This window comes from Microbacterium sp. ARD31 (assembly GCF_031844425.1).
This window is the reverse complement of record NZ_JAUZVE010000001.1, coordinates 673,040-899,053: the sequence shown is the minus strand read 5'-3', so window position 1 is coordinate 899,053 and position 226,014 is coordinate 673,040. Positions and strand designations below refer to the sequence as shown.

At 71.5% G+C, this 226,014-nt stretch carries 211 protein-coding genes, 3 tRNA genes and 2 riboswitches (2 of these 216 only partly in view); of the genes, 119 read left to right on the top strand and 95 right to left on the bottom strand.

The window, feature by feature from the left end; all coding sequences use genetic code 11:
• Nucleotides 1–719 carry the 5' portion of a LysR family transcriptional regulator ArgP gene (locus tag Q9S36_RS04515; RefSeq protein WP_311284093.1) on the bottom strand. The gene continues 163 nt to the left of window position 1, outside the view, so the window shows 719 of its 882 coding nt (coding positions 1–719); it begins with the start codon at nucleotides 717–719; its stop codon lies off the left edge, out of view.
• Nucleotides 720–803: 84 nt separating this feature from the next.
• Here Q9S36_RS04515 and Q9S36_RS04510 point away from each other — a divergent pair, with 84 nt between their 5' ends.
• A complete protein-coding gene (locus Q9S36_RS04510) occupies nucleotides 804–1,463 on the top strand; it encodes a LysE/ArgO family amino acid transporter (protein WP_374209348.1) in 660 nt (219 codons plus the stop codon).
• A 30-nt stretch (nucleotides 1,464–1,493) separates the two neighbouring features.
• Here Q9S36_RS04510 and Q9S36_RS04505 read toward each other — a convergent pair whose 3' ends face one another.
• Both Q9S36_RS04505 and Q9S36_RS04500 read right to left on the bottom strand, forming a co-directional pair.
• Nucleotides 1,494–1,859 carry an Lsr2 family protein gene (locus Q9S36_RS04505; RefSeq protein ID WP_064001623.1) on the bottom strand — a complete coding sequence of 122 codons (366 nt, stop codon included), beginning with the start codon at nucleotides 1,857–1,859 and terminating at the stop codon, nucleotides 1,494–1,496.
• Nucleotides 1,860–1,887: 28 nt separating this feature from the next.
• A complete protein-coding gene (locus Q9S36_RS04500) occupies nucleotides 1,888–2,736 on the bottom strand; it encodes a LuxR C-terminal-related transcriptional regulator (protein WP_311284092.1) in 849 nt (282 codons plus the stop codon).
• Nucleotides 2,737–2,861: 125 nt separating this feature from the next.
• Between Q9S36_RS04500 and Q9S36_RS04495 the strand changes: the two genes are divergently transcribed.
• Nucleotides 2,862–3,212 (top strand): DUF485 domain-containing protein, encoded by a 351-nt coding sequence (locus Q9S36_RS04495; RefSeq protein WP_197471567.1) that lies wholly within the window; start codon nucleotides 2,862–2,864, stop codon nucleotides 3,210–3,212.
• A complete protein-coding gene (locus Q9S36_RS04490) occupies nucleotides 3,209–4,828 on the top strand; it encodes a sodium:solute symporter family transporter (RefSeq protein ID WP_311284091.1) in 1,620 nt (539 codons plus the stop codon). Before Q9S36_RS04495 ends, Q9S36_RS04490 begins: the two co-directional genes overlap by 4 nt.
• A 57-nt stretch (nucleotides 4,829–4,885) precedes the next feature.
• Here Q9S36_RS04490 and Q9S36_RS04485 read toward each other — a convergent pair whose 3' ends face one another.
• Complete coding sequence (locus tag Q9S36_RS04485; RefSeq protein WP_217532255.1) at nucleotides 4,886–5,410, bottom strand: methylated-DNA--[protein]-cysteine S-methyltransferase; 525 nt, start codon at nucleotides 5,408–5,410, stop codon at nucleotides 4,886–4,888.
• 194 nt (nucleotides 5,411–5,604) lie between these two features.
• Here Q9S36_RS04485 and Q9S36_RS04480 point away from each other — a divergent pair, with 194 nt between their 5' ends.
• Together Q9S36_RS04480 and Q9S36_RS04475 are read left to right on the top strand one after the other, a co-directional pair.
• Nucleotides 5,605–9,297, top strand: a complete 3,693-nt coding sequence (locus Q9S36_RS04480; protein WP_311284090.1) for an AAA family ATPase — start codon at nucleotides 5,605–5,607, stop codon at nucleotides 9,295–9,297.
• A complete protein-coding gene (locus Q9S36_RS04475) occupies nucleotides 9,287–9,463 on the top strand; it encodes a hypothetical protein (protein ID WP_217532260.1) in 177 nt (58 codons plus the stop codon). Before Q9S36_RS04480 ends, Q9S36_RS04475 begins: the two co-directional genes overlap by 11 nt.
• Before the next feature lie 4 nt (nucleotides 9,464–9,467).
• On the opposite strand, the gene mscL is transcribed toward Q9S36_RS04475, so the two are convergent.
• Genes mscL through Q9S36_RS04460 form a run of 3 tightly spaced genes read right to left on the bottom strand, consistent with a single transcriptional unit; the run spans nucleotide 9,468 to nucleotide 10,842 of the window.
• Nucleotides 9,468–9,929: a large conductance mechanosensitive channel protein MscL gene (gene mscL / locus Q9S36_RS04470; protein ID WP_311284089.1), complete on the bottom strand. Its 462-nt coding sequence runs from the start codon at nucleotides 9,927–9,929 to the stop codon at nucleotides 9,468–9,470.
• A 34-nt stretch (nucleotides 9,930–9,963) separates the two neighbouring features.
• Nucleotides 9,964–10,236 carry an FmdB family zinc ribbon protein gene (locus Q9S36_RS04465; protein ID WP_217532266.1) on the bottom strand — a complete coding sequence of 91 codons (273 nt, stop codon included), beginning with the start codon at nucleotides 10,234–10,236 and terminating at the stop codon, nucleotides 9,964–9,966.
• Nucleotides 10,237–10,251: 15 nt separating this feature from the next.
• Complete coding sequence (locus Q9S36_RS04460; RefSeq protein ID WP_311284088.1) at nucleotides 10,252–10,842, bottom strand: 5-formyltetrahydrofolate cyclo-ligase; 591 nt, start codon at nucleotides 10,840–10,842, stop codon at nucleotides 10,252–10,254.
• A gap of 78 nt (nucleotides 10,843–10,920) precedes the next feature.
• Here Q9S36_RS04460 and galU point away from each other — a divergent pair, with 78 nt between their 5' ends.
• From galU to Q9S36_RS04440, 4 genes are all read left to right on the top strand, one after another.
• Nucleotides 10,921–11,799 (top strand): UTP--glucose-1-phosphate uridylyltransferase GalU, encoded by an 879-nt coding sequence (gene galU, locus Q9S36_RS04455; RefSeq protein WP_253034081.1) that lies wholly within the window; start codon nucleotides 10,921–10,923, stop codon nucleotides 11,797–11,799.
• A 22-nt stretch (nucleotides 11,800–11,821) separates the two neighbouring features.
• Nucleotides 11,822–12,442, top strand: a complete 621-nt coding sequence (locus Q9S36_RS04450; protein WP_253034080.1) for a GNAT family N-acetyltransferase — start codon at nucleotides 11,822–11,824, stop codon at nucleotides 12,440–12,442.
• Between the two features lie 72 nt (nucleotides 12,443–12,514).
• Nucleotides 12,515–13,510 carry a large exoprotein gene (locus Q9S36_RS04445; RefSeq protein WP_311284086.1) on the top strand — a complete coding sequence of 332 codons (996 nt, stop codon included), beginning with the start codon at nucleotides 12,515–12,517 and terminating at the stop codon, nucleotides 13,508–13,510.
• Nucleotides 13,511–13,564: 54 nt separating this feature from the next.
• A tRNA-Ala gene (locus Q9S36_RS04440) sits at nucleotides 13,565–13,640 on the top strand.
• A 47-nt stretch (nucleotides 13,641–13,687) separates the two neighbouring features.
• Here the strand turns inward: Q9S36_RS04440 and Q9S36_RS04435 are convergent.
• Complete coding sequence (locus Q9S36_RS04435) at nucleotides 13,688–13,861, bottom strand: hypothetical protein (RefSeq protein ID WP_311284085.1); 174 nt, start codon at nucleotides 13,859–13,861, stop codon at nucleotides 13,688–13,690.
• Between the two features lie 121 nt (nucleotides 13,862–13,982).
• Entirely contained in the window at nucleotides 13,983–15,056 is a 1,074-nt protein-coding gene (locus Q9S36_RS04430) for a Glu/Leu/Phe/Val dehydrogenase dimerization domain-containing protein (protein ID WP_311284084.1), read from the bottom strand.
• A 109-nt stretch (nucleotides 15,057–15,165) separates the two neighbouring features.
• Between Q9S36_RS04430 and Q9S36_RS04425 the strand changes: the two genes are divergently transcribed.
• The 3 genes from Q9S36_RS04425 (at nucleotide 15,166) to Q9S36_RS04415 (ending at nucleotide 17,152) form a co-directional block, all read left to right on the top strand.
• Nucleotides 15,166–15,969: a methyltransferase domain-containing protein gene (locus Q9S36_RS04425; protein WP_253034076.1), complete on the top strand. Its 804-nt coding sequence runs from the start codon at nucleotides 15,166–15,168 to the stop codon at nucleotides 15,967–15,969.
• A 4-nt stretch (nucleotides 15,970–15,973) separates the two neighbouring features.
• Nucleotides 15,974–16,450, top strand: a complete 477-nt coding sequence (locus tag Q9S36_RS04420) for a YbaK/EbsC family protein (RefSeq protein WP_311284083.1) — start codon at nucleotides 15,974–15,976, stop codon at nucleotides 16,448–16,450.
• 132 nt (nucleotides 16,451–16,582) lie between these two features.
• Entirely contained in the window at nucleotides 16,583–17,152 is a 570-nt protein-coding gene (locus Q9S36_RS04415; RefSeq protein ID WP_311284082.1) for a substrate-binding domain-containing protein, read from the top strand.
• Between the two features lie 239 nt (nucleotides 17,153–17,391).
• Here the strand turns inward: Q9S36_RS04415 and Q9S36_RS04410 are convergent, their stop codons facing one another.
• Nucleotides 17,392–18,198 (bottom strand): IclR family transcriptional regulator, encoded by an 807-nt coding sequence (locus Q9S36_RS04410; RefSeq protein WP_396653725.1) that lies wholly within the window; start codon nucleotides 18,196–18,198, stop codon nucleotides 17,392–17,394.
• Between the two features lie 85 nt (nucleotides 18,199–18,283).
• On the opposite strand from Q9S36_RS04410, the gene hutH reads away from it, so the two are divergent.
• Genes hutH through hutI form a run of 3 tightly spaced genes read left to right on the top strand, consistent with a single transcriptional unit; the run spans nucleotide 18,284 to nucleotide 22,811 of the window.
• On the top strand, nucleotides 18,284–19,924 hold the full coding sequence (hutH, locus tag Q9S36_RS04405; protein ID WP_311284081.1) for a histidine ammonia-lyase: 1,641 nt from the start codon (nucleotides 18,284–18,286) through the stop codon (nucleotides 19,922–19,924).
• The gene (hutU, locus tag Q9S36_RS04400) at nucleotides 19,921–21,585 is read left to right on the top strand and encodes a urocanate hydratase (RefSeq protein ID WP_311284080.1); all 1,665 of its coding nucleotides are present in this window, start codon (nucleotides 19,921–19,923) and stop codon (nucleotides 21,583–21,585) included. Before hutH ends, hutU begins: the two co-directional genes overlap by 4 nt.
• The gene (gene hutI, locus Q9S36_RS04395; RefSeq protein WP_311284452.1) at nucleotides 21,585–22,811 is read left to right on the top strand and encodes an imidazolonepropionase; all 1,227 of its coding nucleotides are present in this window, start codon (nucleotides 21,585–21,587) and stop codon (nucleotides 22,809–22,811) included. Before hutU ends, hutI begins: the two co-directional genes overlap by 1 nt.
• Here the strand turns inward: hutI and Q9S36_RS04390 are convergent.
• From Q9S36_RS04390 to Q9S36_RS04370, 5 genes are read right to left on the bottom strand one after another with little or no spacing between them, the layout of a single operon-like run.
• Nucleotides 22,798–23,280 carry a histidine phosphatase family protein gene (locus tag Q9S36_RS04390; RefSeq protein ID WP_311284079.1) on the bottom strand — a complete coding sequence of 161 codons (483 nt, stop codon included), beginning with the start codon at nucleotides 23,278–23,280 and terminating at the stop codon, nucleotides 22,798–22,800. The genes hutI and Q9S36_RS04390 overlap by 14 nt on opposite strands.
• Nucleotides 23,277–24,155, bottom strand: a complete 879-nt coding sequence (locus Q9S36_RS04385; RefSeq protein ID WP_311284078.1) for an agmatinase family protein — start codon at nucleotides 24,153–24,155, stop codon at nucleotides 23,277–23,279. The genes Q9S36_RS04390 and Q9S36_RS04385 overlap by 4 nt, the downstream gene beginning before the upstream one ends.
• 2 nt (nucleotides 24,156–24,157) lie before the next feature.
• Nucleotides 24,158–25,429, bottom strand: a complete 1,272-nt coding sequence (locus Q9S36_RS04380) for a DUF445 domain-containing protein (protein WP_311284077.1) — start codon at nucleotides 25,427–25,429, stop codon at nucleotides 24,158–24,160.
• A gap of 41 nt (nucleotides 25,430–25,470) precedes the next feature.
• Nucleotides 25,471–26,628 (bottom strand): acyl-CoA dehydrogenase family protein, encoded by a 1,158-nt coding sequence (locus Q9S36_RS04375; RefSeq protein ID WP_311284076.1) that lies wholly within the window; start codon nucleotides 26,626–26,628, stop codon nucleotides 25,471–25,473.
• The gene (locus tag Q9S36_RS04370) at nucleotides 26,625–27,398 is read right to left on the bottom strand and encodes an alpha/beta hydrolase (protein ID WP_311284075.1); all 774 of its coding nucleotides are present in this window, start codon (nucleotides 27,396–27,398) and stop codon (nucleotides 26,625–26,627) included. Before Q9S36_RS04370 ends, Q9S36_RS04375 begins: the two co-directional genes overlap by 4 nt.
• Nucleotides 27,399–27,450: 52 nt before the next feature.
• On the opposite strand from Q9S36_RS04370, the gene Q9S36_RS04365 reads away from it, so the two are divergent.
• On the top strand, nucleotides 27,451–27,855 hold the full coding sequence (locus Q9S36_RS04365) for a pilus assembly protein CpaE (protein ID WP_311284074.1): 405 nt from the start codon (nucleotides 27,451–27,453) through the stop codon (nucleotides 27,853–27,855).
• 6 nt (nucleotides 27,856–27,861) lie between these two features.
• Here Q9S36_RS04365 and Q9S36_RS04360 read toward each other — a convergent pair whose 3' ends face one another.
• Nucleotides 27,862–29,067, bottom strand: a complete 1,206-nt coding sequence (locus Q9S36_RS04360) for an MFS transporter (protein WP_311284073.1) — start codon at nucleotides 29,065–29,067, stop codon at nucleotides 27,862–27,864.
• 427 nt (nucleotides 29,068–29,494) lie between these two features.
• On the opposite strand from Q9S36_RS04360, the gene nrdH reads away from it, so the two are divergent.
• From nrdH to Q9S36_RS04335, 5 genes are all read left to right on the top strand, one after another.
• Complete coding sequence (gene nrdH, locus Q9S36_RS04355; RefSeq protein ID WP_311284072.1) at nucleotides 29,495–29,728, top strand: glutaredoxin-like protein NrdH; 234 nt, start codon at nucleotides 29,495–29,497, stop codon at nucleotides 29,726–29,728.
• Between the two features lie 3 nt (nucleotides 29,729–29,731).
• A complete protein-coding gene (gene nrdI / locus Q9S36_RS04350; RefSeq protein WP_311284071.1) occupies nucleotides 29,732–30,169 on the top strand; it encodes a class Ib ribonucleoside-diphosphate reductase assembly flavoprotein NrdI in 438 nt (145 codons plus the stop codon).
• Between the two features lie 5 nt (nucleotides 30,170–30,174).
• Nucleotides 30,175–32,307: a class 1b ribonucleoside-diphosphate reductase subunit alpha gene (nrdE, locus tag Q9S36_RS04345; RefSeq protein ID WP_217532303.1), complete on the top strand. Its 2,133-nt coding sequence runs from the start codon at nucleotides 30,175–30,177 to the stop codon at nucleotides 32,305–32,307.
• Nucleotides 32,308–32,336: 29 nt separating this feature from the next.
• Nucleotides 32,337–33,314 carry a class 1b ribonucleoside-diphosphate reductase subunit beta gene (gene nrdF / locus Q9S36_RS04340; protein WP_064001665.1) on the top strand — a complete coding sequence of 326 codons (978 nt, stop codon included), beginning with the start codon at nucleotides 32,337–32,339 and terminating at the stop codon, nucleotides 33,312–33,314.
• 256 nt (nucleotides 33,315–33,570) lie between these two features.
• On the top strand, nucleotides 33,571–33,765 hold the full coding sequence (locus tag Q9S36_RS04335; RefSeq protein ID WP_311284070.1) for a hypothetical protein: 195 nt from the start codon (nucleotides 33,571–33,573) through the stop codon (nucleotides 33,763–33,765).
• 148 nt (nucleotides 33,766–33,913) lie between these two features.
• On the opposite strand, the gene Q9S36_RS04330 is transcribed toward Q9S36_RS04335, so the two are convergent.
• The 6 genes from Q9S36_RS04330 to Q9S36_RS04305 all read right to left on the bottom strand — a co-directional run bounded on the left by Q9S36_RS04330 (nucleotide 33,914) and on the right by Q9S36_RS04305 (nucleotide 38,714).
• On the bottom strand, nucleotides 33,914–34,678 hold the full coding sequence (locus Q9S36_RS04330) for a tyrosine-type recombinase/integrase (RefSeq protein WP_311284069.1): 765 nt from the start codon (nucleotides 34,676–34,678) through the stop codon (nucleotides 33,914–33,916).
• A 446-nt stretch (nucleotides 34,679–35,124) separates the two neighbouring features.
• A complete protein-coding gene (locus Q9S36_RS04325) occupies nucleotides 35,125–35,688 on the bottom strand; it encodes a DUF3618 domain-containing protein (protein WP_311284068.1) in 564 nt (187 codons plus the stop codon).
• Nucleotides 35,685–36,098 (bottom strand): phage holin family protein, encoded by a 414-nt coding sequence (locus Q9S36_RS04320; RefSeq protein WP_311284067.1) that lies wholly within the window; start codon nucleotides 36,096–36,098, stop codon nucleotides 35,685–35,687. Before Q9S36_RS04320 ends, Q9S36_RS04325 begins: the two co-directional genes overlap by 4 nt.
• Complete coding sequence (locus Q9S36_RS04315; protein WP_311284066.1) at nucleotides 36,076–36,819, bottom strand: hypothetical protein; 744 nt, start codon at nucleotides 36,817–36,819, stop codon at nucleotides 36,076–36,078. Before Q9S36_RS04315 ends, Q9S36_RS04320 begins: the two co-directional genes overlap by 23 nt.
• A 159-nt stretch (nucleotides 36,820–36,978) precedes the next feature.
• Nucleotides 36,979–37,458 (bottom strand): hypothetical protein, encoded by a 480-nt coding sequence (locus Q9S36_RS04310; RefSeq protein ID WP_311284065.1) that lies wholly within the window; start codon nucleotides 37,456–37,458, stop codon nucleotides 36,979–36,981.
• Entirely contained in the window at nucleotides 37,458–38,714 is a 1,257-nt protein-coding gene (locus tag Q9S36_RS04305) for a hypothetical protein (RefSeq protein ID WP_311284064.1), read from the bottom strand. The genes Q9S36_RS04310 and Q9S36_RS04305 overlap by 1 nt, the downstream gene beginning before the upstream one ends.
• 83 nt (nucleotides 38,715–38,797) lie before the next feature.
• Here Q9S36_RS04305 and Q9S36_RS04300 point away from each other — a divergent pair, with 83 nt between their 5' ends.
• The 3 genes from Q9S36_RS04300 (at nucleotide 38,798) to Q9S36_RS04290 (ending at nucleotide 40,158) form a co-directional block, all read left to right on the top strand.
• Entirely contained in the window at nucleotides 38,798–39,223 is a 426-nt protein-coding gene (locus Q9S36_RS04300) for a MarR family winged helix-turn-helix transcriptional regulator (RefSeq protein WP_082886071.1), read from the top strand.
• Complete coding sequence (locus Q9S36_RS04295) at nucleotides 39,220–39,627, top strand: hypothetical protein (RefSeq protein WP_311284063.1); 408 nt, start codon at nucleotides 39,220–39,222, stop codon at nucleotides 39,625–39,627. Before Q9S36_RS04300 ends, Q9S36_RS04295 begins: the two co-directional genes overlap by 4 nt.
• Before the next feature lie 69 nt (nucleotides 39,628–39,696).
• Nucleotides 39,697–40,158: a DUF3817 domain-containing protein gene (locus Q9S36_RS04290; RefSeq protein ID WP_217530523.1), complete on the top strand. Its 462-nt coding sequence runs from the start codon at nucleotides 39,697–39,699 to the stop codon at nucleotides 40,156–40,158.
• A 9-nt stretch (nucleotides 40,159–40,167) separates the two neighbouring features.
• Here Q9S36_RS04290 and Q9S36_RS04285 read toward each other — a convergent pair whose 3' ends face one another.
• Nucleotides 40,168–41,298, bottom strand: coding sequence for a methyltransferase (locus Q9S36_RS04285; RefSeq protein WP_311284062.1), 1,131 nt, complete (start codon nucleotides 41,296–41,298; stop codon nucleotides 40,168–40,170).
• Between the two features lie 54 nt (nucleotides 41,299–41,352).
• Between Q9S36_RS04285 and Q9S36_RS04280 the strand changes: the two genes are divergently transcribed.
• Nucleotides 41,353–41,742, top strand: a complete 390-nt coding sequence (locus Q9S36_RS04280) for a hypothetical protein (RefSeq protein ID WP_311284061.1) — start codon at nucleotides 41,353–41,355, stop codon at nucleotides 41,740–41,742.
• 7 nt (nucleotides 41,743–41,749) lie between these two features.
• On the opposite strand, the gene Q9S36_RS04275 is transcribed toward Q9S36_RS04280, so the two are convergent.
• Both Q9S36_RS04275 and Q9S36_RS04270 read right to left on the bottom strand, forming a co-directional pair.
• Nucleotides 41,750–42,619 carry an NYN domain-containing protein gene (locus tag Q9S36_RS04275; RefSeq protein ID WP_311284060.1) on the bottom strand — a complete coding sequence of 290 codons (870 nt, stop codon included), beginning with the start codon at nucleotides 42,617–42,619 and terminating at the stop codon, nucleotides 41,750–41,752.
• A gap of 98 nt (nucleotides 42,620–42,717) precedes the next feature.
• On the bottom strand, nucleotides 42,718–43,695 hold the full coding sequence (locus Q9S36_RS04270) for a Gfo/Idh/MocA family oxidoreductase (RefSeq protein WP_311284059.1): 978 nt from the start codon (nucleotides 43,693–43,695) through the stop codon (nucleotides 42,718–42,720).
• A 37-nt stretch (nucleotides 43,696–43,732) separates the two neighbouring features.
• Here Q9S36_RS04270 and Q9S36_RS04265 point away from each other — a divergent pair, with 37 nt between their 5' ends.
• The 5 genes from Q9S36_RS04265 (at nucleotide 43,733) to Q9S36_RS04245 (ending at nucleotide 50,423) form a co-directional block, all read left to right on the top strand.
• Nucleotides 43,733–45,070: a M20/M25/M40 family metallo-hydrolase gene (locus Q9S36_RS04265; protein ID WP_311284058.1), complete on the top strand. Its 1,338-nt coding sequence runs from the start codon at nucleotides 43,733–43,735 to the stop codon at nucleotides 45,068–45,070.
• A gap of 157 nt (nucleotides 45,071–45,227) precedes the next feature.
• Complete coding sequence (locus tag Q9S36_RS04260; protein ID WP_311284057.1) at nucleotides 45,228–46,214, top strand: LacI family DNA-binding transcriptional regulator; 987 nt, start codon at nucleotides 45,228–45,230, stop codon at nucleotides 46,212–46,214.
• Between the two features lie 153 nt (nucleotides 46,215–46,367).
• Complete coding sequence (mmsA, locus tag Q9S36_RS04255; RefSeq protein ID WP_283714863.1) at nucleotides 46,368–47,888, top strand: multiple monosaccharide ABC transporter ATP-binding protein; 1,521 nt, start codon at nucleotides 46,368–46,370, stop codon at nucleotides 47,886–47,888.
• A complete protein-coding gene (gene mmsB / locus Q9S36_RS04250; RefSeq protein ID WP_311284056.1) occupies nucleotides 47,885–49,240 on the top strand; it encodes a multiple monosaccharide ABC transporter permease in 1,356 nt (451 codons plus the stop codon). Before mmsA ends, mmsB begins: the two co-directional genes overlap by 4 nt.
• Before the next feature lie 58 nt (nucleotides 49,241–49,298).
• Nucleotides 49,299–50,423: a sugar-binding protein gene (locus Q9S36_RS04245; RefSeq protein ID WP_283714579.1), complete on the top strand. Its 1,125-nt coding sequence runs from the start codon at nucleotides 49,299–49,301 to the stop codon at nucleotides 50,421–50,423.
• A gap of 114 nt (nucleotides 50,424–50,537) precedes the next feature.
• On the opposite strand, the gene Q9S36_RS04240 is transcribed toward Q9S36_RS04245, so the two are convergent.
• The 13 genes from Q9S36_RS04240 to Q9S36_RS04180 form a co-directional block, all read right to left on the bottom strand.
• Nucleotides 50,538–51,479: an NADP-dependent oxidoreductase gene (locus Q9S36_RS04240; RefSeq protein ID WP_311284055.1), complete on the bottom strand. Its 942-nt coding sequence runs from the start codon at nucleotides 51,477–51,479 to the stop codon at nucleotides 50,538–50,540.
• A gap of 25 nt (nucleotides 51,480–51,504) precedes the next feature.
• On the bottom strand, nucleotides 51,505–55,386 hold the full coding sequence (hrpA, locus tag Q9S36_RS04235; protein WP_311284054.1) for an ATP-dependent RNA helicase HrpA: 3,882 nt from the start codon (nucleotides 55,384–55,386) through the stop codon (nucleotides 51,505–51,507).
• A gap of 61 nt (nucleotides 55,387–55,447) precedes the next feature.
• A complete protein-coding gene (locus Q9S36_RS04230; RefSeq protein ID WP_253036194.1) occupies nucleotides 55,448–56,176 on the bottom strand; it encodes a hypothetical protein in 729 nt (242 codons plus the stop codon).
• Nucleotides 56,177–56,193: 17 nt separating this feature from the next.
• On the bottom strand, nucleotides 56,194–56,676 hold the full coding sequence (locus Q9S36_RS04225; RefSeq protein ID WP_311284053.1) for a hypothetical protein: 483 nt from the start codon (nucleotides 56,674–56,676) through the stop codon (nucleotides 56,194–56,196).
• Nucleotides 56,669–57,514 carry a protein phosphatase 2C domain-containing protein gene (locus Q9S36_RS04220; protein ID WP_311284052.1) on the bottom strand — a complete coding sequence of 282 codons (846 nt, stop codon included), beginning with the start codon at nucleotides 57,512–57,514 and terminating at the stop codon, nucleotides 56,669–56,671. The genes Q9S36_RS04225 and Q9S36_RS04220 overlap by 8 nt, the downstream gene beginning before the upstream one ends.
• Nucleotides 57,511–58,674 carry an FHA domain-containing protein gene (locus Q9S36_RS04215; RefSeq protein ID WP_311284051.1) on the bottom strand — a complete coding sequence of 388 codons (1,164 nt, stop codon included), beginning with the start codon at nucleotides 58,672–58,674 and terminating at the stop codon, nucleotides 57,511–57,513. Before Q9S36_RS04215 ends, Q9S36_RS04220 begins: the two co-directional genes overlap by 4 nt.
• 57 nt (nucleotides 58,675–58,731) lie before the next feature.
• A complete protein-coding gene (locus Q9S36_RS04210; protein WP_311284050.1) occupies nucleotides 58,732–61,215 on the bottom strand; it encodes a transglutaminase-like domain-containing protein in 2,484 nt (827 codons plus the stop codon).
• Nucleotides 61,212–62,561, bottom strand: a complete 1,350-nt coding sequence (locus Q9S36_RS04205; RefSeq protein ID WP_311284049.1) for a DUF58 domain-containing protein — start codon at nucleotides 62,559–62,561, stop codon at nucleotides 61,212–61,214. Before Q9S36_RS04205 ends, Q9S36_RS04210 begins: the two co-directional genes overlap by 4 nt.
• Nucleotides 62,558–63,550: a MoxR family ATPase gene (locus Q9S36_RS04200; RefSeq protein ID WP_064001698.1), complete on the bottom strand. Its 993-nt coding sequence runs from the start codon at nucleotides 63,548–63,550 to the stop codon at nucleotides 62,558–62,560. The genes Q9S36_RS04205 and Q9S36_RS04200 overlap by 4 nt, the downstream gene beginning before the upstream one ends.
• A gap of 35 nt (nucleotides 63,551–63,585) precedes the next feature.
• Entirely contained in the window at nucleotides 63,586–69,546 is a 5,961-nt protein-coding gene (locus Q9S36_RS04195) for an Ig-like domain-containing protein (RefSeq protein WP_311284048.1), read from the bottom strand.
• Nucleotides 69,547–70,701 carry a serine/threonine-protein kinase gene (locus tag Q9S36_RS04190; protein ID WP_311284047.1) on the bottom strand — a complete coding sequence of 385 codons (1,155 nt, stop codon included), beginning with the start codon at nucleotides 70,699–70,701 and terminating at the stop codon, nucleotides 69,547–69,549.
• A complete protein-coding gene (locus tag Q9S36_RS04185; RefSeq protein ID WP_311284046.1) occupies nucleotides 70,698–71,801 on the bottom strand; it encodes an FHA domain-containing protein in 1,104 nt (367 codons plus the stop codon). The genes Q9S36_RS04190 and Q9S36_RS04185 overlap by 4 nt, the downstream gene beginning before the upstream one ends.
• 26 nt (nucleotides 71,802–71,827) lie before the next feature.
• Nucleotides 71,828–73,432 carry a phospholipid carrier-dependent glycosyltransferase gene (locus Q9S36_RS04180; RefSeq protein WP_311284045.1) on the bottom strand — a complete coding sequence of 535 codons (1,605 nt, stop codon included), beginning with the start codon at nucleotides 73,430–73,432 and terminating at the stop codon, nucleotides 71,828–71,830.
• A gap of 23 nt (nucleotides 73,433–73,455) precedes the next feature.
• Between Q9S36_RS04180 and rsmI the strand changes: the two genes are divergently transcribed.
• Nucleotides 73,456–74,271, top strand: coding sequence for a 16S rRNA (cytidine(1402)-2'-O)-methyltransferase (gene rsmI, locus Q9S36_RS04175; RefSeq protein ID WP_311284044.1), 816 nt, complete (start codon nucleotides 73,456–73,458; stop codon nucleotides 74,269–74,271).
• A 4-nt stretch (nucleotides 74,272–74,275) separates the two neighbouring features.
• Here the strand turns inward: rsmI and Q9S36_RS04170 are convergent, their stop codons facing one another.
• From Q9S36_RS04170 to Q9S36_RS04150, 5 genes are all read right to left on the bottom strand, one after another.
• On the bottom strand, nucleotides 74,276–76,228 hold the full coding sequence (locus Q9S36_RS04170) for a glycoside hydrolase family 13 protein (RefSeq protein ID WP_311284043.1): 1,953 nt from the start codon (nucleotides 76,226–76,228) through the stop codon (nucleotides 74,276–74,278).
• Nucleotides 76,229–76,327: 99 nt separating this feature from the next.
• Nucleotides 76,328–77,809 (bottom strand): alpha-amylase family protein, encoded by a 1,482-nt coding sequence (locus tag Q9S36_RS04165; protein ID WP_311284042.1) that lies wholly within the window; start codon nucleotides 77,807–77,809, stop codon nucleotides 76,328–76,330.
• A 4-nt stretch (nucleotides 77,810–77,813) separates the two neighbouring features.
• The gene (locus tag Q9S36_RS04160; protein WP_311284041.1) at nucleotides 77,814–78,773 is read right to left on the bottom strand and encodes a sugar ABC transporter permease; all 960 of its coding nucleotides are present in this window, start codon (nucleotides 78,771–78,773) and stop codon (nucleotides 77,814–77,816) included.
• Between the two features lies 1 nt (nucleotide 78,774).
• Nucleotides 78,775–80,406, bottom strand: coding sequence for an ABC transporter permease subunit (locus Q9S36_RS04155; RefSeq protein ID WP_311284040.1), 1,632 nt, complete (start codon nucleotides 80,404–80,406; stop codon nucleotides 78,775–78,777).
• 81 nt (nucleotides 80,407–80,487) lie between these two features.
• Nucleotides 80,488–81,735, bottom strand: a complete 1,248-nt coding sequence (locus tag Q9S36_RS04150; RefSeq protein WP_311284039.1) for an extracellular solute-binding protein — start codon at nucleotides 81,733–81,735, stop codon at nucleotides 80,488–80,490.
• Between the two features lie 203 nt (nucleotides 81,736–81,938).
• Between Q9S36_RS04150 and Q9S36_RS04145 the strand changes: the two genes are divergently transcribed.
• From Q9S36_RS04145 to Q9S36_RS04135, 3 genes are all read left to right on the top strand, one after another.
• On the top strand, nucleotides 81,939–82,952 hold the full coding sequence (locus tag Q9S36_RS04145; protein ID WP_311284038.1) for a LacI family DNA-binding transcriptional regulator: 1,014 nt from the start codon (nucleotides 81,939–81,941) through the stop codon (nucleotides 82,950–82,952).
• Between the two features lie 75 nt (nucleotides 82,953–83,027).
• The gene (gene metG / locus Q9S36_RS04140; protein WP_311284037.1) at nucleotides 83,028–84,596 is read left to right on the top strand and encodes a methionine--tRNA ligase; all 1,569 of its coding nucleotides are present in this window, start codon (nucleotides 83,028–83,030) and stop codon (nucleotides 84,594–84,596) included.
• On the top strand, nucleotides 84,593–85,477 hold the full coding sequence (locus Q9S36_RS04135) for a TatD family hydrolase (protein ID WP_311284036.1): 885 nt from the start codon (nucleotides 84,593–84,595) through the stop codon (nucleotides 85,475–85,477). Before metG ends, Q9S36_RS04135 begins: the two co-directional genes overlap by 4 nt.
• Here Q9S36_RS04135 and Q9S36_RS04130 read toward each other — a convergent pair.
• Both Q9S36_RS04130 and Q9S36_RS04125 read right to left on the bottom strand, forming a co-directional pair.
• Nucleotides 85,456–86,469 (bottom strand): LacI family DNA-binding transcriptional regulator, encoded by a 1,014-nt coding sequence (locus Q9S36_RS04130; protein WP_311284035.1) that lies wholly within the window; start codon nucleotides 86,467–86,469, stop codon nucleotides 85,456–85,458. The two genes, Q9S36_RS04135 and Q9S36_RS04130, sit on opposite strands and share 22 nt — an antisense overlap.
• The gene (locus Q9S36_RS04125; protein ID WP_311284034.1) at nucleotides 86,466–87,737 is read right to left on the bottom strand and encodes a glutamyl-tRNA reductase; all 1,272 of its coding nucleotides are present in this window, start codon (nucleotides 87,735–87,737) and stop codon (nucleotides 86,466–86,468) included. Before Q9S36_RS04125 ends, Q9S36_RS04130 begins: the two co-directional genes overlap by 4 nt.
• A 59-nt stretch (nucleotides 87,738–87,796) precedes the next feature.
• On the opposite strand from Q9S36_RS04125, the gene hemE reads away from it, so the two are divergent.
• The 10 genes from hemE to Q9S36_RS04075 all read left to right on the top strand — a co-directional run bounded on the left by hemE (nucleotide 87,797) and on the right by Q9S36_RS04075 (nucleotide 98,098).
• Entirely contained in the window at nucleotides 87,797–88,918 is a 1,122-nt protein-coding gene (gene hemE, locus Q9S36_RS04120; RefSeq protein WP_396653724.1) for a uroporphyrinogen decarboxylase, read from the top strand.
• A complete protein-coding gene (locus Q9S36_RS04115) occupies nucleotides 88,915–90,303 on the top strand; it encodes an FAD-dependent oxidoreductase (protein WP_311284033.1) in 1,389 nt (462 codons plus the stop codon). The genes hemE and Q9S36_RS04115 overlap by 4 nt, the downstream gene beginning before the upstream one ends.
• Nucleotides 90,293–90,976, top strand: coding sequence for a hydrogen peroxide-dependent heme synthase (gene hemQ, locus Q9S36_RS04110; RefSeq protein WP_253034044.1), 684 nt, complete (start codon nucleotides 90,293–90,295; stop codon nucleotides 90,974–90,976). Before Q9S36_RS04115 ends, hemQ begins: the two co-directional genes overlap by 11 nt.
• The gene (locus Q9S36_RS04105; RefSeq protein ID WP_311284032.1) at nucleotides 90,973–92,211 is read left to right on the top strand and encodes a ferrochelatase; all 1,239 of its coding nucleotides are present in this window, start codon (nucleotides 90,973–90,975) and stop codon (nucleotides 92,209–92,211) included. Before hemQ ends, Q9S36_RS04105 begins: the two co-directional genes overlap by 4 nt.
• Complete coding sequence (hemC, locus tag Q9S36_RS04100) at nucleotides 92,208–93,125, top strand: hydroxymethylbilane synthase (RefSeq protein ID WP_311284031.1); 918 nt, start codon at nucleotides 92,208–92,210, stop codon at nucleotides 93,123–93,125. Before Q9S36_RS04105 ends, hemC begins: the two co-directional genes overlap by 4 nt.
• Complete coding sequence (locus tag Q9S36_RS04095; protein ID WP_311284030.1) at nucleotides 93,122–93,895, top strand: uroporphyrinogen-III synthase; 774 nt, start codon at nucleotides 93,122–93,124, stop codon at nucleotides 93,893–93,895. The genes hemC and Q9S36_RS04095 overlap by 4 nt, the downstream gene beginning before the upstream one ends.
• Entirely contained in the window at nucleotides 93,892–94,887 is a 996-nt protein-coding gene (gene hemB / locus Q9S36_RS04090) for a porphobilinogen synthase (protein ID WP_311284029.1), read from the top strand. The genes Q9S36_RS04095 and hemB overlap by 4 nt, the downstream gene beginning before the upstream one ends.
• Nucleotides 94,884–96,188 carry a glutamate-1-semialdehyde 2,1-aminomutase gene (gene hemL, locus Q9S36_RS04085; RefSeq protein ID WP_311284028.1) on the top strand — a complete coding sequence of 435 codons (1,305 nt, stop codon included), beginning with the start codon at nucleotides 94,884–94,886 and terminating at the stop codon, nucleotides 96,186–96,188. The genes hemB and hemL overlap by 4 nt, the downstream gene beginning before the upstream one ends.
• Before the next feature lie 33 nt (nucleotides 96,189–96,221).
• Nucleotides 96,222–97,061 carry a 16S rRNA (adenine(1518)-N(6)/adenine(1519)-N(6))-dimethyltransferase RsmA gene (gene rsmA / locus Q9S36_RS04080; RefSeq protein ID WP_311284027.1) on the top strand — a complete coding sequence of 280 codons (840 nt, stop codon included), beginning with the start codon at nucleotides 96,222–96,224 and terminating at the stop codon, nucleotides 97,059–97,061.
• 122 nt (nucleotides 97,062–97,183) lie between these two features.
• A complete protein-coding gene (locus Q9S36_RS04075) occupies nucleotides 97,184–98,098 on the top strand; it encodes a phosphodiesterase (protein WP_311284025.1) in 915 nt (304 codons plus the stop codon).
• On the opposite strand, the gene Q9S36_RS04070 is transcribed toward Q9S36_RS04075, so the two are convergent.
• The gene (locus tag Q9S36_RS04070; RefSeq protein WP_311284024.1) at nucleotides 98,058–99,626 is read right to left on the bottom strand and encodes a stealth conserved region 3 domain-containing protein; all 1,569 of its coding nucleotides are present in this window, start codon (nucleotides 99,624–99,626) and stop codon (nucleotides 98,058–98,060) included. The two genes, Q9S36_RS04075 and Q9S36_RS04070, sit on opposite strands and share 41 nt — an antisense overlap.
• 94 nt (nucleotides 99,627–99,720) lie before the next feature.
• Between Q9S36_RS04070 and mgrA the strand changes: the two genes are divergently transcribed.
• The 4 genes from mgrA to Q9S36_RS04050 are packed head-to-tail and all read left to right on the top strand — an operon-like array spanning nucleotide 99,721 to nucleotide 104,906.
• Nucleotides 99,721–100,794, top strand: coding sequence for an L-glyceraldehyde 3-phosphate reductase (gene mgrA, locus Q9S36_RS04065; RefSeq protein WP_311284023.1), 1,074 nt, complete (start codon nucleotides 99,721–99,723; stop codon nucleotides 100,792–100,794).
• Nucleotides 100,791–101,717: a 4-(cytidine 5'-diphospho)-2-C-methyl-D-erythritol kinase gene (locus Q9S36_RS04060; RefSeq protein WP_311284022.1), complete on the top strand. Its 927-nt coding sequence runs from the start codon at nucleotides 100,791–100,793 to the stop codon at nucleotides 101,715–101,717. The genes mgrA and Q9S36_RS04060 overlap by 4 nt, the downstream gene beginning before the upstream one ends.
• A gap of 33 nt (nucleotides 101,718–101,750) precedes the next feature.
• Nucleotides 101,751–103,061: a GNAT family N-acetyltransferase gene (locus Q9S36_RS04055; RefSeq protein WP_311284021.1), complete on the top strand. Its 1,311-nt coding sequence runs from the start codon at nucleotides 101,751–101,753 to the stop codon at nucleotides 103,059–103,061.
• A gap of 36 nt (nucleotides 103,062–103,097) precedes the next feature.
• Complete coding sequence (locus Q9S36_RS04050) at nucleotides 103,098–104,906, top strand: ABC-F family ATP-binding cassette domain-containing protein (protein ID WP_311284020.1); 1,809 nt, start codon at nucleotides 103,098–103,100, stop codon at nucleotides 104,904–104,906.
• Here Q9S36_RS04050 and Q9S36_RS04045 read toward each other — a convergent pair whose 3' ends face one another.
• Together Q9S36_RS04045 and Q9S36_RS04040 are read right to left on the bottom strand one after the other, a co-directional pair.
• Entirely contained in the window at nucleotides 104,907–105,821 is a 915-nt protein-coding gene (locus Q9S36_RS04045; protein ID WP_311284450.1) for a pseudouridine synthase, read from the bottom strand.
• A gap of 12 nt (nucleotides 105,822–105,833) precedes the next feature.
• Nucleotides 105,834–106,331 carry a MarR family winged helix-turn-helix transcriptional regulator gene (locus tag Q9S36_RS04040; protein ID WP_064001725.1) on the bottom strand — a complete coding sequence of 166 codons (498 nt, stop codon included), beginning with the start codon at nucleotides 106,329–106,331 and terminating at the stop codon, nucleotides 105,834–105,836.
• A gap of 103 nt (nucleotides 106,332–106,434) precedes the next feature.
• On the opposite strand from Q9S36_RS04040, the gene Q9S36_RS04035 reads away from it, so the two are divergent.
• The 6 genes from Q9S36_RS04035 to Q9S36_RS04010 all read left to right on the top strand — a co-directional run bounded on the left by Q9S36_RS04035 (nucleotide 106,435) and on the right by Q9S36_RS04010 (nucleotide 111,989).
• A tRNA-Gln gene (locus Q9S36_RS04035) sits at nucleotides 106,435–106,506 on the top strand.
• A 1-nt stretch (nucleotide 106,507) separates the two neighbouring features.
• Nucleotides 106,508–107,983, top strand: a complete 1,476-nt coding sequence (gene glmU, locus Q9S36_RS04030) for a bifunctional UDP-N-acetylglucosamine diphosphorylase/glucosamine-1-phosphate N-acetyltransferase GlmU (protein WP_311284019.1) — start codon at nucleotides 106,508–106,510, stop codon at nucleotides 107,981–107,983.
• Nucleotides 107,955–108,992, top strand: coding sequence for a ribose-phosphate diphosphokinase (locus tag Q9S36_RS04025; protein WP_253034029.1), 1,038 nt, complete (start codon nucleotides 107,955–107,957; stop codon nucleotides 108,990–108,992). Before glmU ends, Q9S36_RS04025 begins: the two co-directional genes overlap by 29 nt.
• 128 nt (nucleotides 108,993–109,120) lie before the next feature.
• Nucleotides 109,121–109,576 carry an FMN-binding protein gene (locus tag Q9S36_RS04020; RefSeq protein WP_253034028.1) on the top strand — a complete coding sequence of 152 codons (456 nt, stop codon included), beginning with the start codon at nucleotides 109,121–109,123 and terminating at the stop codon, nucleotides 109,574–109,576.
• Nucleotides 109,573–110,439 (top strand): FAD:protein FMN transferase, encoded by an 867-nt coding sequence (locus tag Q9S36_RS04015; RefSeq protein WP_311284018.1) that lies wholly within the window; start codon nucleotides 109,573–109,575, stop codon nucleotides 110,437–110,439. The genes Q9S36_RS04020 and Q9S36_RS04015 overlap by 4 nt, the downstream gene beginning before the upstream one ends.
• Nucleotides 110,440–110,495: 56 nt before the next feature.
• On the top strand, nucleotides 110,496–111,989 hold the full coding sequence (locus tag Q9S36_RS04010) for a flavodoxin reductase (RefSeq protein WP_311284017.1): 1,494 nt from the start codon (nucleotides 110,496–110,498) through the stop codon (nucleotides 111,987–111,989).
• Here Q9S36_RS04010 and Q9S36_RS04005 read toward each other — a convergent pair.
• The 4 genes from Q9S36_RS04005 to gndA are packed head-to-tail and all read right to left on the bottom strand — an operon-like array spanning nucleotide 111,983 to nucleotide 116,289.
• Nucleotides 111,983–113,449, bottom strand: coding sequence for an ATP-binding protein (locus tag Q9S36_RS04005; protein ID WP_311284016.1), 1,467 nt, complete (start codon nucleotides 113,447–113,449; stop codon nucleotides 111,983–111,985). The genes Q9S36_RS04010 and Q9S36_RS04005 overlap by 7 nt on opposite strands.
• Nucleotides 113,446–114,171 carry a response regulator transcription factor gene (locus tag Q9S36_RS04000; RefSeq protein WP_064001732.1) on the bottom strand — a complete coding sequence of 242 codons (726 nt, stop codon included), beginning with the start codon at nucleotides 114,169–114,171 and terminating at the stop codon, nucleotides 113,446–113,448. The genes Q9S36_RS04005 and Q9S36_RS04000 overlap by 4 nt, the downstream gene beginning before the upstream one ends.
• A gap of 49 nt (nucleotides 114,172–114,220) precedes the next feature.
• Nucleotides 114,221–114,640 carry a VanZ family protein gene (locus Q9S36_RS03995; protein WP_363378530.1) on the bottom strand — a complete coding sequence of 140 codons (420 nt, stop codon included), beginning with the start codon at nucleotides 114,638–114,640 and terminating at the stop codon, nucleotides 114,221–114,223.
• 59 nt (nucleotides 114,641–114,699) lie between these two features.
• A complete protein-coding gene (gene gndA, locus Q9S36_RS03990) occupies nucleotides 114,700–116,289 on the bottom strand; it encodes an NADP-dependent phosphogluconate dehydrogenase (protein ID WP_311284015.1) in 1,590 nt (529 codons plus the stop codon).
• Nucleotides 116,290–116,773: 484 nt separating this feature from the next.
• Here gndA and Q9S36_RS03985 point away from each other — a divergent pair, with 484 nt between their 5' ends.
• The 3 genes from Q9S36_RS03985 (at nucleotide 116,774) to Q9S36_RS03975 (ending at nucleotide 118,506) form a co-directional block, all read left to right on the top strand.
• Nucleotides 116,774–117,406: a 50S ribosomal protein L25/general stress protein Ctc gene (locus Q9S36_RS03985; RefSeq protein WP_311284014.1), complete on the top strand. Its 633-nt coding sequence runs from the start codon at nucleotides 116,774–116,776 to the stop codon at nucleotides 117,404–117,406.
• A 66-nt stretch (nucleotides 117,407–117,472) separates the two neighbouring features.
• The gene (pth, locus tag Q9S36_RS03980) at nucleotides 117,473–118,057 is read left to right on the top strand and encodes an aminoacyl-tRNA hydrolase (protein WP_253034022.1); all 585 of its coding nucleotides are present in this window, start codon (nucleotides 117,473–117,475) and stop codon (nucleotides 118,055–118,057) included.
• Nucleotides 118,058–118,074: 17 nt separating this feature from the next.
• Nucleotides 118,075–118,506 (top strand): SRPBCC domain-containing protein, encoded by a 432-nt coding sequence (locus tag Q9S36_RS03975; RefSeq protein WP_311284013.1) that lies wholly within the window; start codon nucleotides 118,075–118,077, stop codon nucleotides 118,504–118,506.
• Between the two features lie 60 nt (nucleotides 118,507–118,566).
• On the opposite strand, the gene Q9S36_RS03970 is transcribed toward Q9S36_RS03975, so the two are convergent.
• Nucleotides 118,567–119,952, bottom strand: a complete 1,386-nt coding sequence (locus Q9S36_RS03970) for a DUF222 domain-containing protein (RefSeq protein WP_311284012.1) — start codon at nucleotides 119,950–119,952, stop codon at nucleotides 118,567–118,569.
• 157 nt (nucleotides 119,953–120,109) lie between these two features.
• Here Q9S36_RS03970 and mfd point away from each other — a divergent pair, with 157 nt between their 5' ends.
• Nucleotides 120,110–123,700 carry a transcription-repair coupling factor gene (gene mfd / locus Q9S36_RS03965; RefSeq protein WP_311284011.1) on the top strand — a complete coding sequence of 1,197 codons (3,591 nt, stop codon included), beginning with the start codon at nucleotides 120,110–120,112 and terminating at the stop codon, nucleotides 123,698–123,700.
• Between the two features lie 69 nt (nucleotides 123,701–123,769).
• Here the strand turns inward: mfd and Q9S36_RS03960 are convergent, their stop codons facing one another.
• Both Q9S36_RS03960 and Q9S36_RS03955 read right to left on the bottom strand, forming a co-directional pair.
• Nucleotides 123,770–126,442 (bottom strand): phosphoenolpyruvate carboxylase, encoded by a 2,673-nt coding sequence (locus tag Q9S36_RS03960; protein WP_311284010.1) that lies wholly within the window; start codon nucleotides 126,440–126,442, stop codon nucleotides 123,770–123,772.
• 68 nt (nucleotides 126,443–126,510) lie between these two features.
• Complete coding sequence (locus Q9S36_RS03955) at nucleotides 126,511–127,947, bottom strand: basic amino acid/polyamine antiporter (protein WP_311284009.1); 1,437 nt, start codon at nucleotides 127,945–127,947, stop codon at nucleotides 126,511–126,513.
• A gap of 85 nt (nucleotides 127,948–128,032) precedes the next feature.
• Here Q9S36_RS03955 and Q9S36_RS03950 point away from each other — a divergent pair, with 85 nt between their 5' ends.
• The 3 genes from Q9S36_RS03950 (at nucleotide 128,033) to Q9S36_RS03940 (ending at nucleotide 131,001) form a co-directional block, all read left to right on the top strand.
• Entirely contained in the window at nucleotides 128,033–128,692 is a 660-nt protein-coding gene (locus Q9S36_RS03950; protein ID WP_311284008.1) for a MazG family protein, read from the top strand.
• Nucleotides 128,693–128,775: 83 nt separating this feature from the next.
• Nucleotides 128,776–130,032: an ATP phosphoribosyltransferase regulatory subunit gene (locus tag Q9S36_RS03945; RefSeq protein WP_311284448.1), complete on the top strand. Its 1,257-nt coding sequence runs from the start codon at nucleotides 128,776–128,778 to the stop codon at nucleotides 130,030–130,032.
• Nucleotides 130,033–130,128: 96 nt separating this feature from the next.
• Nucleotides 130,129–131,001, top strand: a complete 873-nt coding sequence (locus Q9S36_RS03940; protein WP_311284007.1) for an SGNH/GDSL hydrolase family protein — start codon at nucleotides 130,129–130,131, stop codon at nucleotides 130,999–131,001.
• On the opposite strand, the gene Q9S36_RS03935 is transcribed toward Q9S36_RS03940, so the two are convergent.
• Nucleotides 130,910–132,157: an APC family permease gene (locus Q9S36_RS03935; protein WP_311284006.1), complete on the bottom strand. Its 1,248-nt coding sequence runs from the start codon at nucleotides 132,155–132,157 to the stop codon at nucleotides 130,910–130,912. The genes Q9S36_RS03940 and Q9S36_RS03935 overlap by 92 nt on opposite strands.
• Before the next feature lie 62 nt (nucleotides 132,158–132,219).
• On the opposite strand from Q9S36_RS03935, the gene Q9S36_RS03930 reads away from it, so the two are divergent.
• The 9 genes from Q9S36_RS03930 (at nucleotide 132,220) to Q9S36_RS03890 (ending at nucleotide 139,598) form a co-directional block, all read left to right on the top strand.
• Complete coding sequence (locus Q9S36_RS03930) at nucleotides 132,220–132,576, top strand: GntR family transcriptional regulator (RefSeq protein ID WP_311284005.1); 357 nt, start codon at nucleotides 132,220–132,222, stop codon at nucleotides 132,574–132,576.
• Nucleotides 132,566–133,576, top strand: coding sequence for a DUF1648 domain-containing protein (locus tag Q9S36_RS03925; protein WP_311284004.1), 1,011 nt, complete (start codon nucleotides 132,566–132,568; stop codon nucleotides 133,574–133,576). Before Q9S36_RS03930 ends, Q9S36_RS03925 begins: the two co-directional genes overlap by 11 nt.
• Nucleotides 133,577–133,584: 8 nt before the next feature.
• Nucleotides 133,585–134,265: an O-methyltransferase gene (locus tag Q9S36_RS03920; RefSeq protein ID WP_311284002.1), complete on the top strand. Its 681-nt coding sequence runs from the start codon at nucleotides 133,585–133,587 to the stop codon at nucleotides 134,263–134,265.
• A 94-nt stretch (nucleotides 134,266–134,359) separates the two neighbouring features.
• Nucleotides 134,360–135,640 (top strand): phosphopyruvate hydratase, encoded by a 1,281-nt coding sequence (gene eno / locus Q9S36_RS03915; RefSeq protein ID WP_311284001.1) that lies wholly within the window; start codon nucleotides 134,360–134,362, stop codon nucleotides 135,638–135,640.
• A 36-nt stretch (nucleotides 135,641–135,676) separates the two neighbouring features.
• A complete protein-coding gene (locus Q9S36_RS03910; RefSeq protein WP_311284000.1) occupies nucleotides 135,677–136,183 on the top strand; it encodes a septum formation initiator family protein in 507 nt (168 codons plus the stop codon).
• 87 nt (nucleotides 136,184–136,270) lie between these two features.
• Nucleotides 136,271–136,741, top strand: coding sequence for a DUF501 domain-containing protein (locus Q9S36_RS03905; RefSeq protein WP_311284447.1), 471 nt, complete (start codon nucleotides 136,271–136,273; stop codon nucleotides 136,739–136,741).
• Nucleotides 136,738–138,021, top strand: a complete 1,284-nt coding sequence (locus tag Q9S36_RS03900) for a S8 family serine peptidase (protein WP_311283999.1) — start codon at nucleotides 136,738–136,740, stop codon at nucleotides 138,019–138,021. Before Q9S36_RS03905 ends, Q9S36_RS03900 begins: the two co-directional genes overlap by 4 nt.
• 32 nt (nucleotides 138,022–138,053) lie before the next feature.
• Complete coding sequence (locus Q9S36_RS03895) at nucleotides 138,054–139,448, top strand: FAD-dependent oxidoreductase (RefSeq protein ID WP_311284445.1); 1,395 nt, start codon at nucleotides 138,054–138,056, stop codon at nucleotides 139,446–139,448.
• Between the two features lie 77 nt (nucleotides 139,449–139,525).
• A tRNA-Leu gene (locus Q9S36_RS03890) sits at nucleotides 139,526–139,598 on the top strand.
• A gap of 11 nt (nucleotides 139,599–139,609) precedes the next feature.
• Here Q9S36_RS03890 and Q9S36_RS03885 read toward each other — a convergent pair.
• Nucleotides 139,610–140,419 carry a hypothetical protein gene (locus Q9S36_RS03885; RefSeq protein WP_311283998.1) on the bottom strand — a complete coding sequence of 270 codons (810 nt, stop codon included), beginning with the start codon at nucleotides 140,417–140,419 and terminating at the stop codon, nucleotides 139,610–139,612.
• A gap of 112 nt (nucleotides 140,420–140,531) precedes the next feature.
• On the opposite strand from Q9S36_RS03885, the gene Q9S36_RS03880 reads away from it, so the two are divergent.
• From Q9S36_RS03880 to ilvA, 3 genes are read left to right on the top strand one after another with little or no spacing between them, the layout of a single operon-like run.
• Nucleotides 140,532–141,098, top strand: a complete 567-nt coding sequence (locus Q9S36_RS03880; RefSeq protein ID WP_064001751.1) for a LemA family protein — start codon at nucleotides 140,532–140,534, stop codon at nucleotides 141,096–141,098.
• Between the two features lie 40 nt (nucleotides 141,099–141,138).
• Nucleotides 141,139–142,323: an AI-2E family transporter gene (locus Q9S36_RS03875; RefSeq protein WP_311283997.1), complete on the top strand. Its 1,185-nt coding sequence runs from the start codon at nucleotides 141,139–141,141 to the stop codon at nucleotides 142,321–142,323.
• Entirely contained in the window at nucleotides 142,320–143,567 is a 1,248-nt protein-coding gene (gene ilvA, locus Q9S36_RS03870) for a threonine ammonia-lyase (protein WP_253034006.1), read from the top strand. Before Q9S36_RS03875 ends, ilvA begins: the two co-directional genes overlap by 4 nt.
• 36 nt (nucleotides 143,568–143,603) lie before the next feature.
• On the opposite strand, the gene greA is transcribed toward ilvA, so the two are convergent.
• Nucleotides 143,604–144,083, bottom strand: coding sequence for a transcription elongation factor GreA (gene greA, locus Q9S36_RS03865; RefSeq protein ID WP_064001754.1), 480 nt, complete (start codon nucleotides 144,081–144,083; stop codon nucleotides 143,604–143,606).
• 71 nt (nucleotides 144,084–144,154) lie between these two features.
• A complete protein-coding gene (locus tag Q9S36_RS03860; RefSeq protein WP_253034005.1) occupies nucleotides 144,155–144,559 on the bottom strand; it encodes a DUF4307 domain-containing protein in 405 nt (134 codons plus the stop codon).
• A gap of 60 nt (nucleotides 144,560–144,619) precedes the next feature.
• Here Q9S36_RS03860 and Q9S36_RS03855 point away from each other — a divergent pair, with 60 nt between their 5' ends.
• The gene (locus Q9S36_RS03855) at nucleotides 144,620–144,907 is read left to right on the top strand and encodes a hypothetical protein (protein WP_311283996.1); all 288 of its coding nucleotides are present in this window, start codon (nucleotides 144,620–144,622) and stop codon (nucleotides 144,905–144,907) included.
• On the opposite strand, the gene Q9S36_RS03850 is transcribed toward Q9S36_RS03855, so the two are convergent.
• Nucleotides 144,879–145,583 carry a hemolysin III family protein gene (locus Q9S36_RS03850; protein WP_253034047.1) on the bottom strand — a complete coding sequence of 235 codons (705 nt, stop codon included), beginning with the start codon at nucleotides 145,581–145,583 and terminating at the stop codon, nucleotides 144,879–144,881. The genes Q9S36_RS03855 and Q9S36_RS03850 overlap by 29 nt on opposite strands.
• Before the next feature lie 119 nt (nucleotides 145,584–145,702).
• Here Q9S36_RS03850 and Q9S36_RS03845 point away from each other — a divergent pair, with 119 nt between their 5' ends.
• From Q9S36_RS03845 to Q9S36_RS03835, 3 genes are all read left to right on the top strand, one after another.
• Nucleotides 145,703–146,488 carry an isoprenyl transferase gene (locus Q9S36_RS03845; protein WP_217530355.1) on the top strand — a complete coding sequence of 262 codons (786 nt, stop codon included), beginning with the start codon at nucleotides 145,703–145,705 and terminating at the stop codon, nucleotides 146,486–146,488.
• Between the two features lie 34 nt (nucleotides 146,489–146,522).
• A complete protein-coding gene (locus Q9S36_RS03840; protein ID WP_311283995.1) occupies nucleotides 146,523–147,671 on the top strand; it encodes an aminotransferase class V-fold PLP-dependent enzyme in 1,149 nt (382 codons plus the stop codon).
• A gap of 178 nt (nucleotides 147,672–147,849) precedes the next feature.
• Nucleotides 147,850–149,205, top strand: coding sequence for a PhoH family protein (locus Q9S36_RS03835; protein WP_311283994.1), 1,356 nt, complete (start codon nucleotides 147,850–147,852; stop codon nucleotides 149,203–149,205).
• Nucleotides 149,206–149,265: 60 nt separating this feature from the next.
• Here Q9S36_RS03835 and Q9S36_RS03830 read toward each other — a convergent pair whose 3' ends face one another.
• The 7 genes from Q9S36_RS03830 to xseA are packed head-to-tail and all read right to left on the bottom strand — an operon-like array spanning nucleotide 149,266 to nucleotide 155,137.
• Complete coding sequence (locus Q9S36_RS03830; protein WP_253034001.1) at nucleotides 149,266–149,922, bottom strand: response regulator transcription factor; 657 nt, start codon at nucleotides 149,920–149,922, stop codon at nucleotides 149,266–149,268.
• Nucleotides 149,919–150,899 (bottom strand): HAMP domain-containing sensor histidine kinase, encoded by a 981-nt coding sequence (locus Q9S36_RS03825; protein WP_311283993.1) that lies wholly within the window; start codon nucleotides 150,897–150,899, stop codon nucleotides 149,919–149,921. The genes Q9S36_RS03830 and Q9S36_RS03825 overlap by 4 nt, the downstream gene beginning before the upstream one ends.
• A gap of 10 nt (nucleotides 150,900–150,909) precedes the next feature.
• Nucleotides 150,910–152,307: an aspartate ammonia-lyase gene (locus tag Q9S36_RS03820; RefSeq protein WP_253033999.1), complete on the bottom strand. Its 1,398-nt coding sequence runs from the start codon at nucleotides 152,305–152,307 to the stop codon at nucleotides 150,910–150,912.
• 47 nt (nucleotides 152,308–152,354) lie between these two features.
• The gene (locus Q9S36_RS03815; protein ID WP_217530567.1) at nucleotides 152,355–152,954 is read right to left on the bottom strand and encodes a carbonic anhydrase; all 600 of its coding nucleotides are present in this window, start codon (nucleotides 152,952–152,954) and stop codon (nucleotides 152,355–152,357) included.
• A 32-nt stretch (nucleotides 152,955–152,986) separates the two neighbouring features.
• Nucleotides 152,987–153,610: a DUF4245 family protein gene (locus Q9S36_RS03810; protein ID WP_311283992.1), complete on the bottom strand. Its 624-nt coding sequence runs from the start codon at nucleotides 153,608–153,610 to the stop codon at nucleotides 152,987–152,989.
• Nucleotides 153,610–153,831, bottom strand: a complete 222-nt coding sequence (locus Q9S36_RS03805) for an exodeoxyribonuclease VII small subunit (RefSeq protein WP_064001765.1) — start codon at nucleotides 153,829–153,831, stop codon at nucleotides 153,610–153,612. The genes Q9S36_RS03810 and Q9S36_RS03805 overlap by 1 nt, the downstream gene beginning before the upstream one ends.
• Before the next feature lie 10 nt (nucleotides 153,832–153,841).
• On the bottom strand, nucleotides 153,842–155,137 hold the full coding sequence (xseA, locus tag Q9S36_RS03800; RefSeq protein WP_311283991.1) for an exodeoxyribonuclease VII large subunit: 1,296 nt from the start codon (nucleotides 155,135–155,137) through the stop codon (nucleotides 153,842–153,844).
• A gap of 85 nt (nucleotides 155,138–155,222) precedes the next feature.
• Between xseA and Q9S36_RS03795 the strand changes: the two genes are divergently transcribed.
• The 3 genes from Q9S36_RS03795 to Q9S36_RS03785 all read left to right on the top strand — a co-directional run bounded on the left by Q9S36_RS03795 (nucleotide 155,223) and on the right by Q9S36_RS03785 (nucleotide 158,581).
• Nucleotides 155,223–156,257, top strand: a complete 1,035-nt coding sequence (locus tag Q9S36_RS03795) for a 4-hydroxy-3-methylbut-2-enyl diphosphate reductase (RefSeq protein WP_311284444.1) — start codon at nucleotides 155,223–155,225, stop codon at nucleotides 156,255–156,257.
• The gene (locus Q9S36_RS03790; RefSeq protein WP_311283990.1) at nucleotides 156,254–156,778 is read left to right on the top strand and encodes a DUF6264 family protein; all 525 of its coding nucleotides are present in this window, start codon (nucleotides 156,254–156,256) and stop codon (nucleotides 156,776–156,778) included. The genes Q9S36_RS03795 and Q9S36_RS03790 overlap by 4 nt, the downstream gene beginning before the upstream one ends.
• A gap of 63 nt (nucleotides 156,779–156,841) precedes the next feature.
• Nucleotides 156,842–158,581 carry a peptidoglycan DD-metalloendopeptidase family protein gene (locus tag Q9S36_RS03785; RefSeq protein ID WP_311283989.1) on the top strand — a complete coding sequence of 580 codons (1,740 nt, stop codon included), beginning with the start codon at nucleotides 156,842–156,844 and terminating at the stop codon, nucleotides 158,579–158,581.
• Nucleotides 158,582–158,642: 61 nt separating this feature from the next.
• Here the strand turns inward: Q9S36_RS03785 and fbaA are convergent, their stop codons facing one another.
• The gene (gene fbaA, locus Q9S36_RS03780) at nucleotides 158,643–159,674 is read right to left on the bottom strand and encodes a class II fructose-bisphosphate aldolase (protein WP_217530338.1); all 1,032 of its coding nucleotides are present in this window, start codon (nucleotides 159,672–159,674) and stop codon (nucleotides 158,643–158,645) included.
• 189 nt (nucleotides 159,675–159,863) lie between these two features.
• Between fbaA and glpX the strand changes: the two genes are divergently transcribed.
• Nucleotides 159,864–160,853 carry a class II fructose-bisphosphatase gene (gene glpX / locus Q9S36_RS03775; RefSeq protein ID WP_311283988.1) on the top strand — a complete coding sequence of 330 codons (990 nt, stop codon included), beginning with the start codon at nucleotides 159,864–159,866 and terminating at the stop codon, nucleotides 160,851–160,853.
• Between the two features lie 133 nt (nucleotides 160,854–160,986).
• Complete coding sequence (locus tag Q9S36_RS03770; protein ID WP_253033996.1) at nucleotides 160,987–161,268, top strand: hypothetical protein; 282 nt, start codon at nucleotides 160,987–160,989, stop codon at nucleotides 161,266–161,268.
• Nucleotides 161,269–161,272: 4 nt separating this feature from the next.
• Here the strand turns inward: Q9S36_RS03770 and Q9S36_RS03765 are convergent, their stop codons facing one another.
• Together Q9S36_RS03765 and Q9S36_RS03760 are read right to left on the bottom strand one after the other, a co-directional pair.
• On the bottom strand, nucleotides 161,273–162,535 hold the full coding sequence (locus Q9S36_RS03765) for a DNA recombination protein RmuC (RefSeq protein ID WP_311283987.1): 1,263 nt from the start codon (nucleotides 162,533–162,535) through the stop codon (nucleotides 161,273–161,275).
• A 57-nt stretch (nucleotides 162,536–162,592) separates the two neighbouring features.
• A complete protein-coding gene (locus tag Q9S36_RS03760) occupies nucleotides 162,593–163,183 on the bottom strand; it encodes a 3'-5' exonuclease (protein WP_311283986.1) in 591 nt (196 codons plus the stop codon).
• A 105-nt stretch (nucleotides 163,184–163,288) separates the two neighbouring features.
• Between Q9S36_RS03760 and ychF the strand changes: the two genes are divergently transcribed.
• Nucleotides 163,289–164,362, top strand: coding sequence for a redox-regulated ATPase YchF (ychF, locus tag Q9S36_RS03755; RefSeq protein ID WP_311283984.1), 1,074 nt, complete (start codon nucleotides 163,289–163,291; stop codon nucleotides 164,360–164,362).
• 12 nt (nucleotides 164,363–164,374) lie between these two features.
• Nucleotides 164,375–165,148 (top strand): alpha/beta fold hydrolase, encoded by a 774-nt coding sequence (locus tag Q9S36_RS03750; RefSeq protein ID WP_311283982.1) that lies wholly within the window; start codon nucleotides 164,375–164,377, stop codon nucleotides 165,146–165,148.
• On the opposite strand, the gene Q9S36_RS03745 is transcribed toward Q9S36_RS03750, so the two are convergent.
• From Q9S36_RS03745 to Q9S36_RS03735, 3 genes are all read right to left on the bottom strand, one after another.
• Complete coding sequence (locus Q9S36_RS03745) at nucleotides 165,149–165,466, bottom strand: helix-turn-helix domain-containing protein (RefSeq protein ID WP_311283981.1); 318 nt, start codon at nucleotides 165,464–165,466, stop codon at nucleotides 165,149–165,151.
• Nucleotides 165,467–165,631: 165 nt separating this feature from the next.
• A complete protein-coding gene (locus Q9S36_RS03740; RefSeq protein ID WP_311283980.1) occupies nucleotides 165,632–166,015 on the bottom strand; it encodes a hypothetical protein in 384 nt (127 codons plus the stop codon).
• A gap of 105 nt (nucleotides 166,016–166,120) precedes the next feature.
• Entirely contained in the window at nucleotides 166,121–166,459 is a 339-nt protein-coding gene (locus Q9S36_RS03735) for an ATP-dependent DNA ligase (protein WP_253033991.1), read from the bottom strand.
• A 128-nt stretch (nucleotides 166,460–166,587) separates the two neighbouring features.
• On the opposite strand from Q9S36_RS03735, the gene Q9S36_RS03730 reads away from it, so the two are divergent.
• Nucleotides 166,588–167,508: a helix-turn-helix domain-containing protein gene (locus Q9S36_RS03730; RefSeq protein ID WP_253033990.1), complete on the top strand. Its 921-nt coding sequence runs from the start codon at nucleotides 166,588–166,590 to the stop codon at nucleotides 167,506–167,508.
• 10 nt (nucleotides 167,509–167,518) lie between these two features.
• Here Q9S36_RS03730 and Q9S36_RS03725 read toward each other — a convergent pair whose 3' ends face one another.
• Nucleotides 167,519–167,689 carry a hypothetical protein gene (locus Q9S36_RS03725; protein ID WP_253033989.1) on the bottom strand — a complete coding sequence of 57 codons (171 nt, stop codon included), beginning with the start codon at nucleotides 167,687–167,689 and terminating at the stop codon, nucleotides 167,519–167,521.
• A 138-nt stretch (nucleotides 167,690–167,827) separates the two neighbouring features.
• On the opposite strand from Q9S36_RS03725, the gene Q9S36_RS03720 reads away from it, so the two are divergent.
• Nucleotides 167,828–168,379 (top strand): copper resistance CopC family protein, encoded by a 552-nt coding sequence (locus tag Q9S36_RS03720; protein WP_253033988.1) that lies wholly within the window; start codon nucleotides 167,828–167,830, stop codon nucleotides 168,377–168,379.
• A 51-nt stretch (nucleotides 168,380–168,430) separates the two neighbouring features.
• On the opposite strand, the gene Q9S36_RS03715 is transcribed toward Q9S36_RS03720, so the two are convergent.
• Nucleotides 168,431–168,991 (bottom strand): type 1 glutamine amidotransferase domain-containing protein, encoded by a 561-nt coding sequence (locus tag Q9S36_RS03715; RefSeq protein WP_253033987.1) that lies wholly within the window; start codon nucleotides 168,989–168,991, stop codon nucleotides 168,431–168,433.
• An 86-nt stretch (nucleotides 168,992–169,077) separates the two neighbouring features.
• On the opposite strand from Q9S36_RS03715, the gene Q9S36_RS03710 reads away from it, so the two are divergent.
• Entirely contained in the window at nucleotides 169,078–169,215 is a 138-nt protein-coding gene (locus tag Q9S36_RS03710; protein WP_217530317.1) for a hypothetical protein, read from the top strand.
• Nucleotides 169,216–169,252: 37 nt separating this feature from the next.
• On the opposite strand, the gene Q9S36_RS03705 is transcribed toward Q9S36_RS03710, so the two are convergent.
• A complete protein-coding gene (locus tag Q9S36_RS03705) occupies nucleotides 169,253–170,728 on the bottom strand; it encodes an MDR family MFS transporter (protein WP_253033986.1) in 1,476 nt (491 codons plus the stop codon).
• 136 nt (nucleotides 170,729–170,864) lie between these two features.
• Between Q9S36_RS03705 and Q9S36_RS03700 the strand changes: the two genes are divergently transcribed.
• Nucleotides 170,865–172,742 carry an ABC transporter ATP-binding protein gene (locus Q9S36_RS03700; protein ID WP_396653723.1) on the top strand — a complete coding sequence of 626 codons (1,878 nt, stop codon included), beginning with the start codon at nucleotides 170,865–170,867 and terminating at the stop codon, nucleotides 172,740–172,742.
• A gap of 19 nt (nucleotides 172,743–172,761) precedes the next feature.
• On the opposite strand, the gene Q9S36_RS03695 is transcribed toward Q9S36_RS03700, so the two are convergent.
• From Q9S36_RS03695 to Q9S36_RS03670, 6 genes are read right to left on the bottom strand one after another with little or no spacing between them, the layout of a single operon-like run.
• Nucleotides 172,762–173,724, bottom strand: a complete 963-nt coding sequence (locus tag Q9S36_RS03695) for a glycosyltransferase family 2 protein (protein WP_311283978.1) — start codon at nucleotides 173,722–173,724, stop codon at nucleotides 172,762–172,764.
• Nucleotides 173,724–174,863, bottom strand: coding sequence for a cysteine desulfurase family protein (locus Q9S36_RS03690; RefSeq protein WP_311283977.1), 1,140 nt, complete (start codon nucleotides 174,861–174,863; stop codon nucleotides 173,724–173,726). The genes Q9S36_RS03695 and Q9S36_RS03690 overlap by 1 nt, the downstream gene beginning before the upstream one ends.
• Nucleotide 174,864: 1 nt before the next feature.
• Nucleotides 174,865–175,722 carry a carboxylating nicotinate-nucleotide diphosphorylase gene (gene nadC, locus Q9S36_RS03685; RefSeq protein ID WP_311283976.1) on the bottom strand — a complete coding sequence of 286 codons (858 nt, stop codon included), beginning with the start codon at nucleotides 175,720–175,722 and terminating at the stop codon, nucleotides 174,865–174,867.
• Entirely contained in the window at nucleotides 175,722–177,263 is a 1,542-nt protein-coding gene (gene nadB, locus Q9S36_RS03680; RefSeq protein WP_311283975.1) for an L-aspartate oxidase, read from the bottom strand. Before nadB ends, nadC begins: the two co-directional genes overlap by 1 nt.
• Nucleotides 177,260–178,603 (bottom strand): quinolinate synthase NadA, encoded by a 1,344-nt coding sequence (nadA, locus tag Q9S36_RS03675; protein WP_311283974.1) that lies wholly within the window; start codon nucleotides 178,601–178,603, stop codon nucleotides 177,260–177,262. Before nadA ends, nadB begins: the two co-directional genes overlap by 4 nt.
• Before the next feature lie 15 nt (nucleotides 178,604–178,618).
• Nucleotides 178,619–179,296, bottom strand: coding sequence for an NrtR DNA-binding winged helix domain-containing protein (locus tag Q9S36_RS03670; protein ID WP_311283973.1), 678 nt, complete (start codon nucleotides 179,294–179,296; stop codon nucleotides 178,619–178,621).
• 141 nt (nucleotides 179,297–179,437) lie between these two features.
• Here Q9S36_RS03670 and Q9S36_RS03665 point away from each other — a divergent pair, with 141 nt between their 5' ends.
• The 5 genes from Q9S36_RS03665 (at nucleotide 179,438) to gcvP (ending at nucleotide 186,644) form a co-directional block, all read left to right on the top strand.
• Nucleotides 179,438–180,610: a MarP family serine protease gene (locus Q9S36_RS03665; protein ID WP_253033978.1), complete on the top strand. Its 1,173-nt coding sequence runs from the start codon at nucleotides 179,438–179,440 to the stop codon at nucleotides 180,608–180,610.
• Between the two features lie 65 nt (nucleotides 180,611–180,675).
• Nucleotides 180,676–180,761, top strand: a riboswitch (glycine riboswitch).
• Nucleotides 180,762–180,855, top strand: a riboswitch (glycine riboswitch).
• Nucleotides 180,856–180,929: 74 nt separating this feature from the next.
• A complete protein-coding gene (locus Q9S36_RS03660) occupies nucleotides 180,930–182,294 on the top strand; it encodes an L-serine ammonia-lyase (RefSeq protein WP_311283972.1) in 1,365 nt (454 codons plus the stop codon).
• Nucleotides 182,295–182,305: 11 nt separating this feature from the next.
• The gene (gene gcvT / locus Q9S36_RS03655) at nucleotides 182,306–183,424 is read left to right on the top strand and encodes a glycine cleavage system aminomethyltransferase GcvT (RefSeq protein ID WP_311283971.1); all 1,119 of its coding nucleotides are present in this window, start codon (nucleotides 182,306–182,308) and stop codon (nucleotides 183,422–183,424) included.
• Nucleotides 183,421–183,801 carry a glycine cleavage system protein GcvH gene (gene gcvH, locus Q9S36_RS03650; protein ID WP_064001792.1) on the top strand — a complete coding sequence of 127 codons (381 nt, stop codon included), beginning with the start codon at nucleotides 183,421–183,423 and terminating at the stop codon, nucleotides 183,799–183,801. Before gcvT ends, gcvH begins: the two co-directional genes overlap by 4 nt.
• Nucleotides 183,802–183,854: 53 nt before the next feature.
• Nucleotides 183,855–186,644, top strand: coding sequence for an aminomethyl-transferring glycine dehydrogenase (gcvP, locus tag Q9S36_RS03645; RefSeq protein ID WP_396653722.1), 2,790 nt, complete (start codon nucleotides 183,855–183,857; stop codon nucleotides 186,642–186,644).
• A 50-nt stretch (nucleotides 186,645–186,694) separates the two neighbouring features.
• Here gcvP and Q9S36_RS03640 read toward each other — a convergent pair whose 3' ends face one another.
• A complete protein-coding gene (locus Q9S36_RS03640; protein ID WP_311283969.1) occupies nucleotides 186,695–187,717 on the bottom strand; it encodes a hypothetical protein in 1,023 nt (340 codons plus the stop codon).
• A gap of 228 nt (nucleotides 187,718–187,945) precedes the next feature.
• The gene (locus tag Q9S36_RS03635; RefSeq protein ID WP_311283967.1) at nucleotides 187,946–188,743 is read right to left on the bottom strand and encodes a CPBP family intramembrane glutamic endopeptidase; all 798 of its coding nucleotides are present in this window, start codon (nucleotides 188,741–188,743) and stop codon (nucleotides 187,946–187,948) included.
• A gap of 195 nt (nucleotides 188,744–188,938) precedes the next feature.
• On the opposite strand from Q9S36_RS03635, the gene Q9S36_RS03630 reads away from it, so the two are divergent.
• The 17 genes from Q9S36_RS03630 to Q9S36_RS03550 all read left to right on the top strand — a co-directional run bounded on the left by Q9S36_RS03630 (nucleotide 188,939) and on the right by Q9S36_RS03550 (nucleotide 207,662).
• Nucleotides 188,939–190,579 (top strand): ABC transporter substrate-binding protein, encoded by a 1,641-nt coding sequence (locus tag Q9S36_RS03630; RefSeq protein ID WP_311283966.1) that lies wholly within the window; start codon nucleotides 188,939–188,941, stop codon nucleotides 190,577–190,579.
• A 185-nt stretch (nucleotides 190,580–190,764) separates the two neighbouring features.
• On the top strand, nucleotides 190,765–191,694 hold the full coding sequence (locus Q9S36_RS03625) for an ABC transporter permease (RefSeq protein WP_251580251.1): 930 nt from the start codon (nucleotides 190,765–190,767) through the stop codon (nucleotides 191,692–191,694).
• A complete protein-coding gene (locus tag Q9S36_RS03620) occupies nucleotides 191,684–192,619 on the top strand; it encodes an ABC transporter permease (RefSeq protein WP_253033971.1) in 936 nt (311 codons plus the stop codon). Before Q9S36_RS03625 ends, Q9S36_RS03620 begins: the two co-directional genes overlap by 11 nt.
• A complete protein-coding gene (locus tag Q9S36_RS03615) occupies nucleotides 192,616–194,337 on the top strand; it encodes an ABC transporter ATP-binding protein (RefSeq protein WP_311283965.1) in 1,722 nt (573 codons plus the stop codon). Before Q9S36_RS03620 ends, Q9S36_RS03615 begins: the two co-directional genes overlap by 4 nt.
• Nucleotides 194,334–194,900, top strand: coding sequence for a hypothetical protein (locus tag Q9S36_RS03610; RefSeq protein WP_311283964.1), 567 nt, complete (start codon nucleotides 194,334–194,336; stop codon nucleotides 194,898–194,900). The genes Q9S36_RS03615 and Q9S36_RS03610 overlap by 4 nt, the downstream gene beginning before the upstream one ends.
• 141 nt (nucleotides 194,901–195,041) lie before the next feature.
• Nucleotides 195,042–196,025 (top strand): ABC transporter permease, encoded by a 984-nt coding sequence (locus Q9S36_RS03605; protein ID WP_253033968.1) that lies wholly within the window; start codon nucleotides 195,042–195,044, stop codon nucleotides 196,023–196,025.
• Between the two features lie 2 nt (nucleotides 196,026–196,027).
• A complete protein-coding gene (locus Q9S36_RS03600; protein WP_251580261.1) occupies nucleotides 196,028–196,954 on the top strand; it encodes an ABC transporter permease in 927 nt (308 codons plus the stop codon).
• Nucleotides 196,947–199,061 (top strand): dipeptide ABC transporter ATP-binding protein, encoded by a 2,115-nt coding sequence (locus Q9S36_RS03595; RefSeq protein ID WP_311283963.1) that lies wholly within the window; start codon nucleotides 196,947–196,949, stop codon nucleotides 199,059–199,061. The genes Q9S36_RS03600 and Q9S36_RS03595 overlap by 8 nt, the downstream gene beginning before the upstream one ends.
• Nucleotides 199,062–199,110: 49 nt before the next feature.
• Entirely contained in the window at nucleotides 199,111–200,799 is a 1,689-nt protein-coding gene (locus Q9S36_RS03590; protein WP_253033965.1) for an ABC transporter family substrate-binding protein, read from the top strand.
• A 141-nt stretch (nucleotides 200,800–200,940) separates the two neighbouring features.
• Nucleotides 200,941–202,854 (top strand): translational GTPase TypA, encoded by a 1,914-nt coding sequence (gene typA / locus Q9S36_RS03585; RefSeq protein ID WP_311283962.1) that lies wholly within the window; start codon nucleotides 200,941–200,943, stop codon nucleotides 202,852–202,854.
• Nucleotides 202,855–202,858: 4 nt separating this feature from the next.
• Complete coding sequence (locus tag Q9S36_RS03580; RefSeq protein ID WP_311283961.1) at nucleotides 202,859–203,563, top strand: AzlC family ABC transporter permease; 705 nt, start codon at nucleotides 202,859–202,861, stop codon at nucleotides 203,561–203,563.
• On the top strand, nucleotides 203,560–203,874 hold the full coding sequence (locus tag Q9S36_RS03575; protein WP_253033962.1) for an AzlD domain-containing protein: 315 nt from the start codon (nucleotides 203,560–203,562) through the stop codon (nucleotides 203,872–203,874). Before Q9S36_RS03580 ends, Q9S36_RS03575 begins: the two co-directional genes overlap by 4 nt.
• Before the next feature lie 31 nt (nucleotides 203,875–203,905).
• On the top strand, nucleotides 203,906–204,292 hold the full coding sequence (locus Q9S36_RS03570) for a DUF6113 family protein (RefSeq protein WP_217530258.1): 387 nt from the start codon (nucleotides 203,906–203,908) through the stop codon (nucleotides 204,290–204,292).
• 9 nt (nucleotides 204,293–204,301) lie between these two features.
• Nucleotides 204,302–204,622 (top strand): ferredoxin, encoded by a 321-nt coding sequence (gene fdxA, locus Q9S36_RS03565; RefSeq protein WP_064001806.1) that lies wholly within the window; start codon nucleotides 204,302–204,304, stop codon nucleotides 204,620–204,622.
• Nucleotides 204,623–204,628: 6 nt separating this feature from the next.
• A complete protein-coding gene (gene dapC, locus Q9S36_RS03560) occupies nucleotides 204,629–205,744 on the top strand; it encodes a succinyldiaminopimelate transaminase (protein WP_311283960.1) in 1,116 nt (371 codons plus the stop codon).
• Between the two features lie 111 nt (nucleotides 205,745–205,855).
• The gene (locus Q9S36_RS03555; protein WP_064001808.1) at nucleotides 205,856–207,151 is read left to right on the top strand and encodes a citrate synthase; all 1,296 of its coding nucleotides are present in this window, start codon (nucleotides 205,856–205,858) and stop codon (nucleotides 207,149–207,151) included.
• A gap of 31 nt (nucleotides 207,152–207,182) precedes the next feature.
• Complete coding sequence (locus Q9S36_RS03550; RefSeq protein ID WP_311283959.1) at nucleotides 207,183–207,662, top strand: SHOCT domain-containing protein; 480 nt, start codon at nucleotides 207,183–207,185, stop codon at nucleotides 207,660–207,662.
• A gap of 4 nt (nucleotides 207,663–207,666) precedes the next feature.
• Here the strand turns inward: Q9S36_RS03550 and dapD are convergent, their stop codons facing one another.
• Nucleotides 207,667–208,611 (bottom strand): 2,3,4,5-tetrahydropyridine-2,6-dicarboxylate N-succinyltransferase, encoded by a 945-nt coding sequence (gene dapD, locus Q9S36_RS03545; RefSeq protein WP_311283958.1) that lies wholly within the window; start codon nucleotides 208,609–208,611, stop codon nucleotides 207,667–207,669.
• Nucleotides 208,612–208,648: 37 nt separating this feature from the next.
• Here dapD and dapE point away from each other — a divergent pair, with 37 nt between their 5' ends.
• The 3 genes from dapE to Q9S36_RS03530 all read left to right on the top strand — a co-directional run bounded on the left by dapE (nucleotide 208,649) and on the right by Q9S36_RS03530 (nucleotide 211,173).
• Nucleotides 208,649–209,725 (top strand): succinyl-diaminopimelate desuccinylase, encoded by a 1,077-nt coding sequence (gene dapE / locus Q9S36_RS03540; protein ID WP_311283957.1) that lies wholly within the window; start codon nucleotides 208,649–208,651, stop codon nucleotides 209,723–209,725.
• Nucleotides 209,707–210,906, top strand: coding sequence for a hypothetical protein (locus tag Q9S36_RS03535; RefSeq protein WP_311283956.1), 1,200 nt, complete (start codon nucleotides 209,707–209,709; stop codon nucleotides 210,904–210,906). The genes dapE and Q9S36_RS03535 overlap by 19 nt, the downstream gene beginning before the upstream one ends.
• 93 nt (nucleotides 210,907–210,999) lie before the next feature.
• Nucleotides 211,000–211,173 carry a DUF3117 domain-containing protein gene (locus tag Q9S36_RS03530; RefSeq protein ID WP_064506455.1) on the top strand — a complete coding sequence of 58 codons (174 nt, stop codon included), beginning with the start codon at nucleotides 211,000–211,002 and terminating at the stop codon, nucleotides 211,171–211,173.
• A gap of 69 nt (nucleotides 211,174–211,242) precedes the next feature.
• Here the strand turns inward: Q9S36_RS03530 and Q9S36_RS03525 are convergent, their stop codons facing one another.
• A complete protein-coding gene (locus Q9S36_RS03525) occupies nucleotides 211,243–211,881 on the bottom strand; it encodes a class I SAM-dependent methyltransferase (RefSeq protein ID WP_311283955.1) in 639 nt (212 codons plus the stop codon).
• A gap of 75 nt (nucleotides 211,882–211,956) precedes the next feature.
• Here Q9S36_RS03525 and Q9S36_RS03520 point away from each other — a divergent pair, with 75 nt between their 5' ends.
• Entirely contained in the window at nucleotides 211,957–212,343 is a 387-nt protein-coding gene (locus tag Q9S36_RS03520; RefSeq protein ID WP_064001812.1) for a hypothetical protein, read from the top strand.
• 20 nt (nucleotides 212,344–212,363) lie between these two features.
• On the opposite strand, the gene Q9S36_RS03515 is transcribed toward Q9S36_RS03520, so the two are convergent.
• The 3 genes from Q9S36_RS03515 to Q9S36_RS03505 are packed head-to-tail and all read right to left on the bottom strand — an operon-like array spanning nucleotide 212,364 to nucleotide 215,289.
• A complete protein-coding gene (locus Q9S36_RS03515; RefSeq protein WP_311283954.1) occupies nucleotides 212,364–213,500 on the bottom strand; it encodes an Mrp/NBP35 family ATP-binding protein in 1,137 nt (378 codons plus the stop codon).
• Nucleotides 213,497–214,027, bottom strand: a complete 531-nt coding sequence (locus Q9S36_RS03510) for a DUF1003 domain-containing protein (protein WP_311284443.1) — start codon at nucleotides 214,025–214,027, stop codon at nucleotides 213,497–213,499. The genes Q9S36_RS03515 and Q9S36_RS03510 overlap by 4 nt, the downstream gene beginning before the upstream one ends.
• Complete coding sequence (locus Q9S36_RS03505; protein WP_311283953.1) at nucleotides 214,027–215,289, bottom strand: magnesium transporter MgtE N-terminal domain-containing protein; 1,263 nt, start codon at nucleotides 215,287–215,289, stop codon at nucleotides 214,027–214,029. Before Q9S36_RS03505 ends, Q9S36_RS03510 begins: the two co-directional genes overlap by 1 nt.
• A gap of 72 nt (nucleotides 215,290–215,361) precedes the next feature.
• On the opposite strand from Q9S36_RS03505, the gene Q9S36_RS03500 reads away from it, so the two are divergent.
• Together Q9S36_RS03500 and Q9S36_RS03495 are read left to right on the top strand one after the other, a co-directional pair.
• Nucleotides 215,362–216,093, top strand: coding sequence for a general stress protein (locus tag Q9S36_RS03500; RefSeq protein ID WP_311283952.1), 732 nt, complete (start codon nucleotides 215,362–215,364; stop codon nucleotides 216,091–216,093).
• The gene (locus Q9S36_RS03495) at nucleotides 216,090–216,761 is read left to right on the top strand and encodes an alpha/beta family hydrolase (RefSeq protein WP_311283951.1); all 672 of its coding nucleotides are present in this window, start codon (nucleotides 216,090–216,092) and stop codon (nucleotides 216,759–216,761) included. Before Q9S36_RS03500 ends, Q9S36_RS03495 begins: the two co-directional genes overlap by 4 nt.
• Here Q9S36_RS03495 and Q9S36_RS03490 read toward each other — a convergent pair.
• Genes Q9S36_RS03490 through Q9S36_RS03480 form a run of 3 tightly spaced genes read right to left on the bottom strand, consistent with a single transcriptional unit; the run spans nucleotide 216,743 to nucleotide 220,992 of the window.
• On the bottom strand, nucleotides 216,743–218,518 hold the full coding sequence (locus Q9S36_RS03490) for a gamma-glutamyltransferase (RefSeq protein WP_311283950.1): 1,776 nt from the start codon (nucleotides 218,516–218,518) through the stop codon (nucleotides 216,743–216,745). The two genes, Q9S36_RS03495 and Q9S36_RS03490, sit on opposite strands and share 19 nt — an antisense overlap.
• Before the next feature lie 10 nt (nucleotides 218,519–218,528).
• Nucleotides 218,529–219,947: an aminopeptidase P family protein gene (locus Q9S36_RS03485; protein ID WP_311283949.1), complete on the bottom strand. Its 1,419-nt coding sequence runs from the start codon at nucleotides 219,945–219,947 to the stop codon at nucleotides 218,529–218,531.
• Nucleotides 219,948–219,978: 31 nt separating this feature from the next.
• On the bottom strand, nucleotides 219,979–220,992 hold the full coding sequence (locus Q9S36_RS03480) for an endonuclease/exonuclease/phosphatase family protein (protein ID WP_253036184.1): 1,014 nt from the start codon (nucleotides 220,990–220,992) through the stop codon (nucleotides 219,979–219,981).
• Nucleotides 220,993–221,048: 56 nt separating this feature from the next.
• Between Q9S36_RS03480 and Q9S36_RS03475 the strand changes: the two genes are divergently transcribed.
• Entirely contained in the window at nucleotides 221,049–221,924 is an 876-nt protein-coding gene (locus Q9S36_RS03475) for a PHP domain-containing protein (RefSeq protein ID WP_253036185.1), read from the top strand.
• Nucleotides 221,925–221,938: 14 nt separating this feature from the next.
• Here Q9S36_RS03475 and Q9S36_RS03470 read toward each other — a convergent pair whose 3' ends face one another.
• Nucleotides 221,939–223,459: a DEAD/DEAH box helicase gene (locus Q9S36_RS03470; protein WP_311283948.1), complete on the bottom strand. Its 1,521-nt coding sequence runs from the start codon at nucleotides 223,457–223,459 to the stop codon at nucleotides 221,939–221,941.
• A 144-nt stretch (nucleotides 223,460–223,603) separates the two neighbouring features.
• On the opposite strand from Q9S36_RS03470, the gene Q9S36_RS03465 reads away from it, so the two are divergent.
• On the top strand, nucleotides 223,604–224,338 hold the full coding sequence (locus Q9S36_RS03465) for a ferritin-like fold-containing protein (protein ID WP_064001823.1): 735 nt from the start codon (nucleotides 223,604–223,606) through the stop codon (nucleotides 224,336–224,338).
• A 42-nt stretch (nucleotides 224,339–224,380) separates the two neighbouring features.
• Here Q9S36_RS03465 and Q9S36_RS03460 read toward each other — a convergent pair whose 3' ends face one another.
• The gene (locus Q9S36_RS03460; RefSeq protein WP_311283947.1) at nucleotides 224,381–224,671 is read right to left on the bottom strand and encodes a hypothetical protein; all 291 of its coding nucleotides are present in this window, start codon (nucleotides 224,669–224,671) and stop codon (nucleotides 224,381–224,383) included.
• A gap of 1 nt (nucleotide 224,672) precedes the next feature.
• On the bottom strand, nucleotides 224,673–224,894 hold the full coding sequence (locus tag Q9S36_RS03455) for a DUF3107 domain-containing protein (protein ID WP_064001825.1): 222 nt from the start codon (nucleotides 224,892–224,894) through the stop codon (nucleotides 224,673–224,675).
• A 154-nt stretch (nucleotides 224,895–225,048) separates the two neighbouring features.
• Here Q9S36_RS03455 and Q9S36_RS03450 point away from each other — a divergent pair, with 154 nt between their 5' ends.
• A protein-coding gene (locus Q9S36_RS03450) for an ATP-dependent DNA helicase (protein WP_311283946.1) crosses the window boundary here: on the top strand, nucleotides 225,049–226,014 show its 5' end (the start). It continues 2,112 nt past the right edge of the window; only the first 966 of its 3,078 coding nucleotides appear in the window; its start codon is at nucleotides 225,049–225,051; the stop codon falls past the right edge of the window.

Below are 226,014 nucleotides of genomic sequence, written 5' to 3'. Positions count from 1 at the left end.
CCGGGCAGCAGCATCCCCCACCCCAGGCCGATCGTGATCGCCTGCGCGAACTCGGCCGACGCGCTGATGATGTGGCGGGGGGCGTCCCGCCGGGCGCCGTGTCGGCGTGCGAACGCGCTCTGCAGCGTGTCGTGACGGTCGAAGTCGACGCGCGGTGCGGCTTCGAGCGCGGCCCGCCCGAGCCCCTGCGGGAACCACCGATCGGCGAAGCCCCGCGTCGCTACGGCGGTGTACCGCATCCGCCCCAGGGGTGAGGAGACGCATCCGGCCACCGCGTCGCGCTGCGAGGTGACGGCCGCCATGACCGTGCCCGCCGCGAGCAGCTGCGCCGTGCGTTCCTGGTCCTCGCGGTGCAGCTCGAACGTGACCGGGTGCGCGGCGGTGACGGCGGTGAGTGCCGGGAGGAACCAGGTGATGAGCGAGTCGGCGTTGACGGCGAGCGGCACCACTGCCGAGCCCGCATCGTCGCCCAGGACGGCGCGGGCGTCGTGCTCGAGCAGGTCGAGCTGACGCGCGAGGCGCACGAGCGGCTCGCCCGCCTCCGTCGCGGTAACCGGTTTGGTCCGTCGCAGCACCACCCGTCCGACCCGCTGCTCGATGACGCGGATGCGCTGGCTCACCGCGCTCGGGGTGATCCCGAGCCGTGCGGCCGCGCGATCCAGCGTGCCGGCGTCGACGGCGGCGGCCAGCGTGCGCAGGTGCTCGAACGGGATGTCCATGCCACCAGCGTAGTGAAGCGATGCTACAGATGATGCAGAATCCTTCGCTGTACTGCAGAAGACGAGCTGCCTACCGTGGGACCTGTGACTCCCGAACTCGCCGCCTTCCTCTCGGGCCTCGGACTCTGCCTCGGTCTCATCGTCTCGATCGGCGCGCAGAACGCGATCGTGCTGCGCCAGGGTCTGCGGCGCGAACACGTGGGGATCGTCGTGCTCGTCTGCGTCGTCAGCGACGCGATCCTGCAGACCCTCGGCGTCGCCGGCGTCGCGACCCTCGTCACCGCCCACCCGTGGCTCGAGACGATCGCGCGGTGGGCGGGTGCGGCCTTCATCGTCGGGTTCGCGTTCGTCAGTGCGCGTCGAGCCTGGCGTGGCGGCGGCAGCCTCGAAGCCGCTGAGCCGGAGACCCCGACGGATGCCGCGACCCCCGGCACCGTCCTCGTCCGGCCGCGCGCGGCGACGAGGACCGCGACGCTCCTGACCATCCTCGCCGTCACCTGGTTGAACCCCCACGCGATCGTCGAAACGACCGTCGTGCTGGGGTCGGTGGCGGCGACGCACGGTGACGCGCGTTGGTTCTTCCTCGCCGGCGGCGTCGTCGGCAGCACCCTCTGGTTCGTGGTGTTCGGCTACGGCGCGCGCTACCTCGCGCCGCTCCTGCGCACGGCACGCGCGTGGCGCATCCTCGACGCCGGCATCGCCGTCATCATGCTCGTCATCGCCGTCAGCCTCGTCCTCGGCTGATCGGGCGGGGATGCCGCGGCGCGGCGACCGTCAGTGCGCGGCGTCGTACGCGTCGAGCACCTGCGCCGGCACGCGACCGCGCTCCGAGACCTGGTAGCCGTTCTTCGCGGCCCACTCGCGGATCGGCGCGTAGTCGCGCTGCCCGGCTCGCTTCTGCTTGCGGCCGCCGCCGTTCGACGAGGTGGCCGCGCGTGAGGTCGTCCCGCGCGACGAGACACGACGCGCGGCGTCGATGTACGGCGCCAGGACGTCGCGCAGGGCGTTCGCGTTGTCGTGGGTGAGGTCGATCTCGTAGGCGGTGCCGTCGAGGGAGAAGAGCACGGTCTCTCCGTCGCCGACCTCGAGGACGGTGCCGTCCAGGTCGTCGACGAGTTGATGCACGATTTTGCGGGCCATGCGCTCACCCTAGTGGCGCGCGTGCTCGCTACGGCAGAAGTCCGGCCCGGCGCGCCTTGGCGACGGCGGCGTGGCGGGTCGAGGCATCCAATTTCGCCATCGCCGCCTGCAGGTACGACTTGACCGTCCCCTCGCGCAGCGACAGCGACGCGGCGATCTCGGCATTGGTGGCGCCGAGCGCGCAGCAGGCGAGCACATCGAGCTCGCGCGGCGAGAGGGCGACGTCGAGCGATGCCTCGGCCGCCGCCGGTCGCGACATCCCCGCGAGGCGTTTCTCGACCGCCGCGATCCGCTCCCGCAGGTCGGGGTCGGTGACGGATGCGGCGATGCTCCGCAGCTCGGCGTAGCTTTCGCGCAGATCCTCCTGCGCGGAGGCGGGCAGGGCGGGTTCGGCGGGCGTCAGCGCGGCGACGCGACGGTCGACCTCCTCGCGGACGCGCAGCTCGGTCGCGAGCATGTCGGCGGCGCGGAAGGCGGGCCGGCTGACGAGATCTCCGACGGGGCCGGGGGTCCACGACCCGCAGTAGACGATGCCGCGCGGGCGGCCGGTGACGACGACGGGCACGGCCAGCAGGGTCGAGATGCCTTCGCCGAGGATGGCGCGGTCGTAGTCGTGCGTGATCGTGCGCGCGGTGCGGTAGTCCAGGGCGAGGCGGGGTCGCTTCTCGATCATCGCGGCACCGCCCAGACCGCGACCGGCTTCGACGACGAGTCCCTCGATGCTGCGGGTGCGGGTGCCCGAGATCGCGGTGACGTGGACGGCGCCGCCGCGTTCGAGACCGCCGAAAACGACGGGAAAACGCGTCTGACGGGCCAGATCGGACACGGCTCGGGAGACGAGCCGCGTGTCCGCGTCGCTCTCGACCGACGATCCCACGCGTACCTACTTCCGGGGGTGACGGCACCTCTGCCGCCTTCGTACGGTCGAACCTACCACGCGGCCGATTCCCAGGAACGGCTCGTGCGAGCACCGTCGCTCACCCCATGAGGCAAGGAGGCCACATGTCGTCCCAGTCACCCCACGGAGGCGTGGAAGGGAGTGCCATCGACTACGTCGCGGTCGAACGATCGCCGCGGTTCGTCGAGCTGAAGAAGAAGCACCGCAGCGTCGTCTTCCCGCTGGCCGTGCTCTTCCTCATCTGGTACTTCGTCTACGTCCTGCTCTCGTCCTTCGCTCCGGACTTCATGGCGCAGGAGGTGTTCGGTCACATCACCATCGGCCTGCTCCTGGGCCTCGGACAGTTCGTCACCACGTTCGCCATCACGATGGGCTACGTCGCCTTCGCGAACCGCAAGCTCGACCCGATCTCCTCCGAAATCCGGGCAGACCTCGAACGGCAGGAGGCCCGATGACCCCCGTGCTCCTCGCCGCGGCCCCCGCCGGCGCCGCGACGAACAACCCCGTCCTCAACATCTCGATCTTCGGCGCATTTGTCGCGGTGACGCTGTTCATCGTCATCCGCGCCAGTCGCAACAACAAGACGGCCGCCGACTACTACGCCGCAGGCCGCTCCTTCACGGGTCCGCAGAACGGGTTCGCCATCGCCGGCGACTACCTGTCGGCGGCATCCTTCCTCGGCATCGTCGGCGCGATCGCGATCAACGGCTACGACGGGTTCCTCTACTCGATCGGCTTCCTCGTCGCGTGGCTCGTCGCGCTGCTGCTGGTCGCCGAGCTCATGCGCAACACGGGCAAGTTCACGATGGCCGACGTCCTGTCGTTCCGTCTGAAGCAGCGCCCGGTGCGGCTCGCCGCGGCGATCACGACGCTCGCGGTCTGCTTCTTCTACCTGCTCGCCCAGATGGCCGGTGCGGGTGGTCTCGTCTCGCTGCTGCTGGGGATCACCGAGCAGATCGGGCAGTCGATCGTCGTCGCCGTCGTCGGCGTGCTGATGATCGTCTACGTCCTCATCGGTGGCATGAAGGGCACGACGTGGGTGCAGATCGTCAAGGCGTTCCTACTCATCGGCGGCGCCATCGTCATGACGATCTGGGTGCTCGCGATGAACGGGTTCAGCCTCGACACGCTCCTCGAGGCGGCCGTGCAGAAGTCGACGACTGACCCGCAGGACGCGATTCTCGGCCCTGGCCTGCAGTACGGCGCCAACCCGTGGGACTTCATCTCCCTCGCGATCGCGCTCGTGCTCGGCACCGCGGGGCTGCCGCACGTGCTCATGCGCTTCTACACGGTGCCGACTGCCAAGGAGGCGCGCCGGTCCGTGGTCTGGGCGATCTGGCTGATCGGCCTCTTCTACCTGCTGACGCTCGTCCTGGGCTACGGCGCCGGCGCCATCGTCGGCTCCGAGACGATCAAGGCGGCGCCCGGTGGCGTCAACTCCGCCGCGCCGCTGCTCGCCGAGGCCCTCGGCGGACCGGTGCTGCTCGGGTTCATCTCGGCGGTCGCGTTCGCCACGATCCTCGCGGTCGTCGCCGGGCTCACGATCACGGCCGCGGCATCCTTCGCGCACGACATCTACGCGAACGTCGTGAAGAAGGGGAACGTGCCGCCGGACGGCGAGGTCAAGGTCGCCCGTCGCACGGTCATCGTGATCGGTGTGCTCGCGATCCTGGGTGGCATCGGCGTGCAGGGGCAGAACGTGGCGTTCCTCGTCGCGCTGGCCTTCGCGGTCGCCGCCTCGGCCAACCTGCCGACGATCCTGTACTCGCTGTTCTGGCGCAAGTTCACGACGCGCGGCGCCGTGTGGAGCATGTACGGGGGACTCGCGACCGCGATCGTGCTCATCGTCCTGTCGCCCGTCTTCTGGGGCACCGAGACGAGTGTGTTCAAGAACGTCGGCACGGCGATCTGGACGCTCAACAACCCGGGCATCGTCTCGATCCCGGTGGGCTTCCTCCTCGGCTGGCTGGGGTCGGTGACCTCCCGCAAGGCCGAGGACGCCACGAAGGCCGCCGAGATGGAGGTCCGCTCGCTGACCGGGTACGGCGCCGAGAAGGCGGTCGACCACTAAGAGCGGATGCCGCGACGAGGCGGGCAGGGACGGCCTACACGTCCCTGCCCGCCTCCGTCATGCGCGGCCCGTCGCGCCCGCGACCCGCTCCTCGAGGTCGAGAAGGAACCGCTTGTGCTCGGGCCGGCCGCCGTACTCGCCGAGGGAGCCGTCGCTGCGGATCACACGGTGAGCGGGCAGCACGATCGACCAGGGGGTGCGGGCGCACGCGGTCCCCACCGCGCGATGCGCCCGCGGGGACCCCGCGGCGATGGCGATCTCGGCGTACGACGCCGTCTCGCCGTACGGGATCCCGGCGATGGCCTCGAGTGCCTGCCGCGTGAAGCCCGCCGTGAGTCGCCAGTCGAGCGGCACCGAGAAGGCCCGCCGTGCGCCGGCGAAGTACTCGTCGAGCTCGCCGGCTGCCTCCCGCGCCGGACCGTCGTCGGGCACCGGCACGCTGTGCAGCAGCAGGCTGAGCCGGGAGACCTCGGCGTAGGCCGGGCCGTCCAGCACCGACAGCGCGACGAGACCCTCCTCGGTCGTCACCAGGAGGGCCTCGCCGATCGGTGTCGGGTGCACCGAGTAGGTTGCGATCGTCATGTCCTCATCATGGCTGCGGGGCCGAGACGCCGAGAACGGGGGAGGAGCGGGCGGGGGAGAAGCGGCATCCCGACCCGGATGTGGAGGAATCGGCGCCCGAGTGAGGGTCGATCCGCGAAACTCGGCCGTCGATCCCGCTTTCCGGGCTCGACGCGCCTAGTGTTTTCGGTGTGTGGCGAGCAGAGAGCGGTGCTGTGCGCGGCGAGAGTGCCGAGCAGATGTCCGCGGTGACCCCGGCGGACGTGACGCTGTCCGACCCCGAGGTCCTCGTCATGCACGCGGCCGTCCCCGAGCGCAAACGACTGCGCGAGGAGGCCGCCCAGCTGGGCGGCGCCTCGACGCTCCTCCACTATCGCGACGACGGCGACGCCGGCATCGACATCACCAAGGCCCACCCGGGCAGCCTGCCGCAGTTCATCACGGGTCGTCCCACCCTGCTGTCGAACATGTTCCGCGACGAGGTGGCCCTCCGCACCGCGCGTCTGGCCGCCGAGCGCATCACGTCGAAGGACGTCGAACTGCGCACGGCGCGCGGCCTCGACACCGTGCACCTGGCCATCGGCATGGCGTCGTGGCGCATCGGCGGGGTCAGCTGCACCGCGCCCGTCCTGCTGCGTCCGCTGACGATCCGCCGTCACCACACCGACTTCGACCTGCGGTTGCACGGCCCCTTCCATGTCAACCGCGAACTGGTCACCGCGGCCCGCATCCACTTCGGCGTCGACCTCGACGGCGACGCGCTCGCCGCCCTCGCCTACGACGGCGGCGTGTTCCAGCCGCAGCCCGTCATCGACCGGCTGCGCGTCCTGACGGCGCACGTCCCCACCTTCACGGTGCAGCCGCGTCTCGTGGTCTCGACCTTCGCCGACGTCGCCTCCGACATGGAGCGGGATGCCGTCGACCTCGACCATCCCGTGCTCAACGCGCTCGCGGGTCACCCCGCCGATCGCGAGCGCCTCTCGTTCGTGCGCCCGCAGCCCGACGCCGTCGGCCCCGACGACCGCACGCCCGCCTCGGACCGCCTGATCCTCGACGCGGATGCGGAGCAGGAGGCGGTGCTCGCCCGTATCACCGAAGGGCAGTCGCTGGCCGTCCACACCCTTCCCGGAACGGGCGGCACGCAGACGGTCATCAACGCCGTCGGTGAGCTCGTCCGCTCGGGCAAGCGGGTGCTCGTCGTGAGCGCCCGCCGGTCGACCCTCGACGGCGTCCGCCACCGGTTGTCCGGCATCGGCCTGCCCGGCCTCGCGGTGTCGCCGACCCGGCTGCACCGCGACCTCATCCGTGCGATCGCCCGCAACGAGAAGGCCGAGCAGCCCAAGGTCGCCGAGGTGGACGACGCCCTCGTGCGCCTGCGCACCGTGCTTCGCGACTACCGCGCCGCACTGACCCAGCGTCACGCCTCGGTCGGTGTCTCCCCGCTCGAGGCGCTGCGCGAACTCACGCGCATCGCCGACCACGAGCCGCAGCCGAGCGCCACCACACGCTTCGACCTCGCGACGGTGCAGCGCCTCGCGACGCGCCGCGTCGAGGCCGCGGAAGCTCTCGCGGCATCCGCTCGCCTCGGCGAGTTCCGCATCGGACCCGACGACTCACCCTGGTACGGCGTCGCGTTCTCGACGACCGACGAGGCTCGCGCCGCGCACGCGCTGGCCGGCCGGTTGCACCGCGCCGAGGTCCCCGCGCTCCTCGAGCGCGGCTACGAGCTGATCGGCCAGACGCGGATGCGGCCGTTCACGACCATCGCCGAGATGGGCTCGTACGTGCAACTGCTGCAGGGCATCCGCGCCTCGCTCGACCGCTTCAGCCCCACCGTGTTCGAGCGCCCCCTCACGGACCTGATCGCCGCCCACTCGTCGCGCCGGGACTCGGCGCAGATGACGACGGCCAACCGCCGACGTCTGCGCCGCCTGTCGAAGGAGTACGTGCGGCCCGGCATGCACGTCACCGACATGCACGAAGCGCTCCTGCGGGTGCAGAACCAGCGCACGCAATGGCAGCAGCTCGTCGATGCCGGCGTCACCCCCGAGATCCCGATCGGCCTCGACGACGTCGCGGCCGCATGGCAGCGGGCGAACGCCGACCTCGCCGACCTCGACCGCGCGCTCGGTCGCACCGAGCCGCTGGCGAGCCTGCCGATCCCGCAGCTGCTGCGGACGCTCGCGGGCCTCGCCGCGGCATCCGACGTCTTCGACAACCTCGTCGAGCGTGCAGCGCTGCGCAGCGAACTCGCGCAGCTCGGTCTCGAGCCCCTCCTCATGGAGCTCTCGACCCGCCACGTCCCCGAGTCCGAGGTGGCCGCGGAGTTCGAGTACGCATGGTGGCGCTCCGCGCTCGAAGCCATGCTGCGCTCGGATCGCGCCCTGCTCGGCGCGAACACCACGGTGCTCGACCGCCTCGAGCGCGACTTCCGTCTCGTCGACGAAGCACACGCTTCGTCGTCCGGGCCCCTGCTGGCCTCGGAACTCGCCAAGCGGTGGCGCATCGCGATCGTCGACGAGCCGCGCGAGGCGGCCTCGCTGAAGTCGGCGCTGCGCGGCGGCACCGCGTCGGCGTCGGAGCTCGTCGCCTCGGCGCCGACCCTCATGCGCGTGCTCGCGCCGGTCTGGCTCGCGTCGCCCTACGAGGTGCCGCACGTGCCGGATCACCCCGAGTTCGACGTCGTCATCATCGCCGACGCGGCCGCGCTGTGCCTCGCCGAGGCGACGCCCGCGCTGCGCCGCGCCCGGCAGATCGTCGTCTTCGGCGACCCGGTGACGCAGAAGCCGACACCGTTCCGGCTCTGGTCGGGACGCGGCGACGACCCGGAGGCGCCCGAGGTGCCGTTCGACGACACGAGCGTCTTCGAGCGACTGAGCGAACTGATCCCCGTCGAGACCCTGACCCGCAGCTACCGCGCCGGGGGAGAGGACCTCGCCGAGCTCGTCAACGACGCGTTCTACGGCGGTGCGATCGGCTCGCTTCCCTGGGCGGGGTCGTACCTCGGTCGCGGCAGCCTCAGCGTCGACTACGTCGAGGGCGGCACGGGCGCGCCGAACCCCGACACGGGGGCCGTGGAGAGCCCGGATGCCGAGGTCGCCCGCGTCGTCACGCTCGTCGTCGAGCACGCGATCAACCGTCCCGCCGAGTCGCTCATGGTCGTCACCGCGTCGGCGCGCCACGCCGAGCGCGTGCGCGCGGCGGTCGCGAGCGCGTTCGCGGGGCGTTCGGACGTCGCCGACTTCGTCGGCCGCGAGACCGCCGAGCCGTTCGCCGTCCTCGGCCTCGAGGAATCGGTCGCCGAGAGCCGCGACCGCGTCATCTTCTCGCTCGGGTTCGGCCTGACCAAGCACGGCCGCGTCCTCAGCGACTTCGGCGACCTGTCCACCGCCGACGGCGAGCGGCTTCTGACGGTCGGCATGACCCGGGCCCGCCGGTCGATGGTGATCGTCTCGTCGATCCGGCCCTCGGCCTTCGACGAGGGACGCCTGACCTTCGGCGCCGCCACCCTCATGGCCATCCTCGGTCGGATCGCTGCCCGCGGGCGCGACGCGCGACTGGAGGACCTCGCCGATCCGCTCACCCTGACCCTCGCGCAGCACCTGCGGAGCCTCGGTGTCTCCGTCGACGTGCACTACCGCGGCGGTCAACTCCCGCTCGTCGCGCAGTACAAGGGCAAGGCCGTCGTGGCCGACATCGACCCCGAGAGCACGCACGACAGCCTGCGCGAGACGCTCCGTCGGCGACCGCAGCTGCTGCGCCGCCTCGGCTGGCACTACGTGCGCGTCCACGCGTTCGACGTCTACAACGATCCCGCCGCCGTGGCTCTCCGCATCGCCGGGGTCATCGGCGTGCAGCCCGAGACGCCGTCCGCCCCCGGATCCACCCAGCCGATCGATGTCGACTGAGCGCCAGCGCGTCGAGCGGGTGCCGGGGTCCCGTCGTGCGCGGCTGACCCCTGCGCCGGGCACGGACCCGGCCCCCGAGACGCCGAACGGGCCGGACGCGGGGGAACCCCCGGCATCCGGCCCGAACGACGAACGACTGCGGAACGACGTCCCGCCGCACTACTGACGCGTCAGATCGACGGCGACGGCGGTTCGGTCGACCGGCGCGTGGCCGGTGCGGGCGCGCTGCCCTGCTTCTCGAGCAGGTCGCGGATCTGGACGAGCAGCTCGGCCTCGGTGGGGAGCTTCGCCTCCTCCTCGACGACGCCGGCCTTGGCGGCCTGACGCTCCTTCCACTTGTTCATCGGGACGACGAACACGAGGTAGACGACGAGCGCGACGGCGAAGAAGCTGATGATCGCGGTGAGAAGACCACCGAGCGGGAAGGTGACCGGTTCACCGTGGATTCCGACGAACGAGGGACCGATCGACCCCGTCTTCGGGTCGGGCAGGTAGAAGAGCGCGATCAGCGGGTTGATGATGCTGGTCACGATCGCGGTGACCAACGCGGTGAACGCACCGCCGATGACCACGGCGACCGCCAGGTCGATGACGTTGCCGCGCATGATGAAGTCTTTGAAGCCCTGGATCACGGCTCCTCCTTCCTCCGCCGGCACGGAGCCGGGGCTACGAACCCGCGGGGGCGGGCGAAGCGGACGCTTCGGATTTCTTCGATGATGTCGAAGAACCCGAGCTTTCGCCAGAGGATGCAGGGGAGCTGGTGCTGCGCGAGTCGGTGCGGTAGAAGCCCGAGCCGTTGAAGGTCACGCCGATCGAGCCGTACTGCTTGCGGACGAGACCGCCGCACTCGGGGCACTCGGTGAGCGCGGCGTCGGAGAACGACTGGACGGCGTCGAAACGGTGACCGCACGCGGTGCAGGCATAGGCGTAGGTGGGCATGGGACCTCGGGTGACTCAGCGAAGGGGAAGGCGGACGGTGCGGGTGGGGGTGACGACCCCCGAGACGGGCTGGTCGTGCAGTTCGCGCGGGACCTCGTCGACCAGCTCGGAGTCGAAGATGACGGCGTAGACGGGCGGGCACTTCTCCATCGAGCCGATGGTCTTGTCGAAGTAACCACGCCCCCAGCCCAGCCGCATCCCGCTGCGGTCGACGGCGGCCGCGGGGATCACGAGCAGGTCGACGTCGTTCACGGCGACGGGGCTGAGCAGTTCGCCCACGGGTTCGGGCAGGCCGAACATGCCCTCGGCGATGTCGCCCTCGTGCTCGGCGACCGCCCAGTCGAGCAGGCCGTCGGCACGGGTCACCGGCAGGAGGACCCGGATGCCGCGCGCCACCGCAGCGGCGATGAACTCGCGCGTGCCGGGCTCGGTCGTCGTCGAGAGGAAGCAGGACATGGATCGGACGCCGTGCTCGGCGACCAAGGCGTCGAGCTGCGCACGGATGCCGGCGGCGGCCTCCTCGAGGGCGCCGGCCGAGCGCTGCTGACGGCGTTCGCGGAGTTCGGCGCGCAGGGCACGCTTCTCGGTGTCCACGGGGCCGGTCATGGTCCGATTCTAAAGGGACACGCCCGCCGTCCCCGTCGTGTCACATCACGGACCCGACGGATCTGTATGGTGATGGTCATGTCTGCCGAGCGCATCAAAGCCGTCATCCCTGCCGCGGGCCTGGGCACCCGCTTCCTGCCCGCCACGAAAGCCATGCCGAAGGAGATGCTGCCGGTCGTCGACAAGCCCGCGATCCAGTACGTCGTCGAGGAGGCCGTCTCAGCCGGCATCGACGATGTGCTCATCATTCTGGGGCGTAACAAGAACAACATCTCCAACCACTTCGACTCCGTCCCCGAGCTCGAGTCCAACCTCTCGAAGAAGGGCGACCACGAGAAGCTCAAGCGGGTGCAGGACTCGTCGGACATGGCCGACATCCACTTCGTCCGGCAGGGCGAGCCGAAGGGTCTCGGTCACGCGGTGCTGCGTGCCCGCTCGCACGTGGGCGACAGCACGTTCGCGGTGCTGCTCGGCGACGACCTGATCGACGCGCGCGACGTGCTGCTCGAGAAGATGCTCGAGCAGAACAAGAAGACCGGCCTGACCGTCGTCGCGCTCATGGAGGTCTCGCCCGACCAGATCCACATGTACGGCGCCGCCGCCGTCGAGGCGACCGACGAGGAGGACGTGGTCAAGGTCACGGGTCTCGTCGAGAAGCCGAAGAAGGAGGATGCCCCCTCCAACTACGCCATCATCGGCCGCTACGTCCTGACGCCCGGCGTCTTCGATGTGCTCGAGCGCACCGAGCCCGGCAAGGGCGGCGAGATCCAGCTGACCGACGCGCTCGAGGAGCTCGCCTCGACCGAGGGCGTCCTCGGCGTCGTCTTCCGCGGTCGCCGCTACGACACGGGTGACCGTGCCGACTACATCAAGGCGATCGTCCAGCTCGCGGTCGACCGTGAGGACCTGGGCGCCGAGCTCCGGCCGTGGATCAAGGACTTCGCATCGGGTCTGTGAACCCGACGCGTCACTGATGGGCATGGACGGGCCGGTCGTGCGAGCGCACGGCCCGATCTCGATCCGGCTCGTGCGACCGCGTGACGCGAAGACGTTGCAGACCGAGCTCGTGCAGAACCGGTCGTGGCTGCGGCAGTGGGAGGCGACGAGCCCCGACGGTCCGATCTCGCTCGACATGCGCAGCGGGGTGCGCCGGTTGCTGCAGCAGTACCGCGACGGAACCGGTGTGCCCTTCGTCATGGAGTACGACGGCGAGATCGCCGGGCAGTTGAACGTGTGGGGGATCGCCCGCGGGTCGCTGTCGTCGGCGACGATCGGGTACTGGGTGAGTGAGCGCTTCGCCGGCAAGGGCATCACGCCGACCTCGGTCGCGCTCGCGACGGACGTCTGCTTCGAGGACCTGCGTCTGCACCGGATGGAGATCTGCATCCGCCCCGAAAACGCCAAGAGCCTGCGGGTCGTGCAGAAGCTCGGCTTCCGCTACGAGGGGCTGCGGCGGCGCTACATCCACATCGACGGCGAGTGGCGCGACCACTACGCGTTCGCGCTCGTGCGCGAAGAGGTCCGGGAGGGCGTCCTCAACCGGTGGTTGGCGGGGCGCGCGCCGCAGGAAGCGGCATCCATCCCTCCGTCGGACCGTTAACCCTCAACCAGAAGTTCAGACACGCCCAGCGGATGCCGGGCCGCACCGCTCCGGCGACATACGGTGAGCGGCATGGGTGAGCAGGTGATGGGTGGCGGGGTGATCGTCCTCGTTGCCGTCCTCTTGTGGCTGTTGTACCTCCTGCCCTCGTGGCACAGCCGGTACCAGTACCAGGCTGCCGAACGGAATGCCGTGCGTCTGAACCAGGCTCTCCGTGTCCTCGCCGAGACGAGCGAGACCCCCGGCGAGGTGCGCCTCGAGCTCAACGCGCGCACCGCGCTCGCACAGCAGCGCCTCGCGCGTCGTGTGCAGGCCGAGCAGGAGAGCGTCGGCCTCGAGGCCGCACGCGCCGAACTGGCTGCCGCGAAGGCGCAGGCGGCGCTCGACCGCGAGCTCGCGAAGGCCGACCGTCGTCGTGCGATCGCCGACGCCGAGACGGCACGCGAGAAGGCCCGAGCGGATGCCGCCATCGCCCGCGAGCGTGCCATCGCGGAGGCCGCTGCCGCCCGAGCGTTGCCGGCGGCCCGGCGTGCGCGCGCACGTCGTCGCGTGCGGCTGACCGCGACCATCGTCGGTGTCCTCGCCGTCGTCGCGGCTGGTGTCGGGGGTTACCTCGGCGCGATCGGCGCCGGGTGGGCCCTGCTCGCGGTCGGAGCCGTTGTCGCCGCGTCGAGCCTGCTCGTGCTCGCACGCATGAACACCGTCGCGCGACGCGCGGCATACCGCGTCCTCCCCGCCGAGGTCGTGCGTGCCCCAGGCGCCGTGCAGGACGTCGCACTCGACTCCGACCGTGCGGAGTGGACCCCGCGCACCCTTCCGCGACCGCTCACCGCCTCGGCGGGCTCCCGCGCCGCGGCCGTGCTCGACGCGTCCGAGGCGCGCGAGGCGCTGCGTCAGGCGGCCGTCGAAGAGGCGATGCGCGAGCGTGCCGCGCAGGCCGCGCCGCCGTCGATCGACACCGCCCGTCGCACCCGTGCGGCCGAGGTCGCCTTCGCTGGACCGGCCGACGACGACCGCATCGAGGCGCACGTGCGGGAGCTGCTCGCACGCCGCGCATCGGGGCAGTGAGACCCCGCCTCGCGTTCGAGCGGTCCGTTCGGTCGTGGTAATGTTGAGGCTTCCGGGCCTGTGGCGCAGTTGGTAGCGCGCTTCGTTCGCAATGAAGAGGTCAGGGGTTCGAATCCCCTCAGGTCCACCACCGGAAAGACCCCCGCTCGCGGGGGTCTTTCGCTGTCTCTGGCGTCTTCAGTCCGGCAGCGTCGCCCAGCGGTCGAGCCGCGCCGTCGTCATCCCCGTGACGCACAGGTACTCCGAGAGGTACATCCGCCCCATCGCCCCCCGCGCCGCCCCGTAGACGAGCAGCTGCGCACGCGAGGCGCCGGGGAAGAGCTCGGCCTCGGTGAACAGCAGCCGCGTCATCGCGACGTCGGCCGCGGGGTCGCCGCACGCGGTCGACTGCCAGTCGATCGTCGCGATGCCGCCGCCCGCCGTCCCGGCCCGAGCGGCCCGGTACCCGCCGCAGCGGGCCCCGGGCGCGCGATCAGACCGCCGCGGGCTCGCGCCGGCCGGCCGCCAGCCGCTCGGCCGCGTAGGCCTCGGCCGCGTCGAGCGGGGTGACCCCGCGTGCGGCGGCGTCGTCGAACAGTCGGCGCAGGGTGTCGCCGATACCGTCGATGCGGGTCGCGATCTCATCGCGGTGACCGGGCGTCCGCGCCTCGACGTCGAGGTAGATGACGCCGCCGGCGTTCGCGACGAAGTCAGGGGCGTAGAGGATGCCGCGGTCGGCCAGGCGTGCGGCGCCCGAGCGGTCGGCGAGCGGGTTGTTCGCGGGTCCGCAAACGGCCTTCGCCGCGAGCGCGTCGATGACGTCGTCGTCGAGGACGCCGCCGATGCCGGCCGGGACGAACACGTCCGCCGGCACGAGGTGCTCGGTGCCGGGCTCGACCCACGTCGCGCCGAGCTCCGCCGCGAGCGACATCTTCGCGGGGTTCACGTCGGTGACCGTGAGGAGCGCGCCCTCGCCCGACAGACGCACGGCGAGCCGGCTGCCGACCTGGCCGAGGCCCGAGATCGTGATGCGGCGGCCGGCCACCTCGGGTGACCCCGCGATGCGCTCGAGCGTCGCACGGAGGGCGGCGTACACACCGCGGCTCGTGGGACCGGCAGGCTCGCCCGAGCCCCCGACCGAGTCGGGCAGGCCCACGACGTGCGCCGTGCGCTCGCTGACGACGAGCATGTCCTCCGTCGTCGAGCCCACGTCCTCCGCCGTCCGGTACAGGCCGCCGAACGACTCGACGGCGTCGCCGAGGTCGAGGAAGGCCGCGCGTCGACGCTCGGCGTCGAGCGTGTCGCCCTCGCGCAGCGCGATGACCGACTTGCCGCCCCCGGCATCCAGCCCCGCAGTCGCGTTCTTGAGCGTCATCGCGGCCGACAGCCGCAGCGCGTCGCCCATCGCATCGGACCAGTGCGGGTAACGCCACAGGCGGGCGCCGCCGAGGGCGGGGCCGAGCGCCGAGGAGTGCAGGGCGACGGTGACGACGAGTCCGCTGCGCCGACCCGTGATCACCTCCACACGTTCGTGGGTGAGATCGGGCAGGGGCAGGGTGTGCGTCATTGCATTCCTTCTCGGCGGGCCTTGTGGGCGCTGCGGTGCGGATGCCGCCGATGTGCGGCATCCGTCATCATTCTGCCTCGCATATCGCTCGACGCCTAGGCTGTCGACCATGCAGACCGAGCGGTACTCCCACGGCCACCACGAGAGCGTGCTGCGGGCGCACACCTGGCGGACGGCGGAGAACTCGGTCGGGTACCTGCTGCCGCACCTGCGGCCCGGCGCCTCGCTCCTCGACGTCGGCGCGGGCCCGGGCACGATCACCGTCGACCTGGCGCGTCGCCTCGCCCCCGGCCGGGTCGTCGGCGTCGACGCGTCGGCCGACGTCGTCGCCCAGGCGCAGGCCCATGCCGCGGCCGAGGGCGTCACGAACGTCACCTTCGCGACCGCCGACGCCTACCGCCTCGACGCCGCGGACGGATCCTTCGACATCGTGCACACGCACCAGCTGCTGCAGCACCTCGCACGTCCCGTCGACGCCCTGCGCGAGTTCCGTCGCGTCGCGGGGCCGGACGGGCTCGTCGCCGCGCGCGAGGTCGACTACGCGGGCATCATCATCCACCCCCACATCCCCGCGCTCGACGACTGGCTCGACCTGCTGCTGCGGATGGGGCGCACCAACGGCGGCGAGCCGTCGGCGGGACGACGCCTCAAGGCGTGGGCGCGCGCGGCCGGGTTCGCCGACGTCGCCGTGAGCGCGTCGACCTGGCTGTTCGAGACCGACGAGCAGCGGGCCTGGTGGGGCGGGTCGTGGGCCGACCGCGCCCTGCATTCCTCGTACGCCGACCACGCGCTCGAGCAGGGCATCGCCGATCGTGCCGACCTCGAACGCATCTCGGCGGGATGGCGCGAGTGGGCGGCGTCCGAGGACGGCTGGCTGCTCATGCCCCACGGCGAGATCCTGGCGAGAGGCTGACCCCGTGACCGACCACCTCAGCGCGCGCAGCCGCCTCGTGCACGACGCCCTGCGGGCCGCCGGCATCCCGGGGGAGATCGTCGTCCTGCCCGATGCCGCTTCCACCGCGGCGCTCGCCGCCGCCGCCCTCGGCGTCGAGGTCGGCGCGATCGCCAACAGCCTCGTGTTCCAGTGCGACGGTGCGCCCCTGCTCGTCATGACCAGCGGCGCCCACCGCGTCGACACCGCCGCCCTCGCCGCGCGCCTCGGGCGAGGGAGGATCAGCCGGGCGACGCCCGATCAGGTGCGCGAGGCGACCGGCCAAGCCATCGGCGGCGTCGCACCCACCGGGCACCCCGCGCCGCTCGAGACCCTCGTCGACGAGGACCTCGCCCGCTACCCGCAGATCTGGGCGGCCGGCGGCACCCCGCACACGGTCTTCCCGATGACGTTCGACGAGCTCGTGCGCCTCACCGGCGGCCGGGTCGTCTCCGTGGTCTGACGGTCGACGGCGAGCTCAGGTGTGGATGAGCTCGCGCCAGTTCAGCGGCACGCGTCCGCGAGGACCGGGGGAGGGCTGGTCGGCGGGGTGGCTGGTCGGCGGCGCCAATTCGGGACCCTCGAACAGCGCGGCGTGCCGTTCGTTTCGTTCGGCCGCCCGTGGGACGTCGCCTCGCCCGAGGACAGCGCGCACCTCTGGGTGGACGTCGACGGCGCCTCGGGCACGTGCGCCGCGACCGAGCACGCCCTCACCGTCGGACCGCGCGTCGCGTTCCTCGGCTGGCCCGCGGGGTCGCCGACGGGTGATGACCGGGAGCGGGGGTGGCGCGAGGCGATGACGGATGCCGGTGCCCGCCCCGACCTGCGCCTGTCGGCTGAGGAGCGGGTCACCGAGGCGCGGGAGCAGGTCGCGGAGTTGCTGGCGACGACGGCAGTCGACGCGATCGTGTGTGCGAGCGACACCCTCGCCGTCGGCGCGCACGTCGCCGCCGTCGCGGAGCAGCGGCCGGACGTGCTCATCATCGGGTTCGACAACACCCCCGCGGTCGAGGCCCTGGGCCTGTCGAGCGTCGAGCAGCTGCCCGAACTGGTCGCCGCCGGCACCCTCGACCTGCTGATGGGCAGCGGTGGCCGCATCGAGCGCCGCGCCGCCGGGGACGGCGAGGGGCACGTGCTGGTCCAGCCGCGCCTCGTCGTCCGCTGAGACAGGGTTCCGACCCGGCAGACTGGGCCGGACCGGCGGTGCTGCGGACGACGGGTTGCGTGGGGCTCCGGGCCACATCCGCGGAGTTCTCGTGGTTTGCGGGCCGGAACCGGCCCGATCCTGCCGTGACCGCGCGGATCTCCGCGGTTGTTGCCCGGCGGCGCGGTAGCGGCGGGGCCACGGGGCTACTGCCGGACGCCTGCGGCAGCGAAGGGCGTCCGTCCGCGGTCCCGGCGCGGTCAGCGGTGCCCGATGCGGCGGGAGAGCTCGGCGGCCGCCTCGGCGGTGAGGGTCGCGAGGTGCTCGGGGTCGGCGGGGGCGTCGTCGGGCCAGGTCACGGCGATCGCAGCGGCGGGCCAGTCGGCGTGGTCGCGGACCGCGACACCGACCGAGCGGAATCCGAGCGTGACCTCGCCGTCCTCGCTCGCGTGCCCCGCGGCGCGGGTCTGCCGCAGCAGTTCGCGCAGTTCGCCCGGGCGGCCGGGTCCACGACCCGTGCGCTGGGGGGAGAGGGATGCCGCGTCGGGGAACAATGCGCGCACCTGCTCGCGGGGGAGGGCGGCGAGCATCGCGCGCCCCGTCGCAGTGAGATGCGCGGGGAGGCGGACGCCCACATCGGTGATGAGCGCGGGCCGTCGCGGTGCGCGCTCCTCGACGATGTAGAGGACGTCGCGGCCCGTCATGACGGCGAGGTGCGCGCTCTCACCGGCGCGGTCGGCGAGCTGCGCGACGATCGGGCGGCCGAGACGGGCGAGCGGTTCCTGCCGTGCGTACCCGCCGGCGAGTTCGAACGCGGCCGTGCCGAGTCCCCAGCGTCGGTCGCCCTCGAGGTGCACGACGAACCCGTGCGCGGCCATCGCCGCGAGTAGGTGGTAGACGCTCGATCGCGGGATGCCGAGATGGCTCGCGATCGTCTGCGCCGCCACCGGCCCGCGCTGGTGCGCCAGGAAGCTCAGGATGCGGAGCGTCTGATCCGCGGCGGGGACCTGCGGCTTGTGCGGGGTCGGCGGTGTGTCTGGGATCGACGCCCGCGGCTTGTCTGAGATCGGCGCCCGCGGCTTGTCTGAGATCACAGACACAGGATGCCACGCGCGCCACCCGCCCAGGCGGCGCAGCCGATGGAATCAGACCATGCCCGTCCTCACCACCGTCACCCTCGGCGACGCCCCGCTCACACCCGCCGAGGTCGTCGCCGTCGCCCGGCACGACGCGCGCGTCGCGGTCTCCGACGCCGCGCTCGCCCGCACGGCCGAGACCCGCGCCCTCATCGAACGCCTCGCCGACGACCCGCAGCCGCACTACGGCATCTCGACCGGCTTCGGCGCGCTCGCCACGACGTTCATCGCCCCCGACCGGCGCCGCCAGCTGCAGGCGAGCCTCATCCGCTCGCACGCGGCGGGCACGGGACCCGAGGTCGAGCGCGAGGTCGTCCGCGCCCTGCAGCTGCTGCGCCTGCAGACCCTCGCGACCGGTCGCACCGGCGTCCGCCCGGTCGTCGTCGACACGTACGCGGCGATGCTCAACGCCGGCATCACCCCGATCGTGCACGAGTACGGCTCGCTCGGCTGCTCGGGCGACCTCGCCCCGCTCTCGCACATCGCGCTCGCCGCGCTCGGCGAGGGACCGGTCCGCACGGCGGACGGCACGCGGACGGATGCCGCCGAGGCACTGGCGGCCAGCGGCATCCGTCCCCTCGTGCTCGAGGAGAAGGAGGGTCTCGCCCTCATCAACGGCACCGACGGGATGCTCGGGATGCTGGCGCTCGCCCTCGCCGATCTCGACACCCTGCTCGCGACCGCCGACCTCGCCGCCGCTCTCTCGGTCGAGAGCCAGTTGGGGACGGATGCCGTCTTCGCGGCCGACCTCATGGCGCTGCGCCCGCAGTCCGGCCAGGCGGTCTCGGCCGCGCACCTGCGGCACGCCCTCGCCGACTCGCCGATCGTCGCGAGCCACCGCGACCCGGCCGTCTGCACCCGCGTGCAGGACGCCTACTCGCTGCGCTGCTCGCCGCAGGTCCACGGCGCCGCCCGCGACACCCTCGACCACGCCCGCACCGTGGCCGAACGCGAGCTCGCGTCGGCCGTCGACAACCCCGTCGTGACCCCCGACGGCCGGGTCGAGTCGAACGGCAACTTCCACGGCGCGCCCGTCGCGTACGTCCTCGACTTCCTCGCGATCGCGGTCGCCGATGTGGCCTCGATCTCGGAGCGCCGCACCGACCGCGCGCTCGACCGATCGCGCAGCAACGGGCTGCCGCCGTTCCTCGCCGACGAGGTGGGCGTCGACAGCGGCCTCATGATCGCGCAGTACGCCGCGGCGGGGATCGTCTCGGAGCTCAAGCGCCTCGCCGTGCCGGCATCCGTCGACTCGATCCCGTCGTCGGCGATGCAGGAGGACCACGTGTCGATGGGCTGGGCCGCCGCCCGCAAGCTGCGTCGCGCGATCGACGGGCTCGCGCGCGTCCTCGCGATCGAGGTGGTGACGGGATGCCGCGCCCTCGACCTGCGCGCCCCGTTGCAGCCCGCGCCGGTCACCGGCGCCGTGCGCGACCTCGTCCGTACGGTCGTCGAGGGACCGGGGCCCGACCGCTTCGTCTCCCCGGACATCGAGGCCGTGACGCGGCTCGTGGTGTCGGGCGAGGTCGCCCGCGCCGCGTTCGGACCAGTCGCCGAGCGGACATCCGCCGTCCCGCGGACGAACGACCCCGAAACCGTCCGCTCGAGCGCAGATCTCCGCTCGAGTGCCGCACCGTTCGAAGGAGAACAGGCATGACCGACACGACCACGACCCGCACCGTCCGCGCGGCGCGAGGCGCCGAACGCACCGCGAAGAGCTGGGGCGCCGAGGCGGCCAAGCGGATGCTGATGAACAACCTCGACCCCGAGGTCGCCGAGCACCCCGAGGACCTCGTCGTCTACGGCGGCACGGGCAAGGCCGCTCGCACGTGGGAGGCGTTCGACGCGATCGTCCGCACGCTCGACGAGCTCGAGCCCGACGAGACGCTGCTCGTGCAGTCCGGCAAGCCGGTCGGCGTGTTCCGCACGCACGAGTGGGCGCCGCGGGTGCTCATCGCGAACTCGAACCTCGTCGGCGACTGGGCGACGTGGCCGGAGTTCCGCCGGCTCGAGCACCTAGGCCTGACGATGTACGGCCAGATGACGGCGGGATCGTGGATCTACATCGGCACGCAGGGCATCCTGCAGGGCACGTACGAGACTTTCGCCGCCGTCGCGCGCTCGCTCGGCCGCGACTCGCTCGCCGGGACGCTCACCCTCACGGGCGGCGCGGGCGGCATGGGCGGCGCGCAGCCGCTCGCGGTCACGATGAACGGGGGAGCGGTCCTCGTCGTCGACGTCGACGAGTCGCGCCTGCGCCGCCGTGTGGAGCACGGCTACCTCGACGAGCACACCGCCGATCTCGATGCGGCCGTCGAGCGGGCGCTCGCGGCGAAGGCGGCGGGCGAGGCGCGCTCGATCGGCGTCGTGGGGAACGCGGCGGACGTGTTCCCCGAGCTCTTGCGCCGCGGCATCCCGATCGACATCGTGACGGACCAGACGAGCGCGCACGACCCGCTCGCGTACCTGCCCTCGGGCGTCGCGTTCGAGGAGTGGAGGGCGCAGGCCTCCGCCGATCCCGACGGTTTCACGGAGCGGTCGCGGGCGTCGATGGCGCGGCACGTGGAGGCGATGGTCGGGTTCCAGGATGCCGGGGCCGCGGTCTTCGACTACGGCAACTCGATCCGCCGCGAGGCCGAGCTCGGCGGCTACGACCGCGCGTTCGCGTTCCCCGGGTTCGTCCCGGCCTACATCCGGCCGCTGTTCGCGGAGGGCAAGGGACCGTTCCGCTGGGTCGCGCTGTCGGGCGACCCGGAGGACATCGCGAAGACCGACCGCGCCGTCGCAGAGCTCTTCCCCGACGACACCGCGCTGCACCGCTGGCTCGAGAAGGCCGGTGAGAAGGTGCATTTCGAGGGCCTGCCCGCGCGCATCTGCTGGCTCGGCTACAAAGAGCGCCACCTCGCGGGCCTGAAATTCAACGAGATGGTCGCCTCGGGTGAGCTGTCGGGTCCGATCGTGATCGGCCGAGACCACCTCGACGCGGGGTCGGTCGCGAGCCCGTACCGTGAGACCGAGGCGATGGCCGACGGCTCGGACGCGATCGCCGACTGGCCGCTCCTGAACGCGCTCCTCAACACGGCGTCGGGGGCGGCGTGGGTGTCGATCCACCACGGCGGCGGCGTCGGCATCGGGCGTTCGATCCACGCCGGGCAGGTCACCGTCGCCGACGGCACGCCGCTCGCGGCCGAGAAGCTCGCGCGCGTGCTGGTGAACGACCCCGGCACGGGTGTCATGCGTCACGTCGACGCCGGGTACGACCGTGCGAAGGAGATCGCCCGCGAGCGCGGCCTGACCGTCCCCATGCTGGACGCGTGATGGCGACCCTCTTCACCGGCATCGCCGAACTGACGACGAACGCGGATGCCGCGGCCCAGACCGCGACCATCGCCGACGCCGCCCTCCTCGTCGACGAGGGCCGGGTCGCGTGGGTGGGCGCCGCCTCCGACGCCGAGACTGCAACAGCGGCCCGAGACAGCGGTCCGTCGCCGACGTCTCGGGCTGCGGGTGCAGTCTCGCGGTCAGGGGTCGAGGTCGTCGACCTCGGCGGGCGGGCGGTCATCCCGGGCTTCGTGGACAGCCACACGCACCTCGTGTTCGCTGGCGACCGCGCCGACGAATTCGAGGCGCGGATGACGGGCGTCCCGTATGCCGCGGGCGGCATCCGCCGCACCGTCGCCGCCACCCGCGCGGCGACCGACGACGAGCTCCGCGCCCGCCTCGCGGCCCTGGTGGCCGAGCTGCACGCGCAGGGGACGACGACGTTCGAGGTGAAGACGGGCTACGACCTCACCCTCGACGGCGAGGAACGCCTCGCGCGCCTCGCCGCGGAGGTGACCGACGAGGTCACGTACCTCGGGGCGCATGTCGTCCCGGAGGGAGCGGATCGCGACGCGTACGTCGACCTCGTGTGCGATGCCATGCTGGCCGCGGTCCGCCCGCACGCGCGGTGGGTGGACGTGTTCTGCGAGCGAGGCGCCTTCACCGAGACCGAGAGCGAGCGGATTCTGCGCGCGGGAGCGGAGGCCGGGCTCGGCGTCCGCGTGCACGGCAACCAGCTCGGCGAGGGGCCGGGGGTGCAGCTCGCGGTGCGGCTGGGCGCGGCATCCGTCGATCACTGCACCCATCTGACGGATGCCGACGTCGCGGCCCTCGCGGCGTCGGACACGGTCGCGACGCTCCTCCCGGGCGTCGAGTTCTCGACGCGCCAGCCGTACCCCGACGCGCGTCGGCTGATCGACGCGGGCGTCACAGTGGCGCTCGCGAGCGACTGCAACCCGGGTTCGTCGTTCACGAGCTCGATGCCGCTCATGATCGCCCTCGCCGTGCGCGAGATGGGGATGACCGTCGGCGAAGCAGTGTGGGCGGCCACCGCCGGGGGTGCGCGGGCGCTGCGCCGCAGCGACGTCGGCCACCTCGGCGTGGGTGCGCGCGCGGACCTCGTCGTCCTCGACGCGCCGAGTCGGCGGCACCTGGCCTACCGGCCGGGGGTGCCGCTCGTCCACCGCGTGTACCGCGGCGGCGAGGTGATCAGTCCCCGCTGACGTCCCGCGGGGTGTCGAGATTCCAGCGCGCCGGAGGGACGGCGGTCGCGACGTCCCAGTCGTCGGTGTCCCAGATGAAGGTCGCGACGGCGCACGTCGGCATCGCGCCGATCCCGCCGTCCGACAGCTGCTCAGCGAGCACCGTCATCCCCGGGTCGTGCGCGACGACCATGACGTCGGTGACGCCGCTCGCGGCGGCGGTCGCGAGCAGCCGCGAGCCCGGGGCGCCGTACAGGCCCTCATCGGTCTCGACCGAAACGCCGAGGGCGTCTGCGAACGTCTGCGCCGTCGTCCGCGCGCGCACGGCGGTCGACGACAGGATGCGGGCCGGTCGCACGCCGGTCGCGGCGAGCCGTCGCGCCATGACCGGGGCATCCCGCCGTCCGCGGTCGTTCAGCGGACGCTCGTGGTCGTCGAGCCCGGTGCCCCAGTCGCTCTTGGCGTGACGGACGAGGATGAGGGTGATCATGCGAGGGCCCTTCCGGCGAGCAGTTCCAGGACGCAGAGCGCCGCGAGTCGGACGGTGCGGCCGTCCGCGGCATCCGCCGTCGCGTCCACCTCGACGACGTCGGCGCTGACGACCCGTCGGTCCCCGGCCGCCGCGCGGACGAGGGCGCGCAGCTCCCACGCCTCGAGTCCGCCGGGGACGGATGCCGGGCACCCCGGCGCGACGGAGCGGTCGCAGACGTCCACGTCGATGTCGAGGTGCACGTCACCGGCGGTGCCCGCGACCGACAGCGCCTGGATCATGACGTCCTCGGCGCCGCGGCGGCGCACCTCGTCGAGGGTGATGACCGTGATGCCGAGGTCGGCGGCGCGCTCGGCGTAGGCGACCGAGTTGGCGAAGTCCGCGATGCCGATCTGCACGATGCGCCGCGGGTCGAGACCGTCCTCGACGAGGCGGCGCACGGGGGAGCCGTTGGACACCCCGTCGCGCAGATCGAAGTGCGCGTCGAGGGTGATGAGCCCCGACACCCCCGCTCCCTGTGCGGTCGCGTAGGTGACGGAGTTGTCTCCGCCGAGGGCGATCACGAGACCGGATGCCGCGCGCAGCCCGCGGACGCGCTCGCGCACGCGCGCCTCGCCCTCGGGCCCGTCGGGGTCGGCGACGTCACCGGCGTCCGCGATCCGGAGCGCCTCGTTCAGGTCGACGGGGGGAGGACCGAGCAGGGTCGGGCTGAACCGGCGCAGCGCCTCGCGCACGGCGGCGGGTGTCGCGTGCGCCCCGGTAGGGGACAGCGACGTGCGGAAGGCGGGCAGGCCGAGGATCGCGGCATCCACCCGCCCGTCCGGAGCCGGCCAGTCCCCGGCGCGCGGCCAGAGCGGGTCTGCGAAGAGCGCCATGGTCAGGGGAGCAGCAGGTGGGCGACGGTGAAGATCACGAGGCCGGCGAGGGCACCCACGATCGTGCCGTTGAGGCGGATGTACTGCAGGTCGCGGCCGACCTGCAGCTCGATCTTCTGGCTCGTCTCGTCGGCGTCCCAGCGCTCCACGGTGTCGGTGATGATCGACGCGATGTCGTGGCGGTAGCGATCGACGAGGAAGACGGCGGCATCCGCGATGCGCTTGTCGACGCGTTCCTGCAGGGCCGTGTCGGTCGCGAGCCGGTCGCCGAGGTCGCCGAGTGCGGCGGTCACGCGACGGCGGAGCGGGCTGTCCTCGTCGGCGAGGGAGCGCAGCAGGCCGGCCTTCGCGGTGTTCCACGCGTCGGCGGCGAGGGCACGCACCCGCGGGCTGTCGAAGACGGCGCTCTTCGCGCCCTCGAGTCGGCCGATGGTCTCGGGATCGTGCTGCAGGTTGTCGGCGAGGCGCTCGAGGTACTGGTCGAGCGCCTTGCGCGCCGCGTGCTCGGGGTCGCGCTGCACGGCCGCGACGAACTTCGTCGCCTCGTGGTAGACGGTGTCGTCCACGAGCCGCATCGCCACCGACGGCACCCAGGACGGCAGACGGCGCGAGACGAGACCGTCGAACGCCTCGCGGTTCGCGTCGAGCCAGCGGGCGATGCTGTCGACGCCCAGGTCGACCGCGCCGCGGTGGGCGTCGGCATCCACCACCCGCGAGAGCCACGTCCCGAGCGACGGACCCCACGATGGGCTCAGCAGGTGCTCGTGAGCGAGGTCGCTGATGAGATCCTGCACCTCGTCGTCGCTCAGCGCCGTCAGGATGCCGCTGGCCATCGTCGACGCCTCGGCCGCGACGGTCTTCGCGTGGGCCGGATCCTGCAGCCAGGTGCCCGCGGTCCGTGCGATGTGCGTGGACTCGAGCTTCTGGCGGACGACGCCGCCCTCGAGGAAGTTGGTCTCGACGAACTCGCCGAGCGTGCGACCGATCTCGTCCTTCCGGCGCGGGATGATCGCCGTGTGCGGGATCGGGATGCCGAGCGGATGCCGGAACAGCGCCGTCACCGCGAACCAGTCCGCGAGCGCGCCGACCATGCCGCCCTCGGCCGCCGCGCGCACGTACCCCCAGCCCGAGAGGTCCTTCTCGAGGATGAAGGCGATGACGAAGACGATCGCCATGAACAGCAGGGCGCCGAGCGCGACCGCCTTCATGGTGCGGAGCCCGCGATACCGCTGCTGATCAGCGGTGCTCAGCGAGCCGTACGGGATGCGGGCCATTCGGCCATCCTGCCACGGCGCCCCTCACGCGCCGGGGCGACTCACGGCTCGAGCGGACCCAGCCACGCGTTCGCGAGCGCGCTGTGCACCGACTCGGGGTCGGACGGGTGGAACAGACCGGCCAGCACGTCGCGGTAGAGCCGGCTCAGTTCGTTGCGGGTGAAGAACGACGAGCCGCCCGCGACGAGCATCGCCTCGTCGACGACCTGCTTCGCCGTCACCGCCGCGCGGTGCTTGATCGCCGACAGCTTCGGGAACCACATCGCGCCGTGGTCGACGAGGCCGTCGACGTCGGCGGCGAGGGTCTCGACCTGCACGGGCAGGGCGTCGTAGGCGAGGGCCATGTCGGCGACCCGCCATCGGATGTCGGGGTCCTGGCTGTAGGCACGGCCCGTCTTCTTCGAGGTCCGGGCGCGCGCGGTCTCGACCGCGAGGTCGAGGGCACGCCGCGCGATGCCGGTGTAGACCGAGGCCAGCAGGATCTCGAAAGCGCTGAAGATGCCGAAGACGAGCGGATCGGGACTCGGACCGACGGGCAGCTTCCGGACGATGCGGTCGGCGGGGGCGACCGCACCGTGCAGCTCGGTCGTGCGCGACTGGGTGCCCCGCATGCCGAGCGTGTCCCAGTCGTCGCGCGTGACGACGGCGTCGCTGCGCGGGACGAAGCCGAACACGAGCCGCGGGTCGTCGGGGTCGGACGCGTCCAGGCCGTGGAGCCCGAGGTGCGTCCACACCGGCGCGAGCGACGTGAAGATCTTGGTGCCCGTGAAGGCGTACGAGCCGTCGGGCCGGGGCGCGGCATCCGTGTCGCTGCCGAACAGCACGAGGTCGTTGCCCGCCTCGCTGATGCCGAAGGCGAACACCTCGCCGCGGGCCGCGCCCTCCTGCAGGAAGCGCAGGGCGTCGTCGCCCCGGTCGGACATCACCTTCGCGACGCCGGTCCAGACGAGGTGCATGTTGATCGCGAGCGCCGTCGCGGGGGCCGCACCCGCGAGCCGCTGCTGCAGGACGGATGCCTCGCGCAGGCCGAGTCCCGCACCGCCGAGCTCCGTCGGCACGAGGATCGCGAGGTAACCCGCCGCCCGGAGGTCGGCGAGGTCCTCCTCGGGGAACACGTTCTCGGCGTCGACGGCGGCCGCGCGCGAGCGGATGCGCGCGAGCAGATCGTCGGGCAGGTGGGCAGCCGGGTCGAAGCTCATGCGCCGAGCCCCCAGGCGGCGACCGCGTCGAGCAGCGCCTGCGCGGCGGCATCCGGAGCATCGCGGTGGGGCGAGTGCCCCGTGCCCGGCACGACGGCCATCGACACGAGCGGGTTCTGCTGCACCTCGGCCGCGAGCGCCCCCGTGAAGATGGAGTACACCGCGGGATCGCCGGCGATGACGTGGGTCGGCACGGTGAGACGGGATGCCGCCTCCCGCACATCCCACGGGGTGTTCTGCGTGTCCGTCGCCTCGACCGCCGAACGGCTCGCTTGCGCGGCGGCGATCGCCTTCAGCTCGACGTCCACCTCGAGCCACCCGGGGTGGGCGGCGCGGACGGCGGCGATCGAGGTGTCGGCGAACGCCTGCTCCTGGCTCGCGCGGACGCTCTCTCGGTCCTCGTCGGAGAGGTGGATGGCGGGGTCGACGAGCACGAGATGGCGGGTCCACGTCGGCGCGTCGGCCGCAGCGACGGTCGCGGCGGCGCCGCCGAGGGAGTGGCCGAGGACGAGGTCCCACGTCCCGTCGTCGGTGGGACGGGTGTGGACGAGGTCGGTCGCGTACGCCGCGATCGAGTAGTCGAGTGCGCGCGGGGCGGTGCCGTGCCCGCGCAGGTCGACGGCCTCGACGTGCCAGCCGGCGTCGGCGAGGGCGACGGCGTAGCGCCACATGAGCGCGCCGTTCGAGCCCAGACCGTGGACGAGGAGGGCGTGCCGCGGCGCGCGCGGGTCGCCCCAACCGAGGCGGGGGAGGGTGACGGGTGACGGCATGCTCTCAGCCTAGGACGGGCCCCGGGCCCCGGTGCCGGGCCAGGATGGGGGCATGATCTCCACCGACCTGGCACGCGAGCTGCGCGCGAGCGGCCTGACCTGGCGTCCCCGCTCCGGCGACCGGTTCCAGCTCGACGAGCCCGAGTTCGAGGCCGACGTCTACACCGTCAGCGAGATGACCGTCGAGGCGCGCAGCTATCCGACCGGCGACCTGCTCGCCTTCAACGGCACGACCGAGTGGGCGCTCGACTCGGTCGCGCTCGAGGACGCCCTGTGGCTGCCCTCCGAGGCGCAGCTGCGCGAGCTGCTGCGGGGGACGTTCCGCGCGTTGCGGCGCCTGCCCGACACGCACGAGGTCGAGATCGAAGTGGATGCCGCGCCCCACCGCTTCCGGCATCCCGAACCCGCCGACGCCTACGGTCGGGCCCTGCTGTTCCTGCTCGGGCGGATCCGCTGACCGCGCTCAGGTGATGAGGGGGACCGGCTCGGTGTCGGGGATCGGGCTCGCGTCGCGGCCGCGGAGGTCGGGGAACCCGCGCACGAAGACCGCCGCCACGAGCGCGCCCGCGACGGCGAACGCCGACGCGGCGAAGAAGGCGCCGACCGCCCCCATGCCGTCGATGAGGAACCCGGCGACGGCCGAGCCGGCCGCGGCGCCGATGAGCTGGCCGGTGCCGATCCAGCCGTAGGCCTCGGCGGTCTCGCTGAAGCGGACGCTCGCGCTCGTGATGGCGAACATGACGGCGAGGGCCGGGGCGATGCCGAGGCCCGCGACGAAGAGCGAGGCGCCCATCCACCAGGCATTCAGGCTGATGACGACGAGGGTGACCCCGACGGCCACGATCGCGAGGCGGCGGGCCATCGCCCAGCGGCCGATCGGGATGTGCCCGAACCCGAGGCCGCCCGCGAGGCTGCCGACGGCGAAGACGGCGAGCACGAGACCCGCCTCGACGCCCTCGTGCCCGAAGGTCGCGACCACGCCCGCCTCGACCGCGGCGCACGCGCCCACGAGGAGGAAGCCGGTCACGGTCGACAGCAGCACGACGGGCTTGCCGAGGACGCGACCGAAGCCGCGGCGGCTGCGGGGGATGCGGACGCGCCCCACCTCGGGCGAGGCGATGAACCAGGCGCATCCGCCGATGAGGATGACGACGATCAGCAGGAGCGCGGGGACGGTGCCGATCTGGGTCGCGACGAGGGTGATGACGACGGGCGCGAAGATCCAGATGATCTCCTGCAGGCTCGCATCCAGCGAGAAGAGGGGCGTCAGCTGCCGCGAGGTGACGATCTTCGGGTAGATCGTGCGGACGGCCGGCTGCACGGGCGGGTTGGCGATGCCGGCGATGAAGCCGAACACGATGAACCCCGGCATCCCGAACGGATTGAGGGCGAGGGCGAAGACGGCGGCGGCGCAGACGACGGCGGTGAGGGTGAGGACGCGCCGCATCCCCCAGACACCCATCCACCGGCTGGTCACCGGGCCGGAGATCGCCTGGCCGATCGAGAGTGCGGCGAGGACGATGCCGGCGGCCCCGTACGACCCGGTCGACTGCTCGACGTGGAGGAGGACGGCGAGGCTCGTCATCCCGCTCGGGAACCGTGCCGTCAACTGTGCCGCGATGATGCGCGCGACACCCGGGACGCGCAGGAGTTCCGAGTATCCCGCCACCCCTTCATCGTACCGACCGTCGGCGACGTCCGACGGGGGTGCGGGGCCGGTGCGACACGCCGCGACACGCCCGACACGCCGACCGGTCCCGGAATCGGATGTCGGTGGCCCGCTCTAGCGTGCGACCTGTGGACAACCGTCCGGTCCCGGGAGGGTTTCGGCCGCAATCCTGGCCTTTTCGACCCCCTTCCGGACCTGCCGGATTGGGGATGAAACGGTGGAGAACTTGTGTTGTACCTGTGGAGGACGGCGGAAAAACTACACGGATGTAACTACTACCCCTTGTGGTGCTTCCCGGTGTCCGTACCCATATGTAGTATTGAGCTCCCGGCGGGCTCCCAGCCTTCCGGCCAATGGATTCACCCCCAGATTTCACACGAGATGGACCCCGCGCGACGGGTTCCGGAGGACGAGAGAGGTTCGACGAATGGCGATCACTGTGTACACGAAGCCGTCCTGCGTGCAGTGCAACGCGACGTACCGCGCGCTGGACTCCAAGGGCATCGACTACAAGGTCCTCGACCTCTCCGAGGACCCGGCGGCGCTCGAGCACGTCAAGTCGCTCGGCTACCTGCAGGCCCCGGTCGTCGTGACCGACGAGGACCACTGGTCGGGCTTCCGTCCCGACAAGATCGACGAGCTCGCCTCGCGCCTGGTCTGAGCGATGAGCGCGGCCGTCGTGACGAACGTGCCGCTGCTCGTCTACTTCTCGAGCGTGTCGGGTAACACCGCACGTTTCATCGAGAAGCTCGGGATGCCGGCACGCCGCATCCCGCTCCACTCCTCCGAACCCGTGCTCCACGTCGAGGAGCCCTACGTCCTGGTCACCCCCACGTACGGGGGCGGCCAGGGCCGAGGAGAAGAGAAGGGCGCGGTTCCCAAGCAGGTCATCCGCTTCCTCAACGACAAGGGCAATCGGAGCCTGCTCCGCGGAGTCATCTCCGCAGGAAACAGCAATTTCGGCGAGTCGTTCTGCCTCGCCGGGGACATCATCAGCCGCAAGTGTCAGGTGCCGCACTTGTACCGGCTGGAAGTATTCGGCACGCCCGAGGACGTCGACCGCGTGAGCGGCGGATTGGAAGACTGGTGGAAGCTGCAGTGACCGATATGGCCTTCAAGACGGAGGCGCGCTTCGAGGGCATGGACTACCACGCCCTGAACGCGATGCTGAACCTCTACGGCGAGGACGGGAAGATCCAGTTCGACGCCGACAAGCGCGCGGCGCGGGAGTACTTCCTGCAGCACGTGAACCAGAACACCGTCTTCTTCCACTCGCTGAAGGAGAAGCTCGACTACCTGGTCGAGAAGGAGTACTACGAGGGCGCCGTCATCGACGCGTACCCGTTCGAGTTCATCCAATGGCTCAACGACCACGCCTACGCGCAGAAGTTCCGTTTCGACACGTTCCTCGGCGCGTTCAAGTACTACACGAGCTACACGCTCAAGACCTTCGACGGCAAGCGCTACCTCGAGCGCTTCGAGGACCGCGTCGTGATGACCGCGCTCGCCCTCGCCGCCGGTGACCAGGACCTCGCCACGAAGCTCGTCGACGAGATCCTGTCGGGTCGCTTCCAGCCCGCCACCCCCACCTTCCTCAACGCCGGCAAGGCGCAGCGCGGCGAACTCGTCTCCTGCTTCCTCCTGCGCATCGAGGACAACATGGAGTCGATCGCCCGCGGCATCAACTCCGCGCTGCAGCTGTCCAAGCGCGGCGGCGGCGTGGCCCTGCTCCTCTCGAACATCCGCGAGGCGGGCGCCCCGATCAAGCAGATCGAGAACCAGTCGTCGGGCATCATCCCCGTCATGAAGCTGCTCGAAGACAGCTTCAGCTACGCGAACCAGCTCGGTGCGCGTCAGGGCGCCGGTGCCGTGTACCTCTCGGCCCACCACCCCGACATCATGAAGTTCCTCGACACCAAGCGCGAGAACGCGGACGAGAAGATCCGCATCAAGACGCTGTCGCTGGGTGTCGTCGTGCCCGACATCACGTTCGAGCTCGCGAAGAACGACGAGGACATGTACCTCTTCTCGCCGTACGACGTCGAGCGCGTCTACGGCGTCCCCTTCGGCGACATCTCGGTCACCGAGAAGTACCGCGAGATGGTCGACGATGCGCGCATCAAGAAGACCAAGATCAAGGCGCGCGAGTTCTTCCAGACCCTCGCCGAGATCCAGTTCGAGTCGGGCTACCCGTACATCATGTTCGAGGACACGGTGAACAAGGCCAACCCGATCAAGGGTCGGATCAACATGTCCAACCTCTGCTCGGAGATCCTGCAGGTCAACACGCCGACGACGTTCAACGAGGACCTCTCGTACGACCAGATCGGCAAGGACATCTCCTGCAACCTCGGCTCGATGAACATCGCCCTCGCGATGGACGGCCGCGACCTCGCCGGAACGGTGGAGACCAGCATCCGTGCCCTCAGCGCGGTCAGCGACCAGAGCCACATCCGCTCGGTCCGTTCCATCGAGGACGGCAACGACAAGTCGCACGCCATCGGCCTCGGCCAGATGAACCTGCACGGCTACCTCGCCCGCGAGCACGTCCACTACGGCTCGGAGGAGGGTGTCGACTTCACGAACATCTACTTCTACACGGTGCTGTTCCACGCGCTGCAGGCCTCGAACAAGATCGCCATCGAGCGCGGTCAGGTCTTCGACGGCTTCTGGGACTCGAAGTACGCCTCGGGCGAGTTCTTCGACAAGTACACCGAGCAGGAGTGGAAGCCGGCGACGGCCCGGGTCGAGGAGCTCTTCGAGGGCATCCACATCCCGACCCAGCAGGACTGGCTCGAGCTGAAGGCATCCATCCAGAAGCACGGCATCTACAACCAGAACCTGCAGGCCGTCCCGCCGACGGGCTCGATCTCGTACATCAACAACTCGACGAGCTCGATCCACCCGATCGCGTCGAAGATCGAGATCCGCAAGGAAGGCAAGATCGGCCGCGTCTACTACCCCGCGCCGTTCATGACGAACGACAACCTCGAGTACTACGAGGACGCGTACGAGATCGGCTACGAGAAGGTCATCGACACCTACGCCGCCGCCACCCAGCACGTCGACCAGGGCCTGTCGCTGACGCTGTTCTTCAAGGACACCGCCACCACGCGCGACATCAACAAGGCGCAGATCTACGCCTGGCGCAAGGGCATCAAGACGATCTACTACATCCGTCTCCGTCAGATGGCGCTCGAGGGCACCGACATGACCGAGTGCGTCTCCTGCATGCTCTGACCGGCCGAGATTCGATAGAGGAAGAAGACATGACCCCCGAACCCCTGAAGCTCCTCGGCTCGGTCCAGGCGATCAACTGGAACCGCATCCAGGACGACAAGGACCTCGAGGTGTGGAACCGCCTCGTGAACAACTTCTGGCTGCCCGAGAAGGTGCCGCTGTCCAACGACATCCAGTCATGGGCGACGCTCACCCCCGAGGAGCAGCAGACCACGATGCGCGTGTTCACCGGCCTGACGCTGCTCGACACGATCCAGGGCACCGTCGGCGCCGTCTCGCTGATCCCCGACGCGATCACCCCGCACGAGGAGGCCGTCTACACGAACATCGCGTTCATGGAGTCGGTGCACGCGAAGAGCTACTCGTCGATCTTCTCGACGCTCGCCTCGACGCCCGAGATCGACGACGCGTTCCGCTGGTCGGTCGAGAACGAGAACCTTCAGAAGAAGGCCCGCATCGTCATGGACTACTACCGTGGCGACGAGCCGCTCAAGCGCAAGGTCGCCTCGACCCTGCTCGAGTCGTTCCTCTTCTACTCGGGGTTCTACCTGCCGCTGTACTGGTCGTCGAAGGCGAAGCTGACGAACACGGCCGACATCATCCGCCTCATCATCCGCGACGAGGCCGTGCACGGCTACTACATCGGCTACAAGTTCCAGCGCGGACTCGAGACCCTCGGTCAGGCCGAGCGCGACGAGCTCAAGGACTACACGTTCTCGCTGCTCTACGAGCTCTACGACAACGAGGTGCAGTACACGCAGGACCTCTACGACGGCATCGGCCAGACCGAGGACGTCAAGAAGTTCCTGCACTACAACGCCAACAAGGCGCTCATGAACCTCGGCTACGAGGCGATGTTCCCCGCCACGGTCACGAATGTGAACCCGGCGATCCTGTCGGCCCTTTCGCCGAACGCCGACGAGAACCACGACTTCTTCAGTGGGTCGGGCTCCTCGTACGTCATCGGCAAGGCGGTCGCGACCGAGGACGACGACTGGGACTTCTGAGAAGTCGAGGTCAGAAGCAAGAAAATCCGGGAGGAGGTGTGAGCGTGGCGGCGATCCGAAGCATCGCGATGTCTACGCGTGCGAGGGCTGCTGCCCACGTTCTGCCCACACTCCACCGACACCTGCAGGGTGCGGCGCACTCGTCGCACCCTGCAGGCGTCCCCGCTGAGGGCTCTCACATTCCGGTGTGGGGGCCCTCAGCTACGCCAGCTCCCGAAAGAGGAGCCCAACGGGTGAGGAAGGAGGTAACCCCACCATGACGAAGCACCACTTCCCGCAGGGGCCGGACGGCTCCTGGAAGACCGGCCAGCGTGTGCCGTTCGATGGCTACTGGGCTGATCAGTACGGCAACGTCACTCATCACGAACGTGGCTCGACGTTCCCGCCGTGCATCGACCGCAAGGGCGAATGCGCATTCCGTCACCTGGTCGAGGCCGTTGCAGCGGCCTGATTCGACCAATCCCTTAAGTAAGGCACTGGACCCCCGACTTCGGTCGGGGGTTCTTTGCGTGTGAGGGGAATCGCTTGTGCGGTCGATGCACGGTGGAGACAACACTCAGCATCGTCGAGTTCTTCCGGATCTGCAAGCCAGAGCTCGGTCACCCCAGGGCGGCGGCGCGTGCGCTGTCCATTCGGTCAGCGATGACATCGAGGTCGATGTCGAACAGGTGCCCGTAGACGTCGAGGGTGACGGATGCCGACGCGTGGCCGAGCATCTGCTGGACGACCTTCACGTTGGCGCCGGACTGGATCGGGAGGGACGCGGCCGTGTGTCGGAGGTCGTGCTCGGTGATCCGTGGGAACGACGGATCCGCGGCCTGGGCGGCGCGTACCGCTCGAGCGAACCACCCCGAGGTGCGATGCGGATAGAGGACGTGCGTCCGACCGTCCCCGAACACGAGATCCTCCGGACCCTTGCCTTCGCACGCCTTCGCGAGGTGGGGGAGGAGGAACGCGGGGATCGCCGTGTCGCGCGCCTGGCCGCTCTTCGTCGTCCCGACGACGTACTGGCCCTTCACCAGGACGGCGTTGTCGACAATCCGCATCCGCCGGCGGAGCATGTTGAGGTGCCTGACGCGCAGCGCCACGGCCTCACCCCACCGCGGGCCGCAGTAGCCGAGCGCGTAGGCCAGGGTCCGATGCTCCTCGATCGTGCTGGCGGCCAAGAGCTCGACCTGCGCGTGGCTCAGGAAACGGGGCTCTTTCTTCGGCTTCGCGGGCATCTCGAGACCCTGGGACGGGACCTTCGAGATGATCCCGTCGCGCTCGGCGAGCGCCAGGACTCCCGACAGGACGAACACCGCGCGACGGACGGACTGGGCGCCCAGCCGTTCGCAGAGCAGCTCGACCCGATGCTCGTCCACCGGCTGCGTCGACTGCGGGACCGTGCTGATGAGCGGTGGCGTCGCCGTCGGCGGGCTAGCTAGCGCCCACGTTTTGCCCACGTTTTGCCCACATTTCTGCCGCCACTCACCACCGCTTCTCCCGCATAATTCCGCGGTAGCCGGCAGCGTGGCGGGGGATGGCTGATAACCACGACTTCTTCAGCGGGTCGGGCTCGTCGTACGTCATCGGCAAGGCGGTCGCGACCGAGGACGACGACTGGGACTTCTGAGTCACTGACGAAGGCCCCCGGCACTGCTCGCATGAGCGGATGCCGGGGGCCTTCGTCGTTCGCTGCGCGGTGGCCCGTGCGGTCAGTCGTCCTGTTCGTCGGACTCCTGCTCGTCCTTCGTGATGTCGTCGTCGCCGATGTCGCCCTCGGCCTGACTCGGCTTGTCCGCGATGGGATCGCTCATGATGTCTCCTCTCAGTTCTCGCTGATGTTGCTCCGCGCCTCCTGGGCGCGGTCGGTCACGGTCCCGGCGGCGTCGGAACCCTCGTCCTTCACCGTCTGCACGGCCTCCTGGGCACGCTCCTTGACGGCGGTCGCGGCATCCTGAGCCGGCTCCTTCAGGTGGCTCGCGGCATCCTTCGCCACCTCCCCGAGCTCGTCGACGAGCGGCTGCGCCTGCTCCTTCGCCGTCTCGGCGAGCTCCTTCTCCTTCGCGGATGCGGGGATGAGGGATGCGGCGAGCAGCCCTGCGCCGAAGGCGATCAGGCCCACGGCGAGCGGGTTGCCCTCCGCCTTGGCCTTCACGTCGTGGGCGACACCGTGCGCGGACCCGGCGAGGTCGTGCGCGGACGAGCCTGCGTCGTCGGCGGCGCCCATGATGCGGTCGCGGACGGAGCCGACCGCGCCCTTGATCTTGCTGGTCTGGCGGTCGACGATCTTCGACGGGTTGACCTTGTCGGCCAAGGCGTCGACGTCGGTGCCGAGTTCGGCACGGGTCCGCTCGATGTCGGCGCGGATCGCGTCAGGTGAATCGCTCATCGGTTCTCCTCGTTTCTCTTGAATGTCTCTGGGATCTCCTGCAGGGTCTCGACGGTCTGCGGCGCGCCCTGCACCTCTTTCAGTTGCTTGCGGCCGACCGCGTACAGGATCGCCGCGATGATCGCCCACAGGACCGCCACGATCACGCCCGACCAGCCCCACCCGACGAGGGTCGCGAGGGCGGCCCACAAGGCGAGGGACAGGAAGAGGACGACCATGGATGCCGCGTACCCGGCACCGCCGAGAAGCCCGGCGCCCTTGGCGGAGGTCGTGGCCGACTGCTTCAGCTCCGCCTTCGCGAGCGCGATCTCCTGCCGCATCAGCGTCGACAGATCGCGTGTCACCTCGCCGAGCAGGTCGCCGAGCGAGGTCGACGCGGCCTTGCGCTCAGAAGGTGTCGCGTCGCTCATCCGTGACCCTTTCGTCTGCGCCGCCGCGGAAACCGGCCGACTCGTCGTAGAGCGGCGTGTCCGACGGCGGCAGTTCACCGGTCGTGTCGGCCGCGATCGGGTCGATGTAGGCCGGGTCCCGTCCGTCGACGGGCGTGGCGGGCGCGGACGCCGGGACCGCCGCCGCTGCCGGGGCGGGCGCAAGCGCGGTGCGCGAGGTCGACGGACCGCTGTCGTCGTGCGACGCCATCGCCCGGACGAGTCGCCCGGCGACGATCCCCACGACGGCCGCGCCGGCGATGAAGACGAGGGGGCGGCGCCGCGCGAACCGCTTCACCTCGTCGAGGAGGGCGGCGGGGTCACGGTCACCCAACCACGCAGCCGCGCCGGTGAGGCGGTCGGAGACCTGCTGCACGAGGTCGGTGGCGATGCCGCCGCCCTCTGCGTTGCGGGCCATCGACCCGAGCTCCTCGCCCGCGGCCTTCAGCCCGCTCGCGAGGCGCTCCTGCTGCTGCGCCGCCTGGTCCGAGAACTCGGTGCGGCTCTGCGCGTAGAGGTCCTTCAGTTGCGACTTCGCCTCGCCCGCCACGGACGCCGCCTCATCCTTGGCGGTGTGCGCGACATCCTTCGCCGCGTCGGTCGCGGTGCCGGTGACGGCGGATGCCTCATCCTTCACGGTCTCGGTCTTCCCCGACCCGGCGTCGGCGCCACCGGTACCCGTGGGTCCATATCCGACTGACATAGTTGCTCCCTTGCTCGAGGACTCCTGTCCTGGGAGCGCCACTCTGCGAGCGGGTCGAGCAAGTCGTACCGGGCTTGCGCACCAACGCGTCAAGCGGTAAACGAGGGGACCGGGAGCGGGCCGGGAAGGTCCACGGCGCCGCCGCCGGCCTGAGCGGCGTCAGCCCCCGCGGCCGCACTCCGACACGGCGAGCAGGTCGAGTCCGGGGCGCCCCTGCACCGTCGACTCCGTGACGTCGACCGACACGTTCGTCTCGGCGCGACTGAGCCGCACGGTCGCGATGTCGAGGTCGACGCCGGCCGGTTCGAGCGCCCAGCCGTCGCCGAGGGCGACGGGGAGCTCCGTGACGGTCGCGGCGGCATCCGTTCCCTCCGGCAGCGCGACGGCGCCGTGGATCGTCGCGAACTCGCCCGTCGACGGGCCGCCCGGGCTGACCTCCGAATCGCACGGCTGCGCGCTCGCCCCGCCGTCGGGGACGAACTCGGCGCCGTCGGGGAGGGCGGCGACGATCTCGGCGACCGCGTCCTCGGCCTGGGCGCGCACGTCCGCGTACGACGGCTCCGCTCCCGCGGAGCAGGCGGTGAGACCGATGAGGCAGGTCACGAGCAGCATCGTCGCTGCGCCGGACCGGGCGCGCATCAGCCGCTTCCGCGGGCCAGCGAGGCCAGGAGCAGGCGCACGTCCTTGAGGACGGTTCCGTTCGTGCGACCGTCGCCGCTGAACAGTCGGTTGTGCAGATCGAGTCCCTGCATGAGCATCGCGCCGACCGAGCCCGTCGCCTGCTCCTCGGCGTACCCGGGGTCCAGCACGATGACCCCGGGGATGTCCTCGGGGCCGACGCCGTAACCGATGTCGCCCACCTGGAAGCCCGCGTAGTACCGGTTGACGTCCTCCGCGGCCTGCGCCGCGTAGTAGGTCGTTCCGCTGACCGGGCGGTAGCCGTCGGTGGCCCCCACGCCGCCCGCGAGGAACCGCACGTCGAAACGGGCACCGTGCATCTCGGCCGAACTGCCGACCTGCGACCCGGCGCTGTGCTCGTAGCTGAGCGTCGGGAGCCCGGGGAGAGCGACCTCGATTCCCTTCACGATGCGAGCGTAGTCCGCACCCGCGGCCGTGGCGATCGTGTTGTTCTGCGGGCCCGACGCGAGATTCAGGGAGATCTGCGGCATGGGGGCGGCGAGCACAGTGAAGGCCACGACGCGGGCGCCCGGGTCAGCGTTGGCGACCTGCCAGTCGGCGAACGAGGTGACCGGGTCGTCCACCATGAAGCTGCGCACCGACGCGTTCGTCCCCGGGACGACGAGAAGGATGCCGGCAGCGGTCGACGGATCGCCCGCCATCTCGATCATCGCGCCGCGTTCGGGGGAGTAGAGGTAGAGGCGCACCTGACCGGCGACGACCTTCGTGAGGTACCGGCGCTCGAGCAACAGGTCGCCGAGCAGTGCCGCGTCTTCCTCCGCGCCCCGGCGACTCACCTGCTGCAACCGCTCGTCGACCCGCGCCAGGCGCGCCCGCGCCGCGTACCGGTTGGCGCGGACACGGTCGGTGGCGTCGATGCCGTCGAGCGAGCCGACGAGCACGGGCACCGTGCGGATGAGGTCGTCACGGCGCGCGGCATCCATTTCGGCCCACCAGATCGCGGCGTCGGCAGCGGAGGTCTGCGTGAGCAGCGTCGCGATGAGCCCGGGCGTGCGGTCCAGCAGTGCCCTCACGCCGTCGCGATCGAGGGAGGCCAGCTCGGCCAGGGTCGCCGAGACGCTGAGGTGCGTCCGGTGGTGATCCGGGGTCGGCGCCGCGGCGGATGCCTGCGCCACCGGGGCTCCGGGAGTCATCAGGGCGAACGCCATCGCCGCAGCGGCCAGGGCTGCGGTCGGATGGGCGTTCGCGCGCATCATAGCGCTGATTGTATTGGCAGCCGGGACCGCTCCCGGCCACGCCAATCACGGACGGCCGCTCCCTTGACTCATAGACTGCTCGCGTGGCAGATACCCCGACCGAGGACGCTCCGCGTTTCAGCCCGGTGATCGCGTTGCTCGCCGTCTCCGCCTCGTGGGAGGCGCAGCTCGCCGCGGAGCTGCGCGACCTCGGCATCTCGACCCGCAAGTTCGGTCTGCTCGGGCACATCGGCGCCGAGCCCGGCATCTCCTTCTCGGAGCTCGCACGCCGCTCCCGCATCACCGTCCAGTCCGCGCACGCCGCCGTGCACGCCCTCGTCGACGACGGCCTCGTGGCGGACGCGACGGCCCAGGCCGGCGCGGCCAGCGACCTGAGCGTGACGCCCCGCGGCGCGAAGGTCCTGCAGGACGCGCAGGAACGGCTCGCCGCCCTCGACCGCGCGCTGGCACAGGCGCATCCGAGGGTCGCGGAGTCGCTCGACGGCATCCGCGCCGGCGTCGTCGAATGACGCGCGCGGCACCGCGGGACCCGCTCCGCACGGCGGCGCGCTCGGCGCTGGCCGCTCTCCTCGTCGCCGCCGGCGTCGGTCACCTCACCGTCCTCCGCGGCGGGTTCCGCATCGCGGTGCCGGACTGGGCGACTCGGCTGCTGCGCACCGACAAGGACACCATCGTCGTCGTGTCGGGTGTCGTCGAGTCGCTGCTCGGCGCTGCGCTCCTCGTGCTCCCGCGCGAGCGCCGGCGCGTGGGCGTCGCGGTCGCCGCTCTGTTCGTCGCGGTCTTCCCCGGCAACGTGCACCATTGGCGCACCGGACGCGACGCGCCGGGGCTGGACTCCGACGCCAAGAGGTTCGCTCGCCTGTTCCTGCAGCCGCTCCTGGTCGCGTGGGCGCTCTGGTCGACACGCCGCTGAGTAATCATCGTGCGGAGCCGTCACAGCGCGCGCACAGGTGGCACGGGAGCCTTCAGCTAGGCTGAAGGCGTGTTCCGCACCCCTGCCTCCCTGTATCGCGTGCTCGCCATCGCCGAGCTGTTCTCATGGACCCTGCTGATCGCCGGCCTCATCATCCGCGCGGTCGGCGGTCCGGCCGTCGCCGTCACGATCGGCGGCGGCATCCACGGCTTCGTCTTCCTCTCCTACGGGGCGACGGCCATCCTGGTCGCCCTCAACAATCGGTGGCACCTCGGCGTGGCGCTGCTCGCGGTGGGATCGGCGATCGTCCCCTACGCCACCCTGCCGATGGAGATGTGGCTGCGCCGAACGGGGCGCCTCGACGGGCACTGGCGGCTCGAGGCGACCGCCGACCCGCGTGACCGGCGGCCGATCGACCGGCTGCTGCGGTGGTTCCTGCGCCACGCCGGCGTCCTCGTGGCGCTGATCGTCGTCGCCGTCGTCGCGCTCTACGTCGTGCTGCTCATCGTCGGGCCGCCGGGCGGACGGTGATCCCGGGGGTCAGCGCCGCGTCGAGACCGTCACGGTGAACTTCGCGTCGCGCGCCGCCTGCCGCGTGGGACCGACGATCCGCTCGAGCGCGCTGCGGTAGCGCAGTCCGGAGTTCCAGACGCACCAGAGCTCGCCGCCGGGCCGCAGGACGCGCGCCGCGTCGGCGAACATCCGCGGGGCGAGGCGGTCGGTCACGGCGGCCCCGCTGTGGAAGGGCGGGTTCAGCGCGATGAAGGATGCCGAGGCATCCGCCCGTGCCTGCAGCAGGTCGTCGCGCGCCACCTCGACGCGGTCGTCCACGCCGTTCGCCGCGGCCGTCGCGCGCGCCGAGGCCACCGCGGCGGCGGACTGATCGGACGCGTAGACGTGCCGCCCGGGGTGAGCGAGGGCGAGGTGAGCGGCGACGGCGCCCGTGCCGCACGCGAAGTCGATGAGCGGGTCGGAGGCGCTGCCGCCGGCCGGGTCCTGCGGCAGGTGCGCAAGCAGCAGCCGCGTGCCGATGTCGAGTCGCGCGCCCGCGAACGCGCCGCCGAACGCGCGGAGGGCGAGGCCGTCGGTGTCGCCTTCCGCCGACACGGGGTCGTGGCCGTCGTGCGGCCCGCGGGCGACGAGCACGCGCGACTTCTGGCGCGCGAGCGTCACGTCGAGCCGGTCGAAGGACCGGGCGAGGACGTCGTTCATCGCGAGGCTCATGTGCTTCAGGCGTCCGCCCGCCCAGACGACGACGTCCGGGTGGGCGTGGGCCGCGATGAGCGCGGCGATGTCGTCCAGCGCGTCGAGGGACCGCGGCAGGCGCAGCAGCACGACCCGCGCCCCCGAGACGAGCTCCGCGCTCAACGGGCGCGACGAAACCCGCCCGGCGAGGCCCAGCGCCGCGGCGTTGCGGGCGAGTGCGCGTTCGCCCACAAGGGCGTCCTGGTGGACGCGGATGCCGGTGCCCCCGTCCCATGCCGCACCGAGGGCCAGGGCGCCGTAGGCGTCGCCGATGACCGCGATCTCCCCGGCGGCCGCGGCGGCGCGCGCGTCGGCGGAGTCGTCGAGGATCAGCCGGTCGGCGGCGTCGGCGGCGACGAGCCCCGGAGCCTCGAGATCCGGGAGGCGGGACAGCCGCGCGAACGGGAACGGCGCGGCGGAGGTCACCCGTCGAGCGTATCGCCGGGCCGCGGCATCCCCCACCCGGGGGATACTCGGTTGATGAAGACTCTCGCACGCTGGGTACTCGCCGGCGCCATGGTGTTCGCCGGCCTCAGCCACCTGTTCTGGGCTCGAAAGGAGTTCCAGGCGCAGGTGCCGGACCTCGTCACCGAGGTGCTGCCGATCGACAAGGACGGCGTCGTCGTCGCCTCGGGCGCCGTCGAGATGATGCTGGGCGCCGCGCTGGTCGCGCTGCCGCGGGAGCGCCGCCGCGTGGGCGGGATCCTCGCCGCCTTCTTCGTGGCGATCTTCCCCGGCAACATCGCTCAGGCGCTGGGGGAGCGGGAGGGCTTCGGCCTGGACAGCGGCCGCGCACGCTGGGGTCGGTTGCTGTTCCAGCCGGTGCTCGTCGCCTGGGCGCTCTGGTCCACGTCGCCCTCGCGCCGCTGACGGCGCGTCAGCTTGCGGCGGCTTCGACCGCCCGGACGCGGACGATGTTGGTTGTCTCGTCGAGCTCGGCGACTTTCGGGTACGCCTTGACGAAGTCGGAGAACGACCGGTGACCGAGGGCCTTCTCGCTGAAGGACGGGTCCATCCGCTTGAGGAGGTTCTTGACAGCCGACAGGTGCACCCACTCCTCGTCGGTCCGCTCGTGCTCCAGCCGGAGCGCCCGCGACAGGAGCTGCGCGGTCGGGTCGGCGGCCTTTCGGCGGCGACGGCCGCTCGTGGTGGGGGCCTCGGGGGCGGGCTCGGGCTCGGGGAGGGCGACGCCGGGGAGGGAATCGTAGGCGTCGAACTGGTCGCACGCCGCGGCCAGGGACTTAGCGGTGGACCCCGCCACCCCGACCGCCACCACATAGCGACCGAGTCGTTTGCACCGCTGTGCGAGCGGGACGTAGTCGCTGTCGCCGGCGACGATCACCACGTGGGTCAGGTCTTCGAGTCGGAAGAGGTCTTCGACGGTGTCGACGGCGAGCCGGATGTCGGCGCCGTTCTTGGCATAGGCGGCCGCCGGGAACAGCTGGACGAGGTCGACGGCGCGGGCGACGAGCTGCTCGCGGTAGAGCGCGTTCACCGGCGACGACCAGTCGGCGTAGGCGCGGGTGAGGACGAGCGTGCCGAAGGATGCCGCGTAGTCCATGATCGCGCCGACGTCGATCGTCGCGGCGGCCAGGCGCTCGGCGATCTCCTTCTCATCGGGATCGGCGGCGATGCGCTGACGATCACGGGAGTAGCTGTTGCGGCCGTGCACCCGGTCGTACCAACTCATGACGATGTTGTCGAAGTCGAGGTATACGGCGACGCGGGGGGTCTGAGGATCCGGCATCCACCCAGTCTGTCAGCGGACGCCGCCGACGCGCCCGGGCTGGTTCTGGAGTTCAGCTTCCTCATAGACTCCGGGCCTGCCCTCCCTGACCCGGGTGCTCAGCGGGGGTAGACGACCCCGAGCTGTCGACGGATCTCGTCGAGCGTGCCCATGATCGCGACGGACTCCTCGATGCTGAGCAGGTCGCCGTCGGTTCGACCGGCGGCGATGAGTTCTTCGGCGTAGAGCGCCTGGAATTGCATACCGCGACCGTCGACCTGCGATGTGTAAGCCTCGCGGACGGTGCCGTCCGGGGCGTGGACACGGAACGACGTCGGCGTGTACCAGACGCGGTCGATCGAGATGCGGCTTTCGGTGCCGATGATCTCAGCGGTGTTCGGGCCGACCGCGCGCGAGGATGTCACGAGCGAGGAGACCGCACCCGACGCGTGCGTCAGCGAGATGGCGGCCTCGGTGTCGGCGCCGGTCTCGCCGAGCCGGCCGACGGCGCGGACCTCGACGGGCGCCCCCAGCACGTCCCACGCGAAAGACACCGGGTAGATGCCGAGATCGAGCAATGCCCCACCACCGAGCTCCAGCGCGTTGAGTCGGTGGGTCGGGTCGCTCGAGATGCGCTGCGTGTGGTCGGCGATGAGCACGCGAGGCTCGCCGATCGCCCCCGCCGCGAGCAGCTCGCGGATGCGCACCATGTGCGGTAGGTAGCGCGTCCACATCGCCTCCATGGCGAGCAGCCCTTGCCCGGCGGCGGCGTCGCGGATTGCGATCGCTTGGCCCTCGTCGAGCGTCAGCGGCTTCTCGATGAGGACGTGCTTGCCGTGCTCGAGCGCCAGGATCGCGTTGTCGGCGTGCGCGCTGTGCGGCGTGGCGATGTAGATGATGTCGACCTCGGGGTCGCTCACGAGCGACTCGTACGAGCCGTGCGCGTGCGGGATGCCATGCGTGCGCGCGAACCCCTCGGCCGCCTCGAGGCGACGGGAGCCGACCGCGGTGACGGTCCGTCCGGCGGTCAGGAGATCGGAGGTGAACGCCTGCGCGATCCCTCCCGTGGCAAGGATTCCCCATCGAAGCGCGCTCATGCTCCCGAGCCTAGCGGCGGGGACGTAGGCTCGGCTCGTGGACCCCGAAGCCTCCGCCGCGCTCGCGCGGCTGCGTGAACTCCTGCGCATCCCGACCGTGTCGTACGCGGACGAATCACTGATCGATTGGAGCAACTTCGACGCGTTCCACGCCGCCCTCGAGCGCCTCTATCCGGGCGTGCACCGCGTGCTCGAGCGCGAGGTCATCGGCGGGCACTCGCTTCTGTACCGCTGGCGCGGAGCGGATGCCGCGGACCCGCTCGTCCTCATGGCGCACATGGACGTCGTCCCCGTCGTCGCGTCGGAGTGGGACCACGAGCCGTTCGCGGCCGACCTCGTCGGCGAGGGCGAGGAGCAGACGATCCACGCCCGCGGCGCGGTCGACGACAAGGGTGCACTGGTCGCGATCCTCGAAGCGGTGGAGGCGCTCGTCGCCGACGGCGTGACGCCCGCGCATGACGTGTACCTCTCGTTCGGGCACAACGAGGAGACCGCGGGTGGCGGTGCGCAGGCGATCGTCGCGGTGCTCGAGGCGCGCGGCATCCGTCCGTCACTCGTCCTCGACGAGGGCGGCGCGGTCGTCGACGGCGTGGTGCCCGGCGTGACCGTGAAGACCGCGATGATCGGTGTCGCCGAGCGCGGCGTCATGACGGTGCACCTCACCGCTCGCGAACAGGGCGGGCACGCGTCGACGCCGCCAGCCGACCCGGCGACCGCGCGGCTCGCGCGCGCCGTCCTGCGCTTGCACCGTCGCCCGTTCCCGACCCGGCTCGTGGCGCCGGTGCGCGCGATGTTCGAGACCGTCGCGCCGTATACCCGCGGCCCGCTGCAGGCTGTGTTCCGCAGCATCCGCTACACGGGTCCCGCGCTCGTGAAAGTCTTCCCGAAGCTCGGCCCCGAGCTGAACGCGCTCGTCCGGACGACCGCCGTCGTGACCGAGATGGCCGGTGCCGCCGGCGCGAACGTCCTCGCGACGACCGCCCGAGCGACCGTCAACGTCCGGCTGCTGCCGGGCGACACGGTGGCATCCGCGCACCGTCGCATCCGCCGGGTCGTCGCCGACGACGGCGTGGACGTCGAGCTCGGGCACGCGTCCGAGGCGTCACCCGTGTCGGCGTGGGACGGCCAGGCATGGGGCCGCCTCGTCGCGGCAGGCCGCGCGACCCTCGGCGCCGACGTCGTCGCGACGCCCTACATCCAGCTCGGTGCGAGCGACAGCCGATGGTTCTGCGCCATCAGCGACAACGTCTATCGCTTCACGCCGTTCCACCTGTCGCTGTCGGAGCGTGAGGCGCTGCACTCGCACAACGAGCGCATCCGTGTGCAGGTGTGGCTGCGGGGGATCGAGTTCTACCGGGCGCTCATCACGGGCTGAGCCGTCGCGGGCACCCGCATCCTCAGCTGACTGCTTCGCCGGCGGGTCTCTGCGCCGGCGGGTGCGGGTACGTCGATTGCCCGCCATAATGAAGTAACGATGTGACCGTGCACATGCAAGGAGGCCTGCCGTGTCCACCGCCTCCGACCGTGTCAGGATGCCCAGCATCCGTGACGTCGCCAGGCTCGCGGGGGTGTCGCACCAGACGGTGTCGCGCGTGCTCAACGACCATCCGAGTATCCGCCCCGAGACGAAGGCCAAGGTCCTCGACGCGATATCGGTCCTCGACTATCGGCCGAATCTGGCCGCGAGGGCGCTCGTCACCAGCAAGTCGAACATCCTGGGTGTGCTCTCGGCGACGATCGGCGAGTTCGGCCCGACCTCCTCGATCGCCGGGATCGAGGATGCCGCCCGCGAAGAGGGCTACTCGGTCTCGACACTGAACCTCGGAGCGACGACCCCCGAGGCCATCGGCAACGCGGTGCGGCAACTCGCACGAGAGCAGGTGGACGGGATCGTGGTGCTGGCGCCGCAGGTTCGCGTCTTCCATGTCCTGCGGGGCGTGACCGTCGAGATGCCTTTCGTGTCGCTGCAGACGGCTTCCGGATCCGATGGCGTGACCCTCTCGGCCGATCAGGTCGCCGGGGCGCGTGCCGCGACCGAGCATCTGATCTCGCTCGGACATTCGGACATCCTGCACCTCGCAGGTCCGCAGGACTGGATCGAGGCGGAGTCCCGGATGCGGGGCTACCTCGACGGTCTGCGCGAGGCCGATCTGCCCACGTTCCCACCCATCCGGGGCGACTGGACCGCCGATTTCGGCTATTTCGCCGGCCAGGAGCTCTCGCGCCGCCGCGACTTCACGGCGGTGTTCGTGGCCAACGACCTCATGGCGATCGGGCTCATGCACGGGTTCCGGGATGCCGGGGTACGTGTTCCGCACGACGTGAGTGTGATCGGGTTCGATGACATCCCCGTCGCGGCACATGTCGCACCGACACTGAGCACGGTTCACCAGGACTTCCCGGAACTCGGCCGCCGCGCTGTGCGCATCCTCCTCGCGCAGATCCGCGGTGAGGCCGTGCCCGAATTCGGGCCGTTGCAGACGCTGCTGCGCACGCGCGAGTCGACCGCGTCGCGGTAGCGACACGGATTCGCCGGGCGCACTTGACAGCGCCTCAGCATCCGTGCACTATGGACTCCAATGTGAACGGTCACATCGACGGTGGCCGCACATCAAGGAAGATTCGTGACCACCACAGCAACGTTGCCTACCGTGTCCGGCCCGATCCTCGAGATGCAGAACATCACGAAGGAGTTCCCGGGAGTCAAAGCGCTCGCCGACGTGTCCATCACCGTCCGTGCAGGTGAGATCCACGCCATCTGCGGCGAGAACGGTGCGGGCAAGTCCACTTTGATGAAGGTGCTCTCCGGGGTGTACCCCTTCGGCACGTACACGGGCGATATCCGTCTCTACGGCGAAGAGCAGCGGTTCCGTGACATCGCCGCGAGCGAGCAGGCCGGCATCGTCATCATCCACCAGGAGCTTGCGCTCATCCCCGAGCTCTCGGTGACTGAGAACATCTTCCTCGGGAACGAGATCAAGCGGTTCGGTCGGATCGACTGGCCGGCGCAAAAGCTCCGCGCCACCGAGCTCCTCGCCCGCGTCGGGCTGGCAGAAGATCCCGACGTCCCCATCAAGACCCTCGGCGTGGGGAAGCAGCAGCTCATCGAGATCGCGAAGGCGCTGAACAAGGACGTCAAGCTCCTCATTCTCGACGAGCCGACGGCAGCGCTGAACGAGAACGACTCGCAGCACCTGCTCGACCTGATCCTCGGCCTCAAGGCGAAGGGGATCGCGTCGATCATCATCAGCCACAAGCTCAACGAGATCGAGCAGATCGCCGACGAGATCACGATCATCCGCGACGGGCGCACCGTAGAGACCCTCGACATCTCGCGCGGCGAGATCAACGAGGACCGCATCATCCGCGGCATGGTCGGCCGGTCGCTCGAAAGCCGGTACCCCGACCGCACTCCCGAGATCGGCGAGGTCTTCTTCGAAGTCAAGGACTGGTGGGTGCAGCATCCGACCGTCACCGAGCGCATGGTCGTGAAGGGTTCGAGCATCAACGTCCGGCGCGGCGAAGTGGTCGGCATCGCGGGCCTCATGGGCGCGGGGCGCACCGAGTTCGCCATGAGCATGTTCGGCCGGTCGTACGGCACGTTCCTCGGCGGCACCATGATCAAGGACGGCCGGGAGATCGTGCTGCCCGACGTCGCGTCGGCGATCAAGCACGGCCTCGCGTACGTGAGCGAGGACCGCAAGGTGCTCGGTCTCAACCTGCTCGACACGATCAAGCGCTCCATCGTCGCCGCCAAGCTGTCGAAGATCGCGCACAACGGCGTCGTCGACGACCGCGAGGAGTTCACGATCGCCGAACAGTACCGAAAGGCGCTCCGCATCAAGACGCCGTCCGTCGATGAGGGCGTCGGCAAGCTCTCCGGCGGCAATCAGCAGAAGGTCGTGCTCGCGCGCTGGATGTTCACCGATCCCGACATCCTCATCCTCGACGAGCCGACCCGCGGCATCGACGTCGGCGCCAAGTACGAGATCTACGCGATCATCAACGAGCTCGCGGCGCAGGGCAAGGGCGTCATCGTCATCTCCAGCGAGCTGCCCGAACTGCTCGGCATCTCCGACCGCATCTACACCGTTTTCGAAGGTCGGGTCACCGACTGCATCCCGGCCGACCAGGCGACACCCGAGGCACTCATGCGCAGCATGACCTCCGCGACTCAGAGAGCAACCGCATGACCACCGAATCCACCCCGGCGAAGCGCGGGTTCCACTTCAAGGACATCACGAAGATGTTCGGCGGCGGCGGAACATCGACGCTGCGCCAGTTCGGAATCCTCGGCAGCTTGATCGTCATCATCGTCCTGTTCGAGATCCTGACGCTGATACGCAACGGTCCCAACGGCGCGACCCTGACGTCGGGAAACCTGATCAACGTCATCAATCAGTATTCGTTCATCCTGATCCTCGCGATCGGCATGGTGATGGTCATCATCATGGGGCACATCGACCTCTCGGTCGGCTCTGTCGCCGCATTCACCGGCATCATCGTGGCGAAATCGATGACCGAGTGGAACTTCCCCTGGCCGCTGGCGATCCTGCTCGGCCTCGGTGTCGGCGCGGCGGTCGGCGCATGGCAGGGCTTCTGGGTGGCCTACGTCGGCGTGCCGGCGTTCATCGTGACGCTTGCGGGAATGCTGTTCTTCCGTGGGGCGCAGCAGTGGATCGGCGACGCGCAGACCATCCCGGTGCCGAAGGGCTTCCAGATCATCGGCACGGGCTATCTCCCTGAGATCGGGCTGCCGCTGCCGTTCAACATCCCGACCATGCTGCTCGCACTCGTCGCGGTCGCCTGGCTCGTGTTCTGGGAGATCCGCACGCGTCGGGTCCAGAAGAAGATGGGCTCCGACCGTGCGCCCCTCTGGGTGAGCGTGACCAAGGTCGTGCTGCTCTCGGTCATCGTGCTCGTGGCGGCGTGGATGTTCGCGACAGGGCGCCCCGGGACCAGCTTCCCGGTTCCCGGCCTGATCCTGCTCGCGCTCGTCATCGTCTACACGTTCGTCACGAGCAACACGGTCTTCGGTCGGCACATCTATGCGGTCGGCGGCAACCGGCAGGCCGCGCGCCTGTCGGGTGTGAAAGACCGCTGGGTCGACTTCTTCGTGATGATGAACATGTCGGTCCTCGCGGCCCTCGCCGGAATGATCTTCGTCGCCCGCTCGCAGGCCTCCGGTCCGAACGATGGCACCGGGTGGGAGCTCGACGCCATCGCCTCGGTGTTCATCGGCGGCGCGGCCGTCGCGGGAGGCATCGGCACCGTGATCGGATCGATCATCGGTGGTCTCGTGATGGCCTTCCTCAACAACGGCCTCGCGCTGCTCGGCCAGGGTTCCGACGTCGTCTCGATGATCAAGGGACTCGTGCTCCTGATCGCGGTCGGGATCGACGTCTGGAACAAGCAGCAGGGCCGCCCGTCGCTCATCGGTTTCATGACGCGCCGCTTCGGCCGCACGGAGGACCCGGCGACGCAGACCTTCGAGCCCAACAAGACCTACCAAGCCCCACCCGTCGACAAGACGAGCGGACAGTAGGGGCCTCGTCGCGCTCGCACGCGTGACGAGACCTTCACACACCATAGAAAGAGATCACATGAAGAAGATGCTTCTGACGGCGACAGCGATCGTCGCCGTGGGTGCTTTCGCCCTCACCGGATGCTCCTCCGAGCGCGGCGGTGGCGACACCGGGACCGGCGGCAGCGACGAGGCTGCAGTGGGCTTCGCGGCCGACGCGACGATCGGTGTCGCGCTTCCCGACAAGACGTCGGAGAACTGGGTCCTCGCGGGCAAGCTGTTCGAGGACGGTCTTGCAGAGGCCGGCTTCCAGGCCGACGTGCAGTACGCTCCGGCGTCGAACACGGTCGCCGAGCAGCAGAACCAGATCCAGGCGATGGTGACGAACGGCGCCAAGGTCATCATCATCGGCGCGAAGGACGGCAAGCAGCTCGCCACGCAGGTGCAGGCGGCGAAGGACGCCGGCGCCACCGTGATCGCGTACGACCGCCTGATCGAGAACACCGACGCGGTCGACTACTACGCCGCGTTCGACAACTTCAAGGTCGGCAACCTGCAGGGCCAGGCGCTGCTCGACGGTCTTGCCGAGCGCGCGGGTCACGAAGCTCCGTACAACATCGAGCTCTTCTCGGGCTCGCCGGACGACGCGAACTCCGCGGTGTTCTTCGATGGCGCCATGGAGGTTCTGCAGCCAAAGATCGACGACGGCACGCTGAACGTCGTCTCCGGCCAGACCGAGATCGCCCAGACGGCAACCGAGGGCTGGCTGGCCGAGAACGCGCAGAACCGCATGGACACCATCCTCACGGGCTCGTACAGCGGCGACACCGTGATCGACGGCGTCCTGTCCCCGAACGACACGCTGGCCCGCGCCATCATCACCTCTGTGCAGCAGGCAGGCAAGCCGGTCCCGGTCGTCACCGGCCAGGACTCCGAGGTCGAGTCGGTCAAGTCGATCATGGAGGGCGTGCAGTACTCCACGATCAACAAGGACACCTCGCTTCTCGTCGCCCAGGCCATCAAGATGGCCCAGCAGTTGCAGAAGGGCGAGGAGGTCGAGGTCAACGACACCGAGTCCTACGACAACGGCGTCAAGGTCGTCCCGGCCTACCTGCTCGACCCGGTCATCGTCACCAAGGAGAACGCCGCCGAGGCGTACGAGAACGTTCCGAGCCTCCTCGAGATCGTCAAGTCCTACGAGTAGCACTCTCGCCCTCATCGAGGGCTGAGCGAGCCGTCCGGCCGATCCTCCTCGCGGGGGTCGCCCCGGGCGGCTCGTTCGCGTACTGGGCGCTCGTTGCCGCCTGAGCCGGCTCACTCAGGGAACCAGCACGATCTTGCCGTCGACGCCGTCTGCGAGGGCACGGTGCGCCTCGGCGGCCTCGGCGAGTGCGAACGTCGGGCCGAGTTCGACATCCAGTGCGCCCGCGGCGATGAGCTGCAGGCTCACCGGCATCGCCTCTGCACGCAGGGCCAGCTGCTGCGCGGTGAGCGGTTCAGGACTGCCGCCCGAGAACGCGCGGATACCGAGGCCCGCGGCATCCCCTCCTCGGACGAGGGTCGCGATACGACCGCGGTCGTCGACGAGCTCGATCGACGTGCGGAGGGCCTCGTCAGTGCCGGCTGCGTCGATCGCGACGGTGATGCCCTGGGGTGCAGCCGCGCGGACTCTATCGGCGAGGCCCTCGCCGTACGCGACGGGTGTCGCGCCGAGTGCACGCACACGCTCGGCGCGGCGCTCGCTCGTGGTTGCGATCACCGTCGCACCCCAGAGGACGGCGAACTGGATGAGGAACTGCCCGACCGCACCGGAACCGGCGTGCACGAGGACGACGTCGGACGGTCCCACCGCCATCGACCGGAGCGTCTGGTAGGCGGTACCGGACGGGATGCCGAGCGCAGCAGCCTGCGCAGCGCTCACCTGCGGCGGGCGAGGAGTGAGGGTGGATGCCGCGACGACGACGTCGGTCGCGTAGAGCCCTGTCGCGCCCGCGATCGCGACCGCATCGCCCACGCGCAGCCCGTCGACGTCTGCGCCGAGCGCCGTCACGACGCCGGCGCCGTCGAATCCGATACGACGCGGCGAGGTGATCGGCGGCGAGGGGCGGGTGCCGGCGCGGAGCTTCGCGTCGAGGGGATTCACCCCCGCAGCTTCGATGCGGACGGCCACGTCGCCGGGACCGGGAGCGGGGGTGTCGATGTCGCCGAAGGTGAGGACCTCCGGGCCGCCGAGGGTGAGGTACGTGATCGCGGATGCCATAGTGCCGCCAGCCTATGACGCTTACTCACTCCGTCGCGGCGAGGGCTTTCGTGATGCGCTGCAGCGAGACCGGCTCCGCGGTCCCCAGGCGCTGGGCGAACAGGCTCACCCGGTACTCCTCGAGGAGCCACCGCGCATGCACGAGGCGCGCCGGCGCGCCGGCGGGAAGCGGCGTCGTGCCACCGGCATCCGCGAAGGCCGTCGCAGCGCGCTCGTATTCGGTCATGCGCTGCCGGTCGCGACCCGGATTGTCGGCGAGGGTCGTCACCCGCTCGAGCGCCCCCTGCAGGTAGCGGGGAAGGTGCGCGAGCCGGGCGGTGCCGGTGCGGGAGACGAAACCGCGGTGCAGGAGCCCGGCGAGCTGCGCCTTGAGGTCGCCGAGGGCGGCGAGGAGCGTCATCGAGTTCTGCGCGCGGATGCCGCGCTCCACGTCGCGCTGCAGGGTGAGGATCTTCGCCGTCAGTGAGACGGTCTGGAAGAGCTCGTCGACGACGCGCACAGAGAACGCGTCGCGGGCGGCGGTGAAGGCGGCCTCGTCGCGGATGACCGATGCGCCGAGGACGGCATCGGCGACGGCGACGCGGGCGTCCTCGATGAGCGCTTTCGCCGAGGGATAGGGGGATGCCGCGAGCGCGAGCTTCTCGGCTGCGGTGAGGTGCTCGAGCACGTAGGCGGCAGGCGAGGGCACGGCGAGCAGCAGCAGACGGCGCACCCCTGCGCGGGTGAGGTCCGCTGCCCGCTCGGGTGTCGCTTCGATGCGGAGCGCCACGGACTCCTTCTCGTCGACGAGCGCGGGGTAGCCGCGCACGACACCGCCGGCGACCTTCGTGTCGACGACGCCCGGCAGCGTGCCGACGTCCCAGGTCGTGATCCCGGTGCGCTCGGCGGGTGCGGCCGGCCCGGATGCCGCGGGGGCGGCCGGCTGCGGACCGCGGCCCGGTGCCGGCTGGCGGGACACCGACCGGGCGACGGACTCCCGCGCTCGGCCGGCGAGACGCTGCTGGAGCTCGGCGAGATCGCGGGACGACCCCACGGCGCGGCCGCGGTGGTCGACGGCACGGAACGAGACGAGGAGGTGCCCGGGGACGCGCTCGAGCTCGAAGTCGGCAGCGGTGACGGGCTGGTGCGCGACGCGCTGGATGCGCGCCGCGAGAGCCGCGCGGAGCGTCGAGGCGGGCAGCCCGTCGGTGTCTTCGGGGCCTGTGCCGGCGAGCTCGTCGCCGAGCGTGGTCGCCCAGTCCGCGGCGGGGACGACGTGACGGCGGATCGTCTTCGGCAGCGCCTTGATGAGTGCGGTGATGAGCTCCGCGCGCATGCCGGGCACCTGCCAGTCGAACCCGTCGGGTCGCAGCTGCGCGAGGAGGGCCAGCGGCACGACGATGCTGACGCCGTCGTCGGGGGCGCCCGGCTCGAACCGGTAGGCGACCGACAGCACCTGGTCGCCCTGACGCCAGCGCGCCGGGAAGTCGCGCTCGTCGGTGCGGGCGGACTCGCCGAGGAGGTCGGCCTCGGTCATGTCGAGCAGCTTCGGGGTGCGCGGCTGCGTCTCGCGCCACCACTCCTCGAACGAGCGGACGTCGAACACGTCGTGCGGCACGCGCGCGTCGTAGAAGGCGTACACGGCCTCGTCGCCGACGAGGATGTCGCGGCGACGCTCCCGCTCCTCGATGCGCTCGAGCTGGCGGCGGAGCTCGCCGTTGCGGCGCTCGAACGCGGTGAGCCGCTTGTCGAGGTGCTGGCTGTTCCACTCGCCCTCGACGAGCGCGTGGCGCAGGAACAGTTCGCGCGCGAGGTCGCGGTCGCGGCGGGCGAGCTGCACGCGCCGGCGCGGGATGATCTCGACCCCGAAGAGCGTCACCTTCTCGGCCGCGACGGCGGCACCGGCATCCTTCGACCAGTGCGGGTCGCTGAGACTGCGGTGCGCGAGATCGCCGGCGAGGTCCTCGGCCCACGCGGGGTCGATCGCCGCGACGGTCCGGCCGAACAGGCGCGAGGTCTCGACGAGCTCGGCGGCCATGACGGCGTCGGGCGAGGCTTTGCGCAGGCCCGAGCCGGGGAAGATCGCGAACGAGGCGCCGCGGGCACCCCGGTACTGCGGGAGGGGCTTGCGGGCGTTCTTCTTTGCGGGATCGGTCGTGACCGAACGCGTGTCGAGGATGCCGATGTGCGACAGGAGCCCCGAGAGGATCGCGCGGTGCAGCGCATCGGGGTCGGCGGCGCCGGCGGTGCGGCGGGGCGCGTCCTTCGGGGCGCCGGAGCGCGACAGCGTGCTCAGCTGGCGGTGCACGTCGAACCACTCCCGCACCCGCACGTAGTTGAGGTGCTCGCTGCGGCACAGGCGCCGGAACGCGCTCGAACCCAGCTCGCGCTGCTGCTCGCGGAGATGGTTCCAGAGGTTCAGCAGGGTGAGGAAGTCGCTCGTCGGGTCGACGAACCGGGCGTGCAGCCGGTCGGCCTCCTCCCGGCGCTCCTCGGGGCGTTCGCGGACGTCCTGGATCGACAGACCCGCGACGATCGCGAGGACGTCGCGCGAGACGCCGAGCTTCTCGGCCTCCAGCAGCATCCGCGCGAAACGGGGGTCGATCGGCAGACGGGCGATCCGCCGGCCGAGGCTCGTCAGTCGCAGCGCGCCCGTGCGCCCCGTCACGGCGCGGAGCTCGGTGAGCAGCTCGACCGCGGCCTTCACGCCGCGGCTGTCGGGCTTCGTGAGGAACGGGAACTCCGTGACGTCGCCGAACCCGAGCGAGAGCATCTGCAGGATGACCGACGCGAGCGAGGTGCGGAGGATCTCGGGCTCGGTGAACTCCGGCCGCGCGGTGAAGTCGTCCTCGCCGTAGAGGCGGATCGCGATGCCCGCCGACGTGCGGCCGGCGCGCCCCGAGCGCTGCTGCGCCGAGGCCTGCGAGATCGCCTCGATCGGCAGGCGCTGGATCTTCGACCGCACGCTGTAGCGCGAGATGCGCGCCGTGCCGGCGTCGACGACGTAGCGGATACCGGGGACCGTGAGGCTCGTCTCGGCGACGTTCGTGGCGAGGATGATCCGCCGCCGCACCCCGGCGACCGAAGACGGCTCGAACACGCGGTGCTGCTCGGCGGAGCTGAGCCGGCCGAACAGGGGCAGCACCTCCGTCGGACGCGCGTCCTTCGCGTAGAGGCCGCGGACGGCATCCATCGCGTCGCGGATCTCGGCCTCGCCGGGGAGGAAGACGAGCACGTCGCCGTCGGGCTCGCGGTCGAGCTCTCGAAGGGCCGCGAGCAGCCCGTCGACGTCGTCCTCGGACGCGGTGTCGTGCGGGCGGTAGCGGATCTCGACGGGGTAGGTGCGGCCCGAGACCTCGATGATCGGGGCGGGCACGCGCTCGCCGTCCGGCGCGGTCGCGGCGAAGTGCGCCGCGAAGCTCTCGGGGTCGATCGTCGCGGAGGTGATGATCACCTTCAGGTCGGGACGCTCGGGCAGGATGCGGGCGAGGTACCCCAGCAGGAAGTCGACGTTGAGGGAGCGTTCGTGGGCTTCGTCGACGATGATCGTGTCGTACCGGCGGAGGAGCCGGTCGCGGTGGATCTCGTTCAGCAGGATGCCGTCGGTCATGAGCGTGACCTGCGTGGCGTCGGTCACCTCGTCCGTGAAGCGGACCTTGTAGCCGATCGCCCCACCGAGCGGCACCTGCACCTCGTGGGCGAGGCGTTCGGCGATCGAGCGGGCGGCGATCCGGCGGGGCTGCGTGTGGGCGATGCGCGTGCGCCCGAGCTCGAGGCACATCTTCGGCAGCTGCGTCGTCTTGCCCGACCCGGTGGCGCCGGCGACGATGACGACCTGGTTCTCCGCGATGGCGCGCGTGATCTCCTCCCGCGCGGCGCTGACGGGCAGCTCCGGGGGATACGAGAGGACGGGGGCGGGTGCGGACACAGCCTTCGATGCTATCGCGCGGGCGGATGCCGGCGGTCGCCCGCCGCCTGCCGGACCCGGCTCAGCGGTCGGCGGTCTGCGGGGCGTCCAGCAGCGGCAGGTCGGCCGCCGTGACCAGGCGCGAGAGGACGGCGTGCTCGACGAGGCGCGCACGCCGGTTCGTCGCGAGCTTGCCGGCGCCGCCGCGCAGGCCCTGCACCCCCTCGCGGTCGAACTTGTCGCACACGTTGTCGAGCTTGCGGTTGAACGTCGTGAGCGGCCAGCCCAAGCGCTCGGCGGCCTTCGCCGAGGTGGGGATCTGACTCGAGCCCATCATCCCGCCGCGCAGGATCGGCTCGCACAGGGCGATGAGCAGCAGTCGCTGGCTGGCCGTCAGCGGGACCGCGCCGATCGTCGTGCCGCCGTCGGTGCTGTCGCCCTCGAGCGGGGACGTGCGTCCCGTGAAGCGGGCGGCGCCGTTGCGGATCGTGAACTCGTACGTGTACGCGCCCGCCGTGAACATGACGACGAGCTCGGGGAACACGAGCGGCACGCGCGTTCCCGGACCGAGCATCGCCTGGTAGGCGCCGTCGGCCGTGGCGAGCGCGACCGAGATGGACCGGCCCGTGTTGGTGAGCCACCACATGCCCTGCGACGACTCGATTTCCAGCAGTCGGCGGTGCAGGTACGGGTTCGTGTCGATGACGAGGTCCGCGTCGCGACCGATGGAGAAGGTCTCACCCGGCGTCGGGTGGAACCACTCCCCGCAGAACTCGATCCCGAGCTCGGCGGCCTCCGTCTCGGCCGTCATCTCGATGTCCTCCGTCATCACATTCCCCCTTGAACGAGCACGACGATGCCCCAGACGGCGCCGGCGACGACCGCCGTGCCGACGAGGCCGACGAGCAGCAGCAGCCCTGTGCGCGACCGGCGCGCCGGTGTGGGCGCCGGGGACACCGGGGGCGCGACCGGGGTCCGCACGACGCGTGCGGCGGGCTCGCCGCGCCGAGGCGCGTAGACCGGCTGCGACACGAGCGTGCCCGGCGCCGACGCGGTCCGCGGCGTGTCGGCGCGGCCGTGCGCGATGGACGTCCCCGTCGTCGTCGTGGGCGCGACGCGTCGGGCCGTCGCCCGGGTGCCCTCGTCGGTGCGCCGCTCGGCGAGGAGCGTCTCGTCGGCGTCCTCCGGTGCCGCGACCGGACCCGTCTCGGCCCGACGTGCGACGAGCCGGGTGTCGTCGTCGCGCTCGGCCCGCAGCTCGCGGCGCGTGCGGGGCGCGAGGCGCGTCTCGTCCTCGAACGGGTCAGTCATGGCGTTTCCGCCGCGACGGCACCGTCTCGACCTCGATCGTGCCGGTCGCGGGTTCGCTCGTGACGAGGCCGCCGGTCGTGTCCTCGAGGCGGGGGTGGATGCCGCCCCCCACCACGTCGACGACGATCGCCGTCACGTTGTCGCGGCCGCCGTGGGCGAGCGCCTGGGCGATGAGCGCCCCCGTCGTCTGCGCCGGGGACGCGCCGCTCAGCAGGCCCGCCCGGATCGCCTCGTCGGTGATCTCGCCCGAGAGGCCGTCGGAGCAGATGAGGATGCGCTCCCCGGTGACCACCGGCAGCAGCCAGAAGTCGGCGGGGCTGCGCTCGCCGCCGACAGCGCGCGTGATCACGTTGCGCCCCTCGAATGTCGACATCTCGTCGCGGGTCAGGCGCCCGGCATCCACCATCTCCTGCGCGATGGAGTGGTCGACGGTCACCTGCTCCAGGCGCTCGGAGAGCAGGCGGTACACGCGGGAGTCGCCGATGTTGACGACGAGCCACCGGGGCTCCCCGCCCTGCTGCACGGCCACGACGCCGGTGAGCGTGGACCCGGCGCCGCGGGTGGTGCCGCGGGCGATCGCGCCGACGGCGCGGTGGGCGGCGTGGACGGCCTCGGCGACCTCCTCGGGCGCGACGTCGCCGCGGCCGACGAACCCCCGGAAGGCGTCGACGACGGCGGCCGCGGCACGGTCGCCCGCCTCGTGACCGCCCATGCCGTCGGCGACGATGAACACGGGGAAGCTCGCGAGGTGCGCGTCCTCGTTCACCCGACGCCGCAGTCCGGTGTCGGTGAGCGATGCGCTGATGACCTCGACGTGCAGCGGACGGGGGGAGGTCATCGGGCTCCCACGTCGAGGAACAGCTCCGCGTCGCCGAGGAGGAACCGCCCCGAGACGGGGACCGGCGCGCCCACCGCGATCTCGGCGTCGTCGTCGCCGACGATCACGCCGTTGGTCGAGGACAGGTCGGTGATGCTCCAGCCGTCCTCGCCGCGGCGCAGTAGCGCGTGCGTCTTCGAGACCGTGCGGGTGGCGTCGTCGACGGGGACGGGCTGGGCACCGGGCGCCTGCGCAGGGGGCGTCGGATTGCGACCGAGGACGACGAGATCGGCGGTGAGCGGGACCGTCTGCCCGTTCGGGAGCCGCAGCGCGGCGCTCGGGCGTCGGTGCGCCGCCAGCACGGTGTGCTCCTCGACCTCGGTCGCCGCCGGGGCGGGAGCGGGCGGCAGCGGCGCCACCGGCGCCGCCGGCGTGGCGGCGGGAGCCGCGGAGGGGGCCGGCGCGAGCGGCGGCGGCGACCACGGCGTGACCGGTGCGGCGGCGGGGAACGGGGTCGTCGAGGGCGGCGCGAACGCGGTCGTGTCCGACGGGACGGATGCCGCGGCCGTCGTCGGCTGCGCGTCGCCCGCGAACGGCGTCGGCGGCAGTCCGGTGCGCGGCAGGCCGTGCCACTGCGCCGAGCCCCACCCGATGACCGAGGCCCAGACGGGGAACAGGAGGACGCCCAGCACGACGAACCCGCCGCCCCGCTCGAACCCGCGGTTCAGGGGGCCCATCATGCGGACGAGGAGGATGATCGCTCCCGCCGCGAAAAGGAGCACGAGGACAAGGGGCACCACCGTCGCGCCGAGGAGCGCGCCGGCGGCGTCGCCGCCCGAGCCGCCGAACGCGGCGTTCTGCGCCGACGCGACGAACACCGCGTTGAGGACCGAGGCGAGGATCGTGGTGAGCAGGCCCCCGCCGACGAGGACCGCCGCCCACCATCCCTTCATCCCGGCCACCTCGAACAGGGTCCAGAGGTTCAGCACCGGGATCCAGGCGCGCGCGGCGGGTCGGTCGACCTTCCGGAAGACGGCGCTCAGCGCGAGGGCGGTCCACACGTAGACACCGGCGGCGAGGACGAGCTGGACGAACGCCACCAGCAGTGACGCGACGGCGAGACCGGCGGCGGCTCCGGCCGCCTCGGCAGCCGTCGTCGCGAGAGGGATCTCCGTGGTCATGCTCTGCATCCGTCCTGGCCCTCCGTCATCGATTCCGTCGATCCCGCACCGCACACCCTATCGGCGCGCGGCCCGTCCGCGCGGGAGCAACGAGCGCAGCGACAGGCGCGCGCGCAGCCGCGCCCAGAAGCCCTTCTCCGCCGCGAAGCGCGCGCGTTCGGCCGCGACGATCCGCCAGAACTCCTCGTTCTCGGCCGCCGTCGGCGGCACCACGTCGAAGACCGACCGGTCGGCCCACGTCGCCAGGCGGGTGCCCGCCGCCTCCTCCGCGTCGCCGGCGAACAGGCGCGCGAGCTCCTGGCGCGTCAGATGGGCGGGGGCCGGGTACCCGTGGTCGACCGCCGTGTCGACGTACTCGTCCCAGCCGCCGGTGAAGCGCGCGGCGACGTCGCCGCGCCGGCGGCCGCGCCGCCGCAGCGCCTTGACGGCGAGGATCGTGACGAGCGGGCCGACGAGGACGATCATCGCGAGCAGCGAGACGCCGCTCACGCGCACCGCGGCCCACAGCGCCGACAGGTCTCGCTCCTGCGGAGCGGCCTCGGGGGCGCTCTGATCGCCGTCGGAGGGCGACGCGTCGGCGGGGAGCACCGGCTCGGCGTCCTCCCGGCTCACCTCGGTCGGGTTCTCGGGATCGCGCCGCTGCTCGAGATCGGGAGACGGGAAGCTCTCGTGCTGGGGGGTCACGTCGACGGGGAGCCAGCCCCCGGCGGCATCCGCCACTTCGATCCACGCGGCGAGATCGCCGCCGCGGCACCGTCCCTCGTCGCACACGGGCAGGTCCTCGTCCGAAGCGAGTCGCGTCCCCACGACGACCCGGGCGTCGAACCCGAGCTGGTCGGCGATGAGCATCGCCGCGACCGCGAACTGCTCGTCGTCGCCCACGGCGGCTACGAGGTCGGCGTCGGTGCCGCCGGGCGCCTGCGCCTCGCGCTCGAGCAGCTGCGTGAACAGCGTCCCGATGCGGTCGGCCGAATGCCCGGCGCGGGAGGGCTGGAAGCCGGCCCGGCCGAGCTCCCGCATCCAGGCGGGGACGGAGCCTCCCGGCAGCTGCAGCGCGTGGCTCAGGTAGCCGCGGCTGCGGAGGCGGTCCACGAGCGTCTCGAGGGCCGCGCCGCCCGCGCCGGCATCCTGGCTCTCCATCCACTCCGTCAGCGAGGCCGGGACGACCTCCGCCGGCAGGGACGGCCCGCTGCGAGCCGGGGTGAGGGATGCCACCGGTCCCGCCGCCTCGGAGGGGGATGCGGCGAGCCGGTAGGCGTCCCCGGTCTGCAAACCGTCCCCTGCGATCTCGATCGCGGCACCCGTGGCGGCGTTGTGGAAGAAGCCGTCCGCGAGCTCCGCCGCGCGGGGACCGTCGAACGACACGGCGCGCAGGTCGCCGACGGTCGGCACCCAGATCCCCGTGCCGGCGTCGATGCGCACCGTCACGGCGATCTCGCCGGTGCCGGCCGGGTCGAGTCGGGACGGGACGCGGGTGAACGCCGTCGCCGGGTCGGCGAGGCCCGCCTGTGGGTCGACCGCGCGCACCGTCCGGCCGTCATAGAAGGGGAGCGTCGCGAGCCGTACCCGCTCGGCGCCGGCGGCGGGGGAGACGGTGAAGAGAGGTTCGTCGAAGCGGTCATCGCCGAACGAGGCGCGGTACGCGGCGAGCGGGCTCGGCGCGCGTTCGAGCTCGAGCACCGGGTCGACTACGCTCCGCGCCACCTCGCGCGGCTGGTCCGCGAGCGCCCACGGCCCCCACAGTGCGGCGACCGCCGCGGCCACGACGACCATGCCCGTCGCGGTCCCGACGCGCGCCGCGAGCCCGCGCCGGCGGCCACCCGGGCCGCGCGCCACCCCGGAGGCGGCGGCCGCCGTGGCGAGGGCCCGGCGTCGGTCGTGACCGGACCGCCACACCACCGCGACGAGCGCCGTGACGATCGCGGCGACACCGAGTAGGGTCTCGGGCTGCACCGCGACCGGGCCGAGCCGCACGGGCGAGGCGAGCGAGCGCGCGCCGAAGGCGACCCCGAAGACGGCGGGCAGGAGCGCGAGGGCGACCGCCGGCATCCACCGCCGACGACTGCGCCACGCGATCGACAGCGCGGCTACCGTGCAGCCGAGGAAGAGGAAGAGGGCCGGGGCGAGCGTCGCCTGATACGACCCGAGCGGGAGCTCGAGGGTCAGCAGGTCCTTCCACCCCGTGACGGGGGCGGTCGCGACGTCGACGAGGGCGTCCACGGCGGCGTCGGGCGAGGCGAGCGACACCGCCGCGGCCACCGGCACCCCGAGCGCGATGTACGCGCCGAGAGCGGCGAGGGCGACCCACCAGCCCGTCCAGCGCCAGCGGGTGCCGAAGGCGGCCACGAGGTGACCGGCGGCGATGCCGACGGCCAGGGCGACGACGAGGGCGGTGCTGCGGTAGATCGGCCAGGTCGCGACGGCCCCGACGGCGAGGACGAGATCGAGGACGAGCGCCTGGCCGACGAAGAAGCCCGCACGCGACGGGTTCCGGCGCCGCCGGGCCCGGCGTGGCGGGACGACCTCGACGGGGGCGGTCACGACTGCGCGCCCTTCGCGAGCAGCTGACGCAGGTCGTCGAGCAGCCCGATGGAGATGACGGTCATGCTGCCGAGCCGCCGGATGCCGGGCTCGGCCGTCGGCGCGCACACGAGGGCGACGACGGCCACCTCGCGGCCGAAGGCGAGCGCTGCGCTCTGCAGCTGCGTCGGGGTGAGGGGCGATCCGCAGACGAGGAAGGCGATCGACGCGTCGCCGTGGCGCGTCGAGGCGAGCGAGGCGACCTCGCGCAGCGGACTCGGGTTCACGCCGCGGTCGAGCCCGGCGAAGTCGTCGAGTAGGGTCCGGGTCGAGATCGTCGTGAGCGTTCGGAAGGTCCGCATCCGGCCGCGCGCGAACTCGGGGATCTCGGCACCGGTGACGACGGCGACGTCGCGGCCGTCGCGGATCCCGCGGACGCCGATGGATGCCGCGGCGCTGACCGCGAGCTCGAACTCGTCGTCGTCGGCGAACTCGTCGCCGCCGCGCCCGACCACGAGGATCATGCGGGAGCGGCGGGTCTCCTCGTACTGGCGCACCATCATGGCGCCCGTCTTCGCGGTCGACTTCCAGTGCACCTGACGGGGGGAGTCGCCCGGGACGTAGGGGCGGAGCGCGTGGAAGGAGAAGTCGGCGTCGACGATGGTCCGTGAGGGGCTCCCTTCCAGGTCGCGGATGAGTCCGGTCGCGGTGCTGCGCAGCCCCGTCGTCACCGGGTGCACGTAGAGCGTGCGCGTCTCCTGCCACGTCGCTTCGCGGGTGAGGATGCAGAGGGGGTCCCCGCGGACCGTGCGCGCGGGGCCGACCGTCACGATGCCCCGTCGGCGCGTCGGGATGACGACGGTCTCGGCGATCTCGTGCCGGGGTCGCAGCAGGGGGACGTGGACGTCGACGAGCCCGTCGCCGACGGGGAGGTCGACGCGACCGGGCAGGGCCGTCCGGCGGCCCACGTTCGCCACGACGAGCCGCCCCTCGACGGGTGTGCCCGCCACGACGCGGTCGTGGGCGAGGCGCAGGGTCACCTCGTAGGCGCGCGCGCCGAACAGGAACGGCACCGACAGGAGCAGCAGGAGCGCCGCCGCCCCGCCCGCGACGGCGAACTCGAGCAGCCCGAAGGCGAGGCCCGCGGCGAGTCCGATCACCGCCACGGCGACGACGACCCAGCCCGCGGGCGAGACGGTGTCAGCGACGGAGCGCCCCACACGGGCGGCCGCGCGACGCAGTCGGCGCCACCCGTGCAAGCCCCGGACGGCGAGCACGGTGGTGCCCCGTCCGGCCTCGAAGCCCGTGCGGGTGTACCCGGTCGCCGCCGACGTCCGGGTCAGTCGCGACTCGGTGGACGAACTCACACGTTCTCTCGCTGACCGCGGTCGTCGGCGCGCTCCTGCTGCGAGGGCGGCACGACGTCCAGGAGCACCTGGCCGACGACCGCCTCGGCGGTGACGCCGTCGAACTCCGCCTCGGGGTCGAGGATCAACCGGTGCGCGAGCACCGGGACGGCGAGCGCCTTGACGTCGTCCGGGGTCACGTAGGTCCGGCGGTGCGCGAGCGCCCACGTGCGGGCCGCCTTCGTGAGGGCGAGGGCGCCGCGCACGCTCACGCCCAGGCGCACCTCGCGGGCGAGCCGGGTGGCCTCGACGATGCGCGCGATGTAGTCCAGGACGAGGGGGTTGAGGTAGCCGCCGCGGGCGATGTCGGCCATGCTGACGACGCCCTGCGGCGTGATGACGGGGCCGACCTCGCGCGGGCCGTCGCCGGACCCGTCGAGGATCCGGATGGTCGCGGCGCGGTCGGGGTAACCGAGCGAGGTCTTCATGAGGAAACGGTCGAGCTGCGCTTCGGGCAGCCGGTAGGTGCCGGCCTGCTCGACAGGGTTCTGGGTGGCGACGACGAGGAAGGGTACGCCGACGCCGCGCGTGACGCCGTCGACGGTGACGTGGCCCTCTTCCATCACCTCGAGCAGCGCCGACTGCGTCTTGGGCGACGCGCGGTTGATCTCGTCCGCCAGCACGACGTTCGCGAAGATCGGTCCCTGGTGGAACTCGAACTCGCCGCGGCGCTGGTCGTAGACGGTGATCCCCGTGACGTCGCCGGGGAGGAGGTCGGGGGTGAACTGGATGCGGGAGCTCGTGCCCTGCACCGAGCGCCCCATCGCGCGGGCGAGCGAGGTCTTGCCTGTCCCCGGGTAGTCCTCGAGCAGCAGGTGCCCCTCGGAGATCATCGCCGTGAAGGCGAGCTCGATGACATGGCGCTTGCCGAGCACGACCTGCTCGACGTTGTCGACGAGCTTCGTGAAGGTGTCGGCGAACCAGGCGCTCTGCTCCTGGGTGATCGTCATCGTGGTCCTCTCGTGCGGGGGAGTTCGTCCGGCTCTCACCCGGCGGGCGTTTCGGGTTCGGGGTCCGGCTCGGGCGGGGACGCCTCGCAACTCGTGGTATGCGAGGTCGTTCCGAGATCGGCCAGACGGCCGGTCCATCGCACCCCGTAGGTGTAGTCCCGACGAAGCGCGAACTCCTCGGTTCGCACGGGGATGATCTCATGATCACCGCTCGCTGCGACCGTGACGTCGCCCCCAGGGGACTCATCGACGGCACAGGTGGCCGGGAACCGGACTTCGACGGGGTAGTCGGGACCCGAGCCGGCGGTGATGTCGCGCGCGTTCGCCGTCCCGCACCCGAACGTGTCGTTGCAGAGGGCGGCGATGATCCGGCCGGGAGGGGATCCCAGAGCGAACAGACTCGCGAAATCGGCGGTGTACGAGTTGCCGCCGTCTGCGGAGTAGCGGACATCGAACAGGAGGTTGCCGCGAAGCCCCGGAGCGGTGATGTCGTTCCAGCGATACACCGCGCGCCCCGCGTCTGAGAAGGTCTCAGCGCGGGTGTCGATCTCATAGGTCGTGTCAGAGCCTCGCGGTGCATCGATCGAGCCGACGGGTGTGAACTCCTGAGCAGCGGCGGTCCCCTCGCCGAAACGCGCGCCGCCATCGATGGTCCACGCGCATGCGCGAACCGATGACCGTTGCCACAGTGGCAGCTCGGAGGGACCGAATTCTCTGCGCGCGGTGCCGCCGCTGCCGGGGAGGCGTTGCTGGCCCGGAACACAGCGTTCTTGGCCGACGGAGAATCCGACCTCGATCGCGTCCCCCGCGCCGTCCGGGGTGACGGTCGCCGTCGCGGTCACGCGCGAGCCGTCTTCGTTCTGAGACACGCTCAACTCGACCTGCGGCGCGCCGATTCCGTGGGCAACGATCGTGAGCGCGTCACCTTCGTTCGATCCGCCTGCGATCGAGGGGAGCTCGAACTCAGTCAGGGGGGTCACGACGAGGGTGGTGGGGTCGTTGGATCCGATTCGGTAGGCGGTGAACGTCGCGGTACCGCCGCCGACCGGTTGCGTCGCACTCCCGGCCACACCTCCAGACAGTCGTACGCTCCCTGTGGTGTCGTCGAGGCCGCTGACGACGACGGTGGCGAGCCCGCCGGCGTCCCCGTTCGGCACCGGCTCGAAGCTCGCGCCGGTCGGTCGCGCTGGCGGGCGGTAGGCCCAGGCTTCCGTCCGGACGGTCCCACGCGAGGACCCCGCCGCGTTGACCGCCCGGACCTCGTAGACCCGCTGCTCGCCCACGGGCGCGGCGATGGGCTCGCACCTGCCCGAGGCCGGGCACGAGGCGACCTCGCGGCCGCCCGTCGTGATCCGGTACCCCTCGACGGCAGGGTAGGAGGCGGCATCCGAGGTCACCCGCAGGGTCACCGAATCCGCCGTGTAGGCGGTCCATTCCAGTCGGGTGGGGTCGGCGGGCAGTCCCCGCAGGTCGAGTACTACCGACCCGTTGCGATCGCCGCTGGACTGGCGGCCCTGCGCGTCCTCGACGACGAAGGTCCCGGCGCAGCGCGCCGCCCCCTCGGCATCCGATCGCCAGCTCGCCCGCACCGCGCGGTCGCCCGCGGGAGCGAAGCTCACCCCGTCGCAGTTGCCGGCGCTCGCCGCCGCGACCACGCGCAGGGGGGTGCCCGGGAGGGGGTTCACCTCGCCGTCGGCACCGATCACCTCGATCGTGCACGAGGAGCGCCCGTCGGACTGCGAGCAGGTCTGCACCGCCGACCCGCCGCGCGGGAGCGCCGAGGGGGACGGTCCGACGGTGAGCACGAGGCTCGCGGGGCTCGCGTCGGGGTGGGTCGGGAGCGAGACCCGCACCTGCTCCTCGCGGCCGGGACGCGCCTCGTCGAGGGCCGTCACCGAGACGACGGCGCCGTCGGCGGCCACCTCGAACTGGTCCCCGTCGTAGGCGACGTCGAAGACGAGGGCGTCCTCGTCGGCGACGCCCGCCCACCGCACCATCCGGGTGAGGTCGTAGGTCTGGGTCTGGCCGGGACGGACGGCGAGCGAGGCGCTGCGCAGCGACGGCTGCGGGATTTCCGCCTCGACCTCGACGGGGAGCGTGAGATACGTCGGCTGGTCCTGGCCGGCCACGCGGGCCGCGACGATGCAGGAATCCCGCCAGGGTGCGCCGCGCCCGGCCGTGTACCGCACGACGGTGCCCGACACGACGCGGCAGGAGGCGTCCGCGCGCGCCCCGCCGGCCTTCGTGCCGTCGGCGTCCACGACGAGGACGGCGTCGTCCGGCAGCGCCACGAGGTCGGCGACGTCCGTATCGACGCTCTCGCCCTCGCGCACGCGCAGCGGGTCGACGTCCGCGCGCAGGGTCACCCGGATGTCGTCCGTCCCGGGCACCCGCAGGAAGCCGTACGTCGTGACCTCGGTGCCGTCGTACGCGGTCCCCGTGACGGTGAAGGGGATCAGCCGGGTGCGCTCGGGGAGCGGCCCCGAGATCCGCCAGCCCGACACGCGGAGGTCCCGCTGCTCGCCCCAGAGCCGCAGCGACAGTCCCGACGGGTCTCCCGCATTCCAGGCGACTCGGCCGCTCAGGACGTCGACGCCACGGGGGAAACCGTCGCGGTCCTCGACGGTGAGGACGGTGTCGGAGATCACGGGATGATCGGGGACGGGGTCGCGGACGACCTTCACCACGACCAGCCCGATCGCGGTGTCGCCGTCGGCGTTGGACACCTCGTACGAGTACGAGAAGGTTCCGAGGGCCGTCCCGGCCACGACGGTCACGGCGCCGTCGTCGGCGACCGCGATGCGCTCGGAAAGCGCGGCGTACTCGGGACTGTCCTCGGGCGCGTTCGGCGTGACGCCGGTCAGGTCGAGCGTGCTCCCGAACGGGTCCACGTCGTTGTCGGCCGGGCGGATGACGACGGTGCTGTCGGCTCCGGCCTGCACCTGGACGTAGTCGCTGAACGTGACGGGGCTCGGGTCGCTCTGCTGGGCGATGACCCCGATGCGCACCTCGCCGGTACCCGTGCGACCCCGGGCATCCTTCACCCGGTACTGGAACCGCACCTGCCCCGCGGCGCCGTCGCGGCTCGTGTAGACGATCGAGCGGCCGTCGGCCGAGATCGTCGCCGAGCCTTCGGTGGGCTGGGTCGTGATGGCGTCGAGCGCGACGTCGTCGCCGTCGGGGTCGACCCCGTACCGGTCGAACGCGATCGCGACCGCTTGGCCCGCGACGACCCTTCCCTCGAGGGTGCGGGGGACGGGGTCGCGGTTGTCGTCGCCGCCGGTGACCGTCACCGTGACCCGGGCGGTGTCGACCACCTCGGGGAAGCCGAGGCGGTAGATGGTGTACGTCAGCGCGTAGGTGCCCGCCTCGCGGGGCGCCAGGTATCGCAGCATCCGCCCCGAGGCGAAGGCGAGGCCGCCGCCGGTCTCGTTCACGATCGACGACGGATCGATCGCGATGAGCGCGCCGGCGGGGGCGTGGTCGTTCTCCAGCACCGGGATGTCGATCTGCGTGCCGCCACGCACCGTCACCGTGTCGTCGACGGCGATGGGCGGTTCGGCGGATCCCGCCGGCAGCAGGATGACGGTGACCTCGCCCTCGGCCAGGGGAGCGCCGCCGGCGCGGCCGTCGGTGAGCCCGTAGCGCACGACGCCGAGGCGGCCCGGGCCGCCGTCGTCGGTCGTGCCGCTCACCCGCAGCAGGCTCTGGCCGACGAGGTCGACGCTGAGCGCGGCGGTCGGGTCGCTGTCGGGGCGGATGTCCTCGAGCAGCAGGACGACGCCGGCCGGATTGGATGCCGCCGACGCGACGTCGATCGTGGTGTCCTCGCCCGGGCGGACGAACGCCGTCAAGGGGGGCGTCGTCACGACGGTGTCGTCGGGGTCACGGACCGTGATGCGAGCCAGGGCGGAGGCTTCGCCCGCGCCGTCGCGGACGGAGTACTGGACGACGTAGGACCCCGCCTCGCGGGCGTCGAAGGTCATCCGCAACGCCGACGCGTTCGGTGTCACGGTCGTGCGCGCGGTGTCGAGGGCGACGAGCGAGCCGATCGTCAGCGCGCCCGAGGCGCCGCTCACGTGGGGGGAGAGGTCGATGTCGAGCGGCTCGCCCACGACACCCGTCGCCGCGAACGACTCTGCGCGCAGCTCGGGTGCCGGGGTCACGCGGATCGTGACGGCCTGCGTCGTCGTCGCGCCGCGCGCGTCCGAGACGACGACCGACACGGGGATGCTGGCGGCCTCCGTCGCACTCGGATCGGGATGCTGGTAGGTGAACTCGCCCTCGGGCGAGGTCGTGGCCGTCCCGACCGAGGGGGCGCCCTCGATCCCGGCGAGGTAGACGGGGTCGCCGTCGGGGTCGACCCAGCCGCGCAGCAGGTCGGCCGACACCGTGCCGCCGGGAGCCACGGACGGGGCGGGCCAGGTGGCGAGGCATCCTTCCACCCCGCACCAGACAGGCGCTGCGTTGGCCTCCTCCGCGACGACCCGCAGGGTGACGGTCGCGTACTCGGAGAGCCGACCGCCGGCGGACGTGCCGTCGGTGACGCGGTAGCGGAAGCTCGTGGTCCCGGTCGCCTCGGGCGCGACGCGGAACGCCAGCTGCTGCTCGGCGCCGGTGACGGCGACGGAGCCGAACGCCGCGTCGACCCCCTCGATGCCGCCGACGTCGATGCTGAGGACGTCCTCGTTGGGGTCGTGATCGTTCAGCAGGACGGGGAGCAGGGCGACCGAGCCGGCGCGCACCCCGAACGCGTCGTCGACGGCGACGGGAGGTTTCGGGTCGAGCACCCGCTCGACGGGATCGTCGTTCTGCGGCGCGGCCTCGCTGGTGTCCTCGACCCGCCACTGCTGCGACGACGGGATGAGCGCGCCGTCGGGCAGGCGCCACACCCAGCCGGAGCCGCGATCGTTCAGGGCCAGGCGCGAGCCGTTGCCGATGAAGACCGGGTCGACCCCGTCGCCGATGTCCGCGCCGGCGTAGTCGAGCGGCGTCGTCTCGGCCGGACGGCTGCTCGACCACAGCGTGCCGCCGGCGGCGCCGTCGCCGAGCCACGCGGCGTGCACGACGCCGTCCGAGGCCACGGGGACGGCCGGCGTGCCGAGGCCGGGGGAGTCCAGCACGCGCTCGGGATCGCCCGCGCCGAGGGGGATCCGCGTGACGCCGCCGGGGTCGGCGATGACGACGGCGTCCCCCGAGGTCGCGGCGCGCTGCAGCACCGCGCCGCTCACGGGCGTCGTGTCGGCGATGTCGTCGCGGTCCTGCACGGCGACCTCGCCGGTCGCGACGTCGTACAGCACCCAGCGGCCGTCGACGGCGCTCACCTGTGCGTCGACGGGCGAGATCGGGGTCGGGTCCTGCCCCAGGATGCGACCGGTCGCCGCTTCGGCGCGCACGACCACGCTCTCGGCCGCCGAGTAGGCGTAGACGACACCGTCGGCGTCGACCGCGACGGCGGATGCCGCGAAGCGCGGCGCCTGCTCGCCGGGCTCTCGTTCCACCTCGGCGTACGGGTCGATCGGCGAGGCGGCGCCGCCTCCTGACAGCGTCGCTCCGAACACGCCGCCGCCCTCCGTGCGGTAGACGAGGGCGTCGCCCGCGGAGACGATCTCGACCGTGCCGGCGGGTGTCGGCGAGGAGGCGTCCTCGTCCTCACCGGTCAGGTCGGCGGGCTGGGCGAGATCGACGTCGGAGAACGCCGAGCCGCCCTCGCTGAAGACGAACAACCGGTCGGCGGTCTGCGCGACCTGGGTGCCGTTGACGACCTGTTTGACGGTGTCGACCTCGGCGAGGTCGAGGTTCACCCGGGCGTAGCCGCTGCCGGTGCCGGTCTGGAGCGCCCAGACCGTCGGGTCCTCGACGGGCGTCTGCTGGGCGTCGTAGCCGGGCCACACGACGGCGAGCGTGCCGACCACCGCGACGATCGCGGCGACCGCACCGGCGCCGATCCACGTCGATCGGCGCACGCGAGGCCGGTCGGGCTGGGGTGAGGACATTCAGCCCGCCCCGCCGAGGAGGAGGAAGGTCACCCCGGCGCCGGCGCCGGCCAGCACGATCCCGCCGATCGCCAGGGCGACGACGGTTCCGCGCCGCATCCGCGGGGCCGGTTCGGCGCCCGCGAGCACCGTGCCCTCGTCCGGGCGTCGCGGCGAGGCGGCGCGTCGGCGCTCGGGACGCGCGGACGCGTGGGCGACGGTCGGCCGCACGGGACCGCGGGGACGGTCGTCGGCGAAATCCACGTGGGCGCCCGCGGACGCCCACTCGTCGACGGCGACCTCGAGCGGGGTGTGCGGGAGCCCCATCCGGTGCTGGATCATCTGCAGGTCGTGCGCGAAGGCCGCCGCCGAGGGGTGGCGCGCGGCGGGGTCGCGGCTGAGGGCGCGCGCGAGGACGGCGTCGAGCTCGGGCGGCATGTCGGCGCGGCCCACCGGCGTGTAGACCGCCTTGCGGATGCGGGCCTTCAACTGCTCCCGGGAGTTCTGCCCGCGGCCGGGACGCTCGAAGGGGCTGCGGCCGGCCAGGAGCGAGTAGACCGTCGCCCCGAGACTCCACACCTCGGCGGCGATGGAGCCGGAGACCCGCTCGTCGACGACCTCGGGCGCCGACCACGGCACGGACATCGCGAAGACCTCCTCGGTGTCGGGCCTGCCCTCGACGGCGGCCGCGATGCCGAAGTCGGAGAGCACGGGGGACCCGAACGCCGTCACGAGGATGTTGGAGGGTTTGATGTCGCGGTGCAGCAGGCCCGCCCGGTGGGCGGTCTCGAGGGCCGACCCGATCTTCACGCCGAGCTGCAGCACCTCCGCGACGGGGATCTCCTCGCGGCGGTACCGGTGGGTCAGCGACGTGGGGCAGTACTCCATGACGAGGTAGGGACGGCCGTCGGCCGAGACGGAGGCCTCGTGGATCGTGAGGATCGAGGGGTGCGCGCTCAGGCGGGCCATGACGTCGGCCTCGGCGTTGAACATGCGCAGCACGTTCTCGTCGACGACGTCCTCCAGCAGCACCTTCACGGCGACGGGGCGGCGGGGCAGGTTCTGCTCGAACAGGAAGACGTCCGCGAAGCCGCCCGCGCCGAGCGGGCGCACGTAGGTGAAGCCCGACAGTCCGGGCGGGGTGGAGGGGAGCCTGCTGGACACGCCGTGCGTCATCCCGCCGTCAGCGGTCCGGCGGTGTCGAACACGGCCGTCACGCCGTCACCCAGGTCGAGTTCGGTCCCGAGGGGCACCCGCGACGCCGCCCCGCCGCGCAGGAGCGCCGCAGCGCCCGTCGGCGGCCGGACGATCGTGCCGTTCGTCGAGTCCAAGTCGCGCACCACGAGCGTGTCGCCGTCCAGGACCGCTTCGAGGTGCGTCCCCGAGATCTCCTTGCGCGGCGAGGGTACCGGTTCGATCCGGGCCCCCGGGTGGCGTGCGGGTCGCGGGCTGCGGCCGAGCACGACGGGACGGTCGAGCGGCACGCTGCGCCCTCCCGGCAGTCGCAGCGCGTACGCGGTCGCAGCGGATCCGCGTCGCGACCCGAACAGCGTCCGGTCGTCGGGCGCGTCGGCGACGGCGGCCGGCCGCTCGTCCTCGCGGAGGAAGTCGGGGAGCTCCAGCTCCTCGTCGTCGTCGAACGGACGCGCGAACAGGCTGCGGTCGACCGAGATCGTCTGCAGGACGTCGATCTCCTCGCCGCGCGCGGGTGCGGCGGAGGGGGCGGGGGCGACGGTCGGGATCGCGACCGTCACGGGCGCCGCCGTTCCGCGGGGCGCCTCGCCCGCGGCGGCCGGGGTCACGTCGGCGTCGGGCTCGCGTCCGGCGGGGAAGGGGCGTCCCCACGACAGCTCGTCGGCGCGCGTGACGCCGAGACCCAGGGGCAGCAGGTCGCCGCCGGTGCGTCCGGATCCGAGCGCCAGACGGATGCCGACGGCCCCCGCCAGCGCCGTCTCGATCCACGTGCGCGCGTCCGCGCCCGAGACGCGCGTGCGGTCGGAGGTCTCGACGATCGCCGCACCGCGCACGGCGACGCGCACCGCATCCGCGTCGTCGTCGGGGAACTCCGCGACGGCGAAGTCGGGCAGGTCGTGGATGCCGCCCGCGACGAGCACGCTCAGCACGTCCTCGAGGACGGCGGTGTCGGCGGCGGCGGCATTCCACAGCCGGGCGATGACGCCCTCGGCGACACCGGAACCGAGCAGGATCGCGAAGCGGTCGCCCGCGATGGCGTACCCCGCCTCGGCGGCGAGCGTCGGGGTGGGGTAGCGGAACACGCACCCAGCCTACTGACGGGTGGTGCTCAGACCCATCCCGGCAACCAGTTGTGCACCCAGTAGAACTCGTACGGGATGCGCATCGCGGACCACAGCGGGTACCAGAACGCCGAGACCGCGACGATGACGCCGAGGATGACGAGCACCGTGCGGCGCCCGACCGCCCGCCGGTCGGGATCGGCGTGCGGCGACCCGGCGATCTCCCGCAGCGCGAAGGTGAGCGCGAGGACCAGGAAGGGGAGGATCAGCACCGTGTAGAACTGGAAGATCGTCCGGTTCGGGTAGAACAGCCACGGCACGTAGGTCGCGGCGATGCCGACGAGGACGATCCCCGCGCGCCAGTCGCGCGTGCGGACGCCGTGCACGGCGAGCCACAGCACGGCGAGCACCCCGAGCCACCACAGCAGCGGGTTCGGCATCGAGTAGAGGATCTCGATGCAGCCGCGTGCACTCGCGCACCCGGCGACGCCGTCGGCCGTGCTGTTCGCGTACATCGACGTCGGCCGCAGCAGCAGGGGCCACTGCCACGCCGGACTCGCGTAGGGGTGCGACGAGGTGATCTCCGCCGTCGCCGTGTAGATCGTCTGGTGGTAGTGCCAGAGGTTCTGCAGCGGCAGCGGCACCCACGACCAGAATCCGCGGGCCGGGTTCGCGTCGACGGCGTGCCGCTCGTAGCCGCCGTCGGTCGTGAGCCACGTGGTCCACGAGGCGAGGTAGACGAGGACCGCCACCGGCACGAGCACCACGAATGCCGCGGCTCCCTGCCGCACGGCATCCGCCGGCCAGAAGTGGATGCCGAGCCGTCGCCGCGCGAGCGCGTCGCTCACGACGACGTAGAGTCCGAGCGCCGCCAGCACCCACGCGCCCGACCACTTGACGCTGCACGCCGCACCGCCGGCGATCCCCGCGGCGAACAGCCACGGCCGCCCCCACCGCACGGGGCCCCACCACGCGGCCCGGCCCGCGGCATCCCGTCGTCGCATCGCCTCGGCGAGCCGGTCGAGGTGACGTCGGCGATCGATCAGCACGAACCAGACCGAGAGCAGCACGAAGAGGGTGAGCAGGATGTCGAGGATCGCCACCCGGCTCATCACGATCGCGAGCCCGTCGATCGCCATCAGGCCGCCGGCGACCGAGCTGAAGAGCACCGAGCGGGTCAGCTGCCAGGCGATGAGGTAGAGGACGAGGACGGCGAGGGTGCCGGCCACGGCGACGGCGCACCGCCACCCGAACGACGAGGTCGGGCCGAACAGGGCCATCCCCGCCCCGATGAGGAACTTGCCGAGCGGGGGATGGACGACGAAGCTCGGCGCATCGAGGAAGATGTCCGTCTCGCCGTCCGTGAACCGGGTGTCGGCGCCGTCTGGCCAGGTGGCCGCGTACCCGAGGTTCCACTGACTCCAGGCATCCTTCACGTAATACGTCTCGTCGAAGACGATCGCGTGCGGGTGGGCGAGGTTCCAGAAGCGCAGGATGCCGGCGAGCAGGGTGACCGCCAGCGGGGCGAGCCACGCGAGTCGGCGACGGAGCATCGCGTCGGCCGCGAGTCGCCGCCGGGCGTCGTCGAGACGGACGCCGAACGGCTGCCGCGCGGGGACCGCGGGCAGGAGCGGTTCCGCGGTCGAGCTCACGGCGACCAGCCTATGCTGGGGCGGTGCTGATCCTCGCCGCGACCCCCATCGGCAACCTGGGCGACGCGACGGGGCGGCTGCGCACCGCCCTCGAGGAGGCGACCATCGTCGCCGCCGAGGACACCCGGACGACGCAGCGCCTGCTGCAGGCGCTCGGGATCGCCAACCGCCCCCGCCTGGTGGCCCTGCACGACCACAACGAGAAGCAGCGCGCCGCGGAACTCGTCGCGCTCGCCGCCGACGAGGACGTCCTGCTGCTCAGCGACGCCGGCATGCCGACGGTCAGCGACCCCGGGTACGCGGTCGTGGCCGCGGCGGTCGAGCAGGGCGTCGATGTGACGGCCCTCCCCGGTCCCAGCGCGGTCATCACGGCGCTCGCCCTCGCAGGGCTGCCGACCGACCGGTTCACGTTCGAGGGGTTCGCTCCGCGCAAGACGGGGGAGCGGCGCACGGTCTTCGGCGCGCTCGCCTCCGAGGCCCGCACGATGGTCTTCTTCGAGGCGCCGTCCCGCCTGGCCGACACGCTCGCCGCGATGGCGGAGGCGTTCGGCGCGGACCGTCGCGCCGCCGTCTGCCGCGAGCTGACGAAGCTGCACGAGGAGGTCGTGCGAGGCCCGCTCGGCGAGCTGGCGGAGTGGGCCGCCGCCGGCGTCCGCGGCGAGATCGTCGTCGTCGTGGGCGGCGCGCCCGCGCGTCAGGTCAGCGCCGACGACGCCGTCGCCCAGGTGCAGCAGCTCGTCGGCGACGGCATCCGCTTGAAGGATGCCGCCGCCGAGGTCGCCGCAGCGACGGGGCTGAGCGCGCGCGACCTGTACCAGGCGGTGCTCGCCGCGCGCTGAGCGGTTACCGGGCGGGCCCGCCGAGCTGGGCGAAGGCCTCCGGGGTCGCCTCCGCCTCCGCCGCGCGCGACGGCGGCGCCGTCACACCAGGCAGCGCCCAGGCCGCGAACGCGGTGTCCGCGGCCCGGACGCGCACGTCGCCGGCATCCGTCACGGTCACCGTCGCATCGCCGTACAGCGCCGTCGCCGCCTCGGCGCCCGGCAGCAGCACCGCCGGGATCGTGGCGTCGGCCGCGCCGCGCGAGGCGAGCACTAGCACGCTCTCCTCGGCGCTCTCGCGGACGAACACCGCCGCCGCGTCGTCGACGTACAGCCACCGCAGGCCCCCCGTCGCCAGCACCGGATGCTCACGGCGCAGCCGCAGCATGTCGCGGTACAGCGCGATGCGCGCGGCGTGCGCGGGCTCGGCGGCACGGTCCCACGGCATCGGCGCGCGACTCATCTCGCCGTCCACGGCGTCCAGGCCGAACTCGTCCCCGGCGTAGACGACGGGCAGTCCCGGCAGGCTCACCGACAGACCCAGAGCGACCGGCACGGCGCCGTCCGCGGCGTACGTCGCGAACCGCGCCGTGTCGTGCGTGTCGAGTGCCGACATCGTTCCCAGCTGCACGCGCCACGGGATCTGGCTCGTGAACCGCTGCAGCTGTGCGACGAACTGCCGGGCGGTGTACCGCGGCATCCCGGTGGGGATGCCGAAGAACCACATGTCGTCCGTCTCCTCGCCGTCCCAGCCGTAGTGCGGAATGCGGCGCGCCTCGCCCAGCCACGCCCACACCCCGCGCGTGAACGCCGGGTAGGTCATGCCGCCGTGCCAGGCGTCGCCCTGCAGGTCGGTCGCGGCGTCGTTGGTCGACTCCGCCACGAGCAGCGTGTCGGGAGCGACATCGATCATCGTCCGCCGCAGCGCCTGACGCACCTCGGCGTTGAGGTCCTCCGCGCCGAGCCTCCCGGTCATGTTCGCGACGTCGATGCGCCAGCCGTCGATCGAGTACGGCGGCTTCAGCCACCGTGCGACGACCGAGTCGGGCCCGTCGATGAAACGGCGGCGCAGTTCGTCGGAGTTCCAGTTGAACTTCGGCAGTGTCGGCGCATCGAGCCACGTCTCGTACGTCGTGTTGTCGTCGTCGGAGAAGTAGTAGAACGCGCTCTCCGGCGCATCCGGATTGCCGTGGGCGGTGCGGAACCACTCGTGGGCGATGCCCGAGTGATTCGTCGTGAGATCGCCGATGACGCGGATGCCGCGGGCGTGCGCCGCCTCGATCATCCGGCGGTACGCGTCGTCGCCGCCGAGGACGGGATCGATCCGGTCGAAGCTCGACGCGTCGTAGCGGTGGTTGGACTCCGCCGGGAAGACCGGCGTGTGGTACAGCACGGTGACACCCAGGTCGACGAGATGGTCGAGCTTCTCGACGACGCCGTCGAGGTCGCCGCCATAGAACTGCCGCCCGCGCCCGGGGTGCACCGGGTCGAGCGGTTCGTCCCATGCGGCGGGGAGCGCCCACGCCGGCGCGGGGCGCTCGTCGGCCGCCGCCGACCGGGCGAAGCGGTCGGGGAAGATCTGGTACATGATGGCGTCGGCGAGCCACGACGGCGGCGGGTTGCCCGCGACGAGGGCGAAGTCCTGCCCGTCGAGGGCATCGATGTCGCTGAGGCCGCCCTGGTTCAGCACTTCGACGCGGCCGTCGGCGTGGACCAGGTGGAATCGGTAGCCGTGCCGGGGGTTGGCGACGGTGATGCGGGCGGTCCACCATTCCCAGCCGTTGGCGGCGCCGTCACGGACCGCGTCGACCCACGCCGGCTCGTGATCGGGATTGGAGCGCACGAGCACGCGGATGACCGGACCGTACCCGTCGGGAATGCGGATGCGGACATCGACCTCGTCGCCGAGGACCGGCGCGGGATGCGACACGTACAGCGGGGAGCCGTCGTGGTGGGGACGCAGGGCAGGGGTTGTCATGATGACCTCCAGGAGACGCCGACACCGACGTCGGCACGGATGCGACGTGGTTGCACAGCGGGAGCCATGACAGAGCCCTTGAGTTGTGCCTCGATCCTATTACAGACGCGCACCGATGTGGAGAGCGATCGCGCCCTCCGCGGGGACGTCTGCGGTGACCGTTCCGCCGCTCACCGCGACGGTCGTGCCGCCGCACGCGCCGGCCGAGATCCCACCGCCCGCGCCGCCGGAGATCACGTCGCAGTACCGGCCGTCGGGCAGTCCGACCGGGACGGTGGCCGCGGCATCCGCCTCGGAGGGGTTCACCAGCAGCAGCGCGCGCCCGTCGCGTTCGAAGCCGTAGACGTCGCCGTCGCCGACACCGGGCAGCCGGGGCGCGTCGGCCGCGACCCGGCGCAGCTCCAGCAGCCCCGCGATCGCGGTCCACGCTTCGGTGCAGACGCCCTCGCCATCGGCGTACTGCACCTTCGGGCCGGTGACGCCGGCGCAGTCCCAGCCGATGACCCGGCCGTCGGCGTCCTGCGGGGCGCCCGCGTTACGGTCGCTGAAGGCGTAGCCCGAGTAGACCACCGGCGTGCCGTAATCGTCGGCGAGCATGAGCGCGTTCGCGATGAGATAGAGGCCGCCGTCACGGTAGGTGACGGAGGCCTCGCCACGCTCGGTGTCGTGGTTGTCGACGAACACGACGGCATCCGCGCTCGGCACGTGCAGCGGCCGCGCGGAGGCCGGCCCGACACCGAGCGCGGGGTCGGTGATGACGCCCGCCTTCAGCCCGGGCCCGAGGTCCCGCGCGTACTGGAACTCGAACACCTTCCCGGCGCCGGTGTACTCCTCGGGCTGCACGGGCTCCGCCCCCGAACCGCGGATGACCTCGCTCATGATGACGGTGTCCTCCGGCAGCAGGTCGACGATCGCCTGCACGTCGCCGGCGGCCATGTGCTTGGCGGCGTCGATGCGGAAACCGGCCACACCGAGGTCCCGCAGATGCCGGAGGGAGCGGGCGATCGTCTCGCGCACGGTAGCCGACCCGGTGTCGAGGTCGGCGAGGTTCGACAGCTCGCACGTCTGCACCTGCTCGCGCGAGCTGTAGTCGGCGATGTCGTCATCCGCGGTCAGGCCGCAGTGGTGGAAGTCGCCCTCGTCGTACAGGCCCGGGTAGTCATAGTGCGTGAACGCCGTCCCGGCGACGCCCGTGCCGGCGTCGATGCCCGCCATGTGGTTGACGACGGCATCCGCGATCACTGCGACACCCACGGCGGCGCACCGCGACACCATGTCGGCGAATTCCGCCTCGGTGCCGAGCTTCGAGTCCACCCGGTACGAGACCGGCTGGTAGCTCGTCCACCACTGCGCGCCCTCGATGTGCTCCTGCGGGGGAGAGGTCAGCACCCACGCGAACCCGGCCGGTCCGATCGTCGACTCGCACTCCTCGGCGATCGACGTCCACGGCCGCTGGAAGAGCTGCACGCCGGCATCCGCGAGCTTCTCGCGGTCGACGGCGACGGGCGCCGTGCACGCGGCGAGGGCGGATGCCGCGAGCACGGCGATCATCGCCGCCGCGGCGGCGCGGCGCCCCGGCATCCGACTACTTCACCGAACCGGCCGTCAGGCCGCCCACGATGAACCGCTGCAGCGACAGGAACAGCGCCATCGGCAGGATCGCCGCGAGCACGGCACCGGCCGCGAAGACGCTCCAGTTGCGCGCCGTCTCCTGCGAGACGAACTGGTACAGGCCGACCGCGAGGGTCTGCTTGTCCGGGTCGACGAGGATGATCGACGCGATCAGGAAGTCGTTGGTCGTGCCGATGAAGCTCAGCAGACCGATGACGGCGAGCACCGGCGCGACCAGCCGCAGGATGATCGTGAAGAAGATACGCGCGTGGCCGGCGCCGTCGATCTTGGCCGCCTCGTCGATGGATGCCGGGACGGTGTTGAAGAACCCGTACATGAGGAACGTGTTCACGCCCAGCGCACCGCCCAGATACACCATGATCAGGCCGAGCTGCGAGTTCAGGCCGAGCGCCGGGAAGATGTCGCCGATCGCGCTCATCAGCAGGAAGATCGCGACGACGGCGAGCAGCTGCGGGAACATCTGCACCAGCAGCAGCGTCAGCAGGCCGAACCGGCGCCCCGTGAAGCGCAGGCGTGAGAACGCGTACGCCGCCAGGGCGCACAGCACGACGGTGAAGAACGAGGTCGTGAGGCCGATGAAGATCGTGTTCACGAACCAGTTGCCGTACGGGCGCAGCGGGTCCTGGAACAGGGCGATGTAGGCGCCCAGATCGACGTTCGCGAACAGGTTGTTGGCCGTCAGCAGCGTGCCGCCGGGGTTGAGAGAGGCCGACAGCACGTAGACGAGGGGGAACCCCGCGAACACGAGCATGACGATGCCGATGATGTGGCGCCAGCCGGTCTCGCGGAACCAGCGGCCGAAGGGGCGCCGCGGCTCCTTCGCCCCGGGGTCGCCGGCGCTGCCGGCGCCGCCGCTGCTGCCGACGCCGGGAACAGCGCCGGGGACGGTCAGGGTCTCAGGAATGGTGGTCATGTCAGTTCAGCTCCTCGAGAACCTTGGTCTGACGGAAGCTGAGGTACGAGATCGCCGCCACCAGCACGAAGATGATGATCGAGAAGGCGCTCGCCAGGCCGTAGTCGCGATCCGCGCCGACGAAGGCCACCTTGTAGACCATCGAGATGAGGATGTCGCTCGCGCCGACGTTGATGGAGGCATCCGCGAACCGCGGGCCCCCGCCGGTGAGCATGTAGATCAGGTTGAAGTTGTTGAAGTTGAACGCGAACGACGAGATCAGCAGCGGCGCCACCGACACCAGCAGCAGCGGGAACTTGATGTGGCGGAAGATCTGCCACACGCCCGCGCCGTCAACGCGGCCGGCCTCCTGGATGTCCTCGGGGATCGCCTGGATGGCGCCCGTCGTGACGAGGAACATGTACGGGAAGCCCAGCCACAGGTTGACGATGAGGATCGAGACCTTCGCCAGGAACGGATCCTGCAGCCAGGGGATGGATGCTCCGCCCAGCAGCGTCTGGTTGATGAAGCCGAAGTCCTGATTGAACATGCCCTGCCACACGAGCGCCGACAGGAACGCCGGGAACGCGTAGGGGAGGATCATGATCACGCGGTAGTACTTCTTGCTCTTCATCCGCGGATCGTTGAAGACGATCGCGAGGAACAGGCCGAGCGCGAAGGTCGTGGCGACCGACAGAATCGCGAACACGAACGTCCACACCAGCACGGCGAAGAACGGCCCGCGGATCGAGTCGGTCGTGAAGGCGCGGACGAAGTTGTCCATGCCGACCCACACCTGCCAGCCCGTGGCGAGGGTCTGACCGTCGTCGGATTCGAACGAGCCGTTGCCGTTGTCGTGGTAGACGACGCCGGTGTCGGTGTTCGTCATCGTGTCGGCATCCGGGTCCCACTCCAGCGTCGAGACGAACTGGTATGCCGTCGAGCCGTCGCGGGTCTGCAGGGTGCCGTCGTTGGGGTCGTCGGAGAAGGGGACGGCGATCGCGGTGATCACGGCCTGGTTCGCGACGATCTGGCTGAAGTCGAGAGTCGTGTATCCGGGCACGGACACCGCGCGGTCGCCGGAGAACTCTGCGTCGGGCGCCGGCTCGAGCGGACGCTCTGTGCCGCCGATCTCGGCGTCGCCGTCGGGGGTCGTCGCGAGCAGGAAGAACTGGCCGTTCTGCTCGAGGATCGACACGGGGTAGGCCGCGGAGTCCTCAACGCGCTGCTGGTTCTGGATCAGCAGCGCGTTGACGGCGTCGTCCTTCGTGGAGATGTGCCCCGAGCCGTAGTTGGTGAAGGCGATGTAGATGCAGTAGAGCACCACGAAGATCTGGAAGACGAACAGGAACACGAGCCCCGGCGTCAGGTACTTGGCCGGCAGCATGCCCGGCACGAGATAGACCACGTTGATCGCGATGACGCCGAGGGCGATGATCGCGGCGACGAGGAGGTTGCCCTCGCCCAGCAGCACGAAGATGGCGTAGAGGGCCATCGCGTCGATGATGCCGAGGCAGACGATCTTGACGAGCCAGACCTTCCAGCCGGCCCCGGCAGCTTCGGCCCAGGCCTCGGCGCGCTTGCGGCGGCGGGCGGCGGCGCGGTCTTCGGGTGCGCGGGTGGGGGGTGGATCGGTGAGTGTGGATCCCGTCATCGTCGACTCCAGTCGTGGCCTTAAGGGGAGCGTAGAGTCGGGGCGGCGCCTGGTCCAGACGCCGCCCCGGAATGGTGAGGCTCAGCCGAGCTTGCTCTTGATGGAGTCGGCCATCTTGACCCAGTCACCGGCCGGGTCGGAGGAGCCCTTGAGGAGGGCGGCCTCGGTCTTGCCCCAGTCGTCCCATACCGAGCCCATCTGCGGGACGCTCGGCATCGGGACGGCGTTGGCGCCGACCTGCGCGAAGCCCGCGATGAGCGGGTCGGACTGCGCGGCCTCGAACGACTCCGTCAGTGCCGGCGGGCGTCCACCGGCCTCGAACAGCGCGGTCTGCACATCGGCGGTCGCGATGTAGTTCACGAGGAACTCGTTCGCGATGAGGGCGTTGTTGCTCTTCGCGCTCAGGAAGAACGTCTGCACACCGGCGAACGGCTGCGCCGCGGAGTCACCGGTGGTGGGGATGGCGTCAACGGCCACGTCGATGCCCGCCTTCTGCGCGTCCGCGACGTTCCACGGGCCGGACAGGAAGTAGGGCGACTTGCCGGCGTTGAACGCCTCCTTGGCGAGGTCGCCGGACAGGTTGAGGTTCAGCACCTTCGTGCCGGTGTCGCCCTGCGCGGTCAGCCACGCGGCGAACGCCTGGCCCGCCTCGTCGCCGATGGTCAGCTGGCTCGCGTCGTACGAGCCGTCGGCGTTCTGCGCGAAGACCGAGTTGCCGAACGACGTCTGGAACGGGTACAGGTGGTACGGGTCCGAGGCCTGCGGGTCGAGGCCCACGACGAACGGGTACTCGGTGCCGGCCGCCTGGCCCTTGGCGATCATCTCGTCGTAGGTGCCGGGCGTGGAGTCGGCGAGGGCGGTGTTGCGCAGGATCGCGATGTTCTCGATCGCGTAGGGCAGCCCGTAGGTCTTGCCGTCGTAGGTCACGGCCTGGATGGCGACCTTCTCGAAGTCGGCGGTCTTGTCGCCGAGCTCGACCGGGGCGACGATGCCGTCCTTGACGAACGCGCCGATCCAGTCGTGGCCGCCGATCGTGATGTCGGGGCCCTTGCCGGTGGGGACCTGCGCCGTGAACTCGTCGCGGATCTTGCCGTAGTCCTTGACGACCAGGTCGACCTTGACGCCCTTCTCCTGCTCGAACGTCTTCGCGACGTCTTCGAGCGCGCGGGCGCGGTCGGCGTCGACCCAGACGGTCAGCGCGCCGGCGCTGGTCGCGTCGTCGCTGCTGGTCGGCTCTGCGGTCGTGCCGCCGGCGCAGCCGGCAAGCGCGAGGATGCTCGTCGCGACGAAGATTCCGACGGCGACGGCGCCCTTCTTCTTCACCTTCATTGGTGTGCCTCTCTGTTGTGACGGGGCCAGGGGAACAGGTGTCCCGCTGCGCCCACGCGCTGTTGCCGCGCGAGTCGCCGGCGGAGCCATTCTTACTCCCGACGCCGTCTCGCAAGGCGTTTCGTTATGCAACTGTGACCGGTCACAGGGTACGCGGTTCGATCACGTTATCACAGCGCCGGAACGATGTAGAGTCTGCTCTCGTGGCATCCACCGAGAGCTCCCGAAAACCGACGATCCGCGACGTCGCGGCGGTCGCCGGCGTGTCCCACGGCACGGTCTCGCGCGTGATCAACGGCGGCCACTGGGTGTCGCCGGAAGCGCGCGCCGCGGTGGAGGAGGCCATCCGTACGACGGGGTACACGGCCAACCATGCCGCCCGGAGCCTTGCGACCGGCCGCTCCGGCTCGATCGCGTTCCTCCTCACCGAACCGCAGCACCTGCTGTTCTCCGACCCGATCTTCTCGCTGCTGCTGCGCGGTGCCACCGAGGCGCTGGCCGAGCGGTCTATGACGCTGGTGCTCCTCATCGCCGACAGTGCCGACAAGCAGGCCGGCGTGGAGCGCTACGTCCGGGCCGGCCACGTCGACGGCGTGCTGCTCGTCTCCTCCCACGCCTCCGACGCCCTCCTCGCGTCGCTGGTGTCGGCGGGCGTCGCGACGGTGTGCACCGGCATCCCCACCGGTGCTGCGGCGTCGGTGCCGAACGTCGCCGTCGACGAGGTGGGATCGGCGCGCATGATGACCCGGTATCTCATGGACCAGGGGCACCGCCGCATCGCGCTCATCGCCGGACCCGCCGACACCCCGGGCGGCAAGTTCCGTCTCGAGGGGTTCCAGGCGGAGCTCGGCCCGCGGTTCGATCCGCAGCTCGTCGAGCACGGCAGCTACGAAAGCGCGAGCGGGGATGCCGCCATGACCCGGCTGCTGGAGCGGGCCCCCGACGTCGACGCGGTGTTCGCGGCCAGTGACATCATGGCCGTCGGTGCGATCGCCGCGCTGCGGCGTGCCGGCCGGCGGGTGCCCGAGGACGTCGCCGTCGCCGGCTTCGATGACTCCGGCCTCGCCGCCACGCACCAGCCGCCGCTGACGACGATCCGTCAGCCCTGGGCGCAGATCAGCTCGACGATGGTGGACATGGTGCTCGACATCGTCGCCGGGGTGCCGCGGGAGCCCCCCGTCCTGCCGACGACCCTCGTCGTGCGCGAGAGCGCCTGACGGCGCGGCTGCGCGAGGGCGCCGGTGCTCGTCACAGAGCAGGAGCGCCCCGGGGGTGCCGCCTAGAATCGTCGAGTGAGCACCGGTCAGTCCTTCTACATCACGACGCCGATCTACTACCCGAGCGATCTGCCGCACATCGGCCACGGGTACACGACGGTCGCCGTCGACGCGCTCGCGCGCTGGCACCGCCAGGCGGGAGACGACACCTGGATGCTCACCGGCACCGACGAGCACGGGCAGAAGATGCTCCGCGCCGCGACGGCCAACGGGGTGACTCCCCAGGAGTGGGTCGACAAGCTCGTCGAGGAGTCGTGGTTCCCGCTGCTGAAGACCCTCGACGTCGCCAACGACGACTTCATCCGCACGACGCAGCCGCGCCACGAGGAGCGCGTCAAGAAATTCGTGCAGGCCCTCTACGACAGCGGCTACATCTATGCGGGCGAGTACGAGGCGCTGTACTGCGTCGGCTGCGAGGAGTTCAAGCCCGAGGCCGAGATCGTCGACGGCACGGGTCCCTTCGAGGGCCTCAAGGTGTGCGCCATCCACTCGAAGCCGTTGGAGCTGCTGCAGGAGAAGAACTACTTCTTCAAGCTCAGCGAGTTCCAGGACCGGCTGCTCGAGCTGTACCGGAGCCAGCCCGACTTCGTGCGTCCCGATTCCGCCCGCAACGAGGTCGTCTCGTTCGTGCGATCGGGGCTGAAGGACCTCTCCATCTCGCGGTCCGCGTTCGACTGGGGCATCCGGGTGCCGTGGGACGAGTCGCACGTCATCTACGTATGGGTCGACGCGCTCCTGAACTACGCGACGGCCGTCGGCTACGGCGACGACCCGACGGAGTTCGAGCGGCGGTGGCCGGCCTACCACGTGGTCGGCAAGGACATCCTCCGCTTCCACGCCGTCATCTGGCCCGCCATGCTGATGGCCGCCGGTCTCGAGGTGCCGAAGGGGATCTTCGCCCACGGCTGGCTTCTCGTCGGCGGCGAGAAGATGTCGAAGTCGAAGCTCACCGGCATCGCGCCGACCGAGATCACCGACGTCTTCGGTTCCGATGCCTACCGGTTCTACTTCCTCTCCGCGATCGCGTTCGGACAGGACGGCTCGTTCTCGTGGGAGGACCTGTCGGCGCGCTACCAGGCCGAGCTCGCCAACGGTTTCGGCAACCTCGCCTCGCGCACGATCGCGATGATCGGGCGCTACTTCGACGGTGTCGTGCCCACTCCGGGTGAGCCGACCGAGCTGGACCTCCGGGTGCAGCGGACGCTGGCGGATGCCGCGACCGCCGCCGATGCCGCGATGACCGCGTTCCGCCCCGACGAGGCGATCTCGGCCATCTGGACGATCGTCGACGAGCTCAACGGCTACATCACCGAGAACGAGCCCTGGGCGCTCGCGAAGGACGACGCGAACCGGGAGCGGCTCTCGACGGTGCTCTACACGGCCGCCGAGGGACTGCGCGCGCTCGCCGTGCTGCTCTCGCCGGTCATGCCGCAGTCGACGGCGACCCTCTGGGGCGCGCTCGGCGCTCCGGGCGAGCTGACGGCGCAGCCGCTGCGCGAGGCGGGCACGTGGGGGCAGCTGCCGGCGGGTACCCGCGTCGGCACGCTCGCGCCGCTGTTCCCGCGCGTCGAGCAGAGCGCATGACGGACGACCCGAGCACCTACGTCCGCCAGCGCGAGCAGTCCGCGCGCGACGTCCGATGGCCGGATGCGCCGGAGCCCCTCCCGGTCGCCGTCTACGACAACCACGCGCACCTCGAGATCGAGGACGGCGACGAGCCGCGCGGCCTGGACGAGCAGCTCGCCCGCGCCGCGGAGGTCGGCGTCGTGGGCGTCGTGCAGGCGGGGGGCGACATCGAGTCCTCGCGCTGGTCGGCGTGGGCCGCGGCATCCCACCCCGCGGTCCTGGCCGCCGTCGCGATCCACCCGAACGAGGCGCCGGCGTACGCGGCCGCCGGGCGACTGGACGAGGCGATCGCCGTCATCGACGAGCTCGCCGCGCAGCCGCGCGTGCGGGCGGTCGGCGAGACGGGGCTCGACTTCTTCCGGACCGACGAGGACGGGATCCCCGCCCAGGTCGCGAGCTTCGAGGCGCACATCGACATCGCGAAGCGGCACGGGATCGCGATGCAGATCCACGATCGCGACGCGCACGAGGCCGTCCTCGAGACCCTCGAGCGGGTCGGCGCGCCGGAGCGCACCGTCTTCCACTGCTTCTCGGGCGATGCCGACATGGCGCGGCACTGCGCCGACCGCGGCTACTGGCTGAGCTTCGCCGGGAACGTCACGTTCAAGAACGCGCAGAACCTGCGGGACGCCCTCGCCGTGACCCCGCGCGAGCGGATCCTCGTCGAGACGGATGCGCCCTTCCTCACCCCGACACCGCACCGCGGCCGCCCCAACGCCCCGTACCTCGTGCCGGTGACGGTGCGGTTCCTGGCCGCCGAGCTCGGTATGCCCCTCGAGGAACTGTGCGCACAGCTCGCGCAGAACACGCTCGAGGTCTACGGCGCCTTCACGGACTGAGGCAGCGAGACGGCCATCGGCGGGCGCGTCGTCGACCCCGGCACGAGTTCCCACGGCAGATCGACCACCCGGGGGCCGTCGTCGAGCAGAGCGCCGGGGAGCGTGTCGAACATCGCCTGGGCCGCGAGGTCGGGACGGATGCAGACGTGCGTCACGCCGAGGCGGCGGTTGACGGCGCAGTCGGTGGAGCAGAGCGCGACGAGTTGGACGTCGCGGGGGATGACGAGGCGCATCTCCTCCAGCTGCAGGTAGACGTCGGGCCCATCTTCGGCTCCGGCGAAGATCGCGTCCGCACCGTCGGCGAGGACGTCGGTGATGAGGCGCGGCAGCGTGCGCCGCGAGGCGTCGACGGCGCGCACCAGCGGCTCGCGGCCGCGGACCGAACTCCAGATCTCGTACGCGGCGCGTCCGATCTCGTCGCGGGGAGCGCCGCCGTCCTCGGTGAGGAAGGCGATGCGGCGGGCGCCGGCGCGTTCGAGTTCGTCGAGTCCCGCCCGGACGGCCGCGTCGTACCCCGTGCGGATGCTGAGTCCGCGCGATCCGTCGACGAACTGGTCGTCCGCGACGATGGGGATGCCGCGGGCGATGGCCGCGAGCAGGAGTTCCCGGTTGCCGCGCGCATCGGGCACGTAGAGCGCGTCGAGGGTCGTGCCGGCGATGAGGTCGGGGGTCGAGTCGGGGAGGACGGTCACGGTGAACCCGTGGGCCGCGGAGGCCCGGACGAGCGAGGTCAGCTTGCGCGCGCGCTGAAGTTCGCTGCGCCGGTCGTCGTCGGGGTCGTCGCCCATGACGAACCCGACCGTCATCGTCCGGCCGCTGCGCAGCGCCGCGGCGTGGCGGTTCGGGACGTAACCGAGTTCGGCGGCGATGGCCTTGATGCGTTCCCGTGTCTCGGGGCGCATGCTGCCGCGATCGTTGAGCGCCTGGCTGATGGCCGCCGTCGACACGCCTGCGGCGCGCGCGATGTCCTTCAGCGTGACGCTCGCGCTCACGGCTGCTCGCCCTCGTCCGGTGAGGCGCCCTCGCGCGGCCCGGGCAGCACGGTGCGGACCGCCTCGGCCCACTCGGGACCGGCGCCCGAGGAGGCGAGGGTGTGGCCGCGGGCGATGAGCTGGTGCAGCAGCACGCCCGAGAAGTGGCGGAGCGCCGTCTCGACCTCGGCCGAGTCGCCGCGCCGTCGTGCGCGGGTGAGTTCCTCGTCCAGCACGCCGTGCACGAACCGGCGGAGGTCGACGACCGAGGGGGACACCTCGTGCACGCGCCGGGCGGCTGCGTGCCGCTTAGCGGCGGCCTGGACGATCTCGCGCGCCTGGCCGACGGTCTCGGCCTCGTCGACGGGGGCGTGCAGTCGGATGGTCTCGAGGTCGAGGAGTTCGACGCCGGGCAGCAGCGCCACCTCGGGGTCGACGTTGCGGGGCAGGCCCAGGTCGATGATCACCTGCGCGCGGGTGCTCCCGGCGCGGGCGGTCGCGTGCGAGAAGGCGTCGAGGGCGAAGGTGTCGGTCGTCGCCGTGCAGGTGACGACGATGTCGGCGGCTGCGGCCTCGGCGGCGTAATCGTCGACGCCGACGTGGACGAGGTGCTCGCGGTTGGCGAACTTCTGGCGCCCCGACCGCGAGTGCACGCGGATGTCGGTGGCCCCGACCGCTCGCAGGGCGGCGAGGGCCGCCGCGGCGTAGCGTCCCGTGCCCACGAGGAGGACGCGGGCGGTCGCCCAGTCGACGCGGGGGCTCACGAGGTCGACGGCGAGACGGACGAGCGAACGCCCGGACTCACCGAGCCGCGTCGTGTTCTTGACGGCGCGGGAGGTCTCGGTGGCGCGCTGGAAGAGGTGCTCGAGCGGCGCGGTGGTCAGGCCGCGGCCGCGCGCGGCCTCGAGGGCGCGTCGCACCTGCCCGGCGATCTCGTCCTCGCCGACGGCGACGGAGTCGAGTCCCGACGCGACCGTGAAGAGGTGGTGGGCGACCTGGTTGCCGTGGGCGAAGTCGACGTTCTCGCGGAGGGACCGGTAGTCCATGTCGGCGGCGCCGGCGATCGCCTCCATCGCGGCATCCATCGCGGGGACGGGGGAGGCGAGGTCGGGTTCCTCGGCGAGGTCGAAGTACGCCTCGAACCGGTTGCAGGTCGCCAGCACGACCGCCCCACGGACCGACTCGTGGACCGCGGACAGGCGCTCGGCGAGGTCGTCTCCGACCGTCGAGAGCCGCTCGAGGGAATCGAACGGCGTGGAGCGCTGATGCGCGGTCAGGCAGACGAGCACGGTGCGGACAACCCCCTTGGATCACGATTAGTATATCGATTAACCGATTCGAGGAGTCCATCATTCCCGGCCTCAGCCACCCCCTCATCGCCGCGCGCACCCGCGAGTCCCGTCTCGTCCGGGCGCTGCTGGGCGATCGTCCGCAGACGACCCCCGTCTGGTTCATGCGGCAGGCGGGGCGATCCCTCCCCGAGTACCGCGCGCTCCGGTCGCAGGGATCGATGATCGACGCATGCCTCGACCCGGCGCTCGCGAGCGAGATCACGATGCAGCCGGTGCGCCGTCACGGCGTCGACGCGGCGATCTTCTTCAGCGACATCATCGTGCCGCTCGCCCTCATCGGCGTCGACGTCGAGATCGTCGCCGGCCGCGGTCCGGTCTTCTCCCAGCCGCTGCGGACGCCGGCCGACATCGCGCGCGCCGTCGCGATCGACCCCGCCCTCGTCACCGAGCGCGGGGAGGTCATCGCGGATGCCGTGGGCCGCACGACCGCGATGCTCGCCGAGCTTTCCGAGGAGCGCGGCGAGCCGCTGCCGCTCATCGGGTTCGCCGGCGCGCCGTTCACCCTCGCGGCCTACCTCGTCGAGGGCGGTCCGTCGAAGGACCACCTCGCCGCCCGACGCCTCATCCACGAGGACCCGGCCGCGTGGCAGGACCTGACGATGTGGCTCGCCGAGGTCACGGGCCGCTTCCTCGCCCTCCAGATCGAGGCGGGGGCGAGCGCAGGGCAGCTGTTCGACTCGTGGGCGGGCGGGCTGAACCCCGACGACTACCGCGCGTCGGTGCTCCCGGCATCCGTCGCCGCGCTCTCGCACGCCCGAGCGCTGCCACTGCCCGAGGGAGTCGACAGGCTGCCGCTCGTGCACTTCGGGGTCGGTACGGGCGAGATCCTCGCCGACATGGCGACCCCCGACATCGATGCGCTCGGCGTCGACTACCGGGTCCCGCTCGACGAGGCGCGTCGCCGCATCGGCCGCGACCTGACGATCCAGGGCAATCTCGACCCCGCACTGCTGTTCGCGCCCGAGCCGGTGCGGACGGCGGGTGTGCACCGCGTGCTCGAGGCCGGTCTCGCCGCGCGCGCACACGTGTTCAACCTCGGGCACGGCGTGCCGATGGAGGCCGACCCCGACGCCATCTCGGCGGTGGTCCGGACGGTCCACGACTGGCGGGCGCCGTGACCGGAGCCCTCCGCCGTCACGACGTCGTCATCGTCGGCGGCGGTGTCGCCGCGCTGACCACGGCGTGGGAGCTCGCCCGCGCCGGCCGCGACGTCGTCGTGCTCGAGGCCGGCGACGCCGTCGGCGGGATGCTGCGCCGCGGCGTCGTCGCGGGAGTCGAGCTCGACCTCGGCGCGGAGTCCTTCGCGACCCGCACGACCGGCGTCGCCGACCTCGCTGCCGACGCGCGGCTGGCCGTGCAGTTCGCCCCGCCCCGGCCCGCCGGGGCGCACGTCGCGTTCCGCCGGGGGATGGGGCGCGTCGGACGCGCACCGCTGCCCCGCCGAGCGGTGATCGGGATGCCGGCGGACCCCACGGCGGCCGACGTGACCCGCGTCCTCGGTCGCGCCGGTGCCCGTCGTGCGGCGCAGGAGCGCGACCTCCCGCTCGACCCGCGGATGTTCGAGGAGCCCGAGCCGACGCTGGCCGAGCTCGCGACGGCCCGGTTCGGACCGGCCGTCACCGCCCGGCTGGTCGAACCCCTCTGCGCGAGCGTCTACTCGCAGAGCGCGGGAGCGGTCACCCTCTCGGCGCTGAACCCGGCCCTCTGGCAGCGATTCCGCGAGCTCGGGTCGCTGACCGCCGCCGTCGACACCCTCGCGCCGCAGGCCCGTGCGGGCTCCGCTGTGCGCGGCGTCGAAGGGGGCCTCTGGCGCCTCGCCGCCGAGCTCGAGATCGCGGCCCTCCGCGCGGGCGCCGTCATCCGCACCGGTGCGCCCGTCCACGGGATCCGGCCGACGTCGGCGGGCGCCGAGGTCGTCCTCGACGGCGAGACGCTGACGGCGGGCGAGGTGGTCCTCGCGACCGGCCCCGTGTCCGCCGCGGGCCTGCTCGGCGTCACGGCGCCCGAGGCCGCTCCCGTCCGCCTGGTCGTCGCCGCCGTCGCGGCGGCTGCGCTCGATCGTCACCCGGTCGGGTCCGGTGTCATCGCCGCGCCCGACGTGCCCTCGGCCGCGAAGGCCCTCACCCACGTCGACGCGAAGTGGGAGTGGGCCGCGGCCGCCGTACCCGCGGGCGTCCACGTCGTCCGGCTGTCCGCTCGGGATGCCGGCGCCGGCGGGCTCGACACCCCCGCCGAGGTCGCGGCGGCTGTCCGCACCCTCACGGGCGTCGCTGTCAACCCCGCTGACGTGCGGGAGGTCGTGCCGGTCTCCTGGTCGGATGCGGTCGTGACGCCGGAAATGCAGGCCGCCGTCCGCACCGCCGCTGCTTCGCGCGGCATCCGTCTGATCGGGGCGGTCGCCGCCGGTACCGGCCTCGCCTCGGTCATCCCTCACGCTCGCGCCCTCGCGGCGGAACTGCTGTCCCACCCCACCCCCTCCGAAGGAGTACGTCATGTCCGCTGACGATGTGTCAGCCCCCGGCCTCGGCTACACGCTCTTCGCGATCCTCGCCGGCCCCCGTCCGCGCGCCGCCGCCTCCACGGCGGACATCGACACGCTGCGAGCGGTCGTCGACGCGCTGCCCGCCGCCGAGGTGACCCTCCGCGGGTTCTACGACGTCACCGGGATGCGCGCCGAGGCCGACCTCATGGTCTGGCTGCACGGCGAGGACCCGGCCGCCCTCCAGAAAGCCCTCCGCGAACTCCGCCGCACCCCCGTGCTCGCGGCCTTCACGAACGTGTGGAGCGCGATGGGCGTGCACCGCGAGGCCGAGTTCAACAAGCGGCACGTCCCCGGCTACCTGCGCGGCGAGCACCCCCGCGGCTGGCTCTGCGTGTACCCGTTCGTCCGCAGCTACGAGTGGTACTTGCTGCCCGAGGACGAGCGCTCGCGCATGCTCGTCGAGCACGGCCGCAAGGGCGCCGCCTTCCGCGACGTCGTGGCGAACACCGTGTCGACGTTCGGCCTGAGCGACTACGAATGGCTGCTGCCGCTCGAGAGCGACGACCCGATCAGCCTCGTCGACATGATGCGCGAGCTGCGGGCGACCGACGCACGGCGTCACGTGCGCGAGGAGGTGCCGTTCTACACCGGGCGGCGCGTGGAGATCGACGAACTGGCGGAGGTGCTCTCATGAGCGCGCAGAACATCGGGTCCCCGGGCGCGGAGTTCCGTCCCAAGCCGCCCCGCGCATCGGGAGTGGTCGTCGCCGACGGCTGCGTCATCCCGAACGCGACCGAGGGCACGTGCGCCGGTGAGCCCCACGCCACCGTCCCCGTCGCCTACGACGGCATCCTCCTCCTCGGTTTCGGCGGTCCCGAAGGCCAGGACGACGTGATCCCGTTCCTGCGGAACGTCACGGCGGGCCGCGGCATCCCCGACGAACGCCTCGAGGAGGTCGCGCACCACTACCGCCACTTCGGCGGGGTGTCGCCCATCAACGAGCACAACCGCGAACTGAAGGCCGCTCTCGACGCCGAGCTCTCCGCACGGGGATTCGACCTGCCGGTCTACTGGGGCAACCGCAACTGGATGCCGTACGTCACCGACGCGATCGACGCGGCCGTCGCGGACGGGCGGCGGAAGCTCCTGGCGATCGCGACGAGCGCGTACAGCTCGTACTCGTCCTGCCGGCAGTATCGCGAGGACCTCGCGGACGCCGTCGAGGCCACCGGACACCAGACCGACATCCAGATCGACAAGGTGCGCCAGTTCTTCGATCATCCCGGGTTCGTCGCGCCCTTCGTCGACGGCATCCGTGCGGGCATCGCCGAACTCGCCGAGCGCGGGATCACCGACCTCGAGAACGAGGTGGAGATCCTGTTCTCGACGCACTCCATCCCCACCTCCGACGCCGACCGCTCCGGCCCGCCCGAGCGCGGCTTCGGCCCCGGCGGCGCGTACGTCGCGCAGCACCTCGCGGTCGGCGAGGAGATCGTCTCGCGGCTCGGGTTCCCGGGCGCGTGGCAGCTCGTCTTCCAGAGCCGGTCCGGCCCGCCGCAGGTGCCGTGGCTCGAGCCCGACATCAACGACGCGATGCAGGAGCTGCCGGGCCGTGGCCGCAAGGCCGTTCTCATCGTCCCGCTCGGGTTCGTGAGCGACCACATGGAGGTCATGTGGGACCTCGACACCGAGGCGATGGAGACGGCGGCAGAGCTCGGACTCGTCGCGGTCCGCACCGCGACCCCCAGCACCCACCCCGACTACGTCGCGGGTCTCGTCGACCTCGTCGAGGAGCGCCTGAAGGGCACCCCCGCCGCGGAGCGCCCCGCCGTCACCGACCTCGGTCCCTGGTACGACGTGTGCCGTCCGGGATGCTGCGAGAACAAGCGACTCGGCTTCCAGCCCGCGCTGTCGGGTGTGGCGCCGTGAGCGCCCCCCTGCGCCTCGGCACCCGCGCGAGCCTGCTGGCGACGACCCAGTCGCAGCAGGTGGCGGATGCGGTGGCCGCGGCATCCGGGCGGGACGTCGAACTCGTGCCCATCACCAGTGAGGGCGACGTCCTCACCGGGCCGCTCGCCCAGATGGGCGGCACCGGCGTGTTCGCGACGGCGCTGCGGGACGCGCTCCTGCGGGACGAGTGCGACTTCCTCGTGCACTCGATGAAGGACCTGCCGACCGCGCCGTACCCCGGCATCGTCGTGGGCGCCGTCCCCGTGCGGGCATCCCAGCGCGACATCCTCCACTCTCGCGACGGCCTCGCCCTCGATGAGCTCCCGGCCGGCGCGCGCGTCGGCACCGGTTCGCCGCGTCGTGTCGCCCAGGTGCGGGCGCGCCGACCCGACCTCGTGGTCGAGGGCATCCGCGGCAACGTCGACAGCCGGCTCCGCAAAGTCGCCGACGGGCAGTACGACGCGATCGTCCTCGCCGAGGCGGGGCTCCGTCGCATCGGCCGCGACAGCGCCATCACCGAGGTGCTCGACTGGCCGACCTCGGCCGCCCAGGGGGCGCTCGCCGTCGAGATCCGCGACGGCGACACCGTCGTGGCGGACGCCGTCGGCCGCATCGAGCACGCCGACACCGCCCTGGCCGCCCACCTCGAGCGCGCCGTTCTGCGCCGCCTCGAGGCGGGGTGCGCCGCCCCCGTCGCGATCGACGCGGAGCATCACGGCGACGTCGTGACGCTCGTCGCGCACGTCTACGCCGAGGACGGTTCGCGGTCGGTCGCCGCCTCGCGCCGCCTCGATCCGCACGTCGACGTCGACGAGGCCGCGGCGGACGTCGTCGCCGAGCTCCTCGAGGGCGGTGCCGCCGACCTCGCCGACCTCGCGGGGACCTCCCGATGACCTCGGGAGGACTCCGCGGTACCCGCGTCCTCGTCCCCCGGGGCGGGGCCTGGGGTGACCGCGTCGCGGCCGACCTGCACGCCCGTGGCGCGGACGCCGTCGTCGCACCGCTCATCTCCTCCGCCGCCCCGCGCGACACCGCCGCACGCGACCGCGCCTTCGCCGCCCTGTCGGCGGGGGCGTACGCCTGGCTGTTCGTCACCAGCGCCGCGAGCGTCGAGCAGCTGCGGCAGCACGGGGTGAGGATCCCCGACACCACCCGGATCGCCACCGTCGGCAGGGCCACCGCGCGCGCCGTGACCGAGGCCGGGTGGGAGGTCGACTTCGTCCCCGCCGGGGCGTCCTCGGCCGCGGCCCTCGCCGCCCAGTGGTGCGCCGACCGGGATCCCGCCGCGACCGGGCGTTCGCTCGTCGTGCGCAGCGACCTCGCCCAGGCCGTCGTCAGCGACGAGCTCGAGGTGCGCGGCTTCGCCGTCGACGTCTGCATCGCCTACCGGACCGTCGGCGTCGACCTCGAACCGGAGGTCGCGGACGCGCTCCGCTCCGGCGGCATCGACGTCGTCCTGCTCACCTCGCTGAGCGTCGGCAGGGAGCTGCGCCGTCAGGTCGGGCGGCTCCCGGCATCCACCCTCGTCGCCTCGATCGGACCGGGGACGTCGCGCGACGCGGCCGTCCTCGGATTCACGGTCGGGCACACCGCACAGACCCAGAGCATCGACGCGCTGATCGCCGAGCTCGACGCCCACCTCCCCGTCAAGGAGTCGTCATGACCTCGTTCCCCACCCGTCGCCTGCGCCGTCTGCGCGGCACGCCGGCGCTGCGCCGCATCGCCGCCCAGCACCACCTCGTGCCCTCGCAGCTCGTGCTGCCGGTCTTCGTCAAGGAGGGCATCACCGAGGCGCAGCCGATCGCGAGCATGCCGGGGGTGTCGCAGCATCCGCTCGACGCGATCGCCGACGTCGTCGACGAGGCGGCGGCCGCAGGCCTCGGCGGCATCATGCTCTTCGGCGTCCCCGCCGTCCGCGACGCGGTCGGCAGCGGCGCCACCGATCCGGACGGGATCCTCAACCGCGCGATCGCGGTCGCCGCGCGCGCGGCCGCCGGACGCCTCACGGTGCAGGCCGACCTCTGCCTCGACGAGTTCACCGATCACGGGCACTGCGGGTTGCTGGCCGCCGACGGCTCGGTCGACAACGACGCGACCCTCGAGGTCTACGCCGAGATGGGTGTCGCGCAGGCGCGCGCCGGCGCCGACGTGCTGGGACTGTCGGGGATGATGGACGGCCAGGTGGCCGCGGTCCGCGCGGGATTGGATGCCGCGGGCTTCGCGCACGTCGCGATCCTCGCCTACGCGGCGAAGTACGCCTCGGCGTTCTACGGTCCCTTCCGCGACGCCGTCGAGTCGACCCTCCAGGGCGACCGCCGGACCTACCAGATGGACCCCGCGAACGCGCGCGAAGGTGTCGAGGAGGCGCTCGTCGACATCGCCGAGGGTGCCGACGTCGTCATGGTCAAGCCCGCCATGCCGTACCTCGACGTGCTCGCCCGGGTCTCGGACCGCTCGAACGTGCCGGTCTGGGCGTACCAGGTGTCGGGGGAGTACGCGATGATCGAGCACGCGTCCGCTGCGGGCCTCATCGACCGCGAGCGCGCCATCGGCGAGAGCCTCGTCGGCATCCGCCGTGCCGGCGCCGACGTCATCCTCACTTATTGGGCCGTCGAGGTCGCGCACTGGCTGCGCGCCGGGAAGGAACTCGCATGAGCCGCAATCAGGAGCTGTTCGACCGCGCCCGCGGAGTGATCCCCGGCGGTGTCGACTCACCGGTCCGCGCCTACGGGTCGGTCGGCGGGACCCCCCGGTTCATGGTGTCGGCGCAGGGCGCCTACGTGACGGATGCCGACGGTCGCGACTACGTCGACCTCGTCGCCAGCTGGGGGCCCGCCCTGCTGGGTCACTCGCACCCTGCCGTGATCGACGCGGTGGTGCAGGCCGCCCAGCGCGGGCTCTCGTTCGGAGCGCCGACGGCGGCCGAGACCGAGCTCGCCGAGGAGATCCGCTCGCGCGTCCCCGCCGCCGAGAAGATCCGGCTCGTCTCGACCGGCACCGAGGCGACGATGACGGCGATCCGTCTCGCCCGCGCCGCCACTGGGCGCGACCTGCTCATCAAGTTCGCCGGGCACTACCACGGGCACTCCGACGGCCTGCTCGCGCAGGCCGGCTCGGGCCTCGCGACCCTCGCCCTGCCAGGGTCCGCGGGCGTGCCTGCGCCCATCGCCGCGCAGACCCTCGTCATCGGCTACAACGACCGCGCCGCCGTCGAAGAGGTGTTCCGCGCGCACGAGGGCCGGATCGCCGCGATCATCACCGAGGCCGCCGGCGCCAACATGGGCGTCGTCCCTCCCGCGCCGGGCTTCACGGCGTTCCTCTCCGAGATCGCGCATCGGAACGGCGCGCTCCTCATCAGTGATGAGGTGCTCACCGGGTTCCGCTCGTCGCGCTCGGGGTACGCGGGCGTGCTGGAGGCGGCGGGGGAGCACGTCGTGCCCGACCTCATCGCCTTCGGCAAGGTCATCGGCGGCGGCCTCCCCGTCGCCGCGGTCGCCGGTCGCGCCGAGATCATGGACCTCCTCGCGCCCACCGGTCCCGTCTACCAGGCGGGCACGCTGTCGGGGAACCCGGTCGCCGTCGCCGCGGGCCTCGCGACCCTCACGCACGCCGACGACGCGGTGTACGGCACGCTCGACGCCGTCGCGCACACGGTCGCGGACGCGGCATCCGCTGCTCTGACGGATGCCGGGGTGCCCCACGTCGTGCAGTGGGCGGGGACCCTCTTCAGCATCTTCTTCGGCGAGTCCGTCGTGAACGGCGTGCCCGACTACGCGACGGCGACGTCGCAGGATGCCGACGCCTACGGTCGCTTCTTCCACGCGATGCTCGAGGGCGGCGTGTCGCTGCCGCCGTCGGCGTTCGAGGCGTGGTTCGTCACGGCCGCGCACGACGACGCCGCGATCAGCCGGATCGTCGAGGCGCTGCCGGCCGCCGCGAAGGCCGCGGCCGGCTGAGGGGCGGGACGGGGCGCCGGTAGGCTGGAACCCATGCCCGTCGCCCTCCTCGGAGCCGCCGAGATCCGCGCCCTTGCCGCCGACCTCGACGTCACCCCGACCAAGAAGCTCGGGCAGAACTTCGTCGTCGATGCGAACACGGTGCGCAAGATCGTCACTGCCGCGCGGGTCACCCCCGCCGACCGCGTCGTCGAGGTGGGGCCGGGCCTCGGGTCGCTGACCCTCGCGATCCTCGAGACCGGCGCGCCGGTGACCGCCGTCGAGATCGACCACCGCCTCGCCGAACGCCTGCCCGCCACCGCGGCGGCGCACGGCGTGCCCGACGGTGCGCTCACCGTCGTCGCCGAGGACGCCCTGCGCGTGAGCGAGCTCCCCGGCGACCCCGACGTCCTGGTCGCGAACCTGCCGTACAACGTGAGCGTTCCCGTGCTCCTGCACTTCATGGAGCACTTCCCGACCATCCAGCGCGGCGTCGTCATGGTGCAGGCCGAGGTCGGCGAACGCCTCGCGGCGCCCTCCGGCTCGAAGGTCTACGGCGCTCCGAGCGTCAAGGCCGCCTGGTACGGCACCTGGCGTCTCGCCGGCACCGTCTCGCGTCAGGTGTTCTGGCCCGTCCCCAACGTCGACAGCGTCCTCGTCGGATTCGAGCGCGACACCGATGCCCGCGGCACCGAGGAGGAGCGACTCCGCACCTTCGCCATCGTCGACGCCGCGTTCCAGCAGCGTCGCAAGATGCTCCGCCAGGCCCTCTCCGGCGTCCTCGGCGGTTCCTCCGCGGCGGCCAGCGACGTGCTCGCGCGCGCCGGTGTGGCACCCACCGCGCGCGGCGAGGAACTCACGATCGAGGACTTCGTCCGCATCGCCCGCGCCTGAGCCGGCGGCATCCGGTCGCGAGGTCTTCGCGCGTCGTTCACCGCGCGTTCCCGAAACATGCCGGTAACATTTCGGAGCAAGGCGGGGGTACCCGAGCCTCCGCACCGACGGAAGAAGTGACCATGCGCCGCGCCGAGCATCCGGCCGCCGAACGGATCCTGCTCCACCTCAGTGACACGCACCTGCGCGGTCCCGGCCCCCGCCTGTTCGACAGCGTCGACGGCGAGGCCTCGCTCACCGCCGCCCTCCGGGCCATCGAGTCCAGCGGCATCGCCCCCGACGCCGTCGTCTTCACCGGCGACCTCGTCGACCTCGGCGAAGTCGCCGCGTACGACGCGATCCGCGCGCTCGTCGAGCCCTTCGCCGAGCGTCTGGGCGCCCGCCTGCTCTGGGTCATGGGCAACCACGACGACCGGGGCGCGTTCCGTTCCCGGCTGCTCGACGACACCCCCGCCGACCCGACGGCGCCCTACGACCGCGTCGACGAGCTCGACGGCCTCCGCATCGTGACGCTCGACACGAGCGTGCCCGGCCACCACCACGGCGAGCTCTCCGCCGCCCAGCTGCGCTGGCTGCGGAACGCCCTCGCCACCCCGGCGCCGCTCGGCACCGTGCTGGCGATGCACCACCCGCCCGTCCCGAGCGTGCTGCCGCTCGCGGCGAGCGTCGAACTGCGCGACCAGCGCCGCCTCGCCGAGGTCGTGCGCGGCACGGACGTGCGCGCGATCATCGCCGGCCACCTGCACTACTCGACGTTCGCGACCTTCGCCGGCATCCCCGTCTCGGTCGCCTCGTCGACGTGCTACGCGCAGGACCTCACGGTCCCGGTCGGCGGCACGCGGCCGCAGGACGGCGCCCAGGCGTACAACATGGTGCACGTCTACGACGACACGGTCGTCCACTCGGTGGTCCCGATCGACGTCTCCGCGCCGCTCGAGTACATCGACCCGGACGAGGCTCAGCGTCGTCTGCGGGCAGCCGGTGTCAGCGGGTCGGTCACGCGTGCAGCTCGACCGGGCGTGCCGGCGCTGCACTGACGGCCGGGTCCTCCCACGGCGCACGGATCGGGAAGAGGCGCTCGAGCAGTCCCGTCACGGCCCGCACCCGGACGGGCTCGGGCACCTCGTGGTCGCCGCCGTCGTTGAGGCAGAACATGTCGACGTCGCCGCGCTCGGCGAGCTTCTCCATGCGCCGCAGCGACGCCGCCTGCGTGGTCTGGAAGTACCGCACCCGCGGTGCCGTCGAGGCGATCGCCCGGCCGGTGAACTGCGCGTAGTAGTGGTACAGGCAGTTGGTCACCGAGACGTCGGTCGCGGAACGGAAGCGGGATGCCGCCGTCCGCCGGATCTCCTCGGGGAACTCCCGCTCGAGCTCGAACATCACAGAGCGGCGAAGGGGCGCGGCGCAGTGCTCGAGGTCGCGGACGATCGTGCGGCCGAAGCGCTCCTGCAGCAGTTCGCGGTTCAGGCGCAGCGCGTTGTCGTGCCCGCTGCGGGCGACGCGGCGCGGGCCCGTGCCGATGCGGACGTCGCACTCGACGAACGACGAGACGCCGGCGGGGGAGAAGAAGAGCTCCGGCGAGAGCGGCCGCCCGAAGAACATGTCGTCGTTGGAGTAGAGGAAGTGCTCCGACAGGCCCTCGATGCGATGCAGCTGCGCCTCGACGGCGTGTGAGTTGTGCGTCGGGAGCACGGCGGGGTCCTCGAAGAACTCCTCGCTGCGGACGATCGTCACCTTGGGGTGGTCGAGCAGCCACGCCGGGGCGGGGGAGTCGGTCGCGATGAAGATGCGACGCACCCACGGCGCGTACATGTGGACGCTCCGCAGTGCGTAGCGCAGCTCGTCGACGTGGCGGTAGCGGGCGGGACCGTCGTCGCCGTCGCCGACGACGTACTCCGAGAGCTGCGCGGCGCGCTGACGCTGGAACTCCGACGACGACCCGTCGACCCAGGAGAACACCATGTCGATCTCATGCGTGACGTCGCCCGGGTGCGGGTCGAACATCCCGTCCAGGGTCTGCCACGTGCGCCCGTAGCGCTCCACCGTGGCCGGTTCGACGTCCTCGGCGGCGAACACGCGACGCGTGAGGTCGTTCGCGTGGGGCGCTTCGACGAGCTCCTCGCCGAAGCGCCAGAACTCGACGCGCACGCCGTAGCCGGCGCCGTAGCGCAGCTCGCCGGCGACGCGCGGCCGGAACACCCGCACCGAGGCGGGACCCGAGGCGGGTAGGCGCAGCTCGCCGAACGGCACCGGCGTGCCGCCCTTCGCCTTCGCGTAGAGCGGCTCGATGACGGCACGGTCCGAGAGCGCCGCGAGGGTGCGAGCCCGGTGGGCGAGGTCGACGACGAGGCCCGGCACGGAGCCCGAGTGACGGATGAGGAGGTGCGGGATGCCGGCACCCGCCAGCGTGTCGGCGATCAGCAGCAGGTCGGCGATGCGGGCCTGCTCTGGGGTGGTGTCGTCATGGCGCAGGTGCAGCATGCCTCCGATGAGGACGATGTCCTCGCGCTCGAGGAGAGCGGTCCAGGAACCACCCTCGGTCGGCAGTGCAGTCAGTCGCGCCATATGTTCTCCCTTTGTGTGCGTCACCGATCGGGCAAGACTAGGTCTCCGTCGTTTCACCGACGTTTCGGGTGCCCATCGTCGATAGCCTGGGGGGATGACCGACTACGCGGACCGCTTCCCTCCGTCGCGCAACGGCGACACCCACCGCCCCTATCAGGCGGCATCCTCCCGCTACGATGCGGGGGCGTTCCGCCAGGTCGGCTCGAGCGGGCTGTATCTGCCGGCGATCTCGCTGGGACTCTGGTGGAACTTCGGGGACAACATCCCCTTCGACAACCAGCGTACTCTGCTTCGCCACGCCTTCGATCGGGGCGTCACGCACTTCGACCTGGCGAACAACTACGGCCCGCCGTTCGGGTCCGCCGAGACGAATTTCGGGCGCATGATGCGCGAGGACTTCGCGCCCTACCGTGACGAGATCCTCATCTCGTCGAAGGCCGGATACGACATGTGGCCGGGCCCCTACGGCAACAACGGCTCGCGGAAGTACCTCATCGCGAGCGCCGAGCAGTCGCTGAAGCGGATGAGCGTCGACTACGTCGACATCTTCTACTCGCACCGCGCCGACCCGGTGACTCCCCTCGAGGAGACGATCGGTGCCCTCGACACCCTCGTCCGGCAGGGCAAGGCGCTTTACGTCGGGATCTCGTCGTACAGCGCCGAGCGCACCGAGGAGGCGGTGGCCGTCGCGAAGGACCTCGGGACGCCGCTGGTCATCCACCAGCCCTCGTACTCGATCCTGAACCGTTGGGTCGAGGACGGTCTGACCGACTCGCTGCGCGCCGCCGGTATGGGCGCGATCGCGTTCACGCCGCTCGCGCAGGGCCTGCTGACCGACAAGTACCTCGGCGACGGCACGGCCGACCGGGCGCAGAGCCGATTCTCGCTGCCCGACGGGCAGCTCAACCAGAAGGCGCTCGACACCCTGCGCGGGCTCAACGACATCGCTCAGCAGCGCGGCCAGACGCTCGCGCAGATGGCGATCCAGTGGATCCTCCGCGACGAAGTCGTGACGTCGGCGCTCATCGGAGCCTCGCGGCCCGAGCAGCTGGATCAGAACCTCGCCGCGACCGAGGGCGCCCCGTTCGACGACGACGAGCTCGCTCGTATCGACGCGCTCTCGGGTGCGATCGACGTCGACCTGTGGGCCGACTCGGCGAACGCGTGAGCCTGAGCATCGACCCGGCCCGGCGCGTGCACGTGCGCGCGCCGGGCAAGCTCAACCTCTTCTTCGACGTGGGAGCCGTCGGCGACGACGGCTACCACGAGGTCGCATCGGTCTACCAGGCGGTGTCGCTGTTCGAGGACCTCTGGGCCTCGCATGACGACGGCTTCCACCTCACCGTGACCGGCGACGTCGACGTGTCGGGCGTCCCGCTCGACGAGCGCAACCTCGCGCTCCGCGCGGCGCGCGCCGTGACCGAGGCGGTCGGCTGGGAGGGCGGCATCCGTCTGCAGATCCACAAGGGCGTCCCGGTGGCGGGCGGCATGGGCGGAGGGTCGGCGGATGCCGCCGCCGCCCTCGTCGCCGTCAACGAGCTGATCGACGCCAGCCTGTCGACCGCCGAGCTCCACGCGCTCGGCGCGCGACTCGGCGCGGACGTGCCTTTCGCGCTGCTGGGCGGCACCGCCGTCGGCACCGGGCGCGGCGACGAGCTCGCCCCGGCGCTCGGCCGCGGCCGCTTCGCGTGGGTGCTCGTCACCGACGGCGACGGGCTCTCGACCCCCGAGGTCTACGGCACCCTCGACCGGCTGCGCGAGACGGCCGACATCCGCCCGGGGCGCCTCATGCCGGAGGTCGATCCCGCGGTGCTGCGCGCCCTGCGGTCGGGGGATGCCGCGGCCCTGGCGGCCGTCATCCGCAACGACCTGCAGCTCGCCGCCGTGCACCTGCGCCCGGCACTGGCCGAGGTGCTCGACGCGGGCCTGGCCGCCGGGGCCCTCGGCGGACTGGTCTCGGGTTCGGGCCCGACGGTCGCGTTCCTCGCGTCCGACGACGCGCACGCGGACGGGATCGCGGCCCGTCTGGCCGAGCAGGGGCACACCTCCCACGCGGTCACGGGACCGGTCGCCGGCACGCGGATCCTCTGACGCGCGTCGGCGGCTCCCCGTAGCCTGGGACGCATGACCTCCCTCGGCGACGCCTTCCACTCCGCTCCGCTCGACGAGACCCTTCGCGCGGCGATCGAGGCCGACGGCCTCCGCATCGACCGCGTCGGCGACGACGACCGTGCCGCGTCGGACAGGTGGACGGATGCCGTGGCCCGCGGCTTCCTCGACGGCGAACGCAACGACCTGCAGCGCGGCGAGGCGTTCTCGCGCAGCCGCTACCGTCGCAAGATCGGTGTGTACGACCCCGCCGCCGTCCAGCCCGACGAGCCGGTCACGACGTTCGCGTCGTGGATCGCCGAGCTCACCCTGCCAGGCGGTGCCGCCATCCCGATGTGCGCGATCAGCGCCGTCACCGTCGCGCCCACGCACCGCCGCCGGCGTCTGCTCTCGCGGGTCATGGCGGGGGAGCTGCGCACCGCCGTGGCGCAGGGCGCGCCGATCGCGGGCCTGACGGTGAGCGAGTCGGGCATCTACGGCCGGTTCGGGTTCGCTCCCGCCGCGGCGGCGACCTCGTGGGAGATCCGGACGCGCCGCGCCGGGTGGATCGGTCCCGCCGCACCGGGCCGGCTCGACTACGTCACGCGCGAGCAGGCGAGGGATGCCGCCGCCGCGCTGCACGAGCGCACGCGGTTCTCCTCGCCCGGCGAGATCGCGATGCCGGGCGGGCACTGGGACCGCACATACGGCACGCGGCCCGACGCCGAGAAGGCGGAGCGACTCCGCGCCGTGCAGTACCGCTCGCCGGAGGGCGAGGTCGAGGGTGTCGCGCTGTACTCGGTCAGCGAGAACGACGACGACTGGTCCGCCTCGAATGCCACGGTGCACCAGCTCCTGGCGGTGACCGATGCCGCCTACGCCGGGCTCTGGCGCTTCCTCCTCTCGCTCGATCTCATCGGCACCGTCCGGGCGAGCGAGCTCTCGCTCGACGAGCCGCTCTGGTGGATGATCGCCGACCAGCGCGCCGCCCGCATCACGATCGCGGACCACCACTACCTGCGCATCCTCGACGTCCCGACGGTGCTCGCGGCCCGCGGGTACGACGTCGACGACGTGGTGGCGCTCGAGGTCACCGATCCGCTCGGAATCGCCGACGGCACGTTCGTCCTGTCGGCGGGGGCGGAGCCGGGCGTCGACGTGGTCGACGAGGCGCCCCTCGGCATCCCGCGGGCGACGCTGGGGGTCGCAGAGCTGTCGGCGATCCTGCTCGGCGGCGTCTCGCCCGTGACGCTCGCGCGCGCGGGACGCATCGAGACGGACGATCCGCACCGCCTCGCCCGCGTGTTCGCCTCGACCACCACGCCGCGACTGAGCTTCTGGTACTGAGCAAGCACCCACCGCGCGCCGCGTAGCCTGGAGGCGATGGCACATCTTCTCGGGGCCGAGGCCCTGCACCTGGAGTACCCGACCAAGGTCGTCTTCGACGGCGTCTCGCTCGGTGTCGATGAGGGCGACCGCATCGGCATCGTCGGCCGCAACGGCGACGGCAAATCGAGTCTCATGGCGATGCTGGCGGGGCGGCGCGAGCCGGACTCCGGCCGCGTGACGGTGCGCGGCGGGGTGACGATCGGTGTGCTCGAGCAGACCGACGTGCTGCCCGACGACCTCACCGTGGGTCGCGCGGTGGTCGGCGACGGACCCGAGCACGAGTGGGCCGGCGACCCGCGCGTGCGCGACGTCATCGCGGGTCTCCTCTCGGACCTCGACTGGGATGCCGCCATCGGCACGCTCTCGGGCGGTCAGCGCCGTCGTGTCGCCCTCGCGCGGTTGCTCACCGGTGACTGGGACGTCCTGGCGCTCGACGAACCAACCAACCACCTCGACGTCGAGGGCATCGCCTGGCTCGCCGAGCACCTGAAGCGACGGTGGTCGGCGGCCTCGGGGGCGCTCATGGTCGTCACCCACGACCGGTGGTTCCTCGACGAGGTCTGCACGAAGACGTGGGAGGTGCACGACCGCATCGTCGAGCCCTTCGACGGCGGCTACGCGGCCTACATCCTGCAGCGCGTCGAGCGCGACCGGCAGGCCGCCTCGATCGAGGCGCGCCGGCAGAACCTCGCCCGCAAGGAGCTCGCCTGGCTGCGCCGGGGTGCCCCCGCGCGCACGAGCAAACCGAAGTTCCGCATCGACGCCGCCAACGAGCTCATCGCCGACGTCCCCGAGATCCGCGATCGTGTCTCGCTGCAATCGCTGGCCGTCGCACGGCTCGGCAAGGACGTCGTGGACCTGCTCGACGCGGGGGTCAGCTACGACGGCCGCGAGATCCTGCGCGACGTCGAGTGGCGCATCGCGCCGGGGGAGCGCACCGGCATCCTGGGTGTCAACGGCGCCGGCAAGTCGACCCTCCTGGGGCTCGTCTCCGGTGCCGTCCAGCCGACCGCCGGACGCGTCACGCACGGCAAGACGGTCAAGGTCGCCACCCTCACGCAGCGGATGGACGAGCTCGACCCGCATCTCGACGAGCCCGTCCGCGTCGTCGTCTCGCGCCTGCGGACGACGTACACGTTCGGGGCCGGGTCGAAGGCGCAGGAGCTCACGCCGGGTCAGCTGCTCGAGCGCATGGGCTTCTCGTCGGCTCAGCTCTCCACGCCGGTCAGAGATCTCTCCGGCGGGCAGAAGCGCCGACTCCAGCTGCTGCTGATCCTGCTCGACCAGCCGAACGTCCTCATCCTCGACGAGCCGACGAACGACCTCGACACCGACATGCTCGCCGCCATCGAAGACCTCCTCGACTCGTGGGCCGGCACCCTCATCGTCGTCTCGCACGACCGCTACTTCATGGAGCGCGTCACCGATCAGCAGTACGCCGTCATGGGCGGCACACTCCGGCACCTGCCCGGCGGCATCGAGGAGTACCTGCGCATCCGGGCCGCTCAGCCGCAGGCGACAGGGGCGGCGCCCACCGCGGAACGACAGGCGGATGCCGCGGCGCCACCGGCATCCGCTCTCAGCGGCGCCGAGCGACGCGCGGCCGAGAAGGAGGCCACGAGCCTCGAGCGCCGCATCGCGAAGCTGAGCGACCAGATCGCGGCGGCGCGCACGGCGCTGGCCGATCACGACCAGGCCGACTACATCGGGCTCGGCGAGAAGATGCAGCGCATCACCGCCATGGAGGCCGAGGTCGCCGAGGCCGAGGAGCGCTGGTTCGAGCTGAGCGAGCAGCTCGGCTGATCAGGCGGGCGGCGCCTCGCGCAGGCGAAGCCCGGTCGTGAACTCGCGCGGACGGCCCGACAGCGGGTCGACGAAGCGCAGTTCGCGTGCCAGCAGCTGCAGCGGGCGGTCGGGGTCGTCGGGCGCCTCGTCGAGCAGGTCGGGGTAGAACCGGTCGCCGAGGATGCCGAGACCGATCCCGGCGAGGTGCGAGCGGAGCTGATGCATGCGCCCGGTCCGGGGGTGCAGGCGCAAGTGCGCCCGGTCGACCGTGACCCGGATCGCCTCGACGCGCGTCTCGGCGTTCGGCTCACGGTCCTCGTGGACGATCGCCCGCAGGCTCCCGCGGGAGCTCGTGAGGTGCGACCGGATGACGAGGGGGAGCTCCGGCATCCCGCCGGCGGGGACGGCGGTGACGGCCTCGTAAACCTTGTCGACGGCCCGGTCGGCGAACAGAGTCTGATAGGCGCCGCGGGTCGCGGGGCGCACGGAGAACATGACGAGACCGGCGGTGGCACGGTCGAGGCGGTGGATCGGCGTCAGATCCGGGTTGTCGAACCGCTGTCGCAGTCGGACGAGCGCCGAATTGCGCAGGAAGCCGCCGCCGGGCGTCGTCGGGAGGAAGTGCGGCTTGTCCACGACGAGCAGATCGTCGTCGAGGTGGCGCACCGTCACCTCGTACGGGATGTCGGGCTCGTCGGGCGGCTCCCGGTAGTACCAGATGAAGTCCTCCGCACCGAGCGGGGTCTCCCGCGTGAGCCGCGTGCCGTCGAAGGCGACCACCTCGCCCCGGTCGAAGCGGCTGAGGAGGATCTCCGAGTCGATGTGCGCGAACCGGGCCGTCACGTAGTCCGCGATGGTCGCCCAGGGCCCGGTCCGCGGCACGCGCAGACGCGTGGGACCGACCCCGTCACGGACAGGAAGGGGTGCGCGCATCGCCATCGCGGATCAGACGTCGAATCCGAGGCTCAGCTTGCGCAGGAGCGCGGCGAGCCGGTCCCGGTCGGCGCGCGAGAGCTGGCCGAGGAGTTCGGCCTCGGCGTCGACGAGGCGGGTGATCGCGGCATCCACCCGATTGCGGCCCTCCTCGGTGAGGGTGACCAGCACGCCGCGGCCGTCACCGGGGTCGGCCGCGCGCACGACGAGGCGACGGTCGACGAGCCGGTCGATGCGGTTGGTCATCGTGCCGCTCGAGACGAGCGTCTGCTGCAGCAACTGCTTGGGGCTGAGGGTGTACGGCTCGCCCGCGCGGCGGAGAGCCGACAGCACGTCCCACTCCCACGGCTCCAGGTCGCTGCGCTGGAAGGCCTCGCGACGGGCGCGGTCGAGGTGGCGCGACAGCCGGTCCACCCGCGAGAGCACCTCGAGCGGCGAGAAGTCCAGATCGGGTCGCTGCGCGATCCAGGCGCTCACGATCCGGTCGACCTCGTCGTGTTCGGGAGCCATCCCCCCATCATCGCAGAGCGGCTGCGGCGCCCGTGTCCGAGGCGGCCGCCCGCGCGCGCATGGCAGACTTGTCGGGCGGCCCCCGGACCCCGGAGCGCCGCGGTCCGCCGTGGTGTAATGGCAGCACGACAGCCTTTGGAGCTGTGAGGTCTAGGTTCGAGTCCTGGCGGCGGAGCATGACCGAGAACGCGCTCGACCCCCGCCTCGCCGTCGTCATCCTCGCCGCCGGGCAGGGGACGCGGATGAAGTCCTCACTCCCGAAGGTGCTGCACCGCATCAGCGGCCGTCCGCTCGTCGGACACGTGCTGGACACCGCGCGCGACCTCGCCCCGGCGCACGTCGTCGTGGTCGTCCGTCACGAGCGCGACCAGGTCGCGGCGGCCGTCCTCGGTGTCGCCCCCGAGGTCGTCGTGGTCGACCAGGACGAGATCCCCGGCACCGGCCGCGCCGTCGAGATCGCCCTCGACGCCCTCGTCGGCTTCGAGGGCGACGTCCTGGTGCTGAGCGGAGACTGCCCCCTCGCCGACGCCGACACCCTCGGCGCCTTCGTGTCCGAGCACCGCACGGTGCAGGCCGACGCGACCCTCATGACCGCCGTCGTCGACGATCCCACCGGGTACGGCCGCATCATCCGCGAGAGCGACGGCAGCGTGGCGCGCATCGTCGAGCAGAAGGATGCCTCGCCCGATGAAGCAGCCGTCAGCGAGGTCAACGCGGGGATGTACGTCTTCGCCGCCGCCTCGCTCCGCGAGCACCTGCCCCAGGTGGGGACGGCGAACGCGCAGAACGAGAAGTACCTCACCGACACCGTCGCGCTGCTGCGCCGCGCGGGGCGGCGGGTCGCGGCATCCGTCGCGAAGGACCCGACCGTCACCTACGGCGTCAACGACCGCGTGCAGCTGTCCGAGGTGGGCCGACTGCTGAACGCGCGGACCGTCCGTCGCTGGCAGCTCGCGGGGGTCACGGTCCTCGATCCCGCCACGACGTGGATCGACGTCACGGCGACCCTCGCGCCCGACGTCACGGTCCTCCCCAACACCCACATCCTGCGCGCGACGAGCATCGCCGAGGGTGCGACCGTCGGCCCCGACACGAGCCTCGTCGACTGCGAGGTCGGGCGCGGCGCGACCGTCACCCGCACCGACGCGACCCTCGCCGTCATCGGCGCAGACGCGACCGTGGGACCCTTCGCCTACGTCCGGCCCGGCACCGAGCTGGGGGAGCGCGGCAAGATCGGCACGTTCGTCGAGACGAAGAACTCCACGATCGGCGAGGGCAGCAAGGTCCCGCACCTCTCGTACGTCGGCGACACGACGATCGGCCGCAACGTCAACCTCGGCGCGGGCGCCATCACCGCCAACTACGACGACCTCACGAAGCACCGCACCGAGATCGCCGACGAGGTGCACGCCGGCTCGCACAACGTGTTCGTCGCGCCCGTTAGGATCGGTGAAGGCGCGAAGACGGGTGCGGGAGCCGTGATCCGCAAGGATGTTCCGGCCGGCGCCCTCGCGCTCAGCATCGCCCCCCAGCGGAACGTCGCCGGGTGGGTCGAGAACAATCGACCGGGAACGGGAGCGGCAGAAGCCGCCGCTCGCGCCCGGTCCGCACAGGAAGCTGGCGATGGGTCGCAAGAAGCAGCAGACGGTTGACCTCGATACCGAGCGCGGGATCGCCCCGGGCCTGGTGGCCAAGACCAAGAAGCGGCTCGTCGTCGCCTCGGGTCGCTCCCACGAGGAGCTCTCCGCCGAGGTCGCCACAGCGCTCGGCACCCAGCTCGTGCCGACCGAGCACCGCACGTTCGCCTCGGGGGAGATCCTCACCCGCTTCGAGGTGTCGATCCGCGGCTGCGACTTCTTCCTGATCCAGAGCTTCGGGCCGCCGGTCAACGAGTGGCTGATGGAGACGCTCATCATGCTGGATGCCGCCAAGCGCGCCTCCGCGAAGCGGATCACCGTCGTCGCGCCGTACTTCCCCTACTCCCGTCAGGACAAGAAGGGTCGCGGGCGTGAGCCGATCAGCGCCCGCCTCGTCGCCGACCTGTTCAAGACGGCCGGCGCCGACCGCGTCATGAGCGTCGACCTGCACGCCGCGCAGATCCAGGGCTTCTTCGACGGTCCCGTCGACCACCTGTTCGCCAAGCCCGTGCTGCTGGAGTACTTCCAGAACACGCTGTCGGCCGAGGACCGCGCCAAGCTCACGGTCGTCTCGCCTGACACCGGCCGCGTGCGCGTCGCCGACACCTGGTCCGATAGCCTGGGCGCACCGCTCGCCATCATCCACAAGCGGCGCGACCCGAACGTCGCCAACCAGGTCACGGTCAACGAGATCGTCGGTCAGGTCGAGGGCCGGGTCTGCCTGCTCGTCGACGACATGATCGACACCGGCGGCACGATCGTCAAGGCGGCCCAGGCGCTCAAGGCCAACGGGGCGGAGCGTGTCATCGTCGCGGCGACGCACGCGATCTTCAGCGACCCCGCCGCCGAGCGGCTGCAGGACCCCTCGATCGATGAGGTCGTCGTCACCGACACCGTACCGCTGCCCCCCGAGAAGCGCTTCCCGGCCCTCACGATCCTCCCGATCGCGCCGCTGCTGGCCCGCGCCATCCGCGAGGTCTTCGAGGACGGTTCGGTCACGAGCATGTTCGACGGCGCCGCCTGAGGAACGACTCCCTTCAGTTCGCAGGAGATCCATAGACTCCTGCAAGGATCGCCCTCTCGGGGCCCGCTTTCCTGAGTTCATCGCCCCGCGCCCTCGACCGGGCGGGCACGACAGAAGGAGGACCTCTCATGATCCGCACCACCGCCGTACCCCGACCGATCCGCGTCGGCGCCGCCGCCGCATCCGTCGCAGGGCTCGCCCTGCTGGCCGGGTGCGCCGGCCAGACGACCGATGAGGGGACGTCCTCGCAGCCGCCGGCCTCGGCCGACGCGGGCTCGTCCTCCGGGACGTACACCGACGGCACGTACACGGCCGAGGGAACCTACCAGACGCCCGAGACCGTCGAGAAGATCAGCGTCACGCTGACGCTCGAGTCGAACACGGTCACCGCCGTCGAGGTGACCGGCGACCCGCAGGCCCGCGAGACCGAGCAGTACCAGAGCGAGTTCATCGGCGGCATCAAGGACGAAGTCGTCGGGAAGAACCTCGACGACCTGTCCGTCGACCGTGTGGGCGGCTCTTCCCTGACCAGCGGCGGCTTCAACGCGGCGGTGGCCGAGATCCGGACCGAAGCCGCATCATGACCCCCGCCGGCCCGCTCGTCCACTCCTGGACGTTCGAGGCGATCGGCACCGTCTGGCGGATCGACACCGCCGACCCCCTGGATGATGGCGTCCGTGAGGAGATCACGGACGCCATCGCCGTATTCGACGGCGAGTGGTCCCGCTTCCGCGTGGACTCGCTCGTGCGGCGGCTGGGGGAGAGCGGCGGCATGGTCCCCGCGCCCGTCGACGCCGGGCCGATGCTCGACGCCTACGACGCGCTCGATTCCGCCACCTCGGGCGCCGTGAACCCGCTCGTCGGGGAGAGCCTCGCGCGCCGCGGGTACGACGCCGCGTACTCCCTGATCGACCGGGGCGCCGTCGCCGCGCCGCAGGACTGGCGGGCGATCGTGGACTGGTCGGACGCCGCCCTCCGCCTGACGGAGCCCGCCGTCCTCGACGTGGGCGCCCTCGGCAAGGGACGCCTCGTCGACCTCGTCATCGCCAGGATCCCCGAAGGTGCCGCCGTCGTCGATGCGGGCGGCGACATCGCGGTCCGCGGCGCGACCCAGCGGATCGCGCTGGAGCACCCCTACGACACGTCCCGCGCGATCGGGGTGTGGCAGGTGACGGATGCCGCCCTCTGCGCCTCGGCGGTCAACCGCCGCGCGTGGGGCGACGGGCTGCATCACGTCCTCGACGCGCGCACCGGTGAGCCGGTGCGCGCCCACGCCGCGACCTGGGCGGTGGCGTCCGATGCCATGACGGCGGATGCGGTCGCGACGGCGTTGTTCTTCGACGGCGGTCCTCGGCTGGCCGCAGAATGGGGAGTCGCCTGGGTGCGCATGCGCACCGACGGCTCCGTCGAATGGTCCCCCCGATGCGAAGCGGAGTTGTTCTCGTGATCTCATCCCTCAGTGCCGCATGGAGTCGCGTGTTCGGCGTCCTCGGCAGGTTGTCCATGTACCGCCTCGTGCTCTTCGCGCTCTCGGCGCTGGCCGTGATCACCCTGGCGGTGTCCCTCGCGGGCGGGGTGTCGGTGGCCCCGCTGGAGTTCGTCGTCACGCTCGCCGTGCTGGCCGTCTCGATCGCCCTCGTCGACGCCGTCGCCCAGCGCATCGTCCGCCGCCCGTGGCGGATCGAATCCGCCCTCATCACGGCGCTGATCCTCGTGTTCGTCCTGCGCCCCACCCTCGAGCCGCTGCCGCTCGTCGGCGTCGCGGTCGCGGGCGCTCTCGCCTCGGCATCCAAGTACGTGCTCGCCTGGCAGGGCCGGCACATCTTCAACCCGGCCGCCGTCGGCGCGACCGCCCTCACGATCATCAGCATCTGGGCGCCCGACCTCGGGTCGGCGGCGTGGTGGGTCGGCAACCCGCTGCTCGCCCTGCCGGTGCTGCTCCTCGGGCTGGTCGTGCTCGTGCGCACCGAGAAGGTGCGGGTCGTCGGCCTGTTCCTCGTCGTCGCGATCGCGGTCGCGTTGCTGCGCACGATCGTGCAGGCCCAGTCGGCGGGGTTCGCCCTCGACCCGGGGATGACCTTCTCGGCGATCATTCTGTCGTCGCCGTTCCTGTTCCTCGGCGCGTTCATGCTCTCGGAGCCGCTCACCCTGCCGCCGCGCCGCTGGCAGCAGTTCGTCGTGGCGGCCGTCGTCGGTGTGCTCGCCGGGTGGCCGATCTCCCTCGGCGAGATCACCCTCGGCCAGGAGCGCGCTCTGCTCGTCGGGAACCTCGTCGCCTTCGTCTTCGCGATGCGTACGGCCGTGCGGCTGACGATCGTCGAGCGCACCCCGCTCACCCCGAGCGTGCGCGAGTACAGCTTCCGCGCCGAGCGCCCGGTGCGCTTCGCCCCGGGGCAGTACCTCGAGCTCGAGGTTCCCCACGCGCACCCCGACTCCCGAGGGACCCGGCGCGAGTTCAGCATCCTCTCGTCCCCGGCCGAGCTGCCGCTCGTGAAGATCGCGATGCGCGAAGGATCGCAGTCCAGCTACAAGAAGGCGCTCGCCACGGTCGAGCCCGGCGACGAACTCGCGATCACGGGGATCTGGGGCGACTTCGTCCTGCCGCGACGCGCCGACGCGCCCGTGCTGATGGTGGCGGCGGGCATCGGCGTGACGCCGTTCGTGTCCCAGCTGCGTCACCTGCGCCTCAGGCAGGAGCGACGCGACGTCGTGTTCGTCTACGTCGCCTCGGCCAGCGAGGAACTCGCGTTCCGGGACGACCTCGAGGCCGCCGGCATCCCGGTCATCGTCGTCACGCGCGACGAACCCGCGGACCTTCCGGCGGGCTGGACGTGGGCGGGCGGTTCGCGCCTCGACGCCGACGGGCTGTTGCGCCTGGTTCCCGACATCGACCGCCGTCACGCCTACGTGTCGGGCCCGCCGGCGCTAATCGCGACCCTCACCCCGGCCCTCGAGCGGGCGAAGTCGATCACGACGGACGCGTTCAGCGGTTACTGAGCGGGGGAGTCGGGGCGGGCGGGCATCCGCACCTCGAAGGTCGTCGAACCGGGCTCGGAGGCCACGGCGATACGGCCGCCGTGGCCCTCGACGATCGCCTTGACGATCGAGAGCCCGAGCCCCGTGCCGCCGGTCTGGCGCGCGCGGGACGAGTCGGCGCGCGAGAACCGCTCGAACAGGTCGCCGACGACGGTGGGGTCGATGCCGGGCCCGTCGTCGTGGACGCGCAGGACCGCGTCGCCGTCCTCCGACGCCACGGTCGTCGTCACGCGGGTGCCGGCGGGGGTGTGGACCCGGGCGTTGGCGAGCAGGTTCGCCGCCACCTGGTGCAGCCGTCCGGCGTCGCCGGCGACGATGACGGGCTCGTCGGGCACCTCCAGCACCCACTCGTGGTCGGTGCCGGCCACCCGCGCGTCCGAGACGGCTTCCACGGCGAGGCGGGTGAGATCGACGGCGCTGTAGACGAGCTCGGTGCCCTCGTCGAGGCGAGCGAGCAGCAGCAGATCCTCGACGAGGGCCGTCATGCGCAGCGACTGCGCCTGGATGCGTTCCAGCGACTCCCGGGTGGTGTCGGCGACGACACCGGCGGCCGTGTTCCCGCTCGCTTCGGCGTGACGGATGCCGCGCAGCGAGAGCTCGGAGTATCCCCGGATCGAGGCGAGGGGAGTGCGCAGTTCGTGGCTGGCATCCGCGACGAACGCGCGCATGCGCTCCTCGTTGCGCTGGCGCGCGGCGAGGGAGGTCTCCACGTGGTCGAGCAGGGTGTTGAGGGCGTGCCCCACCTGACCGACTTCGGTGTGGGTGTCGGTGTCCTCGTCGGGAACGCGCTCGGTGATCGTGACGGCACCCTCCGCCAGGGGCTGCGCCGCGACCCGAGAGGCGGTCGATGCGACGGAGCGCAGGGGAGCGAGGGCGCTGCGGATGAGGAGCGCGATGACCGCGGCGAGCACGAGCAGGCCGCCGGTGGTGAGGAGGGCGACGGTCGTGACGATGCGGGCGCTGACGCTCGTGACCTCCGACGTCGGCAATCCGAAGATGCTGGAGTACGGGCCGATCCGCAGCCGGTAGTCCCCGAGACCCGCGACAGTGGCGTCGGCCCAGTCGTTGCCGTCCGGGGCGCTGATCTGGATGTTGCGGGTGTCGAGGGTCCGGACTCCGCCCTCCGCATCCACGTAGGCGGCGGTGGGGCCTGCGAGGTTGTTCACGACGAGCAGGGTTCCCCGCTCCGGCCGGCTCGCCTCGAGGATCTGGTCGGCGCGGTGGCTGTAGTCGAGTGCGATCGAGTCCTGCACCCCGGTGACCTTCGCGTCGAGGTTCTCACGCAGGATCGACTCGAGCACCGTACCGGTGCCGAGTCCGACGGTGATGAGGATGACCGACACGAACGACACGACCGCCGTGATCAGCCGCGCCTGCAGGCTCCAGCGGTGCCGACGGCGACGACGGGACGTCGTGCTCACTGGCTCGCTTTGATCATGTAGCCGACGCCGCGGACCGTGTGGATGAGCGGCTCCTTGCCCGCATCGATCTTCTTGCGCAGGTAGGAGATGTAGAGCTCGACGACGCTCGAGCGGCCGCCGAAGTCGTAGTTCCAGACACGGTCGAGGATCTGCGCCTTCGAGAGCACGCGGCGCTGGTTGCGCATGAGGTAGCGCAGCAGTTCGAACTCGGTCGCGGTGAGCTCGATCTCGTCGTCGCCGCGGAAGACCTCGTGCGAGTCCTCGTTGAGCGTGAGGTCGCCGACGCGGAGGATCGGGTCGGCGGCACCGGCGGATGCCCCGGCACGGCGCATCAGCCCCCGCAGCCGCGCGACGACCTCCTCGAGGCTGAACGGCTTCGTGACATAGTCGTCACCACCGGCGGTGAGCCCGGCGACACGGTCACTGACGGAGTCCTTCGCGGTGAGGAAGAGCACCGGCACGTCGTCGCCGCCCTGGCGCAGACGCTGCAGCACCGACATCCCGTCGAGGTCGGGCATCATGATGTCGAGCACCATCGCATCGGGGGCGAACTCCCGCGCGGCGGTCAGGGCGTCGAAGCCGGAACCGGCGGTACGCACCTCCCAGCCCTCCATCCGCAGGGCCATCGAGAGCAGGTCGGTCAACATCTGCTCGTCGTCGACGACGAGGACGCGCAGGGGGGAACCGTCGGGGCGCTGGAGAACGGGGGCAGGCATGGTCATGACTCCATTCTCATGACCTCCCTATGACCGCGCTATGCCCCGGCTTCGGTCATGCTCGGTATTCCTGCTGCCGACGCGGATGCGGCGGGGACAGCAGGAAGGCGAGCAGCAGCATGAGGCACATCCCGATGACGGCGCCCAGCGTGTTGGCGACCACGTCGCGGACGTCGGCGACGCGGGAGTCGAGCAGGAGCGCCTGCAGGGTCTCGATCGCCGCACTGGCGAGCGCCCCCAGGATGGGCGCCAGCCACCAGCCGCGCACGCCGAACCACAGGACCGCGATCACCCCGAGGGGGACGAACATCGCGACGTTCGCGCCGAACTCGACGCGGTCGAACGTGATCCAGGCCGTCGAGGGACGCTCGGCGAACCACTCCAGCAGCCGGTTCAGTCCCGACGCGATGTCGGAACCGTACGGCGCCGCGCGCAGCGTCATCCAGCCGACCAGCCATGCGTAGAGGGCGGTCAGGACGGCGAGGACGATGCGCGCGGCGGCCCGGTGGACACGCAGCGCGGTGTCGCTGCGGCTCAGTGGGTGTCCTCGGCTTCGACTTCGCTGCGGTCGCCGGACCAGAGGGTGTGGAAGGTGCCGTCCTTGTCGATGCGCTTGTAGGTGTGGGCGCCGAAGAAGTCGCGCTGTCCCTGGATGAGGGCGGCGGGCAGGCGGTCGGCGCGCAGGCCGTCGTAGTAGGCGAGGGAGGAGCTGAAGGCGGGGGCGGGGATGCCGGCGGATGCCGAGATGCGGACGACCTCGCGCCAGGCGTCCTGCGTGCGGCCGAGGGCTTCGACGAAGTACGGAGCGGTGAGGAGGACGGGGAGGTCCGCTTCGGCGTCGTAGGCCTCGGCGATGCGGTTGAGGAACTGGGCGCGGATGATGCAGCCGCCGCGCCAGATCTTGCTGACGGCGCCGAGGTCGATGTTCCAGCCGTACTGGGCGGCGCCGGCGCGGATCTCGTCGAAGCCCTGGCTGTACGCCACGATCTTGGAGGCGTAGAGGGCGAGACGGACCTGCTCGATGAAGGCGTCGGCGTCGGCGACGGTGAAGTCCTCGGGGGAGGGTCCGGGGAGGCCGCCCGCGACATCGCGCTGCTCGCGGTGGCTGGAGAGCGACCGGGCGAAGGTGGCTTCGGCGATGCCGGAGACGGGCACGCCCAGGTCGAGGGCGGTCTGCACGGTCCAGGCTCCGGTGCCCTTGGCGCCGGCCTGGTCGACGATGACGTCGACGAGGGGCTTACCGGTGGCGGCATCCGTCTGGCGGAGCACCTCGGCGGTGATCTCGATCAGGTAGGACTCGAGCTCGCCGGTGTTCCACTCGGCGAAGATGTCCGCGATCTCGGCGGGGGACTTGCCGGTGCCGCGGCGGATGAGGTCGTACGCCTCGGCGATCAGCTGCATGTCGGCGTACTCGATGCCGTTGTGCACCATCTTGACGAAGTGTCCGGCGCCGTCGTGGCCGATGTGGGTGACGCACGGCTCACCCTCGGCGACCGCGGCGATGGACTTCAGGATGGGGCCGAGGGTGACCCACGCCTCGTCGGGACCGCCGGGCATGAGGGACGGACCGTTGAGGGCGCCCTCCTCGCCGCCGGAGACACCCATGCCGACGAAGTTGTAGCCCGCCTCCGAGACCGCCTTCTCGCGGCGGATCGTGTCGGTGAACAGGCTGTTGCCGCCGTCGATGATGATGTCGCCGGGCTCGAAAACACGCATCAGCTCGTCGATGACCGCGTCCGTGGGCTTGCCGGCCTTGACCATGATGATCGCGGTGCGCGGCTTCTGCAGCGACGCGGCGAACTCCTCGTAGGTGAACGCGGGGACGAACTCGGCCTCGGGGTGCGCCTCGAGCAGCTCGTCGGTCTTCGAACGCGACCGGTTGAACACCGCGACCGTGTTTCCCTCACGCGACGCGAGGTTGCGGGCGAGGTTCGAGCCCATCACCGCAAGACCGACGACGCCGATGTTCGCGGGACCCTGTGCAGAGCCGGTCGACGCCGACTCGGGCTGGGTGGGGCGGTCGACCTCTTCGGGCTGCGGTGCCCCCTCGTGCTGCTGCGTCGCCTCGTGCGGAGCCTGATCCTGATCCGTCGAGGGGCCGGTGGGGGAGGGGGTCGACGACATACGGGGCTCCAGGTCTACGTGAGGTGTGAGCGGAATGGGATGGGTGCCGGTGACCGGCGGTCCCCTCCGGTCACTGTATCCGCTGGACCGAGAGGGGCGATCGCGTGTGACGCGGTCAGTCCTTGTAGCTGCGACCCATCGAGAAGAAGGCGCCGACGACGCAGATGGCGGTGGCCGCGCTCAGAGCTCCGACGAACCAGAGCAGTGCGTGCGACATCCATCCGTAGTCCATGGGTCCTCCGTGTCTCGGGGGTGAGGGGCTGAGATTCCATCGTATCCGGCGCGCTGATAGACTCGTCTCGAACTTCGGCGAGGGATGCGGCGCATCCGTGATCGACGCGGTGAAGCAGGCTTCGCGGCTTTCCTCACGCGCATGCGTTCGAGTCGAACCACAGACCACGTCTGGGCCGCATCGGCCCGGGTACAGACGAGGCCGTACCGGCCCCGATTGACTGGGCCGTGATGGCCCGCAAGGAGAACACTCATGTCGACTGAGACCGACACCAAGGTCGTCGCCGAGCTGCGCGAGCAGTTCGGTAAGGGCTTCGCCCGCCGTCTGCGCGCGGCCGGCAAGATCCCCGCTGTCATCTACGGCCACGGCACGGACCCCGTGCACGTCGCGCTTCCGGGCCACCAGGTCTCGCTGCTCATCCGTCGCGCCAACGCGCTGCTCGAGCTCGAGATCGCCGGCAAGCAGCAGCTCACGCTGGTCAAGGATGTCCAGAAGGACCCCGTGCACCAGATCATCGAGCACATCGACCTCCTCGTCGTGAAGAAGGGCGAGAAGATCCAGGTCGACGTCCCCGTCTCCGTCGTCGGCGAGCCGTTCCCCGGCACGATCGCGACGCTCGAGAACACGACCGTTGCGCTCGAGGTCGAGGCCACCCACATCCCGCAGAACATCGAGGTCTCGGTCGAGGGCCTCGAGGACGGCACCCACATCACCGCCGGTGAGCTGACGCTGCCCCGCGGTGCCACGCTGGTGACCGAGGCCGACACGCTCGTCGTCGGTGTCGCGCTGCCGCCGGCTCCCGTCGAGGACGAGGCGGAGGAGTCCGAGGAGGGCGCCGAGGCCGAGGGCGACGAGGCGCCTGCCGCCGAGGAATCCGCCGAGTAAGACGAACACGTTCGAAGCCCGTCGCCGCTGTTGCTGCGACGGGCTTCGTCGTCGGAAGGGACGGTCATGGCCGACACCTGGTTGATCGTGGGGCTCGGGAATCCGGGACCGCGCTACGAGGCGACGCGTCACAACGTCGGGCAGATGGTGATCGACGAGCTCGCGCGGCGGCGTTCCGAGACGCTGCGCTCGCACAAGGCGAACGCGCGGGTCGCCGAGACGTGGCTGCGGCCCGGGGGGCCGAAGCTGGTGCTCGCGAAGCCCAACTCGTTCATGAACGTGTCGGGTGGTCCGGTGTCGGCGCTCGCGGCTTTCTACGGCGTGCCGGCGGAGCGGGTCGTGATCGTGCACGACGAGCTGGACATCCCCTTCGACTCCCTCAAACTGAAGGTCGGCGGCGGTCACGGCGGGCACAACGGCGTCCGTGACGTCGCGAAGGCGCTCGGCACGCCGGAGTTCCCGCGGGTGCGGGTCGGCATCGGGCGTCCGCCGGGGCGTCAGGACCCCGCCGATTGGGTGCTCGATCCGTTCGGGGCCGCGGAACGCCCGAACCTCCCGATCGCGATCGCGGATGCGGCGGATGCCGTGGAGCAGCTCGTCGAGGAGGGGCTGCTCGCCGCGCAGCAGCGTCACCACGCTCCGCGCGCCTGACGGTCACGTGTGTTCACGTGGTTCGCGATTCGGTGACGGCGGCGACGGACATCCGTGCGTCTGTGGAGGATGTCTGGCGATGCTTCACCGTCGGTCGGAGCGCATGGTGGCCTGAAATGCGCTTCGACGCGGTTGTCGGTTCGCCGCTCGTGGAAACGTGGGTCGAGGACGGGCGTCAGGTCACTGCGGAGGGAACTATCACGCAGTGTGCGCAACCGCACCTTCTCGGCTTCTGCTGGACCGAAAGTGGGTGGGAAGGCTCTCTCGACGTCGTGATCGAACTCGTCGGTCATGGTGATTCGACGTCGGTGAGACTGACCGAATCGGGATTCTCGCGCGTGGGGACCCCGCACTCGCTGCCGTCGGAACACGAGGCGGGGTGGCGGTATCACCTGGCGCGGCTCAAGCGTGCGAGCGAAGCTCGCGCGATCGACGTTGAGGTTCCGTGAGCGCGACCGGCGATGCAATCCCGGGGACGTCGCTGATGGCGGCTCGCCGCGGCGCGAACCTCAAAAGGGTGCGGGTCCCGCGGGCGGGTGGGGTGGTGGCGCGGCAGGGGTGAAGGCGACGGCCGGGGTGGGGGCGTCTTCGCGGTAGGTCCTGCCGAGGGGTGAGGTCCATTCGAGGACGCCACCCTTGAGTTGTCGGACCCGCCATGCGGTGAACTGCTTCATGGAGTGGTGCCGTTGGCAGAGGTGGGCGAGGTTCGACAGTTCGGTTCGTCCACCGAGGGCGTGATCGTGGGTGTGGTCGACTTCGCAGCGGATGGCTGCGACGCGGCATCCGGGGAACCGGCAGTGCTGGTCCCGGGCTTGCAGGAACCGGCGCATCCCCGACGGGACTCGGTACGAATCGGTCGACACGGTGACCCCGGTGGTCGGGTCGTGGAACAGGCGCTCCCACATCCCGGTGCCGCCGGCGAATGTGCGCGCCGTCGCGGGGTCGATGGGGGAGCGCCCGGCGAGGTCGCATGGCCCATCGTCTTCTCCGGTAAGGGTGGCGGCGGGCACGAGCACCTGCACACGTGCGCGGATCGCACCCAGCGGCCCGGCGGTGGTGTCGCGGGTGTCATCGAGGGCGGGTTCTCCCGCCAGGAGCAAGTCCGCGAACACGTCAGCGCGGACCTGGTCGGTGGACCGCTGGTCGGTGGCGATGATCGCGGCGGCGTCGCCGTCGCGATCGCCGTCAGTGTCGCCGTCGCTGGCGGCTTCCCCGAAAGCGACACCCGCACAGCCGCGCGCAGCGGCGCGTTCGTCGCGGGTGTCGATGATCGCGCGTGCCTGCTGCGTGAGCCGGTCGTGGATCCCTTCGGCGATCACCGTCGGGACGGTTGCGACGACGTCGCTCATCCCGTCTCGCCCCGGCACGATCCGCACGCACCGCCCGGCGGCAGCCTGCTCGTGCCGTTCCGCGAACGAGCGGGGGTGCATCCGGTGGGCGAGGATCTCGAGCTCGCCTCGCACCCGGTTCGGGGTGTCTCGCTCGCATCGGCCGATCGCGACCTGTTCGAACTCGGTCCACATCTCGGCCGGCAGGCTCGTTCCGGTTTCGAGGATCGCGATCGCATGGCCCCGAACGATGCGACCTTGCTCCCATGCCTCGACCGTCGCCGGGAACCCTTCGATCAACGTCCGCGCCTCACCGATCCGCCGCTGCACGGTGCGATCGGTGACGCGCATGACCCCGCCGACCTCCGCCGCGATCGACCGCAACGCCATGTCGTGCACCTGCACACGAGCGTTGCGTTGCGCGGTCTGCGCTTCGGCCAACCGGCCCGCGGCGGCCAGTATCCGCAACTCCGCGATCTGCGCGGACGCCACCTCGCGTGCCACACTCGCGACGTCATCGACGATCGCCATCAGCGTGGCGGCGAAGTCGTCTTCGAGGGGGAACATTTGTTCTATTCTAGGTTTGGTTCAGATGGTAAGCAAGTAGTATTTTCGAACTAAAGATCCTCTCGCCCCGACCGAAGGGGAACCAATGTTCGATCCCATGACGCACCTCGCCCGCCTCGCCGACCCCGGTGTCCGACGCGCCGCGTAGACTTCCCCGGTGACAATTCCCGGGATCGTGCGCGCCCTCGAACAGGCTGACAGCTTCCGGGAGGCCCTCGACGGCGCCGGCTCGGACGTCGACTTCTCGGCGGTGACCGGACTCGACGCCCCGCTGCTCGCCGGTCTCCTCGAACGACGCGCCGCGTCGGGACGGCCTCCCGTGCTGCTCCTCGTCGCGCCCACCGGACGCCGCGCCGAGAGCATCGGCTCGGCGCTGCAGTGCCTGCTTCCCGACGCCGTCGTGCGGCACTTGCCGGCATGGGAGACCCTGCCGCACGAGCGTCTCAGCCCCAGCGCTGAGACCGTCGGTCGGCGGCTGAGCGTCCTCCGCGACGCGGCCGACTGGGACGGTCGCACCCCCCTCGTGGTCACGGCATCCGTCCGCGGCGCGCTGCAGCCGATCGCGGCGGGACTGACGGATGCCGGTGTCGTCCGGCTCGAGCTCGGATTACGCGGGCAGGAGCTCGACGACATCGTCCACCGACTCGTCGACCTCGCCTACCACCGGGTCGACATGGTCTCGCGACGAGGCGAGTTCGCCGTCCGCGGCGGCATCCTCGACGTGTTCCCGCCCGTCGCCGACCACCCCTACCGGGTGGACTTTTTCGGCGACGAGATCGATCAGATCCGCGCCTTCTCCGTCGCCGATCAGCGCTCCCTGCCCGGCGAGGTGCGCGAAGTGACCCTCCTCCCGAGCCGGGAGCTACTCCTCACCGACGCCGTCCGCGAGCGGGCCGCCGCCCTGCGGGATCGGATGCCGGGACTCGGCACCATGCTCGAGAAGATGAGCCAGGGCATCCCGGTCGAGGGCATGGAGTCGCTGCTGCCCGCCGTCGCCGACGCAGTCCTTCCGCTCGTGGACTACCTGCCCGAAGGCGCGGCGGTGGCCGTCGTCGACCCCGAGCGCGCCGTCACCCGTGCCATGACGCTCGCCGAGACGAACCGCGAGTTCCTCGAAGCCGCGTGGAGCGCGGCGACCGCCGGCGCCGAGAGCCCCGTCGACCTCGGCGCGGGCGACTTCCTCACCCTGCCCGAGCTGCGCGAGGCCTCCGCCTCCCGTCAGGGCGTGTGGTGGACGCTCAGCACCTTCGATTCGGGGGCGTCGGATGCCGCCGCCGAGGGCCTCGTCGAGCGTGCGGATGCGGCGGTTCGGATCCCCGCCTCTGCCGTCCCCTCGTTCCAGGGCAACATCGACGGCGCGACGGAGCACATCGGCAACCTGCTGAGCGCGGGTTGGCGCGTCGTGGTCGCGGCATCCGGAACCGGCCTCGTCGACCGCTCGCGCGACGTCCTCGCCGAACGCGGACTCGCCGCACGCGCGGTCGACGCGGTGACCGACGTCCCCGATGCGGGGATCGCGGTCGCGACCGTCGCGACCCTCGAAGCAGGATTCCTCTTCGCCGACGCCAAGCTCGCCGTCTTCACCGAGAGCGACTTCTACGGACGCACGATCGGCGCCGACTCGCGCGTCGTCAAGAAGCTCGCGTCGCGTCGACGCAACGTCGTCGACCCGCTGCAGCTGAAGCCCGGCGATCACGTCGTCCACTCGACCCACGGCATCGGCCGGTTCGTCGAGCTCGTGCAGCGGGAGGTCTCCTCGGGCGGTCGCAACGCGGTCAAGAGCAAGCGCGAGTACCTCGTGCTCGAGTACGCGCCGTCCAAGCGCGGACACCCGGGCGACAAGCTCTTCGTCCCGACCGACCAGCTCGACCTGCTGTCGCGGTACGTCGGCGGCGAGGCGCCGCAGCTGTCGAAGATGGGCGGGTCGGACTGGGCCGCCGCCAAGGGCAAGGCGCGCCGTGCCGTCCGCGACATCGCCGTCGAGCTCGTGAAGCTGTACTCGGCGCGGATGGCGTCGAAGGGTTACGCGTTCGGTCCCGACACCCCGTGGCAGCGCGAGCTCGAAGAGGCGTTCCCCTTCGCGGAGACCCCCGACCAGCTGCAGACGATCGACGAGATCAAAGCCGACATGGAGAAGCCGATCCCCATGGACCGCCTGCTCTCGGGAGACGTCGGCTTCGGCAAGACAGAGGTGGCCGTGCGCGCCGCGTTCAAAGCGATCCAGGAGGGAAAGCAGGTCGCGATGCTCGTGCCGACCACCCTCCTCGCCAAGCAGCACCTCGAGACGTTCACCGAGCGCTTCGCCGGCTTCCCCGTCAAGGTCCGGCCGCTGTCGCGGTTCCAGACCGCGAAGGAGGCGAAGGACACGCTCGCGGGCCTCGCCGACGGCACCGTCGACATGGTCATCGGCACCCACCGCATCCTCACCGAGAAGGTCGTGTTCAAGGACCTCGGCCTCATGATCATCGACGAGGAGCAGCGGTTCGGCGTCGAGCACAAGGATGCGCTGAAGAAGCTCAAGACCAACGTCGACATCCTCGCCATGAGCGCGACGCCCATCCCGCGCACGCTCGAGATGGCGGTCACCGGCATCCGCGAGATGTCGACGCTCGCGACGCCGCCCGAGGAGCGACATCCGATCCTCACCTACGTCGGTCCTCGCAGCGACAAGCAGATCGCCGCCGCCATCCGACGCGAGCTGCTGCGCGAGGGGCAGGTGTTCTTCGTGCACAACCGGGTCTCATCGATCCAGCGGGTCGCGGCGCAGCTCGCCGAGCTCGTCCCCGAGGCGCGCATCGTCGTCGCCCACGGGCAGATGGGGGAGCACGCCCTCGAGCAGGTCGTCGACGACTTCTGGGAGCGCCGCGCCGACGTGCTCGTCTCGACGACGATCATCGAGACCGGCCTCGACATCTCCAACGCGAACACGATCATCATCGACCGCGCCGACAAGTACGGCCTTTCGCAGCTGCACCAGCTGCGCGGCCGCGTCGGACGTGCCCGCGAGCGCGCGTACGCGTACTTCCTCTACGACGAGAACAAGCCCCTGAGCGAGACCGCCGCCGACCGCCTCGAGACGATCGCCGTCAACAACGACCTCGGCTCGGGCATGCAGGTCGCCCTCAAGGACCTCGAGATCCGCGGCGCGGGCAACCTCCTGGGCGCCGAGCAGGCGGGGCACATCGCCGGCGTCGGATTCGACCTGTACCTGCGGATGATCGGCGAGGCGGTCGCGACCTTCCGCGGCGAGGACACCGAGGGGCCGACCGAGCTCCGGCTCGAGCTCCCCGTGCAGGCGCGCATCCCCGAGTCGTACATCGACAGCGAGCGGCTGCGTCTCGAGGCGTACCAGAAGCTGTCGGCCGCGGCATCCGTCACCGCGGCGGACGACGCCATCGACCTCGTGCTCGAGGAGCTCACCGACCGCTACGGTGCCCCGCCCGCGGGGGTCGAGGGCCTCATCTCGATCGCGCGGCTGCGTCGCCGCGCCGCGCAGTCGGGCCTGTCCGACGTCGTCGCGATGGGACCGAACCTCCGCATCGCGCCGGCGCACATCCCGGACTCGATCCGGGTCCGGCTGCAGCGCCTGCACCCCAAGGCCAAGGTCGTCTCGGGCGGCGAGGCGATGGTCGTTCCGATGCCGACCGCCGGGGGCGAGCCGCTCGCCGACGCCGACCTCATCGCGTGGACGGCGCAGCTGCTCGATCAGATCTTCCCGCTCCCGGTCGCCGAGAGCGCGAACGCCTGAGACGGCTCGTCCCGCCCGCGACGGTGGACCATCAGGGGCCGGACGCGCCGTGTCGAGGGATGCCGGGGCTCACCCGGTGTTCTGCAGTCCGGCGGCGACCCCCGAGACCGACAGCAGCAGCAGCCGCTGCAGGTCGGGGTCGACCTGGCCGCCCGCCTGCGTCTCGCGGAGACCGCGCAGCGCGCGAAGCTGCAGGAGCGAGAGCGCGTCGACGTAGGGGCTGCGCATCTTCACCGCGCGCCCCAGCACGGGACGGTTCGACAGCAGCCCGGTGCCGCCTGTCAGGCGCACGACCCAGTCGCGGGTGAGGGTCATCTCGTCGCGGACGAGCGCGGCGAGGTCGTCGCGGTCGCCGAGTTCGAGATAGTGACGGGCGATCCGGTCGTCGGTCTTGGCGAGGCTCATGGCGACGTTGTCGATGAGGGTCCGGAACAGCGGCCACTCCTCGTACGCGCCCCGCAGCGTGGCCTCGTCGCCGACCGCGTCGAGCGCCGTCCCGAGGCCGAACCAGCCGGCGAGGTTGATGCGGGCCTGCGTCCACGCGAACACCCACGGGATCGCCCGCAGGTCGGCGAGGGACTCCACCGACAGGCCGCGGCGCGCCGGACGCGAGCCGAGCGCGAGCAGCCCGATCTCCTCCATGGGGGTCACCTGGGCGAACCACGGCGCGAAGCCGGGCGCCTTCACGAGGGAGAAGAACCGCTCGCGCGAGGCAGCGTCCATCGTCGCCGCGACCGAGGCGTAGCGCTCGGCCGCCGACCGGTTGCGGTCCTCGATCGAGGGGGCCGAGGCGAGCAGGGTCGCGGCGGCGACCTGGTCGATGTGGCGCATCGCGATCGCGGGGTCGCCGTAGCGGGCGAAGATGACCTCGCCCTGCTCGGTGAGCTTGAACCGGCCGTCGACGGAGTGGGGCGGCTGCGCGAGGATCGCGGAGTTCGCCGGTCCGCCGCCGCGGCCGAGGGCGCCGCCGCGCCCGTGGAACAGGGTCAGCTCGATGCCCTGCTCGACCGCCCAGGCCGAGATCTCCGCCTGTGCCTCGTACAGCGCGAGGTTGGCGGCGACGGGGCCGACGTCCTTCGACGAATCGGAGTAGCCGAGCATGACCTCGAGCCGACGACCGGTCGCCTCGAGCCGGGACGCGAACGCCGGGTGGTCGACGATCTCGGCGAGGATCCCGGGGGCGGCCTGCAGGTCTGCGAACGTCTCGAACAGCGGGATGACGTCGAGCACCGGGGGAGTGCCGTCGGGACCCACGGCGTGCCGGGCGAGGGTGTGGACGGCGGCGAGGTCGTCGGCGGACTGCGTGAACGAGACGATGTAGCGGCCCGCGGCCCGCGGCCCGTACCGGTCCTGCAGGAACGCGATGGTGCGGAAGACCTCGAGCACCTCCTCGGTCAGCTCCGAGCGCGCACCGCCCGCTTCGAGCTCGGCGAGCACCTTGGCGTGCACGGCCGAGTGCTGGCGCACCTCGAGCTCGGTGAGGTGGAACCCAAAGGTCTCGACCTGCCAGATGAGGTGCTGCAGGTGTCCGTAGGCCTGACGGGGAGCGCGCGCCGCGACGAGGGAATCCTGCAGGACCCGCAGGTCGGCGAGCAGGTGTTCGGGATCGCGGTAGGCGAGGTCGGCGTTGCGGGTGCGCGTCGCGGCGATCTTGCGGGCGAGCAGCAGCATGATGCGGCGGTACGGCTCGTTGGGGGAGCGCTTCGCGATCTCGGCCGCCGCCTCCTCGTCGGCATCCTTCAGCCGCTGCCACAGTGCGAGCAGCTCCGGCGTGGGCGGGGTGGACTCGGCGTCGAGGGTCAGCGTGCGCCCCACCCGGTTCGCCGTGTGCTCGAGTCCGAGCAGGACGTGCTCGCTCGCGATCGCGGCGGCCTTGCGCGTCGTCTTCGCCGTCACGAACGGGTTGCCGTCGCGGTCGCCGCCGACCCAGGAGCCGATGCGCATGAAGGGGCGCGCGAGGGGCGGGCGGGCCCCGGCATCCTCCCCCTGCAGGACGTCGTCGATGCGGCGGTAGACGTGCGGGATCGACGTGTACAGCGTCTCGTCGAAGATCGCCATGACGGCGCGCACCTCGTCGGTCGGCGACGGCTTCTCGGCGCGCAGCGGCGCGGTGCGCCAGAGGGTGTCGACCTCTTCGAGCATGCGACGCTCGGCGCGGCGGCGGTCGGGGCTGTCGGCCTCCGCGGCATCCCGTTCGCGCAGCAGATCGGCGAGGCGACGGATGCTGTTCGACACCGCACGGCGTCGCGCCTCGGTCGGGTGCGCCGTGAAGACGGGGTGGAAGCGCAGGCCCTGCAGCCGTTCGAGGGCGCCCTCCCGCCCGATCTCCTCGGACAGCCGCCGGTACGCCGAGACGATCGAGTCGCCCGCGTCGCGGGTGTCGCCGCGACCGCTGCGCTCGCGGAGAACTCGCACGCGCTGGTGCTCCTCGGCGAGGTTCACGAGGTGGAAGTAGCAGGTGAAGGCGCGGGCGACCTCCTCAGCGCGCTCCAGAGTGAAGGCGTCCGCGATGGATGCCGCGCGCGCGAACGCCTCGGGGGTCGGGTCGGTGTACGCCTGGATCGTCGCGACGCGCAGTCGCTCGACGTCCTCGAACAGACCGGGCGAACCGCTCTCGCGCAGCACGCGCCCGAGCAGCGCGCCGAGCGTGCGCACATCGGCGCGCATCCGTTCGGGGATCTCCTGCTCGGCTTCGTAACGTCCGACGAGGTCGATGGCTTCGGTGGGGGTCGGTTCGTGCACCGTTTCACGTTAGCGAGGATTGCGAGCGACATTTTCCGCGTGACGGTGGATGCCGGTGCCCGCTACCCTCACACGGCGACGACGCCCTGCGCGATGAGCACGACGGCGACGACCGCGCCGATGGCGGCGAGACCGAAGAGCACCGCTTCGGCGGGAGTGAACACCCGCGCCCGCTGCTGGCGACGACCGATCACGAAGAGGATCGTGCCGGGGACGATGATGACCAGGCACAGGAGCAGGTACGTCGCCCCCGCGGCCCACAGCAGGTACAGCGTGTAGAGCGTCGCGAGCACCGCGACAATCCCATCGCCGAGACGACCCCGGCGACCGTCTTGCACGGCGAGCTTGAGCGCGAACGCGGCGGAGAGGAAGAACGGGATGAGGGCCAGCGCGCTCGTGAGCTCGAGCGCCGCGTCGAACGCGTTCTGCGCGAACAGGACGACCACGAGCATCGCCTGCGCGAGGAGGGACGAGAGGGTGAGGGCGCCGGTGGGGGTGTCCTTGGCGTTGGTGCGCTGCAGGAACCGGGGCAGGTCGCCGGCGCGCGCCGCCGACAGCAGCACCTCGGCGGCCATGAGGGTCCAGGCGAGGTAGGCGCCGAGCACCGCGACGACGAGCGCGACCCCGATGAACGCGGCCCCCCAGCCGCCCACGGCGGTCTCGAGCACGCCGCCCATCGACGGCTGTCGGAGCCCCGCGATCTCCGCACGCGGGATGACACCGTACGAGACCACCGTGACCGAGGCGAAGACGGCGAGCACGCTCAGGAAGCCGAGGACGGTGGCGCGTCCGACATCCGATCGGCGTCGCGCGTGGCGCGAGTTGACGGTCGCCCCCTCGATCCCGATGAAGACGAACACCGTCACGAGCATCGTCGTCCGGATCTGCTCGCCGAGACCGGTGCCCGGGTCGCCCGACCAGTTCGCGGCGAACACGGCGGGATCGAAGACCGTGAGGCAGAGCACGACGAACACGACGATGGGCACCGTCTTCGCGATCGTGACGATCCGGTTGAGCGCCGCAGCCTCGCGGACGCCCCGACGGATGAGGACGTAAAAGAGCCAGATGCCGGCGGAGGAGATCGCCACCGCGAGCGGTGTGTTGCCCTCGCCGAGCGCGGGGAAGACGGCGCCCAGGGTGCCGGTGATGAAGACCCAGTAGAAGACGTTGCCCACGCAGGCGCTCGCCCAGTAGCCGAACGCGGCGAAGTAGCCGACGTAGTTGCCGAACCCCTCCTTCGCGTAGCTGAAGATGCCCGCGTCGAGGTCGGGCCTGCGGACCGCGAGCCGCTGGAAGACGAGCGCGAGCATGAACATGCCACCGCCGGCGATCGCCCAGGCGATCAGCGTGCCCGCGACTCCGGTCGATTCCGCGAAGGTCGCCGGGAGGGAGAACACCCCCGCGCCGATCATGGAGCCGACGACGAACGTGCTGAGTGTCAGGAGGGAGACGTGGGTCGCCTGCGCGGGTGCGGTGGGACCCGAGGCGGTGGGAGCGGGGGTCACCGTCCCACCCTACGCGCGGCGGTCCGCCGGGCCATCGCCGCGGGCGATCACCCCGGCCCGCGGCATCCCTCGTATCGTGTCGGTCATGACGGACGAGCCCTGCGAACCCCGCCGCGACCACTTGCGGGAGGCAGCGGAGACGATGCGCGCCGTGCGGGACCGGTGCGTCTGGACCCAGCGGATCGATCACGCCGACCTCGTGCCCTACCTGCAGGAGGAGGCGGCCGAACTCGTCGACGCCGTCGAGGCGGGCACCCGCGCGGACCTCAAGGAGGAGCTGGGTGACCTGCTGTGGCAGGTGCTCTTCCACGCCGAGATCGCCTCGCGCGACGAGACGGATCCGTTCGACATCGACGACGTCGCCGCGGCGCTCGCCGAGAAGATGATCCGTCGCCACCCGCACGTGTTCGGCGCCGCCGTCGCGACGACACCCGACGAGGTGCTGATCCACTGGAACGCGGCGAAGGCGGCCGAGAAGCGCACGCGCACGAGCGTCCTCGACGGGGTGTCGATGCACATGCCCTCGCTCGCCCTCGCGCAGAAGATGCTCGGGAAGGCCGCCCAGGTCGGGGTGACACCACCGCCGCCGTCACCGACGCCGTCGCCCGCCGACGAGGCGGAGCTGGGCGAGGCGCTGCTGGCGCTGGTCGCGCAGGCGAGGGATGCCGGCTGGGATGCCGAGCGCGCCCTGCGGCAGCGTCTGCGCGCGCTCGCCGAGGACGTCCGCGCGGCCGAGTCCCGCTGAGTCGCCCCGGGGCCTGCAGGCGCGGCCGCGGGAGCGCGGTCTGAGAGACTAGGACCGTGCCCTCCGTGAATCCGCCGCGCGGCATGCGCGACTTCCTCCCCGCCGACAAAGCCCGCCGCGAGCGGGTGCTCGCCGTCATCCGCGACCGCTACCGGGCGCACGGGTTCGACGAGATCGAGACCCCCGTCGTCGAGGACTACGAGCGGCTCCACGCAGGGATCGGCGGCGACAACGAGAAGCTCGCCTTCAACGTCCTGCGTCGCGGGCTCGACGCCGAGGCCATCCGCGCGGCCGCCGACGACCCGGCGGCCCTGTCCGACCTGGGGCTGCGCTACGACCTCACCGTGCCGCTGGCGCGGTTCTACGCGACCAACCGTGCACAGCTGCCGTCCGTGTTCCGCGCGATCCAGATCGCGCCGGTGTGGCGCGCGGAGCGGCCCCAGAAGGGGCGGTACCGCCAGTTCGTGCAGTGCGACATCGACATCATCGGCGACGCGACGGCCCGGGCCGAGGTCGAGCTGCTGACGGCGAGCCTCGACGTCCTCGAGGCGCTCGGTCTCGAGGGCGGCACGATCCGCATCAACGACCGCCGCGCCCTCGACGCGATGCTCGCCGCCTTCGGGTTCGCCGAGGCGGACCGCGCCGGCGTCCTCATCACGATCGACAAGCTCGACAAGGTGGGGCCGGCCGGGGTGGTCGCCGAGCTGCGCGACCGCGGCGCCGACGAAGGCGCCGTCACCGCGTTCGAGGCGTTCCTGACCCGTCCGCAGACGCGCGAGTACCTGCCCTTCGGCGAGGCGCAGATCCGCAAGGCGCTCCCCGAGGGTGTCTCGGACGAGATCGTCGGCCACCTGGTCGGCATCGGCGACGCGGTCGCCGCCGCGCGGGGGACCACCGACGTGCCCCTGCACTTCGACCCGTTCCTCGTGCGCGGCATGGGCTACTACACCGGCACGATCTACGAGCTCGCGCATCCCTCGGTCTCCTACTCGCTCGGCGGCGGTGGCCGGTACGACGGCATGATCGGCCGCTTCCTCGGCCAGGACGTGCCGGCGGTGGGCTTCTCCATCGGCTTCGAGCGGATCGTGGACCTCGTCGGAGCGGGGGAGGATGCCGCATCCGCTGCCGTCGTCCTCATCGCCGACCGCGACGTCCCCCTCGCCGAGCTCGCCGGCCACAAGGCGTTCTTCGTCGCGCAGGGCGCGCGTGTGCGCCTCGAGCAGCGGGCGAAGAACCTCAAGGGGCTGTTGGAGCGGTCCGCCGCCGACGGGTACACGTCCTTCGGCACCGTGTCCGCAGGCGCCCCGTCCGCGTCGATCGAGCTGCGTCCGCTCGGCTGACAGCGCTGCGCGGCGCTGCTAGCGTTCCGCGCCGGACCCGATCGCACGTCACCGCGACGTCGCCCGTCGTTCACCGGGGCGGTGTGGGATGCGGTGGTGCCACGTTCAGCTCGGACTCCGTTCCCCGTCGCCGTTGCCGCCGCCCTCGTGGTCGTCGGCGCCGTCGTCCTCGGCACCCGGGTCGCGCTCGCGCGGCAGGCGGCTATCGCGCGGCGGCGGATCGGAAAGCCGCTCGGTGACGCCGCCCCGACCGCCGACCGGGTCTGGCGGGCCGGACTCGGGGGCACGCCGCTCGAGCTCCTGCTGCTCGGCGATTCGATCGCGGCGGGTCTCGGGGCGCAGCACCGCAAGGAGACCCTCGGGGGACGCCTCGCGAAAGGTCTCGCGGGGGAGCTCGACCGGCCCGTGCGGCTGCGGACGGGGGCGGTCGTGGGTGCGGAATCGGCCGACCTCGCCGGCCAGATCGACGCGCTCCCGGCGGACTACCGTGCGGATGCCGCCGTCATCATCGTCGGCGGCAACGACGTGACGCACCGGGTGCCGGTCGCCGTGGCGGCGGCCCACCTCGCGGAGGCGATCCGCCGACTACGCGCCGTCGGCACCGCCGTCGTGGTCGGCACGTGCCCCGACCTGGGCGCCCTCCGCGCCGTGCCGCAGCCGCTGCGCAGCATCGGCTCCCGTGCGTCGCAGCAGCTCGCCACGGCCCAGGCCGACCGGGCGCGCGCCGAGGGCGCCGGCGTGGTGTCGCTGCGTCGCGCGGTCGGTCCGTTCTTCCGCATCGACCCCGACGGCATGTTCAGCCTCGATCGGTTCCACCCGAGCGCGCTGGGCTACCGGCGAACGGCCGAGGCGCTCCTGCCCGTCGTGCGCGACGCGATCACGCACGGCGGCGCAGACGCAGCAACCGGTAGACGCATCCCGCCAGCAGCACCCCGACCCCGATCGGCACCGACGGCCACGGCAGGGTGACGACGAGGACGACGCACCCGACGCCGCCGACGAGCTGCAGGAATCGCGGATACCGGCGGGCCGTGCCCCGCTGGCGGAACGCAGCGAGGTTGGCGACCGCGTAGTAGAGCAGCACGCCGAACGACGAGAAGCCGATCGCGCCCCGGATGTCGCCGAGCGCGATGACGGCGACGACGATCAGGACGACCGCGACCTCGGCGTTCCGCGGCACCCGGTGATGCTCGTCCACGGCGGCGAGGATCCGGGGAAGGTCTCCCTCCCGCGCCATCGCGAAGGCGGTCCGTCCGACGCCGGCGATGAGGGCGAGCAGGGCGCCGAGGGATGCCGCGGCGGCACCGATCCGGACGACCGGAGCCGCGGCATCCCACCCTGCGGCCTCGACAGTGGACACGAGCGGCGCGGTGGACGCGGCGAGCCCGTCGGGTCCGAGGGTGTGGAGGGCGACGACACCGATGACCGCGTACACGACGAGGGCGCCGCAGAAGGCGAGCACGACCGCCCGGGGGATCGTGCGGGCGGGGTCGCGCACTTCCTCGCCGAGGGTGGCGATGCGGGCGTAGCCGGCGAACGCGAAGAACAGCAGGCCCGCCGCCTGCAGGATGCCGAGGGGGCCGGAGCCGGCGATCCCGTCACCCCAGAGGGGACCGGGCGCGCTCGGTGCCGTGAAGCCCGCCACGGCGACGACGGTCAGCACGATCAGGACGACCGTGACGAGCACGCGTGTCAGCTGAGCCGTCCGCGTGATCCCGAAGAGGTTCACGGCGCCGAGCGCGAGGGCGGCGCCGGCGGCGACGGGTCGTTCCCACCCCGCGGGCGCGATGTAGGCCGCGAAGGTCAGCGCCATCGCGGCGCAGCTGGCCGTCTTCCCGATGACGAAGCCCCAGCCGGCGAGGAAGCCCCACCACGGCCCCAGTTCCGCGCGCCCGTAGGCGTAGACGCCGCCGGAGGTCGGATGGACGGCCGCGAGCTGCGCGGTCGAGGTCGCGTTGCCGAACGCGATGACGGCGGCCAGCGCCAGTCCGACGAGCAGCCCGGGGCCGGCGACGGCCGCCGCGGGCGGGAAGGCGGCGAAAACGCCCGCGCCGATCATCGAGCCGAGACCGATGACGACGGCGTCGCCGAGACCGAGGCGGCGCGCCAGAGCAGGGGAGGACACGGCGCGAGCGTACCGGAGTGGGGCGAACACCCAAGTAGTTATAGTTGCGCTATAATTACCGTATGTTATTCCGGGTCGACCCACAGAGCACCGTTCCGCTGTTCGCGCAGATCGCGGCCGGGCTCCGCGCCGAGATCACCGGCGGCCGTCTCGGGGCAGGAGAGCGACTCCCCGCCGCACGCGAAGTCGCCGAGGCGCTGCAGGTGAACCTCCACACGGTGCTGCACGCCTATCAGGACCTCCGCGACGAAGGCCTCATCGACCTCCGCCGCGGCCGCGGCGCCGTGGTCACCCCGGCCGGGGCCGCCCTCGCGGGCCTGCGAGCCGAGATCGCGGCCCTGGTCGATAAATCCCGTGCCCTGGGCGTCTCGTCCGACACCCTGTCCGCTCTCGTCAAGGAGGCTGCTCGTGACCACTGACACCCTGACCGTCGTCCGCCGCCGGTTCACCCTCGTCGCCCTGCTGCTCCCCGCCGTGGTGATCCTCGTCGCGGTCGTCGCGCAGGTGCTGCTCCTTCCGGCGGTGCCGGCGGTCGTCGCGACCCACTGGGGGTGGACGGGGGAGCCCGACGGCTTCGCGCCCGCCTGGACCGTCCCGCTCGTCACCGCGATCCTCGGCCTCGGGCTTCCCGCGACCCTCTTCGGAGCCAGCGTGGGCGGGTTGCGCCGCGGCGACCACGGCTTCGCCTACCGCCTCCTGGGAGCCGTCGCGTTCGGACTCGCCGTGCTCATCGGTGGCCTCGGCGTCGCGACCCTCGGCATCCAGGTCGGACGGACGGATGCGGACGCCGCCCTCCCCGTGCTGCTCCTGCCGGGCGTGCTCCTCGCCGCCGCTGCCGCGGGATGGACCGGGTGGGCCGTGCAACCCCGCGTCCCGTGGCATCCGACCCCGACGATGCCGGCCGCCGAGGTGCCCGTCCGCGCGGGGGAGCGGGTCGTCTGGATGCAGGGGGTCACCCTCGCCCGCGGGGGAGCCGTGGTCCTGTGGATCGCGTTCGCGATCGGATGCCTCGCCGTCCTGCCCGTCGTCTTCTTCGGCGACCTCGTTACGGCGATCATCTCCGGTCTGGTCGTCGTCGTGCTGTTGGTCGTCGTCGCCACGACCCTGCGCTTCCACGTGCGCGTCGACCCGGACGGCCTGACCGCCGTCTCCGCGGCGGGATGGCCGCGTGTGCACGTCCCGACGCAGAACATCGTCTCGGCGGAGGTCGTCCAGGTCTCGCCGTTCGGGGAGTTCGGCGGGTGGGGCATCCGCTGGACCGGCGGCGGGCGTCAGGGCGTCGTGCTGCGCGCGGGCGAGGGGCTCCTGGTGCGCCGCCGCGACGGCCGCACCCTCACGGTCACGGTCGACGACGCCGCGATCGCGGCGGGCCTGCTGAGCGCCTACGCCGCGTTGACGCCGGCGCGCCGGGGCGATTGAGTGGCGGCATGGCGCATCCACACCCGTACGATCCGGTCCCCGCTCGCTGGAACGACGTCGACGACTACCTGACGTCGACCCTCGTCGCCCACGACGACGCGCTCGCCGCCTCGATCGCCTCGCTCGCCGAGGAGGGGCTCCCCGAGATCGAGGTCGCGCCGCTGTCGGGAAAGCTGCTGCACCTCCTCGCGCGCATGACGGGGGCGCGGCGCGTGCTCGAGATCGGGACCCTCGGCGCCTACTCGACCATCTGGCTCGCCCGCGCGCTCCCCGCGGAGGGGCGCGTCGTCTCGATCGAGGCCGAGCCCCACAACGCCGCCGTGGCCCGACGCAACCTCGAGCGCGCCGGGGTCGCGGAGCGGGTGGTGGTGCGCGAGGGGCGCGGGGCGGACGTCCTGCCGGCCCTCGAGGGCGGCGAGCCGTTCGACCTCGTCTTCATCGACGCCGACAAGGAGTCGAACACCCTCTACCTCGACTGGGCAGCGCGCCTCGGCCGCCCCGGCACGGTGGTCGTCGTCGACAACGTCGTCCGCTCCGGGCATGTGGTGGAGACGGATGCCGGGGCCCAGGTCGACGGCGTCCGCGCCGGTCTCGCGATGCTCCGCGACGACCCCCGGTTCGAGGCCACCGCGCTGCAGACCCTCGACCGCAAGGGGTGGGACGGCATCGCCATCGCGCTCGTCGTGTGACGGTGGGTCCTGTGCGGCATCCCGCGCCTCACTAGACTCGGGGGCGGACCGACGACGCTCCCGTTCCATCCTCCACAAGCAAGGAGAAACCCCCGTGGCATTGATCGAGGCAGTAGGCGCACGCGAGATCCTGGACTCGCGCGGCAACCCGACCGTCGAGGTGGAGGTCCTGCTCGACGACGGCATCGTCCAGCGCGCAGCCGTCCCCTCCGGCGCATCCACCGGCGCCTTCGAGGCGTACGAGCTCCGTGACGGTGACAAGAGCCGGTACGGCGGCAAGGGCGTCCTCAAGGCCGTGAACGCCGTCATCGACGAGCTCGGCCCCGCCATCGAGGGCCTCGAGGCCAGTGAGCAGCGCCTCATCGACGAGGTCCTGATCCAGACCGACGGCACCGAGAACAAGTCGCGCACCGGTGCGAACGCCATCCTCGGCGTCTCGCTGGCCGTCGCGAAGGCTGCCGCCGACAGCGCCGACCTGCCGCTGTACCGCTACCTCGGCGGTCCGAACGCGCGCGTCCTTCCCGTTCCGCTGTTCAACGTCATCAACGGCGGCGAGCACGCCGACAACGGCATCGACATGCAGGAGTTCTTCCTCGCCCCGATCGGCGCCGAGAGCTTCTCCGAGTCGCTGCGCTGGGGCGCCGAGGTCTACCAGGTCCTGAAGAAGGAGCTGCAGGCCGCCGGCTACGCGACGGGCCTGGGTGACGAGGGCGGGTTCGCGCCCGACCTCCCCAGCAACCGCGAGGGGCTCGACTTCCTCGTCAAGGCGATCGAGAAGGCCGGCTTCGCCCCCGGTTCCCAGATCGCCCTGGGCCTCGACGTGGCCGCGACCGAGTTCTTCAACGACGGCGTCTACCGCCTCGAGAACAAGGACTGGACCGCCGAGCAGCTCACCGACTACTACGCCGACCTGGTCGACTCGTTCCCCATCGTGACGATCGAGGACGCCCTCGCCGAGGACGACTGGGAGAACTGGACCGCCCTCACCGAGCGCCTGGGCAAGAAGGTGCAGCTCGTCGGCGACGACCTCTTCGTCACCAACCCGCAGCGCCTGGCCGACGGCATCAAGCGCGGAGCGGCGAACTCGCTCCTGGTCAAGGTGAACCAGATCGGCACGCTCAGCGAGACGCTCGACGCGATCGACGTCGCGCACCGCGCCGGCTACACCACGATGCTCTCGCACCGCTCGGGTGAGACCGAGGACACGACGATCGCCGACCTCGCCGTCGCGGTCAACTCGGGTCAGATCAAGTCGGGCGCGCCCGCTCGGAGCGAGCGTGTCGCGAAGTACAATCAGCTTCTGCGCATCGAGGAAGACCTGGGCGAGGCTGCGGAGTTCATCGGCGCCGCCGCGTTCCCGCGTTTCACCGCCTGACGCGCACCGCACAGACACCGACGAGAAGGGGGAGCCGTGGACCGACCATCGGCTCCCCCTTCCCGTGCGTCCCGGACCCCGCGCGGCGCGGATCGCACGCCCCGATCGGGTCGACGCGTCGACGTCCGCGACTGGGTCGGCGGCATCCGGATGTCGGGGTTCATGGGGATCATGCTCGGGCTCGTCGTGCTCGCGGCGTTCGTCCTCGTCCCGACCATCGGCACCTACGTCGACCAGCGGCAGCAGATCGCGGCGCTCACCCACGACGTCCAGGCCACGAAGGACGAGATCACCCAGCTGACGAGCGAGCGCGAACGCTGGCGCGACGAGGCCTACATCGTCGCCCAGGCCCGCGAGCGGCTGTATTACCGGCGGCCCGGCGAAGTTGTGTACCTCGTCGCGGACGACCTCCCCACCGACCTGATCGAGCCCGCGCAGCGTCCCGTCAGCGACGACGTCCAGGAGACGCAGCGCGACTGGATGACGCAGTTCCTGCGCTCCGTGACCGAGGCGGGACTCGCGAAGACCGTCGCCCCGGGCTGACGCCCAGCTCTCACGCGCGTCGCCCGGTACCCTTGACCGGTGCCTCATCCGACACTCTCGCCCGCGTCAGCCGCCGATCACGACACCATGCGTGAGCAGCTGGGGCGCCCCATGCGCGGCGTGATCGGCATCGCGGCGCGATGCGTCTGCGGCAACCCGACGGTGGTGGCCACCGAACCGCGGCTGCCCGACGGCACCCCGTTCCCCACGTTCTACTACCTGACCCATCCGGGGGCGACGGCCGCCATGTCGGCCCTCGAGGCGACCCAGGTGATGCGGGAGCTGAACGACGACCTCGCCGCCGACGAGGACCTCGCGGCGTCCTACGCCCGCGCCCACGACGCCTACCTCGCCGACCGCGAGGTGCACGGTGCCGTCCCCGAGATCGCCGGCGTGTCCGCGGGCGGGATGCCGACCCGCGTGAAGTGCCTGCACGCCCTCGCCGCGCACTCGCTCGCCGCCGGTCCTGGAGTGAACCCGATCGGCGACATCGCCCTCGCGCGCGGCTCGTGGTCGCCGGAGCGGTGCACCTGCGCGACGCCGAGGGTGGCCGGATGAGGGGAGTCCGCGCCCTCCTCGCCGCCGCCGTCGTCGCCGTCACGGCGGTGCTCACGGCGGCCGCGCCCGCCCCGTCGCCGACGCCCCCGCCGGTCGATCCGGTGCGGAACATGGAGTACTGGCTGAAGGAGTACGGGATCTCCGACGCCTGGAAGACGACCAAGGGCGCCGGGACGACGATCGCCGTCATCGACACGGGCATCGGCGAAGGCCCCAAGGAACTCGACGGTGCCGTCGTCGGGGGAGCCGACTTCTCCGGGGTGGGGAAGGCCGACGGCCGCACGCCCGTGGGCGACAGCGACCGGAACCACGGCAGCTGGGTCGCCTCCCTCGCCGCGGGCCGGGGGACGGCGGCCGACAAGGGCATGATCGGGGTGGCCCCGGAGGCCGACCTGCTGTCGCTCTCGATCGGCTTCGGCAGCTCGGCGAGCGTCCCGTTCGTCGACCAGGTCGCCGAGGCGATCCGGTGGGCGGTCGATCACGGCGCCGACGTCATCAACCTCTCGTTCACGACGAACACCCTCGATTGGGACCGGTCGTGGGACGACGCCTTCCTCTACGCATTCGACCACGACGTCGTGGTCGTCGTCGCCGCCGGCAACCGCGAGAGCGGCACCGAGGAGGTCGGCGCCCCTGCGACGATCCCGGGCGTCCTGACGGTGGGCGGGGTGGACCGGGAGGGACGCGCGAGTCGGACGGCCTCGACGCAGGGCATCGTCATCGGCATCTCCGCGCCGAGCGAGGAGCTGCTCGGTGTCTCCGCGAACGGCGACCTCGTCATCTGGGACGGCACGAGCGGCGCGGCCCCCATCGTCGCCGGAGTCGCCGCCCTGGTGCGGTCCGCACACCCCGACCTGGATGCCGCGAACGTGATCAAGCGGATCATCGCCACCGCGACGCCGAGCGAGCGCGCGAAGAAGGTCCCCGACCCGCTCTACGGGTACGGCCTCATCAACGCCGCCAAGGCGGTCTCCGCTCCGGTGGCGAAGGTCTCGGCGAACCCGATGGGCGACCTCCGCGAGTGGATCCGGCTCTACCGTCGAGCCGAATCGACCCCGCAGACGAGCCCGACCCCGACCCCCTACACGGTGGCACCGCTGCCCGAGGCTGAGCCGCCGAGTTCGGCCGCATCGCCGCTCCTGCCCAGCAGCGATTCGCTGCGCTACGGGACGGTGCCGCTGATCGTGGTCAGCCTGGGGACTATACTGATCGTGCTCGGGGTCACCGCTGCTGCCCGGCGCATCCGATCGGCGCGCACCCCGCGACCGCCGAGCCGTTGAATCAAGGAGTTCTTCCGACTGTGACTACCACTGTGCCCAAGATCCTGGTCGTCGGAGGCGGCTACGCCGGTTTCTACACCGCGTGGAAGCTCGAGAAGCACCTCCGCAAGGGTGAGGCCGAGGTCACGATCGTCGACCCGCTTCCGTACATGACGTACCAGCCGTTCCTCCCCGAGGTCGCGGCGGGCGGCATCGAGGCCCGCCACGTCGTGGTCGGTCTGCGTCGCCACCTGAAGCGCACGCGCATCGTCATCGCCAAGGTCACCGGCATCGACCACGCCAGCAAGACGGCGACGATCACGCCCGAGGTCGGCGAGCCGTGGCAGGAGCAGTACGACCAGATCGTCGTGACCGCGGGTGCCGTCTCGCGCACCTTCCCGATCCCCGGCATCGCCGAGAACGCGATCGGCCTGAAGACGATCGAAGAGGCCGTGGCGATCCGCGACCGCATCCTCACGAACTTCGACCGGGCCGCGAACCTGCCTCCCGGGCCGGAGCGCGACCGTCTGCTGACCGTCGTCGTCGTCGGCGGTGGCTTCGCCGGCATCGAGGTGTTCGCCGAGACGCGCGCCTTCGCGAGTGCGCTGCTGAAGGACTACCCGACGATCTCGTTCGACGAGACGCACTTCCACCTCATCGAGGCGATGGGGCGCATCATGCCCGAGGTGTCGCTCAAGACGAGCGAGTGGGTCCTCAAGGACCTCGCCAAGCGCGGCGCCAACGTCCACCTCGACACCCAGGTGAAGGGTGCCGTCGACGGCAACGTCGAGCTCTCGACCGGTCAGGTCATCCCGACCGATCTGATCATCTGGACCGCCGGTGTCATGGCCAACCCCACCGTCGTCCGCGGCAGCGACCTGCCCGTCGAGGAGCGCGGGCGTCTCCGCACCCGCGCGGACCTGCGAGTGGGCACCCCCGAGGAGTTCGTGGAGGGTGCGTGGGCAGCCGGTGACGTGTCCGCCGTGCCGGATCTCTCCGGTGGCGGCGTCGGCGGCTTCTGCGTCCCCAACGCCCAGCACGCGGTCCGTCAGGGCAAGCTGCTCGCGAAGAACATCGTGGCCGTCCTGCGCGGCGAGGAGCCGAAGGAGTACTTCCACAAGAACCTCGGCGCCGTCGCGGGCCTGGGTCTCTACAACGGTGTCTTCCAGTCCGGCAAGATCGCCATCAAGGGCTTCTTCGCCTGGATCGCGCACCGCGGTTACCACGGGCTCGCCATGCCGACCTTCGAGCGCAAGTTCCGCGTCGTCGGCGACTGGTGGCAGAACTTCTGGCTCGGCCGCGACAACGTCTCGATGGAGACGCTGCAGAACCCCCGGTACGTCTTCGAGGAGTTCGCCGCGCGTCCGCGTCCGGCCGCCCCCGAGACCCCCGCGATCGACCCCAAGACGGTCGCCGCGGAGAAGACCGGCAAGGTCGCCGCGAGCTGACCACGCGTCCGTGAGACCCCCGTTCCGGCTTCCGCCGGGGCGGGGGTCTTCTGGTGTTCCGGGATACCCTGACGGAGGCCCCCGTAGCCCAATGGCAGAGGCAGGCGACTTAAAATCGCTTCAGTCTGGGTTCGAGTCCCAGCGGGGGCACGGCCATCCGGTCAGCGCGGCAGGATGCTGGGCGGATCGGCATCCCCCCATCGTTCGATGGTCTGTGCGGTCCAGTACACGGCGAACGCGCCCAGGGCGACCGCTTCGCCGATCAGCACGCCCACCGTGTCCGGGTTCGTGATCGCCGCGCCGACCGTCGTGACGAGGGCCGCCGCGATGACGACGGACACCGCGAGGTAGACGCGGCGATACCCCGCCGCAGGGGGATCCTCGCCGAAGGACGTCACCCAGGGTATCGCCGCGAACATCGCGAAGAAGCAGACCGTCGCGACCAGGTGAAGGTTGATCCCACCGGGAAACGGGAACACAGCCGCAGGGCCCGGGGCGAATGCGAGGGTCGCGAGAGCGATGACGACCGCGGACGCGGTGCCCCCGACGATCGCCACCCGTCGCCAGGCCAGGTCCCCGCGTGCCGCCAGGACGATGCCCAGGGCGACGAGGATCGTCACCATCGTCAGGTACACGCCGACCCCGTTTCGGACGGCGGGCAGGACCTCCGACGGGACGGACGGCTCACCGCGGTAGCCGGTGGGGACGATGGCGATCAGCGGGGCGAACACGGCGGCGATGTCGAGGAGCATGGACTCCGTGTCGCGGCCAGAGAGGACCAGCAGGGCGACGCCGGCAGCGGTCAGCGCGCCGACGAAGACGCCGCCCGCGGGGGAGTAGTAGTAGTCGCTGATGGACGGGAGGGGCTGCCCGCCGCTGCGTATCAGCTCGATGAGGACGGATGCCGCCAGGGCCACGACGATGCCGACGAGGGCGAGTCGGAGGTACCGATGCGTGCGCAGACCCGTCACCCCACCGACACTACAAGTCGCACCCCGTGTGCAACGCCTGGGAAGTGCGGCCTGGCGCCCGCATCCACCGGGTCGGCCTCGTTAGGATGATCAGGCTATCGATCGGAGACTCATGGAAATCCTCATCCCGGTCCTCGTCGTCGTCGCCCTCCTCGTCATCGTCGGCGTCTACCTCTGGGCCACCTACAACTCGCTCGTCGCCCTGAACGTGCGGGTCGATGAGGCGTGGAGCGACATCACGGTGCAGCTCAAGCGCCGCGCGGACCTCCTGCCCAACCTGATCGAGACCGTCAAGGGCTACGCGGCGCACGAGAAGGCGGTCTTCGAGAACGTCACTCAGGCGCGTGCCGAGACTCTGACCGCGACCACCCCCGCCGATGCGGGCGTCGCCGAAGGCCACATGCAGCAGGCGCTGAAGTCGCTGTTCGCGGTCGCCGAGGCCTACCCGCAGCTCCAGGCGAGCCAGAACTTCCTGCAGCTGCAGCAGGCCGTGGTCGACACCGAGGACAAGATCCAGGCGTCGCGCCGGTTCTACAACGGCGGCGTCCGCGAGCTCAACACCAAGATCAAGGTCTTCCCGAACAACCTCTTCGCGCGTCGGCTCGGATTCGGCGAGCGGGAGTTCTTCGAGGTGGTCGACGGTGCGGCGATCGCCGAGCCGCCGCGGATCCAGTTCTGACCCGCCGCGCCCGCGGAGGCGCACGTCCTAGGATGGCCCAGTGAGCGGCACCGACGACAAGCACCGGAACGGGTTCCTCGACGCGCTGCGCTCACGCACGGTCTCCACCGAGGTGTCGGGGACGGTGCCGCGCGGACTGAAGGTCGCCACCGCCTACGCGTGGCGATTCCTCGTGCTCGCCGCGGCGATCGCGGTGCTCGTATGGATCGTCATCCAGCTGCGGCTGCTGATCATCCCCCTCCTCGCGGCCATCCTCCTCACGGCTCTCGTGTGGCCGCTGTTCTCGCTCCTGCTGCGACGACTGCCGCGATGGCTCGCCCTGATCCTCACCCTGCTGGTGACGATCGCCGTCGTGGTCGGGCTCCTCTGGGTCGCCATCTGGCAAATCACGCGGGATGCCGCATCCGTCCGCGACCGCACCGTCCAGGGCATCGCGCAGTTCCGCGACTACCTCATCGAGGGGCCGCTGCACCTGACCGGCGGGCAGATCGACGACGCCGTGCGGCAGGCCTTCGGCATCCTTCAGGAGCAGGCCCAGCTGCTGTGGTCGGGGGCCCTCGCCATCGGCTCTACCCTCGGCCACGTCGCCACCGGCATCCTGCTGACGCTCTTCATCCTCATCTGCATCCTCGCGGACGGCGGCGGGATCTGGCGGTGGACGGTACGGCTGTTCCCGACGCGCGCCCGCGCCGCGGTCGACGGGGCCGGCCGCGCGGGATGGCGCACGGTCATCAACTACGCGCGGACCCAGCTCCTGGTCGCGACGATCGACGCCATCGGCATCGGGCTCGGTGCGGCTCTGCTCGGCGTGCCGCTCGCGGCCCCCATCGGCGTACTCGTCTTCCTGGGCGCCTTCGTGCCGTTCGTCGGCGCCGTCCTTACGGGTGCCCTGGCCGTGTTCCTCGCCCTGGTCTACAACGGACCCTGGATCGCCCTGTGGATGCTCGTCATCGTCCTCGGCGTGCAGCAGCTGGAAGGCCACGTCCTGCAGCCGCTACTCATGGGCTCGGCGGTCAAGGTGCACCCGCTCGCGGTCGTGCTTGCCGTCGCCGGCGGGGCGATGGTCGCGGGGATCGCCGGCGCGGTGTTCGCGGTGCCGCTGGCCGCCTTCGTCAACGTCGTCTGGCTCTACCTCTCGCGGCGCGGGTGGGAGCAACCGGTGGACCCCGGTCCCGACGACCTCATCTGGAGTACCGTGCCGCGACGCAGGAGGATGACCGCGTGACCGATCAGGCGAAGATCGCCGCCCCGACCCTGGCCGAGTTCGAGACCGCCGCGACCGAACTCGCGGGCGTCGTCTCGCGGACGCCCGTCGAGGACTCGGAGTTCCTCTCGGGCGTGCTGGGCGCGCCCGTGCACCTCAAGCTCGAGAACCTGCAGCGCACCGGGTCGTTCAAGATCCGCGGGGCGACCTACCGGCTGTCGCGCCTGACGGCGGAGGAGCGCTCGCGCGGCGTCGTCGCGGCCTCAGCGGGCAACCACGCACAGGGTGTCGCACTCGGTGCGCAGACCCTCGGCATCCCGGCCACGATCTTCATGCCGCTTGGTGTTCCCGTCCCCAAGCTCCTCGCCACGCGGGGCTACGGCGCCGACGTCATCCTCGAGGGCGCGACGGTCGAGACCCCGCTCCGCCTCGCGCAGGAGTTCGCCGAGCGGACCGGTGCGGTCTTCATCCCGCCCTACGACAACCACGACATCATCATCGGCCAGGGCACCCTCGGGCTCGAGCTCATGGACGAGATCCCGGGCCTGGAGACCATCGTCGTCGGCATCGGCGGCGGGGGACTGGCGGCGGGAGTCGCCGCGGCCGCGAAGGCCCGCGCCGCGGCGGAGGGTCGTGCGATCCGCATCATCGGTGTGCAGGCCGAGAACTCCGCGGGCTACCCCGGCTCGCTCCTCGCGGGGCGCCCGATCGACGCCGAGCACACCTCGCCGACCATCGCCGACGGCATCGCCGTCAAGCGGCCCGGCGCGATCCCGTTCGACATCATCCGCGACCTCATCGACGAGGTCGTCACCGTCAGCGACGACGACATCGCGCGGGCGATCCTCGTGCTCATCGAACGCGCGAAGCAGGTCGTCGAGCCCGCCGGCGCCGTGGGTGTCGCCGCGATCCTCACCGGCAAGGTGACCGCGTCGGGTCCCACGGCGGCGATCCTCTCGGGCGGCAACATCGACCCGCTGCTGCTGCAGCGCGTCGTCGCGCACGGGCTCGCGGCATCCGGACGCTACATGACGCTGCAGATCCCGCTGCCCGACCGTCCCGGTCAGCTGGCGCGGGTGTCGGAGCTGCTGTCGGTGGTCGGGGCGAACGTCATCGAGGTCCTGCACACCCGCCACGGACAGGGACTGCAGATCAGCGAGGTCATCCTGCAGCTGAGCGTCGAGACGCGCGGCGAGGAGCACCGCGCGCAGGTACTCGCGATCCTGCAGGACGCCGGCTACGCCCCGACGGTCGTCCCGAACTGAGCGTGCCGGCGCACCCGGGTCATCGACCCGCCCGCGTCACTGACCCGAGTAGGTCTCGACCTTGACGACCTCGACCGTGATCTCGCGCCCGTTGGGAGCGGTGTAGCTCGTCTTCTCGCCTTCGCGCAGGCCCATGATGGCCTCGCCCAGGGGGGAGGCCTCGCTGTAGACGTCGAGCTCGCTGTTCGCGCCGATCTCGCGGTTGCCGAGCAGGAACACCTCTTCGCCGCCGGCGACGATCGCGGTGACGACGGTGCCCGACTGCACGGTGCCATCGGATTCGGGGGCGACGCCGACCTTGGCATCCTTCAGCAGCTGCTGGAGGGTCCGGATGCGGGCCTCCTGCTTGCCCTGCTCGTCCTTGGCCGCGTGGTAGCCGCCGTTCTCCTTGAGGTCGCCCTCTTCGCGGGCGGCCTCGATGCGCTTGGCGATCTCCTCGCGGCCCGTCGTCGAGAGCTCCTCGAGCTCGGCGGCGAGGCGGTCGTAGGCCTCCTGGGTCAGGAACGTCTCGGACACGTGATCTCCCGGTGCGGTCGATGGGTAAGCCAAACGCCCCGGCAAGTCACCGGGGCGCGAGAACCTTCAGCTTAGATGATCCAGCAGGAGCGGACAAAACCCGTGGTGGGGCGCGCGGTGGTCGGGATCCGCTCCGTGATGATACGGGAGTGATCCTCGGATGCCGGGACCTCCACGACTGAGAAGCCGACGATCCCGTGCTCGGCGTCCTGCGCCTCCAGCGAGCAGGCGACCGCCGTGCCGGGATTCACGGTCACCTGTACACGGACCTCGACGGTGCGGTCGTCGACGAGGGTGAAGCCCGTCGTGTCGGCGTCGACGGAGTTGACGGCGTTCGAGACGGTCGTCCACCCCAGCAGCCCCGTCGCGGCGACAGCGATGACCCCGATGACCACCCAGGTCCACCGACGCGACGCCGCGGAACGCGTGCGGCCGTACCGATCCGCCAGCTTTCGGTCGACGTCGGTCAGGGTCATGCGGCATCCGTTCTAGGCTGGGATTCCAGGCTATTCGCTCTGGCTGAGGAATGAGGTCACATGCCGGATCTGCGATGGCTCGCCGTCTCGCCGAGTCCCACCCCGACGACGCCCCCGCCGGAGGCGGTGACCCCCGGTGTCGCCGGGTTCATCGCGATCGCGATCGTGGCCGTGGTCATCGTGCTCCTCACGATCGACATGCTCCGCCGCATCCGTCGTGCGCAGTACCGCTCCGACGTCAACGAGATGCTCGACGCGGAGGAAGCGGCCGCACGCGGCGAGGGCCCCGGGGACGACCCCGGCGCCGCGCCGGGCGACGTCAGCCCGGAAGACCCAGCGAAGGGCTGAGGGGCTCCAGCGAGATCAACAGGCACGCGCTCCAGTGGCACAGGAACGCGAGCACCGTGCAGACGTGGAAGATCTCGTGGAACCCGAAGTGCCCCGGCCACGGGTTCGGGCGCTTCATCGCGTACACGACAGCGCCGCCGGTGTAGAGCAAGCCACCGACGATCACGAGCACCATCATCGCCACGCTCGCCCGCAGCAGGTCGCCGAGGTACATGACGGCGGCCCAGCCGAGCAGCAGGTAGAGGGCGACGTAGAGCCAGCGGGGCGCGTGGATCCAGAACACCCGGAAGAGGATGCCGAGAAGGGCACCCGACCACACCAGGACGAGCAGCAGCGTGCCCTGCCCGGGGGCGAGGGCGAGCGTCGCGATCGGCGTGTATGTGCCCGCGATCAGCAGCAGGATGTTCGCGTGGTCGATGCGCTTGAGGACGACCTTGGTCCGCGGCCCCCAGTCGAACCGGTGGTACAGCGCCGAATTGCCGAACAGCAGAAGCGACGTGACCATGAACACGGCCGCCGCCCACTTCGCCGGAGCCCCCTGTGCGAGCGCGATCAGGACCACGCCCGCGGCGATCGCGACGGGGAAGGTTCCGGCGTGGATCCAGCCGCGCCAGGTTGGTCGGACCTCCACCCGGGCATCGACCGCACCCGCTTCGAGGAGGGGGAGCTGAGGCATCTCGGCGCCGCCGTCGGCATCGTGTCGGGTCACGCGACGAGCCTACGCTCGCCGCCATGCGCGAGGCTGAATACGCGCCCCTGCTCACCGCGATCGGCGGGCCGGAGTAGCGTAGCCGTGTGACCCGCGCCTCCTCGACTCAAGGACGGGGTCTGCTGTACCGCCTGTACAGCTCGAGGCTGCGTCGGGAGATCGACGCGGGCACCGTGCCGCATCACGTCGCGATGATGATCGACGGCAACCGTCGGTGGGCGCGTCAGCTCGGGTACACCACCGTCTCGCACGGCCATCGCGCGGGCGCCGCCAAGATGCACGAGTTCCTCCGCTGGTGCGACGAGCTCGGCATCCAGGTCGTCTCGCTGTACCTGCTCTCCACCGACAACCTCGTCAAGCGGGATTCGCAGGAGCTCACCGATCTGATCGAGATCATCGCGGACCTCGCCGAGACGCTCTCGCACGAGCCGGGCTGGCGGGTCAAGCACGTCGGGCGCGCCGAGGTGCTGCCGCCCGTACTGGCGGACGGTCTCCGGACGGCGGAGGAGCGCACCCGCGAGAACACCGGCCTGCACGTCAACCTCGCCGTCGGGTACGGCGGGCGCGGCGAGATCGTGGATGCCGTCCGCAGCATCATCTCGAAGCATCAGGAGAAGGGCGGCTCCCTCGAGGAGCTCGCTGAGAGCCTGACGCCCGAACAGATCGGCGAGCACCTCTACACCGGCGGGCAGCCCGATCCCGATCTCGTCATCCGGACCTCCGGCGAGCAGCGGCTCAGCGACTTCCTGCTCTGGCAGTCGGCGCACAGCGAGTTCTACTTCGTCGAAGCCCTGGGACCTGACCTCCGCGAGGTCGACTTCCTGCGCGCGATCCGCGACTTCGGCGACCGCGATCGGCGCTTCGGCAGCTGAGACGCGCCCCCGGCATCCGTGGGAAAATCGGTCGGTGAGCGATCTCGAGTCCTACCTGGCCGGTTTCGACGTCGAACCCGGCTACCTCAACTGGGCCTCCTTCGGGCCCCTGTCGACCGCGGTCCGGCAGGAAGCGCGTGCGGACGAGGAAGCCTCGGCCACCGGCCGTCCCTCCGGCATCGACCTCATCGCCGGCCATGTCGACGAGGCCCGCGCGCTCGTGGCCGAGGTGCTCGCGGCGGACGTCGATGAGGTCACCCTCGTGCCGTCCACGACGGACGCCCTGTTCCACGCGCTGTTCGGCCTGTCGGGGACGGTCGTCCTCTCGCCGAACGAGTACCCGTCGATCCCCGTCGCGGCCCGCCGCGCCGCCGACATCCGGGGCGCCCTCACGGTCCGCGAGCTCGATCCCGCGATCGCGAGCGTGACCCCCGACGCCGTGCGCGACGCGCTCACCGACGAGGTCACGGCGGTGGCCGTCAGCCTCGTCGACTACCGGACCGGGTACCTCACCGACCTGCCCGCTCTGAGGGAGGTCGTGGGCGACCGACTGCTCATCGTCGACGCGATCCAGGGGTTCGGCGTCGTCGACGTCGACTGGGCGGCGGCCGACGTCGTCGCCGGGCACGGGTACAAGTGGGTCCGCGCGGGTCGCGGGACGGGCTTCGCGCGGTTCTCGGCCCGCGCCCGGGAACGCATCGCCCCGGTGCTCGCGGGTGTCGCCGGCACCGACGCGGAACTCGGCGACCTCGAGGTGGGTCCGCCCAGGGCGGGCGCCGCCGCCTACGCCGTCTCGCGTCCGGACCCGCAGGCGGCGGGTCGCCTGAGCGCCGCCCTGCGCGAGATGACGGATGCCGGCATCCCGGCCGTCGCGGGGCTCGTCGCCGAGAACGCGCGACGGGTCATGGCGATCGCGGACGCGCACGGCATCCCGGTCCTCACCGATCGCGACCGGCACGCCGGGATCGTGGCGTTGGCCCCCGAGCCGGGGCGCGCGGGGGTCATCGCCGCCGAACTTGCCAACGCGGGTGTCATCGCGACCGTGCGGGACGGGCTCATCCGGGTCTCCCCGCATGCCGGCACCTCCGACGCCGCCTTCGACCTCCTCGAGGGCGCTCTCGCCGCCTCCCAGTCGGGTCCGATCGTCTCCCCGCCCGCCGCCGTGCTGCCGCTGCTCGGCTGACACGGAGAGTTCACGCATCCGACACATCCGGCGGCGTGTCGCGGCGCCGCCGTGTCGCTCGGGGCGCCTACGTTCATCCCAACGGGCAAAGCGCCTGTTCGAGTCGGCCTCTCACGACTCGTGACCCCAGGTCGACTCGTGACTGCCGGGTGGGTTCCACCCGGGGCGGGAGTGGGTTGTGGCCACACGAGCACCTGAGAAGCAGCAGCACCAGGACGGGACCGCGGACCCGGCCCAGGACCAGGATCTTCGCACGTACGTGCTGGACACCTCCGTCCTGCTGAGCGATCCGCGCGCGCTGTTCCGCTTCGCCGAGCATTCCGTCGTGCTGCCGGTCGTCGTCGTCACGGAGCTCGAGCGCAAGCGTCACGATCCCGAGATCGGCTACTTCGCCCGCCAGGCTCTCCGCCACCTCGACGAGTTGCGGGTCGAACACGGCCGACTCGACTTCCCCGTGCCGGTCGGCGCCGGCGGGACGCTCCGCGTGGAGCTCACGAACACCGACCCCACCGTCCTCCCCGCGGGGATGCGGCTGGGCGACAACGACACCCGCATCCTCTCCGTCGCGATGCACCTGAGCCAGGAGGGTCAGGCGGTCACGGTCGTCTCGAAGGACCTCCCGATGCGGGTGAAGGCCGCCTCGCTCGGTCTGCACGCCGAGGAGTACCTGGCCGAACAGGCCGTCGACTCGGGATGGACCGGTATCGCCTCGATCGACCTGTCGGGCGACGAGGTCAGCGACCTCTACGACAGCGAGGTGGGTGTCAGCGAGGACGTTCGCGGGCTCCCCGTCAACACCGGTCTCGTCATCCACTCCGAGCGCGGCTCCGCCCTCGGCCGGGTCACCGGCGACGGCTCCTACCGCCTCGTTCGGGGGGATCGCGACGTCTTCGGCTTGCACGGGCGTTCCGCCGAGCAGCGCATCGCGATCGACCTCCTGCTCGACCCGGAGGTCGGCATCGTCTCGCTGGGCGGCCGAGCGGGTACCGGCAAGTCGGCCCTCGCGCTGTGCGCGGGACTGGAATCGGTGCTCGAGAAGCAGCAGCAGAAGAAGATCATCGTCTTCCGGCCGCTGTTCGCGGTGGGCGGTCAGGAGCTCGGTTACCTGCCCGGCGACCAGCAGGAGAAGATGAACCCGTGGGGGCAGGCGGTGTTCGACACCCTCGGGTCCGTCGTCACCGGCAACGTCCTCGAAGAGGTGGTGGCGCGGGGGATGCTCGAGGTCATGCCGCTCACGCACATCCGCGGTCGGTCGCTCCACGATGCGTTCGTCATCGTCGACGAGGCCCAGTCGCTCGAGCGCAACGTCCTGCTGACGGTCCTCAGCCGCATCGGCCAGAACTCGCGCGTTGTCCTCACCCACGACGTGGGGCAGCGCGACAACCTGCGGGTCGGCCGTCACGACGGCATCGCGTCGGTCATCGAGACCCTCAAGGGCCACGACCTGTTCGGCCACGTGACCCTCGTGCGGTCGGAGCGCTCGGCGATCGCCGCACTCGTCACCGACCTGTTGGAGGCCGGCGAGCTGAGCTGACCCCGTCCGTACCGGCGACGCCCCCGACAGATCGGCCGGGGGCGTCGCCGTGTCCGTCGCTCACTCCCAGCGGTAGCCCTCGCCCCGGACCGTCACGATGTGGTCGGCGCCGAGCTTCGCACGGAGGTAGCGCACGTAGACGTCGACGACGTTCGAACCCGGGTCGAAGTCGAGACCCCAGACACGGCTCAGCAGCACCTCGCGCGTGAGAACGTCGCCGGGGTTGCGCAGGAACTGCTCGGCGAGGGCGAACTCGCGGGACGACAGCTCGACGTCCCGTCCGTCGACGGTGGCCCGCCGGCCGAGGATGTCGAGCATCACGCCGCCGCGCGTCAGGGTGGTCGGCGCGCTCGCGGCGCTGTCGCGCAGGCGCGAGCGGACGCGCGCCATGAGCTCGGCGACCGCGAACGGCTTGGGGACGTAGTCGCTGGCCCCGGCATCCAACCCCTCGATCGTGTCGCTCGTGCCGCTGCGGGCCGTCAGCATGATCACCGGTGTCGTGTCGCCCGAGCCGCGCAGCTCGCGGAGGACGTCGAACCCGTCCATCGTCGGCAGTCCGACGTCGAGGACGATGAGGTCGACCTCGCCCGCCAGCGCGATCTCGAGGGCTTCGGGGCCGTCGTCGGCTCCCACGGCCTCGTAGCCCTCGGCGTGCACGGCGCGCGAGACGAGCGAGACGATGTGCGGTTCGTCGTCGACGATCAGGATGCGGGTCATTCAGTGGCCTCTCGCTGCAGGAGGACGTCGCCGGCGCGGATCGGGGACGGCAGGGCGCCCCGGGTGCCGGTCGGGATCTCCAGGGTGAACGTAGCACCGCCGCCGGGGGTGTCCGCCACGGCGCAGTGCCCGCCGTGCGCCTTCGCGATCGCATCGACGATCGCGAGTCCCAGTCCGGAACCGCCGACGTGGCGCTTGCCGGTGCCGCGGTCGAAGCGGCGGAAGATGCGGTGACGGACGGCCGGGGGGATGCCGGGGCCGTGATCGCGCACCCAGAGCTGCGCGCCGCCGGCGTGAACGGCGCTGCCGATCTCGATCGCGGTGCCGGCGGGGGAGTACTTGGTCGCGTTGTCGGCCAGCTGCAGCCACGCCTGCAGCAGGCGGTCGCCGTCGGCGCGGATGACCCCGTCCGCGCACTGCTCGACGCGCCACGCGTGATCGCCGATGACCCCGACCATCTCGAAGACCCGCTGCGTGAGGGCGGCCAGGTCGACGTCCCCCGTCGACAACTGCCCGCCCTCGACCGCGGCCAGCACGTCGATGTCGCCGATGAGGCGTGTCATGCGATCCAGCTCCGCCATCCCGAGGGAGCGGATCGCCTCGACGTCGTCGGGGTCGGCGGCATCCATCATCTCGAGGTGACCGCGCACGATCGTGATGGGCGTCTTCAGCTCGTGACGCACGTCGTCGAGCAGGCGTCGCTGGTTCTCGAACGCCCCCTCGACCGTGTCACCCGAGGGGAGGGATGCCGCGCCCCGCCGTTCGAGCACGGCCCAGCCCACGACGCCGACGCCCGCAAGGGCGGGGACGGCGGTCGCGCCCCACACGAGCGCGGTCCAGCCGGCTGCCTGCGGGGCGGTGAGCAGGACGACCACGAACGCCGCCGCACCCACGCCGACGAGGCCCGCCGCGGCGACCGCGAGAAGGATCCCGAGTCCCGGCGTGCCCCGTCGCGGTGGTGCGGCGGCGCTGTTCACGCTCCGATTATCAACCAGGGTGGGTCATCGAGAGGAGGTCGAGCTTCTCGTCGAGCTGCTGCTCGGTGAGCTCGCCCCGCTCGACGTACCCGAGCTCGATCACCGCGTCGCGCACCGTGATCCCCTTGGCGACCGAGTGCTTCGCGATCTTCGCGGCAGCCTCGTAGCCGATGAGCTTGTTGAGCGGGGTCACGATCGACGGCGACATGCCGGCGTAGGCCGCTGCGCGCTCCTCGTTCGCCACGAGACCCGACACGGTCTTGTCGGCGAGGACCCGCATCGCGTTGGAGAGCAGTCGGATCGACTCGAGCAGGGCCGTGCCCATGACGGGGATCGCGACGTTCAGTTCGAAGGACCCGGATGCCCCGGCCCAGGCGACCGTCGCATCGTTGCCGATGACGCGGGCGGCGACCATGAGGGTCGCCTCCGGGACGACCGGGTTGACCTTGCCCGGCATGATCGACGAGCCCGGCTGGAGGTCGGGGATGTGGAGCTCGCCGAGACCGGTGTTCGGCCCCGATCCCATCCAGCGGATGTCGTTGTTGATCTTCGTCAGCGAGACGGCGATGGTGCGCAGGGCACCCGAGGCCTCGACGAGCCCGTCGCGGTTGGCCTGCGCCTCGAAGTGGTCCTTCGCCTCGGTGATCGGCAGTTCGGTCTCGGCCGCGAGCAGCGCGATGACCTTCTGCGGGAACCCGAGGGGCGTGTTGATGCCGGTGCCGACGGCGGTGCCGCCGAGCGGGACCTCGCCGACGCGGGGGAGGACCGACTGCACGCGCTCGATGCCGAGACGCATCTGACGCGCGTACCCGCCGAACTCCTGGCCGAGCGTGACCGGGGTGGCGTCCATCAGGTGGGTGCGGCCGCTCTTGACGACGCTCTTCCACGCCTCGGCCTTCTCCTCGAGCGCCACGGCGAGGTGGTCGAGGGCGGGGATGAGGTCGTCGATCAGGGCCTGCGTGACGGCGATGTGGACCGACGTGGGGAACACGTCGTTCGACGACTGCGAGGCGTTGACGTGGTCGTTGGGGTGGACGGGAGCGCCGAGCTTGCGGGTCGCGAGGGTGGCGAGCACCTCGTTCATGTTCATGTTCGAGGAGGTGCCCGAGCCGGTCTGGTACGTGTCCACCGGGAAGTGCTCGTCGTACGCGCCGGTGACGACCTCGTCCGCCGCCCAGGCGATCGCGTCGGCGATGGCGCCGTCGAGGGTGCCGAGCTCCTTGTTGGCGAGCGCGGCCGCCTTCTTGATGCGTGCCAGGGCCGCGATCTGCGTCGACTCGAGGCCGGAGCCCGAGATCGGGAAGTTCTCCACCGCGCGCTGGGTCTGCGCGGCGTAGAGCGCGTCCTTCGGAACACGCACCTCGCCCATCGTGTCGCGCTCGATGCGGTACTCGGTCGGCTCAGTCATGGTCGTTCACGTCCTCGTTTCAGTGACTGTCGTGCGGGGTGTTGAGCTCAGGCGACGTCGCCCACGACGACGTCGGGGATCGCCGTGCCGTCGGCGAGGCGGTAGTTGGCGCCGACGATCGCGACGCGACCCTCCGCGACGGCCTCGCTGATGAGCTCGGACGAGCGCAGGATGCCGGCGACGGTGTCGCGGAGGTGCTCGCGGCCGACCTCTTCGGCATCCACCGTCTGCGCCGTGGCGCCCTCGTGGGCGGTGAGCACGCGTCGGACGGCCGGGACGATGGGGGCCACCTGTCGCCAGATGTTCGCGGGCAGGGCGGGCGCATCCACCGCGGTCGAGTCGATGGCCGCGCGCACGGCGCCGCACTCGTCGTGGCCGAGGACGACGATGAGCGGGACGTTCAGCACGGCGACGGCGTACTCGAGGCTGCCGACGACCGAGTCGGAGACGACCTGGCCGGCGTTGCGGATGACGAACAGGTCGCCGAGGCCCTCGTCGAAGATGATCTCGGCGGCCAGTCGCGAGTCGGAGCAGCCGAACAGGGCAGCGGTCGGACGCTGCGCGTGTGCGAGTTCGTGACGGCGTTCGGCGTCCTGCCGGGGATGCCGCGGCTCACCGGCGACGAATCTCCGGTTGCCCTCCAGCATGGCCGTCCAGACGTCTGCGGGGGTCGTCGTGCTCAACGGAGCTCCTCTCTCAGGGTGCGGATCTGGTCGCCCAGGCTCGCGGCGACGGTCTCGGCGGCGCCGCGGTCCGTGGAGGCGGCCAGGCCGATGACGACGGTGTCGGTGCCCGCCGTGGTGGCGAGGGCGTAGTCGATGGTGTCGACGGCGCTGGGGAGGTCGTAGACGTCCCACTCGATGCCGTCGATCGTGGTCGTCCCGGTCGGGGCGTAGCCGCCCAGCTCCCGCGAGACCCAGCCCTCCGGCGGGGCGAAGGCCTGCGTCACCTCGACGTAGCCGGTCGACGGCGCGTAGACGACGCGCCATTCGCCGCCCTCCACTTTCGCGGAGTTCACGCGCCACTCGTCGGGCGCGGTGGGGACGATCACACCGTGCCCGGCGGTCCGCTCCGCTTCTGCGGCGGCGGCGGGGACGTCGGCCTCGGGGATGTCGGCGGGGGTGCCGCGGGGGACCCCGAGGTAGACGACGGCCATGATGCCGACGCACACGATGAGCGCGGCGATGAGGTTGCGGAAGGTCTTGCTCGAGCGGTAGCGCTCGGAGGCCGCGGCTTTGCGCGCGGCGGTCTCCTCCGGCGTCTCGGGCCGGCCGAGCTCGGCGACGATGCGGGGCCGGGCCATCAGGGCGCCGTTCCGCCGTCGGGACGCGCCTCGTCGAGGCGTCGCTTCGCGCCGAGCAGCCATTCCTCGCAGCGGGCGGCGAGGGCCTCGCCGCGGGTCCAGAGGGCGAGCGACTCCTCGAGGGTGGGGGAGCCCTGCTCCAGCTGTGCGACCACCTGCACGAGTTCGTCGCGGGCCTGCTCGAAGGAGAGGGTCGACACATCCCCGGCGTCGGTCGTCATGGCCTCCATCCTAGATCGCGGGCGACGGGCCTTCCGCCCCGGTCTCCGACACCTCGCCGGACGAGCGCGCCGCGAAGGAGCCGCGACCGACGGTGACGACGACGTCCGTGCCGGCGGGGGCCTGCGCGGCGTCGCGGACGATGGCGCCGCCCGGCAGGTGCGCGATGGCGTACCCGCGGTCGAGGGTCGCGCCCGGAGAGAGGGCGCGCAGCGACGCCCGCAGCTCCGCCGTCGTGCGGGCCGCGGCATCCCATCGCCGTCGCATGACGTCGCGCCCGCGCGACGACAGCGCCACGACCTCTTGGGCTCGACCGGTGAGCATCGACTCCGGGTCGCGCAGCACGGGACGCGAGCGCAGCTGAGCGAGCGCCGCGATGTCGTGCGAGACGCGCTGGGTCAGCCGCGTGCGGGCGCGGCTGCGGAGCTGCTGGACGAGCGCGCGCTGCTCGGACACGTCGGGCACGACGCGCTTGGCCGCGTCGGTCGGGGTCGACGCACGCAGGTCGGCGACCTCGTCGAGGAGCGGATGGTCGTTCTCATGTCCGATCGCCGAGACGACGGGGGTGGATGCTGCGGCCACCGCGCGGACCAGGCGCTCATCGCTGAACCCCAGCAGCGACTGCGGGTCGCCGCCGCCGCGGGCGATGATGATGACGTCGACCTCGGGATCGGCGTCGAGGGTGCGGAGGGCGGCGAGGGTCTCGGGGACGCAGCGGTCGCCCTGGACGGCGGCGTACACGGTGCGGAAGACGACGTGCGGCCAGCGCAGCTCGGCGTTGCGGTGCACGTCCTTCTCGGCGTCGCTGCGCTCGCCCGTGATCAGTCCGATCACGTGGGGGAGGAAGGGGAGGGGCTTCTTGCGTGCGGGATCGAACAGTCCCTCGGCCCGGAGCGTGGCGCGGAGGCGTTCGAGCCGCTCGAGCTGGTCGCCGAGGCCCGTGTGGCGCATCGACGAGACCGTGAAGGTGAAATCTCCGGTCTTCGTGAAGTAGTCCGCCTTGACGCAGGCGATCACGCGGTCGCCGATCTTCAGGTCGTCGGGGGTGCGCTGCAGCGTCGAGGACCACATCCGGAACGAGAGCATGCCGTCGCCGGCGGCATCCTTCAGGCGTCCGAAGACGTGACCACCCCGCAGGTTCCAGGCCGTGATCTCGCCCTCGACCCAGACCGACCCCCACTTCTGGACGAAGTCGCGGATGGTCTCGTTCAGTCGGGAGACCGAGGTCGGCGTGTCGGGGGAGGAGTCCCGCGGGTGCACGGCGTCCGGCGGCGGGACGGCGCCCGGCTCGGTCTGGAAAGTCGTCACGGACACCCATCTTGCTGCACACGTCCCCCACCCAGCCGGGGCTTCGTACAATCGAGGGGTGACCTCACCTGCCGTTTCGCTGCCGATGCCCCGAATCGCGGGAGCCCGCGGGCGGCTCGTCGACCTCCCCGTCCAGGGCTCCAAGCGCGTCCTCCTCGCCGCTCCGCGCGGCTACTGCGCGGGCGTGGACCGCGCCGTCATCGCGGTGGAGAAGGCGCTCGAGCGCTACGGCGCGCCCGTCTACGTGCGCAAGCAGATCGTCCACAACATCCACGTCGTGACCGAACTCGAGTCGATGGGCGCGATCTTCGTCGACGAGGTCGACGAAGTGCCCGAGGGCGCGCACGTCGTCTTCAGCGCGCACGGCGTCTCGCCCGCGGTCGTGAACGCCGCCGCCGACCGTGGACTGCAGGCCATCGATGCGACCTGCCCGCTCGTCACCAAGGTGCACCGCGAGGCCGTGCGGTTCGCACGCGACGACTTCGAGATCCTCCTCATCGGGCACGACGGTCACGAAGAGGTCGAGGGGACCGCCGGTGAGGCGCCCGACCACGTCACCGTCGTGAACTCGCCCGAGGAGGCCGACACCGTCGAGGTGAAGGACCCCGACAGAGTCGTGTGGCTCTCGCAGACGACGCTGTCGGTCGACGAGACGATGGACACGGTCCGCCGCCTCCGCGAGCGGTTCCCCAACCTCCAGGACCCGCCCTCCGACGACATCTGCTACGCGACGCAGAACCGTCAGGTCGCGATCAAGAAGGTCGCGAAGGATGCCGACCTCGTCATCGTCGTGGGCTCGGCCAACTCGTCCAACAGCGTCCGGCTCGTCGAGGTCGCCCTCGAGTACGGCGCGAAGGCGGCGTATCGCGTCGACTACGCCCACGAGATCAAGCAGGAGTGGCTCGACGGCGTCGAGACCGTCGGTGTCACCTCGGGCGCCTCGGTCCCGGAGGTGCTCGTGACCGAGGTCCTCGAGGACCTCGCCGGCGCGGGGTACCGGGATGTCGCCGAGGTGAAGACGGCGGAGGAGGACCTCATGTTCTCGCTGCCGAAGGAACTCCGTCAGGACCGCTCCGGCCGCACCGACGACCGTGCCCTCGGGGGGCGGACCCGCCCGTGAGCGACGACCCCCGACCGCGACCGCAGTACGGGGAGTACGCGACGCCCGAGCAGCAGCGCGCCGCGATCCGGCAGCCGGAGCCGGAACCGGCGGCACCCGTCGACCCGCCGCATCCGCCCACCGCCCCGGCGACGACCGTGGCGGCCCGTCCGACGCGGATGGCGGACCGCATCATCACCGTGGCGCTCCTGGCCTACGGCCTCGTGACCGTCATCGGTGCGATCCCGCAACTCGTGGACTTCACGTCGTTCGCGAAGACTTGGATGGAGGTCGCCGGCGTCAACGGTGAGTTCACCAACACGGCCCAGGGCGCGCTGTGGGGCGGGGTCGGCGCGACCGTCTTCGCGGTGGGCTGGGTTCTCACCGCGGGGTTGTCGTGGTGGTCGCTCGCGAAGGGCCGCGCGAGCTGGTGGATCCCGCTCGTCGGCGCCATCGTCACGTTCGTGATCGTGAGCGTCTGCCTCGTGATCCCGATCTTCGGCGACCCGGGCCTCGTGCGGGGCCTCGCGCTCGGTTCCTAGCACCTGGTAGTTTTACGGCTGCTGCGGGTGTTCCCTCGCGTGCGTCATCTCGGGAGGGGAATCGTGACCGGCACACCCCGGAGGATCGCCTCCACCGCCGTCGCTCTGGCCGCGACGATCGGTCTGCTTCTGGCCGGCGGGCCCGCCACGGCGGCATCCACTCCCGCAGCGACCCCCGCCGCCGCGACCCCCTCGCCGACCGCCGCGGCGCTGACCGCGGGCACGGTGGCCGTCACCGGAACCCCCGCCGTCGGGGCGAAGCTCACGGCGACCGTCGTCGGGTTCGGCCCCGCTCCCGTCACCGTCGCGTACCAGTGGATGCGCGGGGGAGCCGTGCTTCCCGGCGCCACGGGGGCGACGTACACCCCCGCGGCCGCCGATGCCGGCGCGACGCTGTCGGTCCGCGTGACCGTTGCCAAGACCGGGTACACGTCCCTCGTGCGCACGAGCGCGGGGGTGGTCGTGGCGCGCCTTCTGACGCCGCCGTCCGCCGTCACGATCTCGGGCGCGGGCACCGTCGGCGCCACGCTGACGGCGGCCCCCGGCACCTGGGCTCCCGCGGGGACCGCACTCGCGTATCAGTGGCTCCGCGGCGGCGCCCCGATCGCGGGAGCGACGGCGCGCACGTATCGCCTGATCGGAGCGGATGCCGGTACCACCGTCGCGGTGCGCGTCACCGGCACGAAGACGGGCTACACCCCGGCCGTTCGCACGTCCGCCGGGATCGGCGTGCTCGCCCCCTTCACGTCGACACCGAAGCCGACCATCACCGGGACGGCCGCAGCGGGCAGGACGCTGACCGTGAGTCCGGGTTCGTGGCGACCGGCGCCCGACCAGCTTCGGGTGCAGTGGCGGGTCGACGGCGGAGCGATCGAGGGCGCCACCGGGACGAGCTGGGAGGTCCCGACGTGGGCCGCCGGCCGCTCGGTCAGCGTCTCGGTGACCGCCGTCAAGAAGAATCATCGGAGCGTCACGACGACCTCGGCGGGCAAAGCCGTGGCCCTCTCGCTCGGGTCCGTGATGACCCCCGGGACGACCCTCCGTCCGGGCGTGCTGCTCACCTCACCCGACGGTCGCTACACGTTCGGGCTGCGCGGCGACGGCAACGTGGCGCTCACGCGTGACTACGCCCTCGTGAGGAGTGCGCGGACGACCGGCACCTTCGACGCCCGCCTCCTCTTCTCGGGCGACGGGGAGCTGCTCCTGCTCGACGAGCGCGGCGTCTCGGTGTGGTCCTCCCAGACCGCCGGGCTCGAGGCGAGGGCCGCGATCCTCGGCAACGACGGGGTGCTCCGGCTCGTCGACGGCGACGGCGACGACGTTTGGACGAGCGCGGCGATGTCCGCCCAGCCCGACGCGACGGCCGCCGGGCCGTCGGTGCCCGGCCGCTACGGGTGGGCGTACCCGCTGCGCCCCTCGGGTACCTTCACGACCTACTCGGGCCACAGCGGCGACGACATCGCCGCGCCCACCGGGACGCCCGTCTACGCGATGCGGGGCGGGACCGTCTCGGTCCGCGAGGTGTGGATCCGGACCGGCTGCCCCTCCTGGGCGTCCAACACCACGAAGCAGAAAGAGGTCGTCGTGACCTCGACGGTCGACGGGATGCGGCTCGAGCAGGTGTACGCCCACCTCAGCGCCTTCTCGGTGAAGACGGGTCAGACCGTCGCCGCCGGACAGCGGATCGGGTCCGTCGGTTCCACGGGGTGTTCGACCGGCCCCCACCTGCACACCGCCTTCACCGTCGACGGGGTGCGCTACGCCCTGTACCCGCGTGACGTCCTGGGCACCGCCCGGTACTGAGCCCGGCGACACGAAACCCCGGTCCGTGCGGACCGGGGTTTCGTCGTGGGGGCCGCTCTGCTCAGACGCCGAGCGACTTGCCGGCCGAGCCGAGCTGCTGCGTCGCGGCGACGACACGCTCGGCCATCGCGGACTCGGCGACCTTGCCCCAGGCGCGCGGGTCGTACAGCTTCTTGTTGCCGACCTCGCCGTCGAGCTTCAGGACGCCCTCGTAGTTCGACAGCATGTAACCGGCGACCGAGCGCGTGAAGGCGTACTGGGTGTCGGTGTCGATGTTCATCTTCACGACGCCGTTGCTCACCGCGAGGGCGATCTCCTCGTCGGACGAGCCGCTGCCGCCGTGGAAGACGAGGTCGAGCGGCTTCGGGCCGGTGCCGAAGTGCGCGGCGATGCCCTCCTGGATCTCGCCCAGGAGCTCGGGGCGGAGCTTCACGCCGCCCGGCTTGTACACGCCGTGGACGTTGCCGAAGGTCAGCGCCGAGATGTAGCGGCCGTTCTCGCCGAGGCCGAGCGCCTCGACGGCCTTCGTCACGTCGGCGACGGTCGTGTACAGGGCGTCGTTCGAGCCCTCGTGCGCGACACCGTCCTCCTCGCCGCCGACGACGCCGACCTCGATCTCGAGGATGGCGTTGATGTTCTTCATGCGCGGGAGCAGGTCCTGCGCGATCTGGATGTTCTCGTCCAGCGGCACGGCCGATCCGTCCCACATGTGCGACTGGAAGATCGGGTTGCGTCCGGCCTTGACCTCGGCCTCGGAGGCCTCGATGAGGGGGAGGACGAAGCCGGGGAGGGCGTCCTTCGGGCAGTGGTCGGTGTGGAGGGCGACGGTGATCGGGTAGTTCTTCGCGACCTCGGTGACGTACTTGGCGAAGGCCAGGGCGCCGGTGGCGCGGCCCTTGACCGTGTGGCCGGCGAAGTAGTCGGCACCGCCGGTGGTGACCTGGAGGATACCGTCGGAGCCGGCCTCGGTCAGGCCCTGGAGGACCGCGTTGATGGTCTGCGAGCTCGAGACGTTGATCGCGGGGTAGGCGAATCCGCCTGCCTTCGCGCGATCCAGCATGTCGGCGTACTGGTCAGGGGTGGCGACGGGCATGTGAGCTCCTCGGGACGGGGTGTGGATTCAGGCCAACTCTATCGAAGGGTCGGCATCCGCTCCGGTTCGGGGTCAGCCTGCGTATCGCGCGGGGCCGGTCTCTTCACCGATGGAAAGATTCGGCATTCCTTCGTGTCCGTCACTACGGAATCCGCGGGGCACGAGGGAGGCCGGGCCTAGGCTGAGCCCATGGTGAGCCTGACTGCCGACATGAGTCCGCTGCATCCCGACCGCAACCTCGCGCTGGAGCTGGTCCGCGCGACGGAGGCTGCCGCGATCCGCTCCGTCCCGTTCATCGGGCGCGGCAAGAAGGAGCTCGCGGACGGCGCGGCCGTCGACGCCATGCGCGCCTTCCTCACGACGGTGAACTTCGACGGCGTCATCGTCATCGGCGAGGGCGAGAAGGACAACGCCCCCATGCTCTTCAACGGCGAGCGTGTCGGCACCGGGCGCGGACCGCAGTGCGACATCGCCGTCGACCCCATCGACGGCACGACGCTCACCGCGGAGGGGCGCAACAACGCCCTGTCGGTCATCGCCGTGGCCGATCGCGGAGCGATGCTCGACGCCTCGACGGTCTTCTACATGGACAAGATCGTGACCGGCCCCGCCGGCGTCGGGGTGGTCGACATCCGTCTGCCGATCGCCGAGAACATCCGCCGCCTCGCTAAGGCGCTCGACAAGCCCGTCGACGAACTCGTCGTCTCGGTCCTGAACCGGCCGCGCCACGCGAAGCTCATCGAGGAGATCCGCGAGGCCGGCGCCGGCACGCGACTGATGAGCGACGGCGACGTCGCCGGCGGCATCAACGCGGCACGTCACAACGCCCGCACCGACATGTGCGTCGGCATCGGCGGCAGCCCGGAAGGCATCGTGACGGCCTGCGCGATCAAGGCGCTCGGGGGTCACATCCAAGGACGGCTGTGGGCTCGTGACGACGACGAGAAGCAGCGGGGCATCGACGTGGGACTCCGGCTCGACGACCACGTGTACGAAGCGGACGACCTCGTCCGAGGGAACAACACCCTCTTCGTCGCGACTGGCGTCACCAACGGCGAACTGGTCGCGGGGGTGCGTCGGGTGGGCGACTTCGTCTACACCGAGAGCGTGGTCCTGCGGGGGGCCTCGGGCACGCTTCGGCGGATCTCTTCGGAGCACCTCACCTCGAAGTGGCTGTGATCCGGTCGGTCGCCGAGACCTCGTAGCGGACACGCGCGCTGAGCGTCAACCCAGGATCCGGCACGACCCCTCTGGCACAATGGTCGATGGTGTCAGCTGTCCCCGGCACTCGCCACCGCCCCCAGGAGTTCACATGTCGACCGCATCCAGTGACCCGCGCACGGGCCAGCTCTCGCTCACGGGTCACCTCCCCGTCACCCCGACGGGCCAGATCCCGATCGTGGGTCAGGCGACCGGTGGTGTGCGTCCCGTGACAGCACCGATCGCCGTGGCCGACGACCCGGCGCGCCGTCCCGACGTCCTCCTGCGCCGTCGCATGCCTCCCGGGCACGAAGTGAACGCGTGGTGGCTCATCGGCGCGTTCCTCGCCGTGTCCATCGGCGTCGTAGGTCTCATGACCTTCTTCCCCTCCTGAGCGCTCAGTCGCTCGCGAGGCGTCCGCGCAGCTCGCCGAGATCGGCCGCCTGCTCTCGATCCTCGAGCAGTTCGGGAGCCGTGAGTCGGCGGGTCGTCGACTCGATCGTGGTCGGCGACGGCAGCTCCTCGAGCTGCGTGTCGTCGATCCCCGGGAACCGTCGGGCGCTCACCAGGACGCGGGTCTCGAGGGACCCGGCGAACCGGTTGTAGCTGTCGACGGTGCGCTCGATCGCGCGCCGGAGGTCGTCGGCGTGACCGGCGAGCGAGCCGAGCCGGTGGTACAGCTCGTTGCCGAGATCGAACAGCCGGCGCGCCTCGGTGGACACGTCCTGCTGCGTCCACGTGTAGGCGACGGTCTTGAGGACCGCCCACAGGTTCACGGGGGAGGCGAGGGCGACCCGCCGACCGAACGCGTACTCGAGGAGGGCCGGGTCCTCCTCCAGGGCGGCGGCGAGCAGCGACTCGCTCGGGATGAAGCAGACGACGAATTCGGGGCTCGACGGCATCCCGGCCCAGTACTTCTTCTTGGCCAGGGCGTCGATGTGGCCGCGCACGGCGGCGACGTGTCGGGCGAGCAGCCTGCTGCGCCGCGCGGCCTCCTCGCCGACGGCGGTCACGGGGATGGCGCTGGCCTCGAGATAGGCGTCGAACGGCGCCTTGGCGTCGACCGCCAACGCCTTGTCGCCGGGGAGCCGGACGATCATGTCGGGGCGGCCGCCCCCGGCATCCGTGGAGATCGAGGTCTGCGTGTCGAAGTCGACGTAACGCGTGAGACCCGCGGACTCGACGATGCGGCGCAGGTGCGTCTCGCCCCACACACCGCGCGCGCCGTTGGAGCGCAGGGCTCCGGCGAGCGACTCGGTCGTGGCCCGCAGCGCCTCGTCGGACTCCTGGGCGCGGCGCAGCTGCTCGGCCAGCGACCCGAACTGCTCCTGCCGGTCGCGCTCGAGGTGATCGACCTTCTGCTGCATCGCGGCGAGGGTCTCCTGCACGGGGGCGAGTGCGCGCAGCACCGTCTGCTCGCGGCGTTCCCGCTCGTCGCGCGCGGCCTGCTCGGCGTGGATGCGGGCCGTCACGTCGCGGTGGAGCGAACGCTGCTGGTCGAGCTGGACCTGCAGGGCGTCGCGGGCCGCCTCTGCCGCCGAGGCCTGCGCGTGGAGGGCGCCGCGCCGTCCGGCCTCACGGGCCGAGACGACCGCGCCCGCGGCGACGGCGCCGGCGAGGAGGCAGAGCACGGCGAGTACGACGGAGAAGGCGGCATCCATGTCCGTCATGGTGCCCCAGGCCTCCGACATCCGTCGGCGCCGCGCGGGCGAGGGGTCTCAGGCGGCGGTGGCGGGCACGGCGGAGGGGATCTGCGGGATGCGGACGCCCAGGAGCATCGCGAGCTCGACGAGGTCGCCGGCCCCGGCGCGAGCCGCCGCGTCGACGACGATCTGCGCGCACGCGAGCGCGTCGGCGGTGGCGTCGTGGTGGGCGAAGTCGAGGTGGCCGGCGGCCGCCGCGACGAACGGGAGCCGGTACGACGGGAGGTCGTACGTCTTGCGCGCGACGTGCAGGCTGCAGAGGTAGCGGGCCTCCGGTGCGACCTGACCGGTGACCTCGCATGCGGTGCGGAGGACCCGCATGTCGAAGCCGGCGTTGTGGGCGACGAGGATATCGTCGCCGACGAAATCGAGCAGGCGCGGCAGCTGCTCCGTCCAGGTGGGGGCCGTCACGACATCGGACTCGCGGATCCCGTGGATGCCGACGTTGACCTCGAAGAAGCGGTCGTGGCCGGCCGGGGGGCGGATCAGCCAGCCCTCCGAGGCGACAACGCGACCGCCCCGGACCCGGGCCACTCCCACGGCGCACGCCGAGGCGTTGGAGGGATTCGCCGTCTCGAAGTCGATCGCGGTGAAGTCCAAGGGCATGCCCTCACCTTCGCCGCCGGGAGGCCCGCCCCGGCGGAGGCGCGCCGCCGGGAACCGGGACCGGCGGGCGCGGCGCCGCGCGCCCGCCGCGTAGAGTGGATGCCCGTGGCTCTCACCATCGGAATCGTCGGACTGCCCAACGTCGGCAAGTCCACCCTCTTCAACGCCCTCACCAAGAACGACGTGCTCGCGGCGAACTACCCGTTCGCGACGATCGAGCCGAACGTCGGCGTGGTGAACCTGCCGGACCCCCGGCTCGACACCCTCGCGGAGATCTTCTCGTCCGAGCGCATCCTGCCCGCGACGGTGTCGTTCGTCGACATCGCCGGCATCGTGCGCGGTGCGAGCGAGGGCGAGGGCCTCGGCAACAAGTTCCTCGCCAACATCCGCGAGGCCGACGCGATCGCCCAGGTCGTCCGCGGGTTCGCCGACGACGACGTCGTCCACGTCGACGGGGCCGTGAACCCGAAGAACGACATGGAGACGATCAACGCCGAGCTCCAGCTCGCCGACCTCGAGACCCTCGAGAAGGCGATCGTGCGCTACGAGAAGGAGGTGCGCGGCAAGAAGCTCGACCCCTCGGTCCTCGAGACGGCGAAGGCCGCGCAGGAGGCGCTGCAGCGCGGCGAGCTCCTCTCGGCATCCGGGATCGATCTCTCACCCATCCGCGAACTCGGCCTGCTCAGCGCCAAGCCGTTCATCTTCGTCTTCAACGTCGACGAGGCCGTGTTGACGGATGTCGCCCGCAAGGCGGAACTCGCCGCGCTGGTCGCGCCCGCCCAGGCCGTCTTCCTCGACGCGAAGATCGAGTCCGAGCTCGCAGAGCTCGACCCGGAGGATGCCGCGGAACTGCTCGCCTCGACGGGGCAGGACGAGTCGGGCCTGGACCAGCTCGCGCGTGTCGGCTTCGACACCCTCGGTCTGCAGACCTACCTGACGGCCGGCCCCAAGGAGGCCCGCGCCTGGACGATCGGCAAGGGATGGAAGGCGCCGCAGGCCGCCGGCGTCATCCACACCGACTTCGAGAAGGGCTTCATCAAGGCCGAAGTCATCTCGTTCGAGGATCTCGTCGCGACGGGCTCGGTCCAGGAGGCGCGGGCGAAGGGCAAGGCGCGCCTCGAGGGCAAGGACTACGTCATGCAGGACGGCGACGTCGTCGAGTTCCGCTTCAACAACTGAAGGACCTCTCCCATGTCACAGATCCAGCGCCAGGTGTTCGACGCCGAGGCTCGTGCCATCCCGTTCATCGATGAGGGGGAGGGTCCCGCCCTCGTCCTCATCCCCGCTCAGGGCCTCGACGTGGCTTACCTCGGCGGGCTCGCGAGCATCCTCGAGGAGGAGGGGTTCCGGATCGTCCGCATCGGTTCGCGGCGCCCCGGCCCCGCTGCGGTGTCGATGCACGACCTGGCGCAGGACGTCATCGACGTCCTCGACCACCTCGGGATCGCCGCGGCGTGGATCGGCGGGCACGCGTTCGGCGGCGCGGTCGCGCGGACGGTCGCCCTCGACCACCCCGGCCGGGTCAGCGGAGTCCTGCTTCTCGGTGTCGAGTCGACGCGTCCGCTCGAGGACGACGCCGCCCGCGCCCTCCAGACCGCGTTCGCCACGCCCGTCGAGGCCCCCGACGCGGATGCCGTCCGCACCCTCGTCGGCCCCGGTATCGACACCGCGCTGGCCTGGGACGTGTTCGGCCGCTCGCGCGACCTCGAGGTCGAGGACCTGCAGAGCGGAGCCCTCGCCTCCACCCCGGTCGCGGACTGGGCGACCCTCGCGGCATCCCTTCCGATCCTCATCATCCAGGGCGCCGACGACGCGATCACACCGCCGGCGAACGGCGACGATCTGCAGGCGACCGCGGCCGACCGCACGAGCGTCGTGCGGCTGCCCGGTGCCGGCCATCTCTTCCCCATGACCCACCCGGGGGAGACGGCCTTCCAGATCGAGGATTACCTCGGCTGGGACTGATCAGCGGGAGCGCCGCAGCGTCTCGCTGGGCTGCTCGCCGAACTCCGCGCGGTAGTGCTGCGCGAAGCGCGGCAGGTGGGCGAAGCCCCAGCGCCGGGCGACGTCGGCGACCGTCGTCTGCGGCGGTTCCGCGGCGACCAGTTCCGCCCGGACGGCGGCGAGACGTGCGCTCCGCACGTACGCGGCCGGTGTGGTGTCGAGCACGCGCGCGAAGGCGTTCTGCAGCCCTCGCACGCTGAGGCGCGCGGCCCGCGCGATGTCGCCGACGCTGAGGGGGTCGGCCAGGTGCGCGTCGATGAACGCGGTCGCCCGGCCCACGGCATCCGTTCCGGCGCGGGTGTCGGGCCGGTCCGCGACCGATCGGATGTCGAACGCGTGCTGCGTCGCGGCGAAGACCGCATCGACGGCGGCCTGACGGATGAGGGGGTTGTGCAGCAGCTCGGGATCGTCGAAGACACGGGTGACGTGGTCGATCGTGAGGTCTCAGTGCCGTTGCAGTTCGGGGGAGAGGGCGTGGGTCGCACCGAAGTGCAGTGCGGACTCGTCGTGACCGGTGAAGGCGCCGAGGGCGGGTAGATCCACGCTGAGGATGTCGGCCGTCACCTTGCGCGACCACGACTCGGCTCGCCCGGGCCGCAGCAGGAACGGCCGGCCCGCGTCGACCTCCTCGCCGTTGGTGACGGTGCGGAGGTCGCCCTCCCGGCGCCGGGCGATCGCGACCGCGCCGGTGATGGCGGACTCGACGTGCAGGTGGGTGTCGATGCCGAACGAGGTCAGCAGGAGGCGGTCGTCACCGACGATCCGCTGCCGGAGGGCGAGGGGGGAGCCGATGTCGCGGACGGCGATCCGGGTACTCAGCTGCGCCACGGCGCTCTGCACTCATGCGGCGTCGCTCGCGACGATGGTCTGGTCGCGGACCTTCGGATCGACCTTAACGCCCATGCCGCATTCTCCTGCCGACCCGGCGCCGGATCACCCGATCCGCTCCGATGACCCTACCCCGGCCGCGGCGCTTCCCTGCGGCTCGGGCACGAGGTAGAGGCCGGAGGGGGAGTTCGCGACGTAGCTGAGCGCGTCGAGCCAGGCGGGGTTGAGGCTCGGCTGCCGGCTTCCGAAGTACTGGAAGGTCAGGTCGGCGCCCGGGTGGAGCCAGACGACCTGTCGGCCGTCGCCGAGGCTCTGGTCGTTGCGCCACATGAACGTGAACGACTCGCCTCGGCGCAGTTTGGTCGTGATGACCACCTGCAGGTGGGCGAGCACCCGGTCCTCGAAATCGACACGGATGCGTTCGTTGTAGATGAACTTTCCCACGGTGCTCCTTCTGCGGCGGTGTAGCCATTATGCGCACGGATATCCGTTTTGCGCAGGTCGACCCCGCCGGCCCGGAGACCGCGGGGGGATCATAGGATGAGACGCGGGCACCGGTGTGAGGAGACCCCATGACCGTGCTCGAGGAGCACTTCCGTTCCGCGGATCTCGGCGAGACCGAGTCGTACATCCGGCGCAGCTACGGCAACGTCCAGCTCGACGCCGACGACCTCGTCTTCGAGGAATCGAGCACCGGCGACGAGCAGTTCGGTCTCCGACGGCTGCACGTGAAGGGCAGCTACAGCGCGTCGTGCGAGCTCGAGGCCGTCATCGTCGTGCGGAGCGACGACCGCTACGAATGGGAGGTCGACGGCGTCCGGGGCACCGCCGAGGCTCCCGTGCTGTTCCAGCCGGGGACACTGGACTGCCGGCTCCAGGACGCCCGGGTCCGTGTCGTCGCGCTCCCCGTCGAGGTCCTGACGGACGTTGCGCGGACCGTGTACAACGACGACACCCTGACGCTGCGATTCGGCGGTACCGCCCCGTCCACTCCGGCTCTCTCCCGGGCGTGGCGCTCCGTGGCGGCGCTGGCGTTCGACACCGAAGCCCTCCTCGGCAACGACCTCGTGCGCGCCTCCGTCTTCCGCTCGCTCGCGGTCACCACCCTCGAAACGTTCGCCGCCGTCGAGGATGCCCGCGTCCGGCGCGAGACGATCGCGCAGCAGCAGGCCGCCTACCGGATGGCGGTGGCCTTCCTCGAGGACCACGCCTCGCTGCCGATCACGATCGACGACGCCGCCGCTGCGGCGGGTGTCGGCTCGGCGGCGCTGGACCGCGCGTTCCGCGCCCACTCCGTTCCGGGACGCACCCCCGCAGAGCACCTGACGGCGGTCCGGCTGGATGCCGCGCACGCCGACATCCTGCGCGCCCCGCTCGACGGGACGGTGACCGTCGCCGAGATCGCCTCACGCTGGGGGTTCACCGAGACGGGGCTCACCCGTCACCACCTGCGGAGCTACGGGACGACGCCCCACGAGCTCCTCGGGCTCTGACGCGCGCGGGTCAGTCCTCGTCGGCCTCGGGTTGACCCGGTCCCGGCCCGGGGCGGGCGACCGCGTCGTCGGCGATGTCGATGCGCGTCACCCCGTCGTGCTCGCTCACCCGGACGTCGTACTCGGCACTCGGCGCGCCACGGTCCTCGGGCTTGTCGACTCCTGCGGTGTCGTCGGTCATCGCCGGTCCTCTCGTCGTGTCGTCCGTGAACGCTACCCCGCAGCCCGTCGCGTCGTGCCCGCCTTGCGCCGGACGGGGCCGGTCGCTAGCGCCGGTCGCACAGACCTCCCGCAGGGCCGGACGCGGGAGAATCGAGGCATGCGCGTCCTCTCGTCCCTCCCCGCCTCCGTGCGCGCCGCTCTCGCCGGCATCGTCGTCGCTCTGGCGGCGGTCCTGACCGTCGCGAACCCCGCCGCAGCGCACGACGAGCTCGTCGGGAGCTCCCCGGCCGCCGGCGCCGATCTGGCCGAGGCGCCCGCGGAGATCACCCTCACGTACTCGGCCGCCATCATGACCGAGGGGGCGACGGTCGCGGTCTTCGACGCGGCGGGGCGCGACTGGGCGGAGGGCGATCCGACCATCGACACCAACACCCTCACGATGGCGCTCGACGGGGAGCTGCCGGCCGCCGGCTACGTCGTCGAGTGGCGTGTCGTCTCCAGCGACGGGCACCCCATCAGCGGGACCATCCCGTTCATGGTCGGCGGCGGCGCCCCCATCACCTCCGACGACGTCGCCGGTGAGGCCCTCCCGGGCGACGACGGTGCGCTGCTTCCCGTCGTCGTGGGCTCGGTGATCGCGGTCGCCGTGATCGCCGTCGTCGTCGGCATCGTCCTCTCCCGTCGCCGGACCCGGTCGGACGAGAGCTGAGACGACGGATGCCGCACCCCGCGCGCCTGCGGGGGTGCGGCATCCGGTGGGTCAGACGGTCTGCGCCGCGTGACGTCCTTCGGCGATCTCCTCGACGAGCTTGGCGTCGAACGCCGGCAGGTCGTCGGGGGTGCGGCTCGACACGAGGCCGGCGTCGACGACCACCTCCTCGTCCTGCCACGTCGCCCCGGCGTTGACGAGGTCGGTGCGCAGGCTCGGGTAGCTCGTCAGGGTTCGCCCGCCCAGGACGTCGGCCTCCACGAGCAGCCAGGCGGCGTGGCAGATCGCGCCGACCGGCTTGTGCTGCGCGAAGAAGTCGCGCGCGAAGCGGACGGCGGCCGCGTCCAGGCGCAGGTCGTCCGCGTTCACGACACCGCCCGGGAGGACGAGGGCGTCGAAGTCCGCGGCCTCCGCCTCCTCGGTCGTCACATCGACCCGCTGCTCGTGCCCGTTCTTACCGGTGATGCTCCCGGCGTCGGGGGAGACGAGCACGGCGGTGGCGCCGGCATCCGTCACCGCCTGCCAGGGCGAGGTCAGTTCGCTGTCTTCGAATCCGTCGGTCGCGACGAACGCGACACGCTTTCCGCTGAGGGTTCCGTCGGTGCTGCTCATGGCCCGCACGTTACGCCGCGGCCCGCGCCGGTGGCGGGCCCTTGACCGCGGCCCCGCCCGCGTTTATGCGGCGTAGGCTGATCGACATGGCGATGTCGAACCTGCCGACCCCGAACCTGCAGCCCGTCCCCACGACGACCGATGCCGCCGACGAGAAGCCGTCGCTCCAGATCCTCGATCAGGGCGCCGCGTGCTGCGGCGGCGGCAGCTGCAGCATCGACTGACCGCTCCCGCACCGGCGGCGTCAAGGCGCGGCGGGGATCAGTGCGCCGCGGCGGGGAGATCGACATCGCCCTCTGCGGGCTTGCGGACGAACAGGGCGAGGGCGACCGCCGCTGTGGCGACGATCGCACCGACGAGGAACGCCGCGTGGATGCCGTCGGCCTTGGCGATGACCTCGTCGCTGCCCTCGGCGATGGCGCCGGCCGTGACCACGGTCATGATCGCGACGAACACGGCGGTGCCGGCGGCGCCGGCGACCTGCTGCAGCGTGCCCACCGTCGCCGAACCGTAGGGGTAGAACCGGCGGGGGAGCGAGCCGAGCGCGGACGTCATGAGCGGGGTGAACGTGAGTCCGAGCCCCAGGCTCAGCGTGAGGTGCACCGCGATGACGAAGGCGACACCGGTGTCCGGACCGAAGAACGTCATGCCCCACAGGGCCGCGGCGGCCAGCAGCATCCCCGGGATCACGAGGGGGGTCGGTCCGAAGCGGTCGAACGCGTTGCCGACGAACGGCGCCATCGCGCCCATGAGGATGCCGCCGGGGAGCAGCACGAGCCCCACCCCGAGCACGTCCAGGCCGAGGACCTGCTGGAGGTAGATGGGGAGCAGGATGATCGAGCCGAACAGCGCCATGAACACGATGACGACGAGCACGATCGCGAGCGAGAAGGCCGGCGTCTGGAACGTACGGAGATCGAGGAGGGCGCTGTCGGTCTTCTGCAGGTGGAGCTGGCGCAGGACGAAGAGGACGAGGGATGCGGCGCCGACGGCGAGCGGGATCCAGACGGGCACGGGGGTGTGACCGGATGCCGATTCGCCGATCGCGCTGAAGCCGTAGATCAGCCCACCGAAGCCGAAGGCCGACAGGGGCACCGAGAGCAGATCGAAGCGCGCATCGGGTCGCGTCGTGGTGACGTTCTTGACCCACACCGCTCCGAGCGCCAGGGCGAGGAGGGCGATGGGCAGCATGACCCAGAAGATCGCGTGCCAGGTCAGCGTCGACAGGATGACGCCGGAGACGGTCGGGCCGATCGCCGGCGCGACCGCGATGACCACGGAGATGAGACCCATCATCCGTCCGCGGTGCGACGGCGGGACGATGTTGAGGACCGTCGTGAACAGGAGCGGCAGCATGATCGCGGTGCCGCTGGCCTGCACGATGCGGCCCACGAGGAGGAAGCCGAAGCCGGGGGCGAGGGCGGCGATGAGCGTGCCGGCGGCGAACAGGCTCATCGCGGCGAAGAAGACGGAGCGCAGCGGGAAGCGCTCGAGCAGGAAGCCGGTCAACGGGATGACGACAGCCATCGTCAGCAGGAAGCCGGTGGTCAGCCACTGACCCGTGGCGACGGTGATGTCCAGGTCCGCGACGATGTCGGTCAGTGCGACCGACATGGTCGTCTCGTTCAGGATGACGACGAATGCGGCGACGACGAGCAGCGCGATGACCGGACCGGTTCTGGCGGGTCGCGAATCGGTCGGGACGACGGGAGTGGAAGCGGTGTCCGAAAGGGGCACGGGGATCCTTCGAGTGGGCGGGATGCGGCGGAGGTGCCGGGCCCGGGCGAGCCGTTCAGCTTAACGGATGCTGTGAGCCGGGCATTCCGGCGCCGGCGCCGCGACCCCGACGCGGGGTTATGGTGACGGGATGAGCATGGGCGGACCCGGAGGCGGGCGTGGCGGGTTCCGTGCGGTCGACGAGGAGGCCCAGCGCCGCCGCAACGCGTCGGCTCCCGAGGTCCCCGACCTCGGCCGCCGCGTCGCCGCACTGTTCCGGCCGTACCGCCGCCGGCTCGCGGTGACGGCCGTCCTCGTCGTCGCAGGTGCGGCGGTGGGCGTCATCCCGCCCCTACTCGTGCAGCGGATCTTCGACGACGCGCTCTTCCCCGTCGACGGTTCGTCGCCCCGGCTCGGCCTGCTCGGTGTCCTCGTCCTCTCGATGATCGCGCTGTTCGTGCTCGGCGCGGGGCTCGGCATCGCGCAGACCTGGCTCACCTCGACCGTCGGCAACCGCGTCACGGGGGACCTGCGGGTGCGGATGTTCGAGCACCTGCAGGCCATGGACCTCGGCTTCTTCACCCGCACGAAGACGGGCGTCATCCAGTCCCGTCTGCAGAACGACGTCGGCGGCGTCTCGGGCGTGCTCACCAACACGGTGACGAGCATCCTCGGCAACACCGTCACGGTGATCTCGGCGCTCGTCGCGATGGTGCTGATCGACGTGCGGCTGACCCTCATCGCCGTCGTGATGATGCCGATCCTCGTGCTCGTCCAGCGCCGGGTGGGTCAGGTGCGGGCGCGCATCGCGGGGCAGACGCAGGAGTCCCTCTCCGAGCTCAGCGCGATCACGCAGGAGACCCTGAGCGTCTCCGGCATCCTGCTGTCGAAGTCGTTCAACCGCCAGCGCGCAGAGTCCGAGCGGTACGCCGCCGAGAACCGCACGCAGATCGGCCTGCAGGTGCGGCAGGCGATGAGCGGTCAGGGCTTCTTCGCCGTTGTGCAGATCATCATGTCCTCGGTGCCCGCCGTCATCTACCTCGTCGCGGGCCTCTTCATCTCTGGCGACGGCCCCGCGATCACGGCCGGTACGGTCGTAGCCTTCACGACGGTGCAGGCGCGCCTGCTGATGCCGCTCATGGGCCTCATGCGCGTGGCGCTGGACGTCCAGACCTCGCGCGCCCTGTTCGCCCGCATCTTCGAGTACCTCGACCTGCGCCCCGCCATCACCGACCGCCCCGACGCGATCGACGTGACGGCGGCGCCGGGTCCGCTCGGACGGATCGAGTTCCGCGACGTGTCCTTCCGATACCCGGATGCCGGTCCGCAGAGCCCCGCGACGCTCGACGGCGTGTCCTTCGTCGCCGAGCCGGGCCAGCACGTCGCGTTCGTGGGACCGTCGGGGGCCGGCAAGACGACGATCCTCTACCTCGCCCCGCGCCTGTACGAGCCGGCGGCGGGCACGGTGCTGTTCGCCGGTGCCGACGTCCGCACCCTCGCGCACGCCTCGATCATCGACCGGATCGGGATCGTGTCGCAGGAGACGTACCTCTTCCACGCCTCGATCCGCGACAACCTGCGTTACGCCCGGCCGGAGGCGACGGATGCTGAGATCGAGGCCGCGTGCGTCGCCGCCAACATCCATCACGTCATCGCGGGTTTCGAAGACGGGTACGACACGATCGTGGGCGAGCGCGGGTACCGGCTCTCGGGCGGGGAGAAGCAGCGGATCGCCATCGCGCGCGTGCTGCTCAAAGACCCGCCCGTGCTGCTCCTCGACGAGGCGACCTCGGCGCTCGACACGGTCTCGGAACGCGTCGTGCAGGAGGCGATCGACGAGGCGGCGCGGGGGCGCACCACCCTGTCGATCGCGCACCGGCTCTCGACGGTCGTCGCCGCGGACGTCATCCACGTCGTGAGCGGCGGGCGCATCGTCGAGTCCGGCACGCACGCCGAGCTCCTCGCTCTCGGCGGTCTCTACGCGGAGCTCGCCGCCCAGCAGATCGCGGCGGGGCGCATCGAGGGCGCGGTCTGATCCGCACCGCGCCCGCGCGTCACCAGGCGAGGGCGGCGGCCCGGAGCGCGGCGGAGTCCTCGTCGAGAGGGATGCCGTCGCGCTCGGCGCGCTCGGTGAGTCCACGGGTGAACGCGCCGAGGAGCTTCCGGTAGGCGTCATCGGGGTGGTGTTCGGCGATCCTCACGAGGGCGGGGACGTCCATTCCGAGGATGAGGCGCACCCGCGAACGCGCGGCGGCGGTGCGCCCGGCGGCATCGAGGACCGCGAGGCCGCCGCTCATGCCGTCGAGGTAGTCCTGCAGGACGGGGACCGCGTGACGGAGCTGCGTGATCGAGGTGCCGTCGGCGCGCTCGCGCCAGTGGACGACGACGTCGGGGATCACGTCGATGCCGTGGGCCGCGCTGTAGAGCTGCTGGGCGACGACCTGGTCCTCGTAGGCCTTGTCCTCCGTGAACCGCAGGCCCTCGCGGTGCCACAGGTCCAGGCGGCTCACCTTCGACCACGCGACGATGTTGCCCGAGACGTCGGGGTGTTCCGCCAGGCTCGTGCCGCGCCGGGCGGGGGAGGTCGAGGCGGCGACCCACGGCTGCACGACCCCGGGGGCGTAGTGACCCGCGGCATCCGCTCGCAGCCGGACGTACGCGCCGACGGCGACCTCGCTGCCGGAGGCCTCGAGGCTCCCCACGAGGATCTCGAGCGCGCGAGGGGTCATCACGTCGTCGGCGTCGAAGAAGCCGACGAGCGGGGTGTCGACGAGCTCGAGCGCCTCGTTGCGCGATGCGCCGAGGCCACGGGCCACCTCGTGGCGCACCAGGCGGAAGCGAGGATCCGCCGCCGCGGCGGCCGCGAAGGCCTCGGCCGTCCGGTCCCGCGAGGCATCGTCGACGAGGATCGCGCGGAAGTCGCCGCGGGTCTGTGCGCGGAGGGAGGCGAGGGCTTCGTCCACGAAGGCGCCGACATCGCGGCCGGGCACGATGACGGTGACGGTCGGGGAGCTCATCACCGCGATCGTACCGCCGCGACGGAGGCCGCGACCGCGTCGGCGATCCGGGTCGGGTCGCCCGCGGCGTGGTGGCCGAAACTGAACCGCACGGACGACTGGGCGACCTCGGGGGCGATCCCGAGGGCGACGAGGACGTGCGACGGTTCGTCGCTGCCCGCCGCGCAGGCCGAGCCGCTCGAGGAGACCACGCCGCGGCGTTCGAGTTCGAGGAGCACGGCCTCGCCGCTCACCCCCGCGAACGTGAAGCTCGCGGTGCCGGGGAGGCGACGGGTCGGATGCCCCGTGGGGACCGCTTCGGGGACGAGCGCCTGCACGCGGGCGACAAAGGCGTCCCGGAGGACGGTGACCCGGGCGGCGGCGGCGTCGCGCTCGCGTTCGGCGAGTTCGAGCGCGAGGGCGAACCCGACCGCGCCGGCGACGTTCTGCGTGCCGCTGCGCCGATCGCGTTCCTGACCGCCGCCGTGGAGGACGGGCTCCAGGGGGATGCGGCCCCGTATGGCGAGGACGCCGACCCCCTGGGGTGCGCCGATCTTGTGGCCCGCCAGCGACAGGGCGTCGGCGCCGGTCCCCGACAGCGGGAGCCATCCCGCCGCCTGCACCGCGTCGAGGTGGAAGGGGATGCGGCTGCCCGCCGCGACGGCGGCCAGGGCTGCGGCATCCTGCACCGTGCCGATCTCGTTGTTGGCGTACCCCACCGACACGAGGACCGTGTCGTCCTGTAGCGCGCCGGCGAGGACCGCGGGGTCCAGCACGCCGTGCGGGTCGACCGGTAGGCGGGTCGCCCGTACGCCGTGGACGCGTTCGAGGTGGTCGACCGAGGCGAGGACGGACTCGTGCTCGATCGCGGTGGTGACGACGTGGCCGGGGCGTCCGTGACGCAGGAGGGCGGCGACGGCGACCCCCTTGATCGCGAGGTTGTTCGCCTCCGTCGCCCCGGACGTGAAGACCACGTCCCCCGGACGCATGCCGAGCACCGCGGCCACCCGCCGCCGCGCGTCCTCCAGCGCACCCGCGGCATCCTCCCCGACGGTGTGGTGGCTCGACGGATTGCCGAACCGGTCGCCCAGGAAGGGCAGCATCGCCTCGCGCACCTCGGCGCGCACCGGGCCGGAGGCGGCGTGGTCGAGGTAGAGCACGTCAGGCCTCGTCGATGCGGACGTCGAGCCCCAGGTCGAGCGCGCGCGCCGAATGGGTGAGGGCGCCGACGGAGATGACGTCCACGCCGGTCTCCGCGATCGCGCGGACCGTGTCGAGCGACACGCCGCCCGACGCCTCGACCGTCGCGCGCCCGGCGACCTGGACGACACCCGTCCGCAGGTCGGCGAGCGAGAAGTTGTCGAGCATGATCGTGCCGATCCCGGCGGCGAGCACTGCCTCGATCTGGTCGAGGCGGTCGACCTCCACCTCGAGGTGCGTCGTGTGGGGCAGCCGCGTCTTCGCGTCGCGGAGGGCGTCGGTCACCGACATCCCGGAGCGCACCAGGACGGCGAGGTGGTTGTCCTTGGCCATGACGGCATCCGACAGCGAGTACCGGTGGTTCGCGCCGCCGCCGCTGCGGACCGCGTGGCGTTCGAACGCCCGCAGGCCCGGGGTCGTCTTGCGCGTGTCGGCGATGCGCACACCGGTGCCGGCGACCGCGTCGACGTAACGCGCCGTGAGGGTGGCGACCCCCGACATCCGCTGGGCGAAGTTCAGGCCGATGCGCTCCGCGGTGAGCACCGCGCGGGCGGGCCCGGTGACGACCGCGAGGACGTCGCCGAGGGCGAACCGGGTCCCGTCGGCGGCGCGCACGTCGACGGCCACGCGCGCATCGGTCAGGGCGAAGGCCGCTGCGAAGACCTCGCCGCCGCTGAACACGCCGGACTCGCGCGCGACGAGCTCCGCCGTCGCGGTGGCGGAGGCCGGGATGAGCGCCTCGCTCGTGAGGTCGCCCCACGGCGCATCCTCGGCGAGGGCGGCGCGGACGGTCGTCTCGATGACGGCGGGGGAGAGCATCAGGCAGCGCCTTCCAGGTCGGTGCGGGCGGTCGGTGCGGCGAGGGCGGCGGGATCGTCGGTGCGCAGGTGGGACCCGACGGATCCGGTGCGTGCGGTCGCCGCGGCGACGACGAGCTGCGCGACCTGCAGAAGGTTCGCGTCCTCGTGAGCGCGGACCGTGGCAGGTGCCCCCGCCTCCGCCCGCCACGCGGCAAGGGTGCGGGCCGCGCGCATCAGCCCCGTGCGGTCGCGGGATACCCCGGCATCCGCCCACATCACGTCCTGCAGTGCACGCCGGGAGAACGGCGGATGCGGGATGCCGGCGGTCGCCGGCTCGACGACGGGCGATGCCGGCGCTCCCGTGGGCACGGGACAGGGGCGCCCCGCGTCGGTCGCCGCCGCAGCCCCGGCGCGAGCGCCGAACACGGCGCCTTCGAGCAGCGAGTTCGAGGCGAGCCGGTTGGCGCCGTGGACCCCGGTGCGGGCGACCTCGCCGACCGCGTAGAGACCCGGGACGTCGGTGCGGCCGTCGAGATCGGTCACGACTCCGCCCATGAGGTAGTGCGCCGCCGGGGTGACGGGGATCGGCTCGCGGGCCCAATCGAGCCCGCGCGCGCGGACCGCGGCGTCGATCGTCGGGAAGCGCGCCGCGAGGAACGCCGCGCGGCGGTCGGGGTCGCTGCTGTGGAGGCCGGTCGCGTCGAGGAGGACGGGCCGGCCGCCCTGGCGCGCCATCGCGGCGGCGATCGCCCGCGTGACGACGTCGCGCGGACCGAGTTCGCCGTCGGGGTGCGCCTCGAGGGCGAAGCGCCGGCCGGCCCCGTCGCGGAGGACCGCGCCCTCGCCGCGGACGGCCTCCGAGACGAGGAACGCCTCGCCGACGGCGAGCACGGTCGGGTGGAACTGCACGAACTCCAGGTCGCGCACCGCGGCGCCGGCGCGCGCCGCCAGCGCGATGCCGTCCCCCGTCGCGACGGTCGGGTTCGTGGAATGCGCGAAGAGCTCGCCCGCTCCGCCCGTGGCGAGGATCACGGCATCCGCCTCGATCCGCTCGCCGCCGTGGAGCTCCACTCCCGCGACCCGACCGTCCTCGCGCACGAGCTCCGTCACGAACGCGTGCTCGCGGACGCTCACTCGACTCGCACGCACCCGGGCGACCAGGGCACGCTGGATCTCCGCGCCGGTCGCGTCGCCGCCCGCGTGCAGGATGCGGGGGAAGGAGTGCGCCCCCTCGAGCCCTCCCCGCAGGGTTCCCGACTCGTCGCGATCGAAGTCGACACCGGCCGCGATCAACTCGCGGATGCGGTCGGGACCCTCCTCGACCAGGACGGCGACCGCGCTCGGGTCGGCGAGGCCGGCTCCCGCGACGAGGGTGTCGCGCGCGTGGTCGGCGGTGCGGTCGGCGGGGTCGAGCGCGCCGGCGATGCCGCCCTGCGCGTAGCGGGTGTTCGCCTCGGTCAGCGCCGCCTTCGTCACGAGGGTGACCCGGCAGCCGGCGGCCTCGGCGTGCAGGGCCGCGGTGAGGCCCGCGATCCCCGAACCGACGACGACCGTGGTCACGGCTTCGCCGCCAGCATCCGCTCGAGGGCGACCCGCGCAGGAACCGCGACGTCCGACGGGACCTGGATGCGGTTGCGCACCTCGCCGGCCACGAGACCCTCGAGCACCCACGCGAGGTACCCCGGGTGGATGCGGTACATCGTCGAGCACGGGCAGACGACGGGGTCGAGGCAGAAGATCTCGTGCTGCGGGAACTGGGCCGCGAGGCGCTGGACGAGGTTGATCTCCGTGCCGATCGCGAACGTCGTCGGTTCGGTCGCGGCGGCGATGGCCTTGCGGATGTAGTCCGTGGACCCCGCCTCGTCGGCGGCGTCGACGACGTCCATCGGGCACTCGGGGTGGACGATCACGCGGACGCCGGGGTGCTCCGCGCGCGCCTGGGCGATCTGGTCGACGGTGAAACGGCGGTGCACCGAGCAGAACCCGTGCCAGAGGATGACCCGGGCGTCCTCGAGATCGGCCTCGGTCGATCCGCCGAGGGGCTTGCGCGGATTCCACATCGGCATCCGCTCGAGCGGGACCCCCATCGCCTTCGCGGTGTTGCGGCCGAGGTGCTGGTCGGGGAAGAAGAGCACCCTCCGGCCGCGGGCGAACGCCCACTCCAGCACCGTGCGGGCGTTCGAGGACGTGCAGACGATTCCGCCGCGACGACCGACGAAGCCCTTGATCGCCGCGGAGGAGTTCATGTAGGTCACCGGGACGACGGGGAGCAGCCCCTCGGCATCCGGCGTGTCCATGTCGCCGTAGACGTCGGCGAGCTGCTCCCAGCACTCCTCGACCTGGTCGATGTCGGCCATGTCGGCCATCGAGCAGCCCGCGGCCAGGTTCGGGAGGATGACCGACTGCTCGGGACGGGAGAGCAGGTCGGCGGTCTCGGCCATGAAGTGGACGCCGCAGAAGACGATCGCCTCCGCTTCGGGGTGTTCGAGCGCCGCGTTGGCCAGCTGGAAGGAGTCGCCGACGTAGTCCGCGTGGGTGACGACCTCCTCGCGCTGGTAGAAGTGCCCGAGCACCACGACGCGGTCGCCGAGCGTCGCCTTGGCGGCGACGATGCGTGCGGCGAGCTCGTCCTCGCCGGCCTCGCGGTACTCGGCGGGGAGCTCTCCCTGGCGGGGGGCGCCCGTCGGGATGACGTCGCCCATCGACGAGCCCGGCCCGTACCCGGGGCGGGTGTCGAAGGTCCAGGGGCCTGCCGCGAGGTCGGTGGTGCAGGTCTCGGTCGTCAGCTCACCGGCGACGATCGCCTGGATCTCGTGGTCGACGCTGGGATCCACGGGCCTGGGATCCACGGGCCTGGGGTCCACGGGGCGGGGCTGGAGGGTGACGGGGGTGGCGCTCATGTCGGTTCGGGTCCTTCACTGCGGGAGCGGGCCGCGATCGGCCAGCTCGACGTCCTGGTTGTAGCGGTACAGCCGCGCGGGCCGGTGGCTGCCCGTGCGGAAGTCGTCGGTGGGGATGAGGGTGCCCGACCCCTCGACCTGCCGCCGGAAGTTGGCGGGGTCGAGCCGGCGACCGAGGATCGCCTCATACACCTCGCGCAGTTCGGCGAGGGTGAACCGGTCGGGCAGGAAGCCGTGCGCGATGCGGCTGTAGCCCACCTTGTTGCGCAGGCGCCAGAGGGCGTAGTCGACGATGTGGTTGTGGTCGAACGCGAGCGCCGGAAGGGCGGTCGCGTCGAACCACGCCACGTTGTGCTGCTCGGTCGCCCGGGCGATGTCCTCGCGCACGAGCGCCCAGTAGACGATCGACACGACGCGCCCGGGGGAGCGGCCGACGTCGCCGAACGCGTACAACTGCTCGAGGTAGCTGGGCGCGAGACCCGTCGTCTCGGCGAGGGTGCGCGACGCGGTGGCCTCGAGGTTCTCCGCGGGATCGACCCAGCCGCCCGGGAGCGCCCACTGACCCTCGTGGGGATCGCGGGTGCGGCGCACGAGGGGGAGCTCGATGCGCGCGTCGTCGGCCTCGCTCCGCAACCGGAAGATGACGGTCGAGACGGCGACGCCGATGGGGGGAGGGGAGGTTGTTCTTGTCATGGTGACCTTAACTGCCGAGGTCGATCTTAGAGTCGATATGACCAGAACCGCAACACGAACCGATTTCCCAGCAGCGGCGGCCTACGCTGATCGGGAGGAACCGCCGGCTCTCCCGGGCGGACTCGTCAAGGGAGGCCCGCCGTGCTCGTCGTCGACATCATCGTCGTGCTCGTGCTCATCGCCGCGCTGTTCGGCGGACTCCTGCGGGGTCTCGTGGCCACCGCCGGCACGCTCGTCGGCATCGTTCTCGGCGCCGTCGTCGCCGTGTGGCTCACCCCCGTCATCGCGCCCGCCTTCACGGGCTGGGAGTACCGCAGCCTCGTGCTGGCGATCATCGCCCTCGGCATCGTGGCCCTCCTCGCCGCGCTCGGGACGGCCGTCGGCAGACGCCTCCGCCGCGGCGTCGACCGCGCGCGGCTCGCCCCGCTCGACCGCATCCTCGGCGGCGTCGTGAACACCGCCGCGGCCGCCGTCGTGCTGCTGCTCACGAGCGGCGCGATCGTCGGCTCCGGGATGCCGGTGGTCGCCCCCGCCGTCGCGTCCTCCCGCGTCCTGGGCGCCCTCGACGCCCTCACCCCGCCGGCGGTCGATTCCGCGCTCGCCGAGTTCCGCGGCTTCATCGTCGACGAGGGCATCCCGCGCGTCGGGGAGCTCCTGGCGCCCGAGGTGGAGCCGACGGCGCCCCCCGTCTCGCTGGACGATCCCGCGCTCGAGCGGGCCGCGGCATCCGTCGCCCGCATCAGCGGCAACGCCTACGCGTGCGGTGCGTCGCTCACCGGGTCGGGGTTCGTCGCCGCGCCCGATCTCGTCGTCACGAACGCCCACGTCGTCGCCGGTGTCGACGAGCCGCTGGTCGAACTGCCGGGACGGGATGCCGAGGAGGGCCGCATCGTCTACTTCGACCCCATCGACGACCTCGCCGTCATCAGCGTCGACGGCCTCGACGCGGCACCGCTCGAGATCGTCGACCCGGTCGCGGCGGGGACCCCCGTCGCGGTCCAGGGCTACCCGCTGGGCGGTCCCTTCACGAGCAGTGCCGCCTACGTCCTCTCGGTCGGCAGCGCCGTCGTCTCCGACATCTACGAGGACAGCTCGCAGCCGCGCGAGATCTACGCCCTCGAGGCGAACGTGCGTCCGGGCAACTCGGGCGGTCCCCTCCTCACCGAGGACGGCGAGGTGGCGGGTGTGGTCTTCGCCCGCGGCCAGGATGACGCGACCCGCGGGTACGCCATGACGACCGCCGAACTGCGCCCCGCGCTCCAGGTCTCGCCGGGCGACGCGACCGTCTCCTCCGGCGCCTGCACGACGGACTGACCGGGCCGTATCGGCGCGGCGGGCCCCGGTGATAGGCTCGCGCTCACAACCGCACACCGGACCATCGCGTCTGCTCGGGAGAAGCCCTCGTGGCTGCCGAAGGAGCAATCCCTCCCCGGAATCTCTCAGGCCCCCGTACCGAGCCGACATGGTCACTCTGAAAAGCGGCACCCTCGTGGTGCCCGCCGACGGGGCAAGCGGGCATCGCCCGCGAAATCTCTCAGGCCGATGACAGAGGGGGAGGAACTCACCCGCATCCCGCTGCGCCGTCAGGAGTTCCGTTGTTCCCCTCACCTCACCCCTCCGCCGGGTCGACACGATGTCCCTGAGCATCGGCGTCTTCGACCTGTTCACCGTGGGCATCGGGCCGTCGAGCTCGCACACGGTGGGTCCGATGCGCGCGGCCGCCGACTTCGTCTCGCGCATCGACGCGGACCGTGCCGCGCGGGTGCGGGTCGACCTGTACGGCTCCCTCGCGGCGACGGGACGTGGCCACGGCACGCTGACCGCCGTGCTGCTGGGACTCGAGGGGCTGCAGCCGGAGGAGGTCCTCCCGGCCGAAGTCGAGGAGCGCACTGCCGCGATCGCCGAGGCGCGTCGCGTCCGGCTGGGCGGCACGGGCGACGTGCCGCTGTGCGAGGACGACATCGTCCTGCACCCGCTGACAATCCTGCCCGCGCACACGAACGGACTGCGGCTGCAGGCGTGGGACGAGGACGATGTGCTCCTCGACGAGGCCGTCTACTACTCGATCGGCGGCGGGTTCATCGTCCGCGACGGCGAGGCTGCCGGCACGGCGGATGCGGCGCCCGTGCCGTTCCCGTTCGAGACGGCGGCGGAGCTCCTGGCCCACTGCGAGCGCGAGGGCTTTTCGATGGCCGAGGTCCAGCGGCGCAACGAGCGGGTCTCCCGCACCGACGACGACATCGTCTCCGGCATCCTCCACCTCGCCGACGTCATGGTCGACAGCGTCGCCTCCGGGGCGGCGCGCGAGGGGATGCTGCCGGGCGGCCTGCGCGTGCCGCGGCGGGCTCCGGCCTGGCACGCGCGCCTGCGGCGCGACGACCCGACCGGCGACGATCCCGCGCTCTGGCAGGAATGGGTCAACTTCGTGGCCCTCGCCGTCAACGAGGAGAACGCGTCCGGCGGACGGATCGTCACGGCCCCCACGAACGGCGCGGCGGGCATCATCCCCGCCGTGCTCCACTACGCGACCCACTACGCCGCGCCGGCGCGCCCCCGCGAAGAGGTCGTCGTGCCGTTCCTGCTGACGGCCGCCGCGATCGGCGTCCTCTACAAGGCGCGCGCCTCGATCTCGGGCGCCGAGGTCGGCTGCCAGGGGGAGGTCGGGTCCGCGTCGTCGATGGCGGCTGCCGGACTCGCCGAGGTCCTCGGCGGAACGCCCCGGCAGGTCGAGAACGCCGCCGAGATCGCAATGGAGCACAACCTCGGCCTCACGTGCGACCCGATCGGCGGTCTCGTGCAGATCCCGTGCATCGAACGTAACGCGATCGCCGCGGCGAAGGCGATCAACGCCGCCAAGATGGCGCTGTGGGGCGACGGCACCCACCGCGTGTCGCTCGACGAGGTCATCGTGACCATGCGCGAGACGGGGCGGGACATGAGCAGCAAGTACAAGGAGACGGCGCTCGGCGGCCTCGCGGTCAGCGTCGTGGAATGTTGAGCGGAGACGGCATGACCGAGACCACGACCGAGCCGCGGCGATCGCCGCTGCACGAGCTGCACGAGCGGCTCGGCGCGTCCTTCACCGACTTCGGCGGCTGGCTCATGCCCGTCCGCTACACGTCGGACCTCGCCGAGCACCACGCGGTGCGCCGTGCGGCGGGGATCTTCGACATCTCGCACATGGCCGAGCTCCGCATCGAAGGGACGGATGCCGCGGCGTTCCTCGACCGCGCGTTGGCCGGCCGCCTGTCGACGATGAAGGTCGGCAAGGCGAAGTACTCCCTCGTCCTCGCCGCCGACGGCGGCATCGTCGACGACGTCATCGTGTACCGCATCGCCGACGGCGAGTTCCTCGTCATCTCCAACGCCGGCAATCGCGCCGAGGTCGCGGCCGCGTTCGCCGCCGTCGCGGCGGGCGACACGCGCATCAACGACATCACCGACCGGATGTCGCTCATCGCCGTGCAGGGCCCGGCGGCCCGCGGCATCCTCGAGTCGACCGCGGGCGTCGAGGGCGTCGAACCGGCGCTCGCGGACATGACCTACTACTCGTGGGCGCGTGGCTCGTTCCAGGGCCGCAGCCTCTTCGTCGCGCGCACCGGGTACACCGGTGAGGACGGCTTCGAGCTCATGGTGCCGAACGAGGTCGCCGAGGGCCTGTGGCAGGCCGTCACCGACGCAGGCCGCGACGCGGGGCTCGTCCCCGCCGGGCTCGCCGCGCGCGACACGCTCCGCCTCGAAGCGGGGATGCCGCTCTACGGCCACGAGCTATCGCGCGACATCGTGCCGGCACAGGCGGGGCTCGGCCGCGTCGTCGCCGCCGACAAGGAGGACTTCGTCGGCAGGGACGGCCTCGCCGCCCGCGACCTCGGCGAAGCGCCCGTCCTCGTCGGGCTCGTCGCCGACGGCCGCCGCGCCGGCCGTGCCGGCTACGCCGTGCTCGCGGGCGACGACATCGTCGGCGAGATCACCTCGGGAGCCCTCAGCCCGACCCTCGGCCATCCCGTCGCGATGGCCCTCGTCCACCCCTCGGCATCCGCTGAGGGCACCGCCCTGACCATCGACGTCCGGGGGACCCGCATCCCCGCGACCGTCACCGCCCTGCCCTTCTACCGGAGACAGAAATGACCGACCTGACCGCCCTGTCCTACACCGCCGAGCACGAGTGGATCGCCTTCGACGGCGACGTCGCGACCGTCGGGATCACCGACTATGCCGCCGAGAAGCTCGGTGACGTCGTCTTCGTCGAGCTGCCCGCCGTCGGCACGACCGTCACCGCGGGCGAGACCTGCGGCGAGATCGAGTCGACGAAGTCGGTGGGCGAGCTCTATGCCCCGCTGACCGGCGAGGTCGTCGAGATCAACGACGCCGTCGTGGACGACCCGTCCTCGGTCAACGCCGGCGCGTTCGACGCGTGGCTCGTCAAGATCCGCGTGGACGGCGCGCCCACGGGCGACCTCCTCGACCGCGACGCCTACGTCGCGCTGACGGGCGGCGAGGCGTGAGCTCGGCCTTCCGCGATCGCCACATCGGCACCGACTCGGCCGCGCAGGCCGAGATGCTCCGTGTCCTCGGGCGTCCGTCCGTCGACGACCTCATGGGCACCGCCGTCCCCGACGCGATCCAGGTCGCCGAGCGCGAGAGCATCATCCCGCCCGCCGCGACCGAGGCCGAGGCCCTCGCCGAGCTCCGCGACCTCGCGTCGCAGAACCGCTCGGCGCGAGCGATGATCGGCCTCGGCTACTACGACACGCTGACGCCGTCCGTCATCCAGCGGAACGTCCTGGAGAACCCGTCCTGGTACACGGCGTACACCCCCTACCAGCCCGAAATCTCGCAGGGCCGGCTCGAGGCGCTCATCAACTTCCAGACGATGGTGACCGACCTCACCGGGCTCGCGACGGCGAACGCGTCGATGCTCGACGAGTCGACCGCGGTCGTCGAGGGGATGCTGGTGGCCCGCCGGGCCTCGAAGTCCGCATCGAACGTGTTCCTCGTCGACGCGGACGCACTGCCGCAGACCAAGGCGCTGCTGCACCACCGCGCGGCCGCCGTCGGCGTCGAGATCGTCGAGACCGATTTCGCGGAGGTCCCCGAGGCCTTCGGTGCGTTCGTCCAGTACCCGGGCGCGACCGGGCGGGTCTGGGATCCCTCCGAGATCATCGCCGCCGTGCAGGCGCACAAGGGTCTCGTCGTCGTCGCGGCCGACCTGCTCGCTCTGACGCTGCTGCGTTCGCCCGGCTCGATGGGCGCCGACGTCGCCGTCGGCACGACGCAGCGCTTCGGCGTGCCGATGGGCTTCGGCGGTCCGCACGCCGGGTACATGGCGGTGCGCGCGGGGCTCGAGCGTCAGCTGCCCGGCCGTCTCGTCGGCGTGTCGATGGATGCGTCGGGAGCGCCGGCGTACCGACTCTCGCTGCAGACCCGCGAGCAGCACATCCGCCGCGAGAAGGCGACCTCCAACATCTGCACCGCGCAGGTGCTGCTTGCCGTCATGGCGTCGATGTACGCCGTGTACCACGGCCCCGACGGCCTGAAGCGGATCGCCGAGGAGACGACCGCCAAGGCGTCGCTGCTGCGCGACTGGCTCGTCCAGGCCGGCGCCGACGTGCTCCACGACGCTTTCTTCGACACCCTCGTGGTCCGCACGCCCGGGCGCGCCGAGGACGTCATCGCCGACGCGCGGCGCCGGGGCTACCAGCTCTGGTTCCGCGACAGCGATTCGGTCGGGGTCTCCGTCGACGAGACGACGACCGTCGCCGACCTGCAGGCCGTGGCATCCGTCTTCGGCGTCGACTCGTCGAAGGTGTTCGTGCCGCTGCGCGACCGGAACGCCCACCTGCCCGAGGCGCTCCGCCGCACAGACGACTACCTGACGCATCCGGTGTTCACGACGCACCGCTCCGAGACCGCCATGATGCGCTACCTCAAGCAGCTCGCCGACCGCGACTACGCACTCGACCGCGGAATGATCCCGCTCGGCTCGTGCACGATGAAGCTCAACGCGGCGACCGAGATGGCGGCCGTGTCATGGCCCGAGTTCGCACGGGTGCACCCGTGCGCCCCGGCGGACGACGTCGCCGGCTACCTCGTCATGATCGAGCAGCTCGAGGCGTGGCTGGCGGAGGTCACCGGGTACGACGCGGTCTCGCTGCAGCCGAACGCCGGCTCGCAGGGCGAACTCGCGGGCCTGCTCGCCATCCGCGGCTACCACCACTCCCGCGGCGACCTGCACCGCGACGTCTGCCTCATCCCGTCGTCCGCCCACGGCACCAATGCGGCATCCGCCGTCCTCGCCGGGATGCGGGTCGTCGTCGTCGCGTGCGACGAGGCCGGCAACGTCGACCTCGCCGATCTCCGCGCGAAGGTGGCGGCGAACGCCGACAACCTCGCGGCGCTCATGATCACGTACCCGTCGACGCACGGCGTGTACGAGCACGACGTCATGGACATCACCGGCGCGGTGCACGACGCCGGCGGTCAGGTGTACGTCGACGGCGCGAATCTCAACGCGCTGCTCGGGTTCGCCCGGTTCGGCGACCTCGGCGGCGACGTCTCGCACCTGAACCTGCACAAGACGTTCGCCATCCCGCACGGCGGCGGCGGGCCCGGCGTCGGTCCGGTGGCGGCGAAAGCCCACCTCGCGCCCTTCCTGCCCTCGCACCCGATGGCGCAGCGCGCCGAGCACGCCGGCGGACACGTCTTCGACGGCGGTCCCGTGTCGGCGGCGCCCTACGGCTCGGCATCCATCCTGCCGATCTCGTGGGCGTACGTGCGCATGATGGGCGCCGAGGGGCTCCGGCAGGCGACCGCCGCGGCGGTGCTGGCGGCGAACTACGTCGCGCGGCGGCTCGAGGGGCACTACCCGGTGCTGTACGCGGGGGAGGGTGGACTCGTCGCGCACGAGTGCATCCTCGACCTGCGCCCGCTCAAGGAGGCCACCGGCATCACGGTCGACGACGTCGCCAAGCGGCTCATCGACTACGGCTTCCACGCGCCGACGATGTCGTTCCCGGTGGCGGGGACGCTCATGGTCGAGCCGACCGAGTCCGAGGACCTCGCCGAGCTCGACCGGTTCGTCGAGGCCATGATCGCGATCCGGGCCGAAGCGGATGCGGTGGCCGCGGGGGAGTGGCCGGCGAACGACAACCCGCTGGTGAACGCGCCGCACTCCGCGGCATCCGTCATCACCAGCGAGTGGGCGCACCCGTACCCGCGCGAGACCGCGGTGTACCCCGTGCCCGGCATCGTGCGCACCAAGTACTGGCCGCCCGTTCGCCGCATCGACAACGCCTACGGCGATCGCAACCTCGTCTGCGCCTGCCCGCCGATCGAGGCCTTCGCCTGACCCCCGCGCCCATTTCCGCGAGACTGCACACGGCCGTCGAGACAGCGGGTTCAGACCCCGGTCTCGGCGCGCGTGTGCAGTCTCGCGGTGGGGTGGCGAGATCCTAGGGCGGTCCGGGCGGTCGCGAGGCGGTACGGGTCGGGAAGCGCGACGCGCGGGACGCCCGCGCCGCGCAGGATGCCGTCCAGCGCATCGGGGTCGGCGACATCGGACCATCCCCAGTGCACGACCGATCGGATGCCTCTTGACCGAAGGCGGTGGTCCCGCTCGCGGCGCGCGCGCAACAACGATCCGGGGTCGCCGAATCGGCCGTCGTACGTGAGGTCGCCGTCCGCCTCGCCGGCGACTCCCGCTCCCGGCCACCAGAAGTCGGTGCGGTCGGTCGCGCCCTGCCCGCTCCACTCGGTCTGCAGCTCGGGTTCCTCGTAGCCGAGCAGCTCGATGATCGCCCGGCTCGCGGACTCGAGCGTCGACTCCGCCTCGGCCCGGGCACGATGCAGGGGCCACCGGGCGATGCGGCGCCCCCGCGAACTCGGTCGATGCTCGTTCTGTTCGACGAGCGACTCGACGGATGCCGCCGGGTCCAGCCGCAGCGCGGCGTCCGCCGCGATGAGCCCCACCACCACGTGCCGAGCCCGCGCGAGGTCGACGGCGCAGTCCGCGGGTGCGACCGCGGCGAACCCGCCCAGGTCGACGAAATCCCGCGCTCCCGTCGTCGTGTGCATCCGGAGGCCGCCGTGCAGGCGCGAGGTGCGGGTCGGGTCGCCGAGAGCGTGGACCACGCCGGGGTCGCCGAGCACCGGCATCCCCCAGATCGCCGCGGCCGACTCGTGGCTCAGCACCAGCCCTGGGTGCGTGAGGAGTGTCGCGTGAATGCGCGCGAGGTACCTGTCCCACGGAGCGAGCCTCCGCCACAACCCCGCCGGCGCGTACACCCCGCGCAGGACGGATACGAGCTCACCGCGAGCCGCGACGCGGGCGGCGTGCGGAACGTCCCGCGCCCGCAGGAGCGGCACGGGGCAGGCGACGGGCGCGGGACGGACGACGGGCAGGGGGCGGGCGATCGCGGGCATACCCCTGATGCTCCAGACCCGCCCCCGGCACCGACCCGCTTGCGCTCCACCCCGTGGACACCCCGCCCGCCGCGCCCGCGGTGGAGGAACCGCCGCGCCTCACCGATCCCCCCGAGACTGCACCCGACGCGCGAGACAGCGGCGCCACGCCGCCGTCTCGGTCCGCCCGTGCAGTCTCGCGGGAAAAAGACCAGGCCCGGGGTGCCGCGCCGCCCCGCGCACAGCGTCTCAGCCGCCGGGCGGGCCGAACACCCCGGGCCACCACGCGGCGGCGAGCGGGTACCCGACGAAGGCGATGATGTCGATGAGCACGTGCGCGACGACGAGCGGCATGACGCGGCCCCAGCGGGAGTACACCCAGCCGAACACGACGCCCATGGCCATGTTGCCGATCAGGGGACCGAACCCCTGGTATGCGTGGTACGAGCCGCGCAGCACCGCGGTGGACAGGATGATCGTCCAGGTGTTCCAGCCGAGCAGGCGCAAGCGGTCGAAGAGGTAGCCGACCATGATGACCTCCTCGAGCAGCCCCGCCCGCAGGGCGGCGAGCAGCAGCAGGGGCACGGTCCACCAGGACGAGTCCAGCGGCGAGGCATCCACCTGCACGGTGATCCCGAGTTCGCGCCCGACGGCGTAGAGCACGAGGCCCGGGACGCCGATCACGAGCACGAGCAGCACGCCGCCGCCGAGGCCCCGGCCGAATCGCTCGAACGTCAGGCCGATCTTCGCGAAGCCCGACCGGGCGGGCTCCCAGAGCAGGTAGATCGCGAGCGCGACCGGGGCGAAACCGAACAGCGCCGACAGGAACTGCGAGATGACATCCCACACCTCCGACGGCGCGGCGCCCGGGTTGAGCGAGGTCTGCTGGTCACTCAGGGGTGCACGGGTCAGCGCCTCGATCAGCGAGAGCACGGAGTACACCGCGGAGCGCCCCAGCGAGAGTGAGAGGACGATGAAGATCTCCCACCACAGGCGTGCCCGCCGCCGCGGGGAGGAATCCGTGGGGAGGTCCGTGAACGCTGCCATCCGGTCAGAATGGCACGACTTCGTATGAGTGGGATGCCGGTGGGCCCACCGATCAGACTGCTTCATCGACGGCTTCTCAAGTAAAGGCTGTGTAACGGTCTTGTGGGAGATTTGTCGCATTGCGCTCAAGCTGCTTAGTGTGCTTCTCATCACGCCTGGGTCGCGAAGCCTCGACCCGGGCTTTCATTAGGTCTCATGGAGGACACTTTGAAGCGCAACAAGATCGGCGTCGCGGGCCTCGCCCTGCTCGGCGCCACCAGCCTGGTTCTCGCCGGCTGCGCCAGCTCCGGCGGCGGCACCGGTACCGAGACCGAGGGCACCGGCGGTTCGACGGATGCGGTCATCACGACCAACGGGTCCGAGCCCCAGAACCCGCTCATCCCCACCAACACCAACGAGACCGGTGGTGGCAAGGTCGTCGACTCGATCTTCGCGGGGCTCATCTCATACGAGGCCGACGGCTCGGTCGTCAACGACGTCGCTGAAGAGATCACCACGGACTCGCCCACGCAGCTCACCGTCAAGATCCGCAAGGGCCTGACGTTCACGAACGGTGAAGAGGTCACGGCCGACAACTTCATCAAGGCGTGGAACTACGGCGCCCTGCTGTCGAACGCACAGAACGCCTCGTACTTCTTCGAGGACATCGAGGGCTTCAGCTACGAGGAGGACTCGGAGCTGACCGGTCTGAAGCAGGTCGACGACCACACCTTCACCATCACGCTGAACAAGCCGGCATCCGACTTCGCGCAGCGTCTCGGTTACTCGGCGTTCTTCCCGCTCCCCGACGTCGCGTTCGAGGACATGAAGGCGTTCGGCGAGAACCCGATCGGCAACGGCCCGTACAAGCTGGCCGAGGAGGGCGCGTGGCAGCACGACGTCCGCATCGACCTGGTCCCGAACGAGGACTACGACGGTCCTCGCAAGGCGAAGAACGGCGGTCTCGACATCGTCTTCTACGCGACGCAGGATGCCGCGTACCAGGACCTGCAGGCCGGCAACCTCGACGTGCTCGACGCCATCCCGGACAGCGCGCTCGAGACCTACGAGTCCGACCTGGAAGGCCGTGCGGTCAACCAGCCCGCGGCGATCTTCCAGTCGCTGACGATCCCGGAGTGGCTCGACGGCTTCCAGACCGACGAAGAGGGCAAGCTGCGTCGCGCCGCGATCTCGCACGCGATCAACCGCGACCAGATCACCGAGGTCATCTTCAAGGGCACCCGTACCCCCGCCAAGGACTTCACCTCGCCGGTCATCGACGGGTGGAGCGAATCGGTCCCCGGCAACGAGGTGCTGGAGTACGACCCCGAGCTCGCCAAGGAGCTGTGGGACCAGGCCAACGCCATCCAGCCCTACAGCGGCGAGGACTTCACGATCGCCTACAACGCCGACGGTGGTCACCAGACCTGGGTCGACGCGGTCGCGAACTCGATCTCGGGCACGCTCGGCATCACCGCGGTGGGCCAGCCCTTCCCGGACTTCGCGAGCTACCTCGACGCCCGTGACAACGAGAAGGTCGGTGCGTTCCGCGCCGGTTGGCAGGCCGATTACCCCGGTCTGTACAACTTCCTCGGCCCGCTCTACGCGACCGGGGCCGGCTCGAACGACGGCAAGTACTCGGACAAGGCGTTCGACGACCTGCTGGCCAAGGGCATCAGCGAGACGGACGAGGCCGCGCGCAACGCGACCCTTCTCGAGGCGCAGTCGGTCCTGTTCGAGGACCTCCCGGCCCTCCCGCTGTGGTACTCCAACGTGAACGGCGGCTGGGCCGACGGCGTCCAGAACGTCGAGTTCGGCTGGAACTCGGTGCCGCTCTACTACGAGATCACCAAGTAACCCGCACACAGCATCACCTCGCACGAGGCGGTGACGGTCACCCGTCACCGCCTCGTGGCGTGACCCGCCTGTCTCACTGTTCTCACAGGGGGCGGGCGGAGGATGGATGAACAGGGGCGCCGCAGAGCGGGGCCCTTCTTCGTGCGTCAGCACTGATACGTCTTTTCCCTGAAAGGGGGCCGAGGGTGGCCTATTACATCCTCCGACGGATCCTTCAGGTCATTCCGGTCTTCATCGGCGCGACCCTGTTGATCTACTACATGGTCTTCGGACTCCCGGGCGACCCGATCGCCGCACTGTTCGGCGACAAGCAGCCGCCGCAGGCGGTCATCGACGCGATCCGCGACCAGTACAAGTTGAACGAGCCGTTCATCGTCCAGTACGCGAACTATCTCGGCGGCGTCCTCCGCCTCGACTTCGGGAACACCTTCTCCGGTCAGAGCGTCAACGACGTCCTCGCGCGGACCATCCCGGTCACCATGCGCCTGGCCATCATGTCCGTCGCGATCGCCTTCGTGCTCGCCCTGGTCATCGGTGCGCTGTCTGCGGTGTGGAAGGGCTCGATCTTCGACAACGGCGCCCTCGTGACGGCGCTGATCTTCATCGCCATCCCGATCTTCGTCCTCTGCTTCCTCGCGCAGTACTTCCTGGGCGTGCAGCTCGGCTGGTTCAAGCCGACCGTCGGCGGTCAGAACGACTGGGGCGACCTGTGGCTGCCCGCGATCGTCCTCGGTCTCAGCATCTACGCGTCGAGCATGCGTCTTACGCGTGCGTCCATGATCGAGTCGCTCGGGCAGGACTGGGTCCGCACCGCCTACTCCAAGGGCCTGCCGCGTCGCCGGGTCATCCCCGTCCATGTGCTCCGCAACTCGATGATCCCCATGGTGACCGACACGGCGACCCAGTTCGGTGTCCTCATGGTCGGCGCCACCGTGACGGAGGGCATCTTCAACGTCCCCGGCGTCGGCAACACCCTCTTCAACGCGATCATCCGCCACGAGACCCCGACGGTCGTCTCCTTCGTCACGATCTTCGTCGTCATCTACGTGCTGGTGAACCTGGCCGTCGACCTCCTGTACGGCCTGCTCGACCCGAGGATCCGCTATGTCAAGTAATTCCACGCACTATGTGGCGCCGACCCGCACCGAGACGGTGGTGGTCGACCAGCTGCGCCTGTCCGAGAAGAAGAGCAACCTCTGGCTGGATGCCTGGCGCGACCTGCGTCGCCGTCCGACGTTCTGGATCTCGATCGCCTTCTCGCTGCTGATCGTCGTCATGGCGGTCGCGCCGAACCTCTTCACCTCCGTCGCCCCGTCGGGCGGCGCGTGCGACCTCGCGAAGAGCAACGGCGGACCGGAGGCGGGCCACCCCTTGGGGTTCACCTACCTCGGCTGCGACATCTGGTCGCGCGTCGTCCACGGCACGGGGGTGTCGATGTCGGTGGGTGTCCTGGCGACCGTGATCTCGACGGTCATCGGTCTCATCATGGGCACCCTGGCCGGCTTCTACGGCGGATTCCTCGACTCGCTGCTCTCGCGCGTCGGTGACGTCTTCTTCACGATCCCCTACATCGTTGCGGCGGTCGTGGTCATGTCGGTCCTCGCCGAGTACAAGAACGTCTTCGTCCTCGCGCTCGCGATCGGTGGATTCTCGTGGGCGAGCACGGCTCGCATCGCACGCGCCGAGGTCCTCCGGGTGAAGCAGTCCGACTACGTGACGGCATCCATCTCCATCGGTCTGTCGCGCTTCCGGACACTGCTCAGCCACGTCATCCCGAACGCGATGGCTCCCGTGATCGTCGTCACGACGCTCGGCCTCGGCACCGCGATCGTCGCGGAGGCGACCCTGTCCTTCCTCGGTGTCGGCCTCGGCGGTGTGTCGTGGGGCGCGGATATCAGCCAGGCGCAGTCCTCCATCCGCACGGCGCCGTTCGCCCTGCTGTGGCCGTCGCTCGCTCTGACGATCTCGGTCCTCGCCTTCATCACCCTCGGCGAGCTCCTGCGCGACGCCGTCGACCCGAAGTCGAGGGCCCAGCGATGAGCGCCACCGAGAACCCGTCGAGCCGCGCTTCGCTGCGCGGCAGCCACAAGGAGAGCGTCGTGTCGCAACCCCTTCTCCAGATCCGCGACCTGAAGGTCGCCTTCTCGAACGGCAAGAAGGAGCGCCAGGTCCTCCACGGGGTCGACCTCGACGTCTTCGCGGGCGAAACCGTCGCCATCGTCGGCGAGTCCGGTTCGGGTAAGTCGACGACGGCCGCTGCCGTCATCGACCTGCTCCCCGGCACCGGCAAGGTGACGAGCGGATCGATCATGCTCGGCGGCGTCGACCTGACGAAGGCGAGCCGTCGCGACATGGAGTCGATCCGCGGTCGCGACATCGGCTACGTCCCGCAGGACCCGATGTCGAACCTCAACCCGGTCTGGTCGATCGGCTTCCAGGTCGAGGAGGCCGTGCGCGCCAACGGTCTCGCCTCCAGCCGCAGGCAGGCGCGTCAGCGCGCGATCGAGGTGCTCAAGCAGGCCGGGCTCGCCGATGCGGAACGGCGCATGCACCAGTTCCCGCATCAGTTCTCGGGTGGGATGCGGCAGCGCGCCCTCATCGGCATCGGTCTCGCCGCCGACCCGAAGCTCCTGATCGCCGACGAGCCCACCAGCGCGCTCGACGTGACGGTGCAGCGGGTCATCCTCGATCACCTCGCCTCGCTCACCCGTGAGAAGGGCACCTCCGTCCTCTTCATCACGCACGACCTCGGACTCGCGGCGGAGCGCGCCGACCGGATCGTCGTCATGAACCAGGGTGAGATCGTCGAAGCGGGGCCGAGCCGCGTCATCCTCGAGAACCCCCAGCACCCCTACACCCAGCGGTTGGTGGCCGCCGCCCCGAGCCTCGCGTCGCAGCGCATCCAGGCTGTCGCCGAACGGCGCGGCGTGGAGCACCTCGACGAGGTCGTCGATGCGAAGCCCGTCGTGGAGGTGCGCGATCTCGTCAAGGAGTACAAGATCCGCTCGGGCGGCTTCCGCAGCGAGCCGTTCCGCGCGGTGGACGGTGTCTCCTTCCAGATCCCGCGGGGTAAGACGCTCGCCCTCGTGAGGGAGTCGGGGTCGGGCAAGTCGACCGTGGCGAAGATGGTGCTCCAGCTCGAGCAGCCGACGAGCGGCGCTGTGATCGTCGACGGTGCCGACACCTCGGGCATGAACCGCAAGGAGGTCTTCGCCCTCCGCAGTCGCATGCAGCCGGTCTTCCAGGACCCGTACGGGTCGCTCGACCCGCTCCGCAGCATCGGTGCGCTGATCGCAGAGCCGCTTCGTGTGCACGGCGTGGGTGACGAGAAGTCCCGACGCGACCGCGTCTTCGAGCTGCTCGAGCAGGTGTCGCTTCCGCGCGAGGTCGCATGGCGCTACCCGAACGAGCTCTCGGGCGGTCAGCGTCAGCGCATCGCGATCGCGCGAGCCCTCGCCCTGAAGCCGTCGATCGTCGTCCTCGACGAGGCGGTGTCGGCGCTCGACGTGCTCGTGCAGGACCAGATCCTGCGCCTGCTGGCGGAGCTGCAGTCCGAGCTCGACCTGACCTACCTGTTCATCACCCACGACCTCGCCGTCGTCCGGGTCGCGGCGGACCTCGTGTGCGTCATGGAGCAGGGCCGTGTCGTCGAGCAGGGCACGGTGGACGAGATCTTCGCCTCGCCGACGCAGGAGTACACCCGGCGTCTCCTCGACGCGATCCCCGGTGCGGACATCCCGCTCGGGGGGCGTGCGTGACGAACCACACCGAGGGCGGGGGAGGCGAGCGCGATGCTCGCTTCCTCCGCCCTCGGGTGTTCCGCGCCTCCTCGACCCTCTTGTCCTTCTGGGTGGTCGTCGCGATGCTCGCCTTCTTCCTAGTGGATGCGGCGGTGCGGGGGAGCTGGCTCTTCCTGGCGAAGTGGACCGCCCCGCTCCTGCTGATCGGCTGGGGGGCGTGGCTGCTCTTCTGGCGGTCGCAGGTGCGTGCCGACCGTGACGGCGCCGTGGTGATCAACGCGCTACGCATCCACGATCTGCCGTGGTCTTCGGTCGAGGAGGTCGTGCAGTCCGCGCAGCTGCGTGTCGTCCTCGTCGGCGGCCGGCGCATCGACTGCTGGGGCGGACCGTTCCCCCCGCGCCGACGGATGACGCGGACGCCCGAGCCGTCGGCGGATGCGGCGCTGGTCATGGAAGCGCTGCGCGAGGCGGCGACGCCCTCCGAGCGTGTCGCGACCTCGCACTGGGACGTCCCCGCGCTCCTCGTGGGAGTCGCCCTCGCGGCCCTCTCGATCGCCTCTGTGACACTTGTGCATCCGTGAAGTAAAGATCGTGAAACGAACTGTTCACCGTTTCGACGGATCTGTGGGCATGTTTGTTAGCGTTGTGCGGGCGGGGCAGCGAAGCCCCGTTAGGCAAGGCGTCCTCGACGCCGGAACGGCCGGAGAGGACACCCGAGACGCGTGACGCTGTATCTGATCAGGAGAATCCTGAATTACGCGATCCTCACCCTCGTAGCGACCTCGATGGCCTACGTGCTCGCGAGCATCGGACTGGTCCCCGAACGCCGGTTCCTTCAGCGAAACCCTCCGGTGCCGCAGTCGACCATCGACGGGATCCTGGACCGTTGGGGTGTCAATCCCGAGGACCCGCTGCTGCTCCGGCTCTTCCGCTGGCTCGGCAACCTCTTCACGCAGGGATCCCTCGGTCTGACCACCGGTAATCAGCCCGTCGTCGAGCAGATCTTCACGCGTGCGGGAGTCAGTCTGCAGCTGCTCCTGGTGGGCTCGATCATCGGAGCGATCCTCGGCGTGATCCTCGGCGTGTGGGGCGCCGTGCGCCAGTACCGGACGAGCGACCGCATCGTCACTGCAGCGTCCTACCTGCTCTTCGCGACGCCGACGGTCGTCATGGCCATCCTGCTCATGATCCTCGCCACCTATTTCAACCAGGCGGCGGGATCGCAGATCATCCGGTTCACGGGTCAGTACTCGCCGGGCATCCCGAACGAGTTCTGGCCGCAGCTGGGGGATCGGCTCTCACACCTCCTGCTGCCCACCCTGGTCCTCATCCTCGGCGCCGCCGCATCGTACAGCCGGTACCAGCGCAGCGCGATGCTCGACGTGCTCGGTGCCGACTACATCCGGACCGCGCGGTCGAAGGGCCGCACGCGCGGGTCGGCTCTGGTCCGGCACGGTGTGCGCGTCGCCCTCATCCCCATGTCGACGTTCTTCGCGTACAGCTTCGGCACCCTCGTCGCGGGGGCGACGATGCTCGAGATCATGTTCGGCTGGCACGGGATGGGCGAGCTGACGATCCAGGCGGTGCAGCAGGACGACGTGAACGCGGTCGCCGGCTCGACGATGTTCGTCGCCGTCCTCATCCTCTGCTCGTCGACCCTCTCCGAAATCTTGTACGCCGCCCTCGACCCGCGCGTGCGGAGGTAATCATGGTCATCCCTCTCGAACAATCCGCCGAGGTCGCCGAGCTCTCGGTCTCCGCCGACCAGAAGCCTCGCAAGCCGCTCACCCGTTCACGCCTGATTTGGCAGCGGCTGCGCTCGTCGAAGCAGTTCTGGATCGGCTCCACCGTGCTCGTGGCGATCATCCTGTGGGCGGTGATCGGGCCGCTCGTCTGGCCGATCTCGCACACGACGCGCGACTATTTCTCCCTCAACCAGGGGCCGAGCCCGGCGCACCCGTTCGGCACCGACACCCTCGGCTACGACCTGTTCGCTCAGACGATGGCCGGTCTGCGCATCTCGCTGATCGTCGGATTCGTCGCCGGTCCGCTCGCGACGCTCATCGCCGGTTTCGTCGGCGCCATCGCCGGCTACGTCGGCGGCTGGAGCGACAAGGTCATCGCCTGGTTCATCGACCTGCTGCTCGTGCTGCCCGCCTTCTTCATCCTGGTGCTGCTGTTCCCCTTCTTCCGGGAGTCCGGCTGGATCGTCATGACCTTCTTCCTCGCCCTGTTCGGCTGGATGATCATGGCGCAGGTGATCCGTTCGCAGACACGGTCGCTGCGCGAGCGTGAGTTCGTGAAGGCCGCGCGGTACATGGGCTTCGGCACGTGGTCCGTCGTCACCCGCCACGTCGTCCCGAACGTCGCCTCGCTGCTCATCATCGACGCGACGCTGGGTGTGGGCGCGATGATCCTCGCCGAGACGAGCCTCAGCTTCTTCGGGTTCGGTGTGCAGGCGCCCGAGGTGTCCCTCGGCACGCTGATCGCCGCCGGCAACACGGCGGCCGCGACCCGCCCCTGGCTGTTCGTCTTCCCCGCCGGCACGCTCGTCGTCCTGCTGTTGAGCCTGAGTCTCGTCGGCGACGCTCTGCGCGACGCCATCGATCCCACGTCTGGAGCCAACCGTGGTTGACGAATTGCTGCGTTCGGTCGAGGACTCCGCTCGCGACAAGGGACGCCCGATCCTCGAGGTTCGGAATCTGTCGGTGACCTTCCCCCAGCGCGACGGGTCGCCCGTGCGCGCCGTGCGCGATGTGAGTTACACGATCCACGAGGGCGAGTTCCTCGGCATCGTGGGGGAGTCCGGGTCCGGAAAGTCGGTGTCCTCTTTGGCCGTCATGGGTCTCCTGCCCGACACGGCGCAGGTCGAGGGGGAGATCCTGTTCCAGGGACAGAACCTCCTCACCCTCGACGACCGGCGACTCTCCGGCATCCGCGGCCGCGAACTGGCGATCATCTTCCAGGATCCGCTGTCTGCGCTGACCCCCGTCTACACCGTGGGCGACCAGATCGCCGAGGCGCTGCGCCTGCACGACTCCGCCCTCAGCAAGCAGGCGGCCGCGGCGCGCGCCGTCGAACTGCTGAAGATCGTCGGCATCCCCGATGCCCCACGTCGAGCCAAGGCGTTCCCGCACGAGTTCTCCGGCGGCATGCGTCAGCGGGCGATGATCGCCATCGCGATCGCCAACAACCCGCGCCTGATCATCGCGGACGAGCCGACGACCGCCCTCGACGTCACGATCCAGGCGCAGATCCTGGAAGTCCTCGAGGAGGCGAAGCGCATCACGGGCGCAGCCGTGTCGCTCATCACCCACGACCTCGGTGTCGTGGCCGGTCATGCCGACAACGTCGGCGTGATGTACGCCGGCAAGATGGTCGAGTACGGCAGCGTCGAAACCATCTTCCGCGAGCCGGTCATGCCGTACACGGTCGGTCTGCTCCGGTCCGTTCCGAACATCCGCACCGCGGGGACCGAACGACTCGTTCCGCTCGAGGGGCGTCCGCCGTCCCTCGCATCGCTTCCGAAGGGCTGCCCCTTCGCGGCGCGCTGCCCCGCCGCGATCGCGGTGTGCCATGAGGTCGAGCCCGAACTCGTCCCCGCCGGGCGTGCGGTCGGTCAGTCGGCCGCCTGCCACCGCTCCGATGAGCTGGCGGAGGGGACGCTGCGGCGCTCCGAGATCTTCCCCCGTCCCGAGCCCTTGCCGGCCGAGGTCGTGGCGGAGACCACAGAGGCGCCCATCGTCGAGGTACGCGACCTGAAGCGGCACTTCCCGCTCTACCGCGGCGGCGTGTTCCGTCGCCGGGTGGGCGACGTCAAGGCCGTCGACGGCGTCTCCTTCGACCTGCGGGAGGGTCGCGTACTCGCCCTGGTGGGGGAGTCCGGATGCGGCAAGACGACCACCATCCTCGAGATGATGGAGCTCACCGCGCCGCAGGGGGGACGGATCACGTTCGACGGCAAGGACGTCGCGTCCCTGACCCGTAAGGGTCGACGCGACCTCCGCCGCGACATCCAGATCGTCTTCCAGGACCCGGCTGCCGCCGTCGACCCGCGACTGCCGATCGGCGAGGTCATCGCCGAGCCGCTCCTCGTGCACGACGTCCCCAAGGCGCAGCGCGACGAGCGCGTCGTCGAGCTCCTCGAACTCGTGGGGCTCGATCCCGCGATGGCCGATCGCTACCCGCACGAGTTCTCCGGCGGTCAGCGTCAGCGCATCGGCATCGCCCGCGCGCTCGCGACGAACCCGAAGGTGCTCGTGCTCGACGAGCCCGTCTCCGCGCTGGACGTGTCCATTCAGGCGGGTGTCATCAACCTGCTGCAGGACCTGCGCGACCGCCTGGGCCTGTCGATGGTCTTCGTCGCCCACGACCTCGCGGTCGTTCGTCAGCTCGCCGACGACGTGTCGGTCATGTACCTAGGGCGGATCGTCGAGTCCGGCCCGATCGCCGAGGTCTTCAGCAACCCCCGGCATCCGTACACCCAGGCGCTCATGTCGGCCGCTCCCATCCCGGACCCGCACATCGAGCGCACCCGGGAGCGCGTGCTGCTGGACGGCGACCTGCCGAGCCCGGCCGTCGAGATCCAGGGATGCCGCTTCCGCACCCGATGCCCGCTGTTCCGCCTGCTTCCCGAAGAGGATCAGCGGCGGTGCCTGGGGGAGTACCCCGAGCTGGCGCGGCATGGCCGCGTCGAGGTCTCCTGCCACCACGTCGACAAGAACGTCCTCGTCGTCACCTGACCCCTGAACTCCGTCCTTTCCGGCGGACCCAAGAAGAAAGTAGATGCACATGATCCGTAAGACAGCACTTGCGGGTCTTGCTGTGCTCAGCGCGGGAGCTCTCATGCTCACCGCCTGTGCTGGCGGGACCACGTCGTCGCCGTCGCCGTCCTCCTCGGCGTCGCCCGAATCGCTCCCCCTGGTCGGTTACGAGGAGGTGTCCTACGGCGACCTCACCGACGGCGGCAACCTCAACCTGTCCGTCACCAGCAGCCCGACCGATGAGGGCAGCTGGAACCCGAATCACGCCCTGGCGGCCAACGTCGACGTGCAGAAGCTCCTCGAGCCGACGCTCTCCTCGATGTGGGTCATCGCCGAGGACGGCAGCTGGACGGCGAACCCCGACTACGCGACCTCGATCGAACTCACGAGCGAGGAACCGCAGGTCGTCACCGTCAAGCTGAACGAGAGCGCCGTCTGGCCCGACGGCAGCCCGATCACGGCCGAGGACTACGCCGCGACCTACGCCGCTGCCGGCGGCGCGGAGGAGGGCTACGAGGTCGTCCCGTCGTCGGTCTTCGACGCGATCGACTCCGTCGACGTCGTGAGCGACTTCGAGTACACGGTCTCCTTCACGGGTGCGTACGCCGACTGGCCGAGCCTGTTCAGCACCCCGGTCCTCCCCGCTGACATCGCGAACGACAAGGAGGCCTTCAACAGCGGCTTCGCCTCCGAGGCCGTTCCCTCCGCGGGTCCCTACGTCGTCGACGAGATCGACAACAGCGCGAAGATCTTCAAGCTGGTTCCGAACCCGAACTGGTGGGGCGCCAACGCTCCGAAGCTCGACAGCATCACCTTCAAGGTGATCGCGCAGGAGACGCTCCCGCAGGCGTACGCCAACGACGAGATCGACTCGATCGAGATCCAGACTCCCGACGCCCTCGAGACCGCCAGCGGCAAGGAAGGCGCCGTCGTCGGTCGCTCGGGTGGCGTCACCTGGTCGCACCTGACCTTCAACGCGACCGCCGCGCCGTTCGACGACGTCAACGTCCGCAAGGCCGTGGGCATGGCGATCGACCGCGAGCTGATCGCGCGCGTCGCCAACGAGCCGCTGGGCGCCCCGGCTACCACGCTCGGCGACTGGATCTTCATGCCCGGTCAGGCCGGCTACAGCGACGTCTTCGGTGAGGTCATCGGCAGCGACACCGACGCGGCGGAGAGCCTGCTCGAGGAGGCCGGCTGGACCAAGGGCGACGACGGCTGGACGAAGGACGGCGAGACCCTCACCTTCGCGATCACCGTCCCCGCGGGTACGCAGTCGAACATCAACCGCGCGCTCGGTGTCCAGGACTCCCTGGCTCGCATCGGTGTCGAGGTCACGCTCAACGAGGTCCCGAGCGAGAACTACTTCACCAACATCGACGCCGGTGACTTCCAGGCGGTGACGTTCGGTTGGCAGGGCACCCTGTTCCCGATCTCGTCCGCTGAGACGATCTACACCCCCGCTGACTCCCCGCAGAACTACGCGGGCGTCACGGACGACCGTCTCGCCGGCCTCTGGGAGCAGGCGAACGCCGAGCTCGACGAGGACGCGCGTCTGGGCATCGCCAAGGAGATCAACGAAGTGATCGCCGACTTCCTGCCGAGCGTTCCGATCTACCCCTACCCGGAGGTCGTCGCGACCGACGAGGGCCTCGCGAACTACGGCACCGCCACGTTCAAGAACACGGACTGGACCCTGGTCGGCTACACCGAGTGATCTGAGCATCGCTCACCTGCATCACCTGAACACCGGCGGGGCGGGGACCGAAAGGTCCTCGCCCCGTCGGCGTGTCGCGGGCTGCGGTAAAGTGGACTGCCGGCATCCCGGCATCATCCCTCTCTGCAAGGAACTCCCTTCATGGCGCACGCCCTCCGTCCTGACCTCCGTAACGTCGCGATCGTCGCGCACGTCGACCACGGCAAGACGACGCTCGTCGACGCCATGCTCCGCCAGACCGGCTCGTTCGGCGAGCACGCGCACATCGAAGAGCGCGCGATGGACTCGAACGACCTCGAGCGTGAGAAGGGGATCACGATCCTCGCCAAGAACACGGCGATCACGTACAACGGCATCCACACCGAGCAGCCGATCACGATCAACGTCATCGACACCCCCGGTCACGCCGACTTCGGCGGCGAGGTCGAGCGCGGCCTGTCGATGGTGGACGGCGTCGTCCTGCTGGTGGATGCCTCCGAGGGCCCGCTGCCGCAGACCCGGTTCGTCCTGCGCAAGGCGCTCGAGGCCAAGCTCCCCGTCATCCTCCTGGTCAACAAGACCGACCGTCCCGACGCCCGCATCGCGGAGGTCGAGGAAGAGGCGCACGACCTGCTGCTGGGTCTCGCCTCCGACCTGCAGGACGACGTGCCCGACCTCGACGTCGACGCGCTGCTCGACGTCCCCGTCGTCTACGCCTCGGGACGCGCCGGCGCCGCCTCGCGCACGCGCCCCGACAACGGCTCGCTGCCCGACAACGACGACCTCGAGCCGCTGTTCGAGGCGATCCTCGAGCACGTCCCGGCGCCGTCGTACGACGACGAGGCTCCGCTGCAGGCGTGGGTCACGAACCTCGACTCCTCGCCGTTCCTCGGCCGTCTCGCCCTCCTGCGCGTCTTCAACGGCACGCTCAAGAAGGGGCAGACCGTCGCCTGGGTGCGCGCGGACGGCACGACGAGCAACGCCCGCATCACCGAGCTGCTCATGACCCGCGCGCTCGAGCGCTACCCCGCCGAGTCCGCCGGCCCCGGCGACATCGTCGCGATCGCGGGCTTCGAGAACATCACGATCGGTGAGACCATCGCCGACCCCGAGGACATCCGTCCCCTCCCGGCCATCACGGTCGACGACCCCGCCATCTCGATGACCATCGGCACCAACACCTCGCCGCTCATGGGCAAGGTCAAGGGGCACAAGCTCACCGCCCGCATGGTGAAGGACCGCCTCGACCGCGAGCTCATCGGCAACGTGTCGCTCAAGGTCGTCGACATCGGCCAGCCCGACGCGTGGGAGGTCCAGGGCCGCGGTGAGCTCGCGCTGGCGATCCTCGTCGAGAACATGCGCCGCGAGGGCTTCGAGCTCACCGTCGGCAAGCCGCAGGTGGTCACCCGGCGCGACGAGAACGGCAAGCTCACCGAGCCGTTCGAGCACCTCACGATCGACGCGCCCGAGGAGCACCTCGGCGCCATCACGCAGCTGATGGCCGGCCGCAAGGGCCGCATGGAGACGATGACCAACCACGGCACCGGCTGGGTGCGCATGGAGTTCATCGTCCCCTCGCGCGGACTCATCGGCTTCCGCAGCGAGTTCCTCACCATCACGCGCGGCACCGGCATCGCGAACGCGATCTCGCACGGCTACGACGAGTGGGCGGGCGCGATCTCGACCCGTCAGAACGGCTCGATCGTCGCCGACCGTGCCGGCGTCGTTACGCCGTTCGCGATGATCGCTCTCCAGGAGCGCATGTCGTTCTTCGTGCAGCCCACCGAGGAGGTCTACGAGGGCATGGTCATCGGCGAGAACTCGCGCGCCGACGACATGGACGTCAACATCACGAAGGAGAAGAAGCTCACGAACATGCGTTCGTCGACCTCGGACTCCTTCGAGTCGATGACGCCGCCGCGCGTGCTCACCCTCGAGGAGAGCCTCGAGTTCGCCCGCGACGACGAATGCGTCGAGGTCACGCCCGAAAAGGTGCGCATCCGCAAGGTCGTCCTCGACGCGACCGAGCGCGGCCGCGCCGCCTCGCGCCTGAAGCGCCAGGACGCCGGTTCCTGACGCGGTGACGGGGGAGGAGCAGCCCACCCGACGGGCGTGGCGCGACTCCCTCGGGGTGGTCCTCGCGACCAGCGCCTATGGGGTGTCTTTCGGCGCCCTCGCGGTCGCCTCGGGTCTGGACGTGTGGCAGACGTGCGTCCTCAGCCTGTTGATGTTCACCGGTGGATCGCAGTTCGCCTTCGTCGGTGTGATCGGCGGGGGAGGCCTCCCGGGCGCGGCGATCGCGTCGGCGGGGCTGCTCGGCATGCGCAACGTCGCCTACGGACTGCGCATGTCGCCGGTCGTGGGTACGGGCTTCTGGCGGCGTGTCGCGGCATCCCATTTCACGATCGACGAATCGACGGCGGTCGCGCTGGCGCAGACGGATGCCGGTGCCCGCCGCATCGGCTTCTGGGTGACCGGCATCGGCATCTACCTCGGCTGGAACCTCACGACCCTCGCCGGAGCGCTGCTGGGCGACGTCCTCGGCGACGTCCGGACCTACGGATTGGATGCCGCGGCCGCGGGTGCGTTCCTCGCGCTGCTCTGGCCGCGTCTGCGCCGGCGTCAGGCGATCGCGGTGGGGGCGGCGGCGGCCGTCGTCGCGGCGATCTCGACACCGCTGCTCATGCCGGGGCTTCCCGTCCTCGTCGCCGCGGTCGTCGCACTCGTCGTCGGCTGGACGAACTGGCTCGGCGCCCGCGAGACCACCACGGAGGCCGCGTCATGACCCTGTGGCACGCCATCCTGCTCGCCTCGATCGTCTGCGTCGCGCTGAAGACCGTGGGGTATCTCGTGCCGCCGGCGTGGTTCGACGCGCCGCGCCCGTCGCGGACGATCGACCTGCTCACCGTCGCCCTGCTCGCCGCTCTCGTCGTCGTGCAGACCCTCGGTGCGGGCCAGGCGGTGGTCGTCGATGCGCGGCTGCCCGCCGTCCTCGTGGCCGCGGGCCTGCTCGTGATCCGTGCGCCGTTCCTCGTGGTCGTGGCCGCGGCCGCCGCCACCGCGGCGCTCCTGCGCCTGTGGGGCTGGGCGGCGTGAGCGCCGCAGGGTGCGCGCCTAGACTGTGGTGGTGAACGCCCTGCTCGCCCGCGTCGCCACGTGGATCCTCGCCGCCGTCATCGGCGTCGTCTACGGCGTGGCCGGCACCATCGGTCAGGCGGCGGTGTGGGGTGTGGTCCCCGTCGGCCTGCTGGTCGCCTCTCTCGGTTTCATCGCCCTGCTGGTCGCCGTCCGCATCCTCACGGGGGAGCGCGCGTCGGCTCTGGCCTGCGGCCTCGGTGCGATGGTCGCGACCCTGCTGTTCGCCAACGAGGGACCCGGCGGCTCGGTCGTCGTGCCCGCCCCGCCCGAGGACGCGGCGATCACACCCGGCCTGATCTGGACTTTCCTGGTGCCGCTCGTGGCCGCGCTGGTCGTGGCGTGGCCGTCGGCATCCCGGCTCCGTTCCACGAACTAGACTCGTCGTGTGACGTATGTGATCGCTCTCCCGTGCGTGGATGTCAAAGACCGTGCCTGCATCGACGAGTGCCCCGTCGACTGCATCTACGAGGGTGAACGGTCCCTCTACATCCACCCCGACGAGTGCGTCGACTGCGGTGCGTGCGAGCCGGTCTGCCCGGTCGAGGCGATCTACTACGAGGACGACCTCCCCGCCGAGTGGCAGGACTACTACACCGCCAACGTCGAGTTCTTCGAGGACATCGGCTCGCCCGGCGGTGCCGCGAAGGTCGGTGTGATCGCGAAGGACCACCCCGTCATCGCGGGTCTTCCGCCGCAGGCGCACTGACCGGCCATGAGCGTCCGCGACCTCGCCGACTACCCGTGGGACGCCGTCGCACCGTACGCCGCTCGCGCACGGCAGCATCCTGACGGCATCGTCGATCTCTCCATCGGCTCTCCCGTCGACCCGACGCCCGGCGTCGTGGCGGACGCCCTGCGGCGCGCGACCGATGCACACGCCTACCCGCAGACCGTCGGCACCCCGGCGCTGCGCGAAGCGATCGCCGCCTGGTACGCGCGGCGCCGCGGCGTCCCCGGCCTGACTCCCGCGCACGTGATCCCCACGGTCGGCTCGAAGGAGCTCGTCGCGCTCCTGCCGCTGCTCCTCGGGCTCGGCCCCGGCGACACCGTCGTCCACCCCCGCGCCGCCTACCCGTCGTACGAGGTCGGTGCCCGCCTCGTCGGCGCGACCGCGCTCGCCTCGGACGATCCGGGCGAGTGGCCCGAGACGACCCGCCTGGTGTGGATCAACTCTCCCGGCAACCCCGACGGGCGGGTGCTGGGCGTCGACGAGCTCCGCCGCGCCGTGCGCCGCGCGCGCGAGCTGGGTGCCGTCCTCGCCTCGGACGAGTGCTACGCCGAGCTGGGCTGGGACGGGCCGTGGGCGGATGCCGCGGTGCCGAGCGTCCTCGATCCGCGCGTCACCGAGGGCGACCTCACGGCGCTCCTGTCGGTTTACTCGCTCAGCAAGCAGTCCAACCTCGCCGGGTACCGCGCCGCCTTCCTGGCGGGCGACACGGATCTGGTGACGGGGCTTGTGACGGCGCGCAAGCACCTCGGGCTCATGGTGCCGGGTCCCGTGCAGGACGCGATGGTCGCCGCCCTCGAGGACGACCCGCACGTCGAGCACCAGCGCGCGCTGTACCGTGCGCGGCGCGACGTGCTGAAGCCCGCCGTCGAGGCGGCCGGGTTCCGGATCGACCACAGCGAGGGCGGCCTGTACCTCTGGGCGACGGCGGGGGAGGACGCCTGGTCGTCGCTCGGCCGGCTCGCCGAGCTCGGCATCCTGGCCGGTCCCGGCCACTTCTACGGCGCGCACCACCCGCAGCACGTGCGCTTCTCGCTCACCGCGACCGACGAGCGCATCGCCGCCGCGGCGGGGCGACTGACGGCATCCGCGGGATCGTAGCGTTTCGTAGGTTTCCTCTCACGGATGCCGCGATCCGTTGGGCGCGTCAGGAGAGGCGCCATCTCCCCGTTAGGCTGTAGAGACCGCTCCCGACGACCGCAAGGAGGCTTCGTGACCAACGCGGACACCCCTCAGAAGGCCACCGTGACCATCGGTGACACGACCGCGGAGCTCCCGCTCGTCGCCGGAAGCGAAGGGGTACCGAGCGTCGACTTCTCGACGTTCACGAAGCAGACCGGACACACCTCGCTCGACTACGGCTTCGTGAACACCGCCTCGACGAAGTCCGCGATCACGTACATCGACGGTGACCAGGGCATCCTGCGGTACCGCGGATACCCGATCGAGCAGCTCGCACAGCACAGCACCTACCTCGAGGTCGCATGGCTCCTCATCTACGGCGAGCTTCCCACGGCGGACGAGCTGGCCGGCTGGGACGAGAAGATCCGGCGCCACACGCTCCTGCACGAGGACCTCAAGCACTTCTTCTCAGCTCTGCCGCATACCGCGCACCCGATGTCGGTCCTCTCGGCCGCGACGGCCGCGCTCTCGACCTACTACGAGGGCCAGAGCGACCCGCACAACCCGGAGCACGTCGAGCTCAACACGATCCGCATGCTCGCGAAGCTCCCCGTGATCGCGGCGTACGCGCACAAGAAGAGCATCGGGCACGCGTTCCTCTACCCCGACAACTCGCTGAGCTTCGTCGACAACTTCCTCAAGCTGAACTTCGGCAACAACGCCGAGCCCTACGAGATCAACCCGGTCATGTCGCGGGCGCTCGAGCGGCTGCTCATCCTGCACGAGGACCACGAGCAGAACGCGTCGACCTCGACCGTGCGGCTCGTCGGGTCGACCGGGGCCAACCAGTTCTCGTCGATCTCGGCCGGCATCAACGCGCTCTACGGGCCGCTCCACGGCGGCGCGAACGAGGCCGTCCTCGACATGCTCGCGCGCATCCGTGACTCGGGCGAGAGCGTGCAGCGCTTCGTCGAGCGGGTGAAGAACAAGGAAGACGGCGTCAAGCTCATGGGCTTCGGGCACCGCGTCTACAAGAACTACGACCCGCGCGCCAAGCTCGTCAAGGAATCCGCCGACGAGGTCCTCCGCGAACTCGGCGTCGAGGACCCGCTCCTCGCCCTCGCCAACGAGCTCGAGGAGATCGCGCTCAACGACGACTACTTCAAGGAGCGTCGCCTCTACCCGAACGTCGACTTCTACACCGGCGTCATCTACAAGGCGATGGGCTTCCCGACACGGATGTTCACGCCCCTGTTCGCGATCGGTCGGCTTCCCGGCTGGCTCGCGCACTGGCGTGAGATGCAGAACGACCCGCAGACCAAGATCGGTCGCCCGCAGCAGCTGTACACGGGAGCGACGGAGCGGGACTACCCCGTTTCCCGCTGACGCACGCCCCGCACCCCGCTAGGGTGTGCCCATGGGGTGGATGCCGGGGGTAGGACTGACCTTCGACGATTCGGGTTTCGTCGACGACAGCGGGTACATCGATGACGGGGTGATCGGCGTGCCGCCGGGCATGGACGACGGCGGGTTCATGGATCCCACCGGCATGGACGGAATGGCGTCGGGGTTCTCGGCCGTCTTCGGCCTGGTCCTGGTGCTCGGCATCGTCGGGGCGGTCTTCGGGCTCGTCATCCGCGCGCGGAAGTACCGCATCCTGAGCGACGCGGGGATCGACCCGCTGACCGTGGATGCGCAGATCGCCGCCAAGGTGCTGCGCAGCGACGCGCTCGCGCCCGCGGCATCCGAGCCGGCGGTCGCGACACCGCCTGCCGCGCCGACCCCTGCCGTGCCGGCGATCGAGCAGCGCCTGATCGAACTCGACGGTCTCCGGGCGCGCGGCATCATCAGCGACGAGGAGCACCGCGAGGCGCGGGCCGCCGTCCTGAAGGGCTGACCCCTCAGGCGTGCAGGTCGGCGTTGAGGGTGACCCCGACGCCCTCGCGACGCACGGCCTCGACGGCGCCCGTGAGCGAGTTGCGCCGGAACAGGATGCCGCTCAGCCCCGACAGTTCGGCGGCCTTCGCCGTCGGGACAGTGCCGTCGGCCCGCGGCGTCTCGCCCACGAGGACGACCTTGGTCCCGCCGGTCAGGTAGAGACCCGCTTCGACGATGCAGTCGTCGCCGAGGGAGATTCCGATGCCCGCGTTCGCGCCCAGCAGGGTGCGGCGACCGATCGAGACCCGGTGGCTGCCGCCGCCCGAGAGCGTGCCCATGATCGACGCGCCGCCGCCGATGTCGCTGCCGTCGCCGACCACGACACCCTGTGAGATGCGTCCCTCGACCATCGATGCACCGAGCGTCCCGGCGTTGAAGTTGACGAACCCCTCGTGCATCACCGTGGTCCCCGGCGCGAGGTGCGCCCCGAGCCGGACGCGCGAGGCGTCGGCGATGCGCACGCCCGAGGGGACGACGTAGTCGGTGAGCCGCGGGAACTTGTCGATCCCGGCGACCTGGATGCCGGCGCGCTGCAGCGTCGGGCGCAGACGGGTGAGATCCCGCGGGTGCATCGGTCCGGCGCTCGTCCACGCGACGTTCGGCAGGTGCCCGAAGATGCCGGTGAGGTCGAGCTCGTTCGGGGCGACGAGGCGGTGCGAGAGCGCGTGCAGGCGGAGGTAGGCGTCGGAGGTGCCCGCGGGCGGCGCGTCGAGGTCGATCTCGACGACGACGACACCGACGGTGACGGCGCGCCGCACGTCGTCGGCGGCGTGGGCGGCGAGGTCGGTCGTGTCCACCTCGGCGGGTGCCCGGCCGACAGCCGGTGCGGGGTACCAGGTGTCGAGGACGGTACCGTCCTCGCTCGTCGTCGCCAGACCGATGCCCCAGACCCACCGTGCGTCACTCATGATTCCAGGCTATCGGGCCGTCGTTAGACTCGACGTCATGCCCCGGCTCGACCTCCGCTCCACCGCTGTCGACCTGACACGGACCATCTGCGACATCCCGAGCGTGTCGGACGACGAGACCGTCCTCGCGGACGCGATCTTCGAGGCCGTCTCGAAGCTGCCGCACCTCGAGGTCCACCGCGACGGCGACACGATCGTCGCGCGCACCCGCCTCGGGCGCGCGCAGCGTGTCGCGATCGCCGGGCACATCGACACGGTCCCCATCAACGGCAACGTCCCGACCCGCGACATCGAGGTCGACGGCGAGCCGTACCTCTGGGGCCGCGGCACCGTCGACATGAAGGCCGGTGTCGCCGTCCAGCTGAAACTGGCCGCCGAGCTCACCGATCCCCGCGTCGACATCACCTGGATGTGGTACGACCACGAGGAGGTCGCCGCCGACCTCAACGGGTTGAACCGGCTCGCGGCATCCCGTCCCGACCTCTTCGCGGCGGACTTCGCCATCCTCGGCGAACCTTCCGACGGGCAGGTGGAGGGCGGCTGCAACGGCACCCTCCGCGCGGTGGTGCGCACCTCCGGCGTGCGCGCGCACAGCGCCCGTGCGTGGGTCGGCGAGAACGCGATCCACAAGGCCGCTCCGATCCTCGCTCGGCTCGCCGAGTACCGGCCGCGGGAGATCGAGGTCGACGGACTGCTCTACCGTGAGGGCCTCAACGCCGTCGCGATCCGCGGCGGCATCGCGGGCAACGTCATCCCCGACGCCTGCGAGGTCGACGTCAACTTCCGCTTCGCTCCGAGCCGGGATGCCGCCGCCGCCGAGGCGCACGTGCGCGACGTCCTGGCGGGATTCGAGGTCGAGATCGTGGACCTGTCCGAGGGGGCGCGGCCAGGGCTCGACGCGCCGCTCGCGCGGGAGTTCGTCGCGGCGGTCGGCGCGGTGCCGAAGCCGAAGTACGGCTGGACCGACGTCGCGCGCTTCTCGGCGATGGGCGTTCCCGCGGTCAACTACGGTCCGGGCGATCCGCACCTGGCCCATCACGACGAGGAGCGTGTGCCGATCGCGCAGATCGAGGACGTCGAGCGGGGCCTGCGGGCATGGCTGAGCGGCGACTGAGGTCCGCAGCCTCCGTCGCCGGCACCGTCGCCGCCGTCTACCTCTCGGCACGCCTCGTCACGACCCTGTTCTTCTGGGCCGCGGCGAGCCTCTCCGGACCCACCTCGCGCTTCGGCGCGGACGCCACCATCCCGTCGCTCGCGATGGGATGGGACGCCCAGTGGTACTGGGTGATCGCCGATCGCGGCTACCCGTCCGAGCTCCCGGTGAACGGCACCGGGCAGGTGACCGAGAACGCGTGGGCGTTCATGCCGCTGTTCCCCGTGCTCGCCCGGACGCTGGGCGCCGACCTCGGCGGCTACCCGGCGGGAGCGGTGGTGCTGGCGCTCGTGGCGGGGTACGCGGCATCCGTGGTGCTCTTCGTGCTGCTGCGCGGACGCCTCGGCGAGACGGCGTCGCTCTGGGCGGTGGTGCTCTTCGCCAACGGTCCGCTCGCCGCCCTGTTCCAGATGGGGTACGCCGAGTCGCTCCTGCTGGTCTGGTTGTTCCTCGCGCTGTGGGCGCTCCAGCGCCGGCGGTTCGGCTGGATCTATCCGCTCGTCGTCCTGATGGGCTTCACCCGGCCGGGGGTGCTCGCGTTCGCCCTGCTGCTGGGCCTCTACGGGATCCATCGGTGGATCCGGCGGCGCGTCGATCCGCTGCCGACCCCGCACATCGTCCACATCATCGCCCTGGGCGCCCTCGCGACGATCGTGGGATTCGCCTGGCAGGTCATCGCCGGTGTCGCGACGGGGGATCCCTCCGCGTACCTCGAGACCGAGCTCGCCTGGCGGCGCAGCTGGGTCGGCTCCGAGGAGCAGTTCGTCCCCTTCGCCGGTTTCGTGCAGGCATCCTCGCTCTGGTTCGGCATCTGGGGGCTGCCGCCGATGCTCGGACCGATCGCCCTCGCCGTCCTGGTCGTGGGGGCCGCCGCGCTCCTCGTGCGGGCGCCCCAGGTGCGCCGTCTCGGGCCCGAGATCCGGCTGTGGGGCGCGAGTTACCTCGTCTACCTGCTCGCGGTGTTCTTCCCGCAGTCGAGCGTGTTCCGGCTGCTGCTGCCCCTCACGCCCGTGGTCGCCGCCGTGGCGGTCCCGCCCTCACGATGGTGGCGGATCGGGATGCTGGTGCTGTGCCTCGGCGGGCAGTGGCTGTGGATCCACGAGATGCTCGCGCTCGGCGACACGTTCTACCGGATTCCGTGACGATAAGCGTCCGCTGACAGGCGCGCGCGCCGAAGGCGATCAGCCCATTGAGTAGACTAATGGGGAAGGCCGAAGACGAAAGGGAGCCCCACAATGGCAGCCATGAAGCCGCGCACCGGAGACGGACCTATGGAGGCCGTCAAGGAAGGCCGCCTCATCATCGTGCGTGTTCCACTCGAGGGGGGCGGTCGACTGGTCGTCTCGGTGAACGACGACGAGGCGAAGGAACTCCACAGTGTTCTGAGCGGGGTCGTCGGCGCCGCCTGACCCCGACTCGATGCGAAAGGCCGGTCCCCGTGGGGACCGGCCTTTCGGCGTATCCGGCGTGCGCCGGGATCAGCGCGCGTCGGCGACGGTCGTCAGCTGCAGGAGTCCCTCGCCGACGATCGAGAGGGCCCCGAGGACCGCCGGGGAGGCCTGGGTCTCCTGGATCAGCGAGCGATACGCCGTCTCGAGAGGGCCGCGACGGACCGGGTCGGCGACGGCGCCGCCGGCGAGGACCCGCGGGACGAGCACCGTTCCGCCCGCCCGGGCGAGCCGGAGGCCGTGCTCGACGTACTCGATGACGCCGTCCGGGTCCGCATCGATGAGGACGATGTCGTAGGAGGCCTCGTTCATCCGCGGCAGGACGTCGGCGGCGCGGCCCGTGATGAAGCGCGCGCGGGCGGCGGGGACGCGGGCTTCGGTGAACGCCTTCCGCGCCACGGCGAGGTGCTCGGGCTCCTTGTCGATCGTCGTGAGTGTCGCCCGGGGGGACCCGTGCAGCAGCCACAGCCCCGAGACGCCGCCACCGGTGCCGATCTCGACGATGTTGAGCGCGCGGCTCGCCGCGGCGATCACCGCGCACTGCGCGCCCACCTCGGGACTGATCGGATTCGCGCCGATCTCGAGGGCGTGCGCTCGCGCCCGGGCGATGGCATCGGGTTCGACCGTCGCCTCGGCAGCGAACCTGCGGACCGCCTCGTGATCTCCCATGTGGTGAACCTCCTCCGCCCAGCCTAGGCGGGCCCGCATGCCGCAACCCTCAGGCGCACGGGTAACCTGGGAAGCATGTCGAATGGGCTCGATCTGGAGAAGATCCTCCTCATCGCGCTCATCGCCGCCCTCCTGCTGGGGCCCGAGCGCCTGCCGGGTTACGCGGCCTCCCTCGCACGTCTGACGCGCCGCGTCCGCGACTGGCTGGACGGCGCGCGGACCCGCGTCAAGGAGGAGATGGGGGACGACTTCGACGAGATCGAGTGGCGCAAGCTCGATCCGCGGCAGTACGACCCCCGGCGCATCATCCGCGAGGCGCTCATCGACGACGCGCCCGTGAAGCCCGTCGCCGCCGGGGCGGCGGCGATGACCGCGGTCGCGGCGCCTCCGGCACCCGAGGTCACGACGGCGGTCGATGCGGTCGATGCGGGCGTCGTCCCGTTCGACTCCGAAGCCACCTGACCGGCGGCATCCGTCTCTCCTCAGGCGGGGGAGACGGGGAGGGCGCGACCGGCGAGCGAGGAGCGCGTCGAGACGAGGGTGTCGGCGACCGCCGAGATCGCACGCGCCGCGGGATCACCGGGATCGGCGAGGACGACCGGTTCGCCCTCGTCTCCGCCGCGGCGGAGGGCGGGGCTGAGGGGCACCGAGCCGAGGAGCGGCACCACAGCGTCGTCGGTCGAGAGCGCGGCGGCGACCGCCGCCCCGCCGCCGGCGCCGAACACGTCGACGAGGGTGCCGTCGGGAAGGGCGAAGGCCGCCATGTTCTCGATGACGCCGACGATCCGCTGGCCCGTCTGACGGGCCACGACGCCGCTGCGGACGGCGACGTCGGCCGCGGCCGCCTGCGGCGTCGTCACCACGAGGACCTCGGCATGCGGAAGGAGCTGACCCACGGAGATCGCGACGTCCCCGGTCCCCGGGGGCATGTCGATGAGGAGCACGTCGAGGTCGCCGAAGTGCACGTCGGTGAGGAACTGCTGCACGGTGCGGTGCAACATCGGCCCGCGCCAGGCGACGGCGGGGGAGGAGCCCTCCGGGAGGAACATCCCGATCGAGATCGTCTTCACGCCGTGGGCGACTGGCGGCAGCATGAGGTCGTCGAGGCGGGTCGGCTGCGGCGGGCGGCCGTCCTCGCCGACGAGGCCGAGGAGCCCCGGGATCGAGAAGCCGTGCACGTCCGCGTCGATCAGCCCGATGGCCAACCCTCGCGTCGCCAGGGCGACGGCGAGGTTCGCCGTGAGGGTGGACTTGCCCACGCCGCCCTTGCCGCTCGTGACAGCGATGACACGGGTCAGCGCGTCGGCGGTGAACGGCATGCGACGCGCGCCGCGGATCCGCTCGACGAGGGCCGAGCGCTCCGCCGCTGTCATGACGCCCACGTCGACGCGGACGTCGACGACGCCCGGGACGGATGCCGCGGCATCCCGCACGTCCCGCTCGATGCGGTCCGCGGCGGGGCATCCGACGATCGTCAGGGCGATGCCGACGTGCGCGGTCCCCTCGTCGAGGGCGATCTCCCGGACCATGTCGAGCTCGCCGATCGGGCGCCGCAGCTCCGGGTCGACGACGGCGGACACGGCACGGCGGACGTCGTCGGCCGTCGCGGGGGTGCTCACGAGGAGCGGGCGTCGTCGCCCGGCCGGTCGCGCTCGTCGAGACGCTCGATGAGGGCCTTGAGCTCCTGGCGGAGCACGTCGCGGCTGATCATCTCGTCCTGCATGTCGGTGAGCGCCATCCGCAGGGCCACGACCTCGCGGGCGAGGTATTCGGTGTCGGCGAGGTTGCGCTCGGCCCGCTGGCGGTCCTGCTCGATCTGCACGCGGTCCCGGTCGTCCTGCCGGTTCTGGGCGAGGAGGATGAGGGGAGCCGCATACGAGGCCTGGAGCGACAGCATGAGCGTCAGGGCGGTGAACCCGAGCGCCGCGTCGTCGAAGCGCAGTCCCTCGGGCGCGGCGGTGTTCCAGACGATCCAGGCGACGCAGAAGAGCGTCAGGATGAGCAGGAACGCGGGGGTCCCCATCGCCCGGGCGATCCACTCCGTGAACCGGCCGAAGCGGTCGCGCGAGGGCTGCGGGGTGCGGCTGAGCACGCTCGAGCGCCGCCCGCGGGGCGCCTCGAACCCGGACTTCGGCGCGCGTGCCATCATCGCCGCACCTCCGGACCCTGTCGCGGCGCGTCCTGCGATCGCCAGTCGTCGGGCAGCAGGTAGTCGATCACGTCGTCGACCGTGACCGTGCCGACGAGGTGGCGGGCAGGATCGACGACGGGCAGCGAAACGAGGTTGTAGCTCGCGAGGAGACGGGCCACCTCGGCGGCGCTGGCCGAGACGGTGACGGGCTCGACGGTGTCGTCGATGATGGCGCCCAGCCGCTCGTGCGGCGGGTAGCGCAGCATCCGCTGGAAGTGCACGACACCCAGCAGACGCCCCGTCGGGGTCTCGTAGGGCGGCAGGGTCACGAAGACGGCGGCCGCGAGGGCGGGGTGCAGTTCGTGGCGGCGGATGAGGGCGAGCGCCTCGGCGACGGTCGCGTCGGCGGACAGCACGATCGGTTCGCTGGTCATGAGACCGCCCGCGGTGTCGGGGCCGTGCTCGAGGAGGGCGCGGACGTCCTCGGCCTCCTCGGGCTCCATGAGGTCGAGCAGCTGTCCGGCGCGGGCATCCGACAGCTGACCCAGCACGTCGGCCGCATCGTCCGGTTCCATCGCGTCGAGGATGTCGGCGGCGCGCTCGTCGCCGAGGGCTTCGAGGATGTGCACCTGCTCGTCCTCGGGCATCTCCTCGAGGGCGTCGGCGAGACGGTCGTCGGGAAGCTCCTCGGCCACCTCGAGCAGGCGCTCCTCGGGGAGGTCGAGGAGCGTGTTGGCGAGGTCGGCGGGCTTGAGCTCGGAGTACGAGGCGACCAGCAGCTCGGCGGACTGCGTCTGTCCCGCGACCTGCTCGTCGCGCACGTCGTTCCACTGCGCGAAGGTCGTCGGCCCCTTGGCGAACGGCGACGCGCTGGTCTTGGGGCGGCGCAGGAACAACTGCCCCACCTGCCAGTCGCCCAGGCGGTCGCGCTCGATGGCGACATCCTCGATCACGGCGGAGCCCGACCCGTCGGTGAGGTGCACGTTGCGGCCGATGAGCTCCGTCATGACACGCACCTCGCCGCCGCGCTGCTCGAAGCGGCGGACGTTGATGAGGCCGGTCGTGATGACCTGGCCGCTGGCGATCGAGGTGACCCGTCCGATGGACAGGAACACATTGCGTCGGCCGGGGATCTCGACCACGAGCCCGACCACTCTCGGAGGATCGTCCTTGCGGTAGATCACGACCACATCGCGGACCTTCCCCAGCCGGTCGCCCGCGGGGTCGAAGACGGCGCACCCGGTCAGGCGCGCGACGAAGACCCGTTGCGTACTCACCCGACCAGCGTAGTCGGCGGATCCCTCGCGCTCCCTGCGCCCACGCAAAGGCTCGCGTGGGAGACTGAGGCCATGAGCATGATGGGTGGGGCCCCGAAGGAACACGGTGCGACGGTCGCGGAGTACTCGTCGTACGAGGCGGCGCAGAAGTCGGTGTCGACCCTCATCGGCGCGGACGTCCCGGCGCAGGACATCGCGATCGTCGGCCGCGGGCTGCGCTCGGTCGAACGCGTCACCGGTCGGCTGGGATACGCGACCGCGGCGCGGTCCGGCGCGATCAACGGCGTCCTGCTCGGTCTGCTGTTCGCCGCGATCTTCGTGCTCGGCAGCCCCGGCGCCGCGCTGCAGCTGTTCGTCGGCGTGATGCTCGTGGGCATCGCGCTCGGCATGCTCATGAGCATCATCAGCTACTCGATCCTGCGCCGTCGTCGCGACTTCACCTCGGTGACCCAGGTCATCGCCGACCACTACGACGTGACGGTGCTGCCTCGCAGCTTCGGCCGCGCCAAAGAACTGCTCGGCGCCGCGGCGGCCCCGACCGCCCCGCCGGTACCGCCGACCGACATGACGGCGCCCCCGCGCTACGGCGAGCGTGTCGACCCGGCCGCTCCCGTCCCCGGGGCGGGAGAGCGCGTCGACCCCGCCCCGGCACCCGCGCCGGGCGAACACGTGGACCCGGCCGAGCCGCCCCGGTACGGCGAGCGCGTCGACCCGGCGCCCCTCCCGCCCGTGACGCCGCCGCCGACCGCGCCGCAGCAGGGCGGCGCACCGGCGCAGCCTGCCGCTCCCGACGCGCCGCGATGATCCCGGTCACCCTGCCCGCGGGCGGGGTCGAACTGGCCGTGGTGATCGACGACGCCCCCGAGCCTACGGCGATCGTCGCGCTCGCCCACGGCGCGGGCGCGGGGCACGAGCACCCGTTCCTCGCCGGCGCGGCGCACGCCTGGTCCGCCGCCGGGTTCACGACCGTGCGGTTCGACTTCCCCTACCGTCAGGCGGGACGACGGATGCCGGGGCCCGCCGCGCACGCGATCGAGACGTGGGCCGCCGTCGAGGAGTTCTGTCGTCGCCTGACCCCCGGCATCCCGTTCGTGGCGGCGGGCAAGTCCTACGGCGGGCGGATGGCGTCGATGGCCGCGGCGGAGGGTCGGGTCGCCCCCGACGCGCTCGTGTACCTCGGCTATCCGCTGCACCCGCCGGGGAAGCCCGAGAACGCCCGCACGGCGCACCTGCCGGCCGTCGCCGCGCCCCAGCTGTTCCTGTCGGGGACGAAGGACCCGTTCCTGCAGCCGCTCGCCGACCTGGAGGCGGCGGTCGCCGCGTGCCGGGACGCGGACATCCTCTGGTTCGAGGGTGCCCGGCACTCGTTCGAGGTCGCCGGCCGCGCTCTGCCGGCGGACGAGGTGGGTGCGGCGACCGCGTCTGCCGCGCTCCCGTGGCTGCGCGAGCGGGTTCAGCGCCCCGCGGCGTAACCCTGCACACCGCGGGGGTTCGCCGCCGCCCACAGGATGCCGGTGGCCCGGTCGACCCCGACGGCCGAGAGCCGTCCGAGCGACCAGTCGCCCGCGCGCGTGACCCGATGGCCCCGGTCGGCGAGGCCGCCGAGGACCTCGTCGCCGAGACGGTCCTCCGCGACGACTCCCGTCGGATCCCACGTGCGCGGCCAGAACGAGTCGACCATGCCCGTCGTGTGGAGGGTGGGGGCGTCGATCGCCTGCTGCGCGGTGTACCCGCCGACGAACATGCGCAGGAGCATCGGCAGTTGCCACTGGTCCTGCTGGTCACCGCCGGGCGTCCCCATCGCGATGCGGGTGTCGCCGTCGTGCACGAGGGTCGGCGACAGCGTCGTGCGCGGCCGCGTGCCGGGCCGGAGCGCCGCGGGCGAGTCCTCGTCGAGCCACGTCATCTGCAGGCGTGTCCCGAGGCAGAAGCCGAGCGAGGGGATGACGGGGGACGACTGCAGCCACCCGCCCGACGGCGTGACGGCGATGACGTTGCCCCAGCGGTCCGCGACGTCGATGTGGCAGGTGTCCCCGCGGGTCGCTCCCGAACGGGCGACGGTCGGTTCGCCCGTGCCCGCGGCGGCGGCGCCGTCGCGTCGGAGCGGCGGGCGCCACGGGTCCCGAGCCGCCAGGCGCGCGGGGCGCCACTGCGACGAGGCCTGATCGCGGAGGTCGGCCCGACGAGCGGTGACGACGTCGTCCGCGAGGAGGGCCGCGGCATCCGCTCCGTCGCCGAGGTGGGCGTCGCGGTCGGCGAGGACGAGCTTGAGCGTCTCGACGACGGTGTGCGCGCCCGCCGTGGTCGCGGGATCGAGGCGGTCGTCGGGGAGCGGGTCGAGGATCCGGAGCGCCTCGAGGAGTGCGGGGCCCTGCGTCCACGCCCCCGCCTTGAACACCGTGCGACCGCGGAACGGGATGGAGAGGGGCTCCTCGTACCCCGCCGGCGGGTCGACGAGGTCCGCGCGGGTGAGCACCGCGGCGTGGTCGGTGCCGCTGGAGTGCCGGTGCGGGCGGGCGAGCTCGTCGCACGCGTCGCCGAGGATCCGGCGCCATTCGGTGCGTGCCGCGTCGATCGCCGCAATCCGGTCGTCGCCCGAGCCCGACTCGACGAGGCGTCGGAGGACCGCGGCGTACGCCGGGTTGCGATGCAGGGCGCCGGCGGCGGCGGGGGCGCCGCCGGGCATCCACAGGTCGGCGGAGGCCGGCCAGTGCTCCCGGAACAGGTCGGCGACCCGACCGATGGTCGCCGATACCGCGGGGAGAAGCGGATGGCCGTCCTCGGCGTACCCGATCGCGAACGACAGGACGTCGGCCAGCGGCCACGTGCCGTGGTCCCGGAGCAGCAGCAGCCACGCGTCGACGGCGGCGGGCACGGCCGCGGCGAGTCCGCCCGCGCCCGGCACGAGGTCGAGGCCCTCGGCGCGGAAGTGCGCGATCGTCGCGCCGGCGGGCGCCGCGCCCTGGCCCATGAGGACCGTGGGGGTCGCGGCATCCGCCGGTTGGAAGAGACCGACGAGGTCGCCGCCGGGACCGTTCAGGTGCGGCTCCACGATGTGCAGCACGAACCCGCCTGCGCACGCGGCGTCGAACGCGTTCCCGCCGCGCTCGAGCACCGCCATGGTCGTCGCCGTCGCCGTGGCGTGCGTCGACGCGGCCATGCCGAACGTCCCTGTCAGCTGCGGGCGGGTCGTGAACGACGGCGGCGGGGTGTACCCGACGGCGGACATAGAGGCGTCCTCAGGAGCGGGCGCGGGCGATCCAGGCCTCGATCTCGTCCGCGGTGCGCGGGATGTCCGCCGACAGGTTCACCGGGCCGTTCTCGGTCATGAGGATGTCGTCCTCGATCCGCACCCCGATGCCCCGGTACTCCTCGGGGACCGTGAGGTCGTCGATCTGGAAGTAGAGCCCGGGCTCGATCGTGAAGACCATGCCGGACTCGAGCTCGCCGTCGTAGTACATCTCCCGCCGCGCCTGCGCGCAGTCGTGCACATCGATGCCCAGGTGGTGGCTCGTGCCATGCACCATGTACCGGCGGTGCTGCCCGCCCTTGTCGGCGTGGAGCGCCTCCTCGGCGGTCACGGGGAGCAGGCCCCACTCGGCCGTGCGAGCGGCGATGACGGCCATCGCCGCCTCGTGGACGGCGCGGAACTTCACCCCGGGGCGTGCCGCGGCGAAGGCCGCATCCGCCGCCTCGAGGACGGCGTCGTAGATCCGGCGCTGCACGGCGGAGAACGTCCCCGAGACCGGCAGGGTGCGGGTGATGTCGGCCGTGTAGAGACTGTCGACCTCGACGCCCGCGTCGATCAGCACGAGGTCGCCGGGGACGACCGCGCCGTCGTTGCGGGTCCAGTGCAGGTAGCAGGCGTGCGGACCCGAAGCGGCGATCGTGTCGTACCCCTCGCCGTTGCCGTCGGTGCGCGCGCGCAGGTGGAAGACGCCCTCGATGGCACGCTCGCCCCGGGGCGTGTCGATGATGCGGGGGAGCTCGGCGACGATGTCGTCGAACCCCCGGCCGGTCGCCTCGACCGCGAGGCGCATCTGGGCGATCTCGTACGGGTCCTTCACGAGGCGCAGCTCGGACACGAACCGGGTGAGCTCGTCGTCGACCTCGACCGTGCGGTCCTCCGCCGTGCTCTGGAAGGCATCGATGTGCGCTGTGGGGATGCCGAGGTCCGCCGCGACCGCGTCGAGCGCGGGGCGCGGGCCGATCCAGAACTCGCCGATCGCGGCGTCGGCGTAGAACTCGGTCGTCGTCCGATCGGCGCGCTCGCGCAGGTACAGCGTGACGTCGTGGCCGTCGCCGGTCGGTTCGAACACGAGCACCGAGTCGGGGACGGCGTCGGCGCCCCACCCCGTCAGGTGCGAGAACGCGGAGTGCGCGCGGAAGGGGTAGTCGGTGTCGTTCGAGCGCTGCTTGTACGAGCCTGCGGGGACGACCAGGCGCGAGCCCGGGAACGCGGCGGAGACCGCCGCGCGGCGCGCTGCGGCGTACGGTGCCTCGGCGCGCTGCTCGGGCAGCGACGCGGGACGCTCGGCCCAGCCCGTCGAGATGGAGTCGAGGAAGCCGGCGGGAAAGGGCTGCTTGCGATTGGTGGTCGCTGCGGCCGCGGTCTCGGTGGTCTCCGGTGCGATGGTGTCGCGATCGTCGGTGGTCATCCTCCCAGTCTCCCACCGACCGCGCGGGACGTCAGCCCGCCCGCTCCACCTGCACGATGACCGGACGGTGATCGCCGCCCGAACCGTCGAGCGAGGTGACGACCACCGACCCGGTCGGCCGCCAGGCATCCGTCGTCATGACGTGGTCGATCGGCGCGCCGACCAGCGCCGGCCACGCGGTGTCCCACGTCCCCACGGCGCCGTTGCCCGTCGCCGTCGCCGCGTCGCGGCAGCGGCCCATCGTGCCGCCGTCGGTCCCGAGCCGGCTCATGTGGTCGACCGTCGCGTTGAAGTCGCCGGCCATGATGACGTCGTCGCTGGCGCACTGGTCGGCGAGCCAGCGCAGGTCGCTGCGCCAGTGGTCCATGTCGCCCTGGCGAGGGGCGACGGCGTGGACGGCGACGACGATCGGACCGTCGCCGTCGACGGGCATCGCGACGACGCTGGGGACGACCGAGGTGTTGGTGGTGCCGGATGCGTCGGACTCGACGACGGCGTAGTCGCCGAGGTCGGGGGAGATGAGCAGGGTCGTGTAGGTCGCGTCCCACCCCTGGTAGTTCTCCTCGTGCACCCACATGGGGTTGCCGCGCTCGCGCATCGCGATCGCGATCGCCTCGCCGGTGTCGTCGTTCGTCTCGGGGAGTGCGACGATGTCGACGTCCATCGCGATGGCGGTCGTGACGATCGCATCGACGTCGGTGGCGGGACCCGCGGTGTTCCACGTCATGACGCGGATGCTGTCCGCCGTCTTCTCGGGGAGGCCCGTCGTCCCGACGCCGCGGACGACGAGGATGCCGACGTTCGCTCCGCTCGCGAGGAGGCCGATCATCGCGAGTCCGGCGCCGAATCCGCGGGTGCGGCGCCCGAGGCAGATCAGCAGGCCGACGAGCGCGAGAACCGCGAAGCCGACGGCGAGCACCGGGCGCAGCGACACGAGCTGTGCGATCGGGAAGGTCTGCTCGAGGCGGAAGAACTGCGGCCAGGTCAGGACGGCGGCGACGATGGCGGTGGCGATCGTGAAGAGGATCCCCGTCAGTCGCAGCACACCACGAGATTAGGCGGGGAGGCTGGGGAGTTTCTGCGCGCGGTACGCTCGTGTCCATGTCCGCAGGGTCCTCCGCTCCGTCCGGCCCGTTCGGACCCGGCGACCTGCACCTGCACTCGGATCACTCCGACGGCACCGAGCCGCCCGCGGCGGTCATGGCCGCGGCGCACCGCCACGGGATCCGGACCGCCGCGCTGACGGATCACGACACGACATCGGGATGGGCGGAGGCTGCCGACGCGGCCGTGTCGCTCGGCATGTCGTTCCTGCCGGGCATGGAGCTCTCGGCGCGGCATGAATGGCGGAGCGTGCACGTCCTGGCCTACCTCGTCGACCCGGACGATGCGGGCCTGCGCGCACTGACCGACCGCATCCGGCGTTCGCGGCGCTCCCGTGCGCGCACGATGGCCGAACGGATCGGCCGCGACTACGACCTCACGTGGGAGGACATCGAGGCGCAGACCGCCGAGGGGGCGACGGTGGGCAGGCCCCACATCGCCGACGCCCTGGTGGCCCGCGGCCACGTCCGCGACCGCGGCGAGGCGTTCAGCGGCATCCTGTCCCCTCGGAGCGACTACTACGTCGCCCTGTACGCGCCCGACCCGGTCGCGGCGGTGGCGGCCGTCGCCGGCGCCGGGGGAGTGCCGGTGATCGCGCACCCGGCGGGCCGCGCCGGCCGCCTGCCCGACCGGGTCGTGCGGGACATGCTCGACGCGGGCCTCGCGGGCTTCGAGCTCGGCCATCGCGAGAACGTCGAACCCGCGCTCGGGGAACTCCGGCGCCTCGTCGCCGCGCACGACCTCATCGCGACCGGCTCGAGCGACTACCACGGCCGGGGGAAGCCGAACGTGCCGGGGGAGAACACGACGTCCGAGGACGCGATCGCGAGGATCGTCGCCCTCGGGTCGGGCAGCTCGCTCGTCACGCCGTAGCGCGACGAGCGGAATCAGGCCCCCGCGACGGGCGCGCCGGCGCCCGATCCGCCCCGACGGCGGCGCCGCCGGCGCGCCGGTGCGGGCTTGCCGTCGTGGTGCTCCTTGCCGGCGCCGTCGTGCGTGCCGGCACCGTCGACTGCGCGGTCCGCGCTGTCGGCGGACGCCGAGGACGAGTCGGATGCCGCGGTATCCGCCCCTTCAATGAAGGTGGAGCCGACCTTCGCCTCGCCGCTGCCGGAACGCCGGCGGCGGCGACGACGGGTGCCCGCCTCGCCGGACGCGTCGGCGGCGGCGTCGGCCGCGCGGGCGGGAGCGGCGCTCGACCGTGCGGGGGCCGCCTTGGGCGCCGCGGTGATGCGGCCCTTCGTGCCGGCCGGGATGTCGAGGTCCTCGAACAGGTGCGGGCTCGACGAGTACGTCTCGAGCGGCTCGGGCTGGCCGAAGTCGAGCGCGCGGTTGATGAGGGCCCACTTGTGCAGGTCGTCCCAGTCGACGAAGGTCACCGCGATGCCGGTCTTGCCGGCGCGGCCGGTGCGGCCGGCGCGGTGCAGGTAGGTCTGCTCGTCGTCGGGGATCGTGTGGTTGATGACGTGGGTGACGTCGTCGACGTCGATGCCGCGGGCGGCGACGTCGGTGGCGATGAGGACGTCCCGCTTGCCGGCCTTGAACGCGGCCATCGAGCGCTCGCGCGCCTCCTGGCTCATGTCGCCGTGGACCGCCCCGGCGCTGAAGCCGCGGTCGTTCAGTTCGTCGACGAGGCGCTGCGCAGCGCGCTTGGTGCGCGTGAAGATGACGGTCTTGCCGCGGCCCTCGGCCTGCAGGATGCGGGCGATGACCTCGTCCTTGTCGAGCGAGTGCGCGCGGTACACGAGGTGCTTGATGTTGGCCTGCGTGAGGCCCTCGTCGGGGTCGCTCGCGCGGATGTGGATCGGGTTCGACATGAACCGGCGCGCGAGGGCGACGATCGGCCCGGGCATCGTCGCCGAGTAGAGCATGGTGTGGCGGACGGGCGCGACCTTCTGGAAGATCTTCTCGATGTCGGGGAGGAAGCCGAGGTCGAGCATCTTGTCGGCCTCGTCGAGGACGACCTCGGTCGCGTTCGAGAGGTCGAGGAGCCGCTGGTTGTTGAGGTCGATGAGGCGACCGGGGGTGCCGACGACGATCTGCGCGCCGGCCTTGAGCTGATCGATCTGACCCTCGTAGGCCTTGCCGCCGTAGATGGCGACGACGCTGGTGGCGCGGCCGGAGGTCAGCATGTCCACGTCCTCGTAGACCTGGACGGCCAGCTCGCGCGTCGGGACGACGATGAGGGCCTTGACGCCGGGCTCGGGGTTCAGGCCGAGTCGCTGGACGACGGGGATGCCGAAGCCGAAGGTCTTGCCGGTGCCGGTCTTGGCCTGGCCGATGATGTCCTGGCCGGGGAGGCCGAGCGGGATCGTCTGCTCCTGGATGGGGAACGTGTCGACGATGCCCTTGGCGGCGAGGGTGTCGACGATGTCCTGGTCGACGCCGAGCTCTGCGAACGTGGTCATGCTTTCCGTGCCTGTCTGGCGGTGAGATGCCGCCGTGATGAGGGGTCCACGCCCTTCACTCAGCCCCAGGCGCGGGGTCCCGATCCGACGCCGGGACCCCACCACCCTACCGGAGGGGGCCGCCGCGCCCCGTAGGCTGGTGCCGTGGTGAGGTGGTTCTGGCAGCGACGGCGGCCCCCCGGGCGCACCCTGCGGCTGCGTTCGCGCGACGAGGCGAGCGACGTCCGGCGCGTCGATTTCGAGCAGCTCGCTCCCGACCTCGCCACCTATCTCGGTCAGGCGGCCTACCTGCAGCTCGGCTACGTCGAGACCCTCAGCTCGCTCATCGAGCGCAGCCCCGAGCTCGGGCACAAGGAGTCGCTCTCCCGCGCGGCCGGCGCCGCGCTGTTCAAGCACCAGGCACTCGTCGCCCTCATCCGGGACCGCGGCGACGACCCGCTCGAGCTGATGCTGCCGTTCCGCGAGCCCCTCGACGCCTTCCGCCGGGCCACCCACGGCGCGCGGCCCCTCGAGACGATGCTGTCGGTCCACCTGACGGCGGGCCTGCTCGACGACTTCTATCTGTCCCTGTCCGGCAGCTACGGCGAGACCGGACGCCGTGCGGCCGCGATCCTCCGAGCGGATGCCGACCGCGCCCCGCTCGTGGGCATCATCACCGACGCGATCTCGGACGACGACGAACTGCGCTCCCTGCTGAGCCTGTGGGGGAGGCGCCTCGTCGGCGACACCCTCCTGGTCGCGCGCGGCGCGCTGCGGTCGAGCACGACCGAGCGCCCGGGAGCGCTCGACGTCGACGACGAGAAGCAGGTCGAGCCGGTGTTCACCCAGCTGCTGGGGGCCCACTCGCGCCGGATGACGAGCATCGGCCTCGACGCCTGAGACCGGCGGCGGGCCGCGGAGGGCGGCGGGTGTGCGCCGGGATCAGGCGATGCCGAGCTCGTGACGGGTCCGGGCGTCCCGCGCCGCCCGCGTGCGGGTGAGGAGCACGAGGACCGCCGCGGTGAGCAGGATCGGCACGAGGATGCTGGCGAGCCAGATCCACGCCGCCTCCGGCCCGAGACCCGCCCAGGTGAGTGCGGTCCACGTCGCGGTGCCGAGGGCGGCGCCGAGCAGCGGCCCGATCGCGACGCCGCGGAGCGCGCGCTGCGGCAGGGCGAAGTGGACGGCCGTCCCCGCGATCGCCCCGAAGACCAGCGCCAGGACGAGGAGCATGTCAGGCGACGAAGCCCACGCGACGCGACTGGTCGGTCCCGACCTCGACGAACGCGATGCCGGCCGTGGGGATGACGTAGGTGGCGCCCTTGGAATCGGTGAGGGTCACGTAGGTCGCGCCGCTGTCGAGAGCGGCGGTGACGGTCTGCTTCACGGCGTCGGCCGTCTCGTTCGAGTCGAAGCCGAGCTCGCGCGAGTTCGCGATGCCGATGCGGATCTCCACGGTGATGCCTGCCTTTCCCGGCCCGGGTCTCCGGGCGCGTCTCGAGCCTACGGCACCGGCTCCCGGCCCGGACGCGCGGGCCGCTCGCTGTCGGCGAACGGCCCGTCGGCGCCACGCGGGGCGGGTGTCCGTCGCTCCGATTAGCGTGGAGCCCATGCCCGACCTGCCGTTCGCCCTCGACACGGCGCAGAATGCCGTCGTGGGTCTCGAACCGGCGGCATCCGGTGTCGTGATCGGTGCGCCGGGATCGGGCAAGACGGCGACGCTCGTCTCCCGCGTCGTCGCACTCATCGACGACGGGATGCGTCCCGACGAGGTCGTCGTGCTCACCCCGACACGGACGGCCGCGACCGCGTTGCGCGACCGTCTCGCGGTCGGCGTGCGCGTCGCCACGAGCGGTCCGCTCGCGCGATCCGTCCCCGCCTTCGCCTACCAGGTGGTCCGGTCGCACGCCGTCCACGCGGGCGACGAACCGCCGCAGCTGCTCACCGGGCCCGACGAGGACCGGATCATCGGCGACCTGTTGGCGGGCGACGCCGAGGACGAGGCCGACGGCCCGTCGCGCTGGCCGGAATGGCTGCCCGCCGACATCCGCAGCACTCCGGGGCTCCGGGCCGAGATCCGTGCCTTCCTCGCCGAGATGACGACGCTCGGCATCGAGCCCGAGGAACTCGCCGCGCGCGCGGCGGCGACGGACCGTCCGGTCTGGGCGTCGCTCGCCTCGTTCGCGCGGGAGTACCGCTCGGTCCGCGCGCGCATGCGCGGCGCCCACCGCGACGCGGCGGGGCTCGTGCGCGAGGCGGTCGGGCTCCTCCGCAACGCCCCCGCCGGCTCGCCGGCGCTCGGCGTGGTGGCGGGACTGCGGGCGATCCTCGTGGACGACGCGCAGGAGCTGACCCTCGGCGGCGTGGAACTGCTCGAGGCGTGCCGACGGCGGGGGATCGCCGTGCTCGCCTTCGGAGACCCCGACGTGGGTTCGGGATCCTTCCGCGGCGCGCGCCCGGAGAACTTCGCCCGTCTCGCGACGCGGACGCACGTCCTGGACCGCATCCACCGCGGCACGCCCGCCCAGCGGGACCTCGTCGCCCAGGTCACCTCGCGCATCGGCGCCGCGGGACTG

Coding starts and splice junctions, on each gene's coding strand:
- Q9S36_RS03510 (WP_311284443.1), bottom strand. CDS start 214,027: ATGGCACGCGCGCCGAAGTCCGGGTTCGAGGCGCCCCGCGGGCGGCGC.
- Q9S36_RS04390 (WP_311284079.1), bottom strand. CDS start 23,280: ATGATCACCCTCATCCTCGTCCGTCACGCCAAGAGCGACTGGGGCACC.
- Q9S36_RS03805 (WP_064001765.1), bottom strand. CDS start 153,831: ATGACGACCGACGCCGGGGATGTGTCGACCCTCTCCTTCGAGCAGGCC.
- hemL (WP_311284028.1), top strand. CDS start 94,884: ATGAGCCGCAATCAGGAGCTGTTCGACCGCGCCCGCGGAGTGATCCCC.
- Q9S36_RS03525 (WP_311283955.1), bottom strand. CDS start 211,881: ATGGGAGATCACGAGGCGGTCCGCAGGTTCGCTGCCGAGGCGACGGTC.
- Q9S36_RS04150 (WP_311284039.1), bottom strand. CDS start 81,735: ATGAAGGTGAAGAAGAAGGGCGCCGTCGCCGTCGGAATCTTCGTCGCG.
- nadA (WP_311283974.1), bottom strand. CDS start 178,603: ATGAGCGCCACCCCCGTCACCCTCCAGCCCCGCCCCGTGGACCCCAGG.
- Q9S36_RS03710 (WP_217530317.1), top strand. CDS start 169,078: ATGGCGATGTCGAACCTGCCGACCCCGAACCTGCAGCCCGTCCCCACG.
- Q9S36_RS03485 (WP_311283949.1), bottom strand. CDS start 219,947: ATGACCACCGACGATCGCGACACCATCGCACCGGAGACCACCGAGACC.
- Q9S36_RS03820 (WP_253033999.1), bottom strand. CDS start 152,307: ATGACTGAGCCGACCGAGTACCGCATCGAGCGCGACACGATGGGCGAG.
- Q9S36_RS03620 (WP_253033971.1), top strand. CDS start 191,684: ATGTCAAGTAATTCCACGCACTATGTGGCGCCGACCCGCACCGAGACG.
- dapE (WP_311283957.1), top strand. CDS start 208,649: ATGCCCCGGCTCGACCTCCGCTCCACCGCTGTCGACCTGACACGGACC.
- pth (WP_253034022.1), top strand. CDS start 117,473: ATGGCCGACACCTGGTTGATCGTGGGGCTCGGGAATCCGGGACCGCGC.
- Q9S36_RS03550 (WP_311283959.1), top strand. CDS start 207,183: ATGGGGTGGATGCCGGGGGTAGGACTGACCTTCGACGATTCGGGTTTC.
- Q9S36_RS04315 (WP_311284066.1), bottom strand. CDS start 36,819: ATGTCAGTCGGATATGGACCCACGGGTACCGGTGGCGCCGACGCCGGG.
- rsmA (WP_311284027.1), top strand. CDS start 96,222: ATGCCCGTCGCCCTCCTCGGAGCCGCCGAGATCCGCGCCCTTGCCGCC.
- Q9S36_RS04310 (WP_311284065.1), bottom strand. CDS start 37,458: ATGCGCGCCCGGTCCGGCGCAGCGACGATGCTGCTCGTGACCTGCCTC.
- Q9S36_RS03470 (WP_311283948.1), bottom strand. CDS start 223,459: ATGACCACGTTCGCAGAGCTCGGCGTCGACCAGGACATCGTCGACACC.
- nadC (WP_311283976.1), bottom strand. CDS start 175,722: ATGCTCTCCCCCGCCGTCATCGAGACGACCGTCCGCGCCGCCCTCGCC.
- Q9S36_RS04230 (WP_253036194.1), bottom strand. CDS start 56,176: ATGACGGCCGAGACGGAGGCCGCCGAGCTCGGGATCGAGTTCTGCGGG.
- Q9S36_RS04015 (WP_311284018.1), top strand. CDS start 109,573: ATGACCCCCGCCGGCCCGCTCGTCCACTCCTGGACGTTCGAGGCGATC.
- Q9S36_RS04095 (WP_311284030.1), top strand. CDS start 93,122: ATGACCTCGGGAGGACTCCGCGGTACCCGCGTCCTCGTCCCCCGGGGC.
- Q9S36_RS04445 (WP_311284086.1), top strand. CDS start 12,515: ATGGGTGAGCAGGTGATGGGTGGCGGGGTGATCGTCCTCGTTGCCGTC.
- Q9S36_RS03830 (WP_253034001.1), bottom strand. CDS start 149,922: ATGACCCGCATCCTGATCGTCGACGACGAACCGCACATCGTCTCGCTC.
- Q9S36_RS03700 (WP_396653723.1), top strand. CDS start 170,865: ATGGGCGGACCCGGAGGCGGGCGTGGCGGGTTCCGTGCGGTCGACGAG.
- Q9S36_RS04075 (WP_311284025.1), top strand. CDS start 97,184: ATGCGCCGCGCCGAGCATCCGGCCGCCGAACGGATCCTGCTCCACCTC.
- Q9S36_RS03615 (WP_311283965.1), top strand. CDS start 192,616: ATGAGCGCCACCGAGAACCCGTCGAGCCGCGCTTCGCTGCGCGGCAGC.
- Q9S36_RS04280 (WP_311284061.1), top strand. CDS start 41,353: ATGAAGACTCTCGCACGCTGGGTACTCGCCGGCGCCATGGTGTTCGCC.
- gcvT (WP_311283971.1), top strand. CDS start 182,306: ATGACCGAGACCACGACCGAGCCGCGGCGATCGCCGCTGCACGAGCTG.
- Q9S36_RS03880 (WP_064001751.1), top strand. CDS start 140,532: ATGGAAATCCTCATCCCGGTCCTCGTCGTCGTCGCCCTCCTCGTCATC.
- Q9S36_RS04260 (WP_311284057.1), top strand. CDS start 45,228: ATGCCCAGCATCCGTGACGTCGCCAGGCTCGCGGGGGTGTCGCACCAG.
- Q9S36_RS04215 (WP_311284051.1), bottom strand. CDS start 58,674: ATGACCACGGAGATCCCTCTCGCGACGACGGCTGCCGAGGCGGCCGGA.
- Q9S36_RS03695 (WP_311283978.1), bottom strand. CDS start 173,724: ATGAGCTCCCCGACCGTCACCGTCATCGTGCCCGGCCGCGATGTCGGC.
- Q9S36_RS04475 (WP_217532260.1), top strand. CDS start 9,287: ATGTCGACTGAGCGCCAGCGCGTCGAGCGGGTGCCGGGGTCCCGTCGT.
- Q9S36_RS03600 (WP_251580261.1), top strand. CDS start 196,028: ATGGTCATCCCTCTCGAACAATCCGCCGAGGTCGCCGAGCTCTCGGTC.
- Q9S36_RS03715 (WP_253033987.1), bottom strand. CDS start 168,991: ATGAGCAGCACCGACGGAACCCTCAGCGGAAAGCGTGTCGCGTTCGTC.
- Q9S36_RS03635 (WP_311283967.1), bottom strand. CDS start 188,743: ATGGCAGCGTTCACGGACCTCCCCACGGATTCCTCCCCGCGGCGGCGG.
- Q9S36_RS03460 (WP_311283947.1), bottom strand. CDS start 224,671: ATGCTCCTCGTCCTGGCGCTGGTCTTCGGGGCGATCGCGGGGACGGCC.
- gcvP (WP_396653722.1), top strand. CDS start 183,855: ATGCTCCGTGTCCTCGGGCGTCCGTCCGTCGACGACCTCATGGGCACC.
- Q9S36_RS04160 (WP_311284041.1), bottom strand. CDS start 78,773: ATGACCACCATTCCTGAGACCCTGACCGTCCCCGGCGCTGTTCCCGGC.
- Q9S36_RS03810 (WP_311283992.1), bottom strand. CDS start 153,610: ATGGCCCGGCCCCGCATCGTCGCCGAGCTCGGCCGGCCCGAGACGCCG.
- Q9S36_RS04505 (WP_064001623.1), bottom strand. CDS start 1,859: ATGGCCCGCAAAATCGTGCATCAACTCGTCGACGACCTGGACGGCACC.
- Q9S36_RS04220 (WP_311284052.1), bottom strand. CDS start 57,514: ATGACCTCCCCCCGTCCGCTGCACGTCGAGGTCATCAGCGCATCGCTC.
- Q9S36_RS03945 (WP_311284448.1), top strand. CDS start 128,776: ATGCGCGACTTCCTCCCCGCCGACAAAGCCCGCCGCGAGCGGGTGCTC.
- Q9S36_RS03660 (WP_311283972.1), top strand. CDS start 180,930: ATGTCCCTGAGCATCGGCGTCTTCGACCTGTTCACCGTGGGCATCGGG.
- nrdH (WP_311284072.1), top strand. CDS start 29,495: ATGGCGATCACTGTGTACACGAAGCCGTCCTGCGTGCAGTGCAACGCG.
- Q9S36_RS04135 (WP_311284036.1), top strand. CDS start 84,593: ATGACGGACGACCCGAGCACCTACGTCCGCCAGCGCGAGCAGTCCGCG.
- Q9S36_RS03985 (WP_311284014.1), top strand. CDS start 116,774: ATGTCGACTGAGACCGACACCAAGGTCGTCGCCGAGCTGCGCGAGCAG.
- glpX (WP_311283988.1), top strand. CDS start 159,864: ATGGTGAGCCTGACTGCCGACATGAGTCCGCTGCATCCCGACCGCAAC.
- Q9S36_RS04050 (WP_311284020.1), top strand. CDS start 103,098: ATGGCACATCTTCTCGGGGCCGAGGCCCTGCACCTGGAGTACCCGACC.
- Q9S36_RS04495 (WP_197471567.1), top strand. CDS start 2,862: ATGTCGTCCCAGTCACCCCACGGAGGCGTGGAAGGGAGTGCCATCGAC.
- Q9S36_RS03815 (WP_217530567.1), bottom strand. CDS start 152,954: ATGCTGGAGGGCAACCGGAGATTCGTCGCCGGTGAGCCGCGGCATCCC.
- Q9S36_RS03765 (WP_311283987.1), bottom strand. CDS start 162,535: ATGGATGCCGCCTTCTCCGTCGTACTCGCCGTGCTCTGCCTCCTCGCC.
- Q9S36_RS04450 (WP_253034080.1), top strand. CDS start 11,822: ATGGACGGGCCGGTCGTGCGAGCGCACGGCCCGATCTCGATCCGGCTC.
- dapD (WP_311283958.1), bottom strand. CDS start 208,611: ATGAGTGACGCACGGTGGGTCTGGGGCATCGGTCTGGCGACGACGAGC.
- Q9S36_RS04020 (WP_253034028.1), top strand. CDS start 109,121: ATGATCCGCACCACCGCCGTACCCCGACCGATCCGCGTCGGCGCCGCC.
- Q9S36_RS03670 (WP_311283973.1), bottom strand. CDS start 179,296: ATGACAAGAACAACCTCCCCTCCCCCCATCGGCGTCGCCGTCTCGACC.
- hemB (WP_311284029.1), top strand. CDS start 93,892: ATGACCTCGTTCCCCACCCGTCGCCTGCGCCGTCTGCGCGGCACGCCG.
- Q9S36_RS03950 (WP_311284008.1), top strand. CDS start 128,033: ATGACGGACGAGCCCTGCGAACCCCGCCGCGACCACTTGCGGGAGGCA.
- Q9S36_RS03920 (WP_311284002.1), top strand. CDS start 133,585: ATGGCGCATCCACACCCGTACGATCCGGTCCCCGCTCGCTGGAACGAC.
- Q9S36_RS03495 (WP_311283951.1), top strand. CDS start 216,090: ATGATCCCGGTCACCCTGCCCGCGGGCGGGGTCGAACTGGCCGTGGTG.
- Q9S36_RS04460 (WP_311284088.1), bottom strand. CDS start 10,842: ATGACCGGCCCCGTGGACACCGAGAAGCGTGCCCTGCGCGCCGAACTC.
- Q9S36_RS04365 (WP_311284074.1), top strand. CDS start 27,451: ATGATCTCCACCGACCTGGCACGCGAGCTGCGCGCGAGCGGCCTGACC.
- Q9S36_RS04240 (WP_311284055.1), bottom strand. CDS start 51,479: ATGGCATCCGCGATCACGTACCTCACCCTCGGCGGCCCGGAGGTCCTC.
- Q9S36_RS04270 (WP_311284059.1), bottom strand. CDS start 43,695: ATGAGCGCGCTTCGATGGGGAATCCTTGCCACGGGAGGGATCGCGCAG.
- Q9S36_RS04105 (WP_311284032.1), top strand. CDS start 90,973: ATGAGCGCGCAGAACATCGGGTCCCCGGGCGCGGAGTTCCGTCCCAAG.
- mgrA (WP_311284023.1), top strand. CDS start 99,721: ATGACCGACTACGCGGACCGCTTCCCTCCGTCGCGCAACGGCGACACC.
- nrdE (WP_217532303.1), top strand. CDS start 30,175: ATGGCCTTCAAGACGGAGGCGCGCTTCGAGGGCATGGACTACCACGCC.
- gcvH (WP_064001792.1), top strand. CDS start 183,421: ATGACCGACCTGACCGCCCTGTCCTACACCGCCGAGCACGAGTGGATC.
- glmU (WP_311284019.1), top strand. CDS start 106,508: ATGACCGAGAACGCGCTCGACCCCCGCCTCGCCGTCGTCATCCTCGCC.
- Q9S36_RS03860 (WP_253034005.1), bottom strand. CDS start 144,559: ATGACCCTGACCGACGTCGACCGAAAGCTGGCGGATCGGTACGGCCGC.
- Q9S36_RS03905 (WP_311284447.1), top strand. CDS start 136,271: ATGCGTGAGCAGCTGGGGCGCCCCATGCGCGGCGTGATCGGCATCGCG.
- Q9S36_RS04430 (WP_311284084.1), bottom strand. CDS start 15,056: ATGACGCACACCCTGCCCCTGCCCGATCTCACCCACGAACGTGTGGAG.
- Q9S36_RS03535 (WP_311283956.1), top strand. CDS start 209,707: ATGGCTGAGCGGCGACTGAGGTCCGCAGCCTCCGTCGCCGGCACCGTC.
- Q9S36_RS03850 (WP_253034047.1), bottom strand. CDS start 145,583: ATGCCTCAGCTCCCCCTCCTCGAAGCGGGTGCGGTCGATGCCCGGGTG.
- Q9S36_RS03760 (WP_311283986.1), bottom strand. CDS start 163,183: ATGCCCTTGGACTTCACCGCGATCGACTTCGAGACGGCGAATCCCTCC.
- Q9S36_RS04295 (WP_311284063.1), top strand. CDS start 39,220: ATGACGCGCGCGGCACCGCGGGACCCGCTCCGCACGGCGGCGCGCTCG.
- hutH (WP_311284081.1), top strand. CDS start 18,284: ATGCCCGTCCTCACCACCGTCACCCTCGGCGACGCCCCGCTCACACCC.
- Q9S36_RS03630 (WP_311283966.1), top strand. CDS start 188,939: ATGGAGGACACTTTGAAGCGCAACAAGATCGGCGTCGCGGGCCTCGCC.
- Q9S36_RS04380 (WP_311284077.1), bottom strand. CDS start 25,429: ATGGCCCGCATCCCGTACGGCTCGCTGAGCACCGCTGATCAGCAGCGG.
- Q9S36_RS03750 (WP_311283982.1), top strand. CDS start 164,375: ATGTCACAGATCCAGCGCCAGGTGTTCGACGCCGAGGCTCGTGCCATC.
- Q9S36_RS03725 (WP_253033989.1), bottom strand. CDS start 167,689: ATGACCGACGACACCGCAGGAGTCGACAAGCCCGAGGACCGTGGCGCG.
- Q9S36_RS04335 (WP_311284070.1), top strand. CDS start 33,571: ATGACGAAGCACCACTTCCCGCAGGGGCCGGACGGCTCCTGGAAGACC.
- hutU (WP_311284080.1), top strand. CDS start 19,921: ATGACCGACACGACCACGACCCGCACCGTCCGCGCGGCGCGAGGCGCC.
- Q9S36_RS04485 (WP_217532255.1), bottom strand. CDS start 5,410: ATGACGATCGCAACCTACTCGGTGCACCCGACACCGATCGGCGAGGCC.
- Q9S36_RS03575 (WP_253033962.1), top strand. CDS start 203,560: ATGACCCTGTGGCACGCCATCCTGCTCGCCTCGATCGTCTGCGTCGCG.
- dapC (WP_311283960.1), top strand. CDS start 204,629: ATGAGCGTCCGCGACCTCGCCGACTACCCGTGGGACGCCGTCGCACCG.
- Q9S36_RS03795 (WP_311284444.1), top strand. CDS start 155,223: ATGCCCCGAATCGCGGGAGCCCGCGGGCGGCTCGTCGACCTCCCCGTC.
- typA (WP_311283962.1), top strand. CDS start 200,941: ATGGCGCACGCCCTCCGTCCTGACCTCCGTAACGTCGCGATCGTCGCG.
- galU (WP_253034081.1), top strand. CDS start 10,921: ATGTCTGCCGAGCGCATCAAAGCCGTCATCCCTGCCGCGGGCCTGGGC.
- gndA (WP_311284015.1), bottom strand. CDS start 116,289: ATGTCGTCGACCCCCTCCCCCACCGGCCCCTCGACGGATCAGGATCAG.
- Q9S36_RS03930 (WP_311284005.1), top strand. CDS start 132,220: ATGTTATTCCGGGTCGACCCACAGAGCACCGTTCCGCTGTTCGCGCAG.
- fbaA (WP_217530338.1), bottom strand. CDS start 159,674: ATGCCCGTCGCCACCCCTGACCAGTACGCCGACATGCTGGATCGCGCG.
- hemQ (WP_253034044.1), top strand. CDS start 90,293: ATGTCCGCTGACGATGTGTCAGCCCCCGGCCTCGGCTACACGCTCTTC.
- Q9S36_RS03770 (WP_253033996.1), top strand. CDS start 160,987: ATGTCGACCGCATCCAGTGACCCGCGCACGGGCCAGCTCTCGCTCACG.
- nrdI (WP_311284071.1), top strand. CDS start 29,732: ATGAGCGCGGCCGTCGTGACGAACGTGCCGCTGCTCGTCTACTTCTCG.
- nrdF (WP_064001665.1), top strand. CDS start 32,337: ATGACCCCCGAACCCCTGAAGCTCCTCGGCTCGGTCCAGGCGATCAAC.
- Q9S36_RS04155 (WP_311284040.1), bottom strand. CDS start 80,406: ATGACGGGATCCACACTCACCGATCCACCCCCCACCCGCGCACCCGAA.
- Q9S36_RS03590 (WP_253033965.1), top strand. CDS start 199,111: ATGATCCGTAAGACAGCACTTGCGGGTCTTGCTGTGCTCAGCGCGGGA.
- Q9S36_RS04385 (WP_311284078.1), bottom strand. CDS start 24,155: ATGGCGCTCTTCGCAGACCCGCTCTGGCCGCGCGCCGGGGACTGGCCG.
- Q9S36_RS04435 (WP_311284085.1), bottom strand. CDS start 13,861: ATGACGCGGCTGCTGTTCACCGAGGCCGAGCTCTTCCCCGGCGCCTCG.
- Q9S36_RS03475 (WP_253036185.1), top strand. CDS start 221,049: ATGTCCGCAGGGTCCTCCGCTCCGTCCGGCCCGTTCGGACCCGGCGAC.
- Q9S36_RS04045 (WP_311284450.1), bottom strand. CDS start 105,821: ATGCGCGCACCCCTTCCTGTCCGTGACGGGGTCGGTCCCACGCGTCTG.
- Q9S36_RS04200 (WP_064001698.1), bottom strand. CDS start 63,550: ATGACGATCACCCAGGAGCAGAGCGCCTGGTTCGCCGACACCTTCACG.
- Q9S36_RS03730 (WP_253033990.1), top strand. CDS start 166,588: ATGACCGTGCTCGAGGAGCACTTCCGTTCCGCGGATCTCGGCGAGACC.
- mmsA (WP_283714863.1), top strand. CDS start 46,368: ATGCAGAACATCACGAAGGAGTTCCCGGGAGTCAAAGCGCTCGCCGAC.
- Q9S36_RS03530 (WP_064506455.1), top strand. CDS start 211,000: ATGGCAGCCATGAAGCCGCGCACCGGAGACGGACCTATGGAGGCCGTC.
- Q9S36_RS04000 (WP_064001732.1), bottom strand. CDS start 114,171: ATGACCATGCCTGCCCCCGTTCTCCAGCGCCCCGACGGTTCCCCCCTG.
- Q9S36_RS04375 (WP_311284076.1), bottom strand. CDS start 26,628: ATGAGCTTCGACCCGGCTGCCCACCTGCCCGACGATCTGCTCGCGCGC.
- Q9S36_RS04320 (WP_311284067.1), bottom strand. CDS start 36,098: ATGAGCGACGCGACACCTTCTGAGCGCAAGGCCGCGTCGACCTCGCTC.
- Q9S36_RS04245 (WP_283714579.1), top strand. CDS start 49,299: ATGAAGAAGATGCTTCTGACGGCGACAGCGATCGTCGCCGTGGGTGCT.
- Q9S36_RS04190 (WP_311284047.1), bottom strand. CDS start 70,701: ATGACGCACGGCGTGTCCAGCAGGCTCCCCTCCACCCCGCCCGGACTG.
- Q9S36_RS03500 (WP_311283952.1), top strand. CDS start 215,362: ATGAGCATGATGGGTGGGGCCCCGAAGGAACACGGTGCGACGGTCGCG.
- Q9S36_RS03855 (WP_311283996.1), top strand. CDS start 144,620: ATGCCGGATCTGCGATGGCTCGCCGTCTCGCCGAGTCCCACCCCGACG.
- Q9S36_RS04170 (WP_311284043.1), bottom strand. CDS start 76,228: ATGACAACCCCTGCCCTGCGTCCCCACCACGACGGCTCCCCGCTGTAC.
- Q9S36_RS04425 (WP_253034076.1), top strand. CDS start 15,166: ATGCAGACCGAGCGGTACTCCCACGGCCACCACGAGAGCGTGCTGCGG.
- Q9S36_RS04370 (WP_311284075.1), bottom strand. CDS start 27,398: ATGCCGTCACCCGTCACCCTCCCCCGCCTCGGTTGGGGCGACCCGCGC.
- Q9S36_RS04025 (WP_253034029.1), top strand. CDS start 107,955: ATGGGTCGCAAGAAGCAGCAGACGGTTGACCTCGATACCGAGCGCGGG.
- Q9S36_RS04325 (WP_311284068.1), bottom strand. CDS start 35,688: ATGAGCGATTCACCTGACGCGATCCGCGCCGACATCGAGCGGACCCGT.
- Q9S36_RS04225 (WP_311284053.1), bottom strand. CDS start 56,676: ATGACTGACCCGTTCGAGGACGAGACGCGCCTCGCGCCCCGCACGCGC.
- Q9S36_RS03640 (WP_311283969.1), bottom strand. CDS start 187,717: ATGCCCGCGATCGCCCGCCCCCTGCCCGTCGTCCGTCCCGCGCCCGTC.
- Q9S36_RS04040 (WP_064001725.1), bottom strand. CDS start 106,331: ATGGCTCCCGAACACGACGAGGTCGACCGGATCGTGAGCGCCTGGATC.
- Q9S36_RS04275 (WP_311284060.1), bottom strand. CDS start 42,619: ATGCCGGATCCTCAGACCCCCCGCGTCGCCGTATACCTCGACTTCGAC.
- Q9S36_RS04195 (WP_311284048.1), bottom strand. CDS start 69,546: ATGTCCTCACCCCAGCCCGACCGGCCTCGCGTGCGCCGATCGACGTGG.
- Q9S36_RS03520 (WP_064001812.1), top strand. CDS start 211,957: ATGTCGAATGGGCTCGATCTGGAGAAGATCCTCCTCATCGCGCTCATC.
- Q9S36_RS03970 (WP_311284012.1), bottom strand. CDS start 119,952: ATGTTCCCCCTCGAAGACGACTTCGCCGCCACGCTGATGGCGATCGTC.
- Q9S36_RS04055 (WP_311284021.1), top strand. CDS start 101,751: ATGACCTCCCTCGGCGACGCCTTCCACTCCGCTCCGCTCGACGAGACC.
- Q9S36_RS04165 (WP_311284042.1), bottom strand. CDS start 77,809: ATGCCGGGGCGCCGCGCCGCCGCGGCGGCGATGATCGCCGTGCTCGCG.
- hutI (WP_311284452.1), top strand. CDS start 21,585: ATGGCGACCCTCTTCACCGGCATCGCCGAACTGACGACGAACGCGGAT.
- Q9S36_RS04465 (WP_217532266.1), bottom strand. CDS start 10,236: ATGCCCACCTACGCCTATGCCTGCACCGCGTGCGGTCACCGTTTCGAC.
- Q9S36_RS03900 (WP_311283999.1), top strand. CDS start 136,738: ATGAGGGGAGTCCGCGCCCTCCTCGCCGCCGCCGTCGTCGCCGTCACG.
- Q9S36_RS03490 (WP_311283950.1), bottom strand. CDS start 218,518: ATGTCCGCCGTCGGGTACACCCCGCCGCCGTCGTTCACGACCCGCCCG.
- Q9S36_RS04490 (WP_311284091.1), top strand. CDS start 3,209: ATGACCCCCGTGCTCCTCGCCGCGGCCCCCGCCGGCGCCGCGACGAAC.
- Q9S36_RS04010 (WP_311284017.1), top strand. CDS start 110,496: ATGTACCGCCTCGTGCTCTTCGCGCTCTCGGCGCTGGCCGTGATCACC.
- Q9S36_RS03720 (WP_253033988.1), top strand. CDS start 167,828: ATGCGCGTCCTCTCGTCCCTCCCCGCCTCCGTGCGCGCCGCTCTCGCC.
- mmsB (WP_311284056.1), top strand. CDS start 47,885: ATGACCACCGAATCCACCCCGGCGAAGCGCGGGTTCCACTTCAAGGAC.
- Q9S36_RS04305 (WP_311284064.1), bottom strand. CDS start 38,714: ATGATGCGCGCGAACGCCCATCCGACCGCAGCCCTGGCCGCTGCGGCG.
- Q9S36_RS04070 (WP_311284024.1), bottom strand. CDS start 99,626: ATGGCGCGACTGACTGCACTGCCGACCGAGGGTGGTTCCTGGACCGCT.